This is a genomic window from Streptococcus sp. SP1 (genome assembly GCF_030440005.1).
GTDB lineage: Bacteria > Bacillota > Bacilli > Lactobacillales > Streptococcaceae > Streptococcus > Streptococcus parasanguinis.
Window position 1 is genome coordinate 1 of sequence record NZ_JAQFJJ010000002.1, and the last position, 214,435, is coordinate 214,435.

Sequence of the window (214,435 nt, forward strand, 5' to 3'; positions counted from 1 at the left end):
CACCTCCGCACAGTTGAGTAGGGCTGTAAAAGCTGATGAAATCAGCGTAGTAGAGCCCACTCAACCACTGCGTCTTGCTCGACAATCCAAAAACAATTGAGAGGCTAGGACTTTTGTCCCAGCCTCAATTTTTTTATAAATGAGCGAATGCTTTAATTTCTTCTTCGGACATAGATGAGTCGCAACGAACACTGACTTCTCCGGATTCAACATGTAAAAATCCAGGAACAGTTGGAATACCGTAGGTTGAGCGGAAGGCTTGTAATGCGTCTAGTTGACTTGGTTCTTCACTATTGATGAAGTGGATATGAGCTTTTGTTTCAGCTACGACAGTTGCTAACTTAGCAGCGAACTTCCGGCAGTATGGACAAGTCTTGCGTCCGATAAAGAAGGTCGCTGTTTCTTTTTGATCGATCGCTTCTTGTGCACGCGCGACAGTTGTCACTTCAAGATCTTTAATATCTTCTAAAAATTGTTCAAATTGTTCCATGAGATTACCTCGCTTTCTTCTAAGTCTAGTATGCCATATTTTCTATAAAATCGCTGGTATTTGCTACGAAAGAAAGAGAGAGTGGGACAGAAATCGGTAATTCGTTAGAATTCGATTTCGTCGTCCCACCTCCGCACAGTTGAGTAGGGCTGTAAAAGCTGATGAAATCAGCGTAGTAGAGCCCACTAAACCACTGCGTCTTGCTCAACAATCCAAAAATAATTGAGAGGCTAGGACTTTTGTCCCAGCCTCGTGTTTTAACCTACAAAAGCATTGATTTCTGCTTCGATATTGGCAATTTTTTCTTTAGCATCTGCTTCAGATTCACCAACTGTAGCGATGTAGAATTTGATTTTTGGTTCTGTACCTGAAGGACGAACGGCAAACCAGGAATCATCAGCTAAGATGTATTTAAGCACGTTACTTGGAGGAGTTGTCAATTTTTCAACGCCGTCAGCAGTAGTAGCTGTTTGTTCCAAGAAGTCTTCTGTCTTAGCAATGTCTGTCTTGTTGAATTGTTTAGGAGCATTGCCACGGAATTTATCCATGATTTTCTTGATTTCAGCAGCTCCGTCAACACCTGAAAGGGTAACAGAGATTGTTTTTTCTGCGAAGTAGCCGTATTGTTTGTAGATCTCTTCGATACCATCTGCCAAAGTCATACCACGTGAGCGGTAGTAAGCTGCGATTTCAGCAACGATAAGAACGGCTTGGATAGCATCTTTGTCACGTACGAATGGTTTGATGAGGTAACCGAAGCTTTCTTCGAAACCAAGCATGTAAGTGTGGTTGTGTTGTGTTTCAAATTCATGAATTTTTTCACCGATAAATTTGAAACCAGTCAAGACGTTAAACATTGTTGCGCCGTAGCTTTCTGCAATCTTAGTCACCAACTCAGTTGATACGATTGATTTACAAAGAGCAGCATTGGCAGGAAGTGTACCAGCTGTTTTGTGAGCTTCAAGAATGTATTTAGCAATGATCGCTCCGATTTGGTTACCAGAAAGGTTGAGGTATGAACCATCTGGTTGGCGGATTTCAACACCAAGGCGGTCAGCATCTGGGTCAGTTGCAACCAATACATCAGCGTCTACTTTGCGACCAAGTTCTTCAGCAAGAGCAAAGGCAGCTTGGTTTTCAGGGTTTGGAGATTTAACAGTTGAGAAGTCAGCATCTGGAACAGCTTGAGCTTCAACAACTTGAACAGCTTCAAATCCAGCTTGGGCAAGAGCACGACGAGCCAACATTTCACCAGTACCATGAAGTGGAGTGTAGACAATCTTCATATCGCGACCGTATTCATTGATCAAGTCTTGGTTGATATTAACGCCTTTCACTTCTTTCAAGTATTCAGCGTCGACGTTTTCACCGATAACTTCAATTAAGCCGCTAGCTTTGCTTTCTTCAAGGTCTGCCAATTGCACAGTGAAAGGATTTTCGATCGCACGGATGTAATCTGTTAGTGCATCAGCATCTGCTGGAGGCATTTGTCCACCGTCTTCACCGTATACTTTATATCCATTAAATGGAGCAGGGTTGTGGCTAGCTGTTACCATGATCCCAGCAAATGTGTGGAGGTGACGAACAGCAAATGACAATTCAGGTGTTGGACGAAGACTTTCAAAAACATAAGATTTGATACCATGGGCAGCCAAAACTTGAGCAGATTCAAAAGCGAACTCAGGAGAGAAGTGACGGCTATCGTAAGCAATCGCAACTCCTCGTTTTTTAGCTTCTTCCCCTTTTGAGTCGATCAATTGGGCCAACCCTTCAGTAGCTTGGCGAACAACATAAATGTTAATACGGTTGGTACCAGCACCGATTAATCCACGCATACCAGCTGTACCGAATTCAAGGTTAGTATAGAAGGCATCTTCTTTTGTTTTTTCATCCATTGCGACCAACTCGTCACGAAGGTAAGCTGGTAATTCAGCAAAGTCGAGCCATTTTTGGTAGTTTTCTTGATAGGTCATGCAAGCGTCTCCTTTTTGCTTTTAATTTAATCGCTTTCATTATAGCAAATTTTTTCAGAAAATTCTAGCGATAATTGTAAATCATTTCAAAAAAAATATAGGCCTTCAACCATAAAAAGAGGCTGAGAAAAAAAGATTTTGATTTTAGGAATTCTTTATTATAAATTTTTAAAATCGATAGATTAGACAAAAAAGCGAACAAGACAGTATTCTGAGTGTCAGATAAACTCGTTTTGTTCGCTTTTTAAATTTAAGGTTAGACTTTTGTCCCAGACTCTGGAAGATTATTTTAATTTTTCAAGAGATGGAACAACTGCGCTGGTAATGAGGACTGTCGCAACGACTTCGATAAGAGAGTTAGTAGACACAATCAAGCCAAGGAAATTTTGAATTCCCCCTCCAAAGCTGTTCCCAAAGAAGAAGTAAATCCCGCTTAAAACAAATACAGTATTGGTCATAGAACCGATCATCCCAGCTACCATAAGACCTGTACGATTGTGGATCCAGCGATAGACGAAGTAAGGGGTTACCCCGATGAGAATACGCGGTACTAAAGCGATGAGAAGGGAGTAGAGATTTCCGTGAGGGACAAAGGGACTAAAGAGATAGCTTGCTGGGGTTAAAACTAGTGTATTCATGGTGAGGCTAAAGAGGCCCATGAGTAGTCCTAGAATAGCACCTGTACGAGGTCCATAAATGATAGATGCGATCACGACAGGGATATGAACCAAGGTTGGTTGAATGCCTGATGGAACAAATTGCAGAATGAAGGACGTCACAAAGTGAATAGTGATCATAACCGCAAAAAAGATGGCAATTCGTGAAATAGAAGATGATTTTCTCATAAACAATTCTCCTTAACAGTTTCTACAATAGTTTCTACAGACGCTAGAGCCCCAGAACCTTGATCGCCACAAGCCAGTAGAGCTTCACGAGGTTGGATAATCTGGTAACCATAGTCTTGTAAGAGTTTTAGATTTCGTTGGGTAGCAGGGTGTTCTAACATTTTTGTATTCATAGCAGGGGCTAGTAATTTTTTTGTGGTTTGAGGCAAAGCTAGAGCTGTGCTTGTGACCATATTATCTGCAAGCCCCCTTGCCAATTTAGCAATGGTATTGGCACTGGCTGGCGCTACAAGAAAGAGGTCTGTTTCTTTTCCAATGTCGATGTGCTCGATCCTCTGTGGATCGTCTTCGATCATTACATCAAGGCCTACTTGATTCTTTGAAAGAACTTGCAAAGTTAAAGGGGTGATAAATTTTCTGGCTGCAGGAGTCATGAGGACCTTCACTTCAAACCCCAATTTGGTTAGTTGGCTGGTAATATCAGCCGCTTTATAGGCGGAAATACTACCGGTAACAGCTAAAGTAATTTGTGTCATATGTACCTTTTTATTTGATATAACTTAGGATAGCCTCTGCGATTTCTGTTTTCGTAGAAGCTTCTAGGACCTGATTGTCTGTCACTAGATAGGCTTGATGCTGTCCATTCTGAATTTTGGTCAGATCATTGGCAACGATCATGCTAGCATGATTTTTAACGAGGCTTTCACGCGCTACCTGGATCAACTCTTCAGAAGAAACGTCAACTAATAGTTTAAAGCCGATCAGTTGAATGGCAGGATTCCATTCCTTGACGAGGGAGATAATCTTCGGATTTTTCTTTAGAAAGAGCACTTGGTATTCTTCTTTGGAAGAAATTTTCGCTTCCTGATTTTCACGATGGATAAAGGTATGAAGATCCTGAGCTTTCTCAACTTCTTCAAGGCCAGTCATGTAAACAGGTGTGTAGTCTGAAACAGCCATAGCGTGAATCAAAACATGATGATGAGGGACTTCCGTTTTCATTTGTGCGAGTAATTCTTCGACATTCTGGATCAATAGAAGACGAAGGTGTGGGTGAGGATCGGGTTTAAGCGCGATAGGCGTTGTGATCAAGGTTACCTGATGTCCCTTAGCAAGAGCCATTTCTGCAAGAATTTTCCCTAGGCTCCCGGTGGAATGATTGGTGATCGAACGAACACTATCAATGGCTTCGCTCGTCCCGCCTGATGTAATTAAAATATGCATATGCTTATTTTACACTAAAAAGATACGTAAGTAAAGTTCTGAAGCTATTAGGATTAGCTATGTGTAGCCATAAAATTTAGATAAAAAACGAACGTTCGATTCAAAAGGTGGAAAAACCATGTCATTTTCGCGAATTTTAGGTATAATAGATCTATCAAATATAAAGGAGTCCCTTATGAAAACAGATATCGAAATTGCTCAAAGCATTGAACTCCAACCGATTGTGGACGTTGTTAAGAAGATCGGTTTGGTAGACGATGATCTTGAATTGTATGGAAAATACAAGGCGAAATTGAGCTTTGATAAGATTCGTGAAGTTGAGAAAAATCCAGTAGGAAAACTTATCTTAGTCACTGCGATCAACCCAACTCCAGCTGGAGAAGGGAAATCAACCATTACCATTGGTCTAGCAGATGCTTTGAATAAAATCGGTAAAAAAACCATGATTGCCATTCGCGAACCTTCTTTAGGTCCAGTTATGGGGATTAAAGGTGGTGCTGCTGGTGGTGGCTATGCCCAAGTTCTACCGATGGAAGACATCAACCTTCATTTCACAGGGGATATGCATGCGATCACAACGGCTAATAACGCTCTCTCAGCATTGATTGATAATCATTTGCACCAAGGAAATGAGCTAGGAATTGACCAACGTCGGATTATCTGGAAACGAGTAGTGGACTTGAATGACCGCGCTCTTCGTCATGTTTCTGTCGGTCTTGGCGGTCCTTTAAATGGGATTCCGCGTGAAGACGGTTTTGATATTACGGTTGCTTCTGAGATCATGGCCATCCTTTGCTTGGCGACAGATATTGAAGATTTGAAACGTCGTTTGGCCAATATTGTTATCGGTTACCGCTATGATCGTAGCCCAGTCTATGTCCGTGACTTGGAAGTGGAAGGGGCTCTTGCCTTGATCCTCAAAGATGCGATTAAGCCAAACTTGGTTCAAACCATCTATGGAACGCCTGCCTTTGTTCACGGTGGTCCATTTGCCAATATCGCCCATGGATGTAACTCTGTGTTAGCAACGACGACAGCTCTTCATTTAGCCGACTATACGATTACAGAAGCTGGTTTTGGGGCTGACCTTGGCGCTGAAAAATTCCTTGATATTAAAACTCCAAATTTGCCTACATCACCAGATGCGGTTGTGATCGTAGCGACTCTCCGTGCTCTTAAGATGAACGGTGGAGTGACCAAGGATGCTTTGACTGAAGAAAATGTAGAGGCTGTTCGTGCTGGTTTTGCCAACTTGAAACGTCACGTTGAAAATATCCGTAAGTTTGGCATTCCTGCAGTGGTTGCCATCAATGAATTTATCACTGATACAGAAGCAGAAATTGCTGCTTTGAAAGAATTGTGTGCTGAAATTGATGTACCAGTTGAGCTTGCGAGTGTATGGGCGAATGGTGCGGACGGTGGAGTTGACCTTGCTGAAACCTTGGTTAAGACCATCGAAACAAGTCCAGCTAACTACACACGCTTGTATGATAACAACCTTTCTGTTGAAGAAAAAATTGAAAAGATTGTTACAGAGATTTACCGCGGTACGAAGGTGAATTTTGAAAAGAAAGCCAAGACACAAATTGCTCAAATCGTGAAAAATGGATGGGATAAGTTGCCAATCTGTATGGCCAAAACACAATATAGCTTCTCTGATAATCCAAATGCCTTGGGAGCTCCTGAAAACTTTGAAATCACTATTCGTGAAGTGGTTCCAAAATTGGGAGCAGGGTTTATTGTCGCTTTGACTGAGGATGTCATGACCATGCCTGGTTTACCAAAACGTCCAGCTGCTTTGAATATGGATGTGGCTGCTGATGGAACAGCTATCGGTTTGTTCTAATAACTAGATATCTAAAAACAACTTCTGTTCAAATGAGCAGAAGTTGTTTTGGTCTTGTTAATCAATCATTATTCAGTAAGGAGTTGGTACCTGATTTTTCGATAGATTATGATGAGCTGTAGGGTCATGGGAATCCAGATAAGGGGTTCGCAGAGAATGACCCCCATGTAGCCGGTGTGAGGAATAATCCACAGAACGAAGAAAATTTTTCCAAACAATTCAATAAAACTGGATGTGAGTGGGGTTAATTTTTTACCCATTCCCTGTAGGGCATTTCTCAGGATGATGAGACTCGCCAAAATAGGATAAAAGCAAGAGCTGATCTGGAGATAAAGACTGGCATTTGCAATGAGATCAGGATTTGTAGAGCCGGAAATAAAGCTGGTTATAGACGGACTTGTGAAGAATAGAAGAGCAGCAACCAAGACAGACCAAACCCAAGAAAGAAGGTTGGCAATGGTAACGCCTTTTTTGATCCGCTGGAATTGCTCTGCGCCAAAATTCTGCGAGATAAAGGTTGTGATACTTGAGGCGATAGCTGTAATCGGTAAAACGGCAAAGGACATGATGCGACGGGCTGCGACCTGTGCACTGATAATGGTTGTTCCAAGCTGATTAATAGCGGATTGGAGGATAACCGTTCCGATCGAAACGATGGAAGTCATGAGGCCCATGGCAAGGCCCTGACTTAGCAGATCCTGATAAAGTTCCTTGTCCCAAACAAAATCCTTGCGATGCGGGAGCAGAAAAGGGACCTTCTTACGAATATAGAGAAGACAAAGAAGGGCCGAAATACCCTGAGCAATAATGGTTGCAATCCCAGCAGATTGAACTCCAAGATGAAGTTGGGTAATAAAATAAAGATCGAGAAGAATATTGAGAATGGCAGCGATAATCAGGAAGTAGAGTGCCGCTAGACTATCGCCAACCGCTCTAAGAAGTCCGGCACAAAGATTATAGGCAAAGGTCACAGCCACACCATTAACAATGGTAGCGATATAGAGATAAGACTGAGACACAATTGCTGATGGGGTCCCTAAAAACTGGAGCAGTGGATAAAGTCCGACAGCGCCAATGAAGATCACGAAGAGACTGAGGATGCAACCAATAATAGCAGTTGCTGCGACTGATTTTCGTAATTGATCTTCGTTTTTGGCTCCATAATTTCTTGCGATAATAATCCCCATCCCATTGCCGACACCGACAGCAAATCCAACAATCAAATCAAAAATAGCAGAGGTCGCCCCAATGGCAGCCAATGATTTTTGACCTAAAAAACGCCCTACAATCATAACATCCGAGGTATTGTAGAGTTGTTGAAAGATATTGGACAAAAGAATAGGAAAGGCGAAACTCAAAAGAGCGGGTAAAATAGGACCATCTATGAGGTCCACACGTTGAATTCTTTTCATAGTGTCATTATACCAACTTCAGGAACCAGCGACAAGCGTCGATAGTTGAAAGCTCTTACATATTTTGGTATAATCAGGGCAGAAAAGGAGGCTTTTATGAGCTTAACCAGCCAATTAATCACGGAAACGTTCCCAGATCTGGACAAGGTCGAGAGGCTGAATATCGAGGCATTTCCAGAAGAAGAGCGAGTTCCTTTGTCGGAATACCTGCGTTATACGGACAATGACGATGCTAATTTTTTTGCTTTTTATAACGAAGAAGAATTTGTAGGATTTGCTTTTTCTATCTATAATCAGAAAGTTTTTTATGTTAGCTTCTTTGCCATTATGCCCCACCTACGTAGCCACGGTTATGGTCAAGAAATCATTGAAAAATTGGTAGAATTTTACCAAAGAACCATGATTCTTGAAGTGGAACGTTTAGATGAAGAATGTGACAATCTAGAGCAAAGACAGTCTCGGATGGATTTCTATAAGCGAAATGGATTTAAAACTGCCAATGCCTTTTTAGAATACGACGGACTGAGCTTTGAAATTCTCTATCGGGGTGATCACTTTGACGAAGAGGCTTATCGCGATATTTTCCGTAAACTGCAGGAAGAAAATTATTTCGACTTCCGCATTAAATATAGACGCTTTAGTGATCACTAGACAAGAAAGGGAGTGGGAAAGAACTCTGATTAGTTAAAAAGAGTTCGTCTTCCCACCCCCGCACAGTTGATTAGGTCATCTTTGTAGCTTAATAAGCGAACAAAGATGCCAATCAACCACTGCGTCATATAGTTACTTCTATCAAGCATAGAAGGAAGGCTGGACAGTTTTTGCCCAGCCTCTTTTAGTTTAGATGTTGAATGAAGAACTCAATCAGTTTCATGATTTGTGTAAAGAACCAAGGCAGGAATAGAAGAGTTAGGAAGGCGACATGGCATTTCCAATAGAGTGAAACCAAGCCAACGGTTTCTCGAATCCAAGCGGATGGAAGATAGTAAAAAGCTGTTTTTGAACCGATACTTCAACCAGGTATTATCAATCGTCTCATAAAGACACCTGCACGGAGTGCGTGAAAAGAATTGGTCACCACAAGGACTCTCTTGCCAAGCCCCTCTTCTTCAAGGATACGCTTGCTAATGGTCAGGTTTTCAAAAGTAGTACGAGAGCGATTCTCGATGAGAATGGCGTCTTCTGGAACCCCGTGTTCTATCAAGTATCCGGCCATAGCTTCCGCCTCAGCGATCAGCTCATCTGACCCTTGACCACCAGAACCAATCAGCTTTGGTCGTCTCTCAAACTGCTCATAGATGGCCTTTCCCTTCTCAAGACGCTGGGCCAAGAGTGGGGGAACCTTGTCTCCAATCAAACCTGAGCCAAGGATGATGATGGCGTCTGGCTCTTTGCGAACTGGAAAGAGATTGCAAAAAGTCCCATAGGATACATAAGAGAGGTAGAGAAAGGTCATGTAAAACAGGGCGAAGTCAGTCAGATAAATGAGGATGTCATTCCCTGGGAAATAGGGTAGAAAATGTAGTGCCAAAGCTCCGATAATAAACAGTCCATAAAGCAGAGAGAGGAGGTTGGCCAGTCTTTTTCCTTCAAAAAGCATCATTTGACGGCCGTTAAAAAGGAGAAAGATAGATGAGAAAATAATGCTGAGAAAAACGAAGATGGAAATCACAACAAAGACAATAATTGCAATTTGTTGATTAAACCATAGCTCAGTTCGAACGACTAGTAGAAATGCAGAAATCAGTAGAAGAAGCCCCAGGTTTATCGAAAAGAGATAAGCATTAAAAAGTCTTCTGCGATCACTCATAAAGAACAATAAAAAGATAAGAGCTGGAAATAACCAGAATAGATATAGATACATGCTTTACTCCTTAAAAATCTTACATCCATTGTACCATAATAAGGGAGATCTATAGCTTATTGTTCATGCAAATTAGTTGCATTCTTCAAATGAATTTGATAAAGTTAAGATTATCGTTTTTTTTTAAGGAGATAGTATGTTACGAAAAGGTTCCCTGACAGGTTTATTACTGTTTGGTATTTTTTTTGGTGCTGGAAACCTGATTTTCCCACCGGCTCTTGGTGCTTTATCGGGTAATCAATTTTGGCCAGCTATTGCTGGGTTTGTCCTTTCAGGAGTGGGAATTGCCATTGTGACCTTGATTATCGGGACACTTAATCCCAAAGGATATATTCATGAGATTTCTCGTAAAGTTTCACCTGTTTTCGCGATTGTATACTTAGTTGCGCTTTATCTTTCGATTGGTCCTTTCTTTGCCATTCCAAGGACAGCGACGGTATCTTTCGAAGTGGGGATAGCACCTCTATTAGGTGGAATGAATGCTAGTTTAGCACTTTTCATTTTTACCCTGGCCTACTTTTTGCTAGCCTTTCTGATTGCTTTGAATCCATCTAAGATTCTAGATCGAATCGGGCGTATTTTGACCCCAATCTTTGCGATTCTCATTTTGATCTTGGTCATTCTTGGAGCTTTAAAATACAGTGGACACGCTCCAATGGTAACCACAAAAGCCTATCAGGCTTCTGCCTTTGGGCAAGGATTTTTAGAGGGGTACAATACCTTGGATGCCTTGGCATCTGTTGCCTTTAGTGTGATCGCAGTGACTACCTTGAATCAACTTGGATTTTCAAGTAAGAAAGAATATATCAAGACTATTTGGCTGGTTGGAATTGTCGTAGCACTTGGTTTTAGTGTGCTTTATATCGGTTTAGGATATCTGGGGAATCATTTTCCAATTCCGGCTTCTGTTATGTCATCTGATACCAATAAAGGAGTGTATGTATTATCAGAAGCGACCAAAGCGATCTTTGGTCCGACTGCTCAGATTTTCCTAGCAGGAATGGTGACGGTGACTTGCTTTACCACAACAGCAGGTTTAATCGTCTCTACTAGTGAATTCTTCCATAGCACATTCCCTAAGGTTTCTTACAAGGTCTATGCAAGTGTCTTCACTCTGATTGGTTTTGCGATTGCCAACCTTGGCCTGAATGCCATTATTGCCTTTTCATTGCCGGTCTTGATGATTCTTTACCCAATCACCATTACCATTGTATTGATTGTGATAGTGAATAAATTTGTGGCCCTTTCAAAACCAGGAATGCAATTGACTATTTTCTTAGCCAGCTTGGTCTCTGTTGCAAGTGTTCTGGCAAGTACCTTTAAAATTTCACTAGTAGAAAAGGGGATTGCTTTGCTTCCATTTGCTGCTCAATCTCTTCCATGGTTAGTACCAGTAGTCATCGGAATTCTTTTATCGCTCGTATTACCAAATAAACAAACGGCAGAAGAATAAGTAATATTAGAAACTCTAAAGTTTTGTGCTTTAGAGTTTTTTTGAAACTAGTATCCAATTCCAAATTTTAGTAAAAAAACGTAGCGGAAATTTTTATTATAGGTCAATCAATGTTATACTGAATGTAGCATATCAATATACGGAGTTAACTATGAATCCAATCGTTTTTTCACTGACAGTTTTTCTTGCAGGTATTCTGTCTTTCTTTTCTCCCTGTGTCTTTCCTTTGCTACCAGTATATATTGGAATCTTGCTAGGAAGTGATCAGGAAAAGGCTATCCGATTGTTCGGGAAGAAGATTCGCTGGCATGGCTTATTGAAAACCCTTTGTTTTATTGCCGGTATTTCTGTTATTTTCCTCCTCATTGGTTTTGGAGCGGGCTTGCTTGGAAAAGTCATTTATAGTCCTTGGTTCCGTTATCTGATGGGAGCTCTCATCATTATCCTTGGTCTTCATCAGATGGAAGTTTTTCACTTTCATTTCCTTGAGAAGCAAAAAACAATGGATTTTGGAGCCACCAAACAGAAGAATGAATTGTTTTCAGCTTTTCTCCTTGGTCTTGGCTTTAGTTTTGGTTGGACCCCTTGTATTGGTCCGGTATTGGGATCAGTTCTTGCTTTAGTAGCATCAGATGGGCAGGATGCTCTTATGGGAGCTGTTTATCTCCTTGTTTATACATTGGGAATGGCCCTTCCGTTTTTACTGTTGGCCTTAGCATCTAGTCTGGTCCTACCTTACTTTAATCGTCTCAAACCCCATTTGTTGTTGCTGAAGAAAATCGGCGGAGCCATCATTATTCTGATGGGAATTCTCTTACTTTTGGGACAATTGAACAGTTTGTCATCTATCTTTTCATAAAAATATCGGAGGTTTAACGCATGATGAAAGGTATTAAATACGCTTGTTTCTCAGTACTTTCTCTGGCTTTGCTGTCAGCTTGTTCTATGGATCAAACCAGTGAGAGTAGTATGGGCAATCAGCCAACAATGAATACAACAACGAATAAGAATCCTTTGGTAGGAAAAGACGCTAGTAACTTTGAACTAAAGGATATGAAGGGGAATATGGTCAAACTTTCAGACTACAAAGGGAAGAAGGTTTATTTGAAATTTTGGGCAACCTGGTGTGGCCCTTGCCGGAAAAGTATGCCTGAATTAGAGAAATTGGTCAAGGATACGGATAGAAACTTTGAAATTCTGACCATTATGGCACCAGGACTCCAAGGTGAAAAAACAGAAGAAGAATTCGTCAAATGGTTTGATCAACAAGATTATAAGTCCGTACCGGTCTTGTACAATCCAGATGGTTCTGCATTTGCAGATTATCAGGTTCGCTCTATTCCTACAGAAGTCTTTATAGACAGTCATGGGAAAATTGGACATGTCCAATTAGGGGCTATTTCAAACGAAGATGCTAAGAAGATCATCAAAGAGTTACCATAAAAAAATGAAGCAAGAAGCTTCATTTTTTTCTAGTTTCTTAGTTGCTTGCACCAGAAGTGGCATCGGCATCTCCGTGCCCTCCGTCACCATGTCCTCCAGCATCAGAAGCACCAGAAGTTGCATCTGCACTACCGTGTCCACCAGCAGGAGCAAATGGACCGCTTCCGCCAACTAGACGTTGTCCTGTTGTTTGCAGGTACCAGTCTAACCATGGTTTGAAGTTGAAGACAATCTCATTGATACCAGCATAAGAACCATCGTCATAGTACATGGCTTGGTAGTTGTGGGTATTGATCACACCTTCAGGTGATCCTGGGACAATGGTCCGAACATATTCTTGGTTTCCATTGCGAAGGGTACCAATTACCCATTCTACGTTTTTCATACGTGCCGGTGGGAGGGATCCGTGAACTGTTGACATCCGGCTACCAGATTGAGATGGTACACGTTTGGCAAACATGGTATCTGGATCTTGATGGGCATTGTTGTAATAGAGGAATTGGTTGTTATCATCGGCATAGGTCAACTCAAATGGCATGGCCTTCAAGAACATATTAATTTGGTCAACGGTTAGGATACCGTGGTCTAGTTTCACATAAGTATCGCCAGAAACGGCCCCTGTGATTTCAGCTACTTTTTCTACCCAATCTGGATCGTCAGGATCGACTTCAGTAACAGTTGTAGCGATTGGATGATTACAATCCAAGTCTTCTGGTTCAATTGGTTTTGGTTTTTTCAATTTAGATACAACCTCAACGTATTTCATAAAATTATCCAAGCAGGTTTCAAGGAATTTGACGGTTCCCTCGTTGATGATATTGCCGTCTTCGTCAAAAGCTTCTTTCGCTTTTCCAAGAAGGAATTCATTTCCTGGAAGAGTATAAGCATTGACACCTGGGGCATCGAGGATCTTACGGAGGTGAACTTGCGCACGTGAAGTCCCTTGATCGTAGTAAGAAGCACCAACAATCATAACTGGTTTGTTTTCAAATGGATGCACCTCGAAAGAAAGCCATTCAAGAACAGACTTGAGGGCAGCAGAGATCGTATGGTTGTGCTCTGGAGTAGCAATGATGACACCATCTGCTCGAGTGATTTTGTTATATAAGAGACGTAATTGGAAACTTTCATCCCATTTTTCATCTTGGTTGAACATTGGAACTTCATCGATTTCAAGAACTTCCAATTCAAATTTAATCTTAAATTGGCGGCGAATGAATTCCAAGAGTTTACGGTTATATGATTGATCGTAGTTTGATCCTACAAGTCCAACAAATTTCATTCTTTTCTGTCTCCTATCTTACAAGTTTTCCCAGTCAAATTCTTCAGCATCTTTGCGAAGCAATTCTTGGGCATTGCGCAATTTGTCTGTAATTTTCACAAACACACGGAAATCATTGAAGATGGCATCTAATTTTTGAATAACATCCAAATCCACCAAGTCTCCATTTTGATCAAAGGCTTGCAATGAATGAGAAAGCAAGAATTCATCTGGCAAGACATTCGCTTTGATTTCTGGAGCATTTAAGATTTGGCGAAGTTGGAGTTGGGCGCGTGAAGATCCCAACGTACCGTATGAAGCCCCAGTAATCATGACTGGTTTATTCAACAATGGGAAGACTCCGTATGAGAGCCAAGCGAGTGCACTCATCAAGACTGCTGGAATAGAGTGGTCGTATTCTGGAGTTCCAATAATCACCCCATCAGCTTCCTCTATTTTGGCAACAATCTCTAAGACGGATTCAGGCACTTGTTTGTCGGCTGGTTTGTTAAAGACAGGGATATCTTTAATTTCGACCAATTCGATCTCAGCCTTGTCAGCAAAATGCTTTTGCATGTATTGAAGTAGTTGACGGTTTGTAGAACGTTTGGAGTTAGTCCCCACAATCGCAATAAGTTTTATCATGAAAAATTCCTTTCTGATAGTAGAATTATAAATAAGATTGAAGCCCACTTGTATAGGCGATCTTGCCTGATTGCGAAACCAATAAGGTATCCATACCAGGAAGTGATTCAACAATGTTGAGAATGGAAGTAGGAGATTCCCCAAATAGCCGGGTAGTCCAAATCTCCCCATCTACAGATCGATCTGAAACAATAGTAATGCTGGCCAAGTCTGTCTCAACGGGATAGCCTGTCGCACTATCAAAGATATGGTGAAACGACTGCCCGTCGACTTCTAAATGACGCTCGTAGATGCCAGAGGTGACAATAGACTTATTCTTGACGGAGAGGACTAATAGGTGTTGCCCTCTTTTTTCAACTGGATTTTGAATGCCAATCCGCCAAGGCTGTTGTTTGATGGGGTGTTGACCGACAGTGAGGATATTTCCACCCAGATCAATCAAGGCATCTGTAATTCCTTGATCTTTTAGAAATGCACCAATAAGATCAGCGCTATAACCTTTTGCCAAAGCCCCAAGATCAATCTTCATCCCGGAACGTTTCAGAAAAACCGTATGGTTTTCAGGGTCAAGTTGGATTTGGTGAGGATCGATCTTGGCCAGGGCTTGATCAATTTCCCCTTGCTGGGGACGTCTAGCATCTGAAAATCCAATTCGCCAGGTCTGTACAAGAGGACCAATGGCGATGTTTAAATGGCTGTTTTGAGCTTGACTATGCAAGGTTCCTAATGCAATCAGTTCAAAAAGATCTGGATGAACTTGGACAGGAGCAATGCCAGCTTGATGATTGACCTCCATGAGTTCAGAACTTGCATCATTGGCGCTAAAGCGATGTTCGTAAGAGCGAAGAATCTCAAAGCATTGAGCTAAGATTTCATCCGCTAGAGTGTGAAAGATCGAAACGGTGATGGTGGTCCCCATCAGACGTTCGGATCGACTGCTTAGTTCCACTAAAAATCTATCCTTTCCAATTTTCACTTACTTACAGTATATCAGAAAGAGACCGTTTTCACAATCCTTTCAAGCAAATTATTTGACAATCCTATATGTATGTGAAATTTTGTTTTCTGTAAATTTGAAAAAAAGTTCACAAAACCTGAGCAAAATAATTGTAACCGATATCATTTTTATGATATACTCATGGGGTAAATTAAATTAAAGGTAGGATTTATTCTATGAGTAAAATCGTTGTTGTAGGGGCTAACCATGCCGGAACAGCTTGTATCAACACTATGTTAGATAATTTCGGAAATGAAAATGAAATTGTGGTTTTTGACCAAAACTCAAACATTTCATTCCTTGGATGTGGGATGGCGCTTTGGATCGGTAAACAAATCGACGGTCCTGAGGGTCTTTTCTACTCTGACAAAGAAAAATTGGAAGCAAAAGGTGCAAAAGTCTACATGAACTCTCCTGTTCTTTCAATTGACTATGACAACAAAGTGGTAACGGCAGAAGTTGATGGAAAAGAACACAAAGAATCTTACGAAAAATTAATCTTTGCGACTGGATCAACACCAATCATTCCTCCAATTAAAGGAGTTGAAATCGTACCTGGTAACCGCGAATTCAAAGCAACACTTGAAAATCTTCAATTCGTTAAATTGTACCAAAATGCTGAAGAAGTCATCGAAAAATTGAAAGACAACAGCAAACACTTGAACCGTATCGCCGTAGTTGGTGGTGGTTACATCGGTGTTGAACTTGCTGAAGCTTTCGAACGTCTTGGTAAAGACGTTGTCTTGGTGGATATCGTGGACACTGTCTTGAATGGCTACTATGACAAAGACTTCACAGACATCATGGCGAAAAACTTGGAAGACCACAACATCCGTTTGGCACTTGGACAAACTGTTCAAGCGGTTGAAGGAGACGGTAAGGTAGAACGCCTTGTAACCGATAAAGAAACCTTCGATGTAGATATGGTTATCTTGGCTGTTGGTTTCCGTCCTAATACAGCTCTTGCTGATGGTAAGATCGAACTCTTCCGCAATGGTGCTTTCCTTGTTGATAAGAAACAAGAAACGTCACTTCCAGGTGTATACGCAGTTGGTGACTGTGCGACTATCTTCGATAACGCTCGTAACGAAATGAGCTACATCGCTCTTGCGTCTAATGCGGTTCGTTCAGGTATTGTCGGTGCCTACAATGCGACTGGCCATGAATTAGAAGGAATCGGTGTTCAAGGTTCTAACGGTATCTCTATCTATGGCCTTCACATGGTTTCGACTGGTTTGACGCTTGAAAAAGCGAAAGCTGCAGGCTTCAATGCCACTGAAACTGGCTTTAACGACCTTCAAAAACCTGAATTTATCAAACACGATAACTATGAAGTTGGTATCAAGATCGTCTACGATAAAGACACTCGTCAAATCCTTGGAGCTCAAATGGTATCACGTGATAGCGCTATCTCAATGGCTATCCACATGTTCTCACTTGCGATTCAAGAACACGTGACGATTGATAAATTGGCTTTGACGGACTTGTTCTTCTTGCCACACTTCAACAAACCATACAACTACATCACAATGGCAGCTTTAACTGCTGAATAATAGCTAAAGTTCTATTAAAAACTTTCCTTAGGTGAGTACGGACGTCAGCGAACTTCGTAGAAGTTCCATGACTAATTATTGAGCCTAAGGTCTCAATAATTCCGAGTGCCTGAAACTGTATTGTTTCAGGCACTTTTCTCACAGCGGAAAGTTTTGACTTTTCTTTATTCGTTCCATAATAAATAGAACATATTTATATTTCTTTGTAGAATTTCTTAACTTATTTTACTTGATAAAATGGTTTGTCTACATTCTAAACAAAACTAACAAGGGTAGTTTTGTTTTTTTCTGTCTTTCCATGTATTCAGAGGCAGTAAAATAAGGTATAATGAATAGGATAAGAGTTTGAAGGAGTTAGGGAATGTCTGCTAAAGAAGAAGCCTTTAAAAATGAATTTCAATTTGCCTCTAGTTCGATTGTGGCCCATATTGTCAGAGGTGTTCTGGTTGGGATTGTTGTGGGCTGTATCGTCTCGAGTTTTCGTTTTTTGATCGAACATATTTTTCATTTTGTTCAAGGCGTTTACAAGGAGATGTCTGGTCAACCACTTTATTTGCTGGCGATGCTGTTGGGGTATGGGGTGATCGTACTGATTGCTGGTCGCCTTATTCGCATCAATCGGGATATCAAGGGATCGGGAATTCCGCAAGTCGAAGCAGAGCTCAAGGGCCTCTTGGCGGTGAGCTGGTGGGATACCCTGTGGAAGAAGTATATTCTAGGTGTCTTGGCCATCGGAAGTGGCTTGATGCTAGGTCGTGAAGGTCCTAGTATTCAATTAGGGGCAATGGGTGGAAAAGGAGTGGCCCATCATTTGAAGGTCAGCCCGGTTGAGGAGCGGTCTTTGATTGCAAGTGGGGCTGCAGCAGGCCTTGCCGCTGCCTTTAATGCACCTATAGCGGGGCTTTTATTTGTGGTTGAAGAGGTCTACCATCATTTTTCACGTTTCTTTTGGATTTCGACCTTGGCTGCTAGTTTGACTGCTAATTTTATTTCACTCAATGTCTTTGGTCAAACACCAGTGCTTCATATGCCACAAAATATTCCACCACTCCATCTGTCTCAGTACTGGATTTATCTTTTTCTTGGAGTCTTTTTAGGGGCAGCAGGGTATGTCTACGAAATAGTGGTTCTCAATATCGGAAGATTGTATCGCTTACTTGAGAAGATTTTCCATGTCCCTTCACATTATTCTTCTTTATTTGCCTTTGTCTTGATTCTTCCAATCGGCTATTTTCTTCCTCAAATTCTTGGTGGTGGGAACCAATTGGTCTTGGATTTAGCTCGAGTACCGTATCCAGTGCTGACCATCCTTCTCTATTTTTTGATCCGTTTCATTTGGAGTATGTTGAGCTATGGTAGTGGCTTGCCAGGAGGCATCTTCCTTCCAATTTTAGCATTAGGATCTCTCTTAGGAGCCATCGTTGGAACCTTCCTCCAAAACATTGGCTTTATCTCTCAAAACCAGCTGCCTCTTTTCATCATTTTAGGAATGAGTGGGTATTTTGGGGCTATTTCAAAAGCGCCATTAACAGCGATGATCTTGGTAACAGAGATGGTCGGTGATATTCGTAGTTTAATGCCCCTAGGCATGGTGACCTTGCTGGCTTATATGATCATGGATCTCTTCCATGGAGCACCAGTCTATGAAGCCATGCTCGAGCAATTGTTACCGGATAAGGCGCAAGAAGAAGGAGAGTTAACTTTAATTGAGATCCCTGTATCAGAAAAGATTGCAGGAAAACAAGTTCATGAACTGCACCTCCCTCAAGATATCTTGATCACCACGCAAATGCGAAGCGGTAAGAGCTATACGGTCAATGGTGCGACTCGCTTGTATCTAGGTGATAGCATCTTTGTGGTGGTTAAAGAATCCGAAATTGGACGGGTCAAGGATATTCTTTTGTAAAAGACAGATTCACATAAAAGTTTTTCTATTATTAAATTTTCAGACAATTATTGAAAAATGAGAAAACATCTGGTAAAATAAGAGCAAGAACAAATGAGGAGAAGTCTTTCATGAAAAAATATAGTCTACTCTTATTGAGTGTTGCTCTTTTAGCAGGGTGTGCAAATTCTACTAGCAAACAGTCAAGTCAAAAGACGCAAACCAGCTCAACGGTGCAGTTGTCAAAGGCTGACCAGAAGACCTTGGACAATGCGACAGCTGAATACAAAGACTTTGTTGAAATGCAAATTGACCAATTGCTCAAGGATACAGAAGGATTCCGTGCTACCCTAAAAGAAGGGAATTTGGAAGAAGCTAAAAAGCAATACCCCTTGATCCGTATGGCCTATGAACGTTCCGAACCGATCGCTGAAACTTTCGGAGAATCGGATGTCAAAATCGACTACCGTTTGGTGGATTATGTGGATGAAAATAAATCAGAAGATGGCTGGTCAGGTTTCCATCGGATTGAGCGTATCCTTTGGGAAAACAATACTACAGATGGAACAGACAAATACGCTGACCAACTGGTGAACGATATCAAGGAGTTGAAAGCTAAAATTGCTACAGTAGAAGTCACACCGGATATCATGTTGACCGGAGCTGTCGATCTACTCAATGAAGTGGCAACACAAAAGATTACGGGTGAAGAAGAAGTCTTCTCTCATACAGATCTTTACGACTTCCGCGCCAATATTGAAGGGGCTGAAAAGATCTTCTCTCTCTTTAAACCTTTGATTGAGAAAAAAGATGCCAAATTGGTTAAAACCTTGGAAGCAGAATTTAAGAATGTTAATGCTTTATTGGACAAACACATGACAGATGATTCAAACTATAAGTCTTACACAGATTTATCCAAGGAAGATACTAAGGAATTGGCAGAAGCTGTGACCAAACTTGGTGAACCTTTGTCTCAAATGGGTGTGATTTTAGATGGGAAATAGGAAAAATGGCTGACGAAAAATTTTTAGATAAAAAAATGGACCGTCGTGAATTTCTTAAAAAAGCAGGTATTGGAGGGGCTGGTCTAGCGCTGGGCCTCTCTGGTGCATCTGCTTTTTTCGCTAATCAAGACAGTTCCAGCAAAAAAGCTTATGACGGGGATGAAGACATCTCCTTTTATGGCAAGCACCAAGCAGGGATTACGACGGCCATGCAGAAGGCTTGCTACTTGGTGGTGTTAGACCTTCACACGACGGACACAAAAGAAGTCATCCAGCTCTTTAAAGACTGGACCGATTATAGTAGTAAATTAGTCGAAGGAGAATTGGTCAAAAAAGATGGTTCTAATGCCCTCTTGCCACCAACAGATACAGGTGAAACAGTAGGACTCAACCCCTATCGCTTGAGCTTGACGTTTGGGGTTTCGGCTACCTTTCTCAAGAAACTGGGCTTGGAAGCTAAACGTCCCAAGCTCTTTCGTGATTTGCCTCCATTTCCAAAGGAGCAGTTGCAGGCCAAATATACGGGTGGCGATATCGTCATTCAGGCCTGTGCAGACGATGAGCAAGTAGCCTTTCATGCGGTGCGAAATCTGATTCGTAAGGGCCGTAATACCATCACCATGAAGTGGAGCAAATCAGGATTTGCAGCTATTGGTGACCGAAAAGAAACGCCGCGCAACCTCTTTGGTTTCAAGGATGGAACAGCAAATGTCACGACGGAGAAGGATTTTGACAAGGTTGTCTGGACTGATAGCAAGGATTGGATGAAGGGTGGTTCCTATATGGCTCTTCGCCTAGTGCAAATGCACTTGGAAACTTGGGACCGAACCAATTTGCAGGAGCAGGAAAATACCTTTGGTCGCTACAAGGAGTCCGGTGCTCCCTTTGGTAAAACCAACGAATTTGATGAAGTAGATTTATCTAAACTACCAGTAGATTCACATGTCCGTTTGGCCAAAGAAGTGGATCGACCGATTTTACGGCGGTCATATTCCTATTCGGATGGCATCAATGAACAGACTGGGCAATTTGATGCAGGTTTGATTTTTATCGCCTTTCAAAAGGATCCGAACAGCTTTGTCAAAATCCAAACCAACTTGGGTGCGGTGGATAAAATGAACGAGTACATCACCCATATCGGAAGTGGACTCTTTGCTTGCTTTGCAGGCGTTGAGAAAGGAGGGTATCTTGGTCAAGCACTCTTTGAATAAACTCTTGATCTTGTTCGGCCTTCTTGCCTTGTTCTGGACTCATCCAGTGGCTGCGGAGTCTTATAGCGATCTCTTTATCAAGATCACAGATGCAACAACAGCTTTACAAAATAAGGACCAGGATAAGGCTAAGGCATTAATTGCTGAGATTCAGGTTGATTTTGAATCCAAAGATCACCATGATTCCAAAGCAGGGAAAAAAGTTAGCAAAGCCTTGGCTATAAAAGGGGAGGTAACCAAAGACAATCTCACCAAGATCTCATCAGCCTTGCTCGCTTTTGAAAAAGAGCAAAATCCGGTCGATTTAGAGGCAGAAAAAGATAAACTCGTGAATCGGCTCGCTCCTTATTTTAAGAATCTACAAAAGGCGATTACAGCGAAGGATCTGGATAAAACCCGTCAAACCTATGCAGATCTCAATAATACCTGGACACGAAACGAAGCAGTGGTAAGGGATCATAGCACAGCCTACTATGGCAAAATCGAGACGGCCATTTCGCTCTTACGTAGTAGCATTGAAACAGAGCCTACTGACTTCACCAGCATCCAGTCCTCCTATGATGACCTCAAAAATGGGATTGATGCCTTTGTAAAAGGCGAAGCGATTAGCAGTGCTAGTACGGATTTGACGTTGAACGATGGGATCAAGCTTTTGGAGAAGGCGCAAAGACAATTCCAAGCTGGGGATGAAAAGTCTGCTGCAGCAACTATGAAGCAGTTCATCACCATCTGGCCAACCATTGAGGGGGATGTCAGCACAACCTATCCAAGTCTCTACACGCGCGTAGAGAGTGAATCCCCGGTCATTATGGTTAAGGGGAAAGAAAAGGCTTATCAAGAGAAATTACAAGCCTTGATCAGGGACCTGTCTGCGATTGATACGACAGCTTCTTACAACGCTTTTGATGCCATGTTGATTCTTCTGCGTGAAGGAGTAGAAGCGCTTCTGATCGTCATGGCGCTTGTGACGACCCTTAAGGCCGCTAAGATGAGGAAAGGACTCAAATGGGTCTACGGTGGAGCTCTTGCGGGGGTTCTTGCCAGCGCAGCGATCGCTCTTGTTTTGCAAGTAGCTTTTCCAGCTGTGACTTCGGGCTCTAACCGGGAAATCATCGAAGGGGGCGTTGGGATTTTCGCTGTGCTCATGATGATCCTCATTGGAATTTGGCTACACAGCAAGTCCTCTGTCAAACAGTGGAATGCCTTCATGGACCGTCAGATGAAGACCGTAACGGCTACAGGAAGCTTTGTCTCTATGTTTGCCCTCAGTTTCTTAGCAGTCTTTCGTGAAGGGGCTGAGACCATTCTCTTCTATGTTGGAATCATTCCGCGGATTTCAACCGCGAATTTCTTACTGGGAATCGGTCTTGCTATAGCCGTTCTCATCATCATTGCAGTGGCGATGACCAAGGCCAGTCAAGCGATCCAACCTCATCGAATCTTTTTCATTCTGACATGGTTGATTTACGCCTTGGCCTTCAAGATGCTCGGTGTCAGCATCCACGCCCTGCAGTTGACCAATATTCTACCTAGCCATTTGGTCAATGGATTTCCAACCATCGATTGGGCGGGGATCTATCTAAGCTGGGAAGTTCTTCTTCCTCAAGGTATCTTTGTGGCCTTGATCGCACTCGTTACGGTGAGACAACATGGCAAAGAGTAGAGCAGATGAAATGACTATTGTTGAACATTTGGTCGAATTTCGAAAACGATTGATCGCAGTGATCTTATGTTATATTATCGTCTTTCTAGGGGCTTTTGTATTTGGTGGAGAACTCTACCAAGCCTTGACTGCTAGCCTGCATCAAAAACTGCTGGTACTGGGACCGAATGATATCCTCTGGATCTATGTATCGCTAGCCAATCTCACAGCCTTTAGTCTGACCTTGCCCTTTATTGTCTACCAGATTTGGCAATTTGTAAGGCCGGCTTTGAAGGAAAAGGAGGCGCGTGCAGTCTTTGCCTACATTCCAGCTAGCTTTATTTGCTTTGTACTGGGGCTTGCATTTGGTTATTTCTTTGTCAGCCCAGCTATTTTAGAGGTCTTGATGCGCTTGGGAGAAGGGCTGTTTGATACCCAATTGACGGCACAAAATTATTTAACCTTCTTATGGCACACCACCTTGCCTTTAGGGGTCTTGTTCGAGTTACCAGTTTTGGTCGCTTTTCTGACCTCGATTGGGCTCTTGACACCACAGTTTTTAATAACCTACCGACGATACGCTTATTTTGTCCTGCTGGTCTTAGCTGTCGTGCTAACCCCTGCAGACTTTATCAGTGACTTGGCCATGACACTCCCTTTGATCCTCTTATTTGAAGTCAGTGTCGCCATCAGTAAAGTCATCTATTCAAGAAAAAGGAGAAACTAATGGGAATTTTACGTGATATTGGAGCACCAGGATTGATCATCATCATCCTGGGCGCCCTCTTGATTTTTGGACCAAAACGCCTGCCAGAGTTGGGCCAGTCCATCGGAAAAATGTTTGCTGAATTTAAGACAGCTGTCAATAAAGGCAGTGAAGAAGCCGACCAAGAATCAAAAGAAGCTAAAGAAGAAAAAGAATAATCAGACAATTTTCAAAATTCTATTGAGTTCGATTGCATAAAAGGGTATAATAAGACAAGTACTTGCAATCGACGAAGGAGGAAACCATGATTATTACGATTTTGTCACTCATTTTCTATTTCAGCTATATCGGATTCTTATGCTGGTTGGTCGTAAAAATTGTCGAAAAATTGTTCAATTTCTTGTTGAACCGTTAATAAAGAAACAATCCATTTCACCCCAAGTGAGTGGATTTTTTTCTTATTCATTCAGATAGGATCAAATATAAGGGGACTTCAAGGGTCTCTTTTTGTGTATCTAATCCCTTTAGCTAGTGACTAACTTGAACTTCAAACTGTATTTCGGTATGATAGTATACAAAGGATGACTAAATATGTATAGCTTTCATAAGCTTTTAATCTTATAGAAAAGAGACAAAACACATGCAGTATTATTTTATCGGTGGCCTAGGTAGCAATAGCTACCATCTGGCTCCGCTTATTGAAGAACTTGGCTTTCCAGTGACCTTTCTAGATCCCTATAGGGAAATGATTCAGACAGAAAACGATCTTTGTGCTTGGTTTCAAGGTCAGATTGGCCAGGCGGAAGAGATCTGTTTATTGGGGCATTCCTTGGGTGGAGATTTGGCTCGTTATCTGGCTGCCGAGTTTCCTCAGATTCGAGCTCTGATTCTCCTGGATGGGGGTTATCTGGATATGGAAAAGATTCAGCCTCTTGAAGAAGAGCTAGAAGCTACGTCGTCCTTCATGCAGCAGCAAGTCTTTGCAACTTTAGAAGAAGCCGTGTTATCCGAACTTGGTGATGGAGCAGATCCTACGCCTATAGCGCGAAAAGCAGTAGAGGCTAGCTATCGCTGGAATCCAGCAAGTGAACAATATGAATTAAATCTAGTTCTAGAAAAAATCTTGACCTTATTGCGTCTACGGCGTCGGATCAAGACTTACCAAATTCCACTGGCCGACCTGCCTGTCCTTTTTATTGGACCTCGGTACCAAGAAGAACCTGAATGGAGAAAAGAAGCTCTGAAGCAACTAGATCCCCAGATCAGGCAAGTCTTGCTAGAAGGTTTGGGGCACGAACTGTATACAGAGGTGCCAGAAATTGTAGCTAGAGAAGTGAACAATTGGCTCCAAAATGTTCATAAATAAAACTTGTTTTCTTTTTTGAAACAGGTTTTTATCTTGTAATTTCCGAACATTATTTCCTATAAAATCATTCCCATTGCATTAGGTCCGTATCTTTGGTATAATCTATCAAGGAAACGTCAAGAGACGTAGCGATGCGCTTGCGCATAGGTAGGTCAGTTTTTAGAAAAGAGATTTTTCAATCTATGTTAAATGAATTTCCTATTTTCGACTATGAAGATATTCAGTTGATTCCCAACAAATGTATCATCAATAGCCGGTCAGAAGCAGATACAACCGTCCAATTTGGCAACCATACCTTCAAGCTTCCAGTCGTTCCTGCCAATATGCAGACGATCTTGGATGAGAATGTGGCAGAGCAGTTGGCGCGTGGTGGTTACTTCTACATCATGCACCGTTTTGATGAAGCGGGTCGGATTCCTTTTGTCAAACGTATGCATGAGCAAGGTTTGATCGCTTCCATTTCGGTCGGTGTTAAGGAATACGAATACGACTTTGTGAGTCAATTAAAGGCAGATGCGCCTGAGTACATCACTATTGATATCGCACACGGTCATGCAGATAGTGTCATTCGGATGATTCAACACATCAAGAAAGAATTACCAGATACATTTGTCATTGCTGGAAATGTTGGAACACCTGAAGCTGTTCGTGAATTAGAAAATGCGGGAGCTGATGCGACTAAGGTCGGAATCGGCCCTGGTAAGGTTTGTATCACCAAAGTTAAGACTGGATTTGGTACAGGTGGTTGGCAATTGGCTGCTCTTCGCTGGTGTTCAAAAGCAGCGCGTAAGCCAATCATTGCGGACGGTGGTATTCGGACCCATGGTGATATTGCCAAATCGATTCGTTTCGGGGCGTCTATGGTCATGATCGGTTCTCTCTTTGCAGGACATATCGAAAGTCCTGGTAAAACAGTAGAGATTGATGGAGAGTCTTTCAAAGAGTACTATGGATCTGCTTCAGAGTACCAAAAAGGCGCTTATAAGAACGTCGAAGGTAAGAAGATTTTATTGCCTGCCAAGGGTCATTTGCAAGACACCTTAACGGAAATGGAACAAGATTTGCAAAGTTCGATCTCTTATGCAGGAGGCCGAAAATTAGCAGATTTGAAACACGTTGACTATGTGATCGTTAAGAATTCTATCTGGAATGGCGATGCACACTAATTGAATTACTTATTTATTTCACGAATGGGCGTGATGTTTCTACAAGGTGCCGGAACACCTAACAATAAGTAAGTCGGGATTATTTCTCTTTCTAGAGAGATTTCAAGGCTTGCTTAGCAGGCCTTTTTGTGTTTTGTGAATGAAGTAGAGGATTTTTTTAAAAGTAGGAGGAAGTATGAAATTACTTGAAGAACGCATCTTAAAAGATGGCAATGTTTTAGGTGAGAATATCCTCAAGGTGGATTCCTTTTTGACCCACCAAGTGGATTTCAAATTGATGAAAGAAATTGGTCAGGCTTTTGCGGACCGGTTCAAAGATGCTGGTGTGACCAAAGTCGTGACCATTGAAGCGTCTGGAATTGCACCAGCCCTTTATGTAGCTGAAGCCTTGGATGTTCCCATGATCTTTGCTAAGAAGGCGAAAAACATCACGATGAATGAGGGCATCTTGACGGCTGAGGTTTATTCCTTTACCAAGCAAGTCACCAGCACCGTTTCGATTGCGGGTAAATTCTTGGATCCATCAGATAAGGTTTTGATCATTGACGATTTCCTTGCAAATGGCCAAGCAGCCAAAGGCTTGATTCAAATCATCGAACAAGCTGGTGCTCAAGTAGAAGCTATTGGGATCGTGATTGAAAAATCCTTCCAAGATGGACGGGGATTGTTAGAAGAGTTGGGATATCCAGTTGTATCCCTCGCACGTTTGGACCGTTTTGAAAATGGTCAGGTTGTATTTAAGGAGGCAGACATCTAATGCAAAAACAAGAAAGCCATTCACAGGCGGCCATTCTAGGCTTGCAACACCTTTTGGCCATGTATTCGGGATCTATTTTGGTGCCGATTATGATCGCAGGAGCTTTGGGCTATAACGCTCATCAACTAACCTATCTCATCTCTACAGATATCTTCATGTGTGGGGTCGCAACTTTCCTTCAAGTGCAGCTCAATAAATACTTTGGGATCGGTCTTCCGGTAGTCCTTGGGGTTGCCTTCCAGTCTGTGGCTCCTCTCAGCATGATCGGGGCTAGCCATGGTAGTGGTGCCATGTTTGGTGCCTTGATTGTCTCAGGGATTTATGTCATCCTTGTCTCTGGTTTCTTCTCTAAGATTGCCAATCTCTTCCCATCAATTGTAACGGGATCCGTTATTACAACCATTGGTTTGACTTTGATTCCAGTAGCGATTGGAAATATGGGAAATAATGCGCCAAAACCAACCGTTCAAAGCTTGATTTTGGCTGTAGTGACTATTCTCATTATTCTGGTTGTTAATATCTATACGACTGGTTTTATTAAATCCATTTCAATTTTGATTGGTTTGATCGCAGGGACTGCCATTGCGGCTTCTATGGGCTTGGTAGACTTCACACCTGTGGCTCAAGCACCAGTCGTTCACGTTCCAACACCTTTCTTCTTTGGAGCTCCTAAGTTTGAAATCACCTCAATCGTCATGATGTGTATCATCGCGACAGTTTCTATGGTTGAATCAACAGGTGTTTATCTTGCACTTTCTGATATTACTAAAGATCCAATTAATAGCACGCGCCTTCGCAATGGTTACCGCGCTGAAGGGTTGGCTGTTCTCCTCGGTGGTATCTTCAACACCTTCCCTTACACCGGATTCTCACAAAACGTTGGCTTGGTGAAATTATCTGGTATCAAGACTCGTCTTCCAATCTACTATGCGGCTGGTTTCCTTGTTCTTCTTGGTCTCCTTCCTAAGTTTGGAGCTTTAGCACAAATCATTCCAAGTCCAGTTCTTGGGGGAGCGATGCTAGTCATGTTTGGTTTTGTATCGATTCAAGGGATGCAGATTCTTGCGCGTGTTGATTTTGAACACAATGAGCACAATTTCTTGATCGCTGCTGTATCGATTGCTGCAGGGGTTGGTTTGAACAACAGCACCCTCTTCAATGGCCTTCCAACAGGATTCCAAATGTTCTTTGCTAACGGAATTGTTGTTGCCAGTGTCTTGGCGATCGTTCTCAACGCTATTTTAAACCGCAACAAAAACTAATCTCACATGAACCGGAGGTCCTTGGATCTTCGGTTTTTTTGACTTTTAAGGAAACATATAGTAGAGTGGAAGAGGAGAAAATCTAATTTGATGAGAAGAGAGTTAGAATCATGTATTTAACCTATCACTTTAAAGAGCGCTTGCGCTTGTTTTTGAGTCTATTTTTGCCGATTTTGATCTACCAATTGGCCAATTATTCAGCCAGCTTTGTCGATACAGCCATGACCGGTCAGTACCGGACCCTTGATTTGGCTGGTGTTTCTACAGCTACCAGTCTGTGGAATCCATTTTTTACTTTCCTGACAGGGATTGTCTCTGCACTGACGCCGATTGTTGGGCATCATTTAGGCAAGGGAAATAAAGAACGGATTGCTGGCGATTTTTACCAATTCCTCTATATGTCATTTGGTATGGCTATTCTCTTAATAGGCTTTGTTTGGGGCATTGCACCCATGATTCTCAAGCAGATCGGTTTAGAAAATGTTGTTGCCCAAATAGCCATTCGCTATTTATATTTTCTTTCTCTGGGAATCTTACCCTTGTTGCTCTTTAGTATCGTGCGGACCTTCCTTGATACCTTGGGAATGACGCGTCTATCGATGTACTTGATGCTCTTGCTTTTGCCTCTCAATGCTTGTTTTAACTATATCCTGATCTATGGAGCATTTGGTTTTCCTGAGATGGGGGGAGCAGGAGCAGGTCTTGGAACCTCTCTGGCCTACTGGGTCTTGCTGGTTATTGCGGTTTTGATCTTGTGCAAACATCCCAAGGTAGCACCTTTCCAATTGTGGAAGCCACAGCCTTATGATTTTAAAGGGATGAAAGAAGTATTGAGGCTTGGGCTTCCAATCGGTGGAATTGTTTTTGCAGAAGTCATCATCTTCTCGCTGGTTGGTCTGTTAATGGCAAAATTCCCATCACTAACCATTGCTAGCCACCAATCGGCCATGAATTTTTCTACCCTGATGTATGCTTTCCCGGTTAGTATCTCAAGCACCATGGCTATTATCGTATCTTACGAACTGGGAGCAGGAAGACCAGAAGTGGTCAAACAATATTGCCGTTTGGGACGGCTGACAGCTTTTGGTTTTGCCATTGTCACTCTCGTCTTTCTCTATACATTCCGCTTCCAACTGGCAGGGCTATATGGCAAGGATCCAGTCTTTGTGCAACAAACAGCTATTTTCATGACCTATAGCCTCTTTTTCCAAGTAGCCGATACCTTCGCAGCACCCCTTCAAGGGATTTTGAGGGGCTATAAGGATACAACCGTCCCATTCTTATTAGGCGTTTTTAGTTATTGGTGCATCTCTATCCCACTAGGGATTTTCCTTGATCATGTGACCAACTTGGGTCCATACGCATATTGGATCGGCCTTATTTCTAGCCTTGTCGTGAGTGGAATTTGTTACCAGCTTCGGCTCTGGAAGATCGAAAAAAAGCAGGTAAACTAAAATGAAGTCTGGGAAACCAGGCTTTTTGTGTGCCGTGAATATTATAAATTTTCTGAAAGTTCTTGACAATTGATGTCAAAGTGGTAAGATTAGGAGGTAGAAATGAAGAACTAGAAGGAGAACGAGATGAGAAGTGATATGATCAAAATGGGGATCGACCGAGCACCAGCACGTGGTCTCCTCTATGCAACTGGGCAAGTAAAATCAGCAAAGGATATGCAAAAGCCCTTTATTGCCATTTGTAACTCCTATATTGATATCGTTCCAGGGCATGTTCACCTGCGTGAATTAGCAGATGTTGCCAAGGAGGCTATCCGCGAGGCTGGTGGGATTCCTTTTGAATTTAATACCATCGGTGTGGATGATGGGATTGCTATGGGCCATATCGGGATGCGTTATAGTTTGCCATCTCGCGAGTTGATCGCAGATGCTGCTGAAACAGTCATCAATGCCCACTGGTTTGACGGTGTTTTCTATATTCCCAACTGTGACAAGATTACACCAGGAATGATTTTGGCAGCTATGCGGACCAATGTGCCAGCTGTATTTTGTTCTGGTGGACCTATGAAGGGTGGCGTTGACATGACGGGGCATCAGGCGACGCTCTCAAGTTTATTTGAAGCTGTCGGTACTTATCAAGCTGGTGATATGGGCATGGATGAGCTGGATTTCTTGGAAAAAAATGCCTGCCCAACTTGTGGCTCTTGCTCTGGTATGTTTACTGCCAATTCCATGAACTGTTTGATGGAAGTATTAGGCCTTGCTCTTCCTGGAAATGGTACCATTCTAGCTGTTTCAGATGAACGCCGGGAACTGGTTCGCCAAGCGGCCAAACAATTGGTAGAGAATATAAAAAAGGATATCCGTCCACGGGATATTGTAACCAAAGAAGCCATCGACGATGCATTTGCGCTCGATATGGCCATGGGTGGTTCTACCAATACGGTGCTTCATACACTGGCTATTGCGCGTGAAGCAGGGATTGACTATGATCTCAAAGATATCAACGAGATTGCCAAGAAGACACCTTATCTTTCTAAAATTGCCCCTTCAAGTGTTTACACCATGCATGATGTGCATGAAGCTGGTGGTGTTCCAGCCATTATCAATCAGTTGATCAAAAAAGGTGCCATTAAGGGTGATCGTATCACTGTTACTGGTAAAACCTTGAAAGAAAACGTAGCTGGTGCTGAAATCAAAAATGAAGAAATTATCCATCCAATCGAACATCCTATTTCACCTGTAGGTGGTTTGTCGATCCTCTACGGAAATATTGCTCAGGATGGAGCTGTTATCAAGGTCGGTGGAGTAGATCCATCTGTGACCACTTTCCGTGGGAAGGCCATCTGTTGCGATTCACAAGATCAAGCCCTTGAGTTGATTGACAATGGAACAGTCAAGAAGGGACATGTCGTCGTTATTCGTTACGAGGGTCCTCAGGGTGGACCTGGTATGCCAGAGATGCTAGCGCCAACCTCTAAGATTGTCGGACGTGGTCTTGGTAAGGATGTGGCTCTGATTACGGATGGTCGTTTCTCCGGAGCTACTCGTGGGATTGCTATTGGTCACGTTTCTCCAGAAGCAGCAGAAGGTGGAAATATCGCCCTAATCGAAGATGGGGACGAAATCGTGATCGATCTTCCAAATCGTACCCTTGATCTACTTGTCGATGATGCAACCCTTGCAGAACGTCGCAAACATTTGAAACCTTTCAAATCAAAAATTTCCAGCGGTTGGTTGCGTCGCTATACAGCCTTTGCCAAATCAGCCAATGTCGGCGGAACCTTGATGAGTGACGAAGAATTCGAAGAACGGAAAGCAGAACGTCAAGCCCAAGAAAAATAAAAAAAGCCTTTCCTGCTATGTGATATCACAAGCAAGAAAGGCTTTTTTAGTGGAACCATTATTTGGTGCGCATTTCACCTTGAGGGAAGTAGGTTCCTTCAGGCATATCATTAATGATAACGTGAACAGCTGACTGAGGAGCACCAGTATTGCGGACAACAGCTTCGGTTACTTCCTTGGCCAAGGCTTTCTTTTGTTCCAAGGTGCGTCCTTCAAATAGGTCAATTCGTACAAATGGCATATGGCCACCTCCTAAATTTTTTATAGGACTATTTTATCACATTTTGGGATACAAAGCTTAGCAAAATTATGGTAAAATGATAATGAAACACATTTTAGAGAGAACAGAAGGAAAATGGCACAATTATATTATAAATATGGGACCATGAACTCGGGGAAAACCATTGAGATCTTGAAGGTGGCCCATAATTATGAAGAGCAAGGCAAGAGCGTCGTCATCATGACCTCAGCAATCGATACACGAGATGGAGTAGGAGTGGTTTCTAGTCGGATCGGTATGAAACGAGAAGCCGTTGCAATTGAAGACGATACTGATATCTTTGGCTTTATTAAAAACCAAGCAATTAAACCCTACTGTGTCTTAATCGATGAAGCTCAGTTTTTGAAACGACACCATGTCTATGACTTGGCAAGAGTCGTGGATGAACTGGATGTGCCGGTGATGGCTTTTGGCCTCAAAAATGATTTCCGAAATGAACTCTTTGAAGGTTCCAAACACCTCCTCTTGTTAGCCGACAAGATCGAGGAGATCAAAACCATCTGCCAATACTGTTCCCGCAAGGCGACCATGGTCTTGCGTACCCAAGCGGGTAAACCTGTCTATGATGGAGAGCAGATCCAGATCGGTGGACACGAGACCTATATCTCCGTTTGCCGCAAACATTATTTTAATCCAGATATACCAACTGAAAGAGTCTAGAACGTTTTAGAGAGGATAATAATGTCTATTTGTTTAAAAGATATTACAATAGAGAATTATTTTGACGTTTTAAATCTAGAAGTTCATCCAAACCAAAGGAATTTTATTGCATCCAATTCCATTAGTTTAGCTGAAGCCTATGTATATGATAAAAATGGTGATTTTATAGCTCCCTTAGCAGTTTATGATAAGGAAGTATTAGTTGGTTTTGTTATGATTGCCTATGACCAGAAAATTGGGATCAGCAAGGGAAATTACTTGTTATTTCGTTTTATGATCGATAAACGATTTCAAGGTTTAGGCTATTTTAAACCGACTATGGATGCAGTCATTGACTTTGTTCGAACAGAGCCAGCTGGAAAAGCAACAAGTCTTTGGTTATCTTATGAACCGGAAAATAATCAAGCGAGATCTTGCTATCTCCATTATGGATTTAAAGAAACTGGCGAAGTCATAGAAGACGAAATTGTAGCAATCTATGATCTAACAACCAAGAATTAAGGAGCAAACATGAATATCTATGATCAACTACAAGCTGTAGAAGACCGATACGAAGAGTTAGGAGAATTATTGAGTGACCCAGATGTGGTCTCTGATACCAAACGCTTTATGGAGCTTTCAAAAGAAGAAGCTTCCACGCGTGATACGGTGACAGCCTACCGAGAGTACAAGCAAGTCCTTCAAAACATTGTTGACGCTGAGGAAATGATTAAGGAAGCAGGTGGCGATGCGGACTTGGAAGAAATGGCCAAGCAAGAACTTAAGGATGCTAAGACCGAAAAGGAAGAATACGAAGAAAAATTGAAGATCTTACTTCTTCCAAAAGATCCAAACGATGACAAGAACATTATCTTGGAAATCCGTGGAGCAGCAGGAGGAGACGAAGCCCAGTTGTTTGCTGGTGACCTCTTACAAATGTACCAAAAATACGCGGAAAGCCAAGGTTGGCGCTTTGAAGTCATGGAAGCTTCCTACAATGGCGTTGGTGGGATCAAAGAAGTCGTAGCCATGGTTTCTGGTCAATCGGTTTATTCAAAACTCAAGTATGAATCTGGTGCCCACCGAGTACAACGCGTTCCTGTGACTGAAAGCCAAGGTCGTGTCCATACCTCTACAGCAACAGTTCTGGTCATGCCAGAAATCGAAGAAGTCGAGTATGACATTGATCCGAAAGACCTTCGGATTGATATCTACCACGCATCTGGTGCGGGTGGACAGAACGTCAACAAGGTCGCAACAGCCGTTCGTATCGTCCATTTGCCGACCAATATCAAGGTAGAGATGCAAGAAGAACGGACGCAACAGAAGAACCGTGAAAAAGCCATGAAGATCATCCGTGCGCGTGTGGCTGACCACTTTGCTCAGATTGCCCAAGACGAGCAAGATGCTGAGCGGAAGTCTACTATCGGGACTGGTGATCGTTCAGAGCGGATCCGGACCTACAACTTCCCTCAAAACCGTGTGACTGATCACCGGATTGGCTTGACCCTTCAAAAATTGGACACCATCTTATCTGGTAAATTAGATGAAGTGGTAGATGCTTTGGTCTTGTATGATCAAACTCAAAAATTAGAAGAGTTGAATAAATAATGTTGTTGGGATCATTATTAGCCCAATATGAAGAAGAATTAATAGCCGTTGGAGAGGAAGCAGAAAGCCTCTCCTTCGCGTATCGTGCTTTAAAAAACTGGACCTTTACAGACTTTGTCCTTGCTTTGCAAAAAGAAGTGGAAGTAGAGGATCAGGCCTTGCTTGATTCCATTTTTGAACAGTTGAAACATCACGTCCCTGCCCAGTATATTATTGGTAGTGCAGAATTCTGTGGCCATGTTTTTAAAGTTGATGAGCGCGTGCTGATTCCACGACCAGAGACAGAGGAGTTGGTGGCTCTCATTCTCGAAGAAAACGATGAGAAAGCCTTACGAGTTCTGGATATTGGTACAGGAAGTGGGGCCATTGCGATTAGCTTAGCCCTTGCTAGACCTACCTGGCAGGTTCAAGCTAGTGATGTCTCAGAAGATGCTTTAGCCCTAGCTCAAGAAAATGCCAAGCAATTAGAAGCTGTCCTTGAATTCAAGTCGTCAGATGTACTGGACGAACTAGAAGGTCTTTATGACCTGATAGTGTCCAACCCTCCCTATATCTCCCGGGATGATGTAGAAGAGGTTGGAGCCAATGTTTTAGCCTCTGAACCCCACTTAGCACTTTTTGCGGATCGTGATGGATATGCTATCTACGAAAAGATTGCCCAGCAAGCACCAAGTGTTTTAACACCAGACGGAAAGATCTATCTAGAAATTGGCTATAAGCAAGGAGCCAAAGTAAAAGAGCTCTTTCGAGAAGCGTTTCCTGACAAACGAGTTCGCGTTCTGAAAGACCAATTTGGACAAGATAGAATGGTAGTAGTAGACAATGGATAACATTGAGAAAGAATTAGAAGCAGGCCGTGCGGTTATTCTGCCAACTGAAACAGTCTATGGTATTTTCGCTAAAGCTTTGGACCAAGAGGCAGTTGATTATATTTACGAATTAAAACGTAGACCGAGAGACAAGGCTCTGAATTTAAATGTAGCCGACGAAAAAGAAATTCGACTTTATTCGAAAAATCAACCTAGCTATTTAACAAAACTGATTGATTCATTTTTGCCAGGGCCTCTGACTATTATTCTTCAGGCGAATGACAAGGTACCAGACTGGATTCATTTAGGCTTGGATACAGTTGGTTTCCGTATACCGGCTCACCCAAAGACATTGGATTTAATTCGTAAATACGGCCCTTTGGTTGGTCCCTCTGCCAATCTTTCAGGTCATGCAAGTGGAACAAAGTATAGGGCTATTGTAAGCGAATTTGATCAAGTGGTTCCTGGTATAGAGGATGATGACTTTCTGACAGGCCAAGATTCAACTATTTTGGATATTTCTGGTTCCAAAGCCAGGATTTTGCGGCAAGGTTTGATTACAAAAGCTGATTTGCTTGCACAAGTGCCGGAGCTTTCTTTTGAGGAAGATGAACTTCCTCAGTGATAATGTACATAAATAATTTTTTATAAAGGAGTAGACCGATGATTTTTGATAAAGAAGATTACAAAGCTTATGATGCAGACCTATGGAATGCGATCGCTAAAGAGGAAGAGCGTCAACAAAACAATATTGAGTTGATTGCTTCTGAAAATGTCGTCTCTAAGGCAGTGATGGCTGCTCAAGGGTCTATTCTGACCAATAAATATGCCGAAGGCTATCCTGGTCGTCGTTACTATGGCGGGACAGATGTGGTCGATGTGGTCGAAAGTCTCGCGATCGAACGGGCCAAAGAAATCTTTGGGGCTAAATTTGCGAACGTTCAACCGCATTCAGGAAGTCAGGCAAACTGTGCTGCCTATATGGCCTTGATTGAGCCTGGTGATACCGTCATGGGGATGGATCTAGCTGCCGGTGGGCATTTGACGCACGGAGCTTCTGTGAGCTTCTCTGGTCAAACCTATAACTTTGTGTCCTATAGTGTAGATCCTGAAACAGAGCTCTTGGATTTTGATGCCATCCTAAAACAAGCCCAAGAAGTGAAGCCAAAACTCATCGTTGCTGGTGCCTCAGCCTACTCTCATATCATTGATTTCTCAAAATTCCGTGAGATTGCAGATGCAGTAGGAGCCAAGCTCATGGTCGATATGGCCCATATTGCTGGTCTCGTGGCAGCAGGTCTTCATCCAAGTCCGGTTCCTTATGCCCATATCACGACAACGACCACTCACAAGACCCTTCGTGGACCTCGTGGAGGTCTGATCTTGACCAATGATGAGGAATTAGCTAAGAAAATAAACTCTGCTATTTTCCCTGGTATTCAAGGAGGACCGTTGGAGCATGTCATTGCAGCCAAAGCTGTCGCTTTCAAAGAAGCGCTGGATCCTGCCTTTAAAGAGTATGCAGTTAACGTGATTAAGAACAGTCAGGCCATGGCTGATGTCTTCTTGCAAGATCCTGATTTCCGCGTTATTTCAGGCGGAACAGAGAACCACCTTTTCCTTGTCGACGTCACTAAAGTCGTTGAAAACGGAAAAGTGGCGCAAAACTTGTTGGATGAAGTCAATATCACCCTCAACAAGAACTCTATTCCTTATGAAACCTTGTCTCCATTTAAGACCAGTGGGATTCGGATTGGTGCAGCAGCCATCACCGCTCGTGGTTTTGGTGAAAAAGAAAGTCGCACCGTTGCTGAACTCATGATCAAAGCGCTGAAGAATGCAGATAAGCAAGAAATATTAGACGAAGTGCGTAGCCAAGTCAAAGCCTTGACAGACGCCTTTCCACTTTATGAGGACTAAACCATCCTATGGATATTTACGTAAAAAAAGCCATTATTCATCAATTTAGCCCAGACGATACCGATCTCTATCTGGCAGATAAATTTCTCAATATCACACCTAAAATCGAGGAATACTTGCGTAAGAAGATTGAACGGGTCTACTCCGATGAAGCCAGAACCGGTATTTTCGAAGAGGACAATCCTTTTCTTGAGATGATCTCAGATGACCTATTAGAAACTTCAGTCGCAGTAGCGAATCGTTGGAAGGAAGAATTTTTCGTCTCTGAGAATCAAAAGACCAACGATTTGGTGTTCATTCAATTCTCAAAAGAAGGGGTGGACCATTTTGCCTTTCTTCGGATCGCCTTACGGGAAACCTTGACGCATCTTGGCGGTGAAGTGGACAATCCGATTAAGCTGACGCAAAATAATCTACCTGGTTTTGGGACTGGTGCAGATGAAGCTTTGGTCATCAATCTTCAAAGCCGCAAATACCACTTGATTGAAAAACGGATCAAGTACAATGGGACGTTCTTGAACTATTTTTCTGAGAATCTGTTGCAGGCGCAACCCAAGATCTCTCCTAAAAAATCGATCAAGGCACTAGAAAAAACAGCCCAGAAGATTGCGGAAAGCTTTAACACAGATGATTTTCAATTTCAATCAAAGGTTAAATCAGCTATTTTTAACCATATTGAGGAAGAAAATAAACTCTCTCCTGAGAAATTAGCGGATGATCTCTTCGACGACAATCTGACAGCTCGCCTTAGTTTTATTGACCAAGTTAAAGAAGCTGTACCAGAGCCTGTCACCTTTGAAGAGATTGATGCAAGTCGCCAGTTGAAGAAGTTCGAAAATCAGAAATTGTCATTGTCAAATGGAATTGAACTGATCGTTCCGAATAATGTCTATGAAGATGCAGAATCTGTTGAATTTATTCTAAACGATAACGGGACCTATTCTATTTTGATCAAAAATATTGAGGATATACAGAGTAAATAATGATTAAACGTATAGTGAAGATCTTCTTATTCATCTTACTAATATTTGGAATCTACAAGGGAATTCAGATCCACCATGATGTTAAACAAGTCATGCAGTACCGCTCCCTGGTTAGAGAAGTCCTTGCTGAGGAGGACACCACGGCCAATGAAAACCTCATTCTTGCTATGATCTATACTGAGACCAAAGGCAGAGAAGACGATGTCATGCAGGCGAGTGAGAGTGCAAGTGGTGAGACCAATACTATTAGTGATAATAAGGCCAGTATTCGCCAAGGAATTCAAACTCTTTCAGATGAGTTAAAAGAAGCCAAGAAAAAAGGCGTTGATAGCTGGACTGCGGTTCAAGCCTATAATTTTGGGAAAGACTACATCGATTACGTCGCAAAACACGGTGGAACAAATTCCTTAGAGTTGGCCCGCGCTTATTCGCGGGATGTGGTAGCGCCAAGTCTTGGCAATGTAACCGGTGAAACTTATCTTTACCTCCACCCTATCTCTCTTTTAAACGGGATGGAACTCTACATTAATGGTGGCAATATTTATTATTCCCGTTTGGTAGAAACCAATATGACGATTATGAAGTTATTTTCATGGTTTTAATCATTTTCCAGAGAGCCGATTGGCTCTTTTTTTAGCTGATCAGTTCCGCCTCCGATTTTGAGGGATAATAAAAATGTCATGCATTCTTAAAAGAACTGTAAGCTAGTTTTAAGAAATCAACTGTATAATGAAAATCGAAGTGGGTAAACTCTTTATTTACTTCTTTTTTCATCTCTAGTGAGGTGAGAAAGGTTATAAGAGATGCCCAGAGTTGATTTGAATTAGAAAGAAGAAAAAGATGAAATTAAAGAAGATTGCATTGTTTGTAACGACGACTTTGGCCTTGTTTACCGCTATCCCGCGGGTTTCCGCAGATAGCAATGTGCAGAAAGTCATTGATGAAACCTATGTCAAGCCAGACTATGTTTTGGGCTATTCGCTGGACCAAAGTCAAATCGAGCAAACCTTGAGTCTCTTGAACTACGATAGTTCGAATGATAAAGAGGAGTGGAAGACCATGACACCAGAGGTTTATTCTTCGATTATGAACGTTGCCAACGATGACAGTTTAGAACTGTATTCCTCTGTTAAAATTCAAAAATTAGGCAAAAATAAGCCACTAGAAGTGAATATCGTGACACCTCAAAACATCACCAAGGTCACTGCAGATATGTATCGTAATGCAGCCGTTACACTTGGATTGGAGCATGCTCAAATTACAGTAGCTTCCCCTATCCAGGTGACCGGTGAAAGTGCCTTGGCTGGTATTTATTACTCGCTTGAGAAAAATGGTGCCAAGGTTTCTCAAGAAAGCAAGGATCTAGCCCAAGAAGAGTTAAAGACTCTATCCGGAATCAATGAAGAAAACGCTGGTAAGAAAAACTTCGATGCGGATAAGTTAAACGTAGCATTGACCGACATTAAAACAGCAGTAGCCAATGCCAAACAGAACAATCAGGATTTAAGCAAGGATGATATTCGAAAGATCGTCGAAGAAACCCTGAAAAATTATAAGCTGGATACAACTGTGACAGGTGATCAGATTAATTTGATCGTGAATTTCGCAGTCAACCTCTCAAAGAGTAGTGTTATCAGTAGCAAAAGCTTTACGAAGACCTTGTCTGACTTGAAAGATAGTATCGTAGACAAGGCAGGCGATACCTTTAATAATATCAATCTCAATTTTGATACAAATGCTATTCTAAAAGACAGTGGAAACTTCTTCACAAATGCGTGGAATGCCATTGCTGGCTTCTTCGGAGCCATCTGGAATGCCATTGTCAAATTCTTTAGTGGTTTAGTTGGCTAAAAATAGCACGAAAGCACTGCAGACAATAAGTCAGAGTGCTTTTTGTGTGTTTAATGATTCTTATATTTTATAAGACATTTTTAGGGTTGCTAAATTCTAATTTTAAGCTAGTGAAAAAAAGGTCCACTGGGGACCTTTTTTTTATTTCTATCTTTGAAAGTCGGGACTATGACACAATTATTGCTCAGGATGTTCGTTTTCAAAGGAATTATATACTTCGAAAAGTTGATTTCGTTTAGTGATCTCAAGTTTTATAAAAATATTGTGTACATGTGTCTTCACAGTTCCAACTGAAAGAAACAATTGATCCGCAATTTCCTGATTGTTTTTGTGTTCAAGAAGTAGAGGAATAATTTCTTTTTCACGTTCAGTTAAATGAAGTTTTTCAGAGAATAGATCTAGTGTACTAGGGTTGTCAATTTTTGGGGATTTATCAAATGAACATAATTGTTCTTCTGCATTAGAAATAGCTTTCCAATCAGAAAGAATATATTTGATTATTAAATAACAAACAGCAATAGTAAACATGTCTTCACACATATTTCTATTTTGAATTCGTAGATTCAACAAGTCATACGAATCTATATTAAAAATTACAAATAAATCTTCCAAGATAATTAAAATGCCAAATAGCACTCCGATATTTGAAATAGTTTTTAAGTAATTTTTATTTCTGCTACTAATATTTAAAGATATTAGATTTCGTCTCGCATATATACCAGTATAAATCAAAAGAAGCTGATTGGGTAAATAGTACATAAAAACTCTTAATGGAGAATTGTTTAGAATCGGAAAAGCCATCCATATAAAAGTAATAGAAATAAGGCAATAGTGGGTTAATAAAGGTGTTTCTTTCCTCAGTCTAGCAACTATCCAAAACTGACAAATATTATTAACAAGATATATGACAGTTTTAACAAATGGAACTCCCAGAAAGTGTTGGTTATATGTGTTTCCGAAATCTTTAATTATTTCTGTCATTGATAGGATCAGATTATCAAAAATAAAAAAAACAAGATATAAACCGACTACAAAAAATAAGTATTTTTTATCTTTTTCTGAGTTTAAAGAATAGGTCAATACAATACCAAGGGTCAAAGTATACAGTATAATTAAAAATACATTGTATATATAAACTATTTCAATCATATTTAGCCTCCATTTATTCTGTGAAACTAATTAAGACTCTAAACTTTATTTAAAAGCAATAAAATAGGGAGTTTATATTTAAAATAGCATTACATTTTTAAAAGCATAAATACTGGGTTTAGTACTTAAACTTTTAAAAAAGTGGGTTTACACCTTTAAGTTTATCGCAAACTATAAAATTTTGCAATATCATTAAAGCATAACAACACAGGAGGTCTCAATTATGAGCAATAAAATTGATTATATTACAACAGAAGAGTTCTCTAAAGAGCAACTTTTAGAAATGGCTGAGCTATCTCTTAAGATTAAAGCTTGTATTAAAAATGGGTATTACCCACCTTTGTTGAAAAATAAAACTCTAGGTATGATTTTTCAACAATCATCTACAAGAACACGGATTTCTTTTGAAACCGCTATGACTCAACTTGGAGGGCACGCACAATATTTAGCACCTGGTCAAATTCAACTAGGAGGACACGAAACACTAGAAGATACAGCAACCGTGGTTTCTCGCTTAACAGATATTATAATGGCACGTGTTGAGCGTCATAAGAGTGTAGTTGATTTAGCAAAATTTTCTCAAGTACCAGTAATTAATGGTATGAGTGATTATAACCATCCTACACAAGAATTAGGAGATCTGATTACGATTATTGAAAATTTGCCGAAAGGAAAAAAATTAGAAGATTGTAAAGTAGTATTTGTAGGAGATGCAACTCAAGTATGCTTCTCTTTAGGATTAATTACATTGAAAATGGGTATGGAGTTTGTTCACTTCGGTCCGAAGGGATTCCAATTAAATGATATGCATAAGTCAAAATATGATGAAATTTGTAAACTATCAGGTGGTAAATATTTAGTAACTGATGATATAGATTCAATTACTGGTGCAGATTTCTTATACACTGATGTATGGTATGGCCTATATGAAGCGGAATTATCAGAAGAAGAACGTATGAAGGTTTTCTATCCTAAATATCATGTTGATTCAGAGATGATGGCAAAAGCAGGAGAAAATTGTAAATTCATGCACTGTTTACCTGCTACACGTGGCGAAGAAGTGTCTGATGAAGTGATGGATGGGCCAAATTCGGTTTGTTTTGATGAGGCGGAAAATCGTCTAACTTCAATGCGAGGTATCTTAGTTTATCTACTTCGTGATTTTGAAAAACGTCATCCATATGACCTTGAAAAACAATCTGTAGCTAAAGCAGAACTGGAATTATTTTTAAAATAAAAAGGGTTAATTTGCTTTAAATTGACGATGTTATAACTCTCCTCTTAAAGGAAGGAGAAAAAAATGGAAGAAAAGAAAAAATTTAGTTTGTTTACTACAGTATTAACTGTAATATGTGTAGTATTTGTTGCAGAAGCTGCAGCTCCAGTTGCGGCGATTGGGAATTCTCAATTCTTTTGGTGGTTATTTTTATTAATTGCTTTTTTGTTACCATACGGATTGATTTCAGCTGAATTAGGTACTACTTATATAGGTGATGGTGGAATCTATGATTGGGTGACGAAGGCGTTTGGACACCGATGGGGCTCAAGGACCTCCTGGTATTATTGGATTAATTTTCCATTGTGGTTAGCATCACTAGCTGTTATGACTCCTGGGTTGTTGACAACGATTACAGGTGTTGAGTTTTCGATGTTCTGGACATTATTAATTGAACTTGTATTTATTTGGTTGATTATATGGATAAGCTTTTATCCCGCAAGTGATAGCGTATGGATCCTCAATGGTGCGGCAATTATAAAGATGATATTAGCACTATTAGTAGGAGTCTTGGGATTATACATTGCCTTTACAAAAGGAATGGCTAATAAAATTACGTTGGATTCACTTTTACCATCATTTGATTTAAACAGTCTATCATTTATTTCTGTTATTATTTTTAATCTACTTGGTTTTGAAGTTATTTGTACGTGTGCGGATGATATGGAGAATCCTAAAAAACAAATACCTCAATCTATAATTGTTGCAGGTCTAGTTATTGCGGCTATTTATATATTTTCTGCATTTGGTATTGGGGTAGCGATTCCAGTTGATAAAATTTCTACTAGTAGTGGTATGATGGACAGCTTTAAACTTTTGACCGGATCAGAAAATGGATGGTTTATAATTTTAATGGCATTTCTGTTCTTACTAACTCTTTTTGGAAATATGATTTCATGGTCATTAGGAGTGAATAACACGGCATGTTATGCTGCTGAAAATGGAGATATGCCGAAGTTTTTTGCAAAACGTAGTAAAAAGAATAACATGCCAATTGGATCAGCTTTAGCAAATGGTTTTGTTGCAACATTTGTAGTAGTCATTGCACCAATATTGCCAAATCAGGATCTGTTTTGGGCGTTCTTCTCATTGAACCTTGTTATGTTCCTACTTTCTTATATACCAGTTTTTCCAGCATTTTATAAGTTAAGAAAAATTGATCCAGAAACCCCTCGACCTTTTAAAGTAGGAGGAAGTGATCTTATTTTAAAAATTATGGTTGTGATTCCAATTATTATGATTTTGATCTCGCTTTTATTTACAGCATTCCCATTATCTTTTGACGAAGTAACATTAGCTGATAAATTACCTGTAACTATCGGTTCATTAATTTGTCTTATCTTAGGTGAAGTAATTATTCGTGTGAAAAAAATCAAAAAATGATAGTAACTAAATACCAATACAACAAAAGGAGGACTTGAGATGTCTAAACGTATTTTGGGTACAACCCCTAAAGTAGATGGATTTCGAATGCCAGGAGAATTCGAAGAACAAGAACAAATTTGGATGTTATGGCCATGGCGAAATGATAATTGGCGTCTAGGAGCTAAACCGGCTCAAAAAGCATTTTTAGATGTTGCTAAAGCTATTAGTGAATTTGAGCCAGTCTCACTTTGTGTACCACCTCTTCAATTTGAAAATGCTATAGCTCGTGTATCTGCTCTTAATTGTGAAAATATAAGAGTAATCGAGATGACAAATGATGATTCGTGGATTCGCGACTGTGGTCCTACATTTCTTATAAATGATAAAGGTGAACGTCGTGCAGTAGATTGGGAATTCAATGCATGGGGTGGTTTAGTAGATGGACTCTATTTCCCTTGGGATCAAGATGCGCTTGTTGCAAGAAAAGTTTGTGAATTAACAAATACTGATTCTTATAAAACAGATGATTTTGTTTTAGAAGGTGGATCAATTCACGTTGATGGTGAAGGTACAGTGATGGTTACTGAAATGTGTCTTCTTCATCCAAGTCGAAACCCACATTTGTCAAAAGAAGAAATTGAACAAAAGTTAAAAGATTATTTGAATTGTGAAAAAGTAATTTGGGTGAAAGATGGTATTGACCCATATGAAACGAATGGTCATATTGATGATGTAGCATGTTTTGTAAAACCTGGAGAAGTTGCATGTATTTACACTGAAGATGAGAACCATCCTTTCTATAAGGAAGCAAAAGCTGCGTTTGATTTTCTAAGTGAACAAACAGATGCAAAAGGCAGAAAGTTAAAAGTACATAAAATGTGTGTTACTAAGAAGCCATGCTATCTTAAAGATGCAGATACGATTGATTTCTCTGAAGGGGCTATTCCAAGAGAGGAAGGAGAAGTTGCAATTGCATCATATTTGAATTTCTTAATAGTTAATGGAGGAATTATTCTCCCTCAATATGGTGATGAGAACGATGCATTGGCGGTTAAACAAGTGCAAGCGATGTTCCCTGATCGTAAAGTTGTTGGAGTTGAAACTACAGAGATTGCATATGGTGGTGGTAATATTCACTGTATTACACAGCAACAACCAGCAACGAAATAACATATGCAGAGTCTGGTAAAGCAGACTCTGTTTTTTTCTAATATATCGCATTAAATAGACGGAGGAATATGAAGATAAATTGCTTTACTAAGAGGTATTAGAGATGAAAAATATTAAAGTAGAATATAGCTGGTTGAAAAATTCTGCTATAACAGGAGTCAATCAATTGCCTGAACACTCTGAGCATTATTATTTTGATAAATATGTAGATATAAATCAACTAGACTATTATCAAATAGATAAGATGCACTTAAGCAGAAATTGGACTTACACGAAATCAGATTTCAATGAAAAAAATGGTGATGTCGAACCTACATTGTTAACTTTATTTAATCATTTTAAAGGTGAAGATAAATTAATTACTAAAAATATTTTCTTGAAAATGAAAAGCTTAAATCTTCCCGTGTATATTTGGATGAATGGGGTCTTTGTTGGATTTTCAAAGGGACTTGAACAGTCTATAGAGTTTGAAATTACAAATTTACTATGTTTGGAGGAAAATGAACTTAAAATAAAGGTATGCTCTATTGAAGAAGAAAAACAAAACAATAATGTGATGCTAGATTCAACGGTAGATTCAATCTTAGACAATATTTCGGAGAGCATTATTTATAGTACTCCTAAACTACATGTATATGATTTTAATACTGTATTAGGAAATAGTCAAAATTCTAATAAATCGACATTAACCATTGATTGCTTATTAAATGGATATTCTAATAGCGCTATAATTAGTGTTTATATATATGATAAAGAAAAAAATATTATTTTTAAGGAGAATATAGATTATACTAATAAACTTGAAAAAAGATATGATTTAGATATAAATTATTTAGCGATTTCTTTTGTAGAATTGTTGATAATTGATGATGGAACAATAGTAGAAACAGCTATAACAAAAGTTAAGATAGTGTAGGAGGAGTTATGTAAACATAAAAAGAAATAAATCCCTTTTAGTAGATTTGCGAAAGATCACTCTATAAGGGATTTATTTCTTTTACACAATTTACTACATTATTGTTTAATTTCCCAGTCTCAAAACGAGATATGATGAAATTTTTCATTCTTCTTATAGAGAAGAAACTATAATTTGCGTTTTTACATCCTAAAACTAAAAAGCCCTATCAGATCAGTTTCTGGTGGGGCTTTTGGTGGGGAAACAATCAATTTTGATTGATTTTTAACCTTTATAATAACCTAAAGTGCTGTTAAAACAACCTTTTCACTTCAAATCATGTTTATAAATCATTCCCACTCTACAGTTGCAGGTGGTTTACTTGTGATATCGTAGACGATGCGGTTGACGTGGTCAACTTCGTTTACGATACGGACTGAGATTTTTTGGAGGACTTCCCATGGAATCTTCGCAAAGTCAGCTGTCATTCCATCGATAGAAGTGATAGCACGGATGGCAATAGTGTAGTCGTAGGTACGGCCATCACCCATAACCCCAACAGAACGAACGCCTGTGTTGACAGTGAAGTATTGCCAGATATCGCGGTCAAGACCAGCTTTGGCGATTTCTTCACGGAGGATAGCGTCTGATTCACGAACGGTTTCGAGTTTTTCTTCAGTGATTTCTCCCATAACACGGATGGCAAGACCTGGGCCTGGGAATGGTTGGCGCCATACGATGTGGTCTGGCATACCAAGCTCAGTACCAAGCGCACGAACTTCATCTTTATAAAGAGTGTTGAGTGGCTCGATCAGTTCAAACTGCATATCTTCTGGAAGTCCACCAACGTTGTGGTGAGACTTGATGGTTTGAGCAGTATCCGTACCAGACTCGATCACGTCAGTGTAGAGAGTTCCTTGTGCCAAGAATTTCACATCTTTGAGCTTACTTGCTTCGTCATCAAAGACATAAACAAACTCGTTACCAATGATCTTCCGTTTTTTCTCAGGATCAGATACTCCAGCTAACTTATCAAGGAAACGTTTTGCAGCATCTGCTTTGACTATGTTCAAACCAAACCTGCCACCAAGCATCTCCATAACTTGGTCAGCTTCTCCTTTACGAAGAAGACCGTGGTCTACAAAGATACAGATCAATTGATCGCCGATGGCTTTTTGAAGGAGAACCCCAACAACGGAAGAGTCAACACCACCTGAAAGACCAAGAAGGACACGTTTGTCTCCGACGGTTTCACGGATTTTTTTGATCTGCATGTCAATGAAGTTGTCCATGGTCCAATCACCTTTAGCCCCACAGATGTTCAAGGCAAAGTTACGCAGGATGTCATAACCGTGAACAGAGTGACGAACCTCAGGGTGGAATTGGATTCCGTAGATTTTCTTGTCTGGATTTTCAATCGATGCAAATGGACAGTCGGCAGAAGTACCAGTGCGGATAAAGTCAGTCGGAATTTCTGTAACAGCATCCCCATGGCTCATCAAGACCAATTGTTTGTCTGGTGTGCCAGCAAAAAGAGCAGAAGATTCTGTCAAAGTCAATTCAGATTGACCATATTCGCGGTTACCAGCATCACCTGCAGGAACGACCTTCCCGCCCAATTTATGGGTCAACAATTGCATTCCGTAACAGATTCCAAGGATTGGAATACCGAGTTCGAAAATTTCAGGATCGATATCAAAAGAACCTTCCTCGTATACAGAGTTTGGTCCGCCTGAAAGAACGATCCCAACTGGATTGATTGCACGAACTTCATCAGCAGAAATCTTATGGCTCTTCAATTCTGAGAAGACTCCAATTTCACGAATCCGACGTGAAATAAGCTGATTGTATTGGCTACCGTAGTCAAGCACGATGATTTTTTCAACATCATGCAAATCAGTTGATAGGTTTGTCATCTTATCCCCTTCTTAAAGAAATTTACTTTCCTCTATTCTAACACAAAAGCCTTGTCTTTACCAATCTCTGATTGAAGAATTAGGAATTTTACGCTACAATAGAGATAACACAGAGAAAGAGCAAGGTTATGATTCCAGCTTACATTCAAATTCATGATCAAATTAAGTCTGAGATTGATCAAAAAATATGGAAAATCGGGGAGCGTCTTCCCAGCGAACGCGATCTGGCTGAGAAATTTCAGGTGAGTCGGATGACGCTTAGGCAGGCTATTACCCTTCTGGTTGAAGAAGGAGTGCTTGAAAGACGGGTAGGAAGTGGTACCTTTATCACCAGCACGCGCGTCCAAGAAAAAATGCGGGGCACAACCAGTTTTACAGAAATTATGAAATCGCAAGGCAAGGAACCTTCTAGCCAAGTGATATCTTACCGTAAAACCATTCCTAGCCTCCAAGAAGTGGATAAATTGGGCATCGATAAGACAGAGACCATCATTCGGATGGAACGGGTCCGGTATGCTGATGGGATCCCTGTTGTTTATGAAGTGGCCTCTATTCCAGAGAAATTTATTAAGAATTTCAATCGTGAAGAGGTTACCAGCCATTTCTTCCAAACCTTGGAGCGTCATGGCTATAAGATTGGAAAGTCGCACCAGACCATCTATGCGCGATTGGCCAAGGATAAGATTGCGGACTATTTACAGATTTCAAAAGGACAAGCTATTTTAGGTCTGACACAGGTTTCCTATTTTGAAGATGGGACGGCTTTTGAGTATGTAAAAAGTCAGTATGTCGGCGAGCGGTTCGAATTTTATTTGGAAAATAACTAAGCTCGCAATTCACAGTAATAAAAAAACTCTTCAAATGTTTGGGAGACTTTCTCTCTTTGGCATTTGGGAGCTTTTTTAGGTTGAAGACATTCTTTCTAAATAGTGATAGTAAAGGCAAAATGGAAATATTTTAAAAAATTTAAAAAAATTTTTATTTTTTCTTCAATTTTTGATTTTTTTTACGAATTAATAGATAGAAGCAGGTTTTAAAGCTTAATAAGAGATATAAGGCAGGAAAAAATGAAAAAAATTAAAATAGATGTGGTAGCCGTTCCCTTGAGCGGGCATCTGTACCCAACTTTAAATCTCGTTAAACCCTTGTTAGATGATCCTTCGATGGAGATCCGGGTTTTCACAGGACCTCAGAAAAAGGCCGTTGCAGAAAGTTTTGGCTTCACTGTCGTTCCAATTCTAGAGGACAAAGTAGAAGAATTTGAACGCGCGGCGAATAACGATAAGAAACTCAATCTTTTTTCAGCTTATCGGCAATTATCCAAGAGTCTGGATTTGATTAATCATGTATCGGATCAATTGTTAGAGGAGTGGCGCGTCAATCGTCCAGATATTGTGATTGCTGACTTTATCACTCTATCAGCTGGTTTTGTGGCTGAACAGTTGGAAATTCCTTGGATTACCACCATGGCGACACAATTTGCAATCGAAACTCCTTATGGTCCTCCTTGCTTCTTCGGAGGGATGGGAGTCGCGCGCACAAAGAAGGAAGAGAAGGTACAAGCACTATGCCGTAAACTCACGCGCATTGGAAAATACTGTGGGGCTTTCCTCTTACGCAAACGCTTAAAACGTTACAATTTCAAGTTGTACAATCAAAATGGAGTGGAGACCATCTACTCTCCTTATGCCATCTTTGGAATTGGGATGATGGAGCTAGAGTTGAAAACACACTTCCCTCATCAATATGCGTGGCTTGGCCCTTTGGGAACTTCTCTTGAAAAAGCTGAAGATTATCCTTTAGATCTCAGTCCTTACGAGGACAAGACGAAGGTACTCGTGACATGTGGAACCCAGTTGCCTTGGGCGAAGGAGAACTTGCTTCAGCAAACCAAGCAGTTGGCCAAAGAGCATCCAGAATGTCACTTTTTTGTCACTCTTGGAGATGGGGCAAAGGAATTCTCTGAAGAAGAAGTAGCGCCAAATGTGACGGTTGTCTCATATCTACCCTACAAAGAATATATTCCGCAGATGGACTATGTCATTCACCATGGAGGAGCTGGAATCTTTTATCAGTGTATCGAATTTAAAAAACCAGCCTTGATCTTGCCACATGATTATGACCAATTTGACTATGCGATTCGAGGAGTAGAAGCAGGAATTGCTTTTCAAGCACATCGCAATCGCACCGAAGAGATTCAAGCAGGTTTTAAGGCCCTATTAGAAAAAGAATCTTGGGAAAAGTTAGAAAGACTAAACAAACTTTCAAAAACCTACAAGCCGTTGGATACCTTGGAGTTTGAGATTCAACGATTATTAAGACGTGGAACGGATGGGAAACTATGAAAATTCTTGTAACAGGTGCGACTGGCTTCCTTGGAAAATATGTGATCGATGAGTTGTTGGCTCACGATTATTCCATTGTAGCCTTTGGCCGAAACGAAAAAATTGGGAAGGCTCTGGAAGGTGAGCGCGTCCAATTTATCAAAGGGGATTTGAGCGCTATTGAGGAATTAAGACAAGCCTTCCAGTCTGTTGATGCTGTGGTTCACGCTGGAGCTTTATCCACTGCCTGGGGACCTTGGAAGGCCTTCTATCAGGCGAATGTAGTTGGCACTCAAAATGTCCTTGACTTGTGCCGTGAATATGCGGTAAAACGCTTGGTTTACGTATCTTCTCCCAGTATTTACGCAGCTGGAAAAGACCAATTAAACATCAAGGAAAGCGATGCTCCCAAAGAAAATCACCTCAACAATTACATCCGAAGTAAATTGGCGTCTGAAAAACTTTTTTCTGACTATTCAGATGTGCCAAGTATCATCTTGCGTCCTAGAGGATTATTTGGTGTGGGGGATACCAGTATTTTGCCTCGTGTCTTACGCCTCAGTCGAAAAATTGGAATTCCTTTGATTCGAGGAGGAGAGCAGCTCATGGATATGACCTGTGTGGAAAATGTTGCCCTAGCCATTCGCTTGGCTCTGGAAGCAAAAGAAGCCCACGGACAAGTTTATAATATTACAAATGGGGAACCAAAGACCTTTAAGTATTTGATCGAAACCACACTAAAGGGATTGGGAGAGCCGATTCGCTATCGGAAACTTCCAGCAGGTCTAGTAGCAAGTGTGGCTTATAGCCTTGAAGGGGTGTATCGATTCTTTCATCTGAAAGCCGAACCCCCATTGACTCGCTATACCTATTATCTCCTTCGATATAGCCAAACCCTCGATATTAAAAAGGCTCAAACTGAACTTGGCTACTATCCAAAAATGACCATTGAAGAAGGGGTTGACAACTATGTCCAACATGATCAAGCACATTGATTATTTTCCAGCAGGCTATTGCAGCAGTCATTCTGGTCTCTTATTTAAAGGGATTCCGAATGAAAAAATGCAATTTCCAGCAGGTGTCTTTTTGATTCATCATCGTGAAAAAGGCTATATTTTGTACGATACCGGCTATCACTACGAGATTAAGAAAAAAGCTCGGTATTTCTGGTACCGTCTAGCCACCCCAATGCAGATGAAAAAAGAAGACCAGATCAATTATTTATTGCAAGAGCGTGGGATTGATCCGGCATCCATTTCCTATGTGATTCTTTCGCATCTGCACCCTGATCATCTCGGAGGAGCAGCACTTTTTCCAAATGCTCATTTCTTTGTCACCCAGGAAGTCTATGAGGTGTACCAAAAACCGAAATTAAAAGATCTGATTTTTAAAGAGTTTTTGCCAGCTGATTTCAAGGATCGGGTGACTTGTCTCAAAGCAAATCAAAGGCATCCTGCTTTCCCTTACCGCCCGACTGTGGATCTTTTTGGAGATGGGAGCATTCTTGTTTCGTCTATCGATGGACATGCGAAAGGGCAAGGCTGTCTTTATCTGGATGAGCTCAAGCTCTTTATTGGGGCGGATCTTTCTTGGGGAGTAGACCTCTTGCCTTTCACACGGCAAATGCGTCTCATTCCTTCCTTGGTTCAGGATGATAAGAAGGCTTATTTAAAAGGAGCTGATTTGCTGGAAACACTCTTGCAAGATGGTATTCAAGTTGTGGTTAGCCACGACCCGCAAGAACGGATTGAAAGGATTTTAAATGAAAAAAACAGTCTTTCTAAAAACCTTTATTGAAACTAGATGGTGTCATCGATTCCGTTCAAAAGAGGCCTTGAAGCGATACCAAGATAAGCAATTGGCACGCTACCATGCTTTTATCACCTCTCAGTCCCCCTATTTTCAAACCCATTCTCCCGAATCCTTTGGGACCATGGATAAAACCTTCATGATGACACATTTCAATGAACTCAATACCCTAGGGGTGGATCGAGATCAGGCTTTAGAGATGGCTATTCGCGAAGAACAGACGCGAGATTTTACTGAGATGAATGGAGAAGTAGCAGTAGGCTTGTCTTCTGGGACTTCCGGCCACCGAGGAGTTTTTGTCACCACAGAAAAAGAAAGAAGCATGTGGGCTGCAGCGATTCTAGCCAAGATGTTGCCAAAAGGAAACCTGTTTGGTCATCGCATTGCCTTTTTCTTACGAGCAGATAATGAACTCTATCAAACCATTAATTCAGGCCTTATCCGCTTGGAATATTTTGATATTTTCAAGGATAGCAAGGAGCATTTAGAGCGTCTCATGGACTATCAACCAACCATTGTGGTCGCACCAGCTTCTACCTTGATTGAGTTAGCCAACTATGTCAGCAATCAGCAACTTGCGATCCAACCCGTCAAGGTTGTTTCTGTCGCAGAGATTCTAGAAGATCGAGATGCTCAGACCATTGCCAAAACCTTTCAACTAGACAAGGTTGATCAGGTCTACCAAGCGACAGAGGGATTTTTAGCTTGTACCTGTTCAGAAGGCAATCTACATCTTAACGAAGATATTTTGTATGTCGAAAAAGAGTATCTAGATGATAGCCGCTTTTATCCGATTATTACGGATTTCAAACGAACCAGTCAACCCATCTATCGCTACCGACTCAATGATATTCTGGTGGAAGAAAAGTCCCCTTGTCCTTGTGGCTCCATCTTTACTCGAATCGCAAAGATCGAAGGACGATCAGATGATATCTTCTATTTCAAAAAAGAAGATGGTAGTAGCCAGATGATCTATCCGGATTTTATTCGGCGGTGCATTCTCTTTGTCGAAAATATTCAGGACTATCAAGTAACTCAGTTGGCAGATGGATCCATTACCATTGCCTTGAGTCACCGGACAGAGTCTATGGAGCAAGCGATCTTTGCTCAATTTGAACTCTTAGCTCAGCAAAAACAATTCATTCTCCCAAGTATTCAATTTATCGATTACCAATGGGACCCAACACGTAAATTAAAACGTGTTCAACGACTTCAATAAAAGGAGAATCCTATGACTACTGTAAAAAGACATTTGCAAATTAAAGGCTATGGAACTGCGCTTCCATCTCATACAGTTACTTTCAAAGACCAGACTCGCTATCGCGTGAAAGAAGGAGAAGAAACACAGATTGATCTTGCAGCGCGTGCGATTGAAGCGGCTTTAAACCATGCAGGGCTTGAAATGGCAGACATCGACTGCCTGGTTTCGGCTAGTGCGGTTGGTGTTCAGCCCATTCCTTGTACAGCTGCTCTGATCCATGAGCGCGTGGCCAAGGGACTGACGATTCCTGCTATGGATATCAATACAACTTGTACCAGTTTTGTATCAGCTTTGAGCACTGTTTCTTATCTGATTGAAGGTGGTGAATACCGTCGGGTTCTGATTGTATCTAGTGAAGTAGGAAGCCTAGGGCTTAATCCTAAACAAAAAGAAAGCTTTGAACTGTTTAGCGATGGAGCTGCAGCTTTTATCTTTGAAGCAACAAAGGAAGATAAAGGAATCATTGCCAGTATGCAACGTACCTGGTCTGAGGGAGCCCACGATACCGAAATTCGTGGTGGTTTGACAGCTTATCATCCGAAATTGTACTCTGAAGCAACCAAGACGGATTTCATGTTTGATATGAAAGGGAAGAAAATCCTTTTGCTTTCTGCCCGTGTTATTCCAGAAATGTTCCAAGAATTCCAAGAGAAATCAGGCATTTCTAAAGATGTTGTAGACTATATTATTCCTCACCAAGCAAGCCGTGCCTTGCCACTTGTCATGGACAAATTGGGCGTTGGCAAAGACAAGTACCTCAATATTGTCAGTGATTATGGAAATATGGTTTCGGTAGCCGTGCCTTTCGGCCTAGCCTATGCACTGGATCATGGCTATGTGAAGGAAGGAGATACTATCTTTTTGATGGGAACTGCAGCAGGGATGACGGTCAATATGTTGGCACTGAAACTCTAATGATAGATCCTCTTATTTCAAGCTCAAAAAGCATCAAGTCCCGCTAGTCTTTAGCGGGCTTTTTTGATATAATGAAAGGTATGGAAATTGAGAAAACCAACCGAATGAATGCGCTCTTTGAGTTTTATGCAGCGCTCTTGACGGACAAGCAGATGAACTACATCGAGCTCTATTACGCAGATGACTACAGCTTGGCTGAGATCGCGGAAGAGTTTGGAGTGAGCCGTCAGGCGGTCTATGACAATATTAAACGTACAGAAAAGATTTTGGAAGACTACGAAATGAAACTCCATATGTATTCCGATTACATTGTTCGTAGTCAAATTTTGGATCAGATTTCTGAAAAATACCCTGAAGATCCTTTTTTACAGGAACAAATTTCTGTGCTTTCCAGTATCGATAATCGAGACTAAATAAATATAAGACTTAACTAGGAGAAAGAGTATGGCATTTGAAAGTTTAACCGAACGTTTACAAAACGTCTTTAAAAATCTTCGTAAGAAAGGGAAAATCTCTGAAGCAGATGTCCAAGAAGCGACCAAAGAGATTCGTCTAGCCCTCTTAGAGGCCGACGTTGCCCTTCCTGTTGTAAAAGACTTCATCAAACGGGTCCGCGAGCGGGCTGTAGGTCATGAAGTCATCGAAACCTTGAACCCTGCCCAACAAATCGTGAAGATTGTCGATGAAGAATTGACTGCGATTTTGGGTTCAGAAACAGCAGAAATTATCAAATCTCCAAAGATTCCAACCATTATCATGATGGTCGGTCTTCAAGGGGCTGGTAAAACAACTTTTGCTGGGAAATTAGCTAACAAATTAGTCAAGGAAGAAAAAGCGCGTCCTTTGATGATTGCGGCCGATATTTATCGTCCAGCGGCCATCGACCAGTTGAAGACCCTTGGTCAACAGATCAATGTCCCTGTCTTCTCACTTGGTACAGAAGTCCCTGCAGTAGAGATCGTTCGCCAAGGTTTGGAGCAGGCAAGAGCCAATCACAATGACTATGTCTTGATCGATACGGCTGGTCGTCTGCAAATCGACGAAAAACTCATGGGCGAGTTGCGCGACGTCAAAGCCCTTGCCGAGCCAAACGAAATCCTCTTGGTTGTCGATGCCATGATTGGTCAAGAGGCAGCCAATGTGGCGCGTGAGTTCAATGAACAACTCGAAGTAACTGGGGTCATCTTGACCAAGATCGATGGGGATACCCGTGGTGGTGCGGCCCTTTCTGTCCGTCAGATTACTGGGAAGCCAATCAAATTCACTGGTACTGGTGAAAAAATAACCGATATCGAAACCTTCCACCCAGACCGTATGTCTGGTCGGATCCTCGGTATGGGGGATATGCTGACGCTGATCGAGAAGGCTTCTCAAGAATACGATGAGAAACGTTCCCTTGAACTCGCTGAGAAGATGCGGGAAAATACCTTCGACTTCAACGATTTCATTGATCAGTTAGATCAAGTTCAAAACATGGGACCAATGGAAGATTTGCTCAAGATGCTTCCAGGGATGGCCAATAACCCTGCCATGAAGAACCTCAAGGTCGATGAACGAGAAATTGCTCGCAAACGTGCGATCGTATCATCCATGACACCAGCTGAACGGGAAAATCCAGATCTATTGAATCCAAGCCGTCGTCGTCGGATTGCTGCTGGATCAGGAAATAGCTTTGTCGAAGTCAATAAATTCATCAAGGACTTTAACCAAGCCAAACAGATGATGCAGGGCGTCCTCTCTGGTGATATGAACAAGATGATGAAACAAATGGGGCTCAATCCAAATAACATGCCGAAGAATATGCCTGGTGGAATGCCTGATATGTCTGCCCTCGAAGGCATGATGGGACAAGGTGGCATGCCTGACTTGTCAGCTCTTGGCGGAGGCGCTGGAATGCCTGACATGAGCCAAATGTTTGGCGGTGGTCTCAAAGGAAAAGCCGGTGAATTTATGATGAAACGGGCGATGAACAAGATGGCCAAACAAATGCGCAAAAATAAGAAAAAACGGAAATAATCGTTTCTAATAAGGGCCTGGAACACACTGTTCTGGGTTCTTTTAGAAACTACTACTAGAGGAAACATGTTAAAAAAACTATTTCAACAACTCATTCGTTTCTTTGCAAGATTGTTTTCTTCGCACAGAAAGCCCTTTGAATTTCCTAAAGGGTCGAAGAAACCACCGATTAGACCAATCATCTTTGTACCTGGGAGTTCAGCCAGTATACAGCGATTCAACGGAACCATCCACATGCTCCATCGCTTTTCTAGAAAAAAACAGAGTCTCTTAAAAATAAAAGTCAACAAAGATGATTCTATAGAGATGGAAGGAAGACTGAATACGAAAGAGCCGAATCCGATGATTGTGATTGGCTTTGAGAACAATCGAGATGGCTACAGCAATATCAAGCAGCAAATCGAATCCCTTAAGATCGCTTTAACCTATCTTCTTGATCACTATCATTTTACAGAGTTTAAGGCAGTCGGGCATTCCAATGGGGGACTGGTTTTGACTGGTTTACTGGAAAGTGGCTTTTTAGAGAAAAAGAAGGTAACCGTCAGCAAGTTGGCTATTATTGGTAGTCCTTACCAATTCAATCAAGAGATGTATGAAGATTTTCAAACATGGAAGCATCGCCTGGGAAAAGAAGTAGAGGTCCTTAATTTTGTCGGTAGCTTTGCTGGAAAATCAGATGGCATCGTTCCTCTCTCTAGTGCACAAGCAGCAAAATCTATTTTTGACAATCAAACTTATACAGAAGTGAATTTAAACGGTCGTAAAGCTCATCATTCAGCTTTACCCACTAATCCAGATCTAGTGAAACAATTAAGTATATTTTTGAATCTATAAGCGAATTACATAATTTTGGTTATGTAATTTTTGTTTGTCTCTTGCAATCCTTAAGTAAATATGGTACATTTTTGGTAGCGATTACATATACCTAAGGAGGATTATATGAAAGATCCTAAATTACTAGAGACAATGAAAGATTACAAGGGACGGGATGAGCTTCCCGCAGATTTTGATGCCTTTTGGGATCAAGCCCTAGCAAAGATGACTGAACTGCCTGAATACAAGCTCGAAGAACGAGATTTCAGCATTCCAAATGTGATTTGTTATGAATTAACCTCTAAAGGAACCAGAAATGGCCTTGTCTATTCAAGAATGATCCTGCCAAAAACGGAACAAAAGGTTCCCGTTATTTTCCATTTTCATGGCTATATGGGCCGTTGTTGGGATTGGGCTGATATGCTGGCTTATACAGTAGCAGGCTATGGTGTTGTATCTATGGACGTGAGAGGCCAGTCAGGTTTTTCAACCGATGGAGATCGCTCACCACTTGGGAATACCGTAAAAGGACAGATTATACGTGGAGCCGTGGAAGGTCGGGATGAGCTCTTTTATAAGGATGTTTACTTAGACCTTTACCAGTTAATTGAAATTGTAGCCAGCCTCCCTCAAGTAGACGACAGCAAACTTGCCAGCTATGGAGCCTCTCAAGGTGGTGCCCTGGCTCTTGTGGCTGCTGGATTGAATCCTCGTATACAACGAACGGTGGCCATTTATCCATTCTTATCGGATTTCAGACGTGTATTAGAGATCGGGAACACCAGTGAGGCCTATGACGAGCTTTTCCGTTATTTCAAGTTCCATGATCCATTTCACGAAACTGAAGATCGTTTGATGCAGACTTTAGCCTATATTGATGTAAAAAACTTTGCCCATCGCATCAAAGGACAAGTTCACATGATTACAGGACTGGATGATGATGTTTGTTATCCTGAAGCGCAGTTTGCCATTTATAATCGCTTAGAATGTCCAAAAGAGCATTTAATCATGCCAGAATATGCTCATGAAGCTATGAACGTTCAAGTCAATGATCGAGTCTATAATTGGCTCTGTGGTAGCAAGATTCCATTTCAGTATGTAGAAAAATAAGTTAGAGAAGAAAAACAATCAGTAAATCCATGAGATTTGCTGATTTTATTGTGGTTAAAAGGGATCTAGTATAGAAAGAGATACAAAACAGTCCTATAAAACTAAAAGTTTATGTACAATTGACTTAACGTGAGCTAAACTATTGATACAACTGAATTAGAAGCATAAAGTACATTCTTTAAGGAGTGTACTTTTTTTTTATTTTGTACATTATTTTGAAGTGTTATTTTGTATATTTTCTAGTTCATAACATCATCTGATTTAAGGAATTGATTTGTACATTTTTACTTTAATAGATGCAGAAGAAGTAGTGGTTCAATTGTACATTTTTGCTACTCATTTAAGGTCTTATTGATAGTAAGATATAGATTTTTACTCGTGGTGCTAGTTAATCTCAAAGTATCTCAGATTATAAGTCAGTACAATTTGCTCCATTCTCAACTGCAATCCTGTTAAGCCTCTAGCTAGTGTTTGTTCGACATCAAAAAAAGCACAAAGTTCTGAAAATCGAGTTTCAATAGTCCGTCTCATAGCCATTAGTTTCCAATGATTATGTTGTTTAGCTCTTGCCATATTTTAACGTAAAGGCGTCCAAAGATGGTAACTTTTCTGTTTCAACTGTTCTCTGAGTACATAGTTAAGATATGCTAAATCAGCTAAAACATAGGATTGAGAACAATTTTCTAGTAAGTCATCAACTGCCCTAATATCATGTACTGAGGCAGGCGTTACAACATAATTCAGAATATAGCCTGATAGGGTGACCAGCATATGTACTTTGAATCCATAGACCCAAAGGTGCTTAGAGGAATTGTAACCAATGTCGGCTAGTTCATTAAAAACATGTGCTCTATGGTTACGGACTAGTTGACAAAGTGATAAGGGGAAACTATCTATGATGACAATGTTATTGGGAGAAATTTGAGTATTTATGGCTTGCCGAATAATTTGGACTAACCAAATCAACTGCCTTGACCGTCGGTTAAACCGACTTCTTTCAAGGAGACACCCACAAGGATTCTTGTTTAGAAGCACCGAATCAATCAAGAAGGAGCATCCTGAGGTTCCAGCATTTGAAGAATATGACGAGCTACTTGAAGCAATCAAAAAATCCCTATAAAGGGATTTCTTTTATACCTATAATACCTTGTGCAAAATAGTCGTATATATCAAAATCAGAGTCACGTTACCTACTATTAGACCAAAAGTAGCAAGCAAGGTCTTTGATGTACCTGGCTTAAAATCTGCACTAATCAAATATGGCCAAAAGCATACTATTGGGAAAATGGCTATTAACACGCATACATAGGTAGGAATGCTTGTCCAAAGAAAGCGTGTCGTCTCTAACCAGTGACCCCATGAAGGTATCACTATTTTGCTTATAGTGAAAAGTATGCATATAAGGTGGACCACTAGAAGATAAATAGCATACTTTGTCTTACTTAGTACTTTTTTCTTTTTCATTTTACCTAATTATCCCTGCAAATTCTTCTATCGCTCTGCTGCAATATTAGAACTAAAATTAAAATTAACTATATCATTATTCGAATTAAGGTCTAAATTCATAAAATAATGATTCCAAAAGAATTCATTGTTACCTGCTCCCCACTGCACGCCATAATGACCCAAATATTCATCTCTTGGCTCGCTTGGAGTCAGCCATATTTTTTTCCCAAATACTTTCGTGAACTCGTTTTCGTCAAGCTTCTTTAGCAAATCTATACCATCTATATTATATGGAATTCCATATTTTTTAGCAGCTGCTGTGCATTCAGAATCGAAGCAAACCTGCGTAACTACACAGTCCTTCAGCTCCGTACTCTTCCTCTTATCTCCGTAAACACCTATACATCCGAGAACTACATTCTTCTTTACAAGAAGATAAGTCGATCGCGTAACTGCTGAGTCATATGGCTTAAAGCCGTTTGGTACGCTAACCCCCGATCCTTGGTATTTAGAATAGCTTCCCGTTGTCAAAAGCTCATTATAATTAGGATAATCATGTCTACCATTTGACACATAGATTTCAAACCCCTGGTCTATCAAATCCGAAATCTTAGTCTCTGTAAGATGAATTTCAGTTCTGTCAATTTTAAGTGGAGGTGCGTTATCAGGTAGACCTATAATTATATATACAAACATCAAAAACACGAATATCATAAGCACTGCAACGATACCTATCCAAGATTTCCCGGTTCTCCTTCGTGCATTGAAAAGCGCCATTATAGAAGGCGTGATTATAGCAGCACCAATTGGCGCCGCCCCATGACGGAACATGCCCATGACCTTAAAGGCAATTACAGCGCTAATTAGTATTAAAACTATGTGCACTGCATACTCTCCTACGCTTAGCTTACTCGTTCTAGTCTGATTATTTGCTGGGGCATCGTACACTGGAACACCGTTCTCAAAGGTGTTCTCCATTCTATAACGCAGCCAAAACAATATTCCAATAAACACAACTGCCAAGAAAACTAGCATTCCGATAAAAACTAATTTTTCCATATGTAACCTTTTGTCTGACCTAATTATCGTCCATCAAAATTCATATCTAGTCTACCACATTACAAGAAATATTAAAAGAATAGGATTATCTTAATAATATTTTATTAGCAAATCCAACTGAAATAACTGAATTAAGTAATACTAATGTATGGTGGATATGTAAGGAAAACTCAAATCATCGATACAAACTTAAAATTAATGAAAAAATTAAGTATAAAAAGCGCTCATTAATAAGTTGCCCAATTTGCAAAGGTTTAAGAAGAAAACAGGAGCATTTTGTTAGATTAAAGATATACTAGAGAATACTAAAATCAAACAAAGTAAAAACACTCTAAAGTTCATTAAATTGATTATAGAGTGTTTTTTGTTGTCAAAATGTACATTTGAAAAATTTTTAGTTTTCACTTAAATAAAGTACATTTTACAGAAGATGAACGGCTTTAAAAATTTCCAGTGTTCACTTAAATAAAGTACATAATTGAGTGTAATTGGCTTAAAAAAATTTTTTGGTTATTTTTTTATTTTTAGGCTCAAAAAAAAATTTTTGTTAATTAATAGAACCCCTATAACATCTTTCCGAAAAACTATAATTTTCTTGAAAAATATATCTGGTTATGCTATACTACTAGTATAGAAAGATTTGGAGAAAAACATGAAACGCGAGATCTTATTAGAACGGATTGATAAACTCAAACAAGTCATGCCTTGGTACGTCTTAGAATATTACCAATCGAAACTGGCCGTTCCATACAGTTTTACGACCTTGTACGAATACTTAAAGGAATACGATCGATTTTTCACCTGGGTTTTGGAATCTGGTATATCGGATGCTGATACCATGGCCGAGATTCCTTTAGACGTTCTGGAGCACATGACCAAGAAAGATATGGAATCCTTTATTCTTTACTTACGTGAACGTCCTCTGCTCAATGCCAATACGACAAAAAACGGGGTTTCCCAAACAACCATTAACCGTACCCTTTCTGCATTATCTAGTCTTTATAAGTATTTGACTGAGGAGGTTGAAAACGAGCAAGGGGAACCTTATTTCTACCGTAATGTCATGAAGAAGGTTGCTACCAAGAAAAAGAAAGAAACCTTGGCGGCTCGGGCTGAAAATATCAAACAAAAGCTCTTTTTAGGGGATGAAACAGAGGGGTTTTTGAATTATATAGATGAGGAATACCCCAAAACTCTCTCAAATCGCGCCTTATCCTCCTTTAATAAGAATAAAGAGCGAGATTTAGCCATTATCGCACTCCTTCTTGCCTCTGGCGTCCGTTTATCTGAGGCAGTCAACTTGGACCTTCGTGACCTCAATCTTAAGATGATGGTGATTGACGTCACTCGAAAAGGTGGAAAACGAGACTCGGTTAATGTTGCTGCCTTTGCTAAGCCTTATCTGGAGCAATATCTTGCTATCCGAGACAAACGTTACAAAACAGAAAAGACTGATATAGCCCTCTTTCTGACCTTGTATCGAGGTGTTCCAAACCGGATTGATGCTTCTAGTGTTGAAAAAATGGTGGCCAAGTATTCAGAAGACTTCAAAGTCCGCGTGACACCCCACAAACTTCGCCATACATTAGCAACTCGCCTCTATGATGCAACCAAATCACAGGTTTTGGTCAGCCACCAACTGGGACATGCTAGCACCCAAGTTACTGACTTGTATACCCATATTGTCAATGATGAACAAAAGAATGCCTTGGATAGTTTATAAGATTACATAACGGAAATTATGTAAAAGGTATTCTATTAGAAAAAGAGCGTAAGATTTTTTTATGGAATCTTACGCTCTTTTATTCTTTCCTATATTTAACTTCATTTCTTTGTATGATATCTTACTCCAATTGGAAATCATTTTCCCAATTCATGAATTTGATTTTGAAGCAATCCTTAGAATTCTTTGTTTTCAAACAGTTTAATAGCAATGTAAAAAATTACTATTGAATAGATTACAGTTAAAAGTAGTTGAATGGTGTAGCTAATTATCGAAATATTCCTTGAAATAGGGTTTAAAATATTCAATACTCCTAATGGGCTAAAAGATAATAATAAGTTATTTTGGTCTAATAAACTTCTTGAAATCAGTTCTCCTAAACCTCTTAACAAAACAACCCCAACTAGAGCACCCGATAAAGAATTTGATATCAAAAATAAACAAATAATTGCTGTACTATAAAAAATAGTTGTAAAAAACGTTGTAATAATTTGTATTAATCCAGCAGTAAAAGTAAGCATATTATCTGCAGAGGAAGAGTAAGCTCCAACTGTAAAAAATCCAAATAATAATGTTATTGCTAGAAAAGATGTTAGAAATAAAACAACTAAAAATAAGAATGAGACAAAAATAGATGCTAACAATTTTGAAAACAAAATTTCTACTCGTTTAACCGGCGTCACTAACAATGATTTAATTGTTTTTTGCTGGATTTCTTGATAAAACGGTACCAATGCTAAAATAACTCCAACTATCATAGCAAATATCGAAAATGTATCGCTGGTGGTTTTAAAAACATTTCCAAATGAAGATTCTGATGCAACCATTCTTAGATACAGTATCAATAAAGAAATGACACCAATAAACCCTCCAAAAACATAGAAAATCTTTTTCTCAGCGAATAATTTGAACAACTCAATCTTTATTAATTTAAACATATCAATTCTCCATATCAATTTGCATTTTGATAAAAATATCTTCAAAATTATTTTGTTTCTCAGAAAAATTTATGATGGAGATATCCTGGCGAAGTAACTCTGTGAGTAGTTTCTCCTTTACTTCTTTTAGTGATTCTATATCTAAAGATAACTCAAGTTGCTCCATTCTCTCAGAGAAATCAATGTTTAAGTTATTTAAGATAGACTTTGTAAGTTCTATGTTATCAGTTTTCAACAACCAAACATTCTTTATAGATCCAAGTGATAAAAATTCTGTCTTTTTCCCTTGGAATATTACTTTCCCTTGATTGATAATTGTAACTGTATCCACTAACTTACTTAATTCTTCCAATGAATGACTCGAAATTACAATCCCAACTCCTTTTTGGGACAACTCAATGAGTAAGTCTCTAAACTCTTTAATTCCTATGGGATCTAATCCATTGAATGGTTCATCTAATAATAAGATAGTTGGCTGATGTATTAATGCTTGAGCAAGACCCAAACGTTGTTTCATACCTAATGAAAAACTAGATACTTTACAATCCACACTATCCTCTAAACCTACCAAACGCAGATAGTTTAAAAGATCTTCTTTTGATAAGTTTACTTCATCATAAAGACTAGAAATAAGCATTAAATTCTGTCTAGCTGTTAAAGATTCATAAAATGTAGGGTATTCAATGATTGTACCAATACTATTCAAATAGCCCTTTGATTTCCCATCAATTGATTTCCCATTGATTTTAATTTCACCAGATTCTTTTTTTACTAAACCTAAAATCGTCTTGAATATTGTAGTTTTCCCAGAACCATTTTGTCCAATGAGCCCCATTATTTCGCCACACTGCAACTCAAATGATAAATCTTCAATTACTTTCTTTTTGTTATACGATTTATTTAGACCAATAATTTGTAATAGTGCCATTTCGTCTTCCCTTCCTTATTCTTAATCGCTCTGCACTTCTGCTGTTATTGGTGCAGTGTGTCGTGTATTCCTTAGATAGTTGTTGGTGAAGAGAAAGTTACTTTATAAGAGATGGAAGAAATTGTTTGGCTTTATTTTTGTATATCTTTACATCCAGATAAGCAAAGAAAACTCAGAAATACAATGAATAGACAAACTTTCTTATGATTTTTCTCCTTTCTACCATTCTTGATAGCGCATTACGGAGTATTTATTTCGATAGATTTCACCTTTTGGAATCTCACTATCCTTCTTTTTGAATTGAACCCATAGAATCCCTTTATCCGAGAGTAAAATGGGGCCATGATCATATAAATAATGAATCCGATGCCTTAAATCCCACAAATAATATTGAGATTTAACACGCTCCTCACTTCTTCTTTCTCCCATATAAGTGAGATAAATATTGCGATATATGGAGGTTTCTGCCTGTGAAGTAGAAAATATCTTCTTGTGGTTTTTATTTTCAAAGGTAAATGAAGCATCTTTATTATTTGCAACCAAGTAAAGGAGATTGTGCCCGTTCGTCAATAAATCGACATAATAGCGTTGATCATCCTTTGTTTGATCTATAACTTTTTTCTGCCCATCAATTAAGGAGTAGGTTACAATTTTTGTAGTTAAAGCTGTGTTATCAATTTGTACATAATACAAGTGATCTTTAAATACAGTCGGAAAACCGCTATTTTCTGATTCAATCGTCTGATGAGTCCCTGTTTCAAGGTCAAATTCTTCAATTTGATATAGGCTATCGCCTACTTCATAATTTATAAAGAGTTTCTGGTTGGATCGAGCTACTTGAGTAACTGGAACTGTTCCAATAGTTCTCCTATCGATCAGTGTCGTTAAAGATTTGTCCTTTATCTTCCAAAGATAGTAAATCCCTGTCTGATTGAGTTGATCATACTCTTCAAAAACAACAATATCATGATCAACATAGCTGACAGCTACATGAGTCAGATTAGATGTCTTATCAACATCTTTTATCTTTTGAAATTCCTTGGTATGTAAATTCATACTGGCAAGATAATTCTGATCATCATGTCCTTGGTCAACAGCCTCGCCATAGGCAATCCCATCATTTGACAGTGCGGTAGGTGTAAAAATTTTCCCATCTGGATAAGGGATAGAAATAGAATTTTTTAATAAGTCTTCTGCCTTTCTTTCCTCGAACCCTATTTTCCTAGACACATTGGTACTACCGGAAGGAGATTTTTTTTGTGGCCCTACAAGAGTGCAGGCTGATAAGAGAATGATAATACCAAGGATGATAAAACTTAAAAATTTTTGTTTGACATGATCTGTTTTCTTCATCAGCCTATACCTCTGGAATAGCTATAAAAGATAATATAGAAGATCCTACCATTCTTCAGCCATGGACTAGTTGAGTTTTATCACTTCGTCAGCTTTTTCCCAAATTACTGGATTATGGGTTGCAATAATGATTAAACGCTCTTGATTCTTTAACGTTAAGAGCAAGTCCATCACCTCTTGAGAGGTTTCTGGATCAAGTGCTGCAGTTAGTTCATCGGCTAAAATTACAGGTGGATCCTTTAAAATAACTTTAGCTAATGCGACACGTTGTGCCTCGCCACCGGATAATTCATAAATCTTTTGATCCAGAGCAAGGTAAGCCAGTCCTACTTTTTTTAGCACTTCTTCTTCTTGCTGCTTCTTCTCCTTTTTTGTTAATTTTTGACCAATCAATCCCAAATCTAAATTTTTAGCGATGGTCTCGTTTTCAAGCAGGCCAAAGTTTTGAAAAAGATAGCCTAATTCATGCTTAAAGAAGTGATGTTGTTTGATTTGTTTCAGTTCCTGCCCTTTATAGCTTATATTCCCTTCTTTATAAGGTTCTATCTTCGCCAAGATATTAAGCAAGGTTGTTTTACCACACCCACTATTTCCGATCAGAGCATAGACCTTACCTTCTGTAAATTGCAAGCTCAAATCTTGAAATACCGTTCGTTGGCCAAATGATTTGGTTAAATGTTCTATGCTAATCATATTAGGCTCCTTTCAGTACAGTGGCTAGCAAGTGGTCTTCTTTATGAGACCGGTACAAGAGAATGAACCAAGCATTAGTAATAAATAGCAAGAGAGTGACAAGAGCAATCCACCATTCTTGAGTGAGAAGGAATGTCAGGAGGCTTCCTAATAGTAAGAGGCTACTTTCTGAGAGCAAAATCATTTGGTGAATGTTTACAAATCCCAGACCTGCAATCTTCTTCAAGAAGATTTGTTTTCTAAACTCTTCAAAATATAGGAAATTCATAGTGTTAAAAAGAAGAACAGAGGTTGCTATACCAAAGACTCCTCCTGCAATCGCCATGAGATTTTCTATTTGTATGTTTTGGGCCATTTGCTGGTAAACGTCCACTGCATAGTCGTACTGACTAACACTTTTTTCAAGATTATACTCAGCGATTAGCTTCTTACTATTCTGAAGTCCATTAAAATAAAGGTAGGGATTTAGATGGGTGAAATATGGATTCACATAGCCTCCAAAACTTTCAGGTTGAATAACCACTAAAATAGGATCTGTAAAGAATTGCTTATAGCTCATCGGTGTATTATTATAGATAAATCGTTTTTGGTTGTTAGGAAGATAGGTCACCCGTGCTTTCATCGATAAAGCGATATTTCCTTGATCATCTCGAGGAGATAGATAATCTTCATATCGTTTAATCATCTCCTCTTCTCGACCTTTTAATTTTTCCGGAAGCAAGAGACCAAATTCTCCTGCTTGTAAGTGATTTAAGTGATCTTTCTCTTCAGGAGATACTGGTACACCTTGGATTTCTAGGTAATTTGGAGTTACATAAAGAGTTCGTGCAAGTGGATCGTAATCTGTGATTGAAAACTCTTTACCTGTACTAGGATCCGTCATAACTCCTTTTGAACTAAAAAATACGAGATTATGATAAGCTAAAAGACCACCATTTTCAATACCAGACTCGATGAGCTTGGACCATTTCTCCACATCCTCCTTCAGACCCTCTTTACTGATATTATGATAGAAATATTCTCGATTTGTACCAATTTGGACCCAATTCGATTGTTTAGACCAAGCCTCACTTCCCTCCTGGTAAGTTTGCCAGACTGATCCATAAATACTGATTCGATGAACTGCAAGACCAATTAGTGTGACAGCGAGAAATTGACAAATAAAGAGGAAAACCAAAATGCGCTTCAATGGAACCTTCCCTTTTAGAAGGGTGACTAAATGCATTGTTTGAATACTATATGCAAAGAGGAAAGATAAGATAGCAGATAAAATAAGTAACATCCCATTGTAAATGATACTACTCGAAATGATGACGGAATAGGTAAAAGGTGTTAATCGAAAGGAATAAATCAGAACCGCACCCATTATACTTGTGGCAATACATCCAAAAAGCAACTCTATACTATCATCTTTTAAAGAATGTCCGAAAAGCTGCAAGCGTCTCATTCCTGAGATATATCGAATCCCAGCGCTTCTCATTTCAAGTGTTTTCTGGATAATCGTCAAAGTGCTAAAACTAATGATAAAAATAACCAAGGCAAGTGATTGTGAACCTGAGCCAAAAAAGGCAATAAAGGTCTGCAGAGGATTTGGTTTCTCTATAAAAGTTTGTGAGAAACCAAGAGTATGAAGCGTTTGATCCAGCTTTTCAGTTTCTAATTCACCTGATAATACATAATAATTCGTTATCAGGCTTTCTTTGGCAGCCAGTTCTTTCTTCTCTTTTTTAATTCCAGAAGGAAGTTTTCCCTCTCCGAAGATATCATAGGTGAAAACAACTTGCCCTTTAGAATCTGTTCTTTGTATCTGACCGGCAATTATACTATGATTTTCCCTTGCCAAACGGTCTAAACTGGAAGATAAGTCTTCATATGTGACGCTCTTTTCTTGTCTCTGCACACTTACTACCGGAAGACTGCGGTGGACAAGCGTATTTGGAGAAATAAAGGCAATCCAAATTAAAAAGCTAGAGATGAAAAGGTTTGATAAAATAATAAAGACACGTTTCATATCATCACACTTTCTAAAGCATCAAAGGTAAATATTATTCAGCTAGTCAATCAATTTCCTTGTTTAGTGATTGCTGAGTATTTAAAATTTTATTTATACTTTTGTAAACGAATACATTTCTCCACCTTTACTATACTACAAAATCCTTAGTAAAACAATAATTTCTATGTGAAACTAGTTTCAAAAAAGAGATCCGCTACTGCGAATCTCTTTTGACTTTATTCCACCACTGCTTCAGCAATTTCCTCTGCAGTGATACCTGCAAAATAACGGCCAAGATTAATGGTTTGAAGGGATTTGAGGACGTCTTCACGTTCGTATTTAACGCCACGAAGAACCTCTTCTACTGCTGCAACATCTTCAATACCAAAGAAGTCACCGTAGATCTTGATGTCTTGGATTTTTGATTCAATGACGTTGGCGAAGATTTCAACCTTACCGCTTGGGAATTTTGTGCCACGACGGACATTGTATTCAGGAGATTTTCCATAGTTCCAATCCCAGGTACCGAACTTGGTTTCCTTGATACGATTGATTTCAGCCAATTCTTCATCCGAGAAGACATATTCTGTCATCTCAGGGTATTCTTTCTTCATGTAGTCCAAAAGCAAGTCACGGAACTCTTCAACTGTGATTTTTTCTGGTAACTCATCGATAATATTAGTTACTCGAGCACGAACGGATTTAACCCCTTTAGACTCAAACTTGTCTTTAGACACCTTGAGTGCATTGGCAAGAACTGACAAATCCACGTCAAAGAGAAGGCAACCATGGTGCATGATGCGTCCGTTGATATAGGCTTGGGCATTCCCACAGAATTTCTTGCCATCAATCTCTAAGTCGTTACGACCCGTGAATTCAGCCTTTACTCCAAGCTGAGCCAAGGTGTTGATCACCGGAGTTGAGAAACTCTTGAAGTCAAAGGCCTTATTTTCATCTTCTTTTGAAATGATAGTGTAGTTAAGGTTGTTTAAATCATGGTAAACAGCCCCACCACCACTGATCCGACGAACGACTTCAATCCCATGCTCCCGAACATAGTCACGGTTGATTTCTTCGATGGTATTTTGGTGGCGACCAACGATAATAGATGGTTTATTAATCCAAAGTAGGAAGATTTGATCTTCATCTAAAAGGTGTTTAAAGGCATATTCTTCCAAAGCAATATTAAAAGCAGTATCATTTGAATAATTAATAATGTATTTCATAAGATTCCTTTATATACGATAGAGACTGGTCCAGCATTTGCTGTCCAGCCACTCTATCATTTCAAATACTATTTCTTCTTAGGTGAATGAACAGCCAAGCCAAGTACATCCGCAAAGGCTTCGTACATCACTTCTGAGAAGGTTGGGTGGCCATGAATGGTCTTGAGCATTTCTTCTACAGTGATTTCCATCTCAATGATGGTTGAAGCTTCGTTGATCAATTCAGCAGCAGCTGGACCAATGATGTGAACCCCAAGAACTTCACCGTATTTCTTGTCTGCAATGACTTTAACAAATCCTTGAGCCGCGTCTGATGCAATGGCACGACCGTTCGCCGCAAAGTTAAACTTACCGATTTGAACATCGTATTTCTCACGAGCTTGTTCTTCTGTCAAACCAACTGCCGCAACTTCAGGAAGGGTGTAGATGGCTGCAGGAGTCAAATTCAATTTGGCAACAGCATGATTTCCCTTAAGGGCATTTTCAGCGGCAACTTCACCCATACGGAAGGCAGCGTGGGCCAACATCTTAGTACCGTTGATGTCACCTGGCGCATAGATACCTGGAACAGATGTTTCCATGTATTCATTGACCTTGATCCGTCCACGATCCAATTCAAATTCAACATCTCCGATACCTTCAAGGTCTGGAACACGACCGATTGAAAGAAGGGCTTTATTCGCGATGATATCATCTTTACCTTCAACCTTGATACGGAGTTTTCCATCTTCCTCAATGATTTCTTGCAATTTAGTATCCGTCAAGATGGTCATACCCTTACGTTCAAGGATCAAACGAAGGTTCTTAGATACTTCTGCATCCATAGCTGGAACGATGCGGTCCATCATTTCGATGACTGTTACTTTTGAACCAAAGGTCATGAAGGCTTGACCAAGTTCGATCCCGACAACACCACCACCGATGATCACGAGGCTTTCTGGGACTTCATTCATTTCAAGAATATCGTCACTGGTCATGACAAGGGATGATTCCATACCAGGAACGTTAATCTTGCTAACTTTTGAACCACCAGCAAGGATGATTTTCTTCGTTTCAAGCAATTCAGAACCATTGACCAAGACATTCTTATCTTTCGTAATGGTACCGATACCCTTGTGAACATCCACTCCGTAGCTGCGAAGAAGTCCTGCAACTCCACCGACGAGGGTATTTACGACCTTGTTCTTGGTTTCAAGAACCTTATCCATATCTACTGAGAAACTTGGATTTTCAATGATAATACCACGGTTTGCCGCATGACCGATATTTTCAATGATTTCAGCGTTGTGAAGGTAAGTCTTGGTTGGGATACATCCACGGTTCAAGCATGTTCCACCAAGTTCAGATTTCTCAACGAGAGCAACCTTACCACCCAATTGAGCTGCCTTAATAGCAGATACATAACCAGCAGGACCCCCACCGATCACTACGATATCATAAGCGTCATCGCTCTTATTGTTATCGTTTGAAGCACTTGCTGCAGCTAGTGCTGGGCTTGCTTCTGGTGCAGCAGCTCCGGCTGTTGGGATATTTTCCCCTTCTTCACCAAGGTAACCGATTACTTCTGTTACAGGAACCGTTTCTCCGTCCCCTTTCAGGATAGCGATCAAGTAACCGTCTTCTTCTGCTTCCAATTCCATGCTGACTTTGTCTGTCATGATTTCAAGGAGAACTTCTCCTTCTTTTACAAATTCGCCGACTTTCTTATTCCACTGAACGATTTGTCCTTCGGTCATATCTACGCCGGCTTTTGGCATAATTACTTCTAAGGCCATTTTATTTCCCTCTTTTTCTTGTTTCTATTCTCTCTCGTTGATTAGACCAACATTGAAATCGGGTCTTCAATCAAGGCTTTCAAGTCTTTCATGAATTTGGCACCAGCCATCCCATCGACAACACGGTGGTCAATGGTCAAGCCCAAGCTCATGATTGGACGAATGACAATTTCACCATTCACAACAACTGGTTTTTCAACCGTTGCACTAACCCCTAGGATAGCAGAGTTTGGTTGGTTGATAATCGGTCCAAATGATTGAACGCCAAACATTCCTAAGTTACTGATGGTAAAGGTAGAGTTTTGCAATTCACTTGGAGCAAGCTTACCATCCAAGGTACGTCCGATAACGTCCTTAAAGGCTACGACCAACTCAGACAAGGTCATCTTTTCAGCATTGTAGACAACTGGTGTCATAAGACCATTATCCATACCAACAGCCATCGCAAGATTAACGTAGTTGTGGGTGATAATTGTTTTACCATCTTCTGTCAATGAAGCGTTGATATATGGATGTTTCATAAGAGTTTTGACAACCGCAAGTGAAAGCAAATCTGTAACAGTGATTTTCTTACCTGTTGCTTCCATAATTGGATCAAGAACTTTTTTACGAAGGGCAAGCAATTCAGACATATCTACATCGTAGTTAAGCGTAAAGGTTGGAGCAGTTAAGTATGACTCAAACATACGTTGAGCAATAACCTTCCGCATAGGAGTCATCGGTATACGCTCGATTTCTCCATAAGGTGTCACGTTATCTGGAACTTCTTCCACTTTCTCAATTTGAGCGGGTGATTTAATCGTATCGTTTTCGATATTTTCAGGAAGGAAGGCTAAAACATCCTTCTTCATAATCTTACCACGATGACCAGTTCCTTGGATTTCTTGCCAAGCAATATTATGCTCTAGTGCAATTCGTTTTGCAAGTGGTGAAATGCGAACCACATTTGTTTCTTTATAGGTTTCCACGTCTTCTTTGTGGACACGACCGTTTGCGCCTGAACCAGAAACATCATAGAGGTTGATTCCAAGATCATCCGCTAATTTTCTAGCCGCAGGAGTCGCTCTTAGCTTATCATCAGCCATGACCTCTCCTATTCTATTATAAGATATCAAGGACGTAGAGGACAAAGAAAAAATAGGAGATTGACGCTGTGTTCGATGAACACAAGGAAATCTATCTTTTTTTCACAGTCCTCCGTCCGGATTCAGTTATAAGATACTAAGGGCGTCAAAAGTCAAAGTGAAAATAGGAAACTTGACGAAGAAACTTTAGTTTCTAGGAAAGTTTATCTTTTTCACCCAGACTTTAGCCCGTGCTCTAATCTAAGATATTAAGGACGCAGAGAACTTTGTACCTAAAAAGATACAAAGTTTCCTCGTCTAATTCAAATGATATTACATAATTTATGTTATGTATTATTCTTTGTTGTATGTTTTACGAATGGCTTCTTTGATATTTTCAACTGTTGGGATCATTGCATTCTCTAGATTTTGGGCGTAAGGCATTGGCACATCTTCCCCCGCACAACGGCGGATTGGTGCATCCAAGTAATCAAATGCTTCTGATTCAGAGATAATAGCTGAAATTTCTCCGATATAGCCACTTGTTTTGTGGGCATCATTGACAAGGACTACTTTTCCTGTCTTCTTAACAGAGTTAATGATGATCTCTTTATCAAGTGGAACCAAGGTACGTGGGTCTACTACTTCTACTGAGATACCTTCTTCTGCTAATTCTTCAGCAGCTTGCATCACGCGACGAAGCATTTTTCCGTAGGTTACGACAGTGACGTCAGTTCCTTCACGTTTGATTTCTCCGACACCAAGTGGAATTGTGTAGTCTGGATCAACTGGCACTTCCCCTTTTTGGTTGAATTCTGATTTGTACTCAAGAATGATAACGGGGTTGTTATCACGGATAGATGACTTGAGCAGTCCCTTCATATCCGCTGGCGTACCAGGAGCAACAACTTTCAAACCAGGAACATGAGTAAACCATGATTCCAAAGATTGGGAGTGTTGAGCTGCAGATCCAACTCCATTACCAGCAGCACAGCGAATGGTCATCGGTACTTGCCCTTTACCACCAAACATGTAGCGAGTTTTAGCAGCTTGGTTGACAATAGCATCCATGGCAATTACTGAGAAATCCATGAAGGTCATATCAACGATTGGGCGAAGTCCGGTCATGGCTGCACCTGCTGCTGCACCTGAAATCGCAGCCTCAGAAATCGGACAGTCACGGACACGTTCTGGACCAAACTCTTCCAGCATCCCTACAGAAGTACCGAAGTCTCCACCGAAAACTCCGACATCTTCTCCCATCAACAATACATTTTCGTCGCGACGCATTTCCTCAGACATAGCAAGGATAATGGTATCGCGGAAAGACATTAATTTAGTTTCCATAATTCTCTACTCCCCCTTAGTCTGCGTAAATATCTTCGAAAGCTGATTCGAGTGGTGGGAATGGGCTTTCTTCCGCAAATTTCACTGAAGCTTCAACTGCTTTTTTCACTTCTTCTTGGATCTGATCCAATTCTTCTGCGCTTGCAATTTCATTTTCAAGGAGGTACTTGCGAAGGTTTTCGATCGGATCTTTCTTCTTCCATTCTTCGACTTCTTCACGTGTCCGGTATTTACCAGGGTCAGATGAAGAGTGACCGAGCCAACGATAAGTGACACTTTCAATCAAGACAGGTCCTTTTCCAGAGCGGACGTGTTCAACAGCTTTTTGGAAGCCTTCATAGACATCAATAACGTTGTTCCCGTCAGGAATAAACATTCCAGGAATGCCGTATGCAGCACTACGCTCATGAATGTGCTGAATATTGGTCATTTTCTTGATATCAGCAGAGATTCCGTAACCGTTATTGATACAGTAGAAAATTACTGGCAGCTTCCAGATCGAAGCCATATTGACCGCTTCGTGGAAGACACCTTCATTGGTTGCGCCATCGCCAAAGAAGCAGACGACAATCTTACCAGTCTTTTTCATTTGTTGTGTAAGGGCAGCACCTACTGCAATTCCCATACCACCACCAACGATCCCGTTCGCGCCAAGGTTTCCGGCATCCAAGTCAGCGATATGCATAGAGCCGCCTTTCCCCTTACAAGTACCTGTATACTTACCAAGGATCTCAGCCATCATGCCATTCAAATCGATTCCTTTAGCAATGGCTTGTCCGTGTCCACGGTGGTTAGATGTCAGCAAATCATCATCGTTCAAAGCCAACATCGCTCCGACGTTAGCTGCTTCTTCCCCAACAGAAAAGTGCGTCATTCCTGGCACTTTCCCTTTTTTTACTAACTGTGCAATTTTTAAGTCCATGCGACGGATTTCTTCCATTTTACGGAACATTTCCAATAAGAGACTTTTGTCTAATGTTGCCATCATTTCGCCTTTCTTAGCATTTATTCGTTCACTTTCATTCTAGCCAAAAATGAAAGCTCAGTCAAAAATAATGCTCAGAAAAATTCACAATCCTAAACACTATAATTATGGAAACTATAAGCTTTCAAAAGGAAATGTTTAGTTTTTTCACAAACTTCTAGATTTTTCCATCTCATTCAATAGTCACATAAAAAACCGATAGGATCCTATCCTACCGGTCGTCATCTTATGATTGGCGTTGGCTAAAGTCATGAATCATTTGTTCCAATTCTTCACGACTAGGTGTTGTAAGCATATAGAGGTAATCTCCCTGAAGTTCCGCAAAGGCTGCTGGCATGTCTTTCTTCACACGGAATTGATCACGGTATTTGGCCAGAACTTCTTCCTCTGAAAGAGCATAAGCTGCATTGGCACGACGAGAAGTTGCCAAGCAATAAAGGGGCCCAAACTCAGAAGCTGGGAAGGGTTCTCCTGCTACGATGGCAGCATAACCACGGTACAAATCAATTGAGTGAGCATAGTTGTAGACGTCGATGGTAAAGCCACCTGCAGGACGATTATTGTACTCGATCGCAATATAGTCATCCCCATCGCGGAAGAACTCAATGTGGAAGAAACGTTCTTTCATGCCAAAGGCTTTAACAATCGCTTCCCCGTATTGACGCAATTTTGGATCCATTTCTTTAAGGACATAATAAGAGTTGTCCATCTTGTAGAGCATCAAATCGAGTGGCGTATGTGCATAGTCAAAAGTAGTTGAAAAGACAATGTTGCCGTCACGATCCACTAGACCATCAAAGGTACAAATCTCACTAGAAGTGACAAATTTCTCAAAGAAGTACTCTGTATGGCCATCCCACTCAGCCTTGAAATGGTCCACATCTTCTGGCGTTTCGATCTTGAAGGTCGCTGCTGCTCCTACCCCATTGTCAGGCTTAGCAATCAATGGCAACCCAATCTTCTTCACAGCCTTATCAATGTCTTTTTCTTTTTTAATAACAGCGCCTGGAACGACAGGAACACCTGCTTTCTTGAAGAGTTTCTTCATTTCTGATTTGAACTTGGTTTTCTTCAAATCTTTTGGCTTAGCGCCGAAGACATTGAATTGCTCACGAAGCGCCGCATCCAATTCCAACCAGTACTCATTGTGGGATTCGATACGATCGATTGGGCCATGTTTGTAAAAGAGAAAGGCTACTGCACGCTTCACTTCATCCAGATTTTCCAAATTTTCAACACGGAAATATTCTGTTAAACTGTTGCGCAAAGGCTCATCTAACTGTTCATATGGCTCTTGACCAATTCCCAAGACAGTGATCCCTTTATTAGCCAGTTCGATTGTAAATTGTTGGAAGTTTTGTGGGTAATATGGTGAAATAACGATATAATTCATTGAGGTCTCCTCCCTTTTTACTTATAGATACATTTGGCCTAGGAAATATGGCATTTGTTTGCGCCACCATTCCCAATCGTGGGCGACATCATGTCCCCATTCAGCGAACCATGCAGGAATATTTTTGTGATCAAAGGCTTCTTTCAGTTTGTAGAAAGATGGAAGTCCATCTTGTTCCCAAGCTCCTAAACCAGTACAAACAACGATTTCCGCCTGACGATAACGATCGATAAACCAGCCATCATTTTGGTTCCAAATATAATCAGATGGAGAGTTTTGGTAAATGGCTTCATCGCCTCCAAAGTCACCAACAAAGAAACGAGCGTCATAGACACCACTCAAAGCAATCACTTTGTTAAAGACATCTGGATGTTGCAAGAAGAAATTGAGCGCGTGGTAGGCCCCCATAGAGCAACCAGTTGTCATCATCGGATCAAACCAGCCTGTTTTGTGTTTGATAAAAGGAATGGCTTCTTCAATCACATAGCGCTCGTATGCACGGTGCATCTCAGCTCGATCATGAGGATTCTTCCAATCACAAAGCCAGCTATCACTATCCACACTAGAAAGGGTGAAAAATTGAACTCGTCCCTCTTCGATAAACTGGGCACAAGCATCAATCATACCAAAGTCATAGTACTCGTTATGGCTTCCACCTGATGAAGCAAAGACCACAACAGGAACTCCTGCGTGTCCATAGCGATTAACATACATTTCACGGTTAAGTTGGCCACTCCAGTGGCTTAAATGTTCAATATTCATAAGTTTCCTCTTTCTCTCTATTGATTTGTTTTGAGTCCATTAATCCCAATTTTCAGCCAAAAAGCGAAGGCATTCTGGTAAGTGCTCTGCCCACGCTTCTTCGTGGTGAATAGCACCAGATTGAATCCGAATGGCAATATGATTGAGTTCCACCCCTTGCTGGATGACGTCGTGATAATAACGAAGGGATGAATCGATATAGGCTTGCTTGATGTTTCCTGCCATCAAAGTTTTATCTGTATCATCCGCCTCTTCAGTCCCCACATAGATGTAGATCCGTTGGTCTGCATATAATTTTTTACGTTCGATATAATGATTGAAGGCATCTTGGTGTAGCCAGTTGGCGGATGAAAAGACCCCTAAACAACCGATTTGATCTTGGTACTCTAATCCCAAGAATTGGGTAATATTTCCCCCCAAGGAAGATCCAATCATGGCCGTATGTTCTCGATCAGCAAGAGTCCGGTATTCTTGGTCGATAAAAGGTTTCACCACCTCCATGACAAATTCGCCGTACTCAACCCCTTTGCCACCAAATTGCATGCCAGGAATATTAGATTCCTTGTACTTCCAGGCAGAGTATTCATTCATGCGTTGGAAACCATCATTATCGATCGCAACGACAATCATGCGACTAATATCGGGATTCCGCTTAATGGCTGGAATCACCTTCCAGGAATGACCCGCATAAGCTTCCTTGCTGTACAAAACGTTTTGCCCATCGTGGAAATAAACCACAGGGTAACGTCTATCTGTATCCGTTTCATAATTCTTAGGTAATAAGACTCGCACACGACGGAGTTTTCCGGTATAAGGCACTTTCAACTCGTGTGTCTTCATATCTAAATAAAAATAGGATTTGTTCATTGTCAGAAAACTCTCTATATTCTAAATTTTATTCATTATACCATTTTTAGAAGAAAAAGTCTGGATTTTCTCCAAACTTTTTCCTTTCTTGGGTTATTTTTCCATAAACTGAGCCAAATCTTGTAAGGAACGTTCGGCAATTTTTTCATAGCGCTCTTTTTTATCTCGAATGCGTGGTCCTTCTAGCTCTTTGATAATCCCGAAGTTGACATTCATGGGTTGGAAATGCTTGCTGTCAGCATGGGTGATATAGTGAGCCAGGCTTCCGATAGCTGTCGTTTCAGGGAAAATCGCTGCTTCTTCTCCTTTGAAAAGGCGAGCTGCATTGATTCCAGCTACCAAACCTGAGGCCGCTGACTCAACATAGCCTTCTACACCTGTCATTTGGCCTGCAAAGAAGAGGTTCGGTTGTTTCTTAGAACGGTAAGTTTGTTCAAGCAGATTCGGAGAGTCCATGTAGGAATTGCGGTGCATGACGCCGTATCTCACAAACTCCGCATTTTCCAAACCTGGAATCATTTGGAAAACCCGTTTTTGCTCGCCCCATTTAAGGTGAGTTTGGAAGCCAACGATATTGTAAAGGCTAGCAGCCGCATTGTCTTGGCGCAACTGAACAACTGCATAGGGTGTCTTAAACTCCCCATCACGTGGACCTTTGTAATCATCTGGATACTCGAGTCCAACTGGTTTCATAGGGCCATAGAGCATGGTTTTGATGCCTCGTTTGGCCATGACTTCAATTGGCATACAACCTTCGAAATACTTTTCTTTTTCAAAAGAGTTGAGTGGGGCTTCTTCTGCATTAACCAAGGCCTCGTGGAAATCCATAAATTCTTGTTTGGTCATGGGGCAGTTGAGATAAGCTGCTTCTCCCTTGTCATAGCGTGACTTGAGATAGACCTTGTCCATATCGACAGTATTGACATCGATGATTGGAGCTGCTGCATCATAGAAATAGAAACCGTCGCCACCATTGAGGGCATGGATCTTTTCTGCCAAGGCATCGCTAGTTAGAGGCCCCGTTGCGACCACTGTAATGGCATCTGTCGGCAATTCCGTAATTTCATCACGAATGACTTCGATAAGAGGGTGTTGGGACACCTTCTCCGTCACCCGGCTAGCAAAACCTTCTCGGTCCACAGCCAGTGCTCCACCGGCCGGTACCCGGGTCGCTTCCGCTGCTTCAAGGATGACAGAACCCAGACGGCGCATTTCTTCTTTGAGGAGCCCGACAGCATTGGTGAGAGAATCCCCACGAAGAGAGTTGGAACACACTAACTCAGCAAAGTTGTCTGTTTTATGTTGCGGAGTGGATTTGACTCCACGCATTTCGTAAAGCTTGACCGGAATTCCCTGTTGGGCAATCTGGTAAGCTGCTTCCGAGCCTGCAAGGCCCGCACCGATCACATTGATATAAGATTGAGACATGACACTAATACCTCTTTGGGTATCAAAACACCCCACTGGACTGTTAGACACCCACAAATCTTTCTAATTTTCTACTTGGTCCATTATACCAAAAAGCCAAGTAAAAAAACAGGGAGGCTTTTCCTTCCTGTCTTAGACTTTACTATTTATTTTCTTATAGACACAACCAAGCTGCTAAGAGGGCAGATAGGATACTGAACAAGGACCCGATCAAGTAATACTCCGCAAAGGCTGGATTCTCCGAAATTTTATTATAGCGGGCTATGGATTTGGCTGTAAATACTAGGCCGATAGAAGCAAATTGCCCATAGACCAGACAGGAACCAATCACCAAACGCTCTAAAAAGCCAATCATGGAACCAGCCCCAGTGATCGTATCCATTTTCTTCTTGCTGGTGGGTTGATACTTGGCAAACAGAATTTTAAAGGCAATATTGCTTGGTTTCCCAACTAGGAGGACATAAAAGATCAGATTTAAACTGTCCAAAGGCAGATAGGTCGTGCCATTCTTCGCTCCTAAAAGGACTAGACAGCTAATGACGCCGATATGCAAGACTTGGTCCAAGGCAAAGGTCCATGCGGTTGGTAATTTCAGTTGCTTCTGCACGATCGGTTTTAAGAAATCTATTCCAGCATGAGTTAGTAAAATGACCAAGCAAATCCACCACAAGTCCAGATGACAGAGAGAAACCACGATCAGAGGCAGAGCTACATATAGAATGTGAAGTCCGAGCACCTTCTTATCCTGATCCTTGCGATCCGCCATCTTCTGACTTTGAAAATAATAATCCGATAACAAATGACAAATCAACAAGAGGATCAAATATGGATTCGTTACGATACTAGACAATCCGCTCATGGGCCTCTCCTTTCACTATGCTTTGTATACTGGCCAGGGCAGCTGCTCTCCCCCGTAAATAAACACGGACACTGCTACTCTTCAACCGTTTAGAGAGGGCACTTGGGTTGATAGCTAGTGATTGGGCCAAATCCTGCTGACTAAAGGACTCGCTATATACGGATCTCTTTAGAAGATTGAGCAAGATCTCTTCCTGACTATCCCGCCAACCTGAACGAATGGCTTCTCCAGAAGCGATGAGGGCGTTCACAAAAAAGTCTTGGTTTTCCTTCCCGCTTGAAAAATAAATCTGTGTATTGCCATAGTCATTTTTCTGATGAACAAAATTGATGGCTGCGCGTGCATTCCAATAAGCTGGACCATCTGCTCCAACACTTTGCAAGGGATCAATAGCTGTTACAATCTCCCCAAGGCCAATTCCAAAACGAAGCTGAGTAGGGGTTAGTTCTGAACGTAAGGTATCGATGATTTGAAAAACTGGAGCATCCACTTTTAAAAGCGCCTGAAACTCATCCCCCAAGGTTAAGGTAAAACAGGATGCCAAGTAGTCCGCAAAAAGTCCATTCATCTTTTGAAGCGTTATTTCTAACTGTTTTTGCAGGTCAAAACGTTCTTGTACCATTTTGGAATCGATGACATCTGCAATCAAAGCAAGATACATAAGCCCACCTCCTTGTGTCTATTATAACGAAAAAAAACAAAAATGTCTATTATAACAGACATTTATAAAAATTGCCGTTATAATAGACATTGAATCATGTAAAAGATTATTTCACTTTTTCTTCTTCGTAGTCACCGTTGCTACAAACGACTTGTTTGCCACCGCCACGGACTTTCTTCTCAACTAAGTAATGACCACATTTAGGACAATCCCGGCCGATTGGCTTGTCCCAAGAAGTGAATTCACAGTCTGGGTAGCGATTACAGCCATAGAAGATACGATTTCGTTTGGTTTTACGCTCAATGATTTGTCCCTGATGACAGTTTGGACATTCCACCCCAATTTCTTTGACAATCGCTTGGGTATGGCGACAATCTGGGAAATTACTACAAGCATAGAACTTACCAAAACGTCCTAATTTAATCACCATCGGGCTGCCACAGACTTCACAATCAAAACCAGCTGGTTCGTCTTTGATTTGGATTTTTTCCATCTCTTCTTCAGCCTTCGCGACTTCTTTAGAGAATGGTTTGTAGAAGGCATCAATGACTTTTTGCCACTCTTCTTTTCCGAGTTCGACATCATCGAGTTTCCCTTCCATCTCCGCTGTGAAGGTCACATTGACAATATCTGGGAAAAACTCAACAATCAGTTTATTGACGATCTCCCCTAACTCTGTTGGTTCAAAGCGTTTGGCTACCAGCTTCACATAATAACGTTTTTGAATGGTCTCAATCGTCGGTGCATAGGTTGAAGGACGACCAACACCGTTCTCTTCCAAGGTCTTAATCAAAGTCGCTTCAGAATATCGAGCAGGTGGTTGGGTAAAGTGTTGCTCCGGCTTGCTATTGACTTGCTTAACGATATCGCCTTCTACCATATCCGGCAACATCTTGTTCTTATCTGAATCGTTATAAATCGCCAAATAACCATCAAACTTCACCTGGCTCCCGTTTGCCGTATACTGAACCCCATTTTGACCTAAACGGACATTCATGGTATCAAAGACAGCTGCTGTCATTTGACTAGCTACAAAGCGGTTCCAAATTAAGGTGTAGAGCTTGAGCTGGTCCTTGTCGAGGTACTTGGCAATGCTCTCAGGAGTATTGAAGACGCTGGATGGACGGATCGCTTCGTGGGCATCTTGGGCACCAGAAGCATTCTTCACACGGCTTCCATGCTTAGAGTATTTCTCACCGAAGCGATCCACGATAAAGTTCGCTGCCTCATTTTGCGCAACCGGACTAATCCGTGTAGAATCGGTACGCATATAGGTAATCAAACCTTGAACACCAGAGCCAATATTGATTCCTTCGTACAATTGCTGAGCTACCATCATGGTCTTGCGTGTACGGAAGTTGATCTTATTGGCAGCATCCATCTGCATAGAAGAGGTGGTGTATGGAAGTGGCGCATTTCGACGACGTTCTTTCTTTTCCACTTTTTCAACTGTAAAACCTTTGCCATCTAAGCGTTCAAGAACAGCTCTCACCTCTTCATTGGTGTTGAGCTTCATCTTCTTGCCATCAATCCCATAGAAGCTGGCTTGGAATTGCTTGGTCCCTTTTTTGAAGACACCATCAATGGTCCAGTATTCTTCCGGCTTAAAATCATTAATTTCATTTTCACGATCAATGATTAATTTGAGGGCAACAGATTGCACGCGTCCTGCAGAAAGTCCTTTTTTGACCTTTTTCCAAAGAATAGGCGAGATAGAATACCCTACAATCCGGTCCAAGACCCGACGTGCTTGTTGGGCATCGACCAAGTCCATATCGATTTGGCGCGGTTCTTTAAAGGCATTTTTAACGGCATCCTTGGTGATTTCGTTAAAGACCACACGGTTTTTTTCTTTGGCATCCAAGTTCAAAATATGCGCTAAATGCCAAGAAATAGCTTCTCCTTCTCGGTCCGGGTCACTTGCGAGAAAGACTTGTTTGGCTTTTTTAGCTTCTTTTTTCAAATCATTGATCAAGGGACCTTTTCCGCGAATATTGATATACTCCGGTTCATAGTTATTGTCGAAGTCAATCGACATCGTAGATTTTTTTAGATCCCGAATATGGCCAACACTAGCCATGACTTTGTAGTTACGACCAAGGTATTTTTCGATTGTTTTGGCCTTCGCAGGAGACTCCACAATCACCAAGTTTTTCTTGGTTGTACTACTTTTCTTTTTTGTTTTTGTTACCACGTTTTATCCCTCTGTATTGTATAAATCTCATTGAGTTTAATACATTTTAAGAAAGATGTCAACTAGGAACTTCTCCTATAGGAAAATCACAATTCGTATTTCAATTCATCAAGAATGTCCTGGCCTGATGTGACAAGCTTTGCGCCTTCTTGAATCAAGTGATGGCAGCCTGCAGATTTTCCATCTAAAATATTTCCTGGAATAGCAAAAACGTCTCTCCCTTCTTCCATAGCACGCTCACAAGTAATTAAACTACCTGAACGGAGTCGAGCCTCTGCCACAATCACAGCCTGACAGAGGCCTGCAATGATGCGATTTCGCTCTGGAAAATGAAACTTAAGTGGTGCCTGCCCTGGACCATACTCGCTCAAGATCAGATGGTGTTCCCCCATATGCGCCTGCAGTCTTTGATTGCTCTTAGGATAAAAGACATCCAGTCCCGTTCCAATAACTCCGATGGTTTTGCCACCATTGCGGATACTAGCATAATGCGCGGTCGCATCAATCCCCTTAGCAAGTCCGCTAACAATGACCAATTCATTCCCAAGTTCCTTAATAATCTTCTCTACAGAACGAACCCCTTCTCGCGTGGTCTCACGAGCTCCAACGACTGCAATCTTCGGTCTGGTTAACAGCTCCAAATCTCCTTGGTAAAAAAGGAGTACAGGAGGATTGTAGATCTGTAGCAATTCCTCAGGGTATTCAGAATCAAAAATGGATAGAGATGGGAACCGTTCAAACTCCTTGTGTAAATGGTCTTCATCCAGTTGCCGGTATTTGTCTACAAAATGAATGATACTGCGACAGCGAGCGATCCTTGCTATCTCTTCTAAGCTTGGTAAGACTTGGCCTTTTCTACAGTAGTCCAAAACTCTTAAGACTTGCTCATTTGATAAACCGGCTTCTTTTAATTTAAAGATTTCAAATTTCTCCATGGTCACCTTCTACTTCCTCTCACTTATTAATTCGAAAAAGAAAGGAAAAAAGCTCTATTTCTAGAACTTTTTTTGATGTATAGAAGAATAAAAGTAAGATGCGGCACCAATCAAGTTGCTTTCATTATGGAAGCGAGCCGCTTGAATGGGCAAGGCCTCAAATTGTTTATGCCCTTTTTGAGAGAGCAGGTCATGGTATTGTCGACTGATCTCATCGATCAGTAGTGGTTGACTACTAATGCCCCCGCCAATCGTCACCTTCTCAAGCAAGAGCAAAGATTGAAGATTAAAAATCAGAATAGCAATATCGTGGCAATAAGCCTGAAACAAGGATGTCAGCTCCTCATGGCCCCCTTGATCAAGAGCTTTGAAAACAGCTATACCATCTGCCTTTTCTAGGTTTAAGATGTGACGAGCTTTCTCAACAAATTGAACAGCTGAACCGGTGTTTTCCAAAAGATTGGAAATGCCTTGCAAAAAGAGTTCGCGGTGAAAGCGGCGATTTTCTGGTGTTCTTTCTGCCTTATCAATAGACCGAATGTATTCTGTCAGTTGCCATCCTCTCAATAGGTCACCATTAGAAAGAAGAGCAAGGCCAACTCCTGTCCCTAGGACCAAGGTCGCACCGCAAGGACAATTTTTTAGATTACCAAGCCTTGCTTCCGCTAGACCAGCAGCTTCTCCATCATTGAGAACAGTGACAGGTACTTGAAATGTTTGTTCTAATCTACTTGCTAGAGGAATGCCGCGCAAATATGGAATGAGACCACCTCGAAAGACAAAGCCAAGGCTCTTTTGGATCTCACCAGGGCACGAAATGGCGATTCCATCGATTTCTTCCCGCACAGGAGCAACGATTCCTTCTAATCCTTGCCAAAAGTCCTCAATCGTAGATGGTGTTGGGATCTTGTCTGTACGGATCAATTGATAGTCTGCATCCATCAGACCGTACTTTATAAAGGTCCCTCCGATATCGATGGTAAATAGCATAGCCTAATCCTCACACATTGATTTGACGGGTTCAAATGAACGCCGATGGATAGGAGTCACTCCCAGCTTGTCGAGGCCAGCAAGATGCTTAGCTGTCCCATAGCCAGCGTTCTGCGCAAAATCATAACCCGGATATTCTTTATCAAACTCTTCCATCATCTGATCCCGAGTCACCTTGGCTACGATGGATGCTGCAGCAATGGATAAGGAGTTGGCATCCCCTTTGATGATACTAGTTTGGGAAATAGGAAGATCTAACCTCATGGCATCAATCAAAAGATGCTGGGGTTGAGGCTCTAGCTGACCAATGGCCTCCATCATGGCTAGCTTCGTAGCTTCATAGATATTAACCTGGTCTATCACTTGATTATCCTTGACGCCGATTCCGATCGCAATGGCATTTTGGAGCACAGCCTCATAGATTTCCTTGTGTTTGGATTTTGGAATCTTTTTACTATCGTTGAGCCCCGGAATTTTACAAGCTTTCGGCAAGATCACGGCAGCTGCAACAACTGGACCCGCTAATGGGCCACGTCCCACTTCATCCACTCCTGCAATGAGCTCCATCCCACGAGCATAGCATTCTTTTTCATAGGCCAGCATTGCTTCCAAGCGCTCGTCTTCATCTAAACGTTTTTGGATTTCTCTTTTTCGCTTTGCGATCGCTTGGATCACACCAGATCGGCTATCCTGTTCCAATTCAGTCAATAAAGGATCGTCTAACCGCTGAATGCTTGCTAATTGCTCTTTAATTTCCTTAATGGTTGCCATCAATTTCCCCTACGCGATCCAGCGTATACCGTCCCAATTTCCCATCGCGAACATCTTTGACAAAGAGTTGGTAAAAACGGTCGTAATCTTCACGAAATCCTAATTTCTGGGTCATCTCCATAATGATTTCAGGAGCTTCTTGTTCCAGATCCATTTGTTTAAAACGTTCCTGCAAAACAGTTGGGTAGTGCTCTTTAAAATAGTTAAGGCCAAAGATGGTCACTTCATCCATTGGAAGCAACTGATCCTTGATGGCGCCTGTTAAAGCAAGCTTTAAGGCCACTTCTTCATCTTCAAACTTGGGCCAGAGAATCCCTGGAGTATCCAAGATTTCAAGATCCTTATTCGTTTTCAACCATTGTTGCCCCTTAGTCACCCCTGGTTTATTCCCAACAACAGCAATCTTTTTCCCCGCTAAGCGGTTCATCAGAGTTGATTTCCCAGCATTAGGAATCCCGATGATCATGGTCCGAAGGGTTTCAATCTGAATCCCTCGTTCCTTTTGACGGGCAATTTTATCGGCCATCAAACTCTTAGCAGCATCTGTGACCTTCTTAACCGTAGATTGCTCTTTGGAGTTAATGGCTAGGGTTTTGATCCCTTGTGATTCGAAATAGTCCTGCCATTCTTTTGTCGCCACAGGATCGGCCAAGTCTACCTTGTTTAAAATCATTAATTTAGGCTTATCACCAACAATTTTCGTTAACATAGGATTTTGGCTTGATAGTGGCAAACGAGCATCTACCAGAACCGTCACAAAATCCACAAATTTTAAATTTTCTTGTACTTGTCTTCTAGCTTTGGACATGTGTCCAGGAAACCATTGTATAGTTGCCATAATCTCACTTCCTTTCCAGTTCAATCTCTTCTATTATACCATGTTTTCTAGAATTCTCAGTGATTAATAAAAATACTAAAAAGAAGCTACCGAAGTAACTTCTATTTTATATTCTAGCGAATTTGTTCAAAATGCAAATGGACGGCGATGTGGTCTCCGTAGCCACTACGCTCCAAATCACGTTGCAAGCGATAAGAAATGTAGTGTTCTGCAATGGTAATATAACCTGCTCCCAGCAAGCGTTGTTCCACTAATGATTGGATCATACTGATGGTTGCACGTTCTACTTGGGCTTCATCCAAATCCATGGCAACTTTCTTCGTTACTTGGGCCAAGTTTTGACGCAAATCATCTGTCAAAACATAGACAACTTGCGCAGCTTTCAAAATAGCTTGGTAAATTTTATCTGGGTTGAATTCAACCACTTCTCCACTACGTTTAATGACTTCCATCGGAGTCTCCTTTATTTTAAATTTTCATGAATACTCCATTTCCTTTATAAAGAAATGAAGACCTACTACTTTATTATATAATTTTTTTACAAAGAATCAAAGGTCTTTCAAAAAATAGATTCATTGATTGGGAAGTTAAGTTATTTTTATTCAAACACATTTTCTACAATAAAATATTAGTAATCTGGTCTTAAAACTCCCGTAATAATTTCTTTGGTCGCGTGGTAATCCCCATCCACTACAACCTTGATGATGCGTTTCGCATCTTCTGCCGGTGCTGGCACCAATGGCAAACGAGTTGGCCCCGCTTCAAAGCCCATATAGTTCAAGACTGCTTTGACAGGAGCTGGGCTTGGATAAGAGAAGAGAGCATTGACTTTAGGGATAAATTGACGTTGGATGGCCGCAGCCTTTTTAATATCGTTGTGTTCAATGGCTTGGAACATCTCATGCATCTCATCTCCATTTGTATGAGAAGCCACTGAGATCACTCCATCTGCACCAAGATTCATAGCGTGGAAAGCATCTCCATCTTCCCCTGTATAGACGAGAAATTCTTCTGGCTTGTGTTCAATCAAGTAGGCCATATTAGCAAGGGTTGTACACTCTTTGACCCCAATGATATTTGGGTGTTCTGCCAAACGAAGCATGGTTTCAGGCGTCATTTCCACAACCACGCGTCCAGGAATATTGTAAATAATAATCGGAAGATTAGATGCATCCGCAATCGCTTTAAAGTGTTGATACATTCCTTCTTGGGATGGTTTGTTGTAGTAAGGGACGATAGCCAATCCTGCTGCAAAGCCACCAAAAGCATCCACTTCTTTAACGAACTCAATCGAGTCGCGAGTTTCATTGGTTCCGACACCAGCGATCAAAGGAACTCGACCATTGACAATCTTTTGAACGGCCGCAAAGAGTTGCAATTCCTCATCGTGAGTCAGAGTTGGACTTTCTGCAGTCGTTCCAGCTAAGAGAATCCCATCTGTATGATGAGCCAAGAGGTGCTCGATCAAGTCAGGAAGAGCGTCAAAATTAATGCTCCCATCTTCATGGAAGGGGGTGATAAATGCAGTGATGATTTTACAATCCTTTAAATCATTATAAGACATAGAAAAACCTTTCTCTATATAAGAAAGAGGCTGGGGCTTGCTTGCCTTTGCCTCATGATCTGTTCATAAAACAAGTTGATTCGTTAGAAAGCTGAGGAAGAAATCAAACTCTTCGAGTTGCTGATTTCTGTTTCGTGACGCAGTGGTTGATTGCTCAAAGCATTGCTTTGAGGTGGCAGATAAGACTTACGAAGTAAGTCCTTCCTTAAGTTTTAACATGCCATCAAATAACTAAAGATAACCTAATCAACTGTGCGGGGGAAAAACTACGAAATCAAACTCTTCGAGTTACTGATTTCTGTTTCGTGACACAGTGGTTGATTGCTCAAAGCAATGCTTTGAGGTGGCAGATAAGACTTACGAAGTAAGTTCTTCCTTAAGTTTTAACATGCCATCAAATAACTAAAGATAACCTAATCAACTGTGCGGGGGCACTAAATCCAAATAGCGAGGAAGAAATCAAACTCTTCGAGTTACTGATTTCTGTTTTTCTCCCTATTTCAATTCAAACTTCAATTCAGCTGTTGGACGTACGAGTCCACGTTCGTGAAGAGTTTCTGCGATTTGGACTGAGTTCCAAGCAGCTCCTTTAAGAAGGTTATCTGAAACAACCCACATGTGGATCCCTTTTTCAGCATCCAAGTCTTTACGAATCCGTCCAACGAAGGTATCGCGTGAACCGACCGCATTAACCGCTTGTGGGTAGATTTGGTGAGCAACATCGTCTTCAAGGACTGCACCTGGGAATTCTGCAATAGCAGCTTTTACTTCGTCAATTGGTGCCACTTCTTTTGTTTCAATGTAGACTGACTCTGAGTGAGCTGACAAGACTGGAATACGCACACATGTAGCTGAAACGGCAATGCTATCATCTTCCATGATTTTCTTAGTTTCGTTTGTCATCTTCATTTCTTCGTAAGTATAGTCATTTTCTGTGAAGACGTCGATTTGTGGAAGAGCGTTGAAAGCAATTGGGTAGTGTTTTTTATCACCACCACATGGCAAGATTTCTGCTTTGACATCGCGTGGGTTGACCCCGTCGTTCAAGACTTCCTTCAACTCACGTTGGGTTTCAAGAATAGCTCCCATACCGGCACCTGAAACAGCTTGGTAAGTTGACACGATGATACGGTCCAAGCCCCATTTTTGACGAACTGGCTCAAGAGCGACCATCATTTGAATGGTTGAACAGTTTGGACAAGAGATAATGCCGTTATGAGCATCAAGCGCGTGTGCATTCACTTCAGGAACAACCAATGGGACATCCGGATTTTGACGGAAATAAGAAGTGTTATCAACCACTACTGCGCCTGCTTTCACTGCATAAGGTGCATATTTGGCAGATGTTGAACCACCAGCTGAGAACAGAGCAATATCAACCCCTTCAAAAGCATCTTCAGTCGTTTCCTCAATGGTTACATCTTGCCCTTTAAATTGCAAGACTTTTCCTGCAGAACGTGCAGACGCAAGGTAGCGAATCTTATCGATTGGAAGAGTTGATTCTTCCAACATTTTGATCATTTGAGCACCAACGGCACCTGTAGCACCGACAACAGCAACTGTGTATCCCATAGTAAATCCTCTTTCAAAATTTTCTAAAAATTGAGTATTTGTACTATTATACAATTTTTTGGCATAAATGAAAAGTACCAACAGAAGGAAAAAATCCTGATTCTAAGACCAGGATTTTTAATGGTTATTTATAATAAATAGCTCTTTAGTTCAGGTCATAGTTCAAGTCACTTAAATCTTTCTTACCTTGTGTTTCTTCAGCAAGAAATGGAACTTGATGGATCCCCTTTACACCTGCTACGATAGACGCTGGAAATGAAACAATTTCTTGATTGATGTAGCTGACATTACTGTTGACAATTCGCTTCGCTGCAGCAAGATCTTCATTTTCGTCAGCAATTTCCTTTTGCAAGGTCAAGAATTGGTTAGAAGACAAGAGCTCTGGATAGTTTTCACCGACTGCACGAATTTGTGCCAAGACATCATTTTGATTGGTAATAACTTGGTTGGATTCTTGGATAGATGCTCCTTGACGTAAAGCAACTAAATCAGTGAAAATCTGTTGTTCATGTTTGGCATAGGCTTTGGCTACTTTTAGCATTTCCGAAATGGTATCATAGCGTTTTACGAGGACGATATCAACGGTTCTCTTTGATTCTTCAATGGTTACTAGATAGCGATTGAGGCGATTTCCTACACTAATAAACCAAATGGCCAATAGGGCAACAAATATGATTAAGCCGATAATGAGATTCATGATGCTTCTCCTTCAAAAATTGCTGTTATTTCTTTAATTAGAGCCAGTTCTCTGCATAATTTATGATATTCAGACACCAAAGATAGTTGATCAATATCTTCCGGTTTTTGAGGAGTTGGAAAGATATAGCGATCGGTATACAAAGAAATAAATAGTTTCTTGTCTTTCAAAAATACACACATGGCATTTTGAGAAATTTGTCGATCAAACCATTCCAGCATCTTAGGGGTGAGAAATTTACGGGCAGACAGTTCATCCGTACAGTAGATATTGTAATTCTCGTTATTGCGAATATCCTCGGTTTCAATCTGAACTTCATTTCCTCTGGCTCCAGGATAAACCCCATTCACCTCCCTCTTAAAAAGAAAGGATTTCTTGGTTGGCACAACCCGAAGATGACCGGAGAAATTGATCGGTAGACATAAAGAGAACACTTGTCCAAGAAAATCTGTAACTTCCACATGTTCCGTCCTCGTATGTCCATTAGATGTCCGGTAACGAGTCTCCGTATGATGGGCATAGAGATTTGACACCGTTAGCTCTTTGTCATCATGAAACGATAGTTCTTGAAACATAGAAAATCAGTCGACCGAGGACATAAATGCGAGAGAGCTTCAGAAGGGATGGAACCGTCCTCTTTGATCGAAGCCTTAGGAAAAACTTCCTTTAATACAGGCGACAGGATATCATCAAGATAGATCTCATCGTTCGAACGAATTCGATCCCCAAACAAGGCTTTTCGTTTTTTATATTGCGGCCAATAATACAAACCAACAACTAAAAGGATCAAAGGAATAGCTGCAAAACGCAATAAAATGAGAGACAGTATGGCGCAGATAATACCAAAAGATCGCAAAACATTCCACTGAAGATTGTTCTTCATCTGTTCTCGGATCAATCCGATAGCCTCCTGAAATTGTTTGGAGTTTTCAAGCTCTTCAATTTTTTGCGAATAGTCTGTAGATGCTGAATCATTAGAATGATAGAAATCTCCCAATCAACTCCACTCCTTTCTGACCTAGGCACTTTACTATATTATAACACCAACATAACTTTGTAGCAACTGTATTATAATAGTTTTGGTCCTTTGAAGGTACAAAAAAATCCTGATCCGAAGACCAGGATTTGAGGCACCTTTCGGTGAGAACAGCCGGTTCACACAACTGTTCAAGGTCCGCTCCTGCGTTACAATTGAATGTAGACCTCCTCAGCGCAAAAGGCTCCTAAGAGCCAATCGACTCATCGCATGAAACTAGTTTACCATGAACATCCACAAACTGTCAAGAAGGTAGGTACTTGCTTCCTTCTCGAATACTCAAAGGAGATAACTGCTCTCGATAGCGGTCGATAAAGGCCCCTACCCAATCCGGATTAACCTTGGAATAATTGCGTAAACTCCAGCCGATTGCCTTATTTATAAAGAACTCGCTTTGACCTAGATTATTGAGGATCACTTTTTCTAACAAATCCGTATCTGTTTTTTCTTTCCTCATAAGCTGGTGATCAATGGCAATCCGCCTCAACCAAAAGTCCTGATCCTTACTCCAATCCAGCATAACCTGCTTGGTTTCTGGATAGTGAAAAGTAATCTCTCCGATGATAAGGTCCAATTGATCTATACTGTCCCACCATGATTTGGTTTGAGCCAATTCCTTTAGCTTTGGAAAATCTTCAGGTCTAAGCTCCTTCTTCTTTTTATCCAGATAATCCATAGCAATATATTGGAACTCACGGTAGGGTTGCTGCCAACACTCTTCCACAAAAGCCCAATCAATTGGATCCTTTATGAAAGGCTTAAAAAAATCTCTTTCAATCTTTTTGAGAATTGGTTTTTGAACGCCAAGAAAGCTGAATTTATTTTTCATATAAGCTTCCATTGCTGGGACTTTCGCTGGATCAGCTTGGTCTTCTAACAATTTCAAAAGAATCTTTGTATCCATATGATTCCTCCTTTTTTACATCAAAGGTCCAATCAGAGAAAAGAGATAACCACCTAGACGATGAGCCATAGGCATTTTTGACAAACTTTCCAGAGTAACTTCCTCTGAGAGAGCCTGGGTTTTCTCAAAATCTTCTTCAATTTTAAGCACTTCCAGATTATTGTAGAGATAAACCCCATCTTCGAAATTTTGATAGAGACTTCGGTAGTCTGTATTAATGGTTCCTACCACAGCTTGTTGGCTATCAGAAACATATACCTTAGCATGGACAAAGCCTGGGGTATAACGGAAAATACGGACGCCAGCATCCAAGAGCACTTTAAAATAGGTCGTCGCAATATCAAAGGCATACTGTTTATCTGGAATCCCTGGCATAATGATCCAAACTTCTACTCCTCGTTTGGCCGCGAAAGTCATAGCTCTAATCAATTCGTCATCCAAGATCAGATACGGCGTCATGATGTGAACATAATCGGTCGATGTATTCAGTAAATGAAGATAAACATCCTCAGCCACCTTATGATAAGTCAACGGTGAATTGCCATAAGGGAGTACAAAGCCCTGACTCTTTCTTTGTTGAGGTTTTTCTTGTAGATAGTGCTCCATATCCGTTTTATCCTCTATTCCAGTCACTGTCCACATGGTCAAAAAGAGAGCTTTCAGTGTTTGAACTGCTGAACCATCTAAGCGAAGGGCCGTGTCCTTCCAAAGACCAAAGCGTTCTCGTTTATTGACATACTCATCAGCAATATTAACGCCACCAGTGTAAGCAACTTGACCATCAATCACTGTAATCTTTCGATGGTCTCGGTAATTGTAATAGGTTGATAGAATGGGCTTGACTGGTGAGAAGGCCTGAGCTTTAATACCAACCTTGTGCAAGCGCTCAATATAATCATAGGACAAGGTAGTCATCTCATTCATTCCATCAAACATGACACGAACGTCCAGACCTGCCTTGGCCTTCTCCTCCAAAATGGCTAAAATCTCACCCCACATGATCCCTTCGTCAATGATGAAATATTCCATGAAGATAGAACGCTCCGCCTTTTTCAAATCCTCTAATAAGGCTGGTAGCATGTCATCTCCAAGTGGAAAATAGGTAACCTCTGTGTCTCTGTAGATAGGGAACTGTGCTGGACTATGCTCCAAAAAATTAGCTAATTTCTGTAATTGGCGATCACTTTGGGATAAATAATCAGCAACTTCTGGATCGGTGCTTAAATGGTTGGATGCCTGCACTGTAGCATCCTCAAGCCGTTTCTTCAAGCGTCTTACACCTAAATCAGCTAACGAAAAATAGAGCAGAGCCGTCCCAAAAATTGGAAAGAGGGCAATGATAATTATCCAGGACAGTTTGGAACGAGAATCCATGGAACGATTGAGCAAGTAAAAGAAGGTAAAGACACTCAACAAGTGTTCCCATAAGATAATGGATGGGAAATGCTCTTGTAGGCTGAGATATGAATAGACAAGAAAGGCCAATTCCAGTAAGAAGAACAGGAGGATGGGAACCTTTCGGTTAAGTAGAATTTTGGCCCATCTGGAGGGCTTTTGAGGTAACAGCCTAGCACTTTGTTCTTGAGTCATATAGGCTCCTTTCATGTAGGGGAGACCATCACAACTTTCCGGTCTCTTTCAGTAATTTTATTAGTATCATTTTAGCCTATGAAAAAGTCAGGGATAATTAGCTATTGCAATTTACAAATGTCGTGATTTCTACCGTATTTTCCTAACAGGACCGTCTATGGTCTTTTGCATCCAGACGATATCATGCCATTTGTTAAACTTATAGCCAATCTTTGGGAAATGAGCGACTTGGACATAGCCCCGCTTTTCATGCATGGAAATGCTCGCTTCATTTGGAACTGCGATACAAGCCAGAAAGCGTAAGTAGCCTCGTGCTTGTAACTCCTCTTCTAAGGCCGTATAAAGGGCCGATCCAATCCCTTGTCCATGCGCCTCTTTGGCTACATAAATAGACAATTCAGTGGTCCAATCATAGGCAGCGCGTGCATAATAAGTCGAAGCATAGGCATACCCCACAACTTTCCCATCAACTTCTGCGACCAAATAAGGAAATTGGGTCAGCGTTTTTGTGATGCGGCTTTCAAACTCCTGGACAGTCGGCACATCGACCTCAAAGGTAATGGCTGTCTCTGTTACATAAGGTTGGTAAATCGCTCGGATAGCTGCTGCATCGCTAAGCTGAACGGGTCGAATCATCATGGTGGCCTCCTAATTAGATTATACCTAGTATACCGATAAGCCTTCTCACTGTCAATGAAAGGAGGCAATGATCTAATAGTTTCATTTTTTGCAAAAGGATTTATATAGAAAAGAGGTTGAGAAATCCAGTCTCAACCTCTTTAGCTTATTCCGCTTTTTTATTTGAAAATTGGCTATTGTAGAGCTCATAGTATAATCCTTTATCTGCTAACAAGGATTGGTGGTTTCCTTGCTCGATGATTTGGCCATCTTTGAGGACAAGGATTTTATCTGCTTCTTGAATGGTAGACAAGCGGTGAGCAATGACAAAGCTAGTCCGCCCTTTCATCAAATTCTTCATCGCTTTTTGAATCAAGAGCTCTAAACGCGTATCGACAGAAGACGTCGCTTCATCCAAAATCAAGATTTTAGGATCCGCTAGGAGCGCACGCGCAATAGTTAGAAGTTGCTTTTGCCCAAGAGAAATATTGCTAGACTCCTGGTTCATTTCCATATTGTAACCACCAGGAAGCGTCCTGATAAAGTGATCGACATTGGCTGCCTTTGCAGCTTCAACAATTTCTTCATCCGTTGCTTCGAGATTACCAAAGCGAAGGTTTTCTTTGATGGTTCCTTCATATAACCAAGCATCCTGAAGCACCATTCCGAATTGTTTGCGGTAATCTTGGCGAGATAGATGACGAATATCATGACCATCGACTGTAATTGATCCTGCAGTCACATCGTAAAAGCGCATCAGCAAATTAATCAGGGTTGTTTTCCCTGCTCCAGTCGGTCCGACAATGGCCACCATTTCACCTGGTTTGACTTCTAGGTTGAAATCACGAATCAATGGTTTGTCTGCTACATATTGGAAATCAACGTTTTTAAAGCTAACCTGACCTGTCAAATCTCCAGAGAGGATTTCTGTCACATCTGCTACTTCATCTGGTTCATCCATGACTTGGAAAATCCGGTCTAGAGACGATTTGGCACTTTGTAGCTGTCCTGCCAATTGGGTCAAGTTTTGAATGGGTTGGTTAATCTGCCAAACATATTGAACGAAGGCCTGCATATTCCCGACAGTCAAACGTCCTTCTAACACTTGCAAACCACCCATCAAAGCGATAATAAGGTAAGTCAAATCAGAAATTCCATTTAAAATCGGCATCATTAAGCCAGAAATGAAATTAGCCTTGAATCCTACTTTTTGAAGGTGATGGGTAATATCGTGAAACTCTTCTTGGGAAGATTTTTCCCGGACGTAGAGCTTAAGGACATTAAAGCCTGTTAAATTCTCTTGCACAAAGCCGTTCATTGCCCCCAAAACATCTGCCTGCTCTTTAAAGTAAGGCTGAGATTTTTTCATGATAAATCGAGCACTGAAATAAGTGATCGGAATGGACAAGATCACCACCATCCCCAATTGGATATTTAAGTACAAAACCATGCTGATGACAAAAAGCAAGGTAAAGATGGCATTAACGATTTGTAAGAAGGACTGTTGCAAGGCATTCGAGACTGTTTCGACATCGCTAGTAAAACGTCCTAACAAATCACCAAACTGATGCCGGTCAAAATAGGAAACCGGAATGTGATTGATTTTATGAGACAAATCATTTCGCATGTCCTGAACGGTCTTTTGAACAGCATTGGTCATAAAATAGTTGGAATAATAAGATCCCAACTCATAGAGGACCCCACGGAATAGATAGAGCGTCATAATGATAGCGATATAGGAGGTATTCAGACTTGCTCCCGAAAGGCCTTTTGCCATATCCATGAGATTTTTTGTTAACTCCGTAATAGCAAGCCCCAAAACAAAGGGTTCGACAACACTCATGACGACACTCAGGATTTTTAAGAAAATGGACAAGCAAACTTCCAAGCGATAGGCTCTCAAGTAAGTCCATAGTCTACTAAAACTGTTTTGTTCTTGTTTCATCTGCTTCTCCTTTCTATTCTTCTGTCAATGATGGACTATCGAGCTGCGAATTAGCGATCTCACGATAGATCTCATTACTTTCCATCAATTCATCGTGGGTTCCTCTACCAACGATCTCTCCATGGTCCAAAACAATAATTTGATCCGCATCCATAATGGTTCCCACACGTTGCGCTACAATCAAGACAGTCGCATCTCCTGTGACTTCTTTGAGACGCTTCCGCAAAGTAGCATCCGTCTTGTAGTCCAAGGCAGAGAAGGAATCATCAAAAATAAAGACATCTGGATCTTTGACAACAGCACGAGCAATGGACAAGCGTTGTTTTTGACCACCTGAAAGGTTACTTCCGCCTTCTGCCAAATGCGTATCAAAGCCTTCCTCGCGACTGTCAATAAATTCCTTAGCTTGGGAAATATCTGCTGCTTGTTCTAGCTCTTGTACAGATGCGTCTTCTTTCCCATAACGAAGGTTTTCAGCAATGGTTCCAGTAAAGAGTAAGGCCTTTTGCGGAATAAAACCGATCTTTTGGCGAAGGGCCTTGAGATTGTAGTCACGTACATCCACGCCGTCGACCAAAATCTTTCCAAGTGTTACATCATAGAATCGAGGAATCAACTGCACAAGTGAAGATTTCCCAGAACCTGTCGATCCGATAAAGGCGATCGTTTCGCCAGGTTTGGCCTGAAAGGAAATGTTGTGAAGAACTGGACTCTCCGTCTCACCTGGATAAGCAAAGGTGACATTGTCAAATTCCAAATAGCCACGAGATGCTGTCTCTGTTACACCATTCTCATTCGGATCAATCGAAATGGGCATGTCCATGATTTCCTTGAGACGACGGCTAGAAACCGCAGTACGAGGATACATGGTAAAGAGATTGGCTAAAAAGAGGAAAGACAAGAGCGCGTGGAAGCTATACTCAATAAAGGCAACCAGATCCCCAATTTTCAAACTACCGTCATGAAGAGGATCCAAAGCAAACCAGACAATCGCCACAATCATAGCAATGATGATCTGCACAAATAGGGGTTCTGTCAAACCAGTTAGTTTGAACAATTTATTCGAGTTTTCTGCGTAGACTTCATTTTCAGCCGCAAATTTCTCTTCCTGGAATTCTTCACGGGCAAAGGCACGAATCACACGAAGTCCTGTCAAATTTTCACGTGCAAACTGGTTGAGATGGTCGAGGGTCTTTTGTTGTTTCTCAGAAAGAGGACGTGTCTTAACTGCTACATACCAGACGACGACAGCAAGAAATGGTACAGAAACCGCTACAATCCACGCTAAAGAAGGACTAGTTGTCAGAATCAAGAGAACACTGGAAACCATCATCAAGGGTGTGATGACCCCCATCTTCAACATAGAATCCGCAAACTGCATCAAAACAAAGGCATCCGAAGTCAAGCGAGTGACCAATGACGATACTCCGATTTGCTCATACTCGCGATGCGAGTACTCCTGTAACTTGGCATAGAGGTCATTGCGCATATCGCGGACCATGGTGGTCGTTAGCTGGCCAACCGCGTAAGACAGGATAATCCGCCCCACAATCCCAAGCAAAATAATGGCAAACATGACCCAGCCCCAGAAATACAGCCGATTCACATCACGCGGGTTAATCCCCTCATCAATCATGCGAGCTAGAATCGTTGGCAAGCCCAAATTGACAATAACAAACAGGACCGCCGAAAATAGATTCAGGGCTAGCCACTTGGGATACTTTTTCAAGTAAGACCAAATATATAGCATAGATGTTTCTCCTTTTCCATAAATAATTTCCTTGATCACACAGAAAAGAGGGAGCGAGACGAAATCATTTTCAAAGAAAATCATTCCTGCCCCAGTCCCATCTGTAGTCTCATTCATTATATCAAACCAGTCATAAAAGTAAAGCAAAAGAGCAGGTTTCCCCGCTCTTCACTTGCATTATTTTGTGCGTTTGAGTTTAGCATTTTTAAGAATCATAAGATCCCCTTGGTTGCTATTACTTAACTTAGAAAGATCAAATGTCAAATAGTCACCATCGACCTTGTATGTAATCTTTTCTCCACTACCATCTTTTGACGCGATTGTTTTCTCTTTTTGATTGATTTTGACATCATAAGATCGCTCATTCTTTTGACCAGCGACTTCACCCGCGATGCTGAGGGTTCCTTTAGAATCTTTGATCTTAATAGAAACTTCAAAATTAATAACGTCTCCAATAGACTCTAATTGACTACCCGATAAGCCTTGCTCCTCAAGAATTTTCTTGAGTTCAGTTTTTGATGGTTTGTAGACATAAGTCCCGTTATCACTTTTGGCACCACAAGCCACCAAGAGGACTGCTGCAAAAACTGCAACGAAAGTTAAAAGAATACGTTTAATATTTTTCATAATCAATCTCCTAATGTACTTTCTAATCATATTTTACCATTATTTTAATACCGATTCAAGATGTTTTAAAGAAGAAAAAAGAGCAGATCCCCTCTGCTCTTCTCTTACATTATTTTGTACGTTTGAATTTAGCGTTTTTGAACATTTCCAAAGTGGCTTCATGACCTGAACTCTTCTCACCAGATAAATCAAAAGTGAATACATCTCCAGATACTTTGTATTTAACCTTTTCGCCTTTCCCATTTTCAGATTGAAGGGTTTTAGATTTTTGATCAACTTTCATATCAAATGATTGGTCTGTCTTTTGTCCCATCATTTCACCTTTAATTTTAAGGCTACCTTTGTCGTCTTTGATGGTTACTGAAACTTCCAATTTAACATTGTCGATCAATGCATCAACACTTGAACTTGGAGCACCTTGTTCTTCAAGGATTTCCTTCACTTCAGATTTTGCAGGTTTGTAGACATAAGTCCCGTTGTCACTTTTGGCACCACATGCCACCAAGAGGACTGCTGCAAAAACTGCAACGAAAGCTAAAAGAATACGTTTAAAGTTTTTCATAATTTCTCCTTTATTAGATAGGTTAAACCTATTATAGCAACAATTCAGGTACACGGCAATGAAAGTTTATAAATGTCATATTCTTGTAATATTTCTTTCATAAACAAAGAAAAATAAAAAGGCAGGATGTAAATCCCGCCCTGATGGATTATTTAACTTTTTTGAATTTAGCAACTTTCATGTAATTGCTGAAAAAATCATTATCGCTAACGACAGAGTTTTTAACTTTCTTTATCGTCAATACATCATTAGAAATTTCATAAGAAAGCTCTACTTTCATGCCTTGTTCTTCATATTTCATAGTTTTTGCCTTTTGGTCGACTTTATACTCATACTTACTTTCTTTTTTATTACCAGCAAATTCAGTTTCACTCTTGTATTCAGCCTTATCCCCCTGAATAGCAATCGAAATTTTTACATTGACATCACCAGCCAATCCCTGAAGCTCTTCTGGAAGCATTTTATTAGCCTCTTCTTTGCTTGGCTCAAAAACATAAGTTCCATTATCACTTTTGGCGCCACAAGCTACAAGAAGGACTGCTGCAAAGACAGCTACAAGCGCTAATATAAGACGTTTAAAATTTTTCATCATCTTCTCCTTTTTAGTTAGATTAAACCTATTATAACAACAATTCAGACTCACGGCAATGAAATATTACAAATGTAATACTCTTGTAGTATATTTATCTAATCAATATAAAGTGAGGGTAGTGTAAAATAAGTTGTGTAAACACAAAAAAGAATAAATCCGTTATAGTAGAGTTGCAACAGATTACTAGAAAGAGATTTATTCCTATGACTCAGTTTACCACAGACTTGCTTAACTTCCTAGCCCAAAAGCAAAATATTGATGAATTTTTCCGTACTTCTCTTGAAACAGCTTTGAATGATCTGCTTCAAGCAGAGTTATCAGCCTTACGAAAAAGTAGGCTATAATTCTGGCAATAGTCGAAACGGAACCTATTCACGGAAATTTGAAACCAAATATGGGACTGTTCAGTTAACTATTCCAAGAGATTGTAATGGGAACTTTAGTCCAGCTTTGATCCCCTCCTATGGACGCGAGATGACCACTTGGAAGAGATGGTTATCAAACTCTATCAAACTGGCGTAACGACTCGAGAAATTAGTGATATTATCGAGCGAATGTATGGTCATTACTATAGTTCTGCCACAATTTCTAATATCTCAAAAGCAACCTAGGAGAATGTCGCTGCTTTTCATGAGCGAAGTTTAGAAGCCAATTACTCTGTTTTATTTCTTGACGGAACCTATCTTCCATTAAGACGTGGAATCGTTAGTAAAGAATGTATTCATATCGTACTTGGCATGACACCAGAAGGACAGAAGGTTGTTCTTGGATATGAAATCGCCCCAAATGAAAACAATGCTTCTTGGTCCATCCTGTTAGACAAGCTTCAAAATCAAGGAATCTAACAGGTTTCTCTTGTAGTGAGCGATGGCTTTAAGAGGCTTGAGCAGATTATCAGTCAGGCTTACCCATCGCATTCAAAAACAAAAAAACCGAGGCCTAAACCTCGGTTTTCATTTTGATTGGAAACTCTATTATTTAAGAGTAACTGAAGCTCCAGCTTCTTCCAATTTAGCTTTGATTTCTTCAGCTTCAGCTGTAGCAACACCTTCTTTGATAACGCCAGGTGCACCATCAACAAGTTCTTTAGCTTCTTTAAGACCAAGACCAGTGATTTCACGTACAACTTTGATAACGCCGACTTTCTTGTCGCCTGCAGATGTCAATTCGATATCGAATGAATCTTTAGCAGCACCAGCGTCAGCAGCACCAGCTGCAGCAACAGCTACAGGAGCAGCTGCAGTTACACCAAATTCTTCTTCGATAGCTTTTACAAGGTCGTTCAATTCAAGGATTGAAGCTTCTTTAATTTCAGCAATAATGTTTTCAATGTTCAATGCCATTGTTATTTCCTCCAAATAAGTTTTAATTTTATATTTTTATTTTTTGTAGCTAGGCTACGCTGCGTAGCTTAAGATTAAGCTGCGTCTTCTTTGTTGTCTGCAACCGCTTTGACTGCAAGAGCAACGTTGCGCACTGGCGCTTGAAGTACAGAAAGGAGCATAGAAAGAAGTCCTTCGCGGTTTGGAAGAGTTGCAAGTGCAAGAATCTCTTCTTTAGATGCGACAGCGCCTTCGATTGCACCACCTTTAATTTCAAGTGCTTCAGCGTCTTTAGAAAAATCGTTCAAAATTTTCGCAGGTGCGATAACATCTTCATTTGAAAATGCTACTGCAGATGGTCCAACGAATACAGATGCAAGATCTTCAAGACCAGCTTTTTCAGCTGCACGACGCAAGATTGAGTTTTTGATAACTTTAAACTCAACTTCGCTTTCGCGAAGGTTGCGACGGAGAACTGTATCTTGCTCAACTGTCAAACCGCGAGAATCTACAACGACGATTGATGCAGCAGCTTTCATTTTTTCAGCTACTACGTCAACTAGTTCCGCTTTTTTAGCAATAATTGCTTCACTCATTAGTGTGTTCACCTCCGTAATTATTTTGCTTGGGGAATTTTTCCAAAAGAAAAACGCGCCCAAACCTAGACACGAAAGTACAATACGCTTCTTTTAATTGATACGTTTTGTCCTCGGTAGGATCTTTATGAGTCGAGCTCCCCTACTGTCTTAGGCAGTTTTTTCAAACCGTAGATTAGTTTATCACATATAAAAAAAGAATGCAAGTACTTTTGCAAACTTTTTTTATATTTTTTAATCGTTGTAGAGACTCTTGATATTATTCAACCAAGCATAGGCTAGTCCCATTAGGACTCCTCCTCCTACCCAGTTGGCAAAGAAGGTGACGCTATAATGACGTAAAATATTTAAAAACTCAAAATGCGGCAATTGACTAGAAACTGAATTAAAGCTCAATAATGAGAAAGAAGCAAAGTTTGCTGCCAAGTGTTCATTGGTCATAAAGACAAACATATAAATAGCAGAAAGGGCTAAGAGCACCTTGGCTGTTTCATCTTTGAAATATAGATAAGAAAGAATAGCAATATTTACAAAGATATTGGCAATAACCCCTTCAAAGAAAACCACTTGATTGCTTCGTTGGAGTTTATTTTCTGCTACCGTGGCTAGGAAACCTTTTGGATCGATATGTGCAAAGGCAGTTGTTTGATTGAAAAGAAAAGCGACGATTAAAGCACCAATTAAATTAAAAAAGGTACAATAAAGAAGAATTTCCAAAGCTTTCTTCCAATGAATTTTCTTTAGATAGGTTCCCGCCGTCAAATACATCATATTTGAGGTGGTTAATTCCGCATTTAAGAATAAGAGGTAAACCAAGCCCCAGGCAAAGATGAATGGGAATAGAAAACGACCAGATCCAGGTAAGAAGGTATTCAACAAGTCTGCGGCAACTGCACCGACTGCAGTACTTAAAGTAAGAAAACCTCCAGCAAAAATAGAACGAACAGCATACCGAGTTTTGGACTTCTGATAAAGGTCCTCTTTCTTATTACAAGCAGCTCCTACTTTTTGAATGAAATTAGATTCAGACATAAAAATCTCCTTATAAAATGTTTGTGAATAAAATCATTATAGCATAGAAAGAGGCTTTTGAAAAGGTTTGCAATACAAATTTTGACAATCCAAAAATTCGATTTATTTCGCTCGTATATCAATAACATCTACAAAAAAAGCAGACCATGTCTGCTTTTTTTGTATCAATTTAAACGATTAGCCCAAGCAATATCCAAATTAAGGATTTCTTGAGAAGTGAACTGTTGACGATAAGGATTGTATACCGTACCTGTAATACCACCCTGAACATTAGGTGAATCATATTGAGTCAAATTATAAGTTTCAATGATGTGGTTTAGTTTTGCGTAGTAACTTGTATCGGTAGCATAAACACCAGTCAAAGCCGCTGTTGCATCTTGGTAACTAGATGTGTTGCTTTTCCAAGCCCCTGCAAAATGTCCTTGTTTCAAAACAGCTACATAGTCTTGCAATGATTCATAATAAGAAGGATAAGAACGGAACGCATCATTAATTGTATAAGCATTTCCTGCACCATCATCTTCCCACGTTTGCATTACGGCAGATTGACCAGCATAACTTCCTTTAATACCAAAAAGGTTGTAATGGGGGTAAGAAGACAAGCCAGACTGACCTGATCCACTTTCAAGAATAGCTTGGGCAATCATTACAGAGGCATAAAGGTCATTCTCTTGACCGAGTTGACGAGCAGACTCTCCAATTTGTGAAATAAAAGCTTCTGTAGGATCTGAATACGTTTGGTAAGTTCCATCGTTTGCACCAACTGACGTTACGTGCTCACTCATAGCAGCGACAAATGTCCCCACTGCTAATACCGAAACAATCAAACTAAACAATTTCGTCTTATTTCGTATTTTCTTTTTCATTATACTATTTATCTCCAATTAATTTTTTATCATCTTTTATCTTTATATAAATTATACCATATAATGCGACAAAAACAAGGAAGATTTTATTACACTTGTATTACAATTGCGAGATAAATCCAAAATAAAAATGACATTTTCATGTCATTTCAATTTATTTCGTAAAACGCATTTTCTAAAATAGCATCCCATGACTTCTCTAGTCCTTCCCGGGTTACAGAAGAGAAAACGATAAAGGTGTCAGCTGGATCAAAATCTAGTTTTTTCTTGATGATCGATTCGTGTTTATTCCATTTTCCACGCGGAATCTTATCTGCTTTAGTAGCAACTAAGATCACAGGGATCTCATAATATTTTAAGAATTCATACATCTGGACATCATCTGCTGAAGGTTCATGACGAAAATCGACTAGGCTAACGACTGCTTTTAAGTTCTCACGACTAGTGAGGTATTCTTCAATCATCCGCCCCCACTTCTCGCGCTCTTTTTTAGAGACACGTGCATAGCCATAACCAGGTACGTCTACCAAACGGAGTTTATCATCGATATTGAAGAAATTGAGCAATTGGGTTTTTCCTGGTTTCCCAGATGTTCTGGCCAGGTTCTTTCGGTTTAAGAGAGTATTAATAAAAGAAGACTTGCCGACATTGGATCGACCGGCAAGTGCAACTTCTGGAATCTCATCTTGAGGATAATGACTCTTATTTGCAGCGCTTAAGAGGATATCCGCATTATGTGTGTTAATTTCCATATTTTATCTTTCTAGGCTGTTTCAAGAATTGGTTTTTCAGTTCCATCTACAGCTTCTTTTGTGATTCGGACAAGTTTGACATCTTCTTGACTTGGAATTTCAAACATGACATCCATCATCGTTTCTTCGATAATCGAACGAAGTCCACGAGCTCCTGTTTTTCTTTCGATGGCCTTATTAGCAATTTCTTGAAGAGCTTCATCATCGAATTCCAATTCAACGTTATCATAAGAGAGCAAGGTTTGGTATTGTTTTACCAAGGCATTGCGTGGCTCTTTCAAGATACGGACAAGGTCGTCAACTGTCAATTGCTCAAGAGCAGCAAAGACTGGAAGACGTCCGATCAATTCTGGGATAATCCCAAATTTTTGAATATCTTCCGCAACGATTTCTTGCATGTAAGAGCTTGATTCATCAATAGCTTTATTGTTCTTACCGAAACCGATGACTTTTTCACCGAGACGTTGCTTGACAATTTCTTCGATCCCATCAAAAGCCCCACCTACGATAAAGAGGATGTTCTTGGTATCCACTTGGATCATCTCTTGTTGAGGGTGTTTACGTCCCCCTTGAGGTGGTACACTAGCGACGGTGCCTTCGATAATCTTCAAGAGAGCTTGTTGCACCCCTTCACCAGAAACGTCACGTGTGATAGAGACATTTTCACTTTTCTTAGCAATCTTATCAATTTCATCGACGTAGATAATGCCTCGTTCTGCACGCTCGATGTTGAAATCAGCTGCTTGAAGAAGTTTCAAGAGAATGTTTTCAACGTCTTCTCCCACATAACCAGCTTCTGTCAAGGCTGTTGCATCGGCAATAGCAAATGGGACATTCAAGCTACGTGCTAAGGTCTGGGCCAAGAAAGTCTTACCTGAACCAGTCGGTCCAATCATGAGGATGTTTGATTTTTGTAATTCAACATCTGTCTCATCTTCGCGCGTATCGTGGAAGTTAATGCGTTTGTAGTGGTTGTATACTGCTACAGCAAGGGCACGTTTGGCACGATCTTGACCGATCACATAGTGGTTCAAGATATTGAGCAATTCGATTGGTTTTGGAACTTCACTAAGGTCTGCAAGAACTTCTTCTGCTAGCTCCTCACGAATAATTTCTTGTGCTAACTCTACACATTCATTACAGATAAACGCATTGTTCCCTGCAATGATTTTTTGGACTTCATCTTGACTCTTTCCGCAAAATGAACAATAAACCATCATATCATTATTTTGATTCGTTGGCATGTATTTCCTCTTTCTGTCATTTTCTATTTCTATTTAGTTTAAAATAAGGTCATGTAAAAGGCGTGAATAGAATTCACAAGATTGGTAAAAGCATTTAGTAAGAATAAAATAGCGAGGCCAAACCGTTTTTTACGAAAAGTTTGTAAGGCACAAATCATACAGATGACGCACAAGACAGCTGTAAAAAAACCAAAGACACTTCGCTCCATTAATCTAAATCCTTTCTCTTGTAATAGGTGACAGTAAAATCATATGGATTCTTCTCATCTTTTGGATGATGGACTTGACGTACTCTTTCATAGCGGTTCTCTTCAAATGTTGGTGCCAATGTATCGCCATCCATATCTGCATGAATCATGGTCTGGATCACCTCTTCTAGCTGGTCAGAAAAGAGCCTTAAAATCTGACTGCCTCCAATAATGTAAAGATTCTTCTCTTGGTTCTGAAACCAGTCCAAGACTTCTTCCTTGCTGTGCATGACGAGTACAGCGTCATTTTCAGCATCATAGGCTTGATCTTGCGTTAAGATAATGCTGGTCCGACCTGGTAGAACCCTTTTATTCATTCCATCAAAGGTCACTCTTCCCATGAGAATTGCTTGTCCCATGGTCGTTTCTTTGAAATGCTGAAGCTCAGCTGGCAGATGCCAAGGCATGACTTGGTCCTTTCCAATAATGCCATTTTCAGTTTGAGCCCAGATACCAATAATCTTTTTCATTCTCTCATCCTTTACACTGATACTTCTATTTTATCAAATTTTCTTATAAAAGACAGATTTCAACTATCTAGTTTGGAGGATATTTTTAAAATACAAACAGAAAAAACCGCGAGGAATTCGCGGTTTTTCTTAGCCACAAGTTAGCTTAGTCTTCATTTTGCGTTTTGCAAATCCGAAAAATGAGTAGAAAAAAACAACATTTTTAAATTTAAATCGCAAGGTCGAACTTCAACTGTGGTTTAACTGGATCATAATTGACCAATTCAAAATCTTCTGGTTTGATGTCAAAGAAATTGGTTCCATCTGGTACATTCAAAACCAAGCAAGGCTGACAATTAGTCGCCTCACGACGGAGCAATTCTTCTGCTTGTTCAAATTGATTATCATAGATATGAAGGTTATTAATGAAGTAAAAGAACTTCCCTACCTTCCAACCAAAGTGTTTGGCAATCATCATCTGAAGGGCTACATATTGCATGGCATTAATATGGTGGGCTACCAACATATCATTAGAACGCTGGGTCAGGGTTGCATCTAGATAGATCTCTCCTTCTACGCGACGCACGTCAAACATGGTCTGAAAAGCACATGGCAAGAGTCCTTCTGTCTCCTCAAAAGCATCATAATCCCAGAGCGAGATGATATTGCGACGATTCCAAGGATTGGCTTCTAATTGTTTGAGAATCTTATTCGTAATGTCATGCTTTTTGACCACTGCTCCATAGCGCTGTCCAATCGTCCGGCTATCTCCAACTTCCCAGTCATTCCAGTAATGGACATTGTATTTTTCTTCTAAGACATCTAAACTATTAGACTGATCTTGATAAATCCAGAGCATCTCTTTGATGGCTGACTTTATAGCGATGGGACGAAGGGTGGTGATAGGAAATTCGCCTTTTGCGAGATCAAATTCCATAAAGGCTCCCGTGATGTACTTGGAGTTGGCAGTTCTGCCATCCTTGTATTTGGGACGCGCTTGCTCTGACCAGACCCCTTCTTCCATAATTTTACGAATATATTCTTTAAATACTATATCTGCTTTTGTCATATACACTCCTTGAATCCAGTTTTGCCTTCATTATAACACAGGACAAAGAAAAAAAGGAGATGCAAGCATCTGCTAGATCTCCTACTTGACGTCTCATTGTAAAACAAGGGATGCAGCACCGATGACACCGGCATCATTTCCCAAGGTAGCAAGAGCCAATTGTGTTGATTCACGCACTTGTGGGAATGAGTTTTCTTCAAAGACTTTGCGCACTCCTTCCAAAAGGAATTCACCTGCAGCCGAAACTCCACCACCGATAACGATCTTAGATGGATTTAAAGTTGAACCAATGTTGGCAGCAGCAAGCCCAAGGTAACGTGAGAAGTTCTTATAAACGATCAAAGCAAGAGCATCACCCTCTTTTGCTAGATCAAAGACAGTTTTAGCGGTCACTTCTTCACCATTGTCGATCAAGACTTTCAATTGAGAATCTCCCTCGTACTCATCCGCATAACGACGAGTCAAGTTGACGATACCAGTTGCAGATGCAACCGTTTCGAGACATCCTTTTTTACCACAGGTACATTGAATTGGATCATCAAAATCAACAGTGATATGACCAAGCTCACCAGCTGCTCCACGCACACCATGTAAGAGGCGACCTTCAGCGACGATTCCCCCGCCGACGCCTGTTCCAAGAGTCATGAAAACAACATCTGGTTGGTTTTCACCAGCTCCTTTCCAACGTTCACCCAAAGCAGCAACGTTGGCATCATTATCAATGAAGAATGGAATATGAAGGGCACTTTCGATCTTTTCTTTGACTGGTTGAAGGGTCTTCCAGTTCAAGTTGTAGGCACCGATAACTGTACCTTTTTCACGGTCAACGACACCAGGTGATCCCATTCCAATTCCTTGAAACTCAGAAGCATCAAGCCCAAGCATCTTCAAACGATGCGCGATTGATTCGATCATATCATCTACAATATGACTACCTTCATCCAAGATATTTGTTTTAATAGACCATTTTTCTTGAACCTCTCCATCCAAGGTAAGAATGGCAAATTTGATCGAAGTTCCTCCAAGGTCAATCCCAATAATTTTTTTAGACATCTATTACTCCTTTCAACCTGTAAACACTTACAGTTCTATTATATCAGACTTTTTGTCAAACGCAAAGGTTTGCACGTAACTTTTCTCAACTTTTTAACAAGAAACTGAAGGATTGAAGACCTAGGACAAGGAAAATCAATCCAATAATATTAAGTAGAAAAACACTGATGGACAACGGACTGACAATTAAAAATAGGCCAGTAAAGAGTTGGATCAAAGCAAAGAAAATATATCGCTTGGATAGTTCTTCAACCTTTCTCGAGTAGAAATTGGCTTTTCGGAAATTTAAAATCGAACGATAGATCAGCCAAATCCCTAAAGTGACTGGAAAGACAATCGGCAAGGTCTTGTAGCCATAGAGCAGTAAGTAGACTGCAAAAACTAAGGCGACCATGCTGTGAAAGAGCTGTTGCTGCTGAATGATACCAGCTTGGCGCAATCGGTAATAGCGTGAAAAACGAGAAAGGGAGATTAAAAAGAAACCACAGGAAATCAACCAGCTAAATGAGCCAATGTGCTCAATCGGATTGATAAACAAGACGATACCGATAATGGTAAAAATAGTGGCTGAAATCCCAAGGGATATCCGGTTCAATTGATTCATAGGGCCTCCTTATTCATCTAATTCGCTCAGATATTCATAGCGGTCATACTTCTCAAGCAGTCGCTCATTTTCCTGATCCAATTCCTTTTGAAGGGCTGACAATTTGCCAAAGTCAGAGCCGTTTTCATTCATCTCCACTTCAATCTCTGCAATCCGATTTTCAATGGCTTCGATATCTGCTTCAATGCTCGCCCACTCCTGCTTCTCCATGTAGCTCATGCGTTTCTTCTCTTCTTTTGGCTTAGCAGGTTTCTCTTTTTCAACCTTGTGACTGGCCGTTACTTGAGCTGCTTCAAATGCCTTCTCATCCAGGTAATCCGTATAATTGCCAAAGAACTCCCGAATGCCCCCATTTTCAAAAGCCAGGATCTTGCTCGCCACCTTGTCCAAGAAATAGCGGTCGTGGCTGACGGTAATAACGGGACCTCCAAAGTTTTGAAGGAAGTTTTCCAAAACCGTCAAGGTTGCGATATCCAAATCATTGGTTGGCTCATCGAGGAGAAGCACATTGGGTTTTTCAATCAAGAGTTTTAAAAGAAAGAGGCGCTTCTTCTCACCACCGGAGAGTTTTTCGATCAAGGTTCCGTGCATAGAGCGTGGGAAGAGAAATTGCTCCAAGAGATCAGCAATCGAAGTCGTCCCAACGGTCGTCTTCACTTCCTCAGCAACTTCCTGGAGGAAATTAATCACGCGCTTGCTTTCATCCAACCCATCAATCTGTTGAGAGAAATAAGCCACCCGCACGGTTTCCCCGATAATGACTTGCCCAGACTGAGGCTGCAGTCGCTCAGCGATCAGATTAAGTAGGGTAGACTTGCCGACACCATTATCCCCTACGATCCCGATGCGGTCCTTGTTTTGCACCAAGAGGTTAAAGTTCTGTAAAATCGGCTTGTTTTCAAAAGCAAAACTCACATCTTTAAACTCGATGACTTTCTTTCCGATTCGGCTGGTCTCAAAGTTCATCTCCAAATCCGTCTGGTTGCTTTGACCAGACAAATCTTGCTTGAGATCATGAAATCGATTGATCCGCGCCTGTTGCTTGGTCGCACGCGCCTGAGGTTGACGCCTCATCCAGGTCAACTCCTGCTTATAGAGTTGCTGCTTCTTATGAAGAAGGGCTGCATCACGCTCGTCTTGCTCAGCCTTTAAGCGGACATAATCCTGGTAGTTGCCCTGATACTCGATCAAGCCAGCTCGATCCAACTCAAAGATCCGCGTCGAGATATTATCCAAGAAATAGCGATCGTGAGTAATAAAGAGCACGGTTTTCTTAGAGTTCTTCAAGAAATTGGTCAACCATTCGATGGTATCAATGTCTAGGTGGTTGGTCGGCTCATCTAGTAAGAGCAGATCGTGGTGAGATAGCAAAACTTGGGCCAGTTGCACCCGACGACGCAAGCCCCCAGATAGATCGCCAACTTTGGCATTCAAGTCTTCAATCCCAAGTTTTGAAAGGACTGTCTTGACCTGACTCTCGATTTCCCAAGCATTGAGCGAATCCATCTCTGCCATGACTTTTTCAAGACGAGCTTGGTTCTCTTCTCGGTAATCCGCCATCAAGAATTCATAATCGCGAATCAGCTGCATCTCCCGCAAATCGCTAGATAGCACCGTATCCAAAACCGTTTTTTGATCATCAAAGTCTGGCTCCTGCGTCAAGTAGCCAATCGTATAATCACTCTTGGCGGAAAAAGGACTCACATCTCCATCAAAGCCAGATCGACCTGACAATACATCTAACAGAGTGGTTTTTCCAGTTCCATTGACCCCAATCAATCCGATCCGATCCAAGTTGTGAATGATAAAGGAAATCTCACGAAAGACGGTCTTATCTCCGACAGATTTGGTTAATTTATCGACAATAAAATCGCTCATTTTTCCTCCTCTTTTGCTTGTTGGATATAGGCTATGATGGCCTCTTTCTCATTGGCCAGTTCCCCATCGACAATGGCATATTCAATTTTTGTCAAAACCTCACCTAAAGCTGGACCTGGTTGAAAGCCGTATTCTTTAATCAGCATACCCCCATTAACCACCACTTCATGCTTATCATGAATGGTCAAGCTATCATAAACGCGCTCGATGACCAAATAATCCACACTCAAGGAATACCCTTCCCGTAGCTCTTCAGCTAGTAGCAACAAACGCTTCTCATACTTGTAGCAAGCACGCTTGTCTAGACTTCCTTTTTCTCGGAGCTTTAGAATCTCCACGATCTGCTCCACCGTCTTGGCAAAGTCTCTAGAGGTCTTCCACTTTTTAAAGAATTTTGAAATATCTTGAATCCCTAGTGCTAAGACCAAAGCAGCCCAGGCTTGCTCAGAAGTTGAAAAGGTATATTCCAACTCTATGTCAAACAAACGCTCGATCGCTTCTTTACGATCCTTCATCTCTGGCAGATAGTGATAGGCCCCACTTGCCAGCATAGCCTCCAAGCCTTGTCTCCAGTATGGAGAAAGCAAGAGTTTATCAAACTCGATGAAGGTGCGCTCTACTGAAATCTTCTCTAGTAAGGGAGCACACTCCTTCATGGCATCAAAGGTTGCCTCTTCTAATTCAAAGCCAAGACTGGATTGAAAGCGAAAGCCTCGCATGATCCGGAGCGCATCTTCGTTAAACCGTTCATGGGGAAGCCCAACCGCCCGAAGGACCTTGTTTTCTAAATCTTCTAGTCCATGAAAGAGGTCAACAATTTCTCCTTTTTCATTTAAAGCAAAGGCATTGACGGTGAAATCACGGCGCTTGAGGTCTTCTTCCAGCGAGCGCACAAAAGACACAGAGCTCGGACGACGATAATCTACATAGACATCCTCCGTCCGGAAGGTCGTAATTTCATATTCTTGACCATTTTCAAGGACCAAGACAGTCCCGTGTTCGATACCGATGTCCACTGTTCGATCAAAAATCGCCTTGGTCTCTTCTGGATATGAGGAAGAAGCGATATCTACATCGTGAATCGGACGATCCAAGAGGGCGTCTCGAACGGATCCCCCGACAAAATAGGCCTCAAAACCAGCTGCTTTAATCTTCTCTAATATTGGTAAAGCCTCCTGAAACTCAGAAGGCATCTTTTCTAATCTCATAGTAAGTGTTCCAAACCATAAACAAGCTCATGACGCTTGACAACTTCTTTAATCCCTAGATTTACTCCTGTCATGAAGGAAACACGATCATAGGAATCATGACGGAGAGTCAACCCTTCGCCTTGGCTACCAAAAATCACCTCTTGGTGAGCCACTAGGCCAGGCAATCGAACCGAATGGATGCGCATCCCTTCAAACTCTGCCCCTCTTGCTCCAGGCATCAACTCTTCTTCATCTGCTGCACCTTGCTGGATCTTCTCGCGCTTCTCAGAGATCAACTCAGCGGTTTTAATTGCTGTTCCACTCGGTGCATCTTTTTTCTTATCGTGGTGCAATTCGATGATCTCCACATTCGGGAAATACTTGGCTGCTTGCGCTGCAAATTGCATCAAGAGCACGGCTCCGATGGCAAAGTTCGGCGCGATCAAGCCACCCAAGCCCTTTTCACGTGAAAGGTCTGTCAATTCTTGGATCTGCTCAGGAGTATATCCAGTCGTTCCCACAACAGGCGCAAAGCCATTCTCAATTGCAAAGCGAGTATTTTCGTAAGCGACCTTGGGCATGGTAAAATCTACCCAAACATCTGCCTCTAGACCCACAACATCTTCTTTGCGGTTAAAGACAGGGACTCCTGCAACTTCTGTCTCATCAGTAAATGGATCGATCAAGCCAGCTAATTCTAACTCAGGATCTTCTGAAACCATCTTGTAGGCTGCTTGTCCCATTCTACCCTTGAAACCTGCGATAATGACTTTAATTGACATAGAATTCTCCTTAAACGATAGGGATATACCCAACTGCTAAGCTATGGTCACCTAAGTGCGTCCCAATAACCCCTCCAAAAGTCGCAAAAGGAATGTCTCCTTCTACTCCTTCTTCGATGAGTAGTTGGCGAAGTGCTTCTGCTTTTTCAGGGACATTGGCATGGATGACAAAGACTTGGTAATGACCATCTGCGATATCTGATACAACAATCTCTACCAAGCGCTTCATGGCTTTCTTTTCCGTCCGGACTTTCTCAAAGACCTCAATCACGCCTTCATCATTAAAATGAAGAATAGGCTTGATACTCAAGAGGTTCCCAAGAATAGCAGCCCCATTTGATAGACGACCACCTTTGACCAAGTGGTTCAAATCATCCACCATGATATAGGCAGAGGTTCCATCAATCTGGTGTTGGACATTGGCAACAATTTCATCGAAGGAACGGCCTTCACCTGCCCATTTCAAGCAGTCTTCAGCCATCATTCCTAGAGGAGCACTAGTGATTTTTGAGTCCGGAAATTCGACAGTCAAGCCTTCAAATTCATCCTTCAAATATTGGATATTTTGGTAGAAACCAGAGATACCAGATGATAAGAAAAGACCGATAGCATGCGTATAGCCCTTAGCTGTCAAACCAGATAAGACTTCTTCTAACTCTGCAACACTCGGCTGGCTCGTCTTTGGTAATTCCTTAGACGCAGCCATCTTTTGGTAGAACTCATCGTGTGTCAGGTTCTTCCCTTCAACATAAGACTCCCCATCGATATAGATCGGGATCTCTAAAATAAATAAGTCGTCGTGATGGAGCAAGTCTTGCGGTAAATAGGCAGACGAATCCGTGATCACTGCTAATTTCATTGATTAAAACTCCAAATTAATACCCGGTAAATCGAGGGCAATTTCTGTGACTTCATAAGTCAAACGGTTGAGCATATTCAAGCAAGGGCGAGCCAATTCTTCCACTTCGTCTTTGCTGAATTCGCTTGGTTCATTAACATAACGACCAAACAAGTGGTTGATTTGAGTGATGGTTCCGCTGATCACAAAACCGTCAAAAACGATCATGTAGCTCAAGATGACAATCAAAGAAGTCGTGTTTTGTTCTTGATCACGATTGATTAATTGAAAGTTTACATCTACTTTTGTTTCGGGAATGCCATTTTCTTTTTCCCACTCAAAATTACGAGCGTCATAGTGGTATTGGCTAACAAATTCTTTTTCACGTTGAATATCCATTTTTATTCTCCTAAAAATATGCGATAGGCTTATTATATCATAATTCAGCTCAAGATACCAACGTAGAATGAGGTGATTTTTTCGCTAGTACAAGAAGAAAAGGCCGGGAAAGACCCAACCTTTTAGTCATGTTTAGTTTTTAGGTTTGCGAAGCAATCCGAACAAGATACCACTTACGACTGCACCGATCAATACGAACAAGATGTAAAGAAGTGGATTTGATGTAAGGGCGATAACAAAGATTCCTCCGTGAGGAGCCATGAGTTTCAAGCCTGCAAGACCAACAAGGGCACCTGTCAATGCTGAACCAGCGATGAAGCTAGGGATGGCACGAGCTGGGTCAGCTGCACCGAATGGAATGGCACCTTCTGTGATGAAGGAAAGACCCATAACGATGTTTGTCAAACCAGAATCTCGTTCTTCCTGTGTGAATTTATCTTTAAACAATACAGTTGCTACGAATACTGCCAATGGAGGAACCATACCAGCTGCCATAACAGCTGCCATAACAATAGAACCACCTGAAGCAACAGATTCAGCAAGTGTACCTGTAGCGAAGACATAAGCGGCTTTGTTAACTGGTCCACCCATATCGACAGCCATCATACCGCCGACGAGAAGTCCAAGAAGGACAGCTGAGCTACCTGACAAGCTTGAAAGGAAGTTGTTAAGACCAGTATTGATAGCAGCCATTGGAATATTGATGAGGAACATCAAGAATCCTGTCAAACCAACACCAAGCAATGGCAAGAGAAGGATTGAACGGATACCATCAAGAGAACGTGGAAGACCTGCAAGGGCTTTACGAAGAACTAGAATCACTCCACCTGCTAGGAAACCACCAACTAAGGCACCAAGGAAACCAGATGATACTGCTGCTGGTAATTCACCTTTAGCAGCACCGTAGGCGATATTTCCAAATGCTGACCCTGAGCTAGCAATAGATCCAGCGATAAACCCTGCCACAAAACCAGGTTTTTCAGCGATTGAGAATCCAATGTAACCTGCAAGTACAGGAAGCATGAAGCCAAAGGCTACTCCACCAATTGTTTTAAATTGTGCTGCTAATACATGATAAGAACCAAGACTAGACAATTGATCTTGAGGTACACCAAGAACTTGGTCAATCAAGAAGGCAAGGGCGATCAAGATACCACCACCGATAACGAATGGAAGCATTTGAGAAACCCCACTCATCAAGTGTTTGTAGAAGGCTCCACCCAAGCTCAATTTTTCTTGGCTAGCGCTAGCTTGTGCAGCATTTTCAGCGTGGAAGACATCTGCTTTGCCATCCAAGATGGTTTGGATCAAGTCTTCTGTCTGACGGATACCGGCTGCGACTGGTTTAGAGATCAATTTTTTGCCATCGAAACGAGCGGTTTCAACTGCTTTATCAGCTGCAATGATGACCCCTTCAGCTTTGGCGATTTCTTCAGCTGTCAAGCGGTTGCCGACACCAGATGCCCCGTTGGTTTCAACGCGGACTGTAACACCCATTTCTTCCCCTTTTTTGATGAGGGCTTCTTCTGCCATGTAAGTGTGGGCGATACCTGTTGTACATGCTGTAACGGCAACGATGAGAGGTTTGTCAGACGAAGCTGCTTCTTTGACTGCTTCTGCTTTTTTCGCTTCTTCAGCGGCAGCTTCTTGCTCTTCTGCATCAAAGGCTGCGATCACTTGATCAGGAGTGCTTGCTTGGCGAAGTTTGTCTGCAAATCCTGGTTTCATCAAGTACTTAGACAATTCAGCAAGGGCTGCCAAGTGAGTGTCATTTGCCCCTTCTGGAGCTGCGATCATGAAAAACAAGTCTGTTGGTTGGCCATCAAGCGAAGCATAGTCCACACCCTTGTTTGATTTTGCAAACAAGACCGTTGCTTCTTTGACTGCTTCATTTTTGCTGTGGGGCATGGCAATTCCGTCACCCAAACCAGTTGAAGTTTGTGCTTCACGGTTCATGATTCCAGCCTTGAAGGTGTCAAAATCTGTCACCACACCATTGTCAACGAGCGATTGAATCATCTCATTGATCACGCCCTCTTTATCTGTTGCTTGAAGGTCAAACAACATCACGTTTTTATTTAAAACGTCTTGAATTTTCATAGTTTTTCTACCTCTACTTTTTCATAAGTTTCTTTTATATAATCAGCTGTTGCCAAATCATCTGAGAAAGTGGTCGCTGTTCCACAAGCCACTCCCCATTTGAAGGCTTCAATAACATCTCCCGTCGTTGCGAGCTTCCCAGTGAAGCCTGCTACCATGGAATCTCCAGCCCCAACAGAATTCTTCACTTCCCCTTTGATTGGTTTTGCGAAGTAAGTACCGTTTGGACTGACAAGAAGAGCTCCATCACCCGCCATGGAAATAATGACGTTTTGTGCTCCTTTGGCCAAGATTTCTTTGGCGTAACGTTCAATTTCTGGTAATTCCGTCAAGGTAACTCCAAAAATATCTCCCAATTCATGGTTATTTGGTTTAACCAATTGGGGATTGAACTCTAAGGAATCAATCAAGGTTTGCCCTTCAAAGTCGCAAACGACTTGCGCGCCTGTCGCACGAGTTGCTGCGATCAATTGTTTGTAAACAGCATTTCCAAGTGAAGATGGAGCAGATCCTGCAAAGACTACCACATCATCTGATGATAAACTCGATAAGATGTCGAGCAATTCTTGCAACTGAGCTTCTGTTACTTCTGGGCCATTCCCATTGATCTCTGTTTCCTCATCAGCTTTGATCTTGACATTGATCCGTGTATCTTGGTCCACTGTCACAAAGTTGGTTGAAATGGCTTCGCTGGTCAGTACGTCTTCAATGAAACGTCCAGTGAAACCACCGATAAATCCAGTCGCTGTGTTCTCGATATCGAGACGCTTCAACACACGACTGACATTGATCCCTTTACCACCGGCGAATTTATCTTCCGAAGCCATCCGATTGACCGCTCCCGTCTCTACATGATCGAGTCGAACAATATAGTCAATGGCTGGATTCAGTGTTACTGTATAAATCAAACCTCTATAACCTCCGTTTTTTCTTTTAAAACCTTTAATCGTTGCGGTTCACATTGATTGGTGATAATCATGGCTCGCTTGATAGGAGCCACTTTGACAAAGGATGTCACGCCAATTTTCGAATCATCCGCTAGGATATAGGTTTTTTTTGCATTTTCGATAATCGCACGCTTGACAGATCCTTCTTCCAGGTCTGGAGTGCTGTAAAACTCATCATCGATTCCATTCATTCCAAGAAAGGCCTTGTCAAAATTTAACTGACCGATTTGATTGAGCGCGATTCCTCCGATACTAGCATCTGTAGAAGATTTAACCATTCCACCTATAATGACTGTTGGAACATTTCGCTCAACCAACTTGGTTGCATGGTGAATCGAGTTGGTCACTACTGTCACCGTTGGATTTACAATTTCTTGTACTAGAAGTTCATTGGTCGTCCCGGCATCGATAAAGACCACATCGTGATCTTTGATCAATTCCGCTGCCTTTACTGCAATTTTTGACTTAACTTGAATGTTTTTGATAGATTTTTCTTTATTACTTTCTTCCTCTTGGAGAAAGTGAAGACTTTCCGCCCCACCGTGGACCCGGCGAAGTTTGCTTTCATCCTCTAACTCATCCAAATCCCGACGAACAGTCGATTCAGATGTTCCCAAATCTTGTACAAGAGTCTCCAAAGAGACAAATTTTTCCTTCAAAACCTTTTCGAGGATAAACTGTTTTCGTTCAGATTTAAGCATTTCCCCTCCTTTTGCAATCGATTACAAAAACTATTATACTCTATCTTTCAAAATTGTCAACATTTTTTATCATTTTCTGTCATTTTCTTTCAAAAGATACAAAAGTGTACAAAAAAGAGTGGGAATGAACTCATTTTGTTAAAAGAGTTCTTTTCCCACCCTCATAAGGTTTCTTCAGTTTTCTTTGAAGATTTTAAGCAATAAAGTTTCAAAGCATCCACTCTATTTCAGTATGACTTAATCATTTCTTGAAGATTGTTTCTTTTTCTTGAAACCAAACAATCCAGCAAGTAGCCCAACGACAACACCTGTTGTTGCTGCTACATTTTTGGAGGAATCTCTCCCTGCCACAGCTTGGCTGTTTTCTTTTTTCGGTTTGATTTCTTCTACTTTCGCTTCTGGTTTTGAGGCTGGAGTAGCTTTTGGTGCTTGCACTTGCAGACTATTGGTACTTGTTGGAAGAACTGTCGGCGTATCCGAGAAAGTTGTTGGATTGCTTGAACGAATATCCATTGGCATATCTGCTGCTTTTAAGATAGCTGGATCCATACGTGAGGCAAGATCTTCATATTGAGAATTCAACAGTTCCACGACACTTTGATAGGATTGTAATGTTGTAAATTCTTCTTCTAATTTTTCTTTTTTATTTTCTAAATTAGCGACCGCAGCTGCTAAAACAGATTGGGCTTTGACCAATAATTCTGGAGCATTTTTAAAGTCAGAAAGACGTTTTTCTGCAGCAGTTAGACGCTCTTGCGCTACTTTTAATGCTTCATGTGCGTCTTGAACAACCTGCGCTTTTTCTGCTTCTTCCGCTCTTAAGAGAACTAATTTCTCATGTGCAGCTGCTAACAAGTCTTTTGCTTTTTGAAGCGATACTTCTTTCGGCTGAATTGTCGCTTCAATCCTTCCACGCGATACCGCAAGAGTAGCTTTAGCCTTTTCAACCGCATGGTCCTTTCGAACAAGAAGGATTTTGTAGTTTTGGATGGTCTTTTGCACATTGGCTATCTCTATTTCGACATTCGAGTTGGAATGGCGAGCATCTGCTAACTTGCCTTGCAAGATGATAATTTGGGACTCTTGATTGGCCTTGTCTAACTTAAGATTGGCCACTTCATCAGACTTGGCTTTTACATCTGCTCTTGTCGTAGTAGCCCCTGCCCCCTGACGCAATTGTTGAGCCAATTCGCTGGTAGTCACAGCCGAGGTGACCGGACTGTGCAGGAAGGCTGCTTCAGACATCGCATTAGTTGGATCATAAGCAACAGATAGAGCAGTGGCTTTGTTATCCAGCATTTGCAGGTAATGACCAACTTTGGCAAAGGCTTCTGCTCCAATCTTCATATAGATATCGTTGGCATCAATCTGTGTTTCATCTGTTGACAGACCATATTGAGCAGCCATTTTTTGGTAGGTTGCTTTTTCATTGAACCAAAAGTCCACTGCGCCAGCAGGAGAGAATCCATATGCAACATTCTCGTTTGGCAAATACTTAAACATATGCCAATTAGCTTTTTTGAAATATTCTAACTGTACTTGGCTAGCAGGAAAAGAATAAGGATCAAGTTTCAATTCTGGCAGCCCTGCATTCCGACGATAAGCATTGATAGCATCCGCAATTTCAAGAGCCCGTAGATTAGCTTGCAAGGTTGCAGACTCTCCAACTGTCAAGCCGTCTTCTTCACGACTACGCTTGTATAAGGCTAAGGCACTTGCTGCAGCTTCATTGCCATTGTTAGCTAAGTGTTGCAAATAGCCTTCATAAGTTGCTTGACTCAACTGAGCCGGGCTACTAGCAGCCGCTTGTTCTAAGGCAGCTAGCTCTGCTTCTTTAGTTGCAATGACAGCTTTCAAGTCAGTGAGACGTGTTTGGGCTAATTGAATGTCGCTCTCAATTTGAGCCACTGTATCTGAACCATTTTGCTGGCTAGCTTGCAAGGTTGCAAGGTAATTTTGAGATTCTCGGATACTTTGCTCGACTTGACTTTGCTCCAACAAGGCCTGATTTAGCACATTCTCATCATTCGATATTGGTGCTTTTGCCTGATTTAATTCATTTTGAGCTACATCGACCAAAGATTGCTGAGCTGTGACCTGATTTTCCTGCTGACGAACAGCCTCTACAACTTGATCATGTGCATCTTCCGCTTCTCTAACCTTATTTTCTTCGATGGTGACATATGCTTGAGCTACTTTTACATCATTTTCTGCTTTCTCAATTTTCGCATCCGAAGTTGTCGCAATGAGGTCTTCGGCAGCCGTAACTGCAAGTTTCTTCTCTTCTAATTCCTGTCCAGCTACTTTGACTGCTGTTTGAGCCTCCATCACTTTTTGCTCTTGGTAATGTACATCTTTTACCGCTTGTCCTTTTTGAGCCGTAATTTGTTTCAATTCATCAACTGTAATTGGTTTTTCGACTACTTCCGTGCTGTTGGTTTCTGCATTTTCATTTTGCTTGACTTCTTCCGCACTGGCCTTGTGCTGAAACATACCAGACAGTACCGTTGTTGCAGCAATTCCCGTCGTAAAAACTGATTTTCCTAATTTCTTTCCCATTAAATCACCTCCAAAACTAAATCTTTTCAAAAAGTTTTTCTATCTTTTAGGATACCACATTTTGTTACCAATAACTAGTAGTAGGAAAAAGTTTTTTTGTATCATTTTAGTGTAAAAGAAAAACAGCTAACGCTGTTGCAGAATGGTAACAAACCCTACCAGCAATGGAATATTTGCCATTATATAGTTTGGGTACCTTATAGTGAAACCCCTTAGGAAATCTGATGTAGTGCCATTCTTAAGAGTTTTTAACTTTCTCTAGTAAAAGAAAAAGATTAAAGAAAATTACTTTTTCTTCAATCTAAAAATGCTGACACTATTAGTCTTCCTGTTTAATTTGCTCCAACATTTTCTCTTCTTCTGCTGTCAACTCATAGTTTTCTAGCAAGTCTGGCCGACGCTCCAAGGTCTTTTTCAAACTCTGATAGAGGCGCCACTGACGAATATTTTCATGGTGACCGCTCATGAGAACATCTGGAACCGTCATCCCTCTGTAATCATAAGGTCGTGTGTATTGAGGATATTCTAGAAGACCAGAGGAGAAACTGTCATCCTGGTGACTGGACTCTTTTCCGATCACTTCTGGAATCAAACGAACTGTCGCATCAATCATGGTCATGGCCGCTAACTCGCCACCTGTCAAAACATAATCTCCAAGAGAAATTTCATCCGTCACCAAGGTTTTGATCCTCTCGTCGTATCCCTCGTAGTGACCACAGATAAAGATCAATTCTTCTTCCTGAGCCAACTCTTCTGCGTAGGCTTGATCAAAGGTCCGACCAGCAGGATCCAGTAAAATCACGCGCGGATTCTTTTTCTCAATCGCATCAAAGGTATCAAAAATCGGTTGAGCTCGTAAGAGCATGCCTTGCCCGCCACCATAGGGTTCATCGTCCACATGGCGCGCTTTCTCCGCGTTTTCACGGAAATTATGGTAGTTGATCTCGAGAAGTCCCTTTTCACGCGCCTTTCCGACGATGGAATGCTCAAGAGGAGAAAACATCTCTGGAAAGAGGGTTAAAATATCAATCTTCATCGTCTAACCCTTCTAAGATATCTACATCAACCCGGTTTCCTGGGATATCGATATTTAAGACTACAGGTGGGATATATGGCAAAAGAAGATCGCGTTTCCCTTTGCGTTTAACGACCCAGACATCATTGGCACCTGGTTGCAGGATTTCCTTGATCTGACCGATTAACTGGTCGTTTTCGTAAACATCAAGGCCGATGATCTCATGGTAATAAAATTCGCCCTCATCCAAATCCGTCAAGTCTTCTTCTGCAACCTTGAGGCTAAAACCCTTGAATTTTTCGATGGCATTGATATGGTACATATCCTTAAACTTGATGATGTCGAAGTTCTTGTGCTTGCGATGACTGGCAATGGTCACCGTTTGGACAAAACGATCCTTCTCATCAAAGAGAGCCAACTCAGCTCCTTTTTTAAAACGCTCTTCCGCAAAGTCTGTTACAGACAAGACCCGCATTTCTCCTTGTAAGCCTTGGGTATTGACAATTTTCCCAACGTTAAAATAATTCATTTTATTCTTTACATTCCTCTTTTAATTAATTTATCTCTACAGTTCTCTAATAAGAGCTGCAATTTTTTCCGATTCTGACCACTGTAGATAGTGGTGGTTTCCACCTAGAATGAGTTTTGTATTAGAATTCCAATATTCTGAATCTCTGTACTCTTTTTCTCTATACGCCTGACAAAATACGAAAACAGGAATATTATCTGCTAAGGACAAACTATCAAAATCTTCAGCGGTAATATTTACAGATATCTGAAATCCAGGAACTTGCTTTTCCAATTCCAAGCCCTTTTCTTCCATCAATTCCCAAATCAGTCTGTCATTTTCAGGTTCAAATGTCGCTTGTGTTAGTCCCTTAAAATAATTTTCCGGACCACATTCTTCGATCATTCTCATTTGCTCTTCCATTTCTGGATAAGGATTTTTTGAAAAATCAGCAAACATTATATTTTTTGTTGTTGGTTCAATTGCTATCAAAGCTTGACACTTAATTGGTTTACTCATTAACTTTAAAGCCAAAACACCACTTAAACTATGAACACAAAGTATATAATTGGAAATTTCCAATCCCTTCAGGATTTCGTATACCGCTTCAACAAGATTATCCAAATTAAGTCCTGTTTGACTATGAATCGGACTCCTACCTGTATTCGGAAAATCAATCGTTAAGTAACCTATTGAGGAAGGAAGTTTTTCAAGTATTGGTAGGAAATTTTCATAACTTGGTATCAAACCAGCACCATTTAAACAAACTAGTACTTTATTTCTCTTTTTATAAGTAACAGAGAGACAACCAATCTTTGTAGTTACTTCAAATCGGTTCATATCAAAATAACTCTTTCTAAACAACAATTCACTTAACATTCTTAGGTTTTATTTTATCACGTTCAAGGGATTTTCTCAAATGCTCTTTTTTGCTAAAAAGCCTTCCAAATCTTGTTCATGCTGATACTTGATGGCTGCCTTCTTGTCTTTTTCAAAAATAGTCTTCGTTAGGTCAATATGGTTAATAGCTGCAATTGCCACTGTGTAGTGAATGATATCTGCCAACTCCTTTGCCAATTCCTCGTTTGAATCTTGGACACCCTCTTTTCTACCTGAACGTCCATTTAAAACCTCAGCGACTTCTCCAACTTCTTCCACTAGTTTGATAAAAAGTCCTTCTTCTGTTCTAGATTGTTGGTAATGATCAAGTAAGTATTCCTCTAGTTGTCTAACTGTTAAATCTCTCATTCCTTCTCCTTGCAAAAAAAGCGAGACCTTGTCCCGCTTTTCTTATTTTTCGTCAATAACGATTCTTACTTTTTTATCTTCAGTTGGGACAGAGTAGACAATCGTTCTTATCGCAGAAATGGTGCGACCTTTTCGACCGATTACACGACCAACATCGCTAGGATCAAGGTCAAGGTGGTACTCCAAGAATTCAGGAGTATCTTCGATCTTGATGGTTAAAGCATCCGGTTGTGAAATCAAGGGTTTCACAATTGCAATAATGAGATTTTCAATCGTATCCATACATCAACCTACTTAAAAAATTATTTTGAGAATTTAGAATCGTGGAATTTCTTCAAGACACCAGCTTTTGAAAGGATGTTGCGAACTGTATCTGAAGGTTGAGCTCCATCAGCCAACCATGCAAGAACGCGATCTTCTTTCAAAGTTACTTGGTTTTCTTCAACAAGTGGATTGTAAGTTCCAACTGTTTCGATGAAACGTCCATCACGTGGTGAACGTGAATCTGCTACGTTGATACGGTAGTAAGGTTTTTTCTTAGAACCCATACGAGTCAAACGAATTTTAACTGCCATTTTTATAAGTCTCTTTTCTATAATTTAATTTTCGGTGAAATAGACAAGCTATTTAGCACATGATCTATTATAACACATTTTATAGACCTGTCAAGAAAAAAACTTGACAGTATTTAAAATTTTTTATTTTATCAGTAAATCGGCGATTTCTTGATAGTTGCTAACGGTATAAGTCGGCACTACTTGGCTGGTATTTTTCTTGTGATCAGGATTATACCAGACGGTATCAATCCCCGCAGCATTTCCTCCTGCTATATCCGCCGTCAAAGAATCTCCGATCATGAGGGTCTTTTTCTTGCTAAAACCTGGAATCAGTTGGCCAACTTTGTCAAAAAATGCAGGTTCTGGTTTCTGAGTATGAAGCTGCTCAGAGATAAAGACCTCTTTAAAATAAGAAGCAATTGTAGAATGGGCCAAGCGTCCTTCTTGAATGGCAGTCACTCCGTTCGTTGCACCATAGAGCTGGTAACCTGCTTTTTCAAGTCGGGCCAGTAAGTCCTCCGCACCTAGGAAAGATTGCCCCTGAAGACTGATGTAATCTTGGTAGCGAAGAGCCATCTCAGCCCCATCAACAGAAATCCCAAAGTGAGCAAACCCAATCGCAAACCGACTATCTACGAGCTCTTGCTTAGTTAATTTCTTTTGTTCCAAATCCTTCCAAAGCCCTTGGTTCATGGGTTTGTAGTAATCCTTAAAGGCCTGTATATCTGGAAAATTCATGTCTTCTAACATCTGCGTCAAGGCTGTTTCTTCAGCAGATTCAAAGTTCAACAAGGTATGGTCCAAATCAAAAAGTAAAAATGTATATGCCATTACAAACGATCCTTCAATTTTTCTACAAATAAATAAGCCGCTGGACAGGTGAGGGTATTCTTGATGGTCAGATGGTTGATCTGATAAATCTTCTTGCGATCGGTGTGAGGGAATTCCCGACAAGCTTTTGGGCGTACATCGTAGATGGAACAGAGATTGTCCCCACCAAGAAAGGGGCAAGGCATGGATTTAAAAACCTTGTCCCCATCTTCGTCAACTTGAAGAAATTCTGCCTCAAAAGCAGGAAGCTTCATCTTGAAATATTTGGCGATCCGCGTGATATCGGCTTCCTTAAAATCGGGCCCTAAGGTTTTACAGCAATTGGCACAAGCCGTACAATCGATTTCTTGGAAAACTTCATCGTGGATTTCTTGCGCTATTTTATCTAAATTCTTAGGTGGCTTCTTCTTGAGATTCGTCAATACCTTGCGGTGCTCCTTTTGCTTTTGGAGGGCTAACTGATGGTATTTTTCAATATCAATTTCCTGTGTCATCCTCTATTTCCTCTTCTAAACAATAGAAAGATTATACCACAAAGACTGTAAAAAAGGGAGTGGGACAGAACTCCGAGAAATTCAAAGAGTTGAAAAGGTTCCCCAAACCTTTTCAATCTTCCCACCCCCGCATACCTCCAACAGTCTGGGAGACTGTTGGAGGTTGTAGATAAAGGAAACTTCGTTTCCCTCATTAGGCTATCTTTGGAGCTACAAAAGCGAACAAAGATACCAATCAACCACTGCGTCATACTGTTATTCTTATCAAACATCGAAGACTGGATAGTTTAAGCCAAGCTTCTTCTTCATCAATCCGTTACAGCACCTGTTCCGTCTAGGCTCCAAGTGTCTTCGATGTATGGGATAAAGGTTTTCAAGGTTTCTGCATCCCCTTCAAAAGAAATGGTATAAACTTTTTCACCCTTCTGGAAGATCCAAGTAATCAGATATTGACCGGATTTCATGACAATTTGAAGCTGGTAAGCGTCCAGACCTGCGACTTTAGTCCGCGCTCCCGTCATCTTTCCAACATCCTGGTTATCTTGCCACATAACAGCCAGTTTCTTGGCTAAAAATTCTGCATTAAATTCAATATCAACTGGGACTTTTGCCTTCTCTCGCGTAAAGCTGTCCAAGGTGACAATATTATAGCCACTACCATCCGTATACTGGACAGCTTCTGTCCCATCGATATCCGTGAACTTGATCCATTTACTTGGAATATCGATGTAACCATAATCTGCATTTCCAATTCGCTTGGTTGATTGGCTGGGAGTGTTTTTCTTTGTAAAAGAAGTATCCTTTGACGAAGAGCTGCTTGTTTGCTTTTCGACTTTGCTGCTACTTTCTTTTGTAGAAGAAGCTGCTGTGTCCTTTTTAGTGGTGTGACTGCAAGCCATTAATGTGCAGGCAGAAAGAATCATCAGTGATGTGACCAATAATTTGTGTTTCATACTCAACCTCCTTGAGAACGGTTTCTTTCTTCTAGTCTACCATGAATGTGGGTATTTTAAAATAGGATAAGTGTCACATCTGATCCAACCTTTCTAATTCAATCTTTTTCTTTCGAACCTAAAACAAAAGTGCCCTTTTGAGGCACTTTAAATGTTATTCTTCATCCATTGACAAGACAGATAAGAAGGCTTCCTGTGGTACTTCTACAGATCCAATCGCTTTCATCCGTTTCTTACCAGCTTTTTGTTTTTCAAGAAGCTTGCGTTTCCGTGAGACGTCCCCACCATAACACTTGGCCAAGACGTTCTTACGAAGGGCCTTGATATCTGTACGGGCCACGATCTTATGACCGATGGCTGCTTGGATAGGCACTTCAAACTGTTGACGAGGGATAATCTTCTTGAGTTTCTCAACGATCAACTTACCACGTTCATAGGCAAAATCCTTGTGAACGATAAAGCTGAGGGCGTCGACAGTATCGCCATTGAGAAGGATATCCATTTTGACCAACTTAGAAGGACGGTATTCAGACAACTCATAGTCAAAGCTCGCATAGCCACGAGTAGAGGATTTCAATTTATCAAAGAAATCAAAGACAATTTCCGCAAGTGGGATTTGATAGATGACATTCACCCGATTTTCATCGATGTAATCCATGGTCACAAAATCTCCACGTTTGCGTTGGGCTAATTCCATAACAGCCCCGACAAACTCTTGCGGCACCATGATTTGTGCTTTGACATAAGGTTCTTCGATCGAAGCGATCTTGGTTGGATCTGGAAACTCAGAAGGGTTGGAGACATCCAGTGCTTCTCCATCTGTCAAATTGACCTTGTAGATTACAGACGGTGCTGTCATGATCAAGTCAATGTTGAACTCGCGCTCCAAGCGCTCTTGGATAACGTCCATATGAAGAAGTCCCAAAAAACCACAACGGAAACCAAATCCAAGAGCTTGAGAAGTTTCTGGTTCAAATTGTAGACTAGCGTCATTCAATTGCAACTTCTCCAAAGCTTCCCGAAGATCATTGTATTTGTTAGATTCGATTGGGTAAAGACCGGCAAAGACCATTGGATTCATTTGCTTGTATCCATGTAGTGGCTCGCTTGCTGGATTGGTCGCTAGGGTCACCGTATCCCCGACACGGGTATCCGCAACGGTCTTGATAGAGGCCGCAATATAGCCAACGTCTCCCGTCGCAAGGAAATCACGTCCAACTGCTTTAGGAGTAAAGATCCCAACTTCCGTGACATCAAAGGTCTTGCCATTGCTCATGAGTTGGATCTTATCGCCTGGTTTGACCATTCCATTGACCACTCGGACCTGAAGGATTACCCCACGATAGGCATCATAAACGGAGTCAAAGATCAAGGCTTGAAGAGGGGCTTCAACATCCCCCGTCGGTGCTGGAACTTTCTCAACGATCTGCTCCAGAATTTCTTCAATCCCGATACCAGCCTTGGCAGAAGCTAGGACTGCCTCACTAGCATCTAGACCTATGACATCTTCTATTTCTGTGCGCACCCGTTCTGGATCTGCAGCTGGCAAGTCAATCTTATTAATGACTGGCAGGATTTCCAAATCATTGTCCAGCGCTAAGTAGACATTGGCTAGGGTCTGAGCTTCAATCCCTTGAGCGGCATCTACTACGAGAATGGCACCCTCACAGGCAGCGAGCGACCGCGAAACTTCATAGGTAAAGTCCACGTGTCCTGGTGTGTCAATCAAGTGGAAGATATAGGTTTCCCCATCTTTAGCCGTGTAGTTCAACTCGATGGCATTCAGCTTGATGGTAATCCCACGTTCCCGCTCTAGGTCCATACTGTCTAGGAGTTGGGCTTGCATCTCCCGACTAGACACGGTTTCGGTTTTTTCTAAAATTCGATCGGCCAAGGTTGACTTTCCATGGTCAATATGGGCGATGATCGAGAAGTTCCGAATCTTCTCTTGTCGTTTTTTTAATTCTTCAAAATTTGGCATAATCATCTTCCTAGTAAATTTAATCGTACTCTTCATTATAACAAAAAAGATAGGGCTTTGCCTATCTTAATTCATTATTTTCAAAAATCGCTTCTGCGTTTTATTTCCCTCATAGCCTATGTGTTCGTAAAAGATATGGGCTTCTTTTCGATGAGATGCAGAATTTAAACGGATAAAAGCATAATGCTTGCTTTTGGCAAGATTTTCTACTCGCTCCATCAATTGGCGACCGATCCCACGTCCTTGAGCAGATGGAAAAACCGCTAGACCCAAAATATTCAGACCGGCGTCACTATAGAGGCTTTCATAAACTTCTGCCTCCACATAACCAAGAATATTTCCTGTTTGGTCCTCTTCATAAACAAAGCAAAAATGATCCGAATCTGGCGAATTAAATTTATCAATCTGAGCTGCCACTGTCTCAAGGGTCGAATTATACCCCAATGCTTGGTGACATAAATCTCTAATTTGACCTGCATCTTTGACTTGAACGGTACGAATCATAGCTCCACCTCCATGAACTCTTTGGTTTTATCTTAGACCTTTTTCCTCAAAAAGTAAAGGAATACCAAATAAAATTTAAAAAGAAAATCCGATTTAGATCAAATTCATCTTTTTTCGCATTTTTCAGGGATTTCTATTTACTTTTTCGATTTAATTCATTATAATAGTAAGGGTAAATACAAGGAGGTGAGTAGGTTGGCCAGAGGTCGTGGAAAGGCAAGCCCTCAAGACAAAGAGGCATTACGGATTATATCGGAAAAAATCAGAGAATTACTGAAAGAACAAGGAAAAAAACAGATCGAATTATCTCGTATTACTGGAATCCCTGCAAGTACCCTGACTGGATATGTAAAAGGAACTTCTCTTCCCGTTCCTGAAAATTTAGAGAAGATTGCAGCCTTTTTCCAGGTAGCAGTTGCTGATATTGACCCTCGATTGCGCAATGATTTTGTGGTCATTGATTCAGAGATTGAACGATTGTATAAACAGCTCGATGAAGGAAATCAAGAAAATCTTCTTTCTTACGGAAAGAGTCTCTTGACCCATCAGAAAGAAAGACAGAAAATTGAAAAGCAATACCACTCTTATTCTGTCTATGATTCTTTTGCAGCTTACCAAAATCAGAAACAAGCAGATATCGTCTGGTTTGATCAAAAGATTCCTTACGATTTGGCTTTTTGGATTCATACGGATTCCCTCGAGCCTAAATACGTAAAAGGGGCCGTTGTGTTAATCAAGCAAACCTATTACGATCAAGCAGGGGCTATTTATGCCATTGATTTTGATGGGCAAACGTTGATCAAACGGGTATTTCGTGAGGCCAACGGTATTCGACTGGTTTCCCTCAATAAGAAATATAGTGATCAAATCATTCCACTAGATGAGGAACCTGGGGTGATTGGAAAAGTGATTGATGGCTTTGTTCCTCTTGATTTGGAGGAAATCAAATGATTAAATTAATTGCGATTGACTTGGATGGAACCCTCTTGCATGAGGATAAGTCTCTCTCTAAAGGCAATATTGAAGCTCTTCACCGGGCCCATGAAGCCGGCTATGACATTGTGATCTGTACGGGGCGTCCCTTAGCGGGGGTCCGTCCTATCTTTGAAGAGATTGGACTTCCGGATGGCAACTACTATATGATTATCAATAATGGGTGTACAACCTTGTCTACTCAGAATTGGGAAATCATTGGCAAGGAAGAATTGAGCCTTGAGGACATGCACCGCTTGCAAGTTTTAATGGAAGATACAGACGTCCAGCTAACCTTATTTGATATGGATCACTACCTAGTGGTCGCACCTGAAGCTAGTGAACTTGTCACGATGGATGCGGGTATTGTTAACTATAAACCAACACCTATTTCATTAGAAGATCTACCAAATTACCTCCCTATTTTTCAAGCCATGTACGTAGGAGATCCTTCTGCTATTGATGCCTTCCAAGCTCAGTACGAGACTGCATTAGAAGCCGATTTTAACACCGTACGTTCACAGGATATCTTGTTTGAAATTCTGCCAAAAGGCGCGAGTAAGGCTTCTGCTCTTCAGGCATTAAGTCAAACATTAGGCTACAGCAGAGAGCAGGTTATGGCTCTTGGAGATGCCAATAATGACCTTGAAATGCTACGTTTTGCTGGTTACAGCGTTGCTATGGGAAATGGCAATGCTGCTGTCAAGGAAATCGCAGACTTCATCACCCTGACCAATGATGAAGATGGCGTGGCACATGCTATTCACAAATTAATTGAAACTGAAAAAGGAGAATGATCATGAAATACGCAAATTTGTTGGACCGTTTTATTACCTATGTAAAGGTTAACACACGTTCAGACGAGAATTCTACAACCACTCCAAGTACCCAATCACAAGTTGATTTTGCAACAAACGTTTTGATCCCTGAGATGAAACGCGTGGGGCTTCAAAACGTCTACTATTTACCAAACGGCTATGCTATTGGAACACTTCCAGCTAATGATCCAAGCTTTACACGCAAGATTGGATTTATCTCTCACATGGATACCGCTGACTTCAATGCCGAAAATGTCAATCCACAAATCGTTGAGAATTATGATGGGGGTGTCATTGCCCTTGGTGACTCTGGTTTCACACTCGATCCAGCCGATTTTGCTCATTTGAATAACTACAAGGGACAAACCTTGATCACAACGGACGGTACTACTCTTCTGGGTGCAGACGATAAGTCAGGTATCGCTGAAATCATGACAGCTATTGAATACCTGACAGCTCATCCTGAAATCAAACACGGAGAAATCCGTGTTGGCTTTGGTCCAGATGAAGAAATCGGAGTCGGCGCAGATCAATTTGATGCAGAGGATTTCGATGTAGATTTTGCCTATACTGTTGATGGTGGTCCTCTTGGAGAGCTTCAATACGAAACCTTCTCAGCAGCTGGAGCTGAAATTACCTTCAAAGGACGCAATGTCCACCCAGGTACAGCCAAAGGTCAAATGATCAACGCTCTTCAATTGGCCATTGATTTCCATAACAAACTCCCTGAAGGAGCACGTCCAGAATTAACCGAAGGCTATGAAGGCTTCTACCACTTGATGAACATCGATGGAACTGTCGAGGAAGCAAGTGCCAGCTACATCATTCGGGACTTTGAAACTGAAAGTTTTGAAAAACGCAAAGACCTCATGAAATCTATTGCCGATCAGATGAATGCGGAACTCGGTAGTGAACGCATTCTCCTCACCCTCAAAGACCAGTACTATAACATGAAGCAAGTGATTGAAAAAGATATGACACCGATTACCCTTGCTAAGGAAGTCATGGAAGATCTTGGAATCACTCCAATCATTGAACCGATCCGCGGTGGTACAGATGGATCTAAAATTTCCTTTATGGGGATTCCAACACCAAATATCTTTGCCGGTGGAGAAAATATGCATGGTCGCTTTGAATACGTTAGCCTCCAAACCATGGAACGCGCAGTTGATACCATTATCGGTATTGTGACCAAAAAATAAGAAACAAAAAAGGATTCGGATTGATTGTCCGGATCCTTTATTGTAGATTAGAAAGCTTGACAATATCTTTGACCTGATCAATGGTCTGAATCAGGTGAAGGCTTGTCTCATTGATAGGAAGATAATAGACTTTATCTGCCAAAGATTCTGTAAAAGGACGATTTGTGAGTAAGATCACCTGTTGTCCTTTTTCTTTCAGCTCTTTCACCTGCTTTCTGACCTTTTGGTAAAAATACTCATCACAGATTTCTAGATCATCCACCAAGACACAAGCAGCGTCCAAAGCCAATGATTCATTGGTTCCATTCTGGGTCAGATAATAGGCTGCTCCCGTTTTGACCTCATATAAGCCAGCTGATGGCTCAACCGGAAGAAAGCCTGGGCTTGTTGCAACTTCTGCTGCTTTTTCCATTGCTACAAGGTTGGCTAGGACCTGCAAATAGACAGATGCTAATTTACTCAAATCCAAGAGTTCCTCAAACTCAAAACCACGTTTCAAGGCTTCTAAGATATAGAAGAGCCGGTGGGGCATATGACGAGCAATTTTCTGGATTAATTCATCATCGCTCATTTCCTCAGGAAGGATGGTCAGCAAGTTTTTATCTTTAATGGTTTCTAGGGCTTGTTGATATGCTTCATCGATTCTCTTCCCAAAGCCATAAACTGCCCCATAAGAGTGAATTTGGGTATTGAGGCGGGCATTTTTAGCAGCATCAGAAAAAATCGGGATCTTAAAGAAGATATAGTCCAAACTTGGTTCGTAAACAGCCTTTAGATCCTTTAATAAGGGGTGAGGCAAATGCTCGAGAGAGCGCCCTAATTGTAACTGAACTCCTTGCTCAAACAAGGAATAGCCCAAGCCCATAGAGGCCATCGAGATACTGTCTGAAGCAAATGGGTTAACTTCTAGGATATAAAAAGCATAGCTCGTTGGATCAAGAGCAAACTTGATCGAAATGGCTCCTGTCAGCTTCAAATAGCGACTAATGTGGATTGCTGCTTCACGAAGATTTTGAAACTCCCGGTCAGTCAGGGTGACCACTGGCATAAATTGATAAGAGTCACTAGAGTGGATCCCGACAGGATCAATGCTTTCAATAGAGGCCGCCAGGTAGTGATTGTCTTCGCGATCCCGCATGACGACAAAATCCAATTCCTTAAAGCCATAGGTCGAAAATTCTAGCAAACACTGCTGACTTGGAGAGACTGAAAGTCCTGTTTCTACTGCTTCGCACAAGTCATCCAGGTTATGAGCAATCTTTCGCCCCTGCCCTTGCTTACTCGCTACCGGCCAGATCATAATAGGAAATTGAATGCCTTCAGAAAACTCGATGGCTTCGCGAACCGAACCAACCAGTGCGGAAGCGGGTACCTGATAGCCCAACTCTTGAAAGAGGCGTCGTTGATCCGCCTGCTGATAAAAGGTCCGGTAGCGTTGAAGACTCGGACCGACAATCATGATCGATGCTTCTTTGAAAAATCCAGTTTCTTCCAATCGGAACAAGAGATTTAAAATCTGTTTATCCGCAAAAGCTAGGAGCAAGCGGGATCCTGTATAAGAAAGAAGAGTCGTTCTAAGAGCATCCAGCTTGAGCTTACTAACTACAACCATATCTGCAGCTTCTTGGGTAATAGCATTTCCTTCGCCCAAGTAAAGGACAAGAGCATTTCCATTCTTGGCATTCAGTTTTTGTGCTTCGTTTACCGCAGCCAAAAGGCTAATATCCTGATAAGAATCTCCACACAGGAGAAGCAATTTCTGGTTTTGTTTCATCATTCCTTCTCCCTTCTACTTTCGTGAATTTTGGCATCAATCAACTCTAAAAATTCATCGTAAAAATAGAGATTTTCCCTTGGCCCTGGACTAGCATCCACTTGGAATTGAACCCCTAAAATCGGTTGGTAACGATGGCGAAAAGCTTCAATACTATGGTCATTGACGTTTTCATGCGTGACCAACAAATCATGGGGCAGGCTATCGCGTGCGATACTATACAAGTGATTTTGACTAGTTATCTCGATTTTTCCTGTCGCAATTTCACGTACAGGAATATTTAAACCGAAATGACCGACTTCCATGGGAGCTAGCTCAGCCCCGTATGCTTGAGCCAGCAGCTGGGCTCCCAAGCCCATGCCCCAGATTGGAATCTGACCATTGAGCTTTTTGATCAAGCGGCAGAGTTTTTTCACCTGATGGGGATCGCCAGGCCCACTGGATAAAATAACGCCATCGGGCTGCTGTTCCATCAGTTCATCATAAGAGATGTCATAGGGATAGACCGTTACATTACAGTCCCTTTGACTCAGCTGGCGTAAGACAGAGTGCTTAACCCCTAAATCAATCAAGGCAATACTCTTTCCAAAACCTGGTACAGCATAGGCCGTTTTTGTCGAGACTTGACGCACTTGGTCTTTGGGAAGAACTGTCGCTCGCAACTGATCCAGGATATGCTCGATCGAATCCCCCTTGTTAATGACAGTCGCCTTCATCCGTCCATACTTGCGGACAATTTTTGCCACTTGTCTCGTATCAATCCCTACAATACCAGGGATTTTTTTTCGCTTCAAGAATTCATCCAAGGTCATCTGCTGCCGCCAATTGCTCGGCATCTCCACCAGATGCTGAACCACTACTGCCAAACAAGTAGGTGTAATGGATTCAGAATCATCCCGATTGATCCCTGCTGCGCCAATAACCGGGAAGGTAAAGGAGAGAATCTGGCCACTAAAAGCCTGATCCGTGATCAATTCTTGATAACCTGTCATGGCTGTGGTAAAGACCAACTCACCAGTCACATATAGGTCTGCACCAAAGGCTTCTCCTTCAAATACAGTCCCATTCTCTAGGACCAATAATCGTTTCATCGAACCCCTCCCTTCTTTTATTCTAATCCAATTTTATCATAGTTCCTCAAAAAAAGGAAAGTCAGATTCCATGTAGCTATCTACTCTGTCCTCTTTCTTTCCTTTCAATGAATTGTCAGTTATCTTATTTTGCACCGCGACCTTTAAGAACGGCTTCAATGATGGCCATACGGACAAAGACTCCGTTGGTCATTTGTTCTACGATGCGTGATTTTGGTGCTTCTACCAAATGGTCCGCAATTTCAACGTCACGGTTGACTGGTGCTGGGTGCATCAAGATCGCAGTATCTTTCATACGGTCATAACGTTCTTGTGTCAAACCATGAAGACGGTGGTAGTTTTCTTTAGAGAAGAGTGATTCGTAATCATGACGTTCGTGTTGTACACGCAAGAACATCATCACATCCACTTCTTCAATTACTTCATCGATAGTGACGAAAGTTCCATAGTCTTCAAATTCCGCACTTCTCCATTCGTCTGGACCTGCAAAGTAAAGAGTTGCTCCCAAACGTTTCAAGATTTGCATATTTGATTTTGCCACACGTGAGTGATCCAAGTCCCCAGCGATACAAACTTTCAAGCCATCAAAGTGACCGAATTCTTGGTAGATGGTCATCAAATCAAGCAAGCTTTGGCTTGGGTGTTGACCTGAACCGTCCCCCCCATTGACAATAGATGCTGTGATCGTTGGGCTTTCAACCAATTCTTTGTAGTAGTCCACTTCAGGGTGACGGATGACGCAGACATCTACACCAAGAGCTGACATGGTCAAGATGGTATCGTAAAGTGTTTCCCCTTTGTTCACAGAGCTTGTCTTCACATCAAAGTCAAGGAGATCACATCCCAATTTCAACTCTGCCACTTCAAAGGCTTTGTGGGTACGAGTTGAAGGTTCAAAGAAAAGGTTTGAGATGATGTGTTGGTCTTCGTAGGCTACTTTAGCTCCGTTTTTGAACTCAATCCCACGTTTGATCAATGCCATTACTTCTTCATTGGTAAGAGTTTCCATTGAGACAAGGTTTTTAAGAGCGATTTGATTTTCAGACATGTTGATTCTCCTTTTATAATATGAATGCAAATAGTTTACAATTTGTTTAAGCTTCTTTGATGAGGACGCGGTCTTGACCGTCTAGCTCCACCATCTCGACAATGATTTCCTCTGACTTACTTGTCGGGATATTTTTCCCAACAAAGTCCGGACGAATCGGCAACTCCCGATGCCCACGGTCGACGAGAACCGCAAGACTCACTCGAGCAGGACGACCGTGACTGACCAGATTGTCAATGGCAGCGCGTATCGTGCGACCTGTATAGAGGACATCATCGATCAAAATGACTTCTCTATGAGCGATATCAACTGGTAAGACCGTCGTATCTTCTGTCGCCTTCATGTCATCTCGGAAAGGCTTGGTATCTAGTTCTGCTACAGGGACATCGATTTGTTCCAGCTGAGAGAGGCGTTCTTGGATCCGGCGAGCGATGTAAACACCACGCGTCTTGATCCCCACCAGCACAATCTGGCTTAAATCTTTGTTTCGTTCAATGATTTCGTAGGTGATCCGGGTAATGGCCCGTTTCATCGTCAAATCATCAACGACTTCTTTGGTTTTCATTCAGTCCTCCTTAGTTGTAAAAGAAAAACCTCCTTTTTCAAGGAGGTTCAGCAAATGAATGGTCTAAGAGGATGGAGTCTCGCCCTATGTCCTAGCCATTGTTTTTCACAGTCTCCTTGCCTGCCTCACGGGACAGGATTAAAGGATTTATTTAATTGAGATAACTATATCACAGTTTCAAACGACATGCAAGAAAAAACTCAACATTTTTCAAAAAAATTTAAAAACATGACTTTTCGTCCGAATAATGTTCGGTTTTTACTAAGAAACAGCCGATTTCCGCTTGATATTTTTGATTCCATAGAGCACATAGCCAGCCAAGAGGTAGGCGATAAAGATGATCACTACCCATTTGCCAACAAAGCCCCAGCCGTATTTATTAACATTAATAAAGAAATAGGCAAAGGGACTATCTTTTGCACCTGGAATTGGCCACTTCAAGACCAATCCATTGAGAAGGGCAAAGAGCATATAAGCAAGGGGAATCAAGGTCCAAAGGAAGGGATCGAGCTTGCGATATTGCTTGGCTTTATCAATCACTAGGGTATCAAAGAAGAACATCAAAGGAACGATGTAATGACAAAGGAAGTTTTCCAAACGATAAAACTTCTCTGGTGTCGCAAGAGGCGCCAACATAAAGTGGTAGATGACAAAGGTAATCATAATAGCCATAGTCACTGCGCCTTTCATACGAAGGTAGCCCTGAGTCTGGGTCGAACGACCTCGAACCATGCGCCAAACCATGTCTCCCATAAAGAACATGACCAACATGTTGGATAAAATGGTGTAATAGAGCATCATGCCAAAGCCACCATGCTTGGTCAGTTGCAGGTAAACGCCGAGTACACTTAAGATAAACAATAGAAAACGATAGCTAAATAATAGTTTGAATTTCATAGTATTCTCCTGAAAGAAAAGGGGCTAGGCCCTTCTTCTTTTCTTTAGATTTTCTTCACAAATTCTGATTTGAGCTTCATTGCACCAAAGCCATCAATCTTACAATCGATGTTGTGGTCTCCTTCCACGATACGGATGTTTTTCACGCGCGTACCTTGTTTCAAATCTTTCGGTGCACCCTTCACTTTCAAATCTTTGATCAAGGTCACCGTATCGCCATCAGCCAATTTGTTTCCGTTGGCGTCAATCGCTACGACACCCTCTTCTTCTTCGACCTCAGCTGGGTTCCATTCATACGCACACTCTGGGCACACCAAGAGCGCTCCATCTTCATAGACGTATTCAGAGTTACATTTTGGACAGTTTGGTAAGTTATTCATTTTTATCTCCTTATTCAAATTAACTTTCATAGTATACCATGAAAGCGAAAATTTGACAAATCCTGTTCTACTGTAGCATTTTCAAGAAAAAAGGAGGCAACTTGGCCTCCCTACATGGATGATATTTTCAATCTTCCTGCAATTCTTGAATATCTCGAATCACGCGCACGCTTGCTTGATTCTTCTCGCGCAGTTCAGCTTCAGAGTATGGGAAGGTATTGATCAAGATACTCTCCATCCCGATACTTTGGGCAACAGCGACATCTGTCGTAAAGTCATTCCCCACCATGACCGTTTTCTCAGGGTTCAACTGGTGTTCTTTCATCACTTCCAAGAGAAACTCTGGCTGAGGTTTGCGAATACCTGCATCAGATGACAAGTAAATGGCATGGAAAAGTTCTCTCAAACCAACCAAATCAATCTCCGGATTGGTAAAATCTGCTTGGGCATTGGATAAGAGAAAGATTCGGCAACCTGCAGCTTTCATATCCTCTAATACTTCTTTCGTATGAAGATAAAGCTCCAACCGTTTGCGAGAAAGGACACGGAAAGTCCGTGCAATCAAACGTCCCCACTCTTTGAGGTGGGCAACACTATCCCCACTTGGATGACCTTCTAAATACAATTGCACAAAAATGACCGTTAGATCAATCTCTGGGTAGGCAACTTGTTTTTCCTTAGCCAAGTCTTCTTCGGCTTGTTGCACCAACTCTCTATAACGTAGGCGAAGACCTTCTCCTGTGTAGCTTGCCCCGTAGGATTGGTAGATCTGAGCCATGGTATCCCATAAAATGGGACTCGACTCATCGGTTTCGATGTCGACCAAGGTTCCATAAAAATCAAAAATATAGTTTTTAAATGCGTACTTGTGCGGATTCATCTCTTACTCCCGTAACAAACATCGTAAAGGTTGCCTTGCAGACATTGGCACCGTCTTGATTGGTAATATCGACATCCACAACTCGAGTCGTCCGTCCACTGTGGACACATTCGCCATGGATCGTAAGGACATCCCCCAGACGCCCTGCTTTCAAGTAATTAATCGAGGATTGCAAGGTCACCCCATCGACCCCTTGAGAAACCACGACCAACCCACTGACTTGGTCACACAGGGTAAAGAGATAGCCTCCATGCGCATTTCCATAATAATTGAGCGATGATTCCACGACCTTGGTTGTCACCACCACATGGCCATCTCTCATCTTTTCGATTTCGTAATTTTCAAATGCAGCAATTGCATCAAAGTGAAAATCTTTCATATACTTGCCACCTTTTCTAGCATCTTTTCAACTCCTCTATCATACTACAATTAAGAAGCAGATACAAGCAAAGGGGCAATTCCTTAGAAGCAGAAAAGGAGACTCCAACTAAGTAAGAAGACGATACTAGGAACAATGTATTTTCTTGGGTGTTTCCAACATTCTCTCTTTAAATTCCATTTTCTTAAAGGGAAGTAGATTTCAATAAGTAAGTGCAAAACAGCTTCCACTACTGCTAGAATCATCACTCCTAGTAAAAATAGGATCCCCAAGTCAGGCATGACCACCATTTTTAATGAAAGAGCAACAAATAGATTCACAGATAAGAAATAAGTCAGCAATACACGGTAATACATCAGGTAAAAGAACAGACTCTTAGGAAGGGACTTAACATGATCAATCAAATCTTTATCAGCGGAAATGAGAGTGGTTAATGGCGTATTGACAGAAGCAATTGTTAAAAGGATGATGATTTTTAAAGGAGCATCATAATCCTGTATCAGAATGAGAAGGAGGAAGATGAGAGTAAAGACAAAATTGATGGAAAAATAGCGCTCTTGAAATAAGGAAATCCAAAAATAATTGCCACTTCTTCTCTTTGCGACGAGCAACTGATTATGTTTTGAAATCGCGACCAGCTCCTCATTTTTAAAAATAAAGACAGCAACGAGGGTTGACAGTAAGATCATATAGGACACTTGTTGGACCCATAAAGAAGATACTGTAAGAACAGTCGTTACAGAAATAAGTACTCCTCCTAGAAGACTAGGCCTGGTATTGAACTGGATAAAGACATAAAACACACTCAATACCACCAGTAAAGAAAGGAGGACGAGCTTAAAGGATTGTAGCAGGTCTAACCTGACTCCTAAAAAGAGGATCAATATCAGCACGCGCTCTAGTAAATTGAGAAGAAAGGTTACTGTCAGAAAAGACCCTTTAAAACGATTGAGAGACAAAGGAAGCTGGTAGTAGGCCTGAACCCTGTCCATCGAAAAGTAGGAATAGAGCAATTGAAAGGTTGATAGAGCAGTAACAATAGCCGTACTGATCAGCAAGACTTGAAAGCTCGTAGAAAATTTGGCCCCAACAAGATGGTAATAAAGAGCAAAGGCTAAGGAAGTTAAGAACAAGAAGAGTCGATTTTTGGATACCACATCTCTAAAAATAGCTAGTAACATGCTCTACCCCCTCTGACGATTGACGTCATGAAACCAATCTTCTAAATTCGATTCGATCGCATCTAGGTGACCATCTTCAATAGAATAAGCTGTATCACACACCCGAACGATACTCTCTGCGATATGCGAACTCATCAGAATAGAGCCTTCTTCTTTATACTGCAATAGCAAACCATATAGAAATTCTGTCGCATCAAAATCAAGGCCATCAAATGGTTCGTCCAAAATAAGGAGGGGAGGTTTGAGATAAAAAGCTGTGATCAAGAAGACTTTCTTCTTATTTCCCGTTGACAAACTACCAATGTCGGTGTTGAGATACTCTTCAAAATGAAAGCCTGAGATCAGGTCCTGCAAAAACGTATCATCTCTCTTTCGATGATACAAACGACAGACAAAATTAAAATAGTGAACAAAATCCCAGTTTAAAAAACTATTGTTTTCAGTAAAAACTGTATAGGTACGGCTCTTATAGAAATTCGTATGAAAAGAGGTCGCCTTGTCTTCTATGATAACAGTCTCAATTGCATACTGCCGATGATCAAAAACACTACTTAAAGCATTTAGCAAGGTTGTCTTCCCAGCTCCATTTCGACCAATCAACCCGACTACAGAATGATTGGGCACAAACAAATTCGTGTCTTTTATAATGGGCTTGTCTTTTTTATACCAAACATTTAGCCCCTTGATGTTTAAACACTCACTCTTCATCGACGCACTCCTTTATAAAGGTAAGAAGCCCCAACCAAAAGCAACAGCAAAGCGTATAACCATTCCTTTTGAAAGGCAAAGACTAAGGCACCGATCAAGAAGCAAATTCCTATAAGGATTCTAAATTGTAATTTCATATCTTGCCTTCTTTCTATTCACAGTATGAAAGATTACAATTGTATTTTATGCTTATACTATAGTACTTTTTCTGAGCAGATTCAAGCACGAATGAAATATTCTCAGTGCTTTAGGCAACATTTTATCTTTGAAGAGAAAAAAGAACTAGATATTTCTAGCTCCTTTACTTAAAATCTTAATTTTTCCCAGTCGTCGTCTGTCCGTTTGCGATAATAGTACTCGGACAAATCTGGGTCTTCCATCACTTCCAGCAGAGGAAGCATATCGTAGGACAAGTCCAACTTTTCTAATTGGTCCTTCTCAACCCAATAAACTTCTCCTTCTTCAGACGATCTGAGCTGGCCTGTAAATTCTGTCGCTTTGTAGCAAAAGACGATGTAGCGGCCGCCCTCATCTTGTGGCCAGTCTTTGACTGCGACCAGTTTTGGATTTGTAATTGTAAGTCCTGTCTCTTCGTAGATTTCACGAATGACGGATTCTACAAGGCTTTCTCCTTCTTCGATATGGCCACCTGGAAAAGCATAGCCAGCCCAGTGAGTCTTTTCAGGTGAGCGGTATTGGAGGACTACTTTCCCATTTTCAAGATCTTCGACCATGCAAAGATTGCACAGTATAGTAGGCGTTGTACGTGACATATATTTCCTTTCTATTATTTATTCCTCTTTGTTTCGATATATTTCATAAGCAAAATCGTTAAAGCAGACAAGGTAAAAAAGACCAGATAGGTTGCTATAGGGAACCAAATATAGCGGTGATCTAGGGATAAGAGTGAAGGCAGGAGCCCCTTACTATTTTTCCCACCAACCCCGATAAAAAGATGGACCACTAAACCGATACTATTAAGATAAATAAATAAATCTGCATATCTTTTTATTGTCATCCTTGTCCTAGAAAAGTCTAGGAACCAATAGTCAAATAATCGATACACCAGACAAAAAAGATTTATATATAATGGAAAACTATAATTGATATCTCTATAGGGCGACGGAATAGGAAGACTCTTAAAAATAAGATTGATACCTATTCCTATTCCTAAGATGAGATCAAGGATCAGGAAAAAGCCTATAATTTTATGAGAATCTAGCCAGAGCTGAAAACTTTCTCTCCTTGATAGATTCTTTTTTGTATTTGATTTTCTTTGATTATTTTTCATTTGAGTGGATTTTCCCCATTAGCTTCTTACCCTTTTTTCAAATCGGTCTAGTTATCTGTCTTTCTCTTTACCTTGTACTATTTTTTAATTATTTGTGTCTCTTAGAATCTTGTTTCATGATAGTTTCTTCACTTCTGCTACTACCTTTTGGAGATGGTGTTCCCGCATGCTAGCGGTATTCACATCCCGGCCGACTTCTCCCAAGATGCAGACGCGCTTGGTTTTAATCCCACAGTGGTTCAAGACGGCATTCTTCAAACTAGAAATACCATAACTATCTGGAATGTTGAGAGGGCCTGAAAAGATCTTGTACCACCAAGTAGGCGCCATGGAGGTCGCATAAATACTGGCCGTTTTCCCTTTGAGCAACTTCTTGAATTGCTTGCCTCTCAGGTAATTCCAGATAAAGCTTCCCTGATCATTGGCCGAGTAGGCAATCCCAGGTGTGAAGACCCGATCAATCCAACCTTTCATGAGGCTCGGCATACTACTCCACCAGATGGGATAGACAAAGATCAGGTGATCCGCCCACTGGATCCATTCTTGAGAGCGAAGGATAAAGGAATCTTCCTCCATCCGCTTTCGATAGCCGTAGCGAAGGACCGGGTCAAAATCCTCTTCATTGAGACTGATCACTTTAAGCTCATGGCGACTTGAGTCAATAGTTTCGACAATGGTTTGAAAAATAGCCTGACAGTAACTTTCCTTATCTGGATGCCCATTGATGACTAGAATTTTCATTCGACTTCTCCTTCATTTCTTTGGTTCATTCTATCTCTTTTATTTTTTTACTTGATTAATTGATAATGGTTCAAAGATTGATAGATAGGTCCTTTAGGAATTTTTATTTGAAGAACACATCATCCGCAATTCCTTAACAGGTTTTCCAAGGTCAAGTATTTTTTCTTGGCCATCAAAAGTAAAACCCATTTTTTGATAGAAAGCAATGGCTCGCTTATTATCTTTCAATACCCATAAATAAATTTCAGAGAAATGATCGAGAACAGCAAATGCAGCATGCATTAACTGTTCACTCACGCCTTTTCCATAGTAATCTTTTAAAACATATAAGGCAATGATTTCACCAGCTTGAATGGCTTCATCACAAAAATTTCCATAGCTGATAAATCCAACGACCTTCTTTCCATCCATCGCAATCAAGGTGTTTTCTGGATACTTTTGACTAAAGAAACGACATTTATCTAATGTCATCGTCTCCTGAAATTCCTCGGGTAAAAGATCGTCATAAGCCTCTCTCCACGTTTGCCAATGAACGAGAGATTTTCCTTCTATCTCTTCAGGAGTTTCCATTGTTTTAATGATAATCTTCATTCGCTTTATCCTATCTAATCCAAGGCCTTGACTTCCAACATCATATCACGGATTTGGGCTGCCAGTTCAAAATCAAGCACTTCGACGGCTTCTTGCATCTGGCCTTGCAGTTTCTTGACCAGTTCCTTGCGCTCTTGGCGGTTGAGACTGGTGATATCCACTTCCTTGTCCTCTTCTTTGGCCACTGCCTTGGTAACAGAGATCAGGTCACGGATTTCCTTCTTGATAGTTTGTGGGACAATGCCATGCTCTTCATTATAAGCCATCTGGATTTTCCGACGACGGGCTGTTTCATCGATGGCTTTTTGCATAGACTGGGTCATAGTATCTGCATACATGATCACGTGACCCTCACTATTACGGGCTGCACGACCGATGGTCTGAATCAATCCGCGTTCATTTCGGAGGAAGCCTTCCTTATCCGCATCGAGAATGGCAACCAGACTGACTTCCGGAACGTCAATCCCTTCGCGAAGAAGGTTGATCCCGACCAAGACATCAAAGACACCCAAACGCAAATCACGGATGATTTCCGTCCTCTCCAAGGTCTTAATGTCCGAGTGCATGTATTTGACCTTGACCCCCATTTCTTTGAAATAGTCGGTCAAGTCCTCTGCCATCTTCTTGGTCAGGGTGGTAACAAAGGTCCGCTCTCCACGTTCTACACGCGCATTGATCTCACCCAAGAGATCGTCCATTTGTCCCATGGTCGGACGCACTTCCACCTCAGGATCGAGTAGACCTGTCGGACGAATGATCTGCTCGATGACAGTATCCGTTTGTTCCATCTCATAGTCACCCGGTGTCGCAGACACATAGACAATCTGGTGAACATGGCTTTCAAACTCCTCCCGACGCAGTGGCCGATTATCCAAGGCAGACGGCAAACGGAAACCATAGTTGACCAGCATTTCCTTGCGCGAGCGGTCTCCATTGTACATGCCCTTGATCTGTCCCATGGTCATGTGACTTTCATCAATCATAATGAGAAAATCTTCTGGGAAGAAGTCAAGAAGGGTGTAAGGCGGCTCTCCTTCACTCCGGCCATCCATATGACGAGAGTAGTTTTCGACGCCATTGGTGTAGCCCATCTCCCGTAGCATTTCAATATCATACTCGGTCCGTTGTTTCAAGCGTTGAGCTTCTAAGAGCTTGCCTTCTTTTTCAAAGACTTTCAACTGCTCCTCAAGTTCCGCCTGAATCTTGGCAATAGCCACTTCCATATGGTCGTCATTGGTCACGAAGTGAGTGGCTGGGAAAATGGCTAAATGGTCCACATCTCCTAGAACTTGGCCAGTCAAAGCTTCAATCTCACGGATCCGCTCAATCTCATCCCCGAAAAACTCCACCCGGAAGGCATGTTCATCACGCGAAGCTGGGAAGATCTCCACCACGTCCCCACGAACACGGAATTTCCCCCGTTGAAAGTCAATGTCATTGCGCTCAAACTGGATGTCCACCAGGTCATTGAGCAGCTTATCACGAGAAATCTCCAGACCTGGACGCAAGCTGACTACGCTATCGGCATATTCCTTAGGCGAACCCAGACCATAAATACAAGAGACAGAAGCTACAACGATGACATCGTTGCGCTCTAAGAGGGCTGATGTCGCGGAGTGACGAAGCTTATCAATCTCATCATTGACCGAGCTATCTTTTTCGATATAGGTATCGCTCGATGGCACATAGGCTTCTGGCTGGTAGTAATCGTAGTAAGATACGAAGTACTCAACCGCATTCTCTGGAAAGAATTCCTTGAACTCCCCATAGAGCTGACCTGCTAGGGTTTTATTATGGGCGATGACCAGGGTCGGTTTATTGACTTGGGCAATGACCTGACTCATAGTATAGGTCTTCCCCGTACCAGTCGCCCCCATCAGGATTTGCGCCTTCTCACCACCCTCGATGTTATCCACCAACTGTTCAATGGCCTGCGGTTGATCCCCAGACGGTTGGTATTTGGATACTAGTTTAAATTTGTTATCAGTTACTCGATTAATCATACTTTCTTCCTTTGGTTATACTTTCCTTATTTTACCATAATAGATGATATTTCTCTGACTTTTGAGGAGAGAATCCTCACATAGAAAAAGACCAGCTCAAGTACCGGTCTTCATTTTCATCATCATTTCCTATCAGTCATGACACACTAGTTCATTATCAACTCTTTCTTTCCTTTCCCCTAAGCGATAGACAATCACTAGGGATAAAAGAAGAACCAGTGTCGTGATGATTGATCCTTCTGCTCCAAATGCCCCTCCGGTCAACCAGTCAGGTCCATCTCCCATGGTAAAGCTAAAGATAGACGCATCTGCACCTGTGCCACTGACTTGAAAACCAAGGAGATTTCCTTGTACATAGTTCCAAGTGCCGTGTTGGGCGACCACTAGCCAGATACTATCGGTATAGATAAAAAGCAGACCAGCTAGCACCCCATCAAGGATGATATTCAGAACGGATAAGAAGGTCACTCCTGCATTACCCATATGCAGAATGCCAAAGAGACTACTAGAAATCACGATCGCTAAAGGCAGATTAGTTCTTGCAGCAATCCGAGTCAGGAGCCAACCTCGTGTGGCCACTTCTTCCGTCCCCCCTTGGAGAAGCCAAAATGGGAATAAGCCTAGGATAAAGAGGAGGGGTTCTAAACTTAATTCATTAAGCTCAAAAGACCCAATTCCACTTACTTGGTAGACAAGCGCGATCACTCCCATTTGAACAAGGGAAAACATGATCCCCCAACCTAGATACTTAAGCCATTTCCTTTTTACAAAGCCTAAGCTTGATAAGGCATTCTTCTCTATGACCTTCACCCAAAACATAAAGAAGAACAGAATAATTACAAAACTGAAGAGCTCATAATAGAGAAAATAATGGTAGAAAAATTCTTGAATACTTGCTATCCCATTTCCTGGTGAAAAGGAGTCCACTAGAAAACCGATCACTAAGGAAAATGGTCCCACAAGTTCACTCCCAATCCAAAGTCCTCCTTCTATGAAGAGGGAGGCTAATAATACATAGAATAGTGTAGAAATGAAAACTGGCACAGAAGTGTTCGTTTTGATCCCTTGCATGATCAACCCTTTCTTCATTGCAACCTCCTTTATCTAATAGGTCCATTGTAGCAAACAAAATCCAGGGCTGCAAGATCAACTCATGTTAGATAACCTAACATCAAAACTGGATTTTTCTTGCAAAGCAAACTATTTTCTGATATAATAGCTTTTGTAGAAAAACATAAGGCCATTCATACTCGATTTGGTATGGATGATTTGTTTTTTTAAGGCCATCCTTTGGTCAATGTGCTCATGGGTCAAATCCCCAAAGAGAAAAGAATTATAAGGAGACAGAAATGAAGAAAAAATTACTAGCATGTTTGCTTTTCTTATTTCCATTCGTTGCATTCGCTGGTCATGCTCATGCTGAAACGATCAAGGTCGTTTTCGATACAGCGTATGCACCATTTGAATTTAAGGATTCAGATCAAACCTATAAAGGAATTGACGTAGAGATCTTGGACAAGGTCGCTGAAATCAATGGATGGGATTTGGACAAATCCTTCCCTGGATTTGATGCAGCGGTCAATGCAGTTCAAGCTGGTCAAGCGGATGCCATCATGGCAGGGATGACCAAAACAACAGAACGTGAAAAAGTCTTCACCATGTCTGATACTTACTACGATACAAAAGTTGTCATTGCGACTAAAAAAGCTGACAAAATCACTAAGTACAGCCAATTAAAAGGGAAGACAGTCGGTGTCAAAAACGGAACTGCAGCCCAACGCTTCCTCGATAAAAACAAGGACAAATACGGCTACAAGATCAAGACCTTTGATACAGGTGATCTCATGTACAACAGTTTATCAGCTGGTGCAGTGGATGCAGTCATGGATGATCAACCTGTTATTCAATACGCCATCCAAAAGGGTCAGGACCTAGCTATCAATATGGACGGGGAAGCAGTCGGTGGCTTTGCCTTTGGTGTTAAAAAAGGTGGAAATCATGAAAAGTTGATCACTGAATTTAACAAGGCTCTCGCTCAAATGAAAGCTGATGGAACACTTGATGAGATTATCAAGAAATGGACAGGTGAAAGCCAATCATCAAGTAACAGTGCCGTTCCAGAAACCACTACTCCTGCTGGTCAAAAAGCAACTCCTAAAAAATCAAAATATAGCATTTCAAGTGATTCTTCCTTTGCACCATTTGTCTTCCAAAATGGAAAAAACAAATACACAGGAATCGATATGGACTTGATCAAGGCGATTGCTAAAGACCAAGGATTTACCATCGAGATTGACAATCCTGGATTTGATGCTGCGGTAAGTGATGTTCAATCCGGCCATGCGCAAGGAATGATCGCAGGGATGACTGTGACAGATGCTCGGAAAGAAACATTTGATTTTTCTGAACCATACTACACGGCCAATTCCATTCTAGCTGTTCAAGAAAGCAGTAAGATTGATTCATATGATGACCTAAAAGGGAAGACAGTCGGTGTTAAAAACGGTACTTCCTCACAAAACTTCCTTGAAGAGAACCAAAAGAAATATGGTTACAAGATCAAAACCTTCTCTGACGGAGCTTCTATGTATGACAGTTTGAATTCTGGTTCTGTTGCAGCGATCATGGATGACGAACCTGTTATCAAATACGCTATTAAACAAGGACGCAAATTCAAAACACCTATCGAAGGAACTCCAAGTGGTCAACTAGCATTTGCCGTTAAGAAGGGTGAAAATCCTGAATTGATCGAAATGTTCAATAACGGTCTTGCAAACTTGAAGAAAAATGGCCAATACCAAAAGATTCTTGATAAATACCTTAAATCAGATAGCAAATCAAGTACTTCAAGTACAACAGCAGATGAAACAACGATCTGGGGCTTGCTTCAAAACAACTACAAACAATTGTTAAGTGGTTTGGGTGTTACTCTTGCCCTTGCGCTTCTCTCTTTCGCGATTGCTATGGTGATCGGTGTTATCTTTGGGATGTTTAGTGTTAGCCCTTATAAATGGCTCCGCTGGACTGCTGAAATCTTTGTCGATGTTATTCGTGGGATCCCATTGATGATCCTTGCTGCCTTCATCTTCTGGGGAATTCCAAACTTGATTGAATCTGTCACAGGTCATCAATCCCCAATCAACGACTTTGTTGCAGGTACCATCGCCCTCTCCCTCAATGCTGCTGCCTATATTGCAGAAATTGTTCGTGGGGGGATCCAAGCTGTACCGATTGGACAGATGGAAGCCAGCCGAAGCCTGGGAATCTCCTATGGCAAGACCATGCGTAAGATCATCTTGCCACAAGCAACCAAACTCATGCTTCCAAACTTTGTTAACCAATTCGTCATTGCCCTGAAAGATACGACTATCGTTTCTGCGATCGGATTGGTAGAACTCTTCCAAACTGGTAAGATCATCATTGCTCGAAACTACCAAAGTTTCAAGATGTATGCGATCCTTGCCGTCTTCTACCTCGTGATTATCACCTTGCTAACACGATTTGCAAAAAAATTAGAAAAGAAGGTTAACTAATGGCTAAATTAAAAATTGATGTCCATGACCTCCACAAATACTATGGTGAAAATGAGGTCTTAAAAGGAATCTCAACAAAATTCTACGAAGGGGATGTGGTCTGCATTATTGGACCGTCCGGTTCTGGTAAATCGACCTTCCTTCGTAGTCTCAATCTCCTCGAAGAAGTGACAAAAGGTCAAATTACCGTAAATGGATATGATCTAACCGATCCGAAAACCAATGTTGATTTGGTCCGTGAAAATATCGGGATGGTTTTCCAACACTTCAACCTCTTCCCTCACATGAGCGTCCTTGAAAACATTATGTTTGCGCCAGTAGAGCACAAACTGATGACCCGTGAAGAAGCTCAAAAAGTCGGAATGGAATTGTTGGAAAAAGTTGGACTCGCAGATAAAGCCGATGCCAATCCGAACAGCCTTTCCGGTGGTCAAAAACAACGTGTGGCCATTGCCCGTGGACTCGCCATGAATCCAGATATTATGCTCTTTGACGAACCTACTTCTGCCCTTGACCCTGAGATGGTTGGAGATGTATTGAACGTTATGAAAGAGTTGGCAGAGCAAGGCATGACCATGATCATCGTTACCCACGAGATGGGATTTGCCCGCCAAGTAGCCAACCGCGTCATCTTCACAGCAGACGGTGAATTCCTCGAAGACGGCAAACCAGACCAAATCTTCGACAACCCACAACACCCACGCTTGAAAGAATTCTTGGATAAGGTTTTAAACGTTTAAAAAGATAAAAACGAGTGGTTCCTGAAGCATCTAGCAATTTTGCTAGATGCTTTTTTAGACGAAAAAAGCATTTTCAGACTTGAAAATGCTTAGATTGAAGATATAGACATATTAAAAACTTTCCTAAGGTGAGTACGGACGTCAGCGAACTTCTGCGAAGTTCCAAGACTAATTATTGAACCTAAAGTTTCAATAATTCCGAGTGCCTGAAACTAAATTGTTTCAGGCACTTTTCTCACAGCGGAAAGTTTTAATGTTCTCTTAATTCGTTATACAAATTGGGTAGATATTTATTTCTTTGCAGAATCACTATACTTATTTTACATTAAAAATGGTTTGTTTACATTTTAACTAATCTGTTGCTGAGCTGTCTGCATCTTGTAGTAAACACCTTGCGCTTGCATTAGCTCTTCATGAGTGCCATGCTCAACAATATCGCCATCCACCATAACAAGGATCATATCAGCATTTTGAATGGTCGACAAGCGGTGAGCAATGATAAAGCTGGTCCGTCCCTTCATGAGCTGATTAAAGGCGTCTTGAATCAAGACCTCAGTCCGAGTATCGATGGAGGATGTCGCCTCATCCAAGATCAAAATCTTAGGAACTGAAAGGAAAACCCGCGCAATCGTTAAGAGTTGGCGTTGACCTTGGGACAAAGACTCTCCAGCATCTGAAAGATACGTATCGTACCCTTTTGGCAACTGCCGAATGAAGAAATCTGCATTGGCTGCTTTGGCTGCTTCTATGACTTCTTCTCTAGTTGCATCTGGACGAGAAAAGGCGATATTTTCATGAATGGTCCCGACCTTGAGCCAGGTTTCTTGCAGAACCATACCAAATTGTTGGCGGTAAGAAGCACGGGTGTAGTCCGTAATTGGTACCCCATCAATCGTGATCTCTCCAGAATTAACAGGGTAGAAACGCATGAGCAAATTAATCAAGGTCGATTTTCCTGCTCCTGTAGGCCCTACAATGGCCACTTTACTGGCAGCTGGAACATGAATGGTTAAATCTTTGATCAAGGTCCGCCCCAAATCATAGCCAAATGAGACATGCTCAAAACCAATCGCACCTTTGACATCCTGACTTTCCAGAATCTGATGACCTGTTTCTTCGATCTCAGCTTGATCCAAGACGCTGTACAAGCGCTCTGCGCAGGCAAGGGCACTTTGGAGTTCTGACAAGACAGAGGAGATATCATTAAAGGGCTTGGTGTATTGGTTGACATAATTGAGGAAGGTCACCAATTGACCAACAGTAAAGTGAGATCCCGAAATAATGCGTACAGCACCAAATCCAGCCACTACTGCATAAATCAAGGCATTCACAAAGCGAGTGGCAGGGTTGACAGTTGAGGAATAAAAGACAGCGGATTGGGAATAGTTGGCATAGCTTTCATTCGTCCCTTTAAAAGCCTTACGGAATTGATCCTGAGCATTAAAGGACTGGATCAAACTTTCCTGGGTCAAGGACTCTTCGATCAACTGAGTTTGAAGACCACGCGCCTTGGTTTGCGCTTGGAAAAGCGTATAGGAGCGCTTGGCAATGAAACGAGCAATCAAGAGAGACAATGGAGTCAAGACCAGAACTGCTACCATCATAAAGAAATCCAATTCTGCCATGGTCACGATGGTGACAAGAATGGTTAAGAGGCCAACAAAGAACTGGTTAAAGACCATGAGAAGACCACTATTGAGTTGCTCTACATCGGTCGTGAGGCGACTGACGAAGTCCCCGCTCCCTTGTTTATCTAGATAAGACAAGGGCAATCGGTGTACTTTTTCCATCACTTCTGCTCTCAGGCTTTGGCTAAACCGATAGACCAATTGATTGTAGACAAGAGGATTGATCCATTGGATCAGGGTATTGGCCACAATGACTAGAACCATTTGGATCAAAACAGGCCATAAGACTGTCATCCCTTGAGGATTGATGACTAAATCAACTGCATGTCCGATCAGGATCGGTAACCAAACCGTTAAGGCCACTTGAGCGATGGTTCCGAGACTAGCTAGAATCAGGAGCACGGGATGGTGAGCAAAATCTCTAAACAGACGTTTTACATAACTAGAACGTTTTTGACTCATGCTTCCTCCCTCCCGTGTTGTGAATAATGAATTTCTTGATAAATCTCATTGGTAGACAAGAGGAAATCATGATTTCCCAGTCCTACTTGATGTCCCTTGTTCAAGACCAAAATCTGATCAGCAGACTTGAGACTATTGGTTCGTTGAGATACTAGGATCAAACTTGTATCACTCAATTCTTCTTTTATCGATTTTAAGAGACGTGCTTCCGTCAAATAATCCAAGGCAGAGGTCGAATCATCCAAAATTAAGAAAGGAGCCTTCTTCAAAAGGGCACGCGCAATGGTCAACCGCTGACGTTGGCCTCCTGAGAAATTTCGCCCAAAGGCTTCCACTGGCTCATCGAGTTGTCCTTCTTTTTCACGGACAAAATCAGCCGCCTGAGCTGTTTCTAGCGCCCACCACAAATCATCATCCGATAGACCTTCTTCCATCCCTAGTAAGAGATTCGAGCGGATAGTCCCTCTAAAGAGCTCTGCCTTCTGTGGGACAACAGCCACCCACTCCCGCCACTCCTTGAGAGTTCTAGGAGAGTGACCTTGATGATAGAGGGCTAATTTCCCCTGACTAACGGCATACAAATGACTCAATAACTGAACCAGGGTGGATTTCCCAGATCCTGTACCACCGATAATTCCCAACATCTGTCCATGATCCAGATCAAAGGAAATATTTTCTAGAGCTGGGCTTGAAGCCGTTGGATAAGTGAAAGAGACTTTCTCTGCGCTGATCGCTTCTTGCTCTCTTGCAGTTTCATCTGGCAAAGCTTCTAAGAGGTCTTCTTCCTTCAAATCAAAAATCTCTTGGACACGCTTGGCTGAAATATAGCTGACATTTAAAGACGTAACCAGCATAGCGAGTTTGATCAATTCTGTTAAAATTTGTAATAAATAATTGACCAAAGCGACCAACATCCCTTGGGTTAAAAGGCCAGCAGAGATATTCAATTGTCCCTGCCAAATGACACAAACCAAGGTCGTATTGACCACAAGGAAGGTCAAGGGACTCACCAAACTAGACCAGATACCAGCACGAATTTGCCAAATCTTGTAGTCCTGATTGACCTCTCTAAAATCTTCTAATTCACCAGCATCTTGTCCAAAGGCCCGAATCACCCGCATCCCTTGAAATTGCTGACGCGTCACCGTAACCATCCGGTCTGTGATTTTCCGAATCTTAGCAAAGAGCGGATTGACAATCCGAGACATGATGACAATAATCAAGGTTAAAATCGCCACCATCCCCAAGAACCAAAGAGTAAGTTTAGGACTGATGGTGAAGGCCATGATGATAGATCCAAAGACAATGATCGGTGCCCTCAAAAAGAGACGCAAGAATTGGTTGATCCCAACCTGGATTTGATAGGTATCAGAAGTGAGACGGGTTACCAAACTAGAAGTACCGATCCTATCGCGCTTGTCCTTTGGAAGCGATAAGATCTTCTCATACAAATCCTTGGTCATCTCGCGGGTAAATCCGACAGCTGCTTTAGAAGAAAAATACTGAGCCGTAATAGCTACGACAACACCAAAGCTCGCAAATAAAAACAAAACACCAACCGTCATCACCACTGCGCTCGTTTCCTTTTTCGGAATGACCTGGTCGACTAAGTGGGCGATGATTAAGGGGACACACAATTCAAAAATAGCTTCTAAGAGTTTAAACACGGGCCCTAGAAAAGTTTCCCATAAATAGCCCTTAAAATACTTCAATAATGATTTCATACGACTCGATTCTTTTTTTATAGATATACATATTTTACCACAAATTCTTAAGATGAAAAAACTCTCCCTGCAGAGCCGAGAGAGTTGAATACGGACCAGATGTGGTCAGCAATTTTATTCCGTCTTTGTCCCCTTGTTTAATATCTTGCCCATTTTCCCTAATCCAATCACTAAGAGTGGGAAAGAAAATAGCGTTACAAGGCCTAATACGATAAAGACTGCTACAAATCCACAACTATCAATGAACCACCCAGTCAAAGGGAAGATGACAATCATAGATAGACTAAACATCATCGAATTGATACTCAGCATGGTTGCTCGTACACTGGAAGGCAGATAAGCTTGTAAATCATTGTAGTAAATGGGTTGATAAACGGCATAAAGGGCATTGGTCAAGAGATAGACACTCAGATAGGCGAATGGAGTCTTCAAACCTACCAAAAGCAAGACCAACCCTGTCAGTGCAACCAGAATCGGAAAGACTCGATTACTATTCCATTTTTTCCCGATTTGACTGGCCAAATAAACCGCTAGGAGATTGAATCCACTACCAATTAACATGATGAGCGAAACTTGCCAACTAGCTAAGTCACTAATTTTCTGTTGGTAGTAAAAATAAAACATACACATGATGGTCCCTACCAACTGATAGGTGAGCATCCAATAAAACAAGACTGGTTTTTCCTGCCATTCTTGTTTCACTACCTCCAATATCCGCTTTAAGGTCAAATGATTTCTTTCATCACTCTTGCTCTCTGGCTCTTTCATCAGAAAGATCAAAAGAATGGAAAGCAAGGAAAGCCCAATAGCAATATAATAGGTCCAAGCCAATGCTCCGTGAATAAAGAAGCCTGCCACAACTGTACCTAAAGTTCGGGTGACTTCGGCCACACCAGACAAGAAGCTAGAAATCTGAAGATAACGGTCTTTTTGACCTGCTTCCACAGCTGAATCAAATAAGAAAGCTGTACTGGTCCCCGAGTCAAAATTATAAGACCAAGCATTGACCATCATAGCAATGGCATAGATCCAAAAATTCCCCTGACCAAATAAAATCAAGATCGAGGATCCAATACTGGACAAGCGAGCCAAATAGAGATTAGTCTTGTAGCTAAATCGATCGGCCAACATACCAGATGGAATCTCACATAAAAGGCTCGTCCCATGAAAGATACTCTCTAATAGACCAATTTGAAGTAAAGAAAGACCATTCTGAATAAAAAATAAAATCCAAAAACTAGTGATTCCAAAATAAGATGTAAATTCCAAACCTGCTAGGAGTGAAATATTGCGTTTGTAAGTTCTTTTAAACATTGTTTTTCCTCTTTCAATAGATTATATAAGTGTTTCTAAAAGACTTACTTAGATTTGCCTACATCTTCTCCACCTCCTTCATTTTTTCTTGATTCATTTCTTGACGCAGCTGGGCCAATTGATTAGACAAGGACACCAACAATTCGGTTTGCAACTTTTGAATTTCCAGTAAATCCGTCTGGTCTTGCTGAACCATATGATCAATCTTCGTATGCAGTAAGCGAATTTCTCGTTCCGACTCCATATTGACGTTAAAGTCATTTCGCGCTTGCAGGCGATCATAATCTGCTGCCCTGTTTTGGCTCATCATGATCAAAGGAGCTTGAATCGCCGCAATAGTGGAAAGCGCAAGATTGAGCAAGATGAAGGGATAAGGATCAAAATTCAAGCCAAAAGGATGCAGGACATTGATCAGCATCCAGATAGCCATCATCATGATGAAGCTAATAATAAAGGTCCATGAACCACCAAAGCGTGCAACCGAATCCGCCACACGCTGGCCAAAAGTATAGCTGGCTGTCAAACGGTCTTCAACGTTAAAGGGACGTTCACTTTCGGGCATGACAGCTGTTACCTGCTGTTTAATCGCTTCATTTTTATCATTTGCACGCTCAATAATCTGTCCAAGATAATCCATACAATATTGGCTCAAATTTTTATAGGTGATAAAATCATCCATTTGACTTTCAGGATAGGAAGTCTTGAGCATCTGTTGAATGCTATGGTCTAGATCTGCGATCAAAGCCCCCTGACCATCCTCGTATTCTTTCCCATCGATGATGTCTATTTTCAGCATTGAGTTTCCTTTCATAGTTTTTAGGAGCAGATATAAAAGTTAAAAACGCCTAATGGCGTTTTTACGTCTATTAAGGTTTGATACGATGCAACATACGTGGGAATGGAATAGCTTCACGAATGTGTTTTGTACCAGCCGCGAAAGTAACCATCCGTTCAATCCCAATACCAAATCCACCGTGCGGAACTGTACCGTATTTACGAAGGTCAAGGTAGAATTCATACTCTGTACGATCCATGCCAAGAGATTCCATCTTCGCAACAAGGGCGTCGTAGTCTTCCTCACGCATCGAACCACCGATGATTTCTCCGTAGCCTTCTGGTGCGAGCAAATCTGCACAAAGCACGCGGTCTGGGTTACCAGGAACTGGCTTCATATAGAAGGCCTTGATGTCAGCTGGATAGTTGATCACGAAGGTTGGCACACCAAAGTGGTTTGAAATCCATGTTTCATGTGGTGAACCGAAGTCATCTCCATGTTCCAAATGCTCATAATCCGCATCTTCATCGTTTTCATGCTCTTGCAAGAGATCAATCGCTTCATCATAAGTAATCCGTTTGAATGGCTCTGCAATGTAGCGTTTCAAGAGCTCCGTATCACGCTCCAATGTTTCCAAGGCTTGAGGAGCACGGTCCAGAACACCTTGAAGAAGAGCTTTGACATAAGCTTCTTGCAAGTCAAGTGACTCATCGTGTGTCAAGTAAGAGTACTCAGCGTCCATCATCCAGAACTCAGTCAAGTGACGACGAGTTTTTGATTTTTCAGCACGGAATACTGGACCAAAGTCAAAGACGCGACCAAGGGCCATTGCACCAGCTTCAAGATAAAGCTGACCTGATTGGCTCAAGTAGGCTGGTGTTCCAAAGTAGTCTGTTTCAAACAGTTCAGTTGAATCTTCCGCCGCATTTCCTGAAAGAATTGGGCTATCAAACTTCATGAAACCGTTCTTATCGAAGAACTCATAAGTTGCATAGATAATAGCATTACGGATTTGCATGACAGCGACTTGTTTACGTGAACGCAACCACAAGTGGCGGTTGTCCATCAAGAAGTCTGTCCCGTGTTCTTTTGGAGTGATTGGGTAATCTTGAGATTCACCGATGACTTCGATGTCCGTAATATCCAATTCGTAACCAAATTTAGAACGCTCGTCTTCTTTGACAATACCAGTCACAAACACTGATGTTTCTTGGCTCAAGCGTTTAATGGTGTCAAATTTTTCAAGTCCCACTTCTTCGCCGAATTTTTCGATAAAGTTTGGTTTAAAAGCCACACCTTGGAAAAAGGCAGTCCCGTCACGCAATTGCAAGAAAGCAATTTTTCCTTTACCTGATTTGTTGGCCACCCAAGCACCGATGGTCACTTCTTGACCAACATAGTCTTTTACTTCGATGATAGTAATCCGTTTTGTCATCATTCATCTTCCTTTTCTCGTTAAACTTGTCCGAAGACATTATCTTCTTAATTGTATCATAAAAAGGCTTTCAGTGCTAGATTCTACCTGTGAAAACCAGATATTTTTTAAAGAAAAAGATCCTCAGCTCATTACTAAGGATCTTGCGATTTTATTTTTCCATAAAGGCCTTGAGTCGGCGAACAGCTTCTTTAAGGGTGTCCAAATCTGTCGCATAAGACAAGCGAACATTTTCAGGGGCACCAAAGCCAGCTCCCGTTACTAAAGCAACCTCTGCTTCTTCTAAAATGGCTGTGGTAAATTCCGTCACATCCGTATAGCCCTTCATCTCCATGGCTTTCTTGACATTTGGGAAGAGATAGAAGGCTCCTTGAGGTTTGATGGCTTCAAAACCAGGTACTTCATTCAATAAAGGATAAATAGTATTCAAACGCTCTTCAAAAGCTTGACGCATGATCTCAATAGAAGATTGATCTCCTGTTAGGGCTTCGATTGCGGCATATTGGGAAACGGTTGTTAAGTTGGATGTTGTTTGGCTAATCACCTTGGCCATAGCTCCGATAATCTCTGGATCACCCACTGCAAAACCAACCCGCCAACCAGTCATAGCATAGGTTTTAGAAACTCCATTAATCACGATAGTTTGCTTGCGAATCGCTTCTGATAAGCTAGAAATAGGCGTAAAGGTATTGCCATTGTAGACCAAGCGCCCATAGATATCGTCTGCCAAAATCAAGATATCATGCTCGACAGCCCAATTTCCAATTGCTTCGAGCTCTTCTTTACTGTAGATCATTCCTGTTGGATTGGATGGCGAATTCAGCAAGACCACCTTGGTCTTGTCTGTCCGTGCTGCTTCCAGTTGCTCTACCGTTGCTTTGAAGTGATTTTCTTCTGTTGTTTGGAAAGTAACAGGTGTTCCTTCTACCATCTTGACCTGGTCTACATAAGAAACCCAGCAAGGTGTTGGAATGATGACTTCATCACCTGGATTGATAACAGAAGTAAAGAAGGCATAGAGGATAAACTTAGCACCAGTGCCGACCACAACCTCATTTCGGTTCACTGTATAGCCATAAAACTCTTTCATATAGTCACTAATGGCATCCTTCAATTCTGGAAGTCCAGATGCTACCGTATAAAAGCTAGCGCGACCATCCTCGATGGAAGCGACTGCTGCTTCTTGAATATTTTTTGGAGTCGCAAAGTCAGGTTGACCCAGGGTCAAACTTAAGATATCACGACCTTCTGCTGCCAAAGCTTTGGCACGCGCATTTGCAGCCAAGGTCACACTTTCTTCCATTTCCAATACACGATTTGATAATCTCATATTTCCTCCTCAAATCTTAAAAAACACCAATGACTTTCCCAGTCTTGAAATCTACCACATAATAAGAGCTCCCAGCCTTGACTTCCCAGATCGGTTTGCCTTTAAAGCGACCAAAAGTTACCCGATCAATCGCGTGCTGACTCTCCTCTTTTACAATCGCAGTTGCTTTTTTTTGGCTAATCCCATCTTCTAAAGAATAAGCATAAACTGTATTATCTGCCTGATCAACTAAGACGGCCAGTTTTTTTCCAGCTTGATCTTTTCCAATAAAGGAAGCATAAGCTTTTTGTCCATGAAAGACGGTTTCTGTGTCAACCGTCACCATCGAAGAGTGAGAAAAGGCCGTTCTTCTATCCTTTTCCATTTGATCTTGCAATCGATCAGAAGTCTTCTCTACAAGAAAAAGGCTAGAAAAGAGTACCGTCATCGCTAAGATACAGATTCCTATTACATGTTGCCATAACATAAAATGATTTTTTTTCTGTTTCACTCCCTCATTATACAACAAAGCCACTTATAATTCTATAGATTTTCAAGAAAGAATTGTTACGATTATTACACTCGTTGTATAATATTATGGTATAAAATAATTTGATAAATAAAGCTAAATCAACACTTTGCACATTCTATGTCGATTTATTAATAATTTTGTCATTATTTTGTAATTAATTTGATAATAAAATTAAATGACAGAAATACTATTTATTGATAAAATATAGGTATGGAAAATTTAAAGAGATTATTTAAAGAAGCAAATGTAGATTTAAAAACCCTGATCGTCTTCCACAAAGCAGAACGATTGATTCGTGCATCTGAGGCGCATATCTTTAAAAAGCATCAGTTGACACCGACCCAATTCTCTGTACTTGAAACCTTGTATAGCAAGGGCGATCTTCGTATTCAAGATTTGATTGACAGCATTCTTGCGACCTCTGGAAATATGACTGTGGTTATCCGAAATATGGTCCGAGATGGTTGGATTACGCGCGAAACAGATCCTGAGGACCGTCGTGCCTATCTTGTGTCCATCACAGATGCGGGACGTCAAAAAATTGAAGAAGCACTTCCAGATCATATCAAAAATATTCAACGCTTGATGCAAGTCTTTAACAGTAATGAACAAGCTGAATTGCAAGAATTGTTAAAGAAATTTAAAAACATTGCCTAAGCCTACTGCTCAAGACGATTCTGACTCCAAAATCCTCTATTTTGGAGTTTTCATTGTGCATTCTCTTTATCTAACAGATCAAAAAAATATTCCTGACGCTTCTCAGGAATATTTTTATTTATTCTTTCACAAAGAACCATTCTTTCTCTTGCGATAAGTCCTCACGATAAGAGAAACCTGCTACTTCTAGTGATTTCAGATCTTCTAGCTGGGTGATTTCTTCCTTCATCATGGCTGTCACCATAGCCCCACGTGCTTTCTTTGAAATCGTCGAGTGAATCTTCAGTGTCCCCCCACGATTCTCCATGAATTTGATCCGAATCATTCGCTCACGAATAGCTTTTGAAAAAACTAGTTCAAACTCAGAGGACAAAAGAGATAAGATCTGTTCCTCTCCTTCTACTGCCTGATCATAGTCCTCCTTCCAAAGTGACTTTAAAGACTTTCCAGCTGGTTTTAGCTTCATCATAAAATCTAAGCGATGAGGACCAATCCCTTCATAGGCAGGTAGCACACCGTATAAGGCAGTCGTGATCAACAAATGCTCCTGCAGATAAGCCTGCTCTTTTTCGGATAAGTCTTGACGCTCAATACTACGGTACATAAGGCCATCAAACAGTTCTAAAGCAGGATAGGTCTTGGCACTCCCAGCTAACAGAGCCTCAATTCTTTCCTTTTCTACTTGGGCTCTTTCCTCTGAGATCCCGTAAAAGCTCGCTAATTCTTCTAGCGAGAATTGCTTCAAAGCTTGGAGGATGGTTTTTGTGTTCTCTGACAAGGGTTGGGGCTCGACGATACGAGCCTGTTCGTTCAGTTCTTTGGCGGATGGAATTAATAGTTTCATAGGTCTATTGTACCATATTTTTCAAATTTTCTTGACAGGAGTTTTTATTAATGTTATTATCTAGTTATTAAAACTAGATTAAAGAAAGGTGAAGATTTAGTGTCCACTTTTTCCTATCCAACGTGGGAGCAACTGCCTGAGCTAGACCTCTATCTCGATCAGGTCCTACTTTATGTCAATAAAACCTGTGCACCTGTTCTCTCTTCTTCAGACAAGGGCTTGACGGCTGCCATGATCAACAATTACGTGAAACATGGCTATGTTGAAAAACCAGATAAGAAGAAATACCAGCGTAGACAGGTGGCTCGCTTGATTGCTATTACAACCTTAAAAACGGTCTTTTCTATTCAGGAGATCGCTTCTACCTTAAACTTCTTGCAGGACCAGGCGAGTTCAGATCTTCTCTATAATAGCTTTGTCGCTTATCTCAATGAGCAAAAAGAGCCGATCGCTCCTATCATTCGCTCTGCCTGTCAGACGGTTCAACTTTATCTTGAAACCCTGACTTATATTCAACCAGTAAAAACGGAGGAAGAAACTGATGAATTACACCATGAAACTAAGTAAAAAATTATCCTTTGGAGAAGAGATCGCTAATAGTGTAACCCATGCTGTTGGCGCCCTCCTCATGTTGATCTTGCTTCCGATCTCAGCAGTCTATAGTTTTGAGCAACACAGTCTTCTCAGTGCTTTTGGGACTTCTATCTTTGTGATCAGTCTCTTTTTGATGTTTCTGTCTTCGACCGTCTACCATGCTATGTCTTATGATTCACCTCAAAAGTATGTGCTTCGTATTATCGACCATTCCATGATCTACATCGCGATCGCAGGTAGTTACACACCGGTTGTCCTTACCTTGATGAACAACTGGATGGGCTACAGCATTATTTTGATCCAATGGGGGACCACCATCTTTGGTATTCTCTATAAAATTTTTGCCAAAAAAGTCAATGAAAAGTTCAGTCTCGCTCTTTACTTGATCATGGGCTGGTTGGTCATCTTTATTATTCCCCAAATCGTTAGCCAAACCAATCCGATCTTCTGGGGTCTCATGCTCATGGGCGGCCTGTGCTACACGGTTGGAGCTGGCTTTTATGCTAAGAAAAAACCATACTTCCACATGATTTGGCACCTCTTCATCCTTGCAGCTTCTGCTCTTCAGTATTTAGCCATCGTTTACTTTATGTAATACTGCTACCACTCTTCAGAGTGGTTTTTTTGTGATTTTTTCTGTACAATAGAAAAAAACTGTATGGGGACAGTCAGGATGAAGACAAGCAAATACCAAGAAATTATTCATGTTTTAAAAAAGGCTATTCAAGATGGTGAACTAGAAACCGGACAGAAAATTCCATCTGTTCGTCAGTTAGCCCGTCAATTTTCTTGTAGTAAGGACACGGTACAACGAGCCTTGCTGGACTTGACTTACCAGCATTTCCTATATGCTAAACCTCAAAGTGGCTACTATGTTTTGGAGCAGGCACCTGATCGACATGAGGATCTTCCACTAAAATTAGAGAAAGACCGCAACCAGGCTTTCGAGGACTTCAGGACTTGTATCAATGAAACCTTGATTGGACGGGAGAATTATCTCTTCAACAACTTTTCGGACCAAGCAGGCTTACTCGAAGTACGCCAATCCATTCAAGGCTTATTAAAGGAGGAAGGGATTTATACGACTGCGGATCAGATTGTTTTGACTGCTGGTACTCAGCAGGCGCTTAATATCCTCAGCCAGATTGACTTTCCCAATAAAAAGTCTCAGATCTTGATCGAGCAACCGACTTATCATCGGATGAACCAACTCTTAGATTCACAGCAACTTGCCTACCGGACCATTCAACGAAACTTAACGGTGATTGATCTCGAGGAACTTGAAGAGATTTTCAAAAGTGGCCATATCAAATTCTTCTACACGATCCCTCGTTTTCACTATCCGCTTGGTCATAGCTATTCGACCAAGCAGAAAGAAGCAATCTTGCAACTAGCTGACCAATATGATGTCTACCTTGTTGAGGACGACTATCTGGGAGATCTTGATGGCAGCAATGCTCCATCTTTTCATTATTTGGATCAAAAGAACCGGGTCATCTACATCAAATCTTTTTCGACCAATCTCTTTTCTGCTCTTCGCATCACTTCCATGATCCTTCCCCAAGCCCTTCTAAAGCCAGTCTTGACCTATAAGACGATTCTGGACTATGATAGTAATCTCATCATGCAAAAGGCCTTGAGTCTCTACATTGATAACGGTATGTATCTGACCAATAAAAAACGACTCCTAGCCAGAAAAAAAGAGGAAGAAGCCAGTCTAAAGACCTTGATGACCCAATCTCCTCTTCTTCCTCATCTGACCCTGACCCACGATGGGATCCTTTTAGAACTCAGCCAAGTTCAATCCCTTGCTGCCTTAAAACACAGTGGACTCCCGCTTGATTTCTTTGAAGCAGCCTACATCACTTCTTGCCCTTATCAACTCGCCAAGATCCAATCAGCAGATGCTGCCAACGTTTTACCAAAACTTACATCTTTTTTTGAAAGAGAAACCCTCGTATAAACTATACGAGGGTCTTTCTTATTTCTTCAATTGCTCATAAACAAGTTTGGCATTTTGAAGGCCGATTCGATAATCGAGGCGAATCAGGCGAATCGCTTCCATCTCTGGTTCTTTGAGGTACTTCTCTCTTTGTTCCTTGGAAATACTACCTGGTTTTAGAAGATAGTGGGTGAATTGATTTCTGACTTTATTAAGCTCGACTTGAAGAGTGAAATAGAGTCCAAATAAGACAATAACAACTCCCATCAGAATCAGATCGTTTGACATGGTGTATGCTCCCTTTTTCTGTTCTTTTCTTTATTTTACAGCTTTCAAGCAAGAAAAACAAGGTTAAATTTGTATTTAGACCTTGTTTGTCCTTATTTCATCATACCGGCCTGGAGATCATACATTTTCTTATACGTTCCTCCTAGAGCAATGAGTTGATCGTGATTGCCCGATTCGATGATTTTTCCTTTATCGAGAACATAGATACAATCGGCATCTTGGATGGTAGAAAGGCGATGGGCAATGGCAATGGTTGTCCGCCCTTGGCGCATCTTCTTCAGAGAATTTTGGATCATCTCTTCCGTCTCTTGGTCGATATTGGCAGTGGCCTCATCCAAAATGAGGATCTTAGGCTGGGCAGCAATGGTCCGGGCAAAAGCCAGAAGCTGACGCTGACCAGTTGATAAGGTAGAACCCCGCTCTGTTACCGGATGATCATAGCCACCAGGTAGACTCTCAATAAAGTCTGCTACATCCACAAATGTAGCTGCTTGTCGGATTTCCTCATCTGTCAGTTCTTCATGGTACATCCGGATATTAGAAGCAATGGTTCCATGATAGAGGAAGGGTTCCTGCAACACTAGACCAATGGACTTGCGCAAGGCTTCCTGGCTATAGTCCTTGATATCCTGTCCATCAATTAAGATCTGGCCACGATCAAATTCATAAAAGCGCATGAAGAGATTGATAATAGAGGATTTACCAGAACCAGTATGGCCAACAAAGGCAATGGTTTGTCCGTTTTTGACCTCAAAGGAGATCTCTTTTAGGACATCCCGTTTGCCATCATAAGAAAAAGATACATGCTCAAAACGAATATCCCCCCGCTCGATTTCTTTTAGGCTACCAGCTTGCTTGGGCTCATAGTCGTCTCGATCCATCATTTCAAAAACACGCCCTGCAGAAATGGTTGAGGTCTGCAAGGTTGCAAAATTTTGGGTGACATCAATCAAGGGCTGGAAAAGCTGGCTAACATACTGGATAAAGGCATAGATAAGACCAGCTGTAAAGCCTGAGGACTGCCAATTTAAGCCGAAAAAGGTCAGAATAACCGCATAAGCCAGAACCTGTAACAGGGTCATAGCTGGCCTCAAAAAGAGGGAATTGACATCCACAGATCGGTTGGCATAATCCAAATGCTCCCCATTAATCTGTTCGAATTCATCCGTCAAGCGCTTTTCTTGACGAAAGGCCTGCACGATCCGCATTCCTTCAATGGATTCCGATAATTTTACATTGATATCTGATAATTTCTGTCGGGTCATCTTGACCAAGCGATTGGATAACTTGCGATAGAGACGGATGGAAAACCAAATGATGGGAAGAAAAGGCAGAATCCAAATGGTCAAATGCCAGTCCAAGCTAAACATAGTTACCAGGGTGACTAGAAAGAGTAAAAAGGATGAAACTAGGCTTGAAAAGACCGTAGAAAACATATCTGCGACTGCCTGGGTATCATTGGTCACACGCGAAACAATCGAACCTGCTGCTGTCTGGTCATAAAAGGACATGCCCAGCCTTTGAAGATTTTGGAAAATATCTAGACGGATGTCTCTTACGATAGAATTGGATACACGCGCAAAGGTTAACTGGCTCAGGTAAGTTGCCAGCACTCGCCCAATGAATAACCCATAGTAGAGAATCAAAAACTGAAAAGCTGTCAGTACTGGAGAGCCTGCTTCTGTTGGATCCACTAGGTGGTCAATATACCAGCGAGCTGAAAGAGGGATCGCCGTCAATAAAAGACTAGTCAGGAAGGTAAACGCTAAGGCTAAGCCTGTTAACCATTTATAACGCCACATATAAGTCAAGAGCCGCTTCATAACATGAGCTTCAGATGTTTTCATTCAGCTTTCCTTCCATTTCTTCTGATAATTGTTGGGCTTGGTAGGTTTCATAGTACCAACCTTTTTGAGCCATTAATTCCTCGTGATTTCCGCGCTCCTTGATCTGTCCACCCTCCATTACCAGAATCAAATCCGCATGAACGATAGCGGATAAGCGATGGGCTGTGATGATGGTTGTTTTCCCCTTGCGTTCCTGCTTCATATTTTCAATGATCTGGTGCTCCGTTTTAGCATCTACTGCAGATAAGGAATCATCCAAAATTAGGATTTCCGGATTCATGACCAAAGCGCGACTCATAGCTATCCGTTGCTTTTGCCCGCCAGAAAGAGAGACCCCTCTCTCTCCAAGCACCGTCTCCATCTGGTCTGGCATAGCCAAGATATCCTCATAGACCCCACAGGTTCTTAGCGCTTTTATCACCTCTTCTTCCTTGATCTGTGGATCCGAAAAAGCAACATTCTTGCGAATAGTCATGGCAAAGAGAATCTGATCTTGAGGAACATAGCCAATCAAACTACGCAGGTCTTCCAAACGATAATCTTTGATGGAGATTCCATTTAGAAAGATAGCTCCCTGCTCCAAGTCACGCTCTCTGAGTAAGAGACGCAACAAGGTGGTCTTTCCAGATCCAGTTGGACCCACAATCCCAAGGGTTTGCCCTTTTTCTAAATGAAAGGCTACCTTTTTAAGGACAGGCTCTTTCTCATAGGCGAATTCTTTAATGTCATATTCCAGATCGCCGTTTTGAATGTCTGTGACTGGTTGACTTGGATCTTGGATATCAGGTATTTCTGCTAAAAGTGTCTCAATCCGATCATAGGAGACGCTAGCACGCTGACTAATATTAAACAAGAAGCCCATAGCTTGAAGGGGCCAGACGAGCATATTGAGATAGGTAATAAAGGTTACGATTTGTCCAACCGTCAGGCTCCCTTCCTGAACAAATAGCCCCCCGAAGTAGAGCGTCAAGACATAGGAGAGACCGACAAAAAGAAGAGTGGTCGGATCAAACAAAGCATTGTAACCGGCTGAAGTCATATTCTTTGAAAAGACCATTTGATTAGTCTTTTCAAAAGCACGAATCTCATCTGCCTGAAAGCCAAAGGATTTGGTCACCTTGACTCCTGATACTGATTCCTGAACAAAGTTGTTCAGCTCTGAGAATCCTTCTTGGGCCTCTTTGAAGGCTTTGTGGTTTTTGCGCCCAATGGCTGAAGTCACTACCACCATAACCGGTAGGGGCAAAATAGCTATGAGGGTTAAGCGCCAATCAATCATGAAAAACATGCTGACTAGGGTCACCAAGGCTGTCACAGAAGCATCTACAGCAGACATAACACCGCCACCAGCAAACATAGTCACCGCATTGATATCATTGGTGGCATGGGCCATGAGATCCCCTGTGCGATAACGCTGATAAAAAGACGGAGACATAAGCGTAAATTGCTTAAACAAACGGTAACGCAAGATCCGAGCCAACTTATTGGCCGTCCCAAAAATATAGCGTCTCCAAACAAAACGAAGGCCATACATGGCTAGAGCTGCGAGGACCAAAAGGGCAATATCCATAACTAACTGCCCCAGTGTCAGCTTTCTTTTATCGATCAAATCGATCACAAGGCCCATGATTCTTGGAGGAATGAGATTTAAAAAGCTAACCAAGATCAAGGACCCTATCCCGATCAAGTATCGCTTCTTCTCTAAATTAAAAAACCAAGATAATTTCCTCAACAGATTCATCTTATTTCCCCTTTTTTGTGAGTTGCCAACTACTATCCACTAGAGCAAACAACTCCTCATCAGCAATTGTTCCATCTAAGGGGATACTCACCCAATATTTTTTATTCATATGAAAAGCTGGATAAATCCCTTTCTGCTGGATGAAATGGGCTACTTGGTCAGACTTGACATTTAAGACTTCTATTTTCCCAGACTTGCCAGCATCCAGTTTTTTCCAATCAATGGTCATAAAGACACCATACCACTTAAGGGTGTCTCGATGTCGAATAGCACCGGATTCCGGAGATCTCTCCCACAAATACTCAATCGTTCCCTGATAGTGCAGGGAGATATAGGCCATGAGACGCTTGGCTTGAGGATAGAGAAATTCTTCAACCTCAAAACAAGCTTGGCGGATCCTTGCAAGACTTTCCTGGCAGGCTTCCCTGACTTGGCCAACGAAATTTCCTCGTAGCTGTTCCAGATGGATCTGGATATACTCGTCCCCTGTATCCTGATCATAGACCTGAAAAGAAATCTTATGGTCGTAGACCTGGACCTTTAAGAGAAAAGTGTCCGATAAGACGGGGCACTGGTACGCATAGCCTGCTTCTCTCTTTTCAAATCCATAAGCCAATCCCTTTTCTGGCTGAAAGGTGTAGCGGTCAAAATAATGCTCTAAAAACATTTTCTCTCCCTTATTCATTTTTGCACTAGAAGAGGCTGGAAACAACGTCCCCAACCTTGATAACGGATCTTCAAAACTACTTCAAGCAGTGATCGTTTCTTTTTTAAAACACGATGCGCGTGCCATGCAGTTGACAAACGCCCAATTGCTCCAAAAAGAGCTGACGATTGTCAAGAGTCACACCCCCACCTGGCAGGATCTGAATCTTTCCCTTAGCGGCATCTAATAAACGATGATAGTGTACAAAACGTTGCTCTAGAGGATCACCTGGACTTCCAGCTCGTGTTAAAATGCGGGCTACACCCTGATCAGAAAGCCACTCAATCGCTTCTAGCTGATCTGTATGAGCTAACTCATCAAAGGCCATATGAAAGACCACCTCTGCCTCTCCACAGGCTGCTAGTAAAAGCTGCATGACCCTCTGGTCCAACTTTCGATCGCTCGTCAGCGCACCCAGCACAAAAGAAGTAACCCCTATTTCTTTCGCAGCACGAATATCCGTCAGCATAGCTTCGACTTCCAGCTCAGTGTAGACAAAATCGCCACCACGGGGCCGAATAATGACACATAGATCCACAGACTTCTCTCTTGTCAGTTTGATTGCTTCATTGATCACACCTATACTCGGTGTGGTCCCACCTACTGCCAGGTTGTCGCACAGTTCAATGCGACCTGCCCCAGCAGCAATCGCCTTATCAATATAAGTTAAATTCTCTGCACAAAATTCAAAGACAAGCATGACAACTCCAATTACAAAGACTTAAAACAAGGATATACTAACAGTTACCTTAGCATTGCCATTTTCCACTCTCGCTTTTGAGATACTATAGCCTGCTTGAGGGATCTCAAGGGTGATTTGATCACCATTCACTGTGAAGCCACCTCCATTTTGATTGGATTGATCCTTCAAATAGTTGAGAACCAAGAATTTTGGAATGGGCATTTTCCCTAATTTAGCACCGGTCACAGTCAAATTCATGACATTGTTTTCAACTTGACCGGTCATGGTTAAATCTAGATAGCTATCAACTGGTCCTAAGGAAACAGGAACTTTGACGTGAAGGTCATTGCCATCCATTCCTAGTGCCATCTTTTGATAGTCAGAATTGTCAAGGGCGGATCCAGCACTTGTTTTTACGACCTGACTTAATTGTACAGAATTGAGACTTAGCTCAGTTGAGACCCCTTCAGTGCTCACAGAGGCATTTGAAACAGCATTTTGAGCCAGTTCAATCAAAGAACTCCCTGCCTGCACATTTCTCAGCTGCTCCCCTTCAGGAATAGATCCAGGAACCAACAAGATCACTAATAGAATAAATAAAACGATCACCATGCCAATCAGGCGTTTCATCCACTTAAACATCTGCTCCTCCAATACGTGAAAAGTTGTATTCTTATTGTACCCTAAATCTAAAGAAATTGCGACTATTAGGGGCCTTTACAAAGCAAAAGAGACCGAGGAAACCTCGCATCTCTCTGTACATTATTTCGATTTAATGTAATTAACACCATCTGCTTTTGGCGCAACTGCTTGTCCAAAGAAGGCAGCCAAGACAACCATGGTCAAGACGTAAGGCGCAATTTGCAAGTAAATGGATGGGATACCTTTAAGCAAAGGCAATTGATTCCCGATAACAGCCAAACTTTGAGAAGCTCCAAAGAAGAGACTAGCCAGCATGGCCCCGATAGGGTTCCATTTCCCGAAAATCATGGCCGCAAGGGCGATAAATCCAGGACCTACAATAGTAGTCACCGCGAAGTTAACAGAAACTGACTGAGCGTAAATAGCTCCTCCGATTCCTGCTAGGGCACCTGAGATCATCACTCCTAAGTAGCGCATTCTATATACATTGATTCCCAATGTATCTGCTGCTTGTGGGTGTTCCCCAACTGAACGAAGACGCAATCCAAACTTCGTCTTGAACATGATAAACCAAGCAAAGAATGAAAAGAGAATCGCAACCCAACCGATGATGCTGGCATTGTTGAAGAAGATATCTCCAATCACCGGAATTTTAGATAAGACCGGAATGGATGTTTTCCCGAAGGCAACTTTGATATTATCAGTTTGTCCCTTGTTGTACATCGCTTTAACAAGGAAGACCGCAAGTGGAGGTGCCATCAAGTTCAATACTGTACCTGAGACGATATGGTCAGCACGGAAATGAATGGTTGCCACCGCGTGGATCAAGGAGAAGAGTACTCCAATCCCTGCAGCAACGATCAAGGACAACCATGGTGTCAAACTTCCTAACTCAGGCTCAAAAGTCAAGTTAAAGATAATACCTGAGAAGGCTCCCATAACCATGATTCCTTCCAGACCAACGTTAACAACCCCAGCGTGTTCTGAGTATGCTCCTCCGATACTTGTGAAGATCAGCGGCGCTGCATACACAATCATAGAGGAAACAAGAATACTTAAAATCGTTACAATACTCATTAGTTTGCTCCTCCTTTTTTAGCTGAACGCATCGAGATCATTTTTTCGATAATGTAGTGGGCACATACGAAGAAGATAATGGATGCTGTCACAATTTGAACGACTTCTTCAGGGATTGCAGCTGGCTTCATACCAACTCCTCCAATTTGAAGCGCTCCAAACAAGAAGGCAGCAAATGGAATACCAATTGGTGAATTCATCGCAAGAAGGGCAACGGCCATACCGTTAAATCCAACACTCATTGAGCTGGTTTGAACGTAGACATTTGAGTAAATCCCCAGACCTTCTACTACCCCACCGATACCAGCAAGAGCACCAGAAATGATCATAGAAAGGATAATGGTCCGTTTTGCAGACATCCCTGCGTATTCCGCCGCATTCGCATTGAGACCAACGGCACGGATTTCAAACCCAAGTGTAGTTTTCTTCATCAAGAACCAGATGACCACCAATGCGATGATGGCAAAGAAGATCCCGATGTTCATTTGTGATTTGTCCGTCAAATTACGCAACCACTCCGTCTGGTAGACAGCGTTGGCTCCCACATCAATGGTTGAGTCCTTGTTTTCCATCAAGGAAGCTGGGAAGCTATGAATCAAGGCATTCCCACCATAGAGAACAATGTAGTTCATCATAATGGTGATGATGACCTCACTGGTTCCGAGATAGGCACGAAGGAAACCAGGAATCGCTCCAATAAATCCACCTGCGATCGCCGCAATCAAAACGGTCATCGGAATCATTAGTAAACGAGGCATATTTGGGAAAGAAAGGGCAAACCAAGTCGCCATGATCCATCCTGCAAAAGCCTGACCAGGAAGTCCAACGTTAAAGAAGCCGGCTCGGCTAGCTACTGAAAATCCAAGAGCAACTAAAATCAGTGGCCCCATGGCACGGGAAATATTTCCCCAACTCTTCATCGAACCAAAGGCTTTCTTAAACAGCAATTCATATCCCCAAAGGGCATCATAGCTGAAGGCCCACATAATAATGGCACCCAAGACCAATCCTAAAAGGACAGACACCAATGGAACGGCAATTTGTTTTAAATTCTTATTCATTTGATGCTCCCTCCTTTACTTGGCCTCCTGCCATGAGGATTCCAAGTTCTTGCTTATTCGTTGTTTCAGGGGTTACGATCCCTTGGATCTTCCCATCATGAATAACCGCAATACGGTCAGAAACATTCAAAATTTCATCTAATTCAAAGCTGACAACCAGAACGGCTTTTCCATTATCCCGTTCTTGAATCAAACGTTTGTGGATATATTCGATCGCTCCAACGTCCAATCCACGAGTCGGCTGACTAACGATCAAGAGATCTGGATCACGATCAATTTCCCGAGCGATAATGGCTTTTTGCTGGTTCCCTCCAGAGAGAGCCTTAGCTGGTACCACTTCACTGGCTGCACGAACGTCAAACTCTTCCATCAACTTCTTGGCATAAGAGGTAATATTTGGATAATTCAAAATACCATTCTTGCTAAGAGGTTCTTTATAGTAGGTTTGAAGGGCAATGTTTTCAGAGATCATCATATCAAGGACTAATCCATCACGATGACGGTCTTCAGGGACGTGCCCTACCTTCATTTCTGTGATTTGACGTGGGCGAAGTCCTACAACGTCCTTGCCTTTAATCTTGATTGAACCGGATTTTACCTTCCGTAGACCTGTAATCGCTTGGATCAACTCAGACTGACCATTTCCATCAATCCCTGCAATCCCGACGACTTCACCAGCACGAAGTTCCAGTGAAAGATTCTTAACAGCTGGGACACCCCGGTTTTCGTTTACAACCAAGTTTTCAATCGACAAGACGACTTCTTTCGGTTCAGAAGGACCTTTTTCAGTCTTAAAGGAAACAGAACGGCCGACCATCATTTCGGCCAAGTCTTGGTTAGTAGCTCCACCAATCTCAACTGTTTCAATGGATTTACCACGACGGATAACCGTAACTCGGTCTGAAACAGCACGGATTTCATCCAACTTGTGCGTAATCAAGATGATAGATTTTCCTTCATTCGCCAAGTTCTTCATGATTGTCATCAATTCTTCGATTTCAGCTGGTGTCAACACCGCAGTTGGTTCATCGAAGATCAGGATGTCGGCTCCACGATAAAGCGTCTTTAAGATTTCCACACGTTGCTGCGCACCAACGGAAATATCCTCAACTTTGGCATTTGGATCTACTGCCAAGCCATATTTTTTAGACAACTCAAGGATATCTTGACTGGCTTTTTTAAGGTCCAAAACACCATGTTTAGTGGTTTCAGAACCAAGGATAATATTTTCAGCAACTGTAAAAGCTTCAACCAACATAAAGTGTTGGTGTACCATTCCAATTCCTAAAGAAGCTGCTTTTGAAGGTGAGTCTAGGTTAACAGTTTTTCCATTTACCACGATGTCTCCGCTTGTTGGTTCCAATAAACCAGCCAGCATATTCATCAGTGTAGATTTCCCTGCACCATTTTCTCCAAGAAGTGCATGGATTTCACCTTTGCGCAACTGAAGATTAATCTTATCATTTGCTACAAAGTCACCAAATTTTTTGGTAATCTCACGCATTTCGATGACATATTCATGTGTCATGGGGTGTTTCCTTTCAAAATTTTTTTATTTCAATAAAATCTGCTAGGTGACTAACAGATTTTATTGAGACAAAAATGTCTCACTTTAAAAGAAACGGCCCTTAAAGGGAGGGCCGCTCCAATCAAATATTATTTTTCAGGAACTTTAAGAGACCCATCAAGGATTTTAGCTTTGGCATCTTCGACAGCTTTTTTAGCATCTGCAGAAAGGTTGTCGGTTGTCAAATCAACTCCACCATCTTTCAAGCTATAAGTAATCACTTTACCGCCAGGGAATTTACCGTCAGCAGCTTTCTTAGCTAAGTCTTTTACAGATTCTCCGACTTTCTTCAAGCTTGAAGCCAATACGAAGTTAGATTTTTTGCCATCTTTAGAAGTGTATTCACCTTCAGCTTTTTGGTCACGGTCAACACCAAGAACCCAAACTTTTTCGTCTTCATTTTTCTTCTCGTTCAAGTCTTTAGCTTCAGAGAAGACACCTGCACCAGTACCACCAGCTACTTGGTAGATAACGTCTGCACCTGCAGCGTATTGTGCAGCGGCAATTGTTTTACCTTTAGCAGAGTCACCGAATGAACCAGCGTAGTCTACTTGAACTTTGATAGATGGGTCAACAGATTTAACACCAGCTTCAAATCCAGCGCGGAAACGAGTGATAACTTCACTTTCCATACCACCTACAAAACCAACTTGTTTAGTTTTTGTAGTTTTCGCAGCAGCGATACCAGCAAGGTAACCAGCTTCGTTATCGGCATAAACAGCAGATGCTACGTTCTTTTGTCCTTCAATACGGTCATCGATGATGACATAGTTCACATCTTCGTTGTCTTTTGCAGCTTTTTTAATAGAGTCGCTCAAGGCAAAACCAACACCAAAGATCAATTTGTAGTCGTTAGAAACAGCTTCATCAAGGTTTGTCGCATATTGAGATTGATCTGTTGATTGGAAGTAGTCAAATCCGTTCCCTTTAGAAAGACCGTTTTCTTTACCCCAAGCTTGCAAACCTTCCCAAGCAGATTGGTTGAATGATTTGTCATCCACACCACCAGTATCGGTAACGATAGCAACTTTCAAATCTGCTTTAGATTCTGAGTTAGCGCTATCTTTTTTAGACGCACGATTTCCACATGCTGCAAGTCCGATAGCAGCGACAGTTACTAGACCAAGGCCTAGCCATTGTTTCTTGTTCATTACTGAACCTCCTAAATTATTGTGCAACATTGTTGCGAAGTATTGAAAGGGTCAAAAGACCGCCTCACAGACCCATTAAGTCAAGTCTGTAAAGGAATATGGAAGTAATTCCTTGACCGTCATCACGACCGTCGATTTATCTTTAGATACTAAGGTTACAGGAAGGTCTGGCTCAAAAAATTCAGCCATGACCTGGCGACAAGCACCACACGGAGAGATGGGCTTTTCTGTTTGCCCGTAGATAATGAGCTCTTGAAATTCGCGAGCTCCCTCAGAAACTGCTTTAAAAATAGCTGTCCGTTCTCCACAGTTGGTTAATCCAAAACTGGCATTTTCGATATTGACCCCTGTATAGATTTCTCCATCCTTTGTTAGCAGTACAGCTCCAATTGGGAAATGAGAGTAAGGCACATAGGCTTGTTGACTCACTTCAACTGCTAAGTTGATCAACTCAGTAGTCGCCATGAGCCACCTTTCCTTCCATGATGGCTACACCAGAAGAAGTCCCAATACGGGTCGCACCTGCTTCGATAAAAGCAAGAACATCTTCATAAGAGCGAGCACCACCAGAAGCTTTAACACCCATGTCGGGTCCAACAGTTTGACGCATTAAGGCCACATCTTCAACCGTTGCTCCTCCAGTTGAGAAGCCAGTTGAAGTCTTCACAAAGTCTGCCCCAGCCGCTTTAGCAATTTGGCAAGCAACGACCTTTTCATCGTCTGTTAAGAGACACGTCTCAATGATGACTTTGACCAGCTTATCCCCGCTCGCATCGACTACCGCTTGTATATCTTCCTCAACTATTGCTAAATTCTTAGACTTCAAGGCTCCGATATTAATGACCATGTCAATTTCATCGGCACCATTTTGAATAGCATTTTTTGTTTCACACGCTTTGACAAATGGTGTATTTGCTCCCAAAGGAAAACCAATAACGGTACAAACTTTAACGTCTGAATCGTACAAGCCCTCAGCCGCAAAATTCACCCATGTCGGGTTCACACAGACACTCGCAAAACCATAAGCCTTAGCTTCTTCGATCAGCTTTTCGATCTGTTCTTGTTGCGCATCTGGTTTTAAAAGAGTGTGATCGATATATTTATTTAACTTCATACAATCTCCTGAGTTGCTTAAGATATTATTTCAATAATTTCTTTAACGCTTTCAGCCTTTTCTAGTATTTTAACATTTTTTTTGAATTCTGTAACGCTTTCTTGTGAATTTTTTTCATTCATGAAAATGCGCGCAATGCGTTCCCCTTTTTTGACGCGCTCTCCCACTTTTTTATCAAATACAATCCCTGTTTCGTAATCGAGGGGATCTGATTTGACAGCACGGCCAGCACCCAGGCGCATAGCAAACAAGCCAAACTCCATGGCAGGTAAAGCAGCAATAACGCCATCTTGATCTGCTGTTACTTCAAGGACCTGATCCACTTTGACAGGACGATGCAAATCTTCTAAGTCTCCACCTTGAGCCACAACCATTTCCTCAAACTTCGCTAAGGCTTGTCCATTGCTCAAGTGTTCATGGATGGCTTCAATCGATTGATCTACATTGGCCAATTTCAACATGATTTGCGCCAACTCACAAATAAACTCTGTGACATCAGCACGCCCCTGTCCTTTCAGAATATCGAGGGCTTCCAAAATCTCTAAACGATTGCCAATACTGGTTCCCAAAGGTTGGCTCATATCTGTAATGACAGCGATTGTCTTGCGCCCTACGGCATTACCGAGATCCACCATGGTACGTGCTAAGCGACGAGCATCCTCAATATTCTTCATAAAGGCACCCTCGCCTACCGTCACGTCCAAAAGAATGGCATCAGCACCAGCAGCAATTTTCTTACTCATAACGGAGCTAGCAATCAATGGAATGGTATCCACTGTCGCCGTCACGTCACGAAGAGCATACAAAAGTTTGTCTGCTTTTACAAGTTGGTCGGATTGACCAATGACCGATAAGCCGATCTCCTGCACCTGCTGGATAAATTCCTCTTGGGTCCGTTCAATCTGGAAGCCTTTAATGGATTCCAACTTATCGATGGTTCCACCTGTGTGGCCTAAGCCACGACCGCTCATTTTAGCAACTGGTACTCCGAAACTTGCAACCAGAGGCACCAAGACCAAGGTCACCTTGTCTCCCACACCACCAGTCGAATGTTTGTCCACCTTGATCCCTGGAATAGCTGACAAATCAAACTGTTGCCCCGTTTGGACCATCTTCATGGTCATATGGGAGATTTCTTCTGTCGTCATCCCTTTAAAATAAACGGCCATAGCAAAAGCAGACATTTGGTAATCTGGTACTGTTCCAGCCACATAGCCCTCAATCAGCCATTCAATTTCTTCCTTGTTTAAGGCAAGACCATCTATTTTTTTCTGAATGATATCTACTGCTCTCATGATTCTTTCTCACTTCTTAAAATATAATAGCCTTTGTCTTTTTTTACGATTTCACAATTGCCAAACGAATCTTCCATCTTGGCCTTAGCGCTCGGAGCCCCTTGTTTTTTCTGAATGACAATGGTCAAGTCTCCACCTGGTTTCAAATGTTCAAAACTACCGGTGATCACTTGGTGAACCACTTTCTTACCGGCTCGGATCGGAGGATTACTAATCACATGGTCAAAGACCCCTACTACTGCTTCATAGACATCTGAAGAAAAGATCTGGGCTTCCACACCATTTCGGTTGGCATTTTTCTTAGCCAAGTCCAGCGCCCTCTCATTAACATCGACCATGGTCACGGTAACTCCCTGGACTTTAGCTAAAGAGAGGCCGATCGGACCATAGCCACAGCCAACATCGAGGACACTTTCTCCTTCTTGAAAATCCAGGCTTGATAAGAGGACCTGGCTTCCATAGTCAATCATTTTTTTACTAAAGACGCCGGCGTCTGTATAGAAATTCATCTTTTGCCCCAATAAAACAACAGCCAGATCATGAATATCATGGGCTGCATCTGGGTTTACATCAAAATACATTTTACTCATAAGGTTATTTTATCATAATTCATTCCTTTTTTAAATCGTTTACATGACCTCTAAAAATTGGTATACTAAAGACTACAATAGGAGTGACATATGGACAAAGAATTTCTACATTTTGAAAAAATTAATCGGGAAACGTGGCAAAATTTGCACCGCAAAACCACCCCACCTCTCTCTCAAACAGAGCTCAATTCTATTAAAAGTTTTAACGACCGCATCAACCTCCAAGATGTACGAGACGTCTACCTGCCTTTGACAAACCTGATTGGAATCTACAAGCGTTCCAAAGAAGATTTGGCCTTCTCAAAAGGTATTTTTCTTCAAAAAACGAGTGAACGCCAACCCTTTATCATTGGGGTTTCAGGGAGTGTTGCTGTTGGGAAATCGACCACCAGCCGTTTACTTCAAATCCTGCTGTCACGAACCTTTGAAGGCTCGAGCGTTGAATTGGTAACAACGGATGGCTTTCTTTATCCCAACGCTGTCTTAAAAGAACAGGAGCTTCTCAATCGAAAGGGATTTCCAGAAAGTTATGATATGGAATTACTCCTTCATTTTCTTAACCAAATCAAGAATAATAAAAGCGTAGAGATTCCAGTCTATTCCCACGAGATTTATGACATTGTTCCCGATCAAAAGCAAACGATATTGCCAGCTGACTTTGTCATTGTAGAAGGGATTAATGTGTTCCAAAATCCTCAAAACGACAGTCTTTATATGACCGATTTCTTTGATTTTTCAATCTATGTAGACGCTGCGGTAAAAGATATCGAATCCTGGTATATCGATCGCTTCCAAAAACTCCTGGCCTTGGCACAAAATGATCCCAATAACTACTACTATCGTTTTACCGAGCAACCCCTAGAAGAAGTTTTAAACATGGCCCATCTGGTCTGGGAATCCATTAATTTAGTCAACTTGCAACATTACATCCAACCAACCAGAAACCGAGCTGATCTGATTCTCCATAAGGCAACCAACCATGAAATCGACGAAATTTATCTCAAACGCTAGAGAAAATGGCCTTTTAACGGTACTTTTTTAAGGAAAAGCTATTTTAGGCTTGTCAAATCTTAACTTTTCATATATAATGAGATAGTTAGATTATCAATGGAGGTGAATAACTTGGCAAACATTAAATCAGCTATCAAACGCGCTGAATTGAACGTTAAACAAAACGAAAAAAACTCAGCTCAAAAATCAGCTATGCGTACTGCAATCAAAGCTTTTGAAGCAAACCCATCTGAAGAACTTTACCGCGCTGCTAGCTCAGCTATCGATAAAGCAGAAACTAAAGGTTTGATCCACAAGAACAAAGCTAGCCGTGATAAAGCACGTCTTGCAGCGAAACTTGGTTAATCAAGAACAGCATAAAAATCAAGCTCTCCGGAGCTTTTTTTGTGCCTAAATTTTTGAGAGGTGCTTATGAAAATTGTTATTATCGGCTATTCTGGATCTGGAAAATCTACCTTGGCTGAAAACTTATCCCGCCACTACTCCATTCCCAAGCTCCACATGGATACCCTTCAATTTCGACCGGGCTGGATAGACAGTGACCGGGATTGGATGGAGAAAGAGATGAAACAGTTTCTCAGCGATCATAGAGACTGGGTCATTGATGGCAATTACTCTTGGTGCTGCTATGAGGAAAGAATGGAGCAAGCTGACCAGATTATCTTTCTCAACTTCTCTCGTTGGAACTGCCTCTTTAGAGGCTGGAAACGATACCGCCGTTATAAAGGCCGCGTCCGTGAGAGTATGGCGGCAGGTTGCCCCGAACGCTTTGACTGGGAATTCATCCGTTGGATCCTTTGGGACGGACGAACAAAAAGTGCTAGAGAAAGGTATCAAAACATCCACTCCACCTACCCCGAAAAATTTATCTCTCTCAAGAACCAAAAAGAGCTGGATGAGTTTCTAAAAAACATACAATAAAAAGGTTGGGATATCTATCCCAACCTTAAAATATAGACAAACTATTTTAAAGTAAAATAAATTAAGCGATTCTGATAAGAAATATAATTGAGTTCCATTTTTTAGATGAATCAAGAAAATACCAAAACTTTCCACTGTGAGTAAAGTGCCTGAAACAATAACGATTCAGGCACTCGGAATTATTGAGACCTTAGGCTCAATAATTAGTCATGGAACTTCGTAGAAGTTCGCTGACGTCCGTACTCACCTAAGGAAAGTTTTTTATATGACTTTGTCTTCAATCTGAGGTTGGGGTTAAAATCCCCAACCTTTTCTTATTTATCAACGTAATCGCCACCGGTGAAGCCATAGTATTCTTCCAGACTCAAGCCTGAATCTGCGATATCTTGTGCTTCTTTTCCGATATAGCGGAGATGCCAGCTTTCTGGCATGTAGCCTGTTACTTTTTCTTTTCCTTCTTGGTAACGAACCACAAAGCCATATTTAGCGGCGTTCTTGAGCAACCACTTACTTGGTCCAGGTTCGGTTACCAGATTACCACTGGTATCGATCAAATCAAAGGTCAAACCAGTTTGATGTTCACTATAACCCGGTCTTGCAGAATAACGATCTGCGGCTTCCTGACCATCTTGATTGACATAGTTTTGATAGAGGCCAACTTGGGTATCGTAGCTACGAAAACCACTATATTGGTCACTGATTGGATATCCTTCTGCCTGCATGGCTGCGATCAATTCATGAAGGGCTGAAACAGCTTCAGGATCTTCACCTGGGTTAAAGTCAGGCGACAAGGGATAATGTTTGTTGGCGATCATCACCTCACCATACTTCCCTTTGACACTATAGTAGGAACCATTATAGCTGACACCAGAATCCACTTTCACATCTGACTTACCAGCTTTTGACGATTCTTCTTTGCCAGTCTCTTTTGACGTATTCTTTGCAGAAGACGTTTCTTTGGAAGTCTTGGTTTGCGTTTGTTTGCTTTCTTCTTTTGCAGAAGATTTTGAACTAGTAGATTGAGATTGGGAGCAAGCTGTCAGGGTTAACAAGGCAACTGTCACCAAAGTTAATTTGGAAAATCTTGCTTTCATGAGGAATCTCCTATGATTCTTTTGTAACGACAATATCCGTAATCACATAACTTGCACCTACTTTTTTCAAGGTGTAGGTCTTGTACTTGCGGTTTTGTGAATCTGGATGGCTATCTGTATAATGCACGGTAAAGTCTTCATAAGTCTTGATCGTCACCACACCATTTTCTTCAGTGACACTTTGAATGTCCAATGCTCCTGGAGTATAGTAGTCAATTTTTGCCTTTCGAACACCATCACCAGTTGTGAATTCAACCATGTCCTTGTAGGCTTGACTTTGTGTGTCATAGTATTTAGAGTAGGTGTTGTTTCGATTTGAAACGGAGCTAAAGACTGCGTCGCGGTACTCTTTCAAGAATTCTTCCGCCAAGGTCCGATTTTGTTCTTCTTTGGCTGCTTGCGCTTTCTTAGCATCTTGTGCACTCTTGATGCGTTTTAGGGTATCTTTGGCTAGTTTAAGTTCGATCGGATCGTTCTCACCCTCTTCAATCGTCACCTTAGCCTTTTCAGTTGTATAGGTTTCCCCATTCATGTTGAAGACAGCATGTACTTCAATTTCTTGATAAGGGATGCTATCTACTTCAAAGGTCGTGCTGGTTCCGACTTCTTTGCCGTTGACCACAACCTTCACATCCGTTGGGTTTTCAACTTCATCTGGGAACTCAACTTCTAAATTGCGTTTTTCAGAATTCAACTGCAATTCTAAATTATTCTTGGTTGCTTTTTTAGGATTGAGATGGATCTTAGAAGTAACATTTCCGACTTCAGTTTTAGCAGTCAATTCCATTTCTTTTGTATTGTAATGGAAAGAACCAAGGTCTGTCACTGCATCTTTCTTCAAGGTCACCGTTTTATTGGCAGCCACTTTGAGTTTGGCTTGATCCAAATTGGTCTTGACCTTGACTTGTACTGGATAGCTGGCCACACGGTATTCTTGGAAGATTCCAAATTTCTTGTCCGCTTTTTCCAAACCAAAGATCTTGTTTCCAGATTTATCCGTATAGCTGCCTTCTCCACCATTATCAATGATCTTGTTCAACTCTGTGCCGATATCGACCCCTTGATCTTCCATGCTGGTAATAAAGCTTTCGGCTTCATCCTTTGTCCATTTATCGTTATCGGTTGAAAGCAGGTCTGCTGCTTCGCGATAATCCTTGGTGTCCACTGCCTTAATGAATTTATCTGCAGTCACTTCGACACGTGTTGTAGACTGGAAGTAAAAGAAGGCTGCTACCAAAGCGATCACAAGGACTGCGATAGCAGAAATAATCCCAATTTTCTTCTTGGAAAGTTTCTTTCCACCCTTCGTTTTAGGGGCCTTTTGTTTTTTCTGAGCTGGACCTGCTTCTGCGACATTTGGACCAGCAAAGACCTGCGTTTGCTCAGCAGCAAGTGGAGTCGTATACGCTTGAGTCGGCTGTTGAGGCACATATTCCTGTGTTACTTCTGTTGCATCTGGGTTCGCAAATTCTGCTTCAGGCACAGGTCCTACAAAAAACTCGAAGTTTTGACTTTTTGCAGCGGTAAATTCTTCTGCACTTGGCTTGCGGCCATAGGTTTCTTCAAAATGTTGTAACCAAGCCTGACGAGCTGCTAGAAGTGGATCGACATTCTTCACTTCTTCAACTGGTTCAACCACTGTTTCCTCAACAGGAGCGACTTCCTCTGCTGGGGCATTTCCTGCGATAGACTGAATTTGTTTCAAATCAAATCCACAAGCTTTCCCAGCCATAAACTCTTCTGGTGACGGTTTGCGACCGATCACTTTTTCAAATAATTCAACCCATTTCTTTTGCATGGATCTCTTCTCCCTCATTATAAAATAGGGAAAGTGGGTTCCCCCACCTTCCGTTTTGTGATATTGTTAGAATCCAAAGTTAGAGAAATTTGGAGCACTTGGAATAAATCCTACGGCTACTTGTTCTAAAATACGAGCATTCACATAAATGACAAAGATGGCAATGAGAAGCAAGACAACAGATGATGCTACTAGAAGCAAGAATTTATCTGCTTTAAAGTTTGTCTTGTTCAATCCTTGATGAACGACATAGCATGTTCCAACAAAGAACAAGAAGAAAATAAGGAAGTTTATAAAGCCATAAAATTCATAAACTTTTACAAGACCTACTAAGAAAGCAAGGAGGGCAAGTGGCAAAGTGTAGACAGACAAACGTCCAAACTCTTCAAATGAACGCCCGTAACTGTATTCCTTATCTTGAAGAACCACACGACGAACAAAGAATCCGGCTACTTGGAAGGCGTAAACGCTAAAGAATAGGGAAATCAATGTCAACATAAAGGCACGGAAATCCATTCCATAACCACCTGTAAATCCACTAGCTGTGAAGAAAGTCCCCAAGGTCAAGACAAAGGCAGTCAAGACATACTGTAAAATTCCATTAAGTGCTTTTGGATTTTCAACAGCAGTTGGACGTTTCAAAGCTGAAAGGAACCAATTCCAGTAACCACCAACGGCTACACCAAATTGACTTGGTTGGCCAGGATAAGGTTGTCCTGGTTGACCTTGGTAAGGAGCTTGTTGATAAGCTGCTTGAGTAGGTTGTTGGTAGGCTTGCTGTGGAGCTTGTTGGAAAGCAGGTCCATTCGCTGGAGCAGCTTGAGGGGCCGGTTCTTGAACTGGAGCTGCTACTGGTTCTTCTGCAGGAGCAGTTGGCGCTGCAGGAGCTGCTGGTGCTGCAACAAACTCTGGAGCTTGAGGAGCTACTGGCGCTGCAACAAACTCTGGAGCTTGAGGAGCTGCTGGCGCTGCAACAAACTCTGGAGCTTGAGGAGCTGCTGGCGCTGCAACAAACTCTGGGGCTTGTGGAGCAGCAACTGGTTCTTCCACAGGTGCAGTTGGTGCTGCGACAAATTCTGGGGCTTGTGGGGTTTCTGGAACCACTACTTCTTCTTGAAATTCTCCTGCAGCCAGTGCTTGAGCAATTTCTTCTGCACTAGCAGAACGACCATTTACGGCTTCGAAATAATCCAGCCAATCTTGTTTTGACATAATGAATCTCCTTAACTATTGTTTATACTAGGGTATTATACAAAATTTCTGAACCATTTTCAATGAAAGACTGGAAAATCCCTGTAATATCTTTTGAAAAACATACAAATTCTACTCATATTTAGAAATTAGTAAAGAAAGTGGCTGGGACAAAAGTCCTAGCCTCTCAATTATTTTTGGATTGTCGAGCAAGACGCAGTGGTTGAGTGGGCTCTACTACGCTGATTTCATCAGCTTTTACAGCCCTACTCAACTGTGCGGAGGTGGGACGACGAAATCGAATTCTAATGAATTACCGATTTCTCTCCCACTCTCTCTTAGGATTCAAATGCATCCATGCCACCTTGGACGTTGGTCACATCGTAGCCTTGCTCTTCCAGAAATTGGCAAACACGTGCTGAGCGTCGACCAGACTTGCAGATGACATAATAGGGATGATCCTTCTCTAATTCCTGGTAGCGATCTGCTAACTCAGATAAGGGAAGAAAACGAACCCCATCTAAGTGAAGGGCATCATATTCCTCCTGCTCGCGTACATCAAGAACGTGTAAATCTCCTTTTTGATAAGCTTGGTAAAAGCTTGAAAATGGAATTTCTTTCATAATTTCTCCTTTGTTATGGAAGGGTTAGTATTTCATAATGAAAGCCAATAGACTCTAAAAATCGGAACAAGTCTTGGGTTTTAATAAAGATCGTTTTTTCATTGGTATTGGGATGGAAGGTCATGATTTCCTCTGACACAATGTCTTTATCGAAATAGACTCGAATATCTTTTTCTTCATTGTTCAATAAACCAAATGGAGAAACCGTTCCTGGCGGTAATTGCATTTTTTCAGCTAAAGAATCTGCTGAAGCCATGCGGATCCGGTTGGCTTCCACTTGCTCTTTGAAATCATCCATATCCAATGGCTTCTGGTCATCCATAATGAGCAAATAGTATTGGGTTTTCTTCTTGTTGGTCAAAAACATGGTCTTGGTCCGGACACCTTCTAAGCCTTCAATATAAGAATCCGCTTGCTCAGTCGTGAATGCAGGTGGGTGTTCCACCACATCAAATGAAATTCCTAACTCGTCTAATTTTTCTTTAACTTGTTGATAAGGATCCATCGTCGCTCTCCTTTATTTTTGAATGATCTCTTGTACTAAGGTTTGCAATTCCGGCACCACCTCTGCCTCAAACCAAGGATTTTTAGCCATCCAAATTTGATTGCGAGGGGAAGGGTGAACAAGTGGAAAATAGGTTGGCAAATAGTCTTTAAAATGGTGGACCCGTTCGGTTACTTTGCCACTAACCTTCTCATGAAGGTAGTATGCTTGGGCATATTGTCCAATTAAGAGGGTCAACTCAATATCTGGACACTCCTTGAGGAGTTGAGGGTGCCACTTTTCCGCAAAGCCTTTGCGAGGTGGAAGGTCACCAGATTTTCCATGCCCTGGGAAATAAAAGTCCATGGGAATGACCGCAAACAAACCAGAATTATAAAAGGTGTCTTCGTCAACTCCTAACCATTCGCGCAGACGATCACCACTTTTATCCTTCCAGTAAATACCGGCTTCTTGTGTTTTCAGTCCAGGTGCCTGTCCGATGATATTGATACGAGCTGTCTTTGGGGCTGCAAAGAGCGGCTCGATTCCTTTATCCGTATATTCTTTATTTTGAGGATCTGCCATAATGGCTTGTTTAATGGTTTCAATCCTTGACATAAGTCCTCCTTCTATGGAAAAACTCAGCCAGAAAAACTGGCCGAGTAGTGGATTATTTGATTAGTTCATAGATGGCTTCTGCGTAAATAGCAGCTGCACGATAAAGATCTTCGACATCTGCGAACTCGTTAGCTTGGTGCATGGTATTGACATAGTCTGGGAACATAGCACCAAAGGCAACCCCACGTTTCAAGAGACGACCAAAGGTACCACCACCGATCACTTGTTCGTGTCCTTTGAGGCCAGTTTGTTTTTCGTAAACACGCAAGAGGGTGGATACCAATTCGTCATCCATCGGAACATAGTGGGGTGTGTGACCATGGGCTGACAAGCTTACTGTAGCCACTCCTTCGATCTTTTCAAGGGTGGATTTGATGGTTTCAGGATCTGTACCTTGAGGGTAACGGATATTGAGGGCAATAGAGTTGTCTGCTTGGCTTTCATCAAAATGGAAGACACCTGCATTCATGCTCAATGGTCCCATTTTGACATCTGTATGGGCAATACCTAATTTTTCACCAGCAAAATCTTCGTGAAGAAGTGAAGCTGTCACATGAAGGTAAGCCTTAGCAGCACCACCAAAATCAAATTGGTTCAACAAGAGAGCCAAGTAGGTCGCACCATTGATCCCATCTTCAGGAGTTGATCCATGAGCAGATTTCCCAACAATCGTCACGGTATAGGTTTCTTCATCGACAGTTGAGATTTCATACTTGAGCTGGTGTTCCTTGGCAAAGGCATCTAAGAGACCAGCAAGATCTGGAAGTTGACCAGAAACGACTGCAGTCGCTGACTCTGGTACCATGTTTTCACGAAGGCCACCTGTAAAGCTATGAAGATGGGCACTTCCTGTGTTGTCATTTCCAAAATGAAGGTACTCAGTGATGTTTCCTTTTTCCCCATTGATGATTGGGAATTCCGCATCTGGTGAGAAGCCAAAATCTGGCTCAGGAAGTCCGACGTGTTTGAAATAGTAATCCATGTCGCCCCAGCCTGATTCTTCATCCGTACCGACAACAAAGCGCACGCGCTTAGAAACAGGGAGTCCTAGGTCTTTTATGATCTTCAAACCATAGTAGCAGGCCATTGTAGGCCCTTTATCATCAGACGAACCACGCGCATAGAGCTTACCATCAATAATTTCTGGTTTGTATGGATCCGTCTTCCAGCCACTACCTGCAGGCACGACGTCCATATGGGCAAAGATCCCAAGTTCTTCTTCTCCTTCACCAAAGGTAAAGTGACCGGCATAATTGTCGACATTCTTGGTTTCATAGCCATCACGTTTGGCAATTTCCAAGAATTTTTCAAGAGCTTTTACAGGACCAGGCCCAAAAGGATGCTCTGCATCTGCCTTGCTGTCATCGCGTTCAGAATTGATTTCCAAGAGGCTGTATAAGTCAGCCATCATCTCATCGCGACGTTTTTCTACTTCTGCTTTAAAGTCAACTGTTGTCATGAATTCCTCCTCGATCTTCTATTTGCTAATTGGCTTAGCGTTTGTCAATGATTTCGTCCACTGGTAAGCGATAGCTTGGCTCTACTTTTTCAGCCGCATAGCCAACCGTAATCAAGACTTCTGGACGGAAACGCTCTTCGATGTCCAATACTTCATTGATTTTTGATTTATCAAATCCCAAGATAATATTGGTTCCAATGCCTTGGTCCGTCAAAGCAAGTACCAAGTTCATGGCCACAAGACCAGCATTCAAAGCCAAGTAATCACTTGTTTGTTGGGCATCATAGCGTGCAAATTCAGCAGGAAGATTTTGCATAAAGTATTGCAACTGCTCGTCTGTGAAGTTTTTCACCCCACCGACACGTGCAATCTTGCGAGCCCGTTTTTGCAAATCAGTATCTGTAAAGAGGGCGATGGTCACAGGTGCTTCCATGACTTGATCGTAGTTTGCACCATAGGCTAATTTTGCCAATTCCGCATTTTTTTGACGAACGACCACAAATTTCCAAGGCTGGCTATTGTGGGCGCTAGGGGCCAAGGTTGCGATCTCAATGGCAGTCCGTACATCCTTTGGATCGACCGGTTGGTCAGTGAAATGCTTGATCGCATGGCGTTTTTTATTGAGCTCTAGAAATTTCATAAGCTTCTTCCTTTTCTATTTCTGTTACCTCTATTTTAACACAAAATGAAAGAGCTTGCAGGGTTTTACAGCCTAAGATTGTGAAAAAAGAAGCGGACATTTTGAAGATTCGCTTCTTTTTTATAGGTTGAATACACAAGAGATCCACCTATGATTCATTGGAAAGATTGAAATAGGCAGCTACTTCTTTGGCATAACCGTATTTCTCAATTAAGCTAGTTAGAAGCTCGATGTTATGGCCCCGATAGTTATCCTCGCGTCTCAATTCTTCGTACATCTCAATAAAGGGAAGGCCCTTGTCCTTAGCATCTTGGAGCTCTGCTTCATAGTCATAGGCCACCTTACGAAATTGCAGGTTGGTCACCCCATCTTCTTCGACATCGATCAGAGCATACTGAGCTCTATGGTTTTGAATTGGTTCCCAGTCAAAATAAGGCATGCCAATAGTCCCGGGATTGAGGATCTGCTGGCCCTGACTGCCATAGCGAAGCAACTGCTTGTGGACATGCCCGTAAATCGCCATATCTGTCTGGTCATCCAGCAGTTGGTCAAAGTTCTCCGTCGCATTAGCTGGACGCAAGTCTCCACCGTAATTCTTTTCTGGCAAGTTGTGGGTCAGTGAAAAGCGAATACCATTGACCTCCTTCTTCTCTACCAAAGGAAGGGAGCGAAGCCAATCGATCCGCTTAGGATCTAGTCCTTCCATAAGATACTGAGTAAGACGCAGAAGTTGGATCTCCTGCGGATCCTCAAGACCGTACTCGCCATCCAAAGCCTCTAGGACACAATCGTCCCAATTTCCACGAACAGCCGCTGTAATAGGTATCGCATCCAGCAATTCAAAAAGGTCCTTTCGTCCAGGCCCCGGAAGCAAAATATCCCCTAAAAGCCAGTATTCCGTCGCGCCTAGAGCACGCGCATCCGCAATCACTGCCTCCAGGGCTGTTGTATCTCCGTGAATATCAGATAAAATAGCGATTCTATGGTTCATAACTACTCCTTTATAGATTGAAAAATCTGTGTGCCTTAAGTATAACAAAAACGAGCAAAAATAAAAAATGTGATAACACTTGGATATCACATTTTAAACGACCAGTCATCATTTGATTTCAGAACCATAAAAATATTTTCTACCTTCGACCCAGTCTCGCTTGGAAACATCTTCAATGTAATCAATCATATTATCGATATCTTTTCTTGAAATTGTTTCGTTGACTTTTACTGGAACCCTTTTACCAGTAAATGTAGAAAGGAGAACAGATTGAAGGTATTTATGAAACTTACCTTCAACTTGGATACCAGTATACAATGAAGTCATGATTTCCTTAGCAAACATTCCCGGAAAGACAGGAGAGCCCTTATAGTAATAGGTATCTGGTTCTTTCTGTTCGCTTACTAGCGACCATAATTCTTCAACCTCTTCTTTGGTTGCTTCATCCATCGATAATTTCTGATCATAAAAATAATCATCCAATGCATCTTTGATTGCATATTCAATGTCTGAATCGCTATCTTCCCACTCGTCCCAAAGTGCAAGCAAATAAGGAACCACTTCATAGGACATCGTGTCTACAGCACCTGTGATAAATGTAAAAATAGCAAACTCCGACGCATCGGATAAACATCTAAGATTGGAAACATCCCCTAAATCTTCATTGGTGCATACCGAGCAAAACAATCGAATACACAAATTTAAGACAGATTCATCTTTCGTTTGATTCATCAGTTCAATCAACAATGGTTTAACTGAAAAATCCCCCTTTTTTAATATCTCTGCAATCAGTAAAATACATTTTTTTTCATCAGAAATAGACTCTAGATTAGTTTTCAACTCTTTAAGAGACAAAGGACTAACCCCATCAAAATCTACTCCTGTCAGTAATAACTTATTTTCCATCAAACATAAAATCCATTCGTTCCTATTGTGTTTTAAGACGTGTGATCACATATCGCCCGCCTAAATCAGCATACAATAAATCTAGTATAACAAAAAGGATCTAAAAACGTGAAAACCATCCATTTGAATTGGATGGTTTCTCTTACGTTTAATGAATAGACTTACGAAATCGGAAAAATTTCTTCATCGCAATCGTTTAAAATTGAATGGATTTCTCCATCATTAACAATAACTAGATAATCAGTTGGTAAGACCAACACTTTTATAAGTTTTGGATTCCATTTCAATAGTTCAAAAGCGTGAATGCAAACAAAGTCTTCATTATCTTGCCTTTGGTAGCCCATAACCCAGCCTGAGTCTCTCTGGCTTTGAGTATTTTGTCGTTGCAGATAGGCATGCTCATCCTCGAAGATACCTTTGGCAATTAGAATTTTATCGTCAAATCGAATTTCTGAGGGATTTATCTGCAATTCTTTAGTGACACTAGCCTGTTCGGACTGAATCCAAAGTGCTACCGTTAAATCCTCTGTAAAATCTTTAAAAGGGTTGGCTTCATAGTCAATGGAAACAAGTCTAAACTGCTGTTTTTCTACTTCTATCAGCTTAAAGATAATAAACCCAACCTGAAACAAAAGCTCATTTTGAAGGTCACTTTTAGATGCCAGTATAGTTGTGATTTTTAACCACTCTTGGAAAAGACCCTCAGAGAATTTCCCATAAAAAATAAAACCATTACTTTCAATTTTTGTATCAAGAAGTTCCATTTTTTCCCCTAAACATAAACTCTTTTACTGCAAGTCTTTTGCGGACTCCGCAACTTCCATCAAGGGACTTGCTTCTTCTTGCTTTCCTTGATGGAGCTTGGCTTGCACCGCCTCCGCGACTGCTCGTGGGATGCCAACCGTGACGATCTCATCCACAGTAGCTTCTTTGATCTTGGTCAGTGACTTGAAGTGTTTCATCAGCAATTGCTTGCGTTTTGGTCCTAAACCTTCGATGCCATCCAGCTGAGAAGAGAAGGAATTCTTAGACCGTAGTTGGCGGTGGAAGGTGATGGCGAAACGGTGGACTTCATCCTGGATCCGTTGGAGGAGGAAAAATTCCTGCGAGGTTCGAGAGAGTTCGATGACTTGAAGGGGATCACCGAAAAGCAATTCATGGGTTTGGTGCTTGTCATTCTTTTGCAGACCCGCAATAGGAATATCCAGCCCCAACTCCTCTTGGATCACTTGCTTAGCGATATTGACCTGGCCCTGACCCCCATCGATAACGATCAGATCAGGTGGCGTCAGGCCATCCCGCATGACACGGCTGTAGCGTCTGCGGATGACCTCCCGCATGCTGGCATAGTCATCTGGTCCGACAACGGTCTTGATCTTGTACTTGCGATAGTCCTTTTTGCTTGGCTTCCCATTAACAAAGACCACCATGGCTGAGACCGGACTGGTCCCCATGATGTTGGAGTTATCAAAAGACTCAATGCGCACAGGGGTTGGGATTTGCAGGAGTTTTCCAAGGTTTTCTATAGTACCTTGGGTCTTTTCCATGGATTTTTCAAGGAGATTAAACTTCTGCTCTAGACTGACACGCGCATTCTTAATGGCCAGATTGACCAACTGCTTCTTCTCCCCACGCTGGGGCTTGAGAACCTTGGTATCCACTAGGGCCTTGACCGCTTCCTCATCGATATCTTGAGGGATCAGGATTTCATTGGGGATCAGGTGAGATTTCTCCTGGTAAAACTGCCCCACATAGGTCAAGAAATCCTCGTCCGGATCATTGTAGTAAGGAAAAAGGTTGACGTCGCGCTCGATCAGCTTGCCCTGACGGACAAAGAAGACCTGCACACACATCCAGCCCTTGTCCACGTAGTAGCCAAAGACATCCCGGTTCTGCAAATCCTTGGCCATGACCCGCTGTTTGGTCCGCAGGGTCCCGATGGCCTGGATCAGATCGCGGTACTCGGCCGCCCGCTCGAACTCCATGTTTTGCGCAGCGGTAGTCATCTTGAGCTTGAGCTCGTCGATAATCTTATCATCCTGCCCCTTGAGGAAATCAGAAACCTCCTGGGCCATGCCCTTGAAATAGGCCTCGTCCTTGTGGCAGACTGTATGAGCCATACACTGCCCTAAATGGTAGTAAAAGCAGACCTTGGAAGGCGGATTGGTACACTTGCGGAAAGGGAAAATCCGATCTAAAAGCCGCTTGATCTCATTAGCCGCTCCCACGTCTGGATAGGGACCGAAATAGAGACCACCATCCTTTTTGACCTGGCGCGTGATGATGAGACGGGGATAGCGCTCATTGGTAATCTTGATGAAGGGATAGGACTTGTCGTCCTTGAGCATGATATTGTACTTGGGCTTGTTCTCCTTGATGAGGTTGATCTCAAGAAGCAAGGCCTCAATATTGGACTCAGTGACGATAAACTCAAAATCCACAATCTCAGATACCAGCGCTTCCGTCTTGGTATCGTGGCTCCCTCTGAAATAGGACCGCACCCGATTGCGAAGATTCTTGGCCTTCCCCACATAGATGATGGTTCCGTTCTTGTCTTTGTGAATGTAACAGCCCGGACTCGTCGGCAAGAGCTCGAGCTTGGATTTAATCAAGTTATTCATACTCTCTATTATAGCAAAAAAGAGGGGCCTTGGTCTCTCTGTATTATGTCTGCATTTTTTATATCCACCTTCACCAAATAAAAATTAATTATTAAATGGTATATCAGACCCTCATCTTCAATCCTTTATCTTCACTTGTCCTTTTTCATATCCCGAATACCAACTACTATTCGGACTGACATACTCAGCTAATTCCTTTTGTGGCTGATCTCCTGAAAGAGTTAAAAGTCCATCATGTATCATACAAGAATACTTCTCTGAATCTCTTGTAAATTCTTCATTTTCAGGATCATATGAGTAAGTATGCTCTGAACTACCTTCCTTTATGGTGATCTGCTCTCCGTCTATTTTTATCGATGATGTTTTATCTAGGGAGGCCGTTTTAGTAGATTCATTTTTTACTGTCAGATAGTATGTTCCATCTTTTGATTTCATCTCATCAAGAGTAGTCGTGATAATCCCTAAAATCATCAGTGCAGGGATTATCAACAGAAACCATTTCCATTTTTTAGATTTATTTTTCATCAGTAGTCATTACTCCATTTTTAATCTTTTAAGTTGTGTTATTTTCATGTTCAAATTTTGCATTTCTACTTTCTCTATTATAGCAAAAAAGAGGGATCTAAAAGAATCCCCCCTTTGATAATACTTATCCTTTGAGATTAGCCATCTGGAAGATCGGAATCACATAAGGAACAATAGACATCAGGATAGTAAATAACACGAAGAACCAGAACCAGAAGGACGCGAGGGCACGCTGGAAAACTCCCGGTTGAGGTTTATTGGCTTGAATATAAGCCTTGATAGCTGGCCATTTAGTCGCAAGAACCACTATCATGACAACGGAACCAATCGCTAAAACACCAATTTGGAGCCAATTCGCTAGTCCCTCGTCCACATGATAGGCCACATAATGCAAGCCTTGGGAAATCACAAAGTTATTGAAAATGTGATAGAAAATAGCCCACCAGATATTGTATTCAAAGGCAATGTAGCCAAATCCTAGACCAATGATACTTGCGAAAAAGAGCTGGTCAAAATTGGCATGAAAGAGTCCAAACAAGATGGCCGTCATGACAATAGCAAAGATTTTGCCATACCGTTCCAAGCCTCGCAAGCCTGCCCCACGGAAGAAGAATTCCTCTGTGATAGGACCAAAAAAGCCAGCATACAAGAGCATGGTCCAAGATCGCTCAATCGTATCTCCAAGATCTGGTGTCGGAGAGTGAAGGCCAATGGTCTCAAACATGCGCTCAATCACTTGTGTCATCACAGATGAAAAGACTTGAGAAAAGCCAAGAAAGGCGAGAAGAATAAAGAAGACTGAAAGAGTCATCTTACGTCCCTTGTGCTTAAGATCATATTTATAGAGGGCCTTCTTGCGATAGGCATTAAAGAGAAAGAGTCCAATGGAAATAGAGATAAGATAGGGAATACCAGCCCAAACATTCAGGGCATTGAGTTTCTCCGTTACTTGACTTGGATCTTTTCTGAGAGAACCTGCTATGGTCAATCCAAGGAGGACTTCCCACAGGACGGTTACCAAGGTCATTACCAAGAGATAAATGGCAAGTGTCCCGGAATACCTTCCTATATCTTTTTTAGGGTCTAATAATCGGTTGTATTGGTTCATTTCTTCCTCCTAGAAAATAGATAAAAACTCGCACACATTCCTTCGTATAAGACAAAGAAAATCAAAAAGGCATGCATAAAGTAGTCTTCTGGTAATGCAAGAATAATCGAATCCACGCGCGGATCAAAGAGCCAAGTATTGTCCCCAGCAAATAAGACCTGATGAAAGAGCGTAAAGAATTGATCAAAGCCAATCATAACAGCTATCACTGCAAGCACTACTGGTAAAACCATCATCCAAAAGAAGAGACTACGGTACAAGGTAAGGTAGCCTTTTTTGACAACTGTCCGCATAAACTGGATAAAACCAGGTAGTGTGACCACGAAAACGACCGTCACTAAGTGAAATAAGTACTTGACAGCCTCAAAATGGTGCAGTCCATTTTTTGAAGAGGGGAATTGAGGCATCTTCAACACCCATTGAAAAGGATTGGTCAAGTAGTTCATCAAGACATTAAAATTCTTCATGATGACAGATGCCGAAAAACCAGTCCGGCTTTGAATCCCCAACCAATGAATCTCCAAGGGATAGATGACCCAAGCTAGAGCAATGGTGAGAAGGATTGCAGCTGACAAGATAAAGAAAAATTGGTTGATTGATTTCAGACTTTTAAGCATCAAAATCCCACTCCGCTAGACTGGCAACAACATGTGTCGGTGCAATTGGTAAGGTCGGCACTTCTTCTGGTTTGGTAAAACCTGTCGTCACCAAAAGGGTTGGAATCCCATTGTCAATACCCGCACGAATATCTGTTAGGTAGTTGTCGCCAACCATGACCACTTCTTCTCTTTCAAGACCCAGATGTTCAATGGCCTTGTCCATGATAATGGCCTTTGGTTTGCCAATGATCACTGGCTTGACACGTGTCGCTGCTTCAACAAGGGCAATCAGAGATCCTGCTCCTGGCATCAAGCCACGCTCCGTTGGGATATTCAGGTCAGGGTTGGTCCCTATAAAGTGCGCTCCCTTTTGAATCGCCAAGGTTGCTTTAGCAAATTTCTCATAATCCACTTGCCAATCGAGGCCAATCACAACATAATCAGGTGCTTCTTCATCGATAATATAGCCAGCTTCTTCAATAGCATCTTTGAGCCCCGCTTCTCCAATCACATAGACCTTTTTCCCCAAGTTTTGGTCGTTCATGTAGTCAATGGTCGCAAGGGTAGCTGTATAGATGGTCGACACTGGGGTTTCAATATTGAAGTGAGTCGCCAGCATATCCCGAACAGTCTCTGGTGTGCGGGTTGTGTTATTGGTGACAAAGAGATATGGAATCTCACGCGCCTGTAATTCATGAACAAAAGCTTCTCCTGCTGGAATTCGTGATTTTCCTTTGTAAATGGTGCCATCCAAATCAATTAAATAGCCCTTGTATTGCATTTATTCTTCCCTTTCTGTATCAGCTTTTTCATGCAACTTCTCTGCATCGACTCGTCCACCAGACCCATACAAAAGCAAGGCTCCAGCATAGAGGACAAATTGTAAAATCAACCCTGTAAAATTGATCCCTTGACTTCCTGATTGGGTAAACAAGAAGGAAGCCACCATGAGGATCACAATGGTCAATAACAAGCCTATTACGGTTGCCTGGTCTACACTGATTTGATAAACCGTGCGTTTGGTGCTCCGGTTCCGACCGTCTGACTTGGTTTCTGGTTGCAAATTCTCTACAAAATCGGTTACTAAGGTGGCAGCAAGGCTGACTGTCGTGCTAAAGAGAACGCCTTGAGACAAACGATGATAGAAATTAGACCAGAAAGAGCCTGATTGGCTGGTAATACCGACCGAAAAGATCACGACAGGCAAGAGAAAGGCCAAGGTGAAATGGATCCAGACCCGATACCAACGCACATCTTCTTTCAAGAAACGACTAAAACTCTCTAAATTCAAACGGTATCGGAAAAATTTGTAAATTTCTTCCACCAGGATGATGCCCAAAGCACAAAGAGTCAAGAGCCAATCTCCCAACATGTACAAAGGGTTCTTTTGACGCTTAGCATAGGCCACAACCCGTTTTTGGTAGCCTGCTAGCTCTTGTTTTTTATTTTTTAATCTTCTACTTTCCATAGGTCCAACCCTTTTCTTCTACTTCTTCCCACTCAATTTCAGCTTGGGCATTGATATGACCATCTGAGCTAATTTGGTGCTGGGTCTTCAAGCCCTCTTGTTCATATTGAGAGGTGATGACACCTCCTGCCAGTACTTCTTTGACATATTTTAGATGAACTTTTTTAGGGACATGATGGGTCAAGAAGTCTGCTCCCATCACCTCAAAGACCCAATCCAAATACTTGCTATTGTTGACATGTCCGTTCATATCCAAATCGTAAAACCGAACTCGGTATTCTTGTTCTACACCCCCTTCTAATTCTTTGAAACGGGGACCACGGAGCATGGTTTTTGAAAACTCTGAGTCAAAGGCATCCGTAATCTCAGACATGACAGGATGGACCTTGCGTGTATCACGATCCATCAAGACAAAGGTTGCGACCATCTCAATAATGGTATTGCCTTCCTCATCTTTGATATTAAAGGCCCGGTAACAAAATAGTCGATTGTGACTCTTGGCATAGGTTTCGATGGTGATCTTTTCATCAAACACAGGGAGACGCTCGATCTTCATATTGTAATCCGTGATAATCCAGACCAGATTATAGTTCTCTAAAATGTACATATCACTCATACCCAGCTCAATTGATTGCATGCCAGATACCTGTAAAGACAGCAAGATTAATTGGGGAATCTTAATATAACCATTGACATCGCTCATATCAAAAGGAATTTTCATGCTGTATTCAAATGTTTTTGCCATCTTCTACTCCAAAATAAACTTCTCTGCTACAGTGTCTCCTAAAAAGAGACCTTTCTTGGTCATGCGAACAATGTCCTTGTCAGGCACCAAAAGTCCCTGCTGGGTCAATTCATCGACCACTGGTCCATATTGTTGGTCAAAATTCACACCAAACTTTTCTTCGAAACGCTTCTTGGAAACGCCTGTTTTCTTACGGAGTCCCAGAAACATCTCTTCTTCCATCATTTCTGTCAGAGTCAGATGTTCTTCTTGGACACGCGCATTTCCCTCTTCGACTGCCTGCATATAGTGGCGAATAGGTCCATGGTTCTTGTAGCGAACACCGTTGACATAGCCGGATGCACCAGCTCCCAAGCCATAATACTCTGCATTATCCCAATACATGAGGTTGTGGCGACTTTCAAAACCAGGCTTGGAGAAATTTGAAATTTCGTAATGCTCAAAGCCCGCTCGCTCCAACTCCTGAATGATGTATTCAAACATCTCCGCTTCTAACTCCTCTTTTGGTAGAGGAAGCTTGCCCCGTCTCATCCGATTCATAAAGACGGTGTGATTCTCCAGAATCAAGCTATAGAGGCTCATATGAGGAATGTCGAGAGCAAGAGCCTTCGCGACATTTTCCTGGACCTGCTCCATGGTTTGCGTCGGAAGCGCATAGATGAGGTCGATCGAAATATTATCAAAACCAGCTAGCTTCAAACGCTCGATATTGTCATAGATATCCTGTTCCTGATGGCTCCGACCAATCTTTTTAAGCAAGCGATTATCAAAGGTCTGTACGCCCAAAGAAACCCGATTGACCGGTGAATCCTTCAAAACAGCGATCTTATCCGGATCCAAATCACCAGGATTGGCCTCGATGGTCAACTCCTCCATCTGAGAGAGATCAAGCGACTTGGTCAGCTCCTTGAGTAGATACGCTAGCTGATCTGCAGATAAAGCCGTCGGCGTCCCACCCCCAATATAGAGAGTCCGTAAATTTGTGATTTCTTCCCGACGAAATTCTTGGATCAAATGATCCAAATAAGCATCGACCGGTTGATTCTTAATAAAGACCTTCGAAAAATCACAATAAAAACAAATCTGGGTACAAAATGGGATATGGACATAAGCGGACGTTGGTTTTGTATGCATAGCTTTAATTATACCATAAAATCCCCCCTAAGTCCGAGAAGAAAAGGGTGGATGAAGCAAGGTTTTCCTTGACAAGAAGGAATGAAAGGAATAGAATAAAGCTAATCATATTCGGAGGTAAGGAGATATGAACAACTAAGTTTCGTTAAATAAGATACTTTATTTAGTGGACTGCTTGTTCTATCTCTTTTTGTGTGCCCTCTCGCCTATTCTCCAACTTTTTGTTGGCTTAATAAGGTCTTTTTCTGTTTGGGTCCACTTGAATACAGCTCTACTAAATAGGTAGAGCTGTTTTTTTGTCCCAGTAGAAAGGAATCTTATGCTAAAACTATCCCACCTCACCATCCGCCATACAAAAGATTTACGCGATCTGGTTCGTGATCTGTCCCTAACCATTCATGAAGGAGAAAAGGTTGCCATTATTGGCGAAGAAGGGAATGGAAAGTCTTCCTTGCTTCACATCCTCATGTCCCCAAAATCCCTACCAGATTATCTGACAATAGAAGGCGAAATCACCACTTCCTTTCACTCCTATGCCTATATTCCCCAGTCTTTGCCGGAAGCATTGAAGGGAAAAACATTGGAAGAATATTTTTTTGGAGAAGACGAGATAGACTATGCCACCCTCTACAGACTGGCTGATCAATTGCAATTTGATAGCAACCGCTTTGCGAGCGACCAAGTTATTGGAAGTCTATCTGGAGGAGAAGCCCTCAAAGCCCAACTGCTTCACGAACTTTGTCGTCCTCATGAATTACTATTTTTAGATGAACCTTCAAACGATCTGGATTTGGAAACCCTGGACTGGCTCCAGCAGATGATCCAAACAAGTCCCCAAACCATCCTATTTATTTCCCATCATGAAGATTTTTTGACTCAGACGGCGGATACGATCATCCACCTAAGACAGATCAAACACCGCAAGGAGGCTGAAACCATTGTAGAGCACCTAGGCTATCAAGACTACAGTAGCCAGAGGGAGCAACAATTCAAGCAACAGTCCCAGCAAGCTGCTAATGATCAACGAACCTACAAGAAAACAATGGAGAAGCATCGCCGCGTCCGTCAGCAAGTTGAAACATCCTTACGAAACACTAAGGATAGCACTGCTGGACGTCTCCTGGCAAAGAAAATGAAGTCCCTCCTCTCACATGAAAAGCGCTACGAGCGAGAATTCCAATCCATGACTTCCCAACCCTATGATGAGGAAGTTATCAATCTGCATTTTTCTCCCCTCACTCCCTTGTCTCCTCAAAAACGAGTCCTTCTCTTAGATCAGGAAGAGCTCGCAATTGGTGACCGGGTCCTGGTCAAGAACCTCTCCCTTACTCTTCTAGGACAGGATAAAATAGGGATTATCGGTTCCAACGGTGCAGGGAAATCCACTTTTCTAAAAATGATATGGGAGATCTTACGGAAGAATGAAAGTATCCGCACTGCCTATATGCCTCAAGATTACACTGAACGCCTTCCTTTGACTCAGACACCGGTTCAATTTCTACAGCATTCAGGTGATCGCGAAGAAATCAACACCATTCAATTGCATTTAGCCTCCCTCAACTTTACCTATTCTGAAATGCACCATCCGATCTCTGAACTTTCTGGTGGCCAGCAAGGAAAACTCTTTCTCCTTCAATTAGTGCTCACAAGCCCTCAGTTTCTACTCTTGGACGAGCCTACTCGCAATTTTTCCCCCACTTCCCAACCAGAAATTAGACGCCTATTCGCAGACTACCCAGGCGGACTAGTCACAGTCTCTCACGACCGGACCTTCCTCAAAGAAGTCTGCCAAAAAATCTATCGTCTGACCGAAAATGGGTTCGAAGAGATAGAGTCGCTCTAAGGTAAAAAAGATTGGCCAAAACCAATCTTAGAGAACGTTAACGAAATGTTCTTTTATACAAATCTAACAAATCCATAGTTATCCAATCCTCAATTGAAACTTTCCGCCGTGAGAAAAGTGCTAGAAACACTCTTGTTTCTAGCACTCGGAATTATTGAGAGTAAAACAGTTTGGGAAACTGTTTTAGCCTGAGCCCGGAAATTAAAGAGCGAAGGGGCTCAAAATGAATTGAACACGGGCTGCGGATTGTGTCAAAAGTGCAAATACATTAGTACTAAATCCAAGACACAGTAGCTGATTGAATTCTTCTCTCGCCTTTCAGCTCGGAAGAATCCTAATCAGCCTTGTGGGGGCAGGACAACGAAGCAATCCCATACAACAGTGCTTCTGTCCTGCTCCCTATTTTGACTTTATCCGCAGACGCCCTTTGTATCTTGAATTAGTCATGGAACTTCGAGGAAGTTCGCTGACGTCCGATCTCACCTAAGGAAAGTTTCTAAGAGGACTTTATTTTCAATTTGAAAGATTGGCCAAAACCAATCTTTTTTCTATTCCTTCGCTGCCTCTTGTCCCATTTCTTGGGTGCGTTTATAGGCTGCTTCCACTCCAGCAATGATGTCGCCCCGTAAGCCGACTTGTTCCAGGCGATTGACTCCTGCGATGGTAGAGCCACCTGGGCTACAAACTGCATCTCGCAAGCGGGCTGGGTGTTCGCCTGTCTCTAGGACCATTTGACTAGCTCCTTGGAAGGTCTGGGCGGCCATCTGCAAGGCTTGCTCTCGTGTAAGTCCTAATCCTACTCCTGCATTTGCCATGGCTTCAATCATCTGATAGACAAAGGCTGGTCCACAGCCTGCGACAGCCGTTGCAGGATCCATCAATTTTTCCTCGATTTCATAGAGAGCTCCAGCTCCTGCTAAAAGCTGCTTGACCTGGGCTACCTGCTGGTCTGTTACTGCTTGGGAGCGGGCTAGACTGATGACACCCTGACTAATGGCTACAGGCGTATTGGGCATGATGCGGATGAGACCCACCTGGTCGTTCTGGATCACGTCAGCCATCTTTTCTAGTTCCAGGCCTGCAGCCATGGAAACCAGTAAGAGATTAGAGCGTTGGGCCAAGATGCCTTGATACTCTCCTAGGAGAGGACAAATCTGATAGGGTTTGACCCCTAAAAAGATTACTTCAGCCTCTTGAAAGACTTGTTCAAGATCAGACGCCGTTCCCCCATACTGGCTGATAAACTCTTGCACCTTTTGTGGAGAACGATTGACCAAAAGCAGGTCTTGCGCGTCTACTTCTTTTGCGACTGCTTTGGCTAGACTAGCTCCCATGTTTCCTAGTCCAATAAATGCTACTTTCATTTCTTACCTCACTTGACCATTTCCACTGACGATATATTTATAACTGGTCATTTCCCGGAGTCCCATTGGTCCACGCGCATGGAGTTTTTGGGTCGAGATCCCCATTTCACAACCTAGACCAAATTGACCCCCATCTGTAAAGCGTGTAGAAGCATTGACATAAACCGCTGCTGAATCTACTTGCTGGGTGAAATAAGCGGCTGTCTCAGGATTTTCAGTCACAATGGCATCCGAATGATGGGTGCTGTGAGCTTCAATGTGGTCCACCGCTTCCTCCACTCCATCAACGACCTTAACTGCTAAAATATAATCTAAAAATTCGGTATCAAAATCCTGTTCCTGTGCTGCTGTCCCCGAAATGATAACCTGTGGTTGCTCATCTAGGCGCAACTCAACGGATCTTTCCCTTGAATCCACTAAACGCTCTTTAACCAAAGGCAAGAAATCAGACGCGATCGCTTGATCCACCAACAAGACCTCCATAGCATTGCAGACGGATGGACGACTGGTCTTAGCATTTTCAATAATGGCGAGGGCTTTCTGGAAATCAGCCTCCTTGTCCACATAGACATGGACAATGCCAGTTCCTGTCTCGATCACGGGGACAATGGCATTTTCAACCACCGCTTGGATCAATCCAGCACCACCACGTGGAATGAGCAAGTCCAGATAGCCCTTAGCCTTCATCATAGCAAGGCTTGAAGCTCGACTCGTATCTTGGATCAGTTGAAGAAGATCGGGATGGAGTCCGGCTTCTTCCAATCCAGCCTTGAGGGCTGTCACGATCGCTTGAGCAGAATGAAAGGCATCCTTTCCAGTACGAAGGACCACTGCATTTCCACTCTTGATGGCAAGCGCTGCAGCATCCGATGTCACATTTGGTCGGCTTTCATAAATGATGCCAATAACACCCATGGCGACTCGAACTTTCTGAATTTCAAGGCCATTTTCCAATACTTCAGTATCCAGCACTTCCCCAATCGGATCTGGCAGGTCTATTAAAGCACGAATTCCTTGTGCCATCCCTGCTATCCGCTCTTGATCAAGAAATAGACGATCCAGCATGACTTCAGAGATCTTCCCACGTGCCACTTCCATATCGATTTGATTGGCTGCTAAAATGGCTTCCGTCGCTTTCAAAAGCTGGCTAGCCATGGCCTCCAAGGCCTGATTTTTAAGAGCTGTGCTGGCTGTATTGATACTTTTCTTAGCTGATCTCGCTAAGGCTAATTGTTCTTGTGTTGTTCCCATACGTTTTCCTCTAAAATTCTGTAAAGAGTAGGTCAATCTCGGGAGTTACCGAGATCCAATCATCCCGGTGAATGAGGATTCCCTTGGCTTTTTTAGATTGGAGTAGATCACGCACGGCTGATTGACCGAGACGAACTTTCCCTTTCCCAAGCAATTGTCCTGATTCTTGATGATAGACGCTGACGATGTCTTGGTAAGAGAAATCCCCTTCTGCCTTGGTCACACCAGATATCAATAGACTCTTTCCATGATCCAACAGGGCTTCCGCTGCTCCAGCATCCACCCAAACGGCACCTTTGCTTTCTGCATAAAAAGCTAGCCATTGCTTCTGGGTTTTTAAGCCCTTGTCCTCTGCAAGGAAGTAACTGCCATCTGCTTGCTCTTGCGCTGCTTCAATCAAGGCATCAGACTTGAGAGACGAGCAAATATAGACAGGAACCCCTGACTCGGTCGCAAGGGTCGCTGCCTTGAGTTTGGTCAGCATTCCACCAGTTCCGTTGCTACTGCCAGCACCACCAGCCATCTCGATCATCTCACGAGAAATGTGTTCGATTCGATCCAAGCGCTTAGCTGTTGGATCCTGAGAAGGATTGGCTGTATAGAGGCCATCTACATCTGTTAAAAGCACCAAAAGATCCGCTTGAACCATGGCTGCAACCTGCGCACTTAAGGTATCATTGTCTCCTACTTTTAACTCAGCAATCGAGACCGTATCGTTTTCATTGATAATCGGAATGGCCCCACGATTAAGCAAGACAGAAAGTGCCTGCTGGGCATTCTTATAGCGGCGCTGATCCGCAAAGTCATCCTGGGTCAACAAAATCTGCGCAGAAACAATGTTGCGTAAGAGCAGGTTAGCTGTGTATTCTTCCATCAGTAAGCCTTGCCCAACTGCCGCAGAGGCTTGCTTGTCTGCCACCTTGGTCGGCCGTTTCTTAAAACCAAGGGCACCAAATCCAGCAGCAACTGCCCCTGATGAGACCAAGATCAACTCATGACCTGATTCATGTAAGAGAGCCAACTGCTGCGTAATGACCTTGACCTTCTGTCTGGAGAGGCTCCCATCGGGATTGGTCAACGACGAGGTCCCTACTTTAAAGACGATTCGTTTTGCTTTCATCGCTATGATTCTTTCTAATACTATTTATTTCGTATCTAATGAAAGTGAGGCTGGACAAATACTGTCCAGCTCTCTATGTTTGATAGTAATAACTGCATGACGCAGTGGTTAATTGCTCAAAGCACTGCTTTGAGGTGGCGTATAGAACTTGCGAAGCAAGTATCCTAAGTCTTTGTTCGCTTTTTAGGCTCCAAAGATAACCTAATGTTGGAAACAAAGTTTCCTTTATCTGCAACCTTCAACAGTCTCCCAGACTGTTGAAGCTATGCGGGGTGGGAAAATTGAAAAGGTTTAGGGAACCTTTTCAACCTTTTTATTTTTAGGAGTTCTTTCCCACTCCCATCTTCATTATCCTTTTCGAAGGTCTTCCAGCGTTTTCTCAAAGATCACTGGCACTTCTGCTGTAAATTCCAAGGTCTCGCCTGTGCGAGGGTGGGTAAAACCGAGTGTCCGTGCATGAAGAAACTGTCCTTGTCCTTTAAGTGTCTTCTTAGGACCATAAGCAGGATCTCCAGCCACGGGATGGCCAATATAGGCCATGTGCACCCGAATTTGGTGAGTCCGACCAGTCTCCAGTTGCAACTCTACCAAGGTGTAATTCCCAAAACGTTCCAAAACTTGAAAACGGGTCACTGCAGGTTTTCCTTTAGCCGTCACCGCCTGTTTTTTCCGGTCCTTTTCACTGCGACCAATTGGTGCTTCAATCATCCCACGATCGTTCGGAAGATTGCCATGAACAATAGCCCAATACTTCCGTAGTGATTTTTTGTCTTTTAGTTCCTCTGCTAAGGCGACGTGAGCTTGGTCATTTTTTGCGACCATCAAGAGGCCTGACGTGTCTTTATCGATCCGATGAACGATCCCTGGACGCAATTCTCCATTGATCCCTGAAAGATCCTTGACATGGTATAACAGCGCATTGACCAAGGTCCCACTGGTATGACCCGCACTTGGGTGAACAACCATGCCTTGTGGCTTATTGACCACCACAACATCCTGGTCCTCATAAACGATGTCTAAGGGCAGATCTTCTGCTTCATAGCTGACCTCTTCCACTTCTGGAACTTCATACTGGATGATGTCCCCTTCTTTGACCGTGTACTTGGCTTTTTTTACAGTCCCATTGACCAGAACTTTTCCTTCTTTGATCTGCTCATTGGCCACAGCTCGTGACAAGGGAGTCAAATCCGCTAAAGCCTTATCCAGTCGCGCACCGGCTACTTCGATTTTAATTTCCATGCGTTTCCTCTTTCAACATCAGGATCAGGAGCAAGAATACTCCAACTGTCAAATAACTATCTGCTACATTAAAAATGGCAAAATTCATAAAATCCAGGTGGAACATATCGACCACGAAGCCCTGACGCAGGCGATCGATAAAATTCCCCAAGCCACCTGCAATGACTAAGGTCAAGCCTGTCACCATCCAAAGCGACCCCTTGAGATGCTTATAGAGATAGTAAAAGGCCCCTACCATCACGACTAGGGTGATGAGGGTAAAGAACCATTGCTGATTTTCAAAAAGCGAAAAAGCTGCACCTGTGTTTTGAAGATAAGTTAGACTGACCACATGGGGGATAAAAGACTTGACGACACCCAGTGGAATGTTCTTCACCACATACCATTTGACCAGCTGATCCAGTAGGACCAATAGGACAATCGCTACTGGGACCATTGTTTTTCTCTTCATTTCTTACCTCTTTTGATCAAAATATTCTACCATGACCTCGACAAACTTCTCTGCTACAGGAGAGAGATCCATCTCTTCTCGTTTGACATAGACCATTTTATTGTCTAAATTATCTTCTAAAGGAATCACGGTAATGCCATTCACTGACTGGCTATCCAAAAAGCCTGATCCCGTCGCATAAGCATCTGTCCGTTCCAAGATTCCATTCAAGGTAGCCCGGTCGGTCACATTGAACATTTGTGAGCTCGAGCTGGTATCGACAAAGTTCTCTGAATAATAGAGGTACTCATCTTTTTCTTGGGTAAAACGAACAGTTGGCAACTGAGCTAGATCTTCCATGACCAGTTTTTTCTTCTTAGCCAAAGGATGTCCTTTGCGAAGGTAAATATGAGTCTGAAAAGGAATCAAATCCACCACTTCAAGCCCTAATTTATCAACCCGTTGCATAATCCCCTTGGTATTTTGACGGTTGAGATAAATAATCCCCAACTCACTATGCCCTTGAGCCACTTCGTCCAAAATTTGAACCGTCGTTGATTCAAAGATGCGGAAGTTTTTATTTTCCGGATAGCGGATTGAGAATTCCGTCATCAAAGGTGGCAAGAAGTCATAGTGCTGACTCGAAATAGAGAATTCTTTCTTCTCTTCTTCAGGACTGGCATATTGATTTTGAAAAACATCAAACCCTTTGACCACGTCTTGCGCTTTTTCATAAAATTCCATTCCCCGACGGGTCAAAAAAGTCCCAGAACTGGTCCGACGAAAAATCTTAAACCCCAGTTCTTTTTCCAGATCTCTGACGGAGATGGACAAGCTAGGCTGACTCACATACATTTTTTCAGCAGCCTCACGAAAAGTACCACTGTTGGCAATCGCCACTACATATCGTAATTGTTGTATATTCATTCTATTTTCCTTATTACAGTATCGATCTATTATACCATAAATTAAGGCCTGAAAGAAGAGATCCGTTTAAGAGACCCTCTTCTAGAAAAATAAAAAAAGCTGGAACTAAAACAGTTCCAGTTGATACTTATTCAATCACTTGGCTTTCGGCTACTTTCTTGTACCAATGAGCCGATTTCTTTGGATAGCGCTCTTGGGTTTCAAAATCTACATAGAAGAGGCCGTAACGTTTTTCATAACCATTAGACCATGAGAAGACGTCCATCAATGACCAGATGAAGTATCCTTTGACGTTTGCACCATCGGCAATCGCATCAGACAAGACTTCCAAGTGTTGTCTCACATAATCGATACGGCCATCATCGTAAACAGTGTTGTCCACAAATTCATCTTTGTATCCAAGTCCGTTTTCAGTGATGTAGATCTTCTTGTAGTTTGGATAATCTTTCTTGACGCGCATGATTTGATCATACAAACCTTGAGGGTAGATGATCCAGTCCCAGTCAGTACGAGGTACATAGTCAGGAGCTACACGACGTCCAACACCTTTGATTTGGTATTTAGAGCTTCCTTTCTCCCCTTTACCATTGTGGATGATTTCAGTTTCACCATCAAAGGCTTCCATCCAGTCACTCATGTAGTAGTTAATTCCAAGGAAGTCGTTCAAATCTTTAGCTGCTTCAAGCGCTGCAAAGTCTTCGTCACGAAGATCCAAGCTACCACCATTGACGGATAAGATGTGGTTTACACCTTCCATAGTTGCATCTGAATAGTGTCCAAGGTAAGTAGCATCCAAGATAAATTTGTTGTGGATGATATCTTCCAACTCAGCTGCCCGAACGTCTGCAGGATTTTTAGGATCCAATGGATACTTAGTTGGAAGAGCATGAACAACCCCAATTTCACCTTTGTAGCCTTTGTCTTTGTACAATTTCACAGCACGTGCATGAGAAACCATCATATTGTGGTGAGATTGGAAGACTTTAGCAAGGTCATATTGAATACCTGGTGGAAATTTACCTACCAAATATTGACCATCACCGATTGGGCCAATTTCATTGAAGGTTGTCCAGTAGTTTACTTCTGGGAATTCTTCAAAACAGAAGGCAGCGTAATCTACAAAGTGTTCGATATTTTCACGGTTTAAGAAGTCTCCATTTGAGTGAAGAGCCTCAGGTGTATCAAAGTGATGGAGGGTTACAAACGGCTCCACATGGCGTTTATGGCATTCAGCAAATAGATTGTGGTAGAACTCAACCCCTTTAGGGTTCACCTCACCATAACCAGTTGGGAAAATACGTGACCAAGCAATGGAAATCCGAATACCGTTGACACCATATTCTTCAGCTAATTGAAGATCTACTGGATATTTGTGGTAGAAATCACTTGCTGGTTCAGCAGTATACCAATAGTTGTCAGCCAGGTATTTGTCCCATGCAACAGGGCCTTTCCCATCTGTATGAGTAGCTCCTTCTGCTTGATAGGCAGCTGTAGCGCCACCAAAAATAAAATCTTTAGGAAGTGTTTTTGTCATTTTTTCACCTTTTTCTTGATTGGATCAAAGGAAAAGTGAGTGGAGAGGAGTTAGTGAGCCATCCATCTCCATCTCACTTATTCGTTCTTATTCTTCAAACTGCGCTTGAACAAAGGCTAGGGCACCTTGTCCATCACGTGTCAATTTAATGTATTGAGCACCTTCTGTCTTAGCCAATTTGATCCCTAGTTTATCTGTTTCTGCCTTCATGTCTTCATAGTTAGAAGCTACTTGTGGGGCTAGGATAACAAGGTCAAATTCTGGCAACATTTCACGGTGAGCACCATAGCCACCTGCTGCTGCTTTGACAGGAACATTGTATTCTGCTGCTGCCTTGTTTAAAGCATTGGCAAGGAGTCCACTGGTACCACCACCGGCACAGAGAACCAAGACGTTTGTTTCTTTTGTGATATTGTTTTGAACAGGTTCGTCTTCAACACCAGCTTTTTCAAGAATTGCATCTGCTTTAGCTGTATTGAAGTTTGCAGCAACTTTTTCTTTCAAGCTATCGTTTGATTTACCTGAACGTTCTTCTTCAAGAATTTGTTCATCATAAACCTTAACGAATGGGTAGTAAATGATCACGTCTACTACAACAAGAAGTGCAGCAAGGATGAAGGAAAGAACTTGGAAGTTTGTACCAAGGACAATTCCAAGAGGTCCAGGCGTTACCCATGGAAGGTTGGCTGAGAAGGAGTTCATTCCCAAGGTATCAACAAAGAATTTGAAGATCCAGACGTTTGCGATTGGCGCAAAGATAAATGGAATGAAGAAGGTTGGGTTCAATACAATTGGAGCACCGAAGAGAATTGGTTCATTGACCCCAAAGAAAGTTGGAACGACTGAAGCACGTCCAATCGCACGGTTTCGTTCAGATTTACACAACCACATGAAGAGGAAGGGAACAATCAAGGTTGCACCAGTACCACCCATGGTAACGATAAACATTTGAGTCCCAGAAGTGATGACTTTATCTGCGTGTTGGCCTGCTTGAAGCAAGTGTAAGTTGTTATCAATATTTGCATAAGTGATCGCCGCAATCGCTGGTTCTACGATAGAAGGACCGTGGATCCCAACAAACCAGAAGAAGGCATAAGCACCAAAGATAAGGGTAATTCCAAGATAACCATCTGCCGCAGAGAACAATGGAGCTAGAAGTGTTCCGATAGATTCCGCAACTGTTACACCGATAGCACCCTTAACAATCAATTCAAATGCATACAAGAGAACAATTGAAACGGTAAATGGAATCAAGTCTTTAAAAACTTGTGAAATATTCGGTGGAACCTCGTCTGGCATGCGAATCGTCACATTATTTTTCACACAGACCTTATAAACATTAACGGTAACAAAGGCTGCAATGAAGGCTGTCAACAGACCTTTTGTACCCATGAAGGCTGTTAAGAATCCACCTTCTTTAGCAGGTTCAGCAGCCATGAGCAAGAAGCCAACCATAGAAGCCAACATTGTAGAAATGAAGTTGATTTGGTTAGTTGCTGGAAGGTCGCGGTTCATTGAATCAGTCAAAGCCTTAGCCGTTGTACCACCAACGAAGAAGGCCAAGATGCCCATAGAATAGTTATATGGAGTCATCAAGAATGTTTCAATATCTTTAGACCAGTGGAATCCCCAAGCGTTTGGTACATACGCAATTAGGATGAAGATAGATGAGAATAAGATTACAGGCATCCCTGCTATGAAACCATCACGAATCGCTCGCAAATATTTATTACGAGAAATCTTCTCAAAGAATGGTTTTCCTTTTTCAATAAGCTCAATGAGTTTGTTCATTATTTAGCTCCCCTTTTGTATAATTCAATAAGATGATGAATCACATCTTTTAACAAGATGGTTGTCATGAGATGGTCTTGACCATGCATCATTGTGATGCTGTATGGAATCTCTTCCCCCGCAGCTTCTTGCGCTAGCATAGTTGTTTGCGCTTTGTGAGCTTCCGCAATGCAACCTGCTGCTTCTTCAACAAGAGCTTCTGCTTTAGCAAAGTCGCTAGCTTCAGCAGCTTTTAAGGCTTCCATCAATTTTGATCGAGCGTCACCTGCATAAGCGACAATTTCAAACCCAAGTAGTTGGACTTCTTCTTTATTCATGTTGGTTCCTCCTTATGATACCTTTTGAAAATTTTTATAATAGACGTTGAATATGAAGGGCTAAATAGACTTTTTCATTAGGAGATATCTTAGCTCCAGTCTGTTCAGCGATGGTTTGGTAGATCTGATGACTAATCTCATAAGCCTTTGGATAACTTAGCTGGATCAGTTGTTCCATCTCGCTCAATCCTTCAGGATCCTCTCTTCCCTTATCTAGGGAGTCAAGGAAATAATTGAGATGGATCATAAAGCGATCGTAGAAATGACTGTTCTCTTCTTTTCGTTTCAATCCATTTTGAGCTAATTTTTCTTCTACAGCTTTTAAAATCGCTTGGCGATCTTGGACATCAGGATCCTGCTCATGAATGACTTCCCCTTGTGCATTGATGAAGTGATAAGCGATGCGGTTCACTTCGTCATCAGGAAATTGATCCAAGAGCCGCTTTCGAAAGATTTCAATCGCTTCCTTTGCGATTTTATAAGGAATCGGATGCATAGCAGACGCATCAGGTAGATCACTGTGTTTGTATCTTCCCTGTTGAACCGCCTGGTAAGAACAAAAGATGTGATCTGTTAGTGTCACATAGATATATTCTTGAACAGGATAGGCATATTTCTTAGACAAGGTATCAATCACTTCATAAGTGGTTGTAATGAAATCAAGAGGAACATCCTTTAGAAGGGCCATAAAGTTTTCTCTTGATTCATCCGTGTTTAAACGAAATACTTTTTCGACCTTATCATCAGCTACTAGATCATGTTTCTTTTTCCCAAAAGCAATCCCACTCCCAACAACAATTAACTCTTGTTGAAGCTCATTTTGAACCAAAGCAACATTATTGTTCATTGGATGGATAATACGATACATGAGGCTCTCCTTTGTAAAATTTGTAAAAAGCAAATAAAAATGACCACGAAGCAACTGAAAAAACTAGCCTATGCTAATCATTCAATCTACTTGTGGTCACGCCTAATCTAACTTAGTAACGCTCACTGCTATTTAACTTATGAACTTATTCTATCATAAGTTTTTTATTTTGTAAACCCTTACAGCGAAAATTTTTAAACATTTTTTATAAAAAATAAACAAAGCCTAAAAATAATGAAGAACATTGGAAGGAATTTCTTCCTTCCAATGTTCTAAATGTTGCTTTAGGAGGCAATAACGATTTGTTTCTTACACGCGTTCTGTCCAAGGTGTTGCCACTTTAGCCAAGACTGCGTTCAATTCTTCAATATTTTGACGACCTTCTGTACGAAGCCATTCACGAGCAGCTGCTTCTCCATCTTTGATGTAAGCTTCTACTGAACCTGCCCATGTCGCACGTCCACAAAGAACACCGTTGAAATTGGCACCTGATGCATGAGCAAATTCCAAAGTTTCTTGGAAGAGTTTTGCGGATACACCAGCACTGAGGTAGATGTATGGAAGGTTGGTTGCTTCTTCTTGTTCTTTGAAGAAAGCAGCAGCTTCTTCACGACTATAGACAACTTCACCTTCTCCAAATCCTTCCACGTAGTTGACATTGACGGGAACTTCTACTTTCAATACATCGATATTGAAACGAGGATCTGAGAAGACTTTCATAGCTTCAATAACCTTACGAGGTTTCACTTTTGCATATTCAGCAGAGGTTGCATCTGCAATTCCTTCGTCATAAGCCAAGATTTCAAGGAAGAATGGAATGTCTTCTGCCACACATTCTGAACCGATGCGTTCGATATAAGCTTGTTTTTCTTGGTTAAGTTCTTCTGCACTATCTACATCATAGTAGAGCAAGAATTTCACAGCATCTGCACCTTGTTCTTTGATGCGTTTTGCTGACAAAAGGTTGAGGCAGTCAGGCAAGCGTTTGGTGCTAGATGTATCGTAACCTGTCTTTTCGTATGCAAGCAAGAGTCCTGCATCTTTATCCAAAGCTTTCGTAGCTGGCAAACCATATTCTGGGTCCAACAACATAGAGGAAGCATATTTTGTCAATTCATCTGCTACAAGGACTTTCAATTCTTCCATTTGTGCAACTGTTGGTTCAGTGTCTTGGTATTTGGCCATCAAGCGTTTCAAAGCCCCACGTTGGTCGAAGGCCAAAGCTGAAATAACACCGTCTTTTGTACTAAGACGTTCCAAATAGTTGCGTTTTTGTTCTGTTAATACCATTTTATACCTCTTTTACGATTAATTGTTGATACAAGGCATCATAGTGCCCCATGTTGACATGTCCTGTTTGTGCTTCTTGCGCATTTAACATTCCAAGAACATTTGCTTTCTTGAGCAAGTCTGCGTCACTCTCATGATGATAGAGACCAGATGCAATCCCTGCCACGGTAGAATCACCAGATCCGACTGGATTGACGACATCAATCTTAGGAATATCTACCTTATAGAAGACATCCCCGTGCTTCGCGAAAGCGCCATTTGCTCCAAGGGAGACAATCACCCATTCGATACCATCAAAGAGAGCATCCTGAAGAAATTCTTTTAAGTCTTCTACATTCTTGCTCACTTCTTTTCCTAACAATTGAGACAACTCTTCATTGTTGGGCTTAATGACTGTTGGCTTGACAGCTGCTTGAATGGCAGCTTCTAAAGAAGGCCCTGAGCAGTCGAGCACGACTGGTTTTCCAGCTTCTCTTGCAATCTTGACCAGGCTAGCATAGTAGTCCACTGGTAAACCAGCAGGAAGACTACCAGAGATGGCAACAACTTCTACTTGTTCAACCAAGTGACGGTAATGATCGAGAAAGTCTTGCCCTTCTTTCTCAGAAATGGTTGGACCTTTTTCTAAGATTTCTGTTTGCTTGCCTTCGTGAAGGATGGCGATACAATTACGTGTATCTCCAGCAATCTCAAAGAAACGTTCCTCTATTCCTTCTCCTAAATGATCGAGAATGAATTGACCTGTTCGACCACCAAGTAGGCCGGTCGCTGCCACTGGATCCTTGATTTCAGAAAGTACACGGGTAACATTGAGACCTTTCCCACCAGCTGTCTTACTCACCTCAGCCACTCGATTGACTGTATCCAATTGGAGTACATCCAAAGGATAAGAAATATCAATCGAAGGGTTCATCGTGACCGTTAATATCATACGTCACCTCTTAGTCATGGTATTCACCACGGTCCCATTTTTCAAGGAATTCTGTAAAGAAGTCAGCATCCGCTTGATGGGCATTATGGGTTTCCACATGTTGGATCTTAGCGATCAATTTTTTATTTTCTTCAGTTGGTTTGTATTCAGCGTGGATGAATGCTTCAATGATATCGCACATGAGCAATTCACCAGTAATTTTACCACCAAATCCGATCACATTCGCATTCAATTCTTCTTTTGCATAGAGAGCAGTTGTCATATCGCGTACCAAGGCAGAACGGATACCAGGTACTTTATTAACAGCATTGTTGATCCCAACACCAGTACCACAGATACAAACACCAAGATCTGCTTGGCCACTTGCTACGGCTTCACCGACTTTCTTACCAAAGATTGGATAGTGGGTACGTGTATGGTCATAAGTCCCAAAGTCGAGTACTTCATATCCTTTTGATTTCAAAAAATCCGAAACAGCCATTTTTTCATTTGTCACAATGTGATCACAACCAATTGCAATTCTCATTTGAATTCTCCTCTCATTAGCACATCTTATTCAACATATCGACACGGATTTGGTGACGGCCACCGTCGTATTTACCATTGACGAAGCCTTTGGCAATGTTCTTGGCCAATTCATCCCCAACAATTTCAGCACCCATGGTAATCATTCGAGAATTGTTGTGTCCACGTGTCATATAAGCAGAACGTTCATCTGAAACTTCTGCTGCGACCATTCCTTTGATTTTAGTTGCAACCATAAATGGACCAGCACCGTATGCATCAATCACGATTCCAAGATTTTGATCGTTTTTGTTCACTTCACTCGCAACTGCAAGTGTCACATCTACAAAATCTTGACCTTCAGCAGTTACATCCACAACATCGAAGTTTTCTTTTACAAGAAACTCTTTCACGAGATCTTTTAATCTTAATCCTGCAGCATCTGCACCAATTACAATAGACATGTCCTGTCCTCCTTTTGTTCGTTTCAGCAAACATCCCTGTTGTTAATTTTTCACAAAGGAACATTTTCTTACTTTTGATATTATATTACACCTATTTTGAACGAAAGTCAACATTAAATTGTTTATTTTCGAACATTTTTTTAAAATAAAAGAGGCTGGGACAAAAGTCCTAGCCTCTCAATTATTTTTGGATTGTCGAGCAAGACGCAGTGGTTGAGTGGGCTCTACTACGCTGATTTTATCAGCTTTTACAGCCCTACTCAACTGTGCGGAGGTGGGACGACGAAATCGAATTCTAACGAATTACCGATTTCTGTCCCACTCTCCAGTTTTCAAACTACATATGACGATTATTTTGCATTTGCAGCATATTCTTCGTTACGTTTGATCATTTGTTTTCTGTACCAAGCGAAGATTCCGATATAGAATGCCAAGAAGACAACTACACCAAGGATAGCTTTGATATCACCAGTTGTTGCATTACCAATTGTCCAACCGAGCAATTTTTCAACTGGTCCTTCAAGAGTTGAGTGAGTGATCAATTGAGTAGAAGCTACCCCTTTAGGGAAGGCATCAACACTCTTAGCCAATTGAGTTGCAAATGGTGCAATCAATGTTCCTGAAAGAAGGAAGAGTGGCAAGAGAAGGCTTCCGAAGATGATCATACGGATCAATTTACCGCGTGTTACAACCAACAAGGCTGGAGTCACACCCATAGCAATGATACCAGCAAGTGGCAAGATCCCATTTCCAACTTTAGAAAGAAGCACTGCTTCGATCAACATGATTGGTGCAAGTACGTTCGCACAAGCCCAGATTTCAGCACGACCAGCGATAAATGGCCAGTCCAAACCGATGTTAAATTTACGTCCTTGAAGACGTTTAGTAGCAACGTTTGTAATACCTTGTGACAATGGTTCTACCGCTGCGATGAACCAAGAACCGATCAATGAGAACAATTCCAAGCAGACACCAGCAGTCAAACCAAGGCTCAACCAACCTTTAATAACCAATTCCCATTTGGCAGCATCTTGCACACCAGCTACTGGATGTGGAGTACCCATGATACCGATGACGATACCAAGAAGGAAACCGATAAAGAATTTAGATCCCCAGAAACCGATTTTCTTGTTCAATTTAGCAGCGTCGAAGTCGTATTTATCAAGACCTGGGAAGAATTTATCAAAGATTTTATCCAAGACCATGATGATTGGGTTCATCATGTAGTTCATGTGAGTTGATGTCATTGGTGATGAACTTGGTGCATTCAAAAGATCATCAAATGTTGGTTTCATCAAGTCTGAGTTAATGATCTTCATGATTCCAACAAGAACAACTGCAAGAGTTGCGACGAAAAGTGAAACTCCTTGGCTAACTCCGTTGTTGTCCGCATACCATTTGATCAAAAGACCTGTGATAGACAAGTGCCAGATATCGAAGATATCGACGTCAAGCGTATCTGTTTTCTTGATCGCAAGCATGACAACGTTGACGATCAACATAATCAATAAGAAGTAAAGTGTCCAGGCAGACCCCCAAGTGATGGTCGCAAGCGGTGCCCAACCAACGTCAGTAATATTCAATTGAATACCAGTATTCTCAACGAATTTTGCAAGAGATGCTGAGAAAGCTGTGTTAAGCATACCTATGATGGCACCGATACCAGTAAGGGCGATGGCAAGTTTAATACCACCTTCAAGGGCTTTAGAGAATTTCACTCCAAACAAGAGAGCCAATAAAGTCAAGACGATCAACATAATGATCGGAGCACCCATGTCTAGGATTGGTTTGAAAAATTTATTGGCAAAATCAATAATGCCATTCATAATAAATCCTCCCGATTTATAATTTTATATATTACGCTTTAATCATTTCCAACTTTATCATTGGATAACGCTTACAAACTGTTTTAAAAAAATATTAACTTAATCCATGTTCTTTAATGGCAGCTTCGATGTTATCAAAAACTGGCGCACTCATTGCTGGAATACGGAATAAAATTGGTCCTGCTTCTACCACTGGAATACCAGGATCGAATCCCAAATCAGTTGCAGCAATTGGAGTAAAGATGTCATAGCCTGAAATCAAGTCTTCATTCACGTCTTTGACCATGACAGCGTCACAACGCACATCATACCCGCGGTTTGACAACTCTTCTTCCAAGGCATTCTTAATTTGGTGGCTAGAGTTAACACCTGCACCACAGGCAGCTAAAATTTTAATCATTTGGATGTCCTCCATTATAAATATTTACGAATGTTTTAGGAAATAGTTCCCGTAATGTATTGATAAAGCTTATCTTCACTATCTAATTTTGATAGAGCTTCGAGATTTCCATTAGATGTAAAGAAATCCATCAGCTGGGCCAAAATATTCGTTTGGCTAGAACTTGAATTGTTGATAATGAAGAATAAAAGTGAAACTTGAACTTCCTTATCTGGAGCAATCATATTATGGAAGGTTACCGATTGATCCAAACGAACAACGACCACATTCTCAGTGATATTATGGACAATGTCTGTGTGCGGGATCGCCACATTTGGTAAGTCCTTACCAAGAAATTCCATGTCTAATCCAGTCGGGAAAGACTTTTCACGCTCAATCAAAGCGGAACGATAGGTTGGTGTCACAATCTGTCGCTCTTCAAGTAAGCTCGCTACCTGCTCAAAGAGATCTGTTTGATCCTTGGCGTGTAGACAAAACACAAGATCTTTGTTAAAGAGTTGATTTAAACCCATTGCTGCCACCTCCTTATCTAACTATTTATTTTATGGTTATAATATATCACTATATTGATTGAATGTCAATCATTTTTGTCTCATTTTGTTCATTTTTGTTCCTATCAAGCTATATGGCTCTTTCTAACCGTCATTTTCCAACATCCTTAAATAAGTAAAAAGAGGCTGTGACAAAAGTCCTAGCCTCTCAATTATTTTTGGATTGTCGAGCAAGACGCAGTGGTTGAGTGGGCTCTACTACGCTGATTTCATCAGCTTTTACAGCCCTACTCAACTGTGCGGAGGTGGGACGACGA

At 41.5% G+C, this 214,435-nt stretch carries 208 protein-coding genes, 4 pseudogenes, 1 riboswitch and 1 other annotated feature; of the genes and pseudogenes, 57 read left to right on the forward strand and 155 right to left on the reverse strand.

Annotated features, from left to right (window positions below):
- Positions 1 to 133 precede the first annotated feature (133 nt).
- The 6 genes from PCY07_RS01105 to PCY07_RS01125 form a co-directional block, all read right to left on the reverse strand.
- A complete protein-coding gene (locus PCY07_RS01105; RefSeq protein WP_049488756.1) occupies positions 134 to 490 on the reverse strand; it encodes a thiol reductase thioredoxin in 357 nt (118 codons plus the stop codon).
- Between the two features lie 25 nt (positions 491 to 515).
- Positions 516 to 698, reverse strand: a complete 183-nt coding sequence (locus PCY07_RS10425; RefSeq protein ID WP_080559850.1) for a hypothetical protein — start codon at positions 696 to 698, stop codon at positions 516 to 518.
- 49 nt (positions 699 to 747) lie between these two features.
- On the reverse strand, positions 748 to 2,463 hold the full coding sequence (locus tag PCY07_RS01110) for a phospho-sugar mutase (RefSeq protein WP_049488758.1): 1,716 nt from the start codon (positions 2,461 to 2,463) through the stop codon (positions 748 to 750).
- A 284-nt stretch (positions 2,464 to 2,747) separates the two neighbouring features.
- Entirely contained in the window at positions 2,748 to 3,308 is a 561-nt protein-coding gene (locus PCY07_RS01115) for an ECF transporter S component (RefSeq protein ID WP_049497912.1), read from the reverse strand.
- Entirely contained in the window at positions 3,305 to 3,844 is a 540-nt protein-coding gene (gene coaC, locus PCY07_RS01120) for a phosphopantothenoylcysteine decarboxylase (RefSeq protein ID WP_301355108.1), read from the reverse strand. Before coaC ends, PCY07_RS01115 begins: the two co-directional genes overlap by 4 nt.
- Before the next feature lie 10 nt (positions 3,845 to 3,854).
- Positions 3,855 to 4,532, reverse strand: a complete 678-nt coding sequence (locus PCY07_RS01125) for a phosphopantothenate--cysteine ligase (RefSeq protein ID WP_301355107.1) — start codon at positions 4,530 to 4,532, stop codon at positions 3,855 to 3,857.
- A 175-nt stretch (positions 4,533 to 4,707) separates the two neighbouring features.
- On the opposite strand from PCY07_RS01125, the gene PCY07_RS01130 reads away from it, so the two are divergent.
- Positions 4,708 to 6,378 carry a formate--tetrahydrofolate ligase gene (locus tag PCY07_RS01130; protein ID WP_301355106.1) on the forward strand — a complete coding sequence of 557 codons (1,671 nt, stop codon included), beginning with the start codon at positions 4,708 to 4,710 and terminating at the stop codon, positions 6,376 to 6,378.
- 68 nt (positions 6,379 to 6,446) lie between these two features.
- On the opposite strand, the gene PCY07_RS01135 is transcribed toward PCY07_RS01130, so the two are convergent.
- On the reverse strand, positions 6,447 to 7,790 hold the full coding sequence (locus PCY07_RS01135; protein WP_301355105.1) for an MATE family efflux transporter: 1,344 nt from the start codon (positions 7,788 to 7,790) through the stop codon (positions 6,447 to 6,449).
- A gap of 96 nt (positions 7,791 to 7,886) precedes the next feature.
- On the opposite strand from PCY07_RS01135, the gene PCY07_RS01140 reads away from it, so the two are divergent.
- Entirely contained in the window at positions 7,887 to 8,441 is a 555-nt protein-coding gene (locus PCY07_RS01140) for a GNAT family N-acetyltransferase (RefSeq protein ID WP_301355104.1), read from the forward strand.
- A gap of 184 nt (positions 8,442 to 8,625) precedes the next feature.
- On the opposite strand, the pseudogene PCY07_RS01145 reads toward PCY07_RS01140, so the two are convergent.
- Positions 8,626 to 9,654, reverse strand: a pseudogene (locus PCY07_RS01145) (YdcF family protein).
- 136 nt (positions 9,655 to 9,790) lie between these two features.
- On the opposite strand from PCY07_RS01145, the gene brnQ reads away from it, so the two are divergent.
- The 3 genes from brnQ to PCY07_RS01160 all read left to right on the forward strand — a co-directional run bounded on the left by brnQ (position 9,791) and on the right by PCY07_RS01160 (position 12,550).
- Positions 9,791 to 11,107: a branched-chain amino acid transport system II carrier protein gene (gene brnQ / locus PCY07_RS01150; RefSeq protein WP_301355103.1), complete on the forward strand. Its 1,317-nt coding sequence runs from the start codon at positions 9,791 to 9,793 to the stop codon at positions 11,105 to 11,107.
- Positions 11,108 to 11,258: 151 nt separating this feature from the next.
- A complete protein-coding gene (ccdA2, locus tag PCY07_RS01155) occupies positions 11,259 to 11,966 on the forward strand; it encodes a thiol-disulfide oxidoreductase-associated membrane protein CcdA2 (RefSeq protein ID WP_195311612.1) in 708 nt (235 codons plus the stop codon).
- 23 nt (positions 11,967 to 11,989) lie between these two features.
- Positions 11,990 to 12,550, forward strand: a complete 561-nt coding sequence (locus PCY07_RS01160) for a TlpA disulfide reductase family protein (protein ID WP_301355113.1) — start codon at positions 11,990 to 11,992, stop codon at positions 12,548 to 12,550.
- A gap of 37 nt (positions 12,551 to 12,587) precedes the next feature.
- Here the strand turns inward: PCY07_RS01160 and PCY07_RS01165 are convergent, their stop codons facing one another.
- The 3 genes from PCY07_RS01165 to PCY07_RS01175 are packed head-to-tail and all read right to left on the reverse strand — an operon-like array spanning position 12,588 to position 15,405.
- On the reverse strand, positions 12,588 to 13,832 hold the full coding sequence (locus tag PCY07_RS01165) for an NAD(P)H-dependent oxidoreductase (protein WP_014713290.1): 1,245 nt from the start codon (positions 13,830 to 13,832) through the stop codon (positions 12,588 to 12,590).
- 18 nt (positions 13,833 to 13,850) lie between these two features.
- Positions 13,851 to 14,456 carry an NADPH-dependent FMN reductase gene (locus PCY07_RS01170; protein ID WP_003017195.1) on the reverse strand — a complete coding sequence of 202 codons (606 nt, stop codon included), beginning with the start codon at positions 14,454 to 14,456 and terminating at the stop codon, positions 13,851 to 13,853.
- Positions 14,457 to 14,481: 25 nt separating this feature from the next.
- Positions 14,482 to 15,405 carry an FAD:protein FMN transferase gene (locus PCY07_RS01175; protein ID WP_301355102.1) on the reverse strand — a complete coding sequence of 308 codons (924 nt, stop codon included), beginning with the start codon at positions 15,403 to 15,405 and terminating at the stop codon, positions 14,482 to 14,484.
- Between the two features lie 224 nt (positions 15,406 to 15,629).
- Here PCY07_RS01175 and nox point away from each other — a divergent pair, with 224 nt between their 5' ends.
- The 13 genes from nox to ilvD all read left to right on the forward strand — a co-directional run bounded on the left by nox (position 15,630) and on the right by ilvD (position 31,304).
- Complete coding sequence (nox, locus tag PCY07_RS01180) at positions 15,630 to 17,006, forward strand: H2O-forming NADH oxidase (RefSeq protein WP_049499016.1); 1,377 nt, start codon at positions 15,630 to 15,632, stop codon at positions 17,004 to 17,006.
- Between the two features lie 361 nt (positions 17,007 to 17,367).
- Entirely contained in the window at positions 17,368 to 18,912 is a 1,545-nt protein-coding gene (locus PCY07_RS01185) for a ClC family H(+)/Cl(-) exchange transporter (RefSeq protein ID WP_301355101.1), read from the forward strand.
- Between the two features lie 110 nt (positions 18,913 to 19,022).
- The gene (gene efeO / locus PCY07_RS01190) at positions 19,023 to 19,895 is read left to right on the forward strand and encodes an iron uptake system protein EfeO (protein ID WP_003016640.1); all 873 of its coding nucleotides are present in this window, start codon (positions 19,023 to 19,025) and stop codon (positions 19,893 to 19,895) included.
- Positions 19,896 to 19,900: 5 nt separating this feature from the next.
- Positions 19,901 to 21,106, forward strand: a complete 1,206-nt coding sequence (gene efeB / locus PCY07_RS01195; protein ID WP_045764039.1) for an iron uptake transporter deferrochelatase/peroxidase subunit — start codon at positions 19,901 to 19,903, stop codon at positions 21,104 to 21,106.
- Complete coding sequence (locus PCY07_RS01200) at positions 21,084 to 22,769, forward strand: FTR1 family protein (protein ID WP_041826310.1); 1,686 nt, start codon at positions 21,084 to 21,086, stop codon at positions 22,767 to 22,769. The genes efeB and PCY07_RS01200 overlap by 23 nt, the downstream gene beginning before the upstream one ends.
- Complete coding sequence (gene tatC / locus PCY07_RS01205; RefSeq protein ID WP_014713298.1) at positions 22,756 to 23,475, forward strand: twin-arginine translocase subunit TatC; 720 nt, start codon at positions 22,756 to 22,758, stop codon at positions 23,473 to 23,475. The genes PCY07_RS01200 and tatC overlap by 14 nt, the downstream gene beginning before the upstream one ends.
- Positions 23,475 to 23,672 carry a twin-arginine translocase TatA/TatE family subunit gene (locus PCY07_RS01210; RefSeq protein WP_003016601.1) on the forward strand — a complete coding sequence of 66 codons (198 nt, stop codon included), beginning with the start codon at positions 23,475 to 23,477 and terminating at the stop codon, positions 23,670 to 23,672. Before tatC ends, PCY07_RS01210 begins: the two co-directional genes overlap by 1 nt.
- Before the next feature lie 422 nt (positions 23,673 to 24,094).
- The gene (locus PCY07_RS01215) at positions 24,095 to 24,820 is read left to right on the forward strand and encodes an alpha/beta hydrolase (RefSeq protein ID WP_014713300.1); all 726 of its coding nucleotides are present in this window, start codon (positions 24,095 to 24,097) and stop codon (positions 24,818 to 24,820) included.
- A gap of 182 nt (positions 24,821 to 25,002) precedes the next feature.
- Positions 25,003 to 25,986, forward strand: a complete 984-nt coding sequence (gene guaC, locus PCY07_RS01220) for a GMP reductase (RefSeq protein WP_037615292.1) — start codon at positions 25,003 to 25,005, stop codon at positions 25,984 to 25,986.
- A riboswitch (purine riboswitch) is annotated at positions 25,976 to 26,071 on the forward strand. (Overlaps the previous gene by 11 nt.)
- A 90-nt stretch (positions 26,072 to 26,161) precedes the next feature.
- Positions 26,162 to 26,743 carry a xanthine phosphoribosyltransferase gene (locus PCY07_RS01225; protein ID WP_014713302.1) on the forward strand — a complete coding sequence of 194 codons (582 nt, stop codon included), beginning with the start codon at positions 26,162 to 26,164 and terminating at the stop codon, positions 26,741 to 26,743.
- The gene (locus PCY07_RS01230) at positions 26,743 to 28,005 is read left to right on the forward strand and encodes a nucleobase:cation symporter-2 family protein (protein WP_014713303.1); all 1,263 of its coding nucleotides are present in this window, start codon (positions 26,743 to 26,745) and stop codon (positions 28,003 to 28,005) included. Before PCY07_RS01225 ends, PCY07_RS01230 begins: the two co-directional genes overlap by 1 nt.
- Before the next feature lie 110 nt (positions 28,006 to 28,115).
- Positions 28,116 to 29,459: an MATE family efflux transporter gene (locus tag PCY07_RS01235; protein WP_301355100.1), complete on the forward strand. Its 1,344-nt coding sequence runs from the start codon at positions 28,116 to 28,118 to the stop codon at positions 29,457 to 29,459.
- Between the two features lie 126 nt (positions 29,460 to 29,585).
- The gene (gene ilvD / locus PCY07_RS01240) at positions 29,586 to 31,304 is read left to right on the forward strand and encodes a dihydroxy-acid dehydratase (RefSeq protein ID WP_013903555.1); all 1,719 of its coding nucleotides are present in this window, start codon (positions 29,586 to 29,588) and stop codon (positions 31,302 to 31,304) included.
- Positions 31,305 to 31,362: 58 nt separating this feature from the next.
- Here the strand turns inward: ilvD and PCY07_RS01245 are convergent, their stop codons facing one another.
- Positions 31,363 to 31,545, reverse strand: a complete 183-nt coding sequence (locus PCY07_RS01245; RefSeq protein WP_001117401.1) for a 4-oxalocrotonate tautomerase — start codon at positions 31,543 to 31,545, stop codon at positions 31,363 to 31,365.
- 114 nt (positions 31,546 to 31,659) lie between these two features.
- Here PCY07_RS01245 and PCY07_RS01250 point away from each other — a divergent pair, with 114 nt between their 5' ends.
- From PCY07_RS01250 to PCY07_RS01290, 9 genes are all read left to right on the forward strand, one after another.
- On the forward strand, positions 31,660 to 32,244 hold the full coding sequence (locus PCY07_RS01250; RefSeq protein ID WP_061604194.1) for a thymidine kinase: 585 nt from the start codon (positions 31,660 to 31,662) through the stop codon (positions 32,242 to 32,244).
- 21 nt (positions 32,245 to 32,265) lie between these two features.
- A complete protein-coding gene (locus PCY07_RS01255) occupies positions 32,266 to 32,745 on the forward strand; it encodes a GNAT family N-acetyltransferase (RefSeq protein ID WP_003012071.1) in 480 nt (159 codons plus the stop codon).
- Between the two features lie 9 nt (positions 32,746 to 32,754).
- Complete coding sequence (prfA, locus tag PCY07_RS01260; protein WP_014713306.1) at positions 32,755 to 33,834, forward strand: peptide chain release factor 1; 1,080 nt, start codon at positions 32,755 to 32,757, stop codon at positions 33,832 to 33,834.
- A complete protein-coding gene (prmC, locus tag PCY07_RS01265; RefSeq protein WP_301355099.1) occupies positions 33,834 to 34,664 on the forward strand; it encodes a peptide chain release factor N(5)-glutamine methyltransferase in 831 nt (276 codons plus the stop codon). Before prfA ends, prmC begins: the two co-directional genes overlap by 1 nt.
- Positions 34,657 to 35,268 (forward strand): L-threonylcarbamoyladenylate synthase, encoded by a 612-nt coding sequence (locus tag PCY07_RS01270; protein WP_301355098.1) that lies wholly within the window; start codon positions 34,657 to 34,659, stop codon positions 35,266 to 35,268. The genes prmC and PCY07_RS01270 overlap by 8 nt, the downstream gene beginning before the upstream one ends.
- Positions 35,269 to 35,306: 38 nt before the next feature.
- Positions 35,307 to 36,563 carry a serine hydroxymethyltransferase gene (glyA, locus tag PCY07_RS01275; protein WP_301355097.1) on the forward strand — a complete coding sequence of 419 codons (1,257 nt, stop codon included), beginning with the start codon at positions 35,307 to 35,309 and terminating at the stop codon, positions 36,561 to 36,563.
- An 8-nt stretch (positions 36,564 to 36,571) separates the two neighbouring features.
- Positions 36,572 to 37,546 carry a nucleoid-associated protein gene (locus PCY07_RS01280; protein ID WP_301355096.1) on the forward strand — a complete coding sequence of 325 codons (975 nt, stop codon included), beginning with the start codon at positions 36,572 to 36,574 and terminating at the stop codon, positions 37,544 to 37,546.
- Positions 37,546 to 38,148: a lysozyme family protein gene (locus PCY07_RS01285; RefSeq protein ID WP_003007284.1), complete on the forward strand. Its 603-nt coding sequence runs from the start codon at positions 37,546 to 37,548 to the stop codon at positions 38,146 to 38,148. Before PCY07_RS01280 ends, PCY07_RS01285 begins: the two co-directional genes overlap by 1 nt.
- A 238-nt stretch (positions 38,149 to 38,386) precedes the next feature.
- Positions 38,387 to 39,397: a DUF1002 domain-containing protein gene (locus PCY07_RS01290; RefSeq protein ID WP_301355095.1), complete on the forward strand. Its 1,011-nt coding sequence runs from the start codon at positions 38,387 to 38,389 to the stop codon at positions 39,395 to 39,397.
- A 177-nt stretch (positions 39,398 to 39,574) separates the two neighbouring features.
- Here PCY07_RS01290 and PCY07_RS01295 read toward each other — a convergent pair whose 3' ends face one another.
- Positions 39,575 to 40,546: a response regulator transcription factor gene (locus PCY07_RS01295; RefSeq protein ID WP_301355094.1), complete on the reverse strand. Its 972-nt coding sequence runs from the start codon at positions 40,544 to 40,546 to the stop codon at positions 39,575 to 39,577.
- A 223-nt stretch (positions 40,547 to 40,769) separates the two neighbouring features.
- Here PCY07_RS01295 and ptcA point away from each other — a divergent pair, with 223 nt between their 5' ends.
- The 4 genes from ptcA to PCY07_RS01315 all read left to right on the forward strand — a co-directional run bounded on the left by ptcA (position 40,770) and on the right by PCY07_RS01315 (position 45,273).
- Positions 40,770 to 41,783, forward strand: a complete 1,014-nt coding sequence (gene ptcA / locus PCY07_RS01300; RefSeq protein WP_301355093.1) for a putrescine carbamoyltransferase — start codon at positions 40,770 to 40,772, stop codon at positions 41,781 to 41,783.
- A 63-nt stretch (positions 41,784 to 41,846) separates the two neighbouring features.
- Positions 41,847 to 43,205 carry an APC family permease gene (locus PCY07_RS01305; RefSeq protein WP_013903609.1) on the forward strand — a complete coding sequence of 453 codons (1,359 nt, stop codon included), beginning with the start codon at positions 41,847 to 41,849 and terminating at the stop codon, positions 43,203 to 43,205.
- 39 nt (positions 43,206 to 43,244) lie between these two features.
- Complete coding sequence (gene aguA, locus PCY07_RS01310; protein WP_301355092.1) at positions 43,245 to 44,357, forward strand: agmatine deiminase; 1,113 nt, start codon at positions 43,245 to 43,247, stop codon at positions 44,355 to 44,357.
- Between the two features lie 103 nt (positions 44,358 to 44,460).
- Positions 44,461 to 45,273 (forward strand): hypothetical protein, encoded by an 813-nt coding sequence (locus tag PCY07_RS01315; protein WP_301355091.1) that lies wholly within the window; start codon positions 44,461 to 44,463, stop codon positions 45,271 to 45,273.
- A gap of 329 nt (positions 45,274 to 45,602) precedes the next feature.
- Here the strand turns inward: PCY07_RS01315 and guaA are convergent, their stop codons facing one another.
- Positions 45,603 to 47,168 (reverse strand): glutamine-hydrolyzing GMP synthase, encoded by a 1,566-nt coding sequence (gene guaA / locus PCY07_RS01320; RefSeq protein WP_301355090.1) that lies wholly within the window; start codon positions 47,166 to 47,168, stop codon positions 45,603 to 45,605.
- 128 nt (positions 47,169 to 47,296) lie between these two features.
- Here guaA and PCY07_RS01325 point away from each other — a divergent pair, with 128 nt between their 5' ends.
- The 10 genes from PCY07_RS01325 to PCY07_RS01370 all read left to right on the forward strand — a co-directional run bounded on the left by PCY07_RS01325 (position 47,297) and on the right by PCY07_RS01370 (position 57,416).
- A complete protein-coding gene (locus PCY07_RS01325) occupies positions 47,297 to 47,995 on the forward strand; it encodes a GntR family transcriptional regulator (protein ID WP_003016564.1) in 699 nt (232 codons plus the stop codon).
- Positions 47,996 to 48,235: 240 nt separating this feature from the next.
- Positions 48,236 to 49,513: a glycosyltransferase gene (locus PCY07_RS01330; protein ID WP_301355089.1), complete on the forward strand. Its 1,278-nt coding sequence runs from the start codon at positions 48,236 to 48,238 to the stop codon at positions 49,511 to 49,513.
- Positions 49,510 to 50,487 (forward strand): NAD(P)-dependent oxidoreductase, encoded by a 978-nt coding sequence (locus tag PCY07_RS01335; RefSeq protein ID WP_301355088.1) that lies wholly within the window; start codon positions 49,510 to 49,512, stop codon positions 50,485 to 50,487. The genes PCY07_RS01330 and PCY07_RS01335 overlap by 4 nt, the downstream gene beginning before the upstream one ends.
- Positions 50,462 to 51,289: an MBL fold metallo-hydrolase gene (locus PCY07_RS01340; protein ID WP_301355087.1), complete on the forward strand. Its 828-nt coding sequence runs from the start codon at positions 50,462 to 50,464 to the stop codon at positions 51,287 to 51,289. The genes PCY07_RS01335 and PCY07_RS01340 overlap by 26 nt, the downstream gene beginning before the upstream one ends.
- Positions 51,255 to 52,520, forward strand: coding sequence for a F390 synthetase-related protein (locus PCY07_RS01345; protein ID WP_301355086.1), 1,266 nt, complete (start codon positions 51,255 to 51,257; stop codon positions 52,518 to 52,520). Before PCY07_RS01340 ends, PCY07_RS01345 begins: the two co-directional genes overlap by 35 nt.
- Positions 52,521 to 52,532: 12 nt before the next feature.
- Positions 52,533 to 53,477: a 3-oxoacyl-[acyl-carrier-protein] synthase III C-terminal domain-containing protein gene (locus tag PCY07_RS01350; protein ID WP_301355085.1), complete on the forward strand. Its 945-nt coding sequence runs from the start codon at positions 52,533 to 52,535 to the stop codon at positions 53,475 to 53,477.
- Positions 53,478 to 53,557: 80 nt separating this feature from the next.
- The gene (locus PCY07_RS01355; protein ID WP_003016592.1) at positions 53,558 to 53,890 is read left to right on the forward strand and encodes a putative DNA-binding protein; all 333 of its coding nucleotides are present in this window, start codon (positions 53,558 to 53,560) and stop codon (positions 53,888 to 53,890) included.
- A 31-nt stretch (positions 53,891 to 53,921) separates the two neighbouring features.
- A complete protein-coding gene (ffh, locus tag PCY07_RS01360; RefSeq protein ID WP_201089168.1) occupies positions 53,922 to 55,493 on the forward strand; it encodes a signal recognition particle protein in 1,572 nt (523 codons plus the stop codon).
- 66 nt (positions 55,494 to 55,559) lie between these two features.
- Entirely contained in the window at positions 55,560 to 56,327 is a 768-nt protein-coding gene (locus PCY07_RS01365) for an alpha/beta hydrolase (protein ID WP_301355084.1), read from the forward strand.
- Positions 56,328 to 56,432: 105 nt separating this feature from the next.
- Complete coding sequence (locus tag PCY07_RS01370; protein WP_301355083.1) at positions 56,433 to 57,416, forward strand: acetylxylan esterase; 984 nt, start codon at positions 56,433 to 56,435, stop codon at positions 57,414 to 57,416.
- 384 nt (positions 57,417 to 57,800) lie between these two features.
- Here PCY07_RS01370 and PCY07_RS01375 read toward each other — a convergent pair.
- Together PCY07_RS01375 and PCY07_RS01380 are read right to left on the reverse strand one after the other, a co-directional pair.
- Positions 57,801 to 58,433 (reverse strand): annotated as a pseudogene (locus tag PCY07_RS01375) (IS982 family transposase); the annotation flags it as partial.
- Positions 58,434 to 58,907: 474 nt separating this feature from the next.
- On the reverse strand, positions 58,908 to 59,921 hold the full coding sequence (locus PCY07_RS01380; RefSeq protein WP_301355082.1) for a hypothetical protein: 1,014 nt from the start codon (positions 59,919 to 59,921) through the stop codon (positions 58,908 to 58,910).
- A gap of 98 nt (positions 59,922 to 60,019) precedes the next feature.
- Here PCY07_RS01380 and PCY07_RS01385 point away from each other — a divergent pair, with 98 nt between their 5' ends.
- On the forward strand, positions 60,020 to 60,220 hold the full coding sequence (locus PCY07_RS01385; RefSeq protein ID WP_301355111.1) for a zinc-ribbon domain-containing protein: 201 nt from the start codon (positions 60,020 to 60,022) through the stop codon (positions 60,218 to 60,220).
- Between the two features lie 353 nt (positions 60,221 to 60,573).
- Positions 60,574 to 61,644 (forward strand): tyrosine recombinase XerS, encoded by a 1,071-nt coding sequence (gene xerS, locus PCY07_RS01390; protein ID WP_301355081.1) that lies wholly within the window; start codon positions 60,574 to 60,576, stop codon positions 61,642 to 61,644.
- A gap of 176 nt (positions 61,645 to 61,820) precedes the next feature.
- Here xerS and PCY07_RS01395 read toward each other — a convergent pair whose 3' ends face one another.
- From PCY07_RS01395 to PCY07_RS01565, 34 genes and pseudogenes are all read right to left on the reverse strand, one after another.
- Entirely contained in the window at positions 61,821 to 62,582 is a 762-nt protein-coding gene (locus tag PCY07_RS01395; protein ID WP_301355080.1) for an ABC transporter permease, read from the reverse strand.
- Position 62,583: 1 nt separating this feature from the next.
- A complete protein-coding gene (locus PCY07_RS01400) occupies positions 62,584 to 63,510 on the reverse strand; it encodes an ABC transporter ATP-binding protein (protein ID WP_301355079.1) in 927 nt (308 codons plus the stop codon).
- Between the two features lie 219 nt (positions 63,511 to 63,729).
- On the reverse strand, positions 63,730 to 64,863 hold the full coding sequence (locus tag PCY07_RS01405) for a hypothetical protein (protein WP_301355078.1): 1,134 nt from the start codon (positions 64,861 to 64,863) through the stop codon (positions 63,730 to 63,732).
- Positions 64,864 to 64,929: 66 nt separating this feature from the next.
- A complete protein-coding gene (locus PCY07_RS01410; protein WP_301355077.1) occupies positions 64,930 to 65,556 on the reverse strand; it encodes a putative bacteriocin export ABC transporter in 627 nt (208 codons plus the stop codon).
- Position 65,557: 1 nt separating this feature from the next.
- A complete protein-coding gene (locus PCY07_RS01415; RefSeq protein ID WP_301355076.1) occupies positions 65,558 to 67,567 on the reverse strand; it encodes a DUF1430 domain-containing protein in 2,010 nt (669 codons plus the stop codon).
- Between the two features lie 218 nt (positions 67,568 to 67,785).
- Positions 67,786 to 68,775, reverse strand: coding sequence for a lipoate--protein ligase (locus tag PCY07_RS01420; RefSeq protein ID WP_301355075.1), 990 nt, complete (start codon positions 68,773 to 68,775; stop codon positions 67,786 to 67,788).
- A 68-nt stretch (positions 68,776 to 68,843) separates the two neighbouring features.
- A complete protein-coding gene (lpdA, locus tag PCY07_RS01425; protein WP_301355074.1) occupies positions 68,844 to 70,550 on the reverse strand; it encodes a dihydrolipoyl dehydrogenase in 1,707 nt (568 codons plus the stop codon).
- 41 nt (positions 70,551 to 70,591) lie between these two features.
- Entirely contained in the window at positions 70,592 to 71,635 is a 1,044-nt protein-coding gene (locus tag PCY07_RS01430) for a dihydrolipoamide acetyltransferase (RefSeq protein ID WP_301355073.1), read from the reverse strand.
- Between the two features lie 333 nt (positions 71,636 to 71,968).
- On the reverse strand, positions 71,969 to 72,961 hold the full coding sequence (locus PCY07_RS01435) for an alpha-ketoacid dehydrogenase subunit beta (RefSeq protein ID WP_301355072.1): 993 nt from the start codon (positions 72,959 to 72,961) through the stop codon (positions 71,969 to 71,971).
- A 16-nt stretch (positions 72,962 to 72,977) separates the two neighbouring features.
- Entirely contained in the window at positions 72,978 to 73,946 is a 969-nt protein-coding gene (locus PCY07_RS01440) for a thiamine pyrophosphate-dependent dehydrogenase E1 component subunit alpha (protein WP_301355109.1), read from the reverse strand.
- Between the two features lie 226 nt (positions 73,947 to 74,172).
- Entirely contained in the window at positions 74,173 to 75,339 is a 1,167-nt protein-coding gene (locus tag PCY07_RS01445; RefSeq protein ID WP_301355071.1) for an acetyl-CoA carboxylase biotin carboxylase subunit family protein, read from the reverse strand.
- A 21-nt stretch (positions 75,340 to 75,360) separates the two neighbouring features.
- Positions 75,361 to 76,101 (reverse strand): alpha/beta hydrolase-fold protein, encoded by a 741-nt coding sequence (locus PCY07_RS01450; protein ID WP_301355070.1) that lies wholly within the window; start codon positions 76,099 to 76,101, stop codon positions 75,361 to 75,363.
- 39 nt (positions 76,102 to 76,140) lie between these two features.
- A complete protein-coding gene (locus tag PCY07_RS01455; protein WP_003015026.1) occupies positions 76,141 to 76,968 on the reverse strand; it encodes an alpha/beta hydrolase in 828 nt (275 codons plus the stop codon).
- A gap of 93 nt (positions 76,969 to 77,061) precedes the next feature.
- Complete coding sequence (gene trmFO, locus PCY07_RS01460) at positions 77,062 to 78,396, reverse strand: methylenetetrahydrofolate--tRNA-(uracil(54)-C(5))-methyltransferase (FADH(2)-oxidizing) TrmFO (protein ID WP_003014968.1); 1,335 nt, start codon at positions 78,394 to 78,396, stop codon at positions 77,062 to 77,064.
- A 154-nt stretch (positions 78,397 to 78,550) separates the two neighbouring features.
- A complete protein-coding gene (locus PCY07_RS01465; RefSeq protein WP_301355069.1) occupies positions 78,551 to 79,255 on the reverse strand; it encodes a DUF3307 domain-containing protein in 705 nt (234 codons plus the stop codon).
- On the reverse strand, positions 79,239 to 79,916 hold the full coding sequence (locus PCY07_RS01470) for a SatD family protein (RefSeq protein WP_301355068.1): 678 nt from the start codon (positions 79,914 to 79,916) through the stop codon (positions 79,239 to 79,241). The genes PCY07_RS01465 and PCY07_RS01470 overlap by 17 nt, the downstream gene beginning before the upstream one ends.
- Before the next feature lie 106 nt (positions 79,917 to 80,022).
- Positions 80,023 to 82,110, reverse strand: a complete 2,088-nt coding sequence (topA, locus tag PCY07_RS01475) for a type I DNA topoisomerase (protein ID WP_301355067.1) — start codon at positions 82,108 to 82,110, stop codon at positions 80,023 to 80,025.
- Between the two features lie 86 nt (positions 82,111 to 82,196).
- Entirely contained in the window at positions 82,197 to 83,045 is an 849-nt protein-coding gene (gene dprA / locus PCY07_RS01480) for a DNA-processing protein DprA (RefSeq protein ID WP_195311533.1), read from the reverse strand.
- Positions 83,046 to 83,105: 60 nt separating this feature from the next.
- The gene (locus tag PCY07_RS01485; protein WP_301355066.1) at positions 83,106 to 84,035 is read right to left on the reverse strand and encodes an ROK family protein; all 930 of its coding nucleotides are present in this window, start codon (positions 84,033 to 84,035) and stop codon (positions 83,106 to 83,108) included.
- 3 nt (positions 84,036 to 84,038) lie between these two features.
- Positions 84,039 to 84,806: a ribonuclease HII gene (locus tag PCY07_RS01490; protein WP_301355065.1), complete on the reverse strand. Its 768-nt coding sequence runs from the start codon at positions 84,804 to 84,806 to the stop codon at positions 84,039 to 84,041.
- Positions 84,793 to 85,644: a ribosome biogenesis GTPase YlqF gene (gene ylqF, locus PCY07_RS01495; RefSeq protein WP_041818199.1), complete on the reverse strand. Its 852-nt coding sequence runs from the start codon at positions 85,642 to 85,644 to the stop codon at positions 84,793 to 84,795. Before ylqF ends, PCY07_RS01490 begins: the two co-directional genes overlap by 14 nt.
- Positions 85,645 to 85,757: 113 nt before the next feature.
- Positions 85,758 to 86,096 (reverse strand): ATP cone domain-containing protein, encoded by a 339-nt coding sequence (locus PCY07_RS01500; RefSeq protein ID WP_003001449.1) that lies wholly within the window; start codon positions 86,094 to 86,096, stop codon positions 85,758 to 85,760.
- A gap of 176 nt (positions 86,097 to 86,272) precedes the next feature.
- Positions 86,273 to 87,208, reverse strand: coding sequence for a 4-hydroxy-tetrahydrodipicolinate synthase (gene dapA / locus PCY07_RS01505; protein ID WP_061604217.1), 936 nt, complete (start codon positions 87,206 to 87,208; stop codon positions 86,273 to 86,275).
- Between the two features lie 495 nt (positions 87,209 to 87,703).
- The gene (locus tag PCY07_RS01510; protein WP_049473189.1) at positions 87,704 to 88,780 is read right to left on the reverse strand and encodes an aspartate-semialdehyde dehydrogenase; all 1,077 of its coding nucleotides are present in this window, start codon (positions 88,778 to 88,780) and stop codon (positions 87,704 to 87,706) included.
- Positions 88,781 to 88,925: 145 nt separating this feature from the next.
- The gene (locus tag PCY07_RS01515; protein WP_301355064.1) at positions 88,926 to 89,477 is read right to left on the reverse strand and encodes a LemA family protein; all 552 of its coding nucleotides are present in this window, start codon (positions 89,475 to 89,477) and stop codon (positions 88,926 to 88,928) included.
- A pseudogene (locus PCY07_RS10430) lies at positions 89,474 to 90,474 on the reverse strand (DUF3137 domain-containing protein). Before PCY07_RS10430 ends, PCY07_RS01515 begins: the two are co-directional and overlap by 4 nt.
- A 283-nt stretch (positions 90,475 to 90,757) precedes the next feature.
- Positions 90,758 to 91,417, reverse strand: a complete 660-nt coding sequence (locus PCY07_RS01530; protein ID WP_301355061.1) for a DNA alkylation repair protein — start codon at positions 91,415 to 91,417, stop codon at positions 90,758 to 90,760.
- A gap of 15 nt (positions 91,418 to 91,432) precedes the next feature.
- Positions 91,433 to 93,007 carry a cardiolipin synthase gene (gene cls / locus PCY07_RS01535; protein WP_301355060.1) on the reverse strand — a complete coding sequence of 525 codons (1,575 nt, stop codon included), beginning with the start codon at positions 93,005 to 93,007 and terminating at the stop codon, positions 91,433 to 91,435.
- Positions 93,008 to 93,136: 129 nt separating this feature from the next.
- A complete protein-coding gene (locus PCY07_RS01540; RefSeq protein WP_301355059.1) occupies positions 93,137 to 93,646 on the reverse strand; it encodes a GNAT family N-acetyltransferase in 510 nt (169 codons plus the stop codon).
- 145 nt (positions 93,647 to 93,791) lie between these two features.
- Positions 93,792 to 95,570 carry an ABC transporter ATP-binding protein gene (locus PCY07_RS01545; protein WP_301355058.1) on the reverse strand — a complete coding sequence of 593 codons (1,779 nt, stop codon included), beginning with the start codon at positions 95,568 to 95,570 and terminating at the stop codon, positions 93,792 to 93,794.
- A gap of 13 nt (positions 95,571 to 95,583) precedes the next feature.
- On the reverse strand, positions 95,584 to 97,320 hold the full coding sequence (locus PCY07_RS01550) for an ABC transporter ATP-binding protein (protein WP_061604219.1): 1,737 nt from the start codon (positions 97,318 to 97,320) through the stop codon (positions 95,584 to 95,586).
- Positions 97,321 to 97,497: 177 nt separating this feature from the next.
- A complete protein-coding gene (locus PCY07_RS01555) occupies positions 97,498 to 97,947 on the reverse strand; it encodes a hypothetical protein (protein WP_301355057.1) in 450 nt (149 codons plus the stop codon).
- 109 nt (positions 97,948 to 98,056) lie between these two features.
- The gene (locus PCY07_RS01560) at positions 98,057 to 98,509 is read right to left on the reverse strand and encodes a hypothetical protein (RefSeq protein WP_003015010.1); all 453 of its coding nucleotides are present in this window, start codon (positions 98,507 to 98,509) and stop codon (positions 98,057 to 98,059) included.
- Positions 98,510 to 98,657: 148 nt separating this feature from the next.
- A complete protein-coding gene (locus PCY07_RS01565; RefSeq protein WP_301355056.1) occupies positions 98,658 to 99,098 on the reverse strand; it encodes a hypothetical protein in 441 nt (146 codons plus the stop codon).
- Positions 99,099 to 99,304: 206 nt separating this feature from the next.
- On the opposite strand from PCY07_RS01565, the pseudogene PCY07_RS01570 reads away from it, so the two are divergent.
- Positions 99,305 to 100,012, forward strand: a pseudogene (locus PCY07_RS01570) (IS256 family transposase); the annotation flags it as partial.
- 63 nt (positions 100,013 to 100,075) lie between these two features.
- Here the strand turns inward: PCY07_RS01570 and rplL are convergent.
- From rplL to PCY07_RS01720, 30 genes are all read right to left on the reverse strand, one after another.
- Complete coding sequence (rplL, locus tag PCY07_RS01575) at positions 100,076 to 100,444, reverse strand: 50S ribosomal protein L7/L12 (RefSeq protein WP_003016256.1); 369 nt, start codon at positions 100,442 to 100,444, stop codon at positions 100,076 to 100,078.
- 74 nt (positions 100,445 to 100,518) lie between these two features.
- A complete protein-coding gene (rplJ, locus tag PCY07_RS01580; RefSeq protein ID WP_003016269.1) occupies positions 100,519 to 101,019 on the reverse strand; it encodes a 50S ribosomal protein L10 in 501 nt (166 codons plus the stop codon).
- A 38-nt stretch (positions 101,020 to 101,057) separates the two neighbouring features.
- Positions 101,058 to 101,192, reverse strand: a sequence feature (ribosomal protein L10 leader region).
- Positions 101,193 to 101,253: 61 nt separating this feature from the next.
- A complete protein-coding gene (locus tag PCY07_RS01585) occupies positions 101,254 to 102,051 on the reverse strand; it encodes a formate/nitrite transporter family protein (RefSeq protein ID WP_003016373.1) in 798 nt (265 codons plus the stop codon).
- A 164-nt stretch (positions 102,052 to 102,215) separates the two neighbouring features.
- Positions 102,216 to 102,917 (reverse strand): glucosaminidase domain-containing protein, encoded by a 702-nt coding sequence (locus PCY07_RS01590; RefSeq protein WP_003016375.1) that lies wholly within the window; start codon positions 102,915 to 102,917, stop codon positions 102,216 to 102,218.
- Positions 102,918 to 103,066: 149 nt separating this feature from the next.
- Positions 103,067 to 103,669: a ribosome biogenesis GTP-binding protein YihA/YsxC gene (gene yihA / locus PCY07_RS01595; RefSeq protein ID WP_003016353.1), complete on the reverse strand. Its 603-nt coding sequence runs from the start codon at positions 103,667 to 103,669 to the stop codon at positions 103,067 to 103,069.
- Positions 103,670 to 103,680: 11 nt separating this feature from the next.
- Positions 103,681 to 104,913: an ATP-dependent Clp protease ATP-binding subunit ClpX gene (clpX, locus tag PCY07_RS01600; protein ID WP_003001797.1), complete on the reverse strand. Its 1,233-nt coding sequence runs from the start codon at positions 104,911 to 104,913 to the stop codon at positions 103,681 to 103,683.
- A 208-nt stretch (positions 104,914 to 105,121) separates the two neighbouring features.
- A complete protein-coding gene (locus tag PCY07_RS01605) occupies positions 105,122 to 105,631 on the reverse strand; it encodes a dihydrofolate reductase (protein WP_301355055.1) in 510 nt (169 codons plus the stop codon).
- 208 nt (positions 105,632 to 105,839) lie between these two features.
- A complete protein-coding gene (locus PCY07_RS01610; RefSeq protein WP_301355054.1) occupies positions 105,840 to 106,679 on the reverse strand; it encodes a thymidylate synthase in 840 nt (279 codons plus the stop codon).
- Positions 106,680 to 106,772: 93 nt separating this feature from the next.
- Positions 106,773 to 107,732, reverse strand: coding sequence for an ROK family glucokinase (locus PCY07_RS01615; protein WP_014713397.1), 960 nt, complete (start codon positions 107,730 to 107,732; stop codon positions 106,773 to 106,775).
- An 85-nt stretch (positions 107,733 to 107,817) separates the two neighbouring features.
- The gene (locus PCY07_RS01620; RefSeq protein WP_003016328.1) at positions 107,818 to 108,336 is read right to left on the reverse strand and encodes a hypothetical protein; all 519 of its coding nucleotides are present in this window, start codon (positions 108,334 to 108,336) and stop codon (positions 107,818 to 107,820) included.
- 9 nt (positions 108,337 to 108,345) lie between these two features.
- Positions 108,346 to 110,214, reverse strand: a complete 1,869-nt coding sequence (locus PCY07_RS01625; protein WP_301355053.1) for an ABC-F family ATP-binding cassette domain-containing protein — start codon at positions 110,212 to 110,214, stop codon at positions 108,346 to 108,348.
- On the reverse strand, positions 110,211 to 111,422 hold the full coding sequence (locus PCY07_RS01630; protein WP_301355052.1) for a CCA tRNA nucleotidyltransferase: 1,212 nt from the start codon (positions 111,420 to 111,422) through the stop codon (positions 110,211 to 110,213). Before PCY07_RS01630 ends, PCY07_RS01625 begins: the two co-directional genes overlap by 4 nt.
- On the reverse strand, positions 111,419 to 112,186 hold the full coding sequence (gene dapB, locus PCY07_RS01635; protein ID WP_301355051.1) for a 4-hydroxy-tetrahydrodipicolinate reductase: 768 nt from the start codon (positions 112,184 to 112,186) through the stop codon (positions 111,419 to 111,421). Before dapB ends, PCY07_RS01630 begins: the two co-directional genes overlap by 4 nt.
- A 10-nt stretch (positions 112,187 to 112,196) precedes the next feature.
- Complete coding sequence (locus PCY07_RS01640; protein WP_301355050.1) at positions 112,197 to 113,045, reverse strand: DegV family protein; 849 nt, start codon at positions 113,043 to 113,045, stop codon at positions 112,197 to 112,199.
- A 3-nt stretch (positions 113,046 to 113,048) separates the two neighbouring features.
- A complete protein-coding gene (locus PCY07_RS01645; RefSeq protein ID WP_003001888.1) occupies positions 113,049 to 113,423 on the reverse strand; it encodes a DUF1149 family protein in 375 nt (124 codons plus the stop codon).
- A 132-nt stretch (positions 113,424 to 113,555) separates the two neighbouring features.
- A complete protein-coding gene (locus tag PCY07_RS01650) occupies positions 113,556 to 115,523 on the reverse strand; it encodes a fructose-specific PTS transporter subunit EIIC (protein WP_013903644.1) in 1,968 nt (655 codons plus the stop codon).
- The gene (gene pfkB, locus PCY07_RS01655) at positions 115,520 to 116,431 is read right to left on the reverse strand and encodes a 1-phosphofructokinase (RefSeq protein ID WP_049488054.1); all 912 of its coding nucleotides are present in this window, start codon (positions 116,429 to 116,431) and stop codon (positions 115,520 to 115,522) included. Before pfkB ends, PCY07_RS01650 begins: the two co-directional genes overlap by 4 nt.
- Positions 116,428 to 117,171 carry a DeoR/GlpR family DNA-binding transcription regulator gene (locus PCY07_RS01660; RefSeq protein WP_003016359.1) on the reverse strand — a complete coding sequence of 248 codons (744 nt, stop codon included), beginning with the start codon at positions 117,169 to 117,171 and terminating at the stop codon, positions 116,428 to 116,430. Before PCY07_RS01660 ends, pfkB begins: the two co-directional genes overlap by 4 nt.
- A gap of 237 nt (positions 117,172 to 117,408) precedes the next feature.
- Positions 117,409 to 119,730 (reverse strand): CAP domain-containing protein, encoded by a 2,322-nt coding sequence (locus PCY07_RS01665; protein ID WP_301355049.1) that lies wholly within the window; start codon positions 119,728 to 119,730, stop codon positions 117,409 to 117,411.
- Positions 119,731 to 120,049: 319 nt separating this feature from the next.
- Positions 120,050 to 120,766, reverse strand: a complete 717-nt coding sequence (gene trmD / locus PCY07_RS01670) for a tRNA (guanosine(37)-N1)-methyltransferase TrmD (protein ID WP_013903648.1) — start codon at positions 120,764 to 120,766, stop codon at positions 120,050 to 120,052.
- A complete protein-coding gene (rimM, locus tag PCY07_RS01675; protein ID WP_003016315.1) occupies positions 120,756 to 121,274 on the reverse strand; it encodes a ribosome maturation factor RimM in 519 nt (172 codons plus the stop codon). Before rimM ends, trmD begins: the two co-directional genes overlap by 11 nt.
- A 36-nt stretch (positions 121,275 to 121,310) precedes the next feature.
- Entirely contained in the window at positions 121,311 to 122,093 is a 783-nt protein-coding gene (locus PCY07_RS01680; protein ID WP_301355048.1) for an alpha/beta hydrolase, read from the reverse strand.
- Between the two features lie 75 nt (positions 122,094 to 122,168).
- Positions 122,169 to 122,501, reverse strand: a complete 333-nt coding sequence (locus tag PCY07_RS01685; RefSeq protein ID WP_013903651.1) for a MazG nucleotide pyrophosphohydrolase domain-containing protein — start codon at positions 122,499 to 122,501, stop codon at positions 122,169 to 122,171.
- A gap of 42 nt (positions 122,502 to 122,543) precedes the next feature.
- The gene (kphA, locus tag PCY07_RS01690) at positions 122,544 to 122,783 is read right to left on the reverse strand and encodes an RNA-binding protein KphA (RefSeq protein WP_003001620.1); all 240 of its coding nucleotides are present in this window, start codon (positions 122,781 to 122,783) and stop codon (positions 122,544 to 122,546) included.
- A gap of 20 nt (positions 122,784 to 122,803) precedes the next feature.
- Positions 122,804 to 123,076, reverse strand: coding sequence for a 30S ribosomal protein S16 (gene rpsP, locus PCY07_RS01695; RefSeq protein WP_003001745.1), 273 nt, complete (start codon positions 123,074 to 123,076; stop codon positions 122,804 to 122,806).
- Positions 123,077 to 123,199: 123 nt separating this feature from the next.
- Positions 123,200 to 123,889: a YjjG family noncanonical pyrimidine nucleotidase gene (locus PCY07_RS01700; RefSeq protein ID WP_301355047.1), complete on the reverse strand. Its 690-nt coding sequence runs from the start codon at positions 123,887 to 123,889 to the stop codon at positions 123,200 to 123,202.
- Positions 123,889 to 124,383: a YkgJ family cysteine cluster protein gene (locus tag PCY07_RS01705; RefSeq protein ID WP_003016346.1), complete on the reverse strand. Its 495-nt coding sequence runs from the start codon at positions 124,381 to 124,383 to the stop codon at positions 123,889 to 123,891. The genes PCY07_RS01700 and PCY07_RS01705 overlap by 1 nt, the downstream gene beginning before the upstream one ends.
- A 308-nt stretch (positions 124,384 to 124,691) precedes the next feature.
- A complete protein-coding gene (locus PCY07_RS01710; RefSeq protein ID WP_301355046.1) occupies positions 124,692 to 125,336 on the reverse strand; it encodes a hypothetical protein in 645 nt (214 codons plus the stop codon).
- Between the two features lie 154 nt (positions 125,337 to 125,490).
- Entirely contained in the window at positions 125,491 to 127,317 is a 1,827-nt protein-coding gene (gene lepA / locus PCY07_RS01715; protein ID WP_049517723.1) for a translation elongation factor 4, read from the reverse strand.
- A gap of 66 nt (positions 127,318 to 127,383) precedes the next feature.
- Positions 127,384 to 127,821, reverse strand: a complete 438-nt coding sequence (locus PCY07_RS01720; protein WP_301355045.1) for a GNAT family N-acetyltransferase — start codon at positions 127,819 to 127,821, stop codon at positions 127,384 to 127,386.
- A gap of 195 nt (positions 127,822 to 128,016) precedes the next feature.
- Here PCY07_RS01720 and PCY07_RS01725 point away from each other — a divergent pair, with 195 nt between their 5' ends.
- The 3 genes from PCY07_RS01725 to pepT are packed head-to-tail and all read left to right on the forward strand — an operon-like array spanning position 128,017 to position 130,813.
- Positions 128,017 to 128,772 carry an XRE family transcriptional regulator gene (locus PCY07_RS01725; RefSeq protein ID WP_049488069.1) on the forward strand — a complete coding sequence of 252 codons (756 nt, stop codon included), beginning with the start codon at positions 128,017 to 128,019 and terminating at the stop codon, positions 128,770 to 128,772.
- Positions 128,769 to 129,590, forward strand: coding sequence for a Cof-type HAD-IIB family hydrolase (locus PCY07_RS01730; protein ID WP_301355044.1), 822 nt, complete (start codon positions 128,769 to 128,771; stop codon positions 129,588 to 129,590). Before PCY07_RS01725 ends, PCY07_RS01730 begins: the two co-directional genes overlap by 4 nt.
- A gap of 2 nt (positions 129,591 to 129,592) precedes the next feature.
- Positions 129,593 to 130,813: a peptidase T gene (gene pepT, locus PCY07_RS01735; RefSeq protein WP_301355043.1), complete on the forward strand. Its 1,221-nt coding sequence runs from the start codon at positions 129,593 to 129,595 to the stop codon at positions 130,811 to 130,813.
- A gap of 37 nt (positions 130,814 to 130,850) precedes the next feature.
- On the opposite strand, the gene PCY07_RS01740 is transcribed toward pepT, so the two are convergent.
- From PCY07_RS01740 to PCY07_RS01820, 17 genes are all read right to left on the reverse strand, one after another.
- Positions 130,851 to 132,590 (reverse strand): carbamoyl-phosphate synthase large subunit, encoded by a 1,740-nt coding sequence (locus tag PCY07_RS01740; RefSeq protein WP_301355042.1) that lies wholly within the window; start codon positions 132,588 to 132,590, stop codon positions 130,851 to 130,853.
- Positions 132,587 to 133,678 (reverse strand): carbamoyl phosphate synthase small subunit, encoded by a 1,092-nt coding sequence (locus PCY07_RS01745; RefSeq protein WP_049488077.1) that lies wholly within the window; start codon positions 133,676 to 133,678, stop codon positions 132,587 to 132,589. Before PCY07_RS01745 ends, PCY07_RS01740 begins: the two co-directional genes overlap by 4 nt.
- A gap of 124 nt (positions 133,679 to 133,802) precedes the next feature.
- Entirely contained in the window at positions 133,803 to 134,726 is a 924-nt protein-coding gene (locus PCY07_RS01750; protein WP_045764031.1) for an aspartate carbamoyltransferase catalytic subunit, read from the reverse strand.
- 46 nt (positions 134,727 to 134,772) lie between these two features.
- Entirely contained in the window at positions 134,773 to 135,291 is a 519-nt protein-coding gene (gene pyrR / locus PCY07_RS01755) for a bifunctional pyr operon transcriptional regulator/uracil phosphoribosyltransferase PyrR (protein WP_003001719.1), read from the reverse strand.
- A gap of 261 nt (positions 135,292 to 135,552) precedes the next feature.
- Positions 135,553 to 136,188, reverse strand: coding sequence for a Pr6Pr family membrane protein (locus PCY07_RS01760; RefSeq protein WP_301355041.1), 636 nt, complete (start codon positions 136,186 to 136,188; stop codon positions 135,553 to 135,555).
- A gap of 44 nt (positions 136,189 to 136,232) precedes the next feature.
- A complete protein-coding gene (locus PCY07_RS01765; RefSeq protein ID WP_003016288.1) occupies positions 136,233 to 136,568 on the reverse strand; it encodes a zinc ribbon domain-containing protein YjdM in 336 nt (111 codons plus the stop codon).
- A 127-nt stretch (positions 136,569 to 136,695) separates the two neighbouring features.
- Positions 136,696 to 137,448, reverse strand: a complete 753-nt coding sequence (locus tag PCY07_RS01770) for an HAD family hydrolase (RefSeq protein ID WP_301355040.1) — start codon at positions 137,446 to 137,448, stop codon at positions 136,696 to 136,698.
- The gene (locus tag PCY07_RS01775; RefSeq protein ID WP_003016342.1) at positions 137,423 to 137,827 is read right to left on the reverse strand and encodes a PaaI family thioesterase; all 405 of its coding nucleotides are present in this window, start codon (positions 137,825 to 137,827) and stop codon (positions 137,423 to 137,425) included. Before PCY07_RS01775 ends, PCY07_RS01770 begins: the two co-directional genes overlap by 26 nt.
- 83 nt (positions 137,828 to 137,910) lie before the next feature.
- A complete protein-coding gene (locus tag PCY07_RS01780; protein ID WP_301355039.1) occupies positions 137,911 to 139,008 on the reverse strand; it encodes a hypothetical protein in 1,098 nt (365 codons plus the stop codon).
- A gap of 3 nt (positions 139,009 to 139,011) precedes the next feature.
- A complete protein-coding gene (locus tag PCY07_RS01785; RefSeq protein ID WP_301355038.1) occupies positions 139,012 to 139,716 on the reverse strand; it encodes an AAA family ATPase in 705 nt (234 codons plus the stop codon).
- Positions 139,713 to 139,853 (reverse strand): hypothetical protein, encoded by a 141-nt coding sequence (locus tag PCY07_RS01790; protein WP_003001697.1) that lies wholly within the window; start codon positions 139,851 to 139,853, stop codon positions 139,713 to 139,715. Before PCY07_RS01790 ends, PCY07_RS01785 begins: the two co-directional genes overlap by 4 nt.
- A gap of 168 nt (positions 139,854 to 140,021) precedes the next feature.
- A complete protein-coding gene (locus tag PCY07_RS01795; protein WP_173020169.1) occupies positions 140,022 to 140,489 on the reverse strand; it encodes an 8-oxo-dGTP diphosphatase in 468 nt (155 codons plus the stop codon).
- A gap of 14 nt (positions 140,490 to 140,503) precedes the next feature.
- Positions 140,504 to 141,007 (reverse strand): hypothetical protein, encoded by a 504-nt coding sequence (locus tag PCY07_RS01800; protein WP_231082286.1) that lies wholly within the window; start codon positions 141,005 to 141,007, stop codon positions 140,504 to 140,506.
- Positions 141,008 to 141,121: 114 nt separating this feature from the next.
- Entirely contained in the window at positions 141,122 to 141,748 is a 627-nt protein-coding gene (locus PCY07_RS01805) for an NAD(P)H-dependent oxidoreductase (RefSeq protein WP_301355037.1), read from the reverse strand.
- Between the two features lie 93 nt (positions 141,749 to 141,841).
- Entirely contained in the window at positions 141,842 to 142,339 is a 498-nt protein-coding gene (locus tag PCY07_RS01810) for a GNAT family N-acetyltransferase (RefSeq protein WP_301355036.1), read from the reverse strand.
- A gap of 14 nt (positions 142,340 to 142,353) precedes the next feature.
- Positions 142,354 to 144,342, reverse strand: a complete 1,989-nt coding sequence (gene uvrB / locus PCY07_RS01815) for an excinuclease ABC subunit UvrB (RefSeq protein WP_003001891.1) — start codon at positions 144,340 to 144,342, stop codon at positions 142,354 to 142,356.
- Positions 144,343 to 144,474: 132 nt separating this feature from the next.
- Positions 144,475 to 145,431, reverse strand: a complete 957-nt coding sequence (locus PCY07_RS01820; protein ID WP_301355035.1) for a CPBP family intramembrane glutamic endopeptidase — start codon at positions 145,429 to 145,431, stop codon at positions 144,475 to 144,477.
- 260 nt (positions 145,432 to 145,691) lie between these two features.
- Between PCY07_RS01820 and PCY07_RS01825 the strand changes: the two genes are divergently transcribed.
- Complete coding sequence (locus PCY07_RS01825; protein WP_301355034.1) at positions 145,692 to 147,875, forward strand: amino acid ABC transporter substrate-binding protein/permease; 2,184 nt, start codon at positions 145,692 to 145,694, stop codon at positions 147,873 to 147,875.
- Positions 147,875 to 148,615: an amino acid ABC transporter ATP-binding protein gene (locus PCY07_RS01830; RefSeq protein ID WP_003007564.1), complete on the forward strand. Its 741-nt coding sequence runs from the start codon at positions 147,875 to 147,877 to the stop codon at positions 148,613 to 148,615. The genes PCY07_RS01825 and PCY07_RS01830 overlap by 1 nt, the downstream gene beginning before the upstream one ends.
- 347 nt (positions 148,616 to 148,962) lie before the next feature.
- On the opposite strand, the gene PCY07_RS01835 is transcribed toward PCY07_RS01830, so the two are convergent.
- The 7 genes from PCY07_RS01835 to PCY07_RS01865 form a co-directional block, all read right to left on the reverse strand.
- The gene (locus tag PCY07_RS01835) at positions 148,963 to 150,705 is read right to left on the reverse strand and encodes an ABC transporter ATP-binding protein (RefSeq protein WP_301355033.1); all 1,743 of its coding nucleotides are present in this window, start codon (positions 150,703 to 150,705) and stop codon (positions 148,963 to 148,965) included.
- Complete coding sequence (locus PCY07_RS01840) at positions 150,702 to 152,429, reverse strand: ABC transporter ATP-binding protein (RefSeq protein ID WP_301355032.1); 1,728 nt, start codon at positions 152,427 to 152,429, stop codon at positions 150,702 to 150,704. Before PCY07_RS01840 ends, PCY07_RS01835 begins: the two co-directional genes overlap by 4 nt.
- Positions 152,430 to 152,543: 114 nt before the next feature.
- The gene (locus PCY07_RS01845) at positions 152,544 to 153,743 is read right to left on the reverse strand and encodes an MFS transporter (protein ID WP_301355031.1); all 1,200 of its coding nucleotides are present in this window, start codon (positions 153,741 to 153,743) and stop codon (positions 152,544 to 152,546) included.
- 58 nt (positions 153,744 to 153,801) lie between these two features.
- Positions 153,802 to 154,539 (reverse strand): DUF1003 domain-containing protein, encoded by a 738-nt coding sequence (locus PCY07_RS01850; protein ID WP_195227264.1) that lies wholly within the window; start codon positions 154,537 to 154,539, stop codon positions 153,802 to 153,804.
- 70 nt (positions 154,540 to 154,609) lie between these two features.
- A complete protein-coding gene (asnS, locus tag PCY07_RS01855) occupies positions 154,610 to 155,956 on the reverse strand; it encodes an asparagine--tRNA ligase (RefSeq protein ID WP_003014677.1) in 1,347 nt (448 codons plus the stop codon).
- Between the two features lie 148 nt (positions 155,957 to 156,104).
- Positions 156,105 to 157,283, reverse strand: coding sequence for a pyridoxal phosphate-dependent aminotransferase (locus tag PCY07_RS01860; protein WP_301355030.1), 1,179 nt, complete (start codon positions 157,281 to 157,283; stop codon positions 156,105 to 156,107).
- Positions 157,284 to 157,299: 16 nt separating this feature from the next.
- Positions 157,300 to 157,749, reverse strand: a complete 450-nt coding sequence (locus PCY07_RS01865) for a DUF5590 domain-containing protein (protein ID WP_301556722.1) — start codon at positions 157,747 to 157,749, stop codon at positions 157,300 to 157,302.
- Between the two features lie 255 nt (positions 157,750 to 158,004).
- Here PCY07_RS01865 and PCY07_RS01870 point away from each other — a divergent pair, with 255 nt between their 5' ends.
- Positions 158,005 to 158,451 (forward strand): MarR family winged helix-turn-helix transcriptional regulator, encoded by a 447-nt coding sequence (locus tag PCY07_RS01870; protein ID WP_003014723.1) that lies wholly within the window; start codon positions 158,005 to 158,007, stop codon positions 158,449 to 158,451.
- A 118-nt stretch (positions 158,452 to 158,569) separates the two neighbouring features.
- Here the strand turns inward: PCY07_RS01870 and yaaA are convergent, their stop codons facing one another.
- Entirely contained in the window at positions 158,570 to 159,295 is a 726-nt protein-coding gene (gene yaaA / locus PCY07_RS01875; RefSeq protein ID WP_301355028.1) for a peroxide stress protein YaaA, read from the reverse strand.
- Positions 159,296 to 159,394: 99 nt separating this feature from the next.
- Here yaaA and PCY07_RS01880 point away from each other — a divergent pair, with 99 nt between their 5' ends.
- The 3 genes from PCY07_RS01880 to PCY07_RS01890 all read left to right on the forward strand — a co-directional run bounded on the left by PCY07_RS01880 (position 159,395) and on the right by PCY07_RS01890 (position 161,852).
- Positions 159,395 to 159,862: a DUF1836 domain-containing protein gene (locus tag PCY07_RS01880; RefSeq protein WP_003014695.1), complete on the forward strand. Its 468-nt coding sequence runs from the start codon at positions 159,395 to 159,397 to the stop codon at positions 159,860 to 159,862.
- Entirely contained in the window at positions 159,837 to 160,484 is a 648-nt protein-coding gene (locus PCY07_RS01885) for a hemolysin III family protein (RefSeq protein WP_195311337.1), read from the forward strand. The genes PCY07_RS01880 and PCY07_RS01885 overlap by 26 nt, the downstream gene beginning before the upstream one ends.
- Positions 160,485 to 160,547: 63 nt before the next feature.
- Entirely contained in the window at positions 160,548 to 161,852 is a 1,305-nt protein-coding gene (locus PCY07_RS01890; RefSeq protein WP_301355026.1) for a PLP-dependent aminotransferase family protein, read from the forward strand.
- 18 nt (positions 161,853 to 161,870) lie between these two features.
- Here PCY07_RS01890 and PCY07_RS01895 read toward each other — a convergent pair whose 3' ends face one another.
- From PCY07_RS01895 to PCY07_RS01960, 14 genes are all read right to left on the reverse strand, one after another.
- Positions 161,871 to 162,119 (reverse strand): hypothetical protein, encoded by a 249-nt coding sequence (locus PCY07_RS01895; protein ID WP_003011420.1) that lies wholly within the window; start codon positions 162,117 to 162,119, stop codon positions 161,871 to 161,873.
- 92 nt (positions 162,120 to 162,211) lie between these two features.
- The gene (locus tag PCY07_RS01900; RefSeq protein ID WP_301355025.1) at positions 162,212 to 163,966 is read right to left on the reverse strand and encodes an ABC transporter ATP-binding protein; all 1,755 of its coding nucleotides are present in this window, start codon (positions 163,964 to 163,966) and stop codon (positions 162,212 to 162,214) included.
- Complete coding sequence (locus PCY07_RS01905) at positions 163,953 to 165,707, reverse strand: ABC transporter transmembrane domain-containing protein (RefSeq protein ID WP_301355024.1); 1,755 nt, start codon at positions 165,705 to 165,707, stop codon at positions 163,953 to 163,955. Before PCY07_RS01905 ends, PCY07_RS01900 begins: the two co-directional genes overlap by 14 nt.
- A 1-nt stretch (position 165,708) precedes the next feature.
- Positions 165,709 to 166,374 carry an MmcQ/YjbR family DNA-binding protein gene (locus tag PCY07_RS01910; protein WP_301355023.1) on the reverse strand — a complete coding sequence of 222 codons (666 nt, stop codon included), beginning with the start codon at positions 166,372 to 166,374 and terminating at the stop codon, positions 165,709 to 165,711.
- A 103-nt stretch (positions 166,375 to 166,477) separates the two neighbouring features.
- Positions 166,478 to 167,113, reverse strand: a complete 636-nt coding sequence (locus PCY07_RS01915; protein ID WP_195411970.1) for a copper homeostasis protein CutC — start codon at positions 167,111 to 167,113, stop codon at positions 166,478 to 166,480.
- A gap of 21 nt (positions 167,114 to 167,134) precedes the next feature.
- Entirely contained in the window at positions 167,135 to 167,737 is a 603-nt protein-coding gene (locus PCY07_RS01920) for a hypothetical protein (RefSeq protein WP_301556723.1), read from the reverse strand.
- Between the two features lie 120 nt (positions 167,738 to 167,857).
- A complete protein-coding gene (locus PCY07_RS01925; protein WP_021153355.1) occupies positions 167,858 to 168,814 on the reverse strand; it encodes an ABC transporter permease in 957 nt (318 codons plus the stop codon).
- Positions 168,814 to 169,875, reverse strand: a complete 1,062-nt coding sequence (locus PCY07_RS01930) for an ABC transporter permease (protein WP_301356406.1) — start codon at positions 169,873 to 169,875, stop codon at positions 168,814 to 168,816. The genes PCY07_RS01925 and PCY07_RS01930 overlap by 1 nt, the downstream gene beginning before the upstream one ends.
- A complete protein-coding gene (locus PCY07_RS01935; RefSeq protein WP_301356404.1) occupies positions 169,868 to 171,403 on the reverse strand; it encodes an ABC transporter ATP-binding protein in 1,536 nt (511 codons plus the stop codon). Before PCY07_RS01935 ends, PCY07_RS01930 begins: the two co-directional genes overlap by 8 nt.
- Before the next feature lie 128 nt (positions 171,404 to 171,531).
- Positions 171,532 to 172,593 (reverse strand): BMP family protein, encoded by a 1,062-nt coding sequence (locus PCY07_RS01940; RefSeq protein WP_301356402.1) that lies wholly within the window; start codon positions 172,591 to 172,593, stop codon positions 171,532 to 171,534.
- A gap of 75 nt (positions 172,594 to 172,668) precedes the next feature.
- Complete coding sequence (locus PCY07_RS01945; RefSeq protein ID WP_049491822.1) at positions 172,669 to 173,058, reverse strand: cytidine deaminase; 390 nt, start codon at positions 173,056 to 173,058, stop codon at positions 172,669 to 172,671.
- Positions 173,045 to 173,707 carry a deoxyribose-phosphate aldolase gene (gene deoC, locus PCY07_RS01950; protein WP_301356399.1) on the reverse strand — a complete coding sequence of 221 codons (663 nt, stop codon included), beginning with the start codon at positions 173,705 to 173,707 and terminating at the stop codon, positions 173,045 to 173,047. Before deoC ends, PCY07_RS01945 begins: the two co-directional genes overlap by 14 nt.
- A 17-nt stretch (positions 173,708 to 173,724) precedes the next feature.
- The gene (locus tag PCY07_RS01955) at positions 173,725 to 175,002 is read right to left on the reverse strand and encodes a pyrimidine-nucleoside phosphorylase (protein ID WP_301356398.1); all 1,278 of its coding nucleotides are present in this window, start codon (positions 175,000 to 175,002) and stop codon (positions 173,725 to 173,727) included.
- The gene (locus tag PCY07_RS01960; RefSeq protein WP_301356397.1) at positions 174,999 to 175,592 is read right to left on the reverse strand and encodes a class I SAM-dependent methyltransferase; all 594 of its coding nucleotides are present in this window, start codon (positions 175,590 to 175,592) and stop codon (positions 174,999 to 175,001) included. The genes PCY07_RS01955 and PCY07_RS01960 overlap by 4 nt, the downstream gene beginning before the upstream one ends.
- A gap of 90 nt (positions 175,593 to 175,682) precedes the next feature.
- On the opposite strand from PCY07_RS01960, the gene coaA reads away from it, so the two are divergent.
- The 3 genes from coaA (at position 175,683) to PCY07_RS01975 (ending at position 177,524) form a co-directional block, all read left to right on the forward strand.
- On the forward strand, positions 175,683 to 176,603 hold the full coding sequence (coaA, locus tag PCY07_RS01965; protein WP_003014749.1) for a type I pantothenate kinase: 921 nt from the start codon (positions 175,683 to 175,685) through the stop codon (positions 176,601 to 176,603).
- A 96-nt stretch (positions 176,604 to 176,699) separates the two neighbouring features.
- Positions 176,700 to 176,948 (forward strand): 30S ribosomal protein S20, encoded by a 249-nt coding sequence (rpsT, locus tag PCY07_RS01970; RefSeq protein WP_003007640.1) that lies wholly within the window; start codon positions 176,700 to 176,702, stop codon positions 176,946 to 176,948.
- A gap of 66 nt (positions 176,949 to 177,014) precedes the next feature.
- Positions 177,015 to 177,524, forward strand: coding sequence for a DNA topology modulation protein (locus tag PCY07_RS01975; protein WP_301356393.1), 510 nt, complete (start codon positions 177,015 to 177,017; stop codon positions 177,522 to 177,524).
- A gap of 314 nt (positions 177,525 to 177,838) precedes the next feature.
- On the opposite strand, the gene ldcB is transcribed toward PCY07_RS01975, so the two are convergent.
- The 19 genes from ldcB to hemW form a co-directional block, all read right to left on the reverse strand.
- A complete protein-coding gene (ldcB, locus tag PCY07_RS01980) occupies positions 177,839 to 178,618 on the reverse strand; it encodes an LD-carboxypeptidase LdcB/DacB (protein WP_195227249.1) in 780 nt (259 codons plus the stop codon).
- A 10-nt stretch (positions 178,619 to 178,628) separates the two neighbouring features.
- A complete protein-coding gene (locus PCY07_RS01985) occupies positions 178,629 to 180,416 on the reverse strand; it encodes a hypothetical protein (protein ID WP_301356391.1) in 1,788 nt (595 codons plus the stop codon).
- A gap of 66 nt (positions 180,417 to 180,482) precedes the next feature.
- Positions 180,483 to 181,628: a DUF6574 domain-containing protein gene (locus tag PCY07_RS01990; protein WP_301356389.1), complete on the reverse strand. Its 1,146-nt coding sequence runs from the start codon at positions 181,626 to 181,628 to the stop codon at positions 180,483 to 180,485.
- 317 nt (positions 181,629 to 181,945) lie between these two features.
- Positions 181,946 to 182,230: a rhodanese-like domain-containing protein gene (locus PCY07_RS01995; RefSeq protein WP_301356387.1), complete on the reverse strand. Its 285-nt coding sequence runs from the start codon at positions 182,228 to 182,230 to the stop codon at positions 181,946 to 181,948.
- A 13-nt stretch (positions 182,231 to 182,243) separates the two neighbouring features.
- Entirely contained in the window at positions 182,244 to 182,735 is a 492-nt protein-coding gene (locus PCY07_RS02000) for a prolyl-tRNA synthetase associated domain-containing protein (RefSeq protein WP_301356385.1), read from the reverse strand.
- A 12-nt stretch (positions 182,736 to 182,747) separates the two neighbouring features.
- The gene (locus tag PCY07_RS02005; protein WP_195227246.1) at positions 182,748 to 183,332 is read right to left on the reverse strand and encodes a uracil-DNA glycosylase family protein; all 585 of its coding nucleotides are present in this window, start codon (positions 183,330 to 183,332) and stop codon (positions 182,748 to 182,750) included.
- Between the two features lie 52 nt (positions 183,333 to 183,384).
- Positions 183,385 to 184,791: a dipeptidase PepV gene (pepV, locus tag PCY07_RS02010; protein ID WP_301356383.1), complete on the reverse strand. Its 1,407-nt coding sequence runs from the start codon at positions 184,789 to 184,791 to the stop codon at positions 183,385 to 183,387.
- 34 nt (positions 184,792 to 184,825) lie between these two features.
- Entirely contained in the window at positions 184,826 to 185,431 is a 606-nt protein-coding gene (locus PCY07_RS02015; RefSeq protein ID WP_003001591.1) for a nitroreductase family protein, read from the reverse strand.
- Between the two features lie 148 nt (positions 185,432 to 185,579).
- The gene (locus PCY07_RS02020; protein ID WP_301356381.1) at positions 185,580 to 186,422 is read right to left on the reverse strand and encodes a metallophosphoesterase family protein; all 843 of its coding nucleotides are present in this window, start codon (positions 186,420 to 186,422) and stop codon (positions 185,580 to 185,582) included.
- A gap of 108 nt (positions 186,423 to 186,530) precedes the next feature.
- Positions 186,531 to 187,328: an Imm47 family immunity protein gene (gene imm47 / locus PCY07_RS02025; protein WP_301356379.1), complete on the reverse strand. Its 798-nt coding sequence runs from the start codon at positions 187,326 to 187,328 to the stop codon at positions 186,531 to 186,533.
- Positions 187,329 to 187,489: 161 nt separating this feature from the next.
- Entirely contained in the window at positions 187,490 to 188,092 is a 603-nt protein-coding gene (locus PCY07_RS02030; protein WP_301356377.1) for a hypothetical protein, read from the reverse strand.
- A 24-nt stretch (positions 188,093 to 188,116) separates the two neighbouring features.
- Positions 188,117 to 189,949: an excinuclease ABC subunit UvrC gene (uvrC, locus tag PCY07_RS02035; RefSeq protein ID WP_301356376.1), complete on the reverse strand. Its 1,833-nt coding sequence runs from the start codon at positions 189,947 to 189,949 to the stop codon at positions 188,117 to 188,119.
- 117 nt (positions 189,950 to 190,066) lie between these two features.
- Positions 190,067 to 190,474 carry a hypothetical protein gene (locus PCY07_RS02040; protein ID WP_301356375.1) on the reverse strand — a complete coding sequence of 136 codons (408 nt, stop codon included), beginning with the start codon at positions 190,472 to 190,474 and terminating at the stop codon, positions 190,067 to 190,069.
- Positions 190,475 to 190,598: 124 nt separating this feature from the next.
- Positions 190,599 to 191,582 carry a CPBP family intramembrane glutamic endopeptidase gene (locus tag PCY07_RS02045; protein WP_301356374.1) on the reverse strand — a complete coding sequence of 328 codons (984 nt, stop codon included), beginning with the start codon at positions 191,580 to 191,582 and terminating at the stop codon, positions 190,599 to 190,601.
- The gene (locus tag PCY07_RS02050) at positions 191,579 to 192,199 is read right to left on the reverse strand and encodes a TIGR01906 family membrane protein (RefSeq protein ID WP_301356373.1); all 621 of its coding nucleotides are present in this window, start codon (positions 192,197 to 192,199) and stop codon (positions 191,579 to 191,581) included. The genes PCY07_RS02045 and PCY07_RS02050 overlap by 4 nt, the downstream gene beginning before the upstream one ends.
- Positions 192,192 to 192,962, reverse strand: a complete 771-nt coding sequence (locus tag PCY07_RS02055; protein WP_301356372.1) for a TIGR01457 family HAD-type hydrolase — start codon at positions 192,960 to 192,962, stop codon at positions 192,192 to 192,194. Before PCY07_RS02055 ends, PCY07_RS02050 begins: the two co-directional genes overlap by 8 nt.
- The gene (locus PCY07_RS02060; RefSeq protein WP_003016180.1) at positions 192,963 to 193,649 is read right to left on the reverse strand and encodes a hypothetical protein; all 687 of its coding nucleotides are present in this window, start codon (positions 193,647 to 193,649) and stop codon (positions 192,963 to 192,965) included.
- Positions 193,639 to 194,394, reverse strand: a complete 756-nt coding sequence (locus PCY07_RS02065) for an acyl-ACP thioesterase domain-containing protein (protein ID WP_227197433.1) — start codon at positions 194,392 to 194,394, stop codon at positions 193,639 to 193,641. The genes PCY07_RS02060 and PCY07_RS02065 overlap by 11 nt, the downstream gene beginning before the upstream one ends.
- Positions 194,395 to 194,397: 3 nt before the next feature.
- The gene (hemW, locus tag PCY07_RS02070) at positions 194,398 to 195,528 is read right to left on the reverse strand and encodes a radical SAM family heme chaperone HemW (protein ID WP_301356370.1); all 1,131 of its coding nucleotides are present in this window, start codon (positions 195,526 to 195,528) and stop codon (positions 194,398 to 194,400) included.
- A gap of 319 nt (positions 195,529 to 195,847) precedes the next feature.
- On the opposite strand from hemW, the gene PCY07_RS02075 reads away from it, so the two are divergent.
- Positions 195,848 to 197,371 carry an ATP-binding cassette domain-containing protein gene (locus tag PCY07_RS02075; RefSeq protein WP_301356368.1) on the forward strand — a complete coding sequence of 508 codons (1,524 nt, stop codon included), beginning with the start codon at positions 195,848 to 195,850 and terminating at the stop codon, positions 197,369 to 197,371.
- Between the two features lie 548 nt (positions 197,372 to 197,919).
- Here PCY07_RS02075 and proC read toward each other — a convergent pair.
- From proC to PCY07_RS02160, 17 genes are all read right to left on the reverse strand, one after another.
- Entirely contained in the window at positions 197,920 to 198,735 is an 816-nt protein-coding gene (gene proC, locus PCY07_RS02080; protein WP_301356367.1) for a pyrroline-5-carboxylate reductase, read from the reverse strand.
- 3 nt (positions 198,736 to 198,738) lie between these two features.
- On the reverse strand, positions 198,739 to 199,986 hold the full coding sequence (locus tag PCY07_RS02085; RefSeq protein WP_301356366.1) for a glutamate-5-semialdehyde dehydrogenase: 1,248 nt from the start codon (positions 199,984 to 199,986) through the stop codon (positions 198,739 to 198,741).
- A gap of 10 nt (positions 199,987 to 199,996) precedes the next feature.
- Positions 199,997 to 201,106, reverse strand: a complete 1,110-nt coding sequence (gene proB / locus PCY07_RS02090; RefSeq protein WP_301356364.1) for a glutamate 5-kinase — start codon at positions 201,104 to 201,106, stop codon at positions 199,997 to 199,999.
- Between the two features lie 348 nt (positions 201,107 to 201,454).
- Positions 201,455 to 202,345 (reverse strand): RluA family pseudouridine synthase, encoded by an 891-nt coding sequence (locus PCY07_RS02095; protein WP_070662434.1) that lies wholly within the window; start codon positions 202,343 to 202,345, stop codon positions 201,455 to 201,457.
- Positions 202,335 to 202,796 carry a signal peptidase II gene (gene lspA, locus PCY07_RS02100; protein WP_301356362.1) on the reverse strand — a complete coding sequence of 154 codons (462 nt, stop codon included), beginning with the start codon at positions 202,794 to 202,796 and terminating at the stop codon, positions 202,335 to 202,337. Before lspA ends, PCY07_RS02095 begins: the two co-directional genes overlap by 11 nt.
- A gap of 3 nt (positions 202,797 to 202,799) precedes the next feature.
- Positions 202,800 to 203,702 carry a LysR family transcriptional regulator gene (locus tag PCY07_RS02105; protein ID WP_003011186.1) on the reverse strand — a complete coding sequence of 301 codons (903 nt, stop codon included), beginning with the start codon at positions 203,700 to 203,702 and terminating at the stop codon, positions 202,800 to 202,802.
- Positions 203,703 to 203,829: 127 nt separating this feature from the next.
- The gene (lacG, locus tag PCY07_RS02110; RefSeq protein WP_301356360.1) at positions 203,830 to 205,236 is read right to left on the reverse strand and encodes a 6-phospho-beta-galactosidase; all 1,407 of its coding nucleotides are present in this window, start codon (positions 205,234 to 205,236) and stop codon (positions 203,830 to 203,832) included.
- Between the two features lie 87 nt (positions 205,237 to 205,323).
- Positions 205,324 to 207,027 (reverse strand): lactose-specific PTS transporter subunit EIIC, encoded by a 1,704-nt coding sequence (locus tag PCY07_RS02115; protein ID WP_301356358.1) that lies wholly within the window; start codon positions 207,025 to 207,027, stop codon positions 205,324 to 205,326.
- A complete protein-coding gene (locus tag PCY07_RS02120) occupies positions 207,027 to 207,344 on the reverse strand; it encodes a PTS lactose/cellobiose transporter subunit IIA (protein WP_301356356.1) in 318 nt (105 codons plus the stop codon). Before PCY07_RS02120 ends, PCY07_RS02115 begins: the two co-directional genes overlap by 1 nt.
- A 34-nt stretch (positions 207,345 to 207,378) precedes the next feature.
- Complete coding sequence (locus PCY07_RS02125; RefSeq protein WP_301356354.1) at positions 207,379 to 208,212, reverse strand: PRD domain-containing protein; 834 nt, start codon at positions 208,210 to 208,212, stop codon at positions 207,379 to 207,381.
- A gap of 309 nt (positions 208,213 to 208,521) precedes the next feature.
- Positions 208,522 to 209,502 carry a tagatose-bisphosphate aldolase gene (lacD, locus tag PCY07_RS02130; protein WP_301356352.1) on the reverse strand — a complete coding sequence of 327 codons (981 nt, stop codon included), beginning with the start codon at positions 209,500 to 209,502 and terminating at the stop codon, positions 208,522 to 208,524.
- Position 209,503: 1 nt separating this feature from the next.
- On the reverse strand, positions 209,504 to 210,433 hold the full coding sequence (locus PCY07_RS02135) for a tagatose-6-phosphate kinase (protein WP_301356350.1): 930 nt from the start codon (positions 210,431 to 210,433) through the stop codon (positions 209,504 to 209,506).
- Between the two features lie 10 nt (positions 210,434 to 210,443).
- The gene (lacB, locus tag PCY07_RS02140; protein ID WP_003002763.1) at positions 210,444 to 210,959 is read right to left on the reverse strand and encodes a galactose-6-phosphate isomerase subunit LacB; all 516 of its coding nucleotides are present in this window, start codon (positions 210,957 to 210,959) and stop codon (positions 210,444 to 210,446) included.
- Between the two features lie 16 nt (positions 210,960 to 210,975).
- The gene (gene lacA, locus PCY07_RS02145) at positions 210,976 to 211,401 is read right to left on the reverse strand and encodes a galactose-6-phosphate isomerase subunit LacA (RefSeq protein ID WP_003007724.1); all 426 of its coding nucleotides are present in this window, start codon (positions 211,399 to 211,401) and stop codon (positions 210,976 to 210,978) included.
- A 350-nt stretch (positions 211,402 to 211,751) separates the two neighbouring features.
- Complete coding sequence (locus PCY07_RS02150) at positions 211,752 to 213,227, reverse strand: PTS galactitol transporter subunit IIC (RefSeq protein ID WP_013903731.1); 1,476 nt, start codon at positions 213,225 to 213,227, stop codon at positions 211,752 to 211,754.
- A gap of 94 nt (positions 213,228 to 213,321) precedes the next feature.
- Entirely contained in the window at positions 213,322 to 213,627 is a 306-nt protein-coding gene (locus PCY07_RS02155; RefSeq protein WP_003002828.1) for a PTS sugar transporter subunit IIB, read from the reverse strand.
- A gap of 35 nt (positions 213,628 to 213,662) precedes the next feature.
- Positions 213,663 to 214,139 (reverse strand): PTS sugar transporter subunit IIA, encoded by a 477-nt coding sequence (locus tag PCY07_RS02160; RefSeq protein ID WP_301356346.1) that lies wholly within the window; start codon positions 214,137 to 214,139, stop codon positions 213,663 to 213,665.
- Positions 214,140 to 214,435: the final 296 nt, after the last annotated feature.

Bases quoted from the DNA above. Each gene is read 5' to 3' on its own strand.
- PCY07_RS01105 (WP_049488756.1), bottom strand. From the start codon at position 490: ATGGAACAATTTGAACAATTTTTAGAAGATATTAAAGATCTTGAAGTG.
- PCY07_RS01110 (WP_049488758.1), bottom strand. From the start codon at position 2,463: ATGACCTATCAAGAAAACTACCAAAAATGGCTCGACTTTGCTGAATTA.
- PCY07_RS01115 (WP_049497912.1), bottom strand. From the start codon at position 3,308: ATGAGAAAATCATCTTCTATTTCACGAATTGCCATCTTTTTTGCGGTT.
- coaC (WP_301355108.1), bottom strand. From the start codon at position 3,844: ATGACACAAATTACTTTAGCTGTTACCGGTAGTATTTCCGCCTATAAA.
- PCY07_RS01125 (WP_301355107.1), bottom strand. From the start codon at position 4,532: ATGCATATTTTAATTACATCAGGCGGGACGAGCGAAGCCATTGATAGT.
- PCY07_RS01130 (WP_301355106.1), top strand. From the start codon at position 4,708: ATGAAAACAGATATCGAAATTGCTCAAAGCATTGAACTCCAACCGATT.
- PCY07_RS01135 (WP_301355105.1), bottom strand. From the start codon at position 7,790: ATGAAAAGAATTCAACGTGTGGACCTCATAGATGGTCCTATTTTACCC.
- PCY07_RS01140 (WP_301355104.1), top strand. From the start codon at position 7,887: ATGAGCTTAACCAGCCAATTAATCACGGAAACGTTCCCAGATCTGGAC.
- brnQ (WP_301355103.1), top strand. From the start codon at position 9,791: ATGTTACGAAAAGGTTCCCTGACAGGTTTATTACTGTTTGGTATTTTT.
- ccdA2 (WP_195311612.1), top strand. From the start codon at position 11,259: ATGAATCCAATCGTTTTTTCACTGACAGTTTTTCTTGCAGGTATTCTG.
- PCY07_RS01160 (WP_301355113.1), top strand. From the start codon at position 11,990: ATGAAAGGTATTAAATACGCTTGTTTCTCAGTACTTTCTCTGGCTTTG.
- PCY07_RS01165 (WP_014713290.1), bottom strand. From the start codon at position 13,832: ATGAAATTTGTTGGACTTGTAGGATCAAACTACGATCAATCATATAAC.
- PCY07_RS01170 (WP_003017195.1), bottom strand. From the start codon at position 14,456: ATGATAAAACTTATTGCGATTGTGGGGACTAACTCCAAACGTTCTACA.
- nox (WP_049499016.1), top strand. From the start codon at position 15,630: ATGAGTAAAATCGTTGTTGTAGGGGCTAACCATGCCGGAACAGCTTGT.
- PCY07_RS01185 (WP_301355101.1), top strand. From the start codon at position 17,368: ATGTCTGCTAAAGAAGAAGCCTTTAAAAATGAATTTCAATTTGCCTCT.
- efeO (WP_003016640.1), top strand. From the start codon at position 19,023: ATGAAAAAATATAGTCTACTCTTATTGAGTGTTGCTCTTTTAGCAGGG.
- efeB (WP_045764039.1), top strand. From the start codon at position 19,901: ATGGCTGACGAAAAATTTTTAGATAAAAAAATGGACCGTCGTGAATTT.
- tatC (WP_014713298.1), top strand. From the start codon at position 22,756: ATGGCAAAGAGTAGAGCAGATGAAATGACTATTGTTGAACATTTGGTC.
- PCY07_RS01210 (WP_003016601.1), top strand. From the start codon at position 23,475: ATGGGAATTTTACGTGATATTGGAGCACCAGGATTGATCATCATCATC.
- PCY07_RS01215 (WP_014713300.1), top strand. From the start codon at position 24,095: ATGCAGTATTATTTTATCGGTGGCCTAGGTAGCAATAGCTACCATCTG.
- guaC (WP_037615292.1), top strand. From the start codon at position 25,003: ATGTTAAATGAATTTCCTATTTTCGACTATGAAGATATTCAGTTGATT.
- PCY07_RS01225 (WP_014713302.1), top strand. From the start codon at position 26,162: ATGAAATTACTTGAAGAACGCATCTTAAAAGATGGCAATGTTTTAGGT.
- PCY07_RS01230 (WP_014713303.1), top strand. From the start codon at position 26,743: ATGCAAAAACAAGAAAGCCATTCACAGGCGGCCATTCTAGGCTTGCAA.
- PCY07_RS01235 (WP_301355100.1), top strand. From the start codon at position 28,116: ATGTATTTAACCTATCACTTTAAAGAGCGCTTGCGCTTGTTTTTGAGT.
- ilvD (WP_013903555.1), top strand. From the start codon at position 29,586: ATGAGAAGTGATATGATCAAAATGGGGATCGACCGAGCACCAGCACGT.
- PCY07_RS01245 (WP_001117401.1), bottom strand. From the start codon at position 31,545: ATGCCATTTGTACGAATTGACCTATTTGAAGGACGCACCTTGGAACAA.
- PCY07_RS01250 (WP_061604194.1), top strand. From the start codon at position 31,660: ATGGCACAATTATATTATAAATATGGGACCATGAACTCGGGGAAAACC.
- PCY07_RS01255 (WP_003012071.1), top strand. From the start codon at position 32,266: ATGTCTATTTGTTTAAAAGATATTACAATAGAGAATTATTTTGACGTT.
- prfA (WP_014713306.1), top strand. From the start codon at position 32,755: ATGAATATCTATGATCAACTACAAGCTGTAGAAGACCGATACGAAGAG.
- prmC (WP_301355099.1), top strand. From the start codon at position 33,834: ATGTTGTTGGGATCATTATTAGCCCAATATGAAGAAGAATTAATAGCC.
- PCY07_RS01270 (WP_301355098.1), top strand. From the start codon at position 34,657: ATGGATAACATTGAGAAAGAATTAGAAGCAGGCCGTGCGGTTATTCTG.
- glyA (WP_301355097.1), top strand. From the start codon at position 35,307: ATGATTTTTGATAAAGAAGATTACAAAGCTTATGATGCAGACCTATGG.
- PCY07_RS01280 (WP_301355096.1), top strand. From the start codon at position 36,572: ATGGATATTTACGTAAAAAAAGCCATTATTCATCAATTTAGCCCAGAC.
- PCY07_RS01285 (WP_003007284.1), top strand. From the start codon at position 37,546: ATGATTAAACGTATAGTGAAGATCTTCTTATTCATCTTACTAATATTT.
- PCY07_RS01290 (WP_301355095.1), top strand. From the start codon at position 38,387: ATGAAATTAAAGAAGATTGCATTGTTTGTAACGACGACTTTGGCCTTG.
- PCY07_RS01295 (WP_301355094.1), bottom strand. From the start codon at position 40,546: ATGATTGAAATAGTTTATATATACAATGTATTTTTAATTATACTGTAT.
- ptcA (WP_301355093.1), top strand. From the start codon at position 40,770: ATGAGCAATAAAATTGATTATATTACAACAGAAGAGTTCTCTAAAGAG.
- PCY07_RS01305 (WP_013903609.1), top strand. From the start codon at position 41,847: ATGGAAGAAAAGAAAAAATTTAGTTTGTTTACTACAGTATTAACTGTA.
- aguA (WP_301355092.1), top strand. From the start codon at position 43,245: ATGTCTAAACGTATTTTGGGTACAACCCCTAAAGTAGATGGATTTCGA.
- PCY07_RS01315 (WP_301355091.1), top strand. From the start codon at position 44,461: ATGAAAAATATTAAAGTAGAATATAGCTGGTTGAAAAATTCTGCTATA.
- guaA (WP_301355090.1), bottom strand. From the start codon at position 47,168: ATGACAAACCTATCAACTGATTTGCATGATGTTGAAAAAATCATCGTG.
- PCY07_RS01325 (WP_003016564.1), top strand. From the start codon at position 47,297: ATGATTCCAGCTTACATTCAAATTCATGATCAAATTAAGTCTGAGATT.
- PCY07_RS01330 (WP_301355089.1), top strand. From the start codon at position 48,236: ATGAAAAAAATTAAAATAGATGTGGTAGCCGTTCCCTTGAGCGGGCAT.
- PCY07_RS01335 (WP_301355088.1), top strand. From the start codon at position 49,510: ATGAAAATTCTTGTAACAGGTGCGACTGGCTTCCTTGGAAAATATGTG.
- PCY07_RS01340 (WP_301355087.1), top strand. From the start codon at position 50,462: ATGTCCAACATGATCAAGCACATTGATTATTTTCCAGCAGGCTATTGC.
- PCY07_RS01345 (WP_301355086.1), top strand. From the start codon at position 51,255: ATGAAAAAAACAGTCTTTCTAAAAACCTTTATTGAAACTAGATGGTGT.
- PCY07_RS01350 (WP_301355085.1), top strand. From the start codon at position 52,533: ATGACTACTGTAAAAAGACATTTGCAAATTAAAGGCTATGGAACTGCG.
- PCY07_RS01355 (WP_003016592.1), top strand. From the start codon at position 53,558: ATGGAAATTGAGAAAACCAACCGAATGAATGCGCTCTTTGAGTTTTAT.
- ffh (WP_201089168.1), top strand. From the start codon at position 53,922: ATGGCATTTGAAAGTTTAACCGAACGTTTACAAAACGTCTTTAAAAAT.
- PCY07_RS01365 (WP_301355084.1), top strand. From the start codon at position 55,560: ATGTTAAAAAAACTATTTCAACAACTCATTCGTTTCTTTGCAAGATTG.
- PCY07_RS01370 (WP_301355083.1), top strand. From the start codon at position 56,433: ATGAAAGATCCTAAATTACTAGAGACAATGAAAGATTACAAGGGACGG.
- PCY07_RS01380 (WP_301355082.1), bottom strand. From the start codon at position 59,921: ATGGAAAAATTAGTTTTTATCGGAATGCTAGTTTTCTTGGCAGTTGTG.
- xerS (WP_301355081.1), top strand. From the start codon at position 60,574: ATGAAACGCGAGATCTTATTAGAACGGATTGATAAACTCAAACAAGTC.
- PCY07_RS01395 (WP_301355080.1), bottom strand. From the start codon at position 62,582: ATGTTTAAATTAATAAAGATTGAGTTGTTCAAATTATTCGCTGAGAAA.
- PCY07_RS01400 (WP_301355079.1), bottom strand. From the start codon at position 63,510: ATGGCACTATTACAAATTATTGGTCTAAATAAATCGTATAACAAAAAG.
- PCY07_RS01405 (WP_301355078.1), bottom strand. From the start codon at position 64,863: ATGAAGAAAACAGATCATGTCAAACAAAAATTTTTAAGTTTTATCATC.
- PCY07_RS01410 (WP_301355077.1), bottom strand. From the start codon at position 65,556: ATGATTAGCATAGAACATTTAACCAAATCATTTGGCCAACGAACGGTA.
- PCY07_RS01415 (WP_301355076.1), bottom strand. From the start codon at position 67,567: ATGAAACGTGTCTTTATTATTTTATCAAACCTTTTCATCTCTAGCTTT.
- PCY07_RS01420 (WP_301355075.1), bottom strand. From the start codon at position 68,775: ATGAAATACATTATTAATTATTCAAATGATACTGCTTTTAATATTGCT.
- lpdA (WP_301355074.1), bottom strand. From the start codon at position 70,550: ATGGCCTTAGAAGTAATTATGCCAAAAGCCGGCGTAGATATGACCGAA.
- PCY07_RS01430 (WP_301355073.1), bottom strand. From the start codon at position 71,635: ATGGCTGATGATAAGCTAAGAGCGACTCCTGCGGCTAGAAAATTAGCG.
- PCY07_RS01435 (WP_301355072.1), bottom strand. From the start codon at position 72,961: ATGGAAACTAAATTAATGTCTTTCCGCGATACCATTATCCTTGCTATG.
- PCY07_RS01440 (WP_301355109.1), bottom strand. From the start codon at position 73,946: ATGGCAACATTAGACAAAAGTCTCTTATTGGAAATGTTCCGTAAAATG.
- PCY07_RS01445 (WP_301355071.1), bottom strand. From the start codon at position 75,339: ATGAATTATATCGTTATTTCACCATATTACCCACAAAACTTCCAACAA.
- PCY07_RS01450 (WP_301355070.1), bottom strand. From the start codon at position 76,101: ATGAATATTGAACATTTAAGCCACTGGAGTGGCCAACTTAACCGTGAA.
- PCY07_RS01455 (WP_003015026.1), bottom strand. From the start codon at position 76,968: ATGAACAAATCCTATTTTTATTTAGATATGAAGACACACGAGTTGAAA.
- trmFO (WP_003014968.1), bottom strand. From the start codon at position 78,396: ATGTCTCAATCTTATATCAATGTGATCGGTGCGGGCCTTGCAGGCTCG.
- PCY07_RS01465 (WP_301355069.1), bottom strand. From the start codon at position 79,255: ATGAGCGGATTGTCTAGTATCGTAACGAATCCATATTTGATCCTCTTG.
- PCY07_RS01470 (WP_301355068.1), bottom strand. From the start codon at position 79,916: ATGTATCTTGCTTTGATTGCAGATGTCATCGATTCCAAAATGGTACAA.
- dprA (WP_195311533.1), bottom strand. From the start codon at position 83,045: ATGGAGAAATTTGAAATCTTTAAATTAAAAGAAGCCGGTTTATCAAAT.
- PCY07_RS01485 (WP_301355066.1), bottom strand. From the start codon at position 84,035: ATGCTATTTACCATCGATATCGGAGGGACCTTTATAAAGTACGGTCTG.
- PCY07_RS01490 (WP_301355065.1), bottom strand. From the start codon at position 84,806: ATGGCAACCATTAAGGAAATTAAAGAGCAATTAGCAAGCATTCAGCGG.
- ylqF (WP_041818199.1), bottom strand. From the start codon at position 85,644: ATGGCAACTATACAATGGTTTCCTGGACACATGTCCAAAGCTAGAAGA.
- PCY07_RS01500 (WP_003001449.1), bottom strand. From the start codon at position 86,096: ATGGAAGTCATTAAACGTAGTGGAGAAGTGGTTGAATTCAACCCAGAT.
- dapA (WP_061604217.1), bottom strand. From the start codon at position 87,208: ATGTCTTATAATGATTTAAAGGATTGTAAAATCATCACTGCATTTATC.
- PCY07_RS01510 (WP_049473189.1), bottom strand. From the start codon at position 88,780: ATGGGATACACAGTTGCTGTTGTCGGTGCTACAGGTGCCGTTGGTGCT.
- PCY07_RS01515 (WP_301355064.1), bottom strand. From the start codon at position 89,477: ATGAATCTCATTATCGGCTTAATCATATTTGTTGCCCTATTGGCCATT.
- PCY07_RS01530 (WP_301355061.1), bottom strand. From the start codon at position 91,417: ATGGATACAAAGATTCTTTTGAAATTGTTAGAAGACCAAGCTGATCCA.
- cls (WP_301355060.1), bottom strand. From the start codon at position 93,007: ATGACTCAAGAACAAAGTGCTAGGCTGTTACCTCAAAAGCCCTCCAGA.
- PCY07_RS01540 (WP_301355059.1), bottom strand. From the start codon at position 93,646: ATGATGATTCGACCCGTTCAGCTTAGCGATGCAGCAGCTATCCGAGCG.
- PCY07_RS01545 (WP_301355058.1), bottom strand. From the start codon at position 95,570: ATGAAACAAGAACAAAACAGTTTTAGTAGACTATGGACTTACTTGAGA.
- PCY07_RS01550 (WP_061604219.1), bottom strand. From the start codon at position 97,320: ATGCTATATATTTGGTCTTACTTGAAAAAGTATCCCAAGTGGCTAGCC.
- PCY07_RS01555 (WP_301355057.1), bottom strand. From the start codon at position 97,947: ATGAAAAATATTAAACGTATTCTTTTAACTTTCGTTGCAGTTTTTGCA.
- PCY07_RS01560 (WP_003015010.1), bottom strand. From the start codon at position 98,509: ATGAAAAACTTTAAACGTATTCTTTTAGCTTTCGTTGCAGTTTTTGCA.
- PCY07_RS01565 (WP_301355056.1), bottom strand. From the start codon at position 99,098: ATGAAAAATTTTAAACGTCTTATATTAGCGCTTGTAGCTGTCTTTGCA.
- rplL (WP_003016256.1), bottom strand. From the start codon at position 100,444: ATGGCATTGAACATTGAAAACATTATTGCTGAAATTAAAGAAGCTTCA.
- rplJ (WP_003016269.1), bottom strand. From the start codon at position 101,019: ATGAGTGAAGCAATTATTGCTAAAAAAGCGGAACTAGTTGACGTAGTA.
- PCY07_RS01585 (WP_003016373.1), bottom strand. From the start codon at position 102,051: ATGTCTGAATCTAATTTCATTCAAAAAGTAGGAGCTGCTTGTAATAAG.
- PCY07_RS01590 (WP_003016375.1), bottom strand. From the start codon at position 102,917: ATGAAAAAGAAAATACGAAATAAGACGAAATTGTTTAGTTTGATTGTT.
- yihA (WP_003016353.1), bottom strand. From the start codon at position 103,669: ATGGAAATTAACACACATAATGCGGATATCCTCTTAAGCGCTGCAAAT.
- clpX (WP_003001797.1), bottom strand. From the start codon at position 104,913: ATGCCAACGAATCAAAATAATGATATGATGGTTTATTGTTCATTTTGC.
- PCY07_RS01605 (WP_301355055.1), bottom strand. From the start codon at position 105,631: ATGAAAAAGATTATTGGTATCTGGGCTCAAACTGAAAATGGCATTATT.
- PCY07_RS01610 (WP_301355054.1), bottom strand. From the start codon at position 106,679: ATGACAAAAGCAGATATAGTATTTAAAGAATATATTCGTAAAATTATG.
- PCY07_RS01615 (WP_014713397.1), bottom strand. From the start codon at position 107,732: ATGTCTAAAAAAATTATTGGGATTGACCTTGGAGGAACTTCGATCAAA.
- PCY07_RS01620 (WP_003016328.1), bottom strand. From the start codon at position 108,336: ATGAATCAATTGAACCGGATATCCCTTGGGATTTCAGCCACTATTTTT.
- PCY07_RS01625 (WP_301355053.1), bottom strand. From the start codon at position 110,214: ATGAGCGATTTTATTGTCGATAAATTAACCAAATCTGTCGGAGATAAG.
- PCY07_RS01630 (WP_301355052.1), bottom strand. From the start codon at position 111,422: ATGAGATTAGAAAAGATGCCTTCTGAGTTTCAGGAGGCTTTACCAATA.
- dapB (WP_301355051.1), bottom strand. From the start codon at position 112,186: ATGTCAATTAAAGTCATTATCGCAGGTTTCAAGGGTAGAATGGGACAA.
- PCY07_RS01640 (WP_301355050.1), bottom strand. From the start codon at position 113,045: ATGAAATTAGCAGTGATCACGGATTCGTCTGCCTATTTACCGCAAGAC.
- PCY07_RS01645 (WP_003001888.1), bottom strand. From the start codon at position 113,423: ATGGATATTCAACGTGAAAAAGAATTTGTTAGCCAATACCACTATGAC.
- PCY07_RS01650 (WP_013903644.1), bottom strand. From the start codon at position 115,523: ATGAAAATTCAAGACGTTTTAAATAAAAACGTGATGTTGTTTGACCTT.
- PCY07_RS01660 (WP_003016359.1), bottom strand. From the start codon at position 117,171: ATGCTTAAATCTGAACGAAAACAGTTTATCCTCGAAAAGGTTTTGAAG.
- PCY07_RS01665 (WP_301355049.1), bottom strand. From the start codon at position 119,730: ATGGGAAAGAAATTAGGAAAATCAGTTTTTACGACGGGAATTGCTGCA.
- trmD (WP_013903648.1), bottom strand. From the start codon at position 120,766: ATGAAGATTGATATTTTAACCCTCTTTCCAGAGATGTTTTCTCCTCTT.
- rimM (WP_003016315.1), bottom strand. From the start codon at position 121,274: ATGAATTATTTTAACGTTGGGAAAATTGTCAATACCCAAGGCTTACAA.
- PCY07_RS01680 (WP_301355048.1), bottom strand. From the start codon at position 122,093: ATGAACCGATTTGAAGTAACTACAAAGATTGGTTGTCTCTCTGTTACT.
- PCY07_RS01685 (WP_013903651.1), bottom strand. From the start codon at position 122,501: ATGAGAGATTTAACAGTTAGACAACTAGAGGAATACTTACTTGATCAT.
- kphA (WP_003001620.1), bottom strand. From the start codon at position 122,783: ATGGATACGATTGAAAATCTCATTATTGCAATTGTGAAACCCTTGATT.
- rpsP (WP_003001745.1), bottom strand. From the start codon at position 123,076: ATGGCAGTTAAAATTCGTTTGACTCGTATGGGTTCTAAGAAAAAACCT.
- PCY07_RS01700 (WP_301355047.1), bottom strand. From the start codon at position 123,889: ATGGCATATACATTTTTACTTTTTGATTTGGACCATACCTTGTTGAAC.
- PCY07_RS01705 (WP_003016346.1), bottom strand. From the start codon at position 124,383: ATGACACAGGAAATTGATATTGAAAAATACCATCAGTTAGCCCTCCAA.
- PCY07_RS01710 (WP_301355046.1), bottom strand. From the start codon at position 125,336: ATGAAACACAAATTATTGGTCACATCACTGATGATTCTTTCTGCCTGC.
- lepA (WP_049517723.1), bottom strand. From the start codon at position 127,317: ATGCCAAATTTTGAAGAATTAAAAAAACGACAAGAGAAGATTCGGAAC.
- PCY07_RS01720 (WP_301355045.1), bottom strand. From the start codon at position 127,821: ATGATTCGTACCGTTCAAGTCAAAGATGCAGGTCAAATTAGAGATTTA.
- PCY07_RS01730 (WP_301355044.1), top strand. From the start codon at position 128,769: ATGATTAAATTAATTGCGATTGACTTGGATGGAACCCTCTTGCATGAG.
- pepT (WP_301355043.1), top strand. From the start codon at position 129,593: ATGAAATACGCAAATTTGTTGGACCGTTTTATTACCTATGTAAAGGTT.
- PCY07_RS01740 (WP_301355042.1), bottom strand. From the start codon at position 132,590: ATGATGAAACAAAACCAGAAATTGCTTCTCCTGTGTGGAGATTCTTAT.
- PCY07_RS01745 (WP_049488077.1), bottom strand. From the start codon at position 133,678: ATGAAACGATTATTGGTCCTAGAGAATGGGACTGTATTTGAAGGAGAA.
- PCY07_RS01750 (WP_045764031.1), bottom strand. From the start codon at position 134,726: ATGTCTGAAAATCAAATCGCTCTTAAAAACCTTGTCTCAATGGAAACT.
- pyrR (WP_003001719.1), bottom strand. From the start codon at position 135,291: ATGAAAACCAAAGAAGTCGTTGATGATTTGACGATGAAACGGGCCATT.
- PCY07_RS01760 (WP_301355041.1), bottom strand. From the start codon at position 136,188: ATGAAATTCAAACTATTATTTAGCTATCGTTTTCTATTGTTTATCTTA.
- PCY07_RS01765 (WP_003016288.1), bottom strand. From the start codon at position 136,568: ATGAATAACTTACCAAACTGTCCAAAATGTAACTCTGAATACGTCTAT.
- PCY07_RS01770 (WP_301355040.1), bottom strand. From the start codon at position 137,448: ATGAATCCGCACAAGTACGCATTTAAAAACTATATTTTTGATTTTTAT.
- PCY07_RS01775 (WP_003016342.1), bottom strand. From the start codon at position 137,827: ATGAAAGATTTTCACTTTGATGCAATTGCTGCATTTGAAAATTACGAA.
- PCY07_RS01780 (WP_301355039.1), bottom strand. From the start codon at position 139,008: ATGTTACTAGCTATTTTTAGAGATGTGGTATCCAAAAATCGACTCTTC.
- PCY07_RS01785 (WP_301355038.1), bottom strand. From the start codon at position 139,716: ATGAAGAGTGAGTGTTTAAACATCAAGGGGCTAAATGTTTGGTATAAA.
- PCY07_RS01790 (WP_003001697.1), bottom strand. From the start codon at position 139,853: ATGAAATTACAATTTAGAATCCTTATAGGAATTTGCTTCTTGATCGGT.
- PCY07_RS01795 (WP_173020169.1), bottom strand. From the start codon at position 140,489: ATGTCACGTACAACGCCTACTATACTGTGCAATCTTTGCATGGTCGAA.
- PCY07_RS01800 (WP_231082286.1), bottom strand. From the start codon at position 141,007: ATGAAAAATAATCAAAGAAAATCAAATACAAAAAAGAATCTATCAAGG.
- PCY07_RS01805 (WP_301355037.1), bottom strand. From the start codon at position 141,748: ATGAAAATTCTAGTCATCAATGGGCATCCAGATAAGGAAAGTTACTGT.
- PCY07_RS01810 (WP_301355036.1), bottom strand. From the start codon at position 142,339: ATGAAGATTATCATTAAAACAATGGAAACTCCTGAAGAGATAGAAGGA.
- uvrB (WP_003001891.1), bottom strand. From the start codon at position 144,342: ATGATTAATCGAGTAACTGATAACAAATTTAAACTAGTATCCAAATAC.
- PCY07_RS01820 (WP_301355035.1), bottom strand. From the start codon at position 145,431: ATGAAGAAAGGGTTGATCATGCAAGGGATCAAAACGAACACTTCTGTG.
- PCY07_RS01825 (WP_301355034.1), top strand. From the start codon at position 145,692: ATGAAGAAAAAATTACTAGCATGTTTGCTTTTCTTATTTCCATTCGTT.
- PCY07_RS01830 (WP_003007564.1), top strand. From the start codon at position 147,875: ATGGCTAAATTAAAAATTGATGTCCATGACCTCCACAAATACTATGGT.
- PCY07_RS01835 (WP_301355033.1), bottom strand. From the start codon at position 150,705: ATGAGTCAAAAACGTTCTAGTTATGTAAAACGTCTGTTTAGAGATTTT.
- PCY07_RS01840 (WP_301355032.1), bottom strand. From the start codon at position 152,429: ATGAAATCATTATTGAAGTATTTTAAGGGCTATTTATGGGAAACTTTT.
- PCY07_RS01845 (WP_301355031.1), bottom strand. From the start codon at position 153,743: ATGTTTAAAAGAACTTACAAACGCAATATTTCACTCCTAGCAGGTTTG.
- PCY07_RS01850 (WP_195227264.1), bottom strand. From the start codon at position 154,539: ATGCTGAAAATAGACATCATCGATGGGAAAGAATACGAGGATGGTCAG.
- asnS (WP_003014677.1), bottom strand. From the start codon at position 155,956: ATGATGACAAAACGGATTACTATCATCGAAGTAAAAGACTATGTTGGT.
- PCY07_RS01860 (WP_301355030.1), bottom strand. From the start codon at position 157,283: ATGAGATTATCAAATCGTGTATTGGAAATGGAAGAAAGTGTGACCTTG.
- PCY07_RS01865 (WP_301556722.1), bottom strand. From the start codon at position 157,749: ATGTTATGGCAACATGTAATAGGAATCTGTATCTTAGCGATGACGGTA.
- PCY07_RS01870 (WP_003014723.1), top strand. From the start codon at position 158,005: ATGGAAAATTTAAAGAGATTATTTAAAGAAGCAAATGTAGATTTAAAA.
- yaaA (WP_301355028.1), bottom strand. From the start codon at position 159,295: ATGAAACTATTAATTCCATCCGCCAAAGAACTGAACGAACAGGCTCGT.
- PCY07_RS01885 (WP_195311337.1), top strand. From the start codon at position 159,837: ATGAATTACACCATGAAACTAAGTAAAAAATTATCCTTTGGAGAAGAG.
- PCY07_RS01890 (WP_301355026.1), top strand. From the start codon at position 160,548: ATGGGGACAGTCAGGATGAAGACAAGCAAATACCAAGAAATTATTCAT.
- PCY07_RS01895 (WP_003011420.1), bottom strand. From the start codon at position 162,119: ATGTCAAACGATCTGATTCTGATGGGAGTTGTTATTGTCTTATTTGGA.
- PCY07_RS01900 (WP_301355025.1), bottom strand. From the start codon at position 163,966: ATGAAAACATCTGAAGCTCATGTTATGAAGCGGCTCTTGACTTATATG.
- PCY07_RS01905 (WP_301355024.1), bottom strand. From the start codon at position 165,707: ATGAATCTGTTGAGGAAATTATCTTGGTTTTTTAATTTAGAGAAGAAG.
- PCY07_RS01910 (WP_301355023.1), bottom strand. From the start codon at position 166,374: ATGTTTTTAGAGCATTATTTTGACCGCTACACCTTTCAGCCAGAAAAG.
- PCY07_RS01915 (WP_195411970.1), bottom strand. From the start codon at position 167,113: ATGCTTGTCTTTGAATTTTGTGCAGAGAATTTAACTTATATTGATAAG.
- PCY07_RS01920 (WP_301556723.1), bottom strand. From the start codon at position 167,737: ATGTTTAAGTGGATGAAACGCCTGATTGGCATGGTGATCGTTTTATTT.
- PCY07_RS01925 (WP_021153355.1), bottom strand. From the start codon at position 168,814: ATGAGTATTGTAACGATTTTAAGTATTCTTGTTTCCTCTATGATTGTG.
- PCY07_RS01930 (WP_301356406.1), bottom strand. From the start codon at position 169,875: ATGAATAAGAATTTAAAACAAATTGCCGTTCCATTGGTGTCTGTCCTT.
- PCY07_RS01935 (WP_301356404.1), bottom strand. From the start codon at position 171,403: ATGACACATGAATATGTCATCGAAATGCGTGAGATTACCAAAAAATTT.
- PCY07_RS01940 (WP_301356402.1), bottom strand. From the start codon at position 172,593: ATGAACAAGAAACAATGGCTAGGCCTTGGTCTAGTAACTGTCGCTGCT.
- PCY07_RS01945 (WP_049491822.1), bottom strand. From the start codon at position 173,058: ATGGCGACTACTGAGTTGATCAACTTAGCAGTTGAAGTGAGTCAACAA.
- deoC (WP_301356399.1), bottom strand. From the start codon at position 173,707: ATGAAGTTAAATAAATATATCGATCACACTCTTTTAAAACCAGATGCG.
- PCY07_RS01955 (WP_301356398.1), bottom strand. From the start codon at position 175,002: ATGAGAGCAGTAGATATCATTCAGAAAAAAATAGATGGTCTTGCCTTA.
- PCY07_RS01960 (WP_301356397.1), bottom strand. From the start codon at position 175,592: ATGAGTAAAATGTATTTTGATGTAAACCCAGATGCAGCCCATGATATT.
- coaA (WP_003014749.1), top strand. From the start codon at position 175,683: ATGGACAAAGAATTTCTACATTTTGAAAAAATTAATCGGGAAACGTGG.
- rpsT (WP_003007640.1), top strand. From the start codon at position 176,700: ATGGAGGTGAATAACTTGGCAAACATTAAATCAGCTATCAAACGCGCT.
- PCY07_RS01975 (WP_301356393.1), top strand. From the start codon at position 177,015: ATGAAAATTGTTATTATCGGCTATTCTGGATCTGGAAAATCTACCTTG.
- ldcB (WP_195227249.1), bottom strand. From the start codon at position 178,618: ATGAAAGCAAGATTTTCCAAATTAACTTTGGTGACAGTTGCCTTGTTA.
- PCY07_RS01985 (WP_301356391.1), bottom strand. From the start codon at position 180,416: ATGCAAAAGAAATGGGTTGAATTATTTGAAAAAGTGATCGGTCGCAAA.
- PCY07_RS01990 (WP_301356389.1), bottom strand. From the start codon at position 181,628: ATGTCAAAACAAGATTGGCTGGATTATTTCGAAGCCGTAAATGGTCGT.
- PCY07_RS01995 (WP_301356387.1), bottom strand. From the start codon at position 182,230: ATGAAAGAAATTCCATTTTCAAGCTTTTACCAAGCTTATCAAAAAGGA.
- PCY07_RS02000 (WP_301356385.1), bottom strand. From the start codon at position 182,735: ATGGATCCTTATCAACAAGTTAAAGAAAAATTAGACGAGTTAGGAATT.
- PCY07_RS02005 (WP_195227246.1), bottom strand. From the start codon at position 183,332: ATGTCAAGGATTGAAACCATTAAACAAGCCATTATGGCAGATCCTCAA.
- pepV (WP_301356383.1), bottom strand. From the start codon at position 184,791: ATGACAACAGTTGACTTTAAAGCAGAAGTAGAAAAACGTCGCGATGAG.
- PCY07_RS02015 (WP_003001591.1), bottom strand. From the start codon at position 185,431: ATGAAATTTCTAGAGCTCAATAAAAAACGCCATGCGATCAAGCATTTC.
- PCY07_RS02020 (WP_301356381.1), bottom strand. From the start codon at position 186,422: ATGAACCATAGAATCGCTATTTTATCTGATATTCACGGAGATACAACA.
- imm47 (WP_301356379.1), bottom strand. From the start codon at position 187,328: ATGGAAAATAAGTTATTACTGACAGGAGTAGATTTTGATGGGGTTAGT.
- PCY07_RS02030 (WP_301356377.1), bottom strand. From the start codon at position 188,092: ATGGAACTTCTTGATACAAAAATTGAAAGTAATGGTTTTATTTTTTAT.
- uvrC (WP_301356376.1), bottom strand. From the start codon at position 189,949: ATGAATAACTTGATTAAATCCAAGCTCGAGCTCTTGCCGACGAGTCCG.
- PCY07_RS02040 (WP_301356375.1), bottom strand. From the start codon at position 190,474: ATGAAAAATAAATCTAAAAAATGGAAATGGTTTCTGTTGATAATCCCT.
- PCY07_RS02045 (WP_301356374.1), bottom strand. From the start codon at position 191,582: ATGAACCAATACAACCGATTATTAGACCCTAAAAAAGATATAGGAAGG.
- PCY07_RS02050 (WP_301356373.1), bottom strand. From the start codon at position 192,199: ATGCTTAAAAGTCTGAAATCAATCAACCAATTTTTCTTTATCTTGTCA.
- PCY07_RS02055 (WP_301356372.1), bottom strand. From the start codon at position 192,962: ATGCAATACAAGGGCTATTTAATTGATTTGGATGGCACCATTTACAAA.
- PCY07_RS02060 (WP_003016180.1), bottom strand. From the start codon at position 193,649: ATGGAAAGTAGAAGATTAAAAAATAAAAAACAAGAGCTAGCAGGCTAC.
- PCY07_RS02065 (WP_227197433.1), bottom strand. From the start codon at position 194,394: ATGGCAAAAACATTTGAATACAGCATGAAAATTCCTTTTGATATGAGC.
- hemW (WP_301356370.1), bottom strand. From the start codon at position 195,528: ATGCATACAAAACCAACGTCCGCTTATGTCCATATCCCATTTTGTACC.
- PCY07_RS02075 (WP_301356368.1), top strand. From the start codon at position 195,848: ATGCTAAAACTATCCCACCTCACCATCCGCCATACAAAAGATTTACGC.
- proC (WP_301356367.1), bottom strand. From the start codon at position 198,735: ATGAAAGTAGCATTTATTGGACTAGGAAACATGGGAGCTAGTCTAGCC.
- PCY07_RS02085 (WP_301356366.1), bottom strand. From the start codon at position 199,986: ATGGGAACAACACAAGAACAATTAGCCTTAGCGAGATCAGCTAAGAAA.
- proB (WP_301356364.1), bottom strand. From the start codon at position 201,106: ATGAAAGCAAAACGAATCGTCTTTAAAGTAGGGACCTCGTCGTTGACC.
- PCY07_RS02095 (WP_070662434.1), bottom strand. From the start codon at position 202,345: ATGGAAATTAAAATCGAAGTAGCCGGTGCGCGACTGGATAAGGCTTTA.
- lspA (WP_301356362.1), bottom strand. From the start codon at position 202,796: ATGAAGAGAAAAACAATGGTCCCAGTAGCGATTGTCCTATTGGTCCTA.
- PCY07_RS02105 (WP_003011186.1), bottom strand. From the start codon at position 203,702: ATGAATATACAACAATTACGATATGTAGTGGCGATTGCCAACAGTGGT.
- lacG (WP_301356360.1), bottom strand. From the start codon at position 205,236: ATGACAAAAACACTTCCTAAAGATTTTATTTTTGGTGGCGCTACAGCT.
- PCY07_RS02115 (WP_301356358.1), bottom strand. From the start codon at position 207,027: ATGAACAAACTCATTGAGCTTATTGAAAAAGGAAAACCATTCTTTGAG.
- PCY07_RS02120 (WP_301356356.1), bottom strand. From the start codon at position 207,344: ATGAATAAAGAAGAAGTCCAACTACTTGGGTTTGAAATTGTCGCTTAT.
- PCY07_RS02125 (WP_301356354.1), bottom strand. From the start codon at position 208,212: ATGTATCGTATTATCCATCCAATGAACAATAATGTTGCTTTGGTTCAA.
- lacD (WP_301356352.1), bottom strand. From the start codon at position 209,502: ATGGTATTAACAGAACAAAAACGCAACTATTTGGAACGTCTTAGTACA.
- PCY07_RS02135 (WP_301356350.1), bottom strand. From the start codon at position 210,433: ATGATATTAACGGTCACGATGAACCCTTCGATTGATATTTCTTATCCT.
- lacB (WP_003002763.1), bottom strand. From the start codon at position 210,959: ATGAGAATTGCAATTGGTTGTGATCACATTGTGACAAATGAAAAAATG.
- lacA (WP_003007724.1), bottom strand. From the start codon at position 211,401: ATGTCTATTGTAATTGGTGCAGATGCTGCAGGATTAAGATTAAAAGAT.
- PCY07_RS02150 (WP_013903731.1), bottom strand. From the start codon at position 213,227: ATGAATGGCATTATTGATTTTGCCAATAAATTTTTCAAACCAATCCTA.
- PCY07_RS02155 (WP_003002828.1), bottom strand. From the start codon at position 213,627: ATGATTAAAATTTTAGCTGCCTGTGGTGCAGGTGTTAACTCTAGCCAC.
- PCY07_RS02160 (WP_301356346.1), bottom strand. From the start codon at position 214,139: ATGGGTTTAAATCAACTCTTTAACAAAGATCTTGTGTTTTGTCTACAC.